Origin of the sequence: Acidovorax sp. 93 (genome assembly GCF_003633835.1) — a bacterium.
GTDB lineage: Bacteria > Pseudomonadota > Gammaproteobacteria > Burkholderiales > Burkholderiaceae_C > Acidovorax > Acidovorax facilis.
In genome coordinates this window covers 2639954-2867204 of sequence record NZ_RBIT01000001.1, presented here as the reverse complement: position 1 = coordinate 2867204, position 227251 = coordinate 2639954, and the positions used below count along the sequence as shown (strand labels likewise).

General features: G+C 65.4%; 203 protein-coding genes (2 of these 203 cut by a window edge). 80 read left to right on the top strand and 123 right to left on the bottom strand.

Going from position 1 to position 227251, the window contains the following annotated elements; genetic code table 11:
- Together dxs and C8C93_RS13075 are read left to right on the top strand one after the other, a co-directional pair.
- On the top strand, positions 1 to 145 hold the 3' portion of the coding sequence (dxs, locus tag C8C93_RS13080; RefSeq protein WP_121419320.1) for a 1-deoxy-D-xylulose-5-phosphate synthase. The gene continues 1760 nt to the left of window position 1, outside the view; the window shows 145 of its 1905 coding nt (coding positions 1761-1905); the start codon falls outside the window, past its left edge; its stop codon occupies positions 143 to 145.
- Positions 146 to 377: 232 nt separating this feature from the next.
- Positions 378 to 1460, top strand: a complete 1083-nt coding sequence (locus C8C93_RS13075; RefSeq protein ID WP_121419321.1) for a TRAP transporter substrate-binding protein — start codon at positions 378 to 380, stop codon at positions 1458 to 1460.
- A 540-nt stretch (positions 1461 to 2000) separates the two neighbouring features.
- On the opposite strand, the gene C8C93_RS13070 is transcribed toward C8C93_RS13075, so the two are convergent.
- The 3 genes from C8C93_RS13070 to C8C93_RS13060 form a co-directional block, all read right to left on the bottom strand.
- Positions 2001 to 3773, bottom strand: coding sequence for a TRAP transporter large permease subunit (locus C8C93_RS13070; RefSeq protein WP_121419322.1), 1773 nt, complete (start codon positions 3771 to 3773; stop codon positions 2001 to 2003).
- A gap of 28 nt (positions 3774 to 3801) precedes the next feature.
- Complete coding sequence (locus C8C93_RS13065) at positions 3802 to 4422, bottom strand: TRAP transporter small permease subunit (protein WP_121507186.1); 621 nt, start codon at positions 4420 to 4422, stop codon at positions 3802 to 3804.
- Positions 4423 to 4603: 181 nt separating this feature from the next.
- Positions 4604 to 5731, bottom strand: a complete 1128-nt coding sequence (locus tag C8C93_RS13060) for a substrate-binding domain-containing protein (RefSeq protein WP_121507185.1) — start codon at positions 5729 to 5731, stop codon at positions 4604 to 4606.
- Between the two features lie 64 nt (positions 5732 to 5795).
- Here C8C93_RS13060 and C8C93_RS13055 point away from each other — a divergent pair, with 64 nt between their 5' ends.
- The 3 genes from C8C93_RS13055 (at position 5796) to C8C93_RS13045 (ending at position 8175) form a co-directional block, all read left to right on the top strand.
- Entirely contained in the window at positions 5796 to 6533 is a 738-nt protein-coding gene (locus tag C8C93_RS13055; RefSeq protein WP_121507184.1) for an ABC transporter permease, read from the top strand.
- Positions 6530 to 7258 carry a phosphate ABC transporter ATP-binding protein gene (locus C8C93_RS13050; RefSeq protein WP_233559377.1) on the top strand — a complete coding sequence of 243 codons (729 nt, stop codon included), beginning with the start codon at positions 6530 to 6532 and terminating at the stop codon, positions 7256 to 7258. Before C8C93_RS13055 ends, C8C93_RS13050 begins: the two co-directional genes overlap by 4 nt.
- A gap of 80 nt (positions 7259 to 7338) precedes the next feature.
- A complete protein-coding gene (locus C8C93_RS13045) occupies positions 7339 to 8175 on the top strand; it encodes an extracellular solute-binding protein (RefSeq protein WP_121507182.1) in 837 nt (278 codons plus the stop codon).
- Positions 8176 to 8352: 177 nt separating this feature from the next.
- Here C8C93_RS13045 and C8C93_RS13040 read toward each other — a convergent pair whose 3' ends face one another.
- From C8C93_RS13040 to C8C93_RS12985, 12 genes are all read right to left on the bottom strand, one after another.
- The gene (locus tag C8C93_RS13040; RefSeq protein WP_121507181.1) at positions 8353 to 10050 is read right to left on the bottom strand and encodes an AarF/ABC1/UbiB kinase family protein; all 1698 of its coding nucleotides are present in this window, start codon (positions 10048 to 10050) and stop codon (positions 8353 to 8355) included.
- A gap of 15 nt (positions 10051 to 10065) precedes the next feature.
- Positions 10066 to 10551 (bottom strand): DUF2269 domain-containing protein, encoded by a 486-nt coding sequence (locus tag C8C93_RS13035; protein ID WP_121507180.1) that lies wholly within the window; start codon positions 10549 to 10551, stop codon positions 10066 to 10068.
- The gene (locus C8C93_RS13030; protein WP_121507179.1) at positions 10548 to 10937 is read right to left on the bottom strand and encodes a DoxX-like family protein; all 390 of its coding nucleotides are present in this window, start codon (positions 10935 to 10937) and stop codon (positions 10548 to 10550) included. Before C8C93_RS13030 ends, C8C93_RS13035 begins: the two co-directional genes overlap by 4 nt.
- The gene (locus C8C93_RS13025) at positions 10934 to 12061 is read right to left on the bottom strand and encodes a saccharopine dehydrogenase NADP-binding domain-containing protein (protein WP_121507178.1); all 1128 of its coding nucleotides are present in this window, start codon (positions 12059 to 12061) and stop codon (positions 10934 to 10936) included. Before C8C93_RS13025 ends, C8C93_RS13030 begins: the two co-directional genes overlap by 4 nt.
- 4 nt (positions 12062 to 12065) lie before the next feature.
- A complete protein-coding gene (locus C8C93_RS13020) occupies positions 12066 to 13748 on the bottom strand; it encodes an EAL domain-containing protein (RefSeq protein WP_121508787.1) in 1683 nt (560 codons plus the stop codon).
- A gap of 120 nt (positions 13749 to 13868) precedes the next feature.
- Entirely contained in the window at positions 13869 to 14966 is a 1098-nt protein-coding gene (gene modC / locus C8C93_RS13015) for a molybdenum ABC transporter ATP-binding protein (protein ID WP_121507177.1), read from the bottom strand.
- Positions 14966 to 15649, bottom strand: coding sequence for a molybdate ABC transporter permease subunit (gene modB, locus C8C93_RS13010; RefSeq protein WP_121507176.1), 684 nt, complete (start codon positions 15647 to 15649; stop codon positions 14966 to 14968). Before modB ends, modC begins: the two co-directional genes overlap by 1 nt.
- A gap of 35 nt (positions 15650 to 15684) precedes the next feature.
- Entirely contained in the window at positions 15685 to 16452 is a 768-nt protein-coding gene (modA, locus tag C8C93_RS13005; RefSeq protein ID WP_121508786.1) for a molybdate ABC transporter substrate-binding protein, read from the bottom strand.
- A 68-nt stretch (positions 16453 to 16520) separates the two neighbouring features.
- A complete protein-coding gene (locus C8C93_RS13000) occupies positions 16521 to 18497 on the bottom strand; it encodes a diguanylate cyclase (RefSeq protein WP_121507175.1) in 1977 nt (658 codons plus the stop codon).
- A gap of 75 nt (positions 18498 to 18572) precedes the next feature.
- Positions 18573 to 18821: a DUF2798 domain-containing protein gene (locus C8C93_RS12995; RefSeq protein ID WP_121507174.1), complete on the bottom strand. Its 249-nt coding sequence runs from the start codon at positions 18819 to 18821 to the stop codon at positions 18573 to 18575.
- The gene (locus tag C8C93_RS12990) at positions 18818 to 19417 is read right to left on the bottom strand and encodes a flavodoxin family protein (RefSeq protein ID WP_121507173.1); all 600 of its coding nucleotides are present in this window, start codon (positions 19415 to 19417) and stop codon (positions 18818 to 18820) included. The genes C8C93_RS12995 and C8C93_RS12990 overlap by 4 nt, the downstream gene beginning before the upstream one ends.
- A 49-nt stretch (positions 19418 to 19466) precedes the next feature.
- Complete coding sequence (locus tag C8C93_RS12985; RefSeq protein WP_121508785.1) at positions 19467 to 19931, bottom strand: DUF2938 domain-containing protein; 465 nt, start codon at positions 19929 to 19931, stop codon at positions 19467 to 19469.
- Positions 19932 to 20046: 115 nt separating this feature from the next.
- Between C8C93_RS12985 and C8C93_RS12980 the strand changes: the two genes are divergently transcribed.
- Both C8C93_RS12980 and C8C93_RS12975 read left to right on the top strand, forming a co-directional pair.
- On the top strand, positions 20047 to 20490 hold the full coding sequence (locus C8C93_RS12980) for a helix-turn-helix domain-containing protein (RefSeq protein WP_121507172.1): 444 nt from the start codon (positions 20047 to 20049) through the stop codon (positions 20488 to 20490).
- A 26-nt stretch (positions 20491 to 20516) separates the two neighbouring features.
- Positions 20517 to 21338: a TOBE domain-containing protein gene (locus tag C8C93_RS12975; protein WP_121507171.1), complete on the top strand. Its 822-nt coding sequence runs from the start codon at positions 20517 to 20519 to the stop codon at positions 21336 to 21338.
- Between the two features lie 125 nt (positions 21339 to 21463).
- Here the strand turns inward: C8C93_RS12975 and C8C93_RS12970 are convergent, their stop codons facing one another.
- Complete coding sequence (locus C8C93_RS12970; protein ID WP_121507170.1) at positions 21464 to 22612, bottom strand: helix-turn-helix domain-containing protein; 1149 nt, start codon at positions 22610 to 22612, stop codon at positions 21464 to 21466.
- 178 nt (positions 22613 to 22790) lie between these two features.
- Here C8C93_RS12970 and C8C93_RS12965 point away from each other — a divergent pair, with 178 nt between their 5' ends.
- The 7 genes from C8C93_RS12965 (at position 22791) to C8C93_RS12935 (ending at position 30663) form a co-directional block, all read left to right on the top strand.
- Positions 22791 to 23261, top strand: coding sequence for a (2Fe-2S)-binding protein (locus C8C93_RS12965; protein ID WP_121508784.1), 471 nt, complete (start codon positions 22791 to 22793; stop codon positions 23259 to 23261).
- An 18-nt stretch (positions 23262 to 23279) separates the two neighbouring features.
- On the top strand, positions 23280 to 25667 hold the full coding sequence (locus C8C93_RS12960) for a xanthine dehydrogenase family protein molybdopterin-binding subunit (RefSeq protein ID WP_121419341.1): 2388 nt from the start codon (positions 23280 to 23282) through the stop codon (positions 25665 to 25667).
- A gap of 11 nt (positions 25668 to 25678) precedes the next feature.
- On the top strand, positions 25679 to 26470 hold the full coding sequence (locus C8C93_RS12955; RefSeq protein WP_121419342.1) for a xanthine dehydrogenase family protein subunit M: 792 nt from the start codon (positions 25679 to 25681) through the stop codon (positions 26468 to 26470).
- A gap of 133 nt (positions 26471 to 26603) precedes the next feature.
- Complete coding sequence (locus C8C93_RS12950) at positions 26604 to 27518, top strand: MoxR family ATPase (protein WP_121507169.1); 915 nt, start codon at positions 26604 to 26606, stop codon at positions 27516 to 27518.
- Complete coding sequence (locus C8C93_RS12945; protein WP_121507168.1) at positions 27511 to 28743, top strand: VWA domain-containing protein; 1233 nt, start codon at positions 27511 to 27513, stop codon at positions 28741 to 28743. The genes C8C93_RS12950 and C8C93_RS12945 overlap by 8 nt, the downstream gene beginning before the upstream one ends.
- A 39-nt stretch (positions 28744 to 28782) precedes the next feature.
- Complete coding sequence (locus C8C93_RS12940) at positions 28783 to 29409, top strand: CoxG family protein (protein WP_121419345.1); 627 nt, start codon at positions 28783 to 28785, stop codon at positions 29407 to 29409.
- Positions 29410 to 29574: 165 nt separating this feature from the next.
- Positions 29575 to 30663, top strand: coding sequence for an XdhC family protein (locus tag C8C93_RS12935; RefSeq protein WP_121507167.1), 1089 nt, complete (start codon positions 29575 to 29577; stop codon positions 30661 to 30663).
- 2 nt (positions 30664 to 30665) lie between these two features.
- On the opposite strand, the gene C8C93_RS12930 is transcribed toward C8C93_RS12935, so the two are convergent.
- The 8 genes from C8C93_RS12930 to C8C93_RS12900 all read right to left on the bottom strand — a co-directional run bounded on the left by C8C93_RS12930 (position 30666) and on the right by C8C93_RS12900 (position 36276).
- Positions 30666 to 31175 (bottom strand): low molecular weight protein-tyrosine-phosphatase, encoded by a 510-nt coding sequence (locus C8C93_RS12930; protein ID WP_121507166.1) that lies wholly within the window; start codon positions 31173 to 31175, stop codon positions 30666 to 30668.
- Between the two features lie 20 nt (positions 31176 to 31195).
- Positions 31196 to 31885 (bottom strand): glutathione S-transferase family protein, encoded by a 690-nt coding sequence (locus C8C93_RS12925; protein WP_121507165.1) that lies wholly within the window; start codon positions 31883 to 31885, stop codon positions 31196 to 31198.
- A 136-nt stretch (positions 31886 to 32021) separates the two neighbouring features.
- Complete coding sequence (locus C8C93_RS25245) at positions 32022 to 32192, bottom strand: hypothetical protein (RefSeq protein ID WP_162995995.1); 171 nt, start codon at positions 32190 to 32192, stop codon at positions 32022 to 32024.
- A gap of 94 nt (positions 32193 to 32286) precedes the next feature.
- Positions 32287 to 33186: a transglutaminase family protein gene (locus tag C8C93_RS12920; protein ID WP_121507164.1), complete on the bottom strand. Its 900-nt coding sequence runs from the start codon at positions 33184 to 33186 to the stop codon at positions 32287 to 32289.
- Between the two features lie 274 nt (positions 33187 to 33460).
- The gene (locus C8C93_RS12915; protein WP_121507163.1) at positions 33461 to 34063 is read right to left on the bottom strand and encodes a histidine phosphatase family protein; all 603 of its coding nucleotides are present in this window, start codon (positions 34061 to 34063) and stop codon (positions 33461 to 33463) included.
- Positions 34041 to 35009, bottom strand: coding sequence for an MBL fold metallo-hydrolase (locus C8C93_RS12910; protein ID WP_121507162.1), 969 nt, complete (start codon positions 35007 to 35009; stop codon positions 34041 to 34043). Before C8C93_RS12910 ends, C8C93_RS12915 begins: the two co-directional genes overlap by 23 nt.
- Positions 35010 to 35135: 126 nt before the next feature.
- Complete coding sequence (locus C8C93_RS12905; protein ID WP_121507161.1) at positions 35136 to 35504, bottom strand: hypothetical protein; 369 nt, start codon at positions 35502 to 35504, stop codon at positions 35136 to 35138.
- Positions 35505 to 35523: 19 nt separating this feature from the next.
- Entirely contained in the window at positions 35524 to 36276 is a 753-nt protein-coding gene (locus C8C93_RS12900) for an IclR family transcriptional regulator (protein ID WP_121507160.1), read from the bottom strand.
- A gap of 90 nt (positions 36277 to 36366) precedes the next feature.
- On the opposite strand from C8C93_RS12900, the gene C8C93_RS12895 reads away from it, so the two are divergent.
- From C8C93_RS12895 to C8C93_RS12860, 7 genes are all read left to right on the top strand, one after another.
- Positions 36367 to 37215: an SDR family oxidoreductase gene (locus C8C93_RS12895; RefSeq protein ID WP_121507159.1), complete on the top strand. Its 849-nt coding sequence runs from the start codon at positions 36367 to 36369 to the stop codon at positions 37213 to 37215.
- Positions 37212 to 38546, top strand: coding sequence for an NAD(P)/FAD-dependent oxidoreductase (locus tag C8C93_RS12890; protein ID WP_121507158.1), 1335 nt, complete (start codon positions 37212 to 37214; stop codon positions 38544 to 38546). Before C8C93_RS12895 ends, C8C93_RS12890 begins: the two co-directional genes overlap by 4 nt.
- Positions 38547 to 38727: 181 nt before the next feature.
- Positions 38728 to 39663 (top strand): bile acid:sodium symporter family protein, encoded by a 936-nt coding sequence (locus C8C93_RS12880; RefSeq protein WP_121507157.1) that lies wholly within the window; start codon positions 38728 to 38730, stop codon positions 39661 to 39663.
- Complete coding sequence (locus C8C93_RS12875) at positions 39660 to 40667, top strand: NAD-dependent epimerase/dehydratase family protein (protein ID WP_121507156.1); 1008 nt, start codon at positions 39660 to 39662, stop codon at positions 40665 to 40667. Before C8C93_RS12880 ends, C8C93_RS12875 begins: the two co-directional genes overlap by 4 nt.
- Positions 40664 to 41599: an EamA family transporter gene (locus C8C93_RS12870; RefSeq protein ID WP_121507155.1), complete on the top strand. Its 936-nt coding sequence runs from the start codon at positions 40664 to 40666 to the stop codon at positions 41597 to 41599. The genes C8C93_RS12875 and C8C93_RS12870 overlap by 4 nt, the downstream gene beginning before the upstream one ends.
- Before the next feature lie 60 nt (positions 41600 to 41659).
- The gene (locus C8C93_RS12865; protein WP_121507154.1) at positions 41660 to 42286 is read left to right on the top strand and encodes an ATP-binding cassette domain-containing protein; all 627 of its coding nucleotides are present in this window, start codon (positions 41660 to 41662) and stop codon (positions 42284 to 42286) included.
- A gap of 97 nt (positions 42287 to 42383) precedes the next feature.
- Positions 42384 to 43025, top strand: coding sequence for a LysE family translocator (locus tag C8C93_RS12860; RefSeq protein ID WP_055396280.1), 642 nt, complete (start codon positions 42384 to 42386; stop codon positions 43023 to 43025).
- A gap of 24 nt (positions 43026 to 43049) precedes the next feature.
- On the opposite strand, the gene C8C93_RS12855 is transcribed toward C8C93_RS12860, so the two are convergent.
- The 8 genes from C8C93_RS12855 to C8C93_RS12820 are packed head-to-tail and all read right to left on the bottom strand — an operon-like array spanning position 43050 to position 48889.
- Positions 43050 to 43877: a LytTR family DNA-binding domain-containing protein gene (locus tag C8C93_RS12855; RefSeq protein ID WP_055396282.1), complete on the bottom strand. Its 828-nt coding sequence runs from the start codon at positions 43875 to 43877 to the stop codon at positions 43050 to 43052.
- Positions 43874 to 44962, bottom strand: coding sequence for a sensor histidine kinase (locus C8C93_RS12850; protein ID WP_121507153.1), 1089 nt, complete (start codon positions 44960 to 44962; stop codon positions 43874 to 43876). The genes C8C93_RS12855 and C8C93_RS12850 overlap by 4 nt, the downstream gene beginning before the upstream one ends.
- Positions 44959 to 45276: a 2TM domain-containing protein gene (locus C8C93_RS12845; RefSeq protein WP_121419361.1), complete on the bottom strand. Its 318-nt coding sequence runs from the start codon at positions 45274 to 45276 to the stop codon at positions 44959 to 44961. The genes C8C93_RS12850 and C8C93_RS12845 overlap by 4 nt, the downstream gene beginning before the upstream one ends.
- A 55-nt stretch (positions 45277 to 45331) precedes the next feature.
- On the bottom strand, positions 45332 to 46375 hold the full coding sequence (locus C8C93_RS12840; RefSeq protein WP_121507152.1) for an alpha/beta hydrolase: 1044 nt from the start codon (positions 46373 to 46375) through the stop codon (positions 45332 to 45334).
- 27 nt (positions 46376 to 46402) lie between these two features.
- On the bottom strand, positions 46403 to 47467 hold the full coding sequence (locus C8C93_RS12835) for an alpha/beta hydrolase family protein (protein WP_370110832.1): 1065 nt from the start codon (positions 47465 to 47467) through the stop codon (positions 46403 to 46405).
- 43 nt (positions 47468 to 47510) lie between these two features.
- The gene (locus C8C93_RS12830) at positions 47511 to 47801 is read right to left on the bottom strand and encodes a 2TM domain-containing protein (protein ID WP_121507150.1); all 291 of its coding nucleotides are present in this window, start codon (positions 47799 to 47801) and stop codon (positions 47511 to 47513) included.
- Positions 47802 to 47859: 58 nt separating this feature from the next.
- Positions 47860 to 48432 carry a DUF6622 family protein gene (locus C8C93_RS12825; protein WP_121507149.1) on the bottom strand — a complete coding sequence of 191 codons (573 nt, stop codon included), beginning with the start codon at positions 48430 to 48432 and terminating at the stop codon, positions 47860 to 47862.
- Positions 48433 to 48478: 46 nt separating this feature from the next.
- A complete protein-coding gene (locus tag C8C93_RS12820; RefSeq protein WP_121419366.1) occupies positions 48479 to 48889 on the bottom strand; it encodes a DUF2306 domain-containing protein in 411 nt (136 codons plus the stop codon).
- A 308-nt stretch (positions 48890 to 49197) separates the two neighbouring features.
- Here C8C93_RS12820 and C8C93_RS12815 point away from each other — a divergent pair, with 308 nt between their 5' ends.
- The 7 genes from C8C93_RS12815 (at position 49198) to C8C93_RS12785 (ending at position 61785) form a co-directional block, all read left to right on the top strand.
- Positions 49198 to 50499, top strand: a complete 1302-nt coding sequence (locus C8C93_RS12815; RefSeq protein ID WP_174240365.1) for an efflux RND transporter periplasmic adaptor subunit — start codon at positions 49198 to 49200, stop codon at positions 50497 to 50499.
- A 15-nt stretch (positions 50500 to 50514) separates the two neighbouring features.
- Complete coding sequence (locus tag C8C93_RS12810; RefSeq protein ID WP_121507148.1) at positions 50515 to 53718, top strand: efflux RND transporter permease subunit; 3204 nt, start codon at positions 50515 to 50517, stop codon at positions 53716 to 53718.
- Positions 53715 to 56897, top strand: a complete 3183-nt coding sequence (locus tag C8C93_RS12805; RefSeq protein WP_121507147.1) for an efflux RND transporter permease subunit — start codon at positions 53715 to 53717, stop codon at positions 56895 to 56897. The genes C8C93_RS12810 and C8C93_RS12805 overlap by 4 nt, the downstream gene beginning before the upstream one ends.
- A gap of 9 nt (positions 56898 to 56906) precedes the next feature.
- Positions 56907 to 58343: an efflux transporter outer membrane subunit gene (locus C8C93_RS12800; protein ID WP_121508783.1), complete on the top strand. Its 1437-nt coding sequence runs from the start codon at positions 56907 to 56909 to the stop codon at positions 58341 to 58343.
- Between the two features lie 106 nt (positions 58344 to 58449).
- A complete protein-coding gene (locus C8C93_RS12795) occupies positions 58450 to 59274 on the top strand; it encodes an undecaprenyl-diphosphate phosphatase (RefSeq protein ID WP_121507146.1) in 825 nt (274 codons plus the stop codon).
- Between the two features lie 10 nt (positions 59275 to 59284).
- A complete protein-coding gene (locus tag C8C93_RS12790) occupies positions 59285 to 60130 on the top strand; it encodes a MipA/OmpV family protein (RefSeq protein WP_233559374.1) in 846 nt (281 codons plus the stop codon).
- A 323-nt stretch (positions 60131 to 60453) separates the two neighbouring features.
- Positions 60454 to 61785: a diguanylate cyclase domain-containing protein gene (locus C8C93_RS12785; RefSeq protein ID WP_121507145.1), complete on the top strand. Its 1332-nt coding sequence runs from the start codon at positions 60454 to 60456 to the stop codon at positions 61783 to 61785.
- Between the two features lie 212 nt (positions 61786 to 61997).
- On the opposite strand, the gene C8C93_RS12780 is transcribed toward C8C93_RS12785, so the two are convergent.
- The 8 genes from C8C93_RS12780 to C8C93_RS12745 form a co-directional block, all read right to left on the bottom strand.
- Entirely contained in the window at positions 61998 to 63482 is a 1485-nt protein-coding gene (locus tag C8C93_RS12780; protein ID WP_121508781.1) for an FAD-binding oxidoreductase, read from the bottom strand.
- Positions 63483 to 63600: 118 nt separating this feature from the next.
- Positions 63601 to 65397 (bottom strand): diguanylate cyclase, encoded by a 1797-nt coding sequence (locus C8C93_RS12775; protein ID WP_121507144.1) that lies wholly within the window; start codon positions 65395 to 65397, stop codon positions 63601 to 63603.
- Positions 65394 to 67184, bottom strand: a complete 1791-nt coding sequence (locus tag C8C93_RS12770) for a diguanylate cyclase (protein WP_121507143.1) — start codon at positions 67182 to 67184, stop codon at positions 65394 to 65396. The genes C8C93_RS12775 and C8C93_RS12770 overlap by 4 nt, the downstream gene beginning before the upstream one ends.
- Before the next feature lie 5 nt (positions 67185 to 67189).
- Complete coding sequence (locus C8C93_RS12765) at positions 67190 to 68950, bottom strand: diguanylate cyclase (RefSeq protein WP_121507142.1); 1761 nt, start codon at positions 68948 to 68950, stop codon at positions 67190 to 67192.
- Between the two features lie 38 nt (positions 68951 to 68988).
- Positions 68989 to 70503 (bottom strand): oxygenase MpaB family protein, encoded by a 1515-nt coding sequence (locus tag C8C93_RS12760; protein ID WP_121507141.1) that lies wholly within the window; start codon positions 70501 to 70503, stop codon positions 68989 to 68991.
- Positions 70500 to 71321, bottom strand: a complete 822-nt coding sequence (locus C8C93_RS12755) for a carotenoid biosynthesis protein (RefSeq protein ID WP_121507140.1) — start codon at positions 71319 to 71321, stop codon at positions 70500 to 70502. Before C8C93_RS12755 ends, C8C93_RS12760 begins: the two co-directional genes overlap by 4 nt.
- A gap of 172 nt (positions 71322 to 71493) precedes the next feature.
- Positions 71494 to 72315: an alpha/beta fold hydrolase gene (locus C8C93_RS12750; RefSeq protein WP_121507139.1), complete on the bottom strand. Its 822-nt coding sequence runs from the start codon at positions 72313 to 72315 to the stop codon at positions 71494 to 71496.
- A gap of 42 nt (positions 72316 to 72357) precedes the next feature.
- Positions 72358 to 73185 (bottom strand): proteasome-type protease, encoded by an 828-nt coding sequence (locus C8C93_RS12745; protein WP_010459683.1) that lies wholly within the window; start codon positions 73183 to 73185, stop codon positions 72358 to 72360.
- Positions 73186 to 73504: 319 nt separating this feature from the next.
- Between C8C93_RS12745 and C8C93_RS12740 the strand changes: the two genes are divergently transcribed.
- Entirely contained in the window at positions 73505 to 74713 is a 1209-nt protein-coding gene (locus C8C93_RS12740; protein ID WP_233559370.1) for a S9 family peptidase, read from the top strand.
- Positions 74714 to 74775: 62 nt separating this feature from the next.
- Here C8C93_RS12740 and mutS read toward each other — a convergent pair whose 3' ends face one another.
- On the bottom strand, positions 74776 to 77394 hold the full coding sequence (gene mutS / locus C8C93_RS12735; RefSeq protein ID WP_121507137.1) for a DNA mismatch repair protein MutS: 2619 nt from the start codon (positions 77392 to 77394) through the stop codon (positions 74776 to 74778).
- Positions 77395 to 77676: 282 nt separating this feature from the next.
- Here mutS and C8C93_RS12730 point away from each other — a divergent pair, with 282 nt between their 5' ends.
- The 3 genes from C8C93_RS12730 to C8C93_RS12720 are packed head-to-tail and all read left to right on the top strand — an operon-like array spanning position 77677 to position 86322.
- The gene (locus C8C93_RS12730) at positions 77677 to 80223 is read left to right on the top strand and encodes a bifunctional diguanylate cyclase/phosphodiesterase (protein ID WP_233559369.1); all 2547 of its coding nucleotides are present in this window, start codon (positions 77677 to 77679) and stop codon (positions 80221 to 80223) included.
- 42 nt (positions 80224 to 80265) lie between these two features.
- A complete protein-coding gene (locus tag C8C93_RS12725; RefSeq protein ID WP_121507136.1) occupies positions 80266 to 85167 on the top strand; it encodes a PAS domain S-box protein in 4902 nt (1633 codons plus the stop codon).
- A 24-nt stretch (positions 85168 to 85191) separates the two neighbouring features.
- Positions 85192 to 86322, top strand: coding sequence for a two-component system response regulator (locus C8C93_RS12720; RefSeq protein WP_055400172.1), 1131 nt, complete (start codon positions 85192 to 85194; stop codon positions 86320 to 86322).
- Positions 86323 to 86545: 223 nt separating this feature from the next.
- Here the strand turns inward: C8C93_RS12720 and C8C93_RS12715 are convergent, their stop codons facing one another.
- Entirely contained in the window at positions 86546 to 87502 is a 957-nt protein-coding gene (locus C8C93_RS12715) for an inositol monophosphatase family protein (RefSeq protein WP_121507135.1), read from the bottom strand.
- A gap of 175 nt (positions 87503 to 87677) precedes the next feature.
- Here C8C93_RS12715 and C8C93_RS12710 point away from each other — a divergent pair, with 175 nt between their 5' ends.
- Positions 87678 to 88481, top strand: a complete 804-nt coding sequence (locus tag C8C93_RS12710; RefSeq protein ID WP_121507134.1) for an RNA methyltransferase — start codon at positions 87678 to 87680, stop codon at positions 88479 to 88481.
- A gap of 35 nt (positions 88482 to 88516) precedes the next feature.
- The gene (gene cysE / locus C8C93_RS12705; RefSeq protein WP_055400178.1) at positions 88517 to 89296 is read left to right on the top strand and encodes a serine O-acetyltransferase; all 780 of its coding nucleotides are present in this window, start codon (positions 88517 to 88519) and stop codon (positions 89294 to 89296) included.
- A 106-nt stretch (positions 89297 to 89402) separates the two neighbouring features.
- Here cysE and mog read toward each other — a convergent pair whose 3' ends face one another.
- On the bottom strand, positions 89403 to 90011 hold the full coding sequence (mog, locus tag C8C93_RS12700; protein ID WP_121507133.1) for a molybdopterin adenylyltransferase: 609 nt from the start codon (positions 90009 to 90011) through the stop codon (positions 89403 to 89405).
- Positions 90004 to 90675: a ribosome biogenesis factor YjgA gene (gene yjgA, locus C8C93_RS12695; RefSeq protein ID WP_121507132.1), complete on the bottom strand. Its 672-nt coding sequence runs from the start codon at positions 90673 to 90675 to the stop codon at positions 90004 to 90006. The genes mog and yjgA overlap by 8 nt, the downstream gene beginning before the upstream one ends.
- Before the next feature lie 64 nt (positions 90676 to 90739).
- Here yjgA and pmbA point away from each other — a divergent pair, with 64 nt between their 5' ends.
- The gene (gene pmbA, locus C8C93_RS12690; protein WP_121507131.1) at positions 90740 to 92182 is read left to right on the top strand and encodes a metalloprotease PmbA; all 1443 of its coding nucleotides are present in this window, start codon (positions 90740 to 90742) and stop codon (positions 92180 to 92182) included.
- A gap of 99 nt (positions 92183 to 92281) precedes the next feature.
- On the opposite strand, the gene C8C93_RS12685 is transcribed toward pmbA, so the two are convergent.
- Positions 92282 to 92950: a TetR/AcrR family transcriptional regulator gene (locus tag C8C93_RS12685; RefSeq protein ID WP_121507130.1), complete on the bottom strand. Its 669-nt coding sequence runs from the start codon at positions 92948 to 92950 to the stop codon at positions 92282 to 92284.
- 94 nt (positions 92951 to 93044) lie between these two features.
- Between C8C93_RS12685 and C8C93_RS12680 the strand changes: the two genes are divergently transcribed.
- From C8C93_RS12680 to C8C93_RS12665, 3 genes are all read left to right on the top strand, one after another.
- Positions 93045 to 94067 carry a saccharopine dehydrogenase NADP-binding domain-containing protein gene (locus tag C8C93_RS12680; RefSeq protein ID WP_121507129.1) on the top strand — a complete coding sequence of 341 codons (1023 nt, stop codon included), beginning with the start codon at positions 93045 to 93047 and terminating at the stop codon, positions 94065 to 94067.
- 88 nt (positions 94068 to 94155) lie between these two features.
- Positions 94156 to 94692 carry a helix-turn-helix domain-containing protein gene (locus C8C93_RS12675; RefSeq protein ID WP_233559367.1) on the top strand — a complete coding sequence of 179 codons (537 nt, stop codon included), beginning with the start codon at positions 94156 to 94158 and terminating at the stop codon, positions 94690 to 94692.
- Between the two features lie 287 nt (positions 94693 to 94979).
- Positions 94980 to 95405: a VOC family protein gene (locus C8C93_RS12665; RefSeq protein WP_121507127.1), complete on the top strand. Its 426-nt coding sequence runs from the start codon at positions 94980 to 94982 to the stop codon at positions 95403 to 95405.
- Between the two features lie 533 nt (positions 95406 to 95938).
- On the opposite strand, the gene C8C93_RS12655 is transcribed toward C8C93_RS12665, so the two are convergent.
- Positions 95939 to 96835 (bottom strand): LysR family transcriptional regulator, encoded by an 897-nt coding sequence (locus tag C8C93_RS12655; RefSeq protein WP_121507125.1) that lies wholly within the window; start codon positions 96833 to 96835, stop codon positions 95939 to 95941.
- Positions 96836 to 96906: 71 nt separating this feature from the next.
- On the opposite strand from C8C93_RS12655, the gene C8C93_RS25010 reads away from it, so the two are divergent.
- Positions 96907 to 97125 carry a hypothetical protein gene (locus C8C93_RS25010; RefSeq protein WP_147433767.1) on the top strand — a complete coding sequence of 73 codons (219 nt, stop codon included), beginning with the start codon at positions 96907 to 96909 and terminating at the stop codon, positions 97123 to 97125.
- Positions 97126 to 97276: 151 nt separating this feature from the next.
- Positions 97277 to 97660 carry a VOC family protein gene (locus C8C93_RS12650; RefSeq protein WP_121507124.1) on the top strand — a complete coding sequence of 128 codons (384 nt, stop codon included), beginning with the start codon at positions 97277 to 97279 and terminating at the stop codon, positions 97658 to 97660.
- Between the two features lie 90 nt (positions 97661 to 97750).
- Here the strand turns inward: C8C93_RS12650 and C8C93_RS12645 are convergent, their stop codons facing one another.
- Positions 97751 to 98851: a tartrate dehydrogenase gene (locus C8C93_RS12645; protein WP_121507123.1), complete on the bottom strand. Its 1101-nt coding sequence runs from the start codon at positions 98849 to 98851 to the stop codon at positions 97751 to 97753.
- 123 nt (positions 98852 to 98974) lie between these two features.
- Between C8C93_RS12645 and C8C93_RS12640 the strand changes: the two genes are divergently transcribed.
- Positions 98975 to 99913 carry a LysR substrate-binding domain-containing protein gene (locus C8C93_RS12640; protein WP_199727024.1) on the top strand — a complete coding sequence of 313 codons (939 nt, stop codon included), beginning with the start codon at positions 98975 to 98977 and terminating at the stop codon, positions 99911 to 99913.
- Positions 99914 to 99995: 82 nt separating this feature from the next.
- Here the strand turns inward: C8C93_RS12640 and C8C93_RS12635 are convergent, their stop codons facing one another.
- Together C8C93_RS12635 and rpsU are read right to left on the bottom strand one after the other, a co-directional pair.
- A complete protein-coding gene (locus C8C93_RS12635; protein ID WP_121507122.1) occupies positions 99996 to 100442 on the bottom strand; it encodes a GatB/YqeY domain-containing protein in 447 nt (148 codons plus the stop codon).
- Between the two features lie 212 nt (positions 100443 to 100654).
- Positions 100655 to 100867 (bottom strand): 30S ribosomal protein S21, encoded by a 213-nt coding sequence (gene rpsU, locus C8C93_RS12630; protein WP_005799779.1) that lies wholly within the window; start codon positions 100865 to 100867, stop codon positions 100655 to 100657.
- Positions 100868 to 101281: 414 nt separating this feature from the next.
- Between rpsU and C8C93_RS12625 the strand changes: the two genes are divergently transcribed.
- Positions 101282 to 104554, top strand: a complete 3273-nt coding sequence (locus C8C93_RS12625) for an EAL domain-containing protein (RefSeq protein ID WP_121507121.1) — start codon at positions 101282 to 101284, stop codon at positions 104552 to 104554.
- A gap of 28 nt (positions 104555 to 104582) precedes the next feature.
- On the opposite strand, the gene C8C93_RS12620 is transcribed toward C8C93_RS12625, so the two are convergent.
- From C8C93_RS12620 to C8C93_RS12610, 3 genes are all read right to left on the bottom strand, one after another.
- On the bottom strand, positions 104583 to 104897 hold the full coding sequence (locus tag C8C93_RS12620) for a hypothetical protein (protein WP_055400198.1): 315 nt from the start codon (positions 104895 to 104897) through the stop codon (positions 104583 to 104585).
- Between the two features lie 89 nt (positions 104898 to 104986).
- Positions 104987 to 106240, bottom strand: a complete 1254-nt coding sequence (locus C8C93_RS12615; RefSeq protein WP_121507120.1) for an NAD(P)/FAD-dependent oxidoreductase — start codon at positions 106238 to 106240, stop codon at positions 104987 to 104989.
- 67 nt (positions 106241 to 106307) lie between these two features.
- Positions 106308 to 107483: an ABC transporter substrate-binding protein gene (locus C8C93_RS12610; protein WP_121507119.1), complete on the bottom strand. Its 1176-nt coding sequence runs from the start codon at positions 107481 to 107483 to the stop codon at positions 106308 to 106310.
- Positions 107484 to 107754: 271 nt separating this feature from the next.
- Here C8C93_RS12610 and C8C93_RS12605 point away from each other — a divergent pair, with 271 nt between their 5' ends.
- A complete protein-coding gene (locus C8C93_RS12605) occupies positions 107755 to 108240 on the top strand; it encodes a DUF4124 domain-containing protein (protein ID WP_121508777.1) in 486 nt (161 codons plus the stop codon).
- 38 nt (positions 108241 to 108278) lie between these two features.
- Here C8C93_RS12605 and C8C93_RS12600 read toward each other — a convergent pair whose 3' ends face one another.
- On the bottom strand, positions 108279 to 109412 hold the full coding sequence (locus C8C93_RS12600; RefSeq protein WP_121507118.1) for a sterol desaturase family protein: 1134 nt from the start codon (positions 109410 to 109412) through the stop codon (positions 108279 to 108281).
- Between the two features lie 124 nt (positions 109413 to 109536).
- On the opposite strand from C8C93_RS12600, the gene C8C93_RS12595 reads away from it, so the two are divergent.
- Positions 109537 to 110025 (top strand): acyl-CoA thioesterase, encoded by a 489-nt coding sequence (locus tag C8C93_RS12595; RefSeq protein WP_010459986.1) that lies wholly within the window; start codon positions 109537 to 109539, stop codon positions 110023 to 110025.
- Between the two features lie 69 nt (positions 110026 to 110094).
- On the opposite strand, the gene C8C93_RS12590 is transcribed toward C8C93_RS12595, so the two are convergent.
- The 10 genes from C8C93_RS12590 to nirB form a co-directional block, all read right to left on the bottom strand.
- Positions 110095 to 111534, bottom strand: coding sequence for a cellulase family glycosylhydrolase (locus tag C8C93_RS12590; protein ID WP_055400206.1), 1440 nt, complete (start codon positions 111532 to 111534; stop codon positions 110095 to 110097).
- A 157-nt stretch (positions 111535 to 111691) separates the two neighbouring features.
- Positions 111692 to 112447, bottom strand: a complete 756-nt coding sequence (locus C8C93_RS12585) for a type IV pili methyl-accepting chemotaxis transducer N-terminal domain-containing protein (RefSeq protein ID WP_121507117.1) — start codon at positions 112445 to 112447, stop codon at positions 111692 to 111694.
- Positions 112448 to 112641: 194 nt separating this feature from the next.
- Positions 112642 to 113313 (bottom strand): TrkA family potassium uptake protein, encoded by a 672-nt coding sequence (locus tag C8C93_RS12580; RefSeq protein WP_233559363.1) that lies wholly within the window; start codon positions 113311 to 113313, stop codon positions 112642 to 112644.
- Entirely contained in the window at positions 113306 to 114640 is a 1335-nt protein-coding gene (locus C8C93_RS12575) for a TrkH family potassium uptake protein (protein ID WP_199727023.1), read from the bottom strand. The genes C8C93_RS12580 and C8C93_RS12575 overlap by 8 nt, the downstream gene beginning before the upstream one ends.
- A gap of 173 nt (positions 114641 to 114813) precedes the next feature.
- The gene (gene cobA, locus C8C93_RS12570) at positions 114814 to 115665 is read right to left on the bottom strand and encodes a uroporphyrinogen-III C-methyltransferase (protein WP_121507114.1); all 852 of its coding nucleotides are present in this window, start codon (positions 115663 to 115665) and stop codon (positions 114814 to 114816) included.
- Positions 115662 to 116585 carry a DNA-binding protein YbiB gene (ybiB, locus tag C8C93_RS12565; protein ID WP_121507113.1) on the bottom strand — a complete coding sequence of 308 codons (924 nt, stop codon included), beginning with the start codon at positions 116583 to 116585 and terminating at the stop codon, positions 115662 to 115664. Before ybiB ends, cobA begins: the two co-directional genes overlap by 4 nt.
- 168 nt (positions 116586 to 116753) lie before the next feature.
- Positions 116754 to 119591, bottom strand: a complete 2838-nt coding sequence (locus C8C93_RS12560; protein ID WP_121507112.1) for a nitrate reductase — start codon at positions 119589 to 119591, stop codon at positions 116754 to 116756.
- A gap of 100 nt (positions 119592 to 119691) precedes the next feature.
- Positions 119692 to 120090, bottom strand: coding sequence for a nitrite reductase small subunit NirD (gene nirD / locus C8C93_RS12555; protein ID WP_055400217.1), 399 nt, complete (start codon positions 120088 to 120090; stop codon positions 119692 to 119694).
- A gap of 93 nt (positions 120091 to 120183) precedes the next feature.
- Complete coding sequence (locus C8C93_RS12550) at positions 120184 to 120987, bottom strand: type IV pili methyl-accepting chemotaxis transducer N-terminal domain-containing protein (protein WP_121507111.1); 804 nt, start codon at positions 120985 to 120987, stop codon at positions 120184 to 120186.
- A 28-nt stretch (positions 120988 to 121015) separates the two neighbouring features.
- Entirely contained in the window at positions 121016 to 123460 is a 2445-nt protein-coding gene (gene nirB / locus C8C93_RS12545) for a nitrite reductase large subunit NirB (RefSeq protein WP_121507110.1), read from the bottom strand.
- 353 nt (positions 123461 to 123813) lie between these two features.
- Here nirB and C8C93_RS12540 point away from each other — a divergent pair, with 353 nt between their 5' ends.
- Positions 123814 to 125577 (top strand): bifunctional protein-serine/threonine kinase/phosphatase, encoded by a 1764-nt coding sequence (locus C8C93_RS12540; protein WP_121507109.1) that lies wholly within the window; start codon positions 123814 to 123816, stop codon positions 125575 to 125577.
- A gap of 161 nt (positions 125578 to 125738) precedes the next feature.
- Here C8C93_RS12540 and C8C93_RS12535 read toward each other — a convergent pair whose 3' ends face one another.
- Positions 125739 to 126953: a nitrate/nitrite transporter gene (locus C8C93_RS12535; protein ID WP_121419398.1), complete on the bottom strand. Its 1215-nt coding sequence runs from the start codon at positions 126951 to 126953 to the stop codon at positions 125739 to 125741.
- A gap of 506 nt (positions 126954 to 127459) precedes the next feature.
- On the opposite strand from C8C93_RS12535, the gene C8C93_RS12530 reads away from it, so the two are divergent.
- Complete coding sequence (locus C8C93_RS12530; RefSeq protein ID WP_121507108.1) at positions 127460 to 129121, top strand: methyl-accepting chemotaxis protein; 1662 nt, start codon at positions 127460 to 127462, stop codon at positions 129119 to 129121.
- A gap of 125 nt (positions 129122 to 129246) precedes the next feature.
- On the opposite strand, the gene C8C93_RS12525 is transcribed toward C8C93_RS12530, so the two are convergent.
- Positions 129247 to 130272 carry a LacI family DNA-binding transcriptional regulator gene (locus C8C93_RS12525; RefSeq protein ID WP_055400227.1) on the bottom strand — a complete coding sequence of 342 codons (1026 nt, stop codon included), beginning with the start codon at positions 130270 to 130272 and terminating at the stop codon, positions 129247 to 129249.
- Positions 130273 to 130477: 205 nt separating this feature from the next.
- Here C8C93_RS12525 and C8C93_RS12520 point away from each other — a divergent pair, with 205 nt between their 5' ends.
- The 4 genes from C8C93_RS12520 to C8C93_RS12505 are packed head-to-tail and all read left to right on the top strand — an operon-like array spanning position 130478 to position 133852.
- On the top strand, positions 130478 to 130963 hold the full coding sequence (locus tag C8C93_RS12520) for a gluconokinase (RefSeq protein ID WP_121507107.1): 486 nt from the start codon (positions 130478 to 130480) through the stop codon (positions 130961 to 130963).
- On the top strand, positions 130960 to 131481 hold the full coding sequence (locus C8C93_RS12515; protein ID WP_055400231.1) for a TRAP transporter small permease: 522 nt from the start codon (positions 130960 to 130962) through the stop codon (positions 131479 to 131481). The genes C8C93_RS12520 and C8C93_RS12515 overlap by 4 nt, the downstream gene beginning before the upstream one ends.
- A 12-nt stretch (positions 131482 to 131493) precedes the next feature.
- Positions 131494 to 132786 (top strand): TRAP transporter large permease, encoded by a 1293-nt coding sequence (locus C8C93_RS12510; RefSeq protein ID WP_121508776.1) that lies wholly within the window; start codon positions 131494 to 131496, stop codon positions 132784 to 132786.
- Positions 132787 to 132832: 46 nt separating this feature from the next.
- Positions 132833 to 133852 (top strand): TRAP transporter substrate-binding protein, encoded by a 1020-nt coding sequence (locus C8C93_RS12505; protein ID WP_121507106.1) that lies wholly within the window; start codon positions 132833 to 132835, stop codon positions 133850 to 133852.
- 119 nt (positions 133853 to 133971) lie between these two features.
- On the opposite strand, the gene C8C93_RS12500 is transcribed toward C8C93_RS12505, so the two are convergent.
- Entirely contained in the window at positions 133972 to 134265 is a 294-nt protein-coding gene (locus C8C93_RS12500; RefSeq protein WP_055400235.1) for a hypothetical protein, read from the bottom strand.
- 84 nt (positions 134266 to 134349) lie between these two features.
- Complete coding sequence (locus C8C93_RS12495) at positions 134350 to 134640, bottom strand: DUF4148 domain-containing protein (protein WP_055400238.1); 291 nt, start codon at positions 134638 to 134640, stop codon at positions 134350 to 134352.
- Positions 134641 to 135175: 535 nt separating this feature from the next.
- On the opposite strand from C8C93_RS12495, the gene C8C93_RS12490 reads away from it, so the two are divergent.
- The gene (locus C8C93_RS12490) at positions 135176 to 135616 is read left to right on the top strand and encodes a CBS domain-containing protein (RefSeq protein WP_121507105.1); all 441 of its coding nucleotides are present in this window, start codon (positions 135176 to 135178) and stop codon (positions 135614 to 135616) included.
- A 228-nt stretch (positions 135617 to 135844) separates the two neighbouring features.
- Here the strand turns inward: C8C93_RS12490 and C8C93_RS12480 are convergent, their stop codons facing one another.
- From C8C93_RS12480 to C8C93_RS12465, 4 genes are all read right to left on the bottom strand, one after another.
- The gene (locus tag C8C93_RS12480; RefSeq protein ID WP_121507103.1) at positions 135845 to 136684 is read right to left on the bottom strand and encodes an ABC transporter ATP-binding protein; all 840 of its coding nucleotides are present in this window, start codon (positions 136682 to 136684) and stop codon (positions 135845 to 135847) included.
- Complete coding sequence (ntrB, locus tag C8C93_RS12475) at positions 136681 to 137631, bottom strand: nitrate ABC transporter permease (protein ID WP_121507102.1); 951 nt, start codon at positions 137629 to 137631, stop codon at positions 136681 to 136683. The genes C8C93_RS12480 and ntrB overlap by 4 nt, the downstream gene beginning before the upstream one ends.
- A 36-nt stretch (positions 137632 to 137667) precedes the next feature.
- Complete coding sequence (locus tag C8C93_RS12470) at positions 137668 to 138912, bottom strand: CmpA/NrtA family ABC transporter substrate-binding protein (RefSeq protein ID WP_121507101.1); 1245 nt, start codon at positions 138910 to 138912, stop codon at positions 137668 to 137670.
- A 521-nt stretch (positions 138913 to 139433) separates the two neighbouring features.
- Positions 139434 to 140060 carry an ANTAR domain-containing response regulator gene (locus C8C93_RS12465; protein WP_121419414.1) on the bottom strand — a complete coding sequence of 209 codons (627 nt, stop codon included), beginning with the start codon at positions 140058 to 140060 and terminating at the stop codon, positions 139434 to 139436.
- A 205-nt stretch (positions 140061 to 140265) separates the two neighbouring features.
- Between C8C93_RS12465 and C8C93_RS12460 the strand changes: the two genes are divergently transcribed.
- Entirely contained in the window at positions 140266 to 141432 is a 1167-nt protein-coding gene (locus tag C8C93_RS12460) for a branched-chain amino acid ABC transporter substrate-binding protein (protein WP_121419415.1), read from the top strand.
- Positions 141433 to 141542: 110 nt separating this feature from the next.
- Entirely contained in the window at positions 141543 to 142583 is a 1041-nt protein-coding gene (gene tsaD / locus C8C93_RS12455) for a tRNA (adenosine(37)-N6)-threonylcarbamoyltransferase complex transferase subunit TsaD (RefSeq protein WP_121507100.1), read from the top strand.
- Positions 142584 to 142648: 65 nt separating this feature from the next.
- Here tsaD and C8C93_RS12450 read toward each other — a convergent pair whose 3' ends face one another.
- Genes C8C93_RS12450 through C8C93_RS12425 form a run of 6 tightly spaced genes read right to left on the bottom strand, consistent with a single transcriptional unit; the run spans position 142649 to position 148636 of the window.
- Positions 142649 to 144100 carry an aldehyde dehydrogenase gene (locus C8C93_RS12450; protein ID WP_121507099.1) on the bottom strand — a complete coding sequence of 484 codons (1452 nt, stop codon included), beginning with the start codon at positions 144098 to 144100 and terminating at the stop codon, positions 142649 to 142651.
- 46 nt (positions 144101 to 144146) lie between these two features.
- On the bottom strand, positions 144147 to 144857 hold the full coding sequence (locus C8C93_RS12445; RefSeq protein ID WP_121507098.1) for an ABC transporter ATP-binding protein: 711 nt from the start codon (positions 144855 to 144857) through the stop codon (positions 144147 to 144149).
- Entirely contained in the window at positions 144854 to 145612 is a 759-nt protein-coding gene (locus C8C93_RS12440) for an ABC transporter ATP-binding protein (protein WP_121507097.1), read from the bottom strand. Before C8C93_RS12440 ends, C8C93_RS12445 begins: the two co-directional genes overlap by 4 nt.
- Positions 145605 to 146546, bottom strand: coding sequence for a branched-chain amino acid ABC transporter permease (locus tag C8C93_RS12435; protein WP_121507096.1), 942 nt, complete (start codon positions 146544 to 146546; stop codon positions 145605 to 145607). Before C8C93_RS12435 ends, C8C93_RS12440 begins: the two co-directional genes overlap by 8 nt.
- Positions 146543 to 147421 carry a branched-chain amino acid ABC transporter permease gene (locus C8C93_RS12430; RefSeq protein ID WP_099730813.1) on the bottom strand — a complete coding sequence of 293 codons (879 nt, stop codon included), beginning with the start codon at positions 147419 to 147421 and terminating at the stop codon, positions 146543 to 146545. Before C8C93_RS12430 ends, C8C93_RS12435 begins: the two co-directional genes overlap by 4 nt.
- Before the next feature lie 6 nt (positions 147422 to 147427).
- A complete protein-coding gene (locus C8C93_RS12425; RefSeq protein WP_121507095.1) occupies positions 147428 to 148636 on the bottom strand; it encodes an amino acid ABC transporter substrate-binding protein in 1209 nt (402 codons plus the stop codon).
- A gap of 219 nt (positions 148637 to 148855) precedes the next feature.
- Between C8C93_RS12425 and C8C93_RS12420 the strand changes: the two genes are divergently transcribed.
- The 5 genes from C8C93_RS12420 to C8C93_RS12400 all read left to right on the top strand — a co-directional run bounded on the left by C8C93_RS12420 (position 148856) and on the right by C8C93_RS12400 (position 155083).
- On the top strand, positions 148856 to 149836 hold the full coding sequence (locus C8C93_RS12420; RefSeq protein WP_121507094.1) for a helix-turn-helix domain-containing protein: 981 nt from the start codon (positions 148856 to 148858) through the stop codon (positions 149834 to 149836).
- Between the two features lie 352 nt (positions 149837 to 150188).
- Positions 150189 to 151649 (top strand): efflux transporter outer membrane subunit, encoded by a 1461-nt coding sequence (locus C8C93_RS12415; protein WP_233559361.1) that lies wholly within the window; start codon positions 150189 to 150191, stop codon positions 151647 to 151649.
- A 67-nt stretch (positions 151650 to 151716) separates the two neighbouring features.
- Positions 151717 to 153105 (top strand): efflux RND transporter periplasmic adaptor subunit, encoded by a 1389-nt coding sequence (locus tag C8C93_RS12410; protein ID WP_121507093.1) that lies wholly within the window; start codon positions 151717 to 151719, stop codon positions 153103 to 153105.
- Positions 153102 to 153878: an ABC transporter ATP-binding protein gene (locus C8C93_RS12405; protein ID WP_121507092.1), complete on the top strand. Its 777-nt coding sequence runs from the start codon at positions 153102 to 153104 to the stop codon at positions 153876 to 153878. The genes C8C93_RS12410 and C8C93_RS12405 overlap by 4 nt, the downstream gene beginning before the upstream one ends.
- Entirely contained in the window at positions 153878 to 155083 is a 1206-nt protein-coding gene (locus C8C93_RS12400; RefSeq protein ID WP_121507091.1) for an ABC transporter permease, read from the top strand. Before C8C93_RS12405 ends, C8C93_RS12400 begins: the two co-directional genes overlap by 1 nt.
- A gap of 83 nt (positions 155084 to 155166) precedes the next feature.
- Here the strand turns inward: C8C93_RS12400 and C8C93_RS12395 are convergent, their stop codons facing one another.
- Positions 155167 to 155559, bottom strand: a complete 393-nt coding sequence (locus C8C93_RS12395) for an Hsp20/alpha crystallin family protein (RefSeq protein WP_121507090.1) — start codon at positions 155557 to 155559, stop codon at positions 155167 to 155169.
- Between the two features lie 92 nt (positions 155560 to 155651).
- Here C8C93_RS12395 and C8C93_RS12390 point away from each other — a divergent pair, with 92 nt between their 5' ends.
- Complete coding sequence (locus C8C93_RS12390; RefSeq protein ID WP_121507089.1) at positions 155652 to 156998, top strand: branched-chain amino acid ABC transporter substrate-binding protein; 1347 nt, start codon at positions 155652 to 155654, stop codon at positions 156996 to 156998.
- A gap of 70 nt (positions 156999 to 157068) precedes the next feature.
- Here the strand turns inward: C8C93_RS12390 and C8C93_RS12385 are convergent, their stop codons facing one another.
- From C8C93_RS12385 to C8C93_RS12360, 6 genes are all read right to left on the bottom strand, one after another.
- Positions 157069 to 157839, bottom strand: coding sequence for an ABC transporter permease (locus C8C93_RS12385; RefSeq protein WP_369801391.1), 771 nt, complete (start codon positions 157837 to 157839; stop codon positions 157069 to 157071).
- A complete protein-coding gene (locus tag C8C93_RS12380) occupies positions 157836 to 158816 on the bottom strand; it encodes an ABC transporter ATP-binding protein (protein ID WP_121508774.1) in 981 nt (326 codons plus the stop codon). Before C8C93_RS12380 ends, C8C93_RS12385 begins: the two co-directional genes overlap by 4 nt.
- Positions 158817 to 159031: 215 nt before the next feature.
- Positions 159032 to 160108 carry a lytic murein transglycosylase B gene (mltB, locus tag C8C93_RS12375; protein WP_121507088.1) on the bottom strand — a complete coding sequence of 359 codons (1077 nt, stop codon included), beginning with the start codon at positions 160106 to 160108 and terminating at the stop codon, positions 159032 to 159034.
- Positions 160109 to 160245: 137 nt separating this feature from the next.
- Positions 160246 to 162273, bottom strand: coding sequence for a DUF3488 and transglutaminase-like domain-containing protein (locus tag C8C93_RS12370; protein ID WP_121507087.1), 2028 nt, complete (start codon positions 162271 to 162273; stop codon positions 160246 to 160248).
- 112 nt (positions 162274 to 162385) lie between these two features.
- Entirely contained in the window at positions 162386 to 163441 is a 1056-nt protein-coding gene (locus tag C8C93_RS12365; RefSeq protein ID WP_121419432.1) for a DUF58 domain-containing protein, read from the bottom strand.
- A gap of 3 nt (positions 163442 to 163444) precedes the next feature.
- Positions 163445 to 164365 carry a MoxR family ATPase gene (locus tag C8C93_RS12360; RefSeq protein ID WP_010460095.1) on the bottom strand — a complete coding sequence of 307 codons (921 nt, stop codon included), beginning with the start codon at positions 164363 to 164365 and terminating at the stop codon, positions 163445 to 163447.
- A gap of 53 nt (positions 164366 to 164418) precedes the next feature.
- Between C8C93_RS12360 and C8C93_RS12355 the strand changes: the two genes are divergently transcribed.
- From C8C93_RS12355 to C8C93_RS12320, 8 genes are all read left to right on the top strand, one after another.
- On the top strand, positions 164419 to 165372 hold the full coding sequence (locus tag C8C93_RS12355) for a histone deacetylase family protein (RefSeq protein ID WP_176888873.1): 954 nt from the start codon (positions 164419 to 164421) through the stop codon (positions 165370 to 165372).
- Positions 165373 to 165533: 161 nt separating this feature from the next.
- The gene (locus C8C93_RS12350) at positions 165534 to 166325 is read left to right on the top strand and encodes an enoyl-CoA hydratase (RefSeq protein WP_121507085.1); all 792 of its coding nucleotides are present in this window, start codon (positions 165534 to 165536) and stop codon (positions 166323 to 166325) included.
- 5 nt (positions 166326 to 166330) lie between these two features.
- Positions 166331 to 167665, top strand: coding sequence for a mechanosensitive ion channel family protein (locus tag C8C93_RS12345; RefSeq protein ID WP_199727022.1), 1335 nt, complete (start codon positions 166331 to 166333; stop codon positions 167663 to 167665).
- Between the two features lie 217 nt (positions 167666 to 167882).
- Positions 167883 to 168632 carry an electron transfer flavoprotein subunit beta/FixA family protein gene (locus C8C93_RS12340; RefSeq protein ID WP_121507084.1) on the top strand — a complete coding sequence of 250 codons (750 nt, stop codon included), beginning with the start codon at positions 167883 to 167885 and terminating at the stop codon, positions 168630 to 168632.
- A complete protein-coding gene (locus tag C8C93_RS12335) occupies positions 168633 to 169565 on the top strand; it encodes an electron transfer flavoprotein subunit alpha/FixB family protein (protein WP_121507083.1) in 933 nt (310 codons plus the stop codon). It begins immediately after the preceding gene.
- Between the two features lie 76 nt (positions 169566 to 169641).
- On the top strand, positions 169642 to 171432 hold the full coding sequence (locus tag C8C93_RS12330; RefSeq protein ID WP_121507082.1) for an acyl-CoA dehydrogenase: 1791 nt from the start codon (positions 169642 to 169644) through the stop codon (positions 171430 to 171432).
- A gap of 137 nt (positions 171433 to 171569) precedes the next feature.
- Positions 171570 to 172523: a nitronate monooxygenase family protein gene (locus C8C93_RS12325; RefSeq protein ID WP_055394253.1), complete on the top strand. Its 954-nt coding sequence runs from the start codon at positions 171570 to 171572 to the stop codon at positions 172521 to 172523.
- Positions 172524 to 172773: 250 nt separating this feature from the next.
- Complete coding sequence (locus C8C93_RS12320) at positions 172774 to 173907, top strand: ABC transporter substrate-binding protein (protein ID WP_121507081.1); 1134 nt, start codon at positions 172774 to 172776, stop codon at positions 173905 to 173907.
- 9 nt (positions 173908 to 173916) lie between these two features.
- Here C8C93_RS12320 and C8C93_RS12315 read toward each other — a convergent pair whose 3' ends face one another.
- From C8C93_RS12315 to C8C93_RS12305, 3 genes are read right to left on the bottom strand one after another with little or no spacing between them, the layout of a single operon-like run.
- Positions 173917 to 174927 carry a cytochrome d ubiquinol oxidase subunit II gene (locus C8C93_RS12315; protein WP_121507080.1) on the bottom strand — a complete coding sequence of 337 codons (1011 nt, stop codon included), beginning with the start codon at positions 174925 to 174927 and terminating at the stop codon, positions 173917 to 173919.
- Between the two features lie 10 nt (positions 174928 to 174937).
- Positions 174938 to 176305, bottom strand: a complete 1368-nt coding sequence (locus C8C93_RS12310; RefSeq protein ID WP_055394257.1) for a cytochrome ubiquinol oxidase subunit I — start codon at positions 176303 to 176305, stop codon at positions 174938 to 174940.
- A 4-nt stretch (positions 176306 to 176309) separates the two neighbouring features.
- Entirely contained in the window at positions 176310 to 176900 is a 591-nt protein-coding gene (locus C8C93_RS12305) for a GbsR/MarR family transcriptional regulator (RefSeq protein ID WP_121419442.1), read from the bottom strand.
- Positions 176901 to 177091: 191 nt separating this feature from the next.
- Between C8C93_RS12305 and C8C93_RS12300 the strand changes: the two genes are divergently transcribed.
- On the top strand, positions 177092 to 178210 hold the full coding sequence (locus C8C93_RS12300; RefSeq protein WP_121507079.1) for an acyltransferase: 1119 nt from the start codon (positions 177092 to 177094) through the stop codon (positions 178208 to 178210).
- Positions 178211 to 178232: 22 nt separating this feature from the next.
- Here the strand turns inward: C8C93_RS12300 and C8C93_RS12295 are convergent, their stop codons facing one another.
- From C8C93_RS12295 to mdlC, 4 genes are all read right to left on the bottom strand, one after another.
- Positions 178233 to 178631: a hypothetical protein gene (locus C8C93_RS12295; RefSeq protein WP_121508772.1), complete on the bottom strand. Its 399-nt coding sequence runs from the start codon at positions 178629 to 178631 to the stop codon at positions 178233 to 178235.
- A gap of 269 nt (positions 178632 to 178900) precedes the next feature.
- Positions 178901 to 179314, bottom strand: coding sequence for a nucleoside diphosphate kinase regulator (rnk, locus tag C8C93_RS12290; protein ID WP_055394263.1), 414 nt, complete (start codon positions 179312 to 179314; stop codon positions 178901 to 178903).
- Between the two features lie 71 nt (positions 179315 to 179385).
- A complete protein-coding gene (locus tag C8C93_RS12285; RefSeq protein ID WP_121507078.1) occupies positions 179386 to 180387 on the bottom strand; it encodes a tripartite tricarboxylate transporter substrate binding protein in 1002 nt (333 codons plus the stop codon).
- A 95-nt stretch (positions 180388 to 180482) separates the two neighbouring features.
- Entirely contained in the window at positions 180483 to 182075 is a 1593-nt protein-coding gene (mdlC, locus tag C8C93_RS12280; protein ID WP_121507077.1) for a benzoylformate decarboxylase, read from the bottom strand.
- Between the two features lie 66 nt (positions 182076 to 182141).
- Here mdlC and C8C93_RS12275 point away from each other — a divergent pair, with 66 nt between their 5' ends.
- Positions 182142 to 183041: a LysR family transcriptional regulator gene (locus tag C8C93_RS12275; RefSeq protein WP_121507076.1), complete on the top strand. Its 900-nt coding sequence runs from the start codon at positions 182142 to 182144 to the stop codon at positions 183039 to 183041.
- A gap of 80 nt (positions 183042 to 183121) precedes the next feature.
- Positions 183122 to 184288: a PA0069 family radical SAM protein gene (locus tag C8C93_RS12270; RefSeq protein ID WP_121507075.1), complete on the top strand. Its 1167-nt coding sequence runs from the start codon at positions 183122 to 183124 to the stop codon at positions 184286 to 184288.
- 153 nt (positions 184289 to 184441) lie between these two features.
- Here C8C93_RS12270 and C8C93_RS12265 read toward each other — a convergent pair whose 3' ends face one another.
- Positions 184442 to 185500: a sodium-dependent bicarbonate transport family permease gene (locus tag C8C93_RS12265; RefSeq protein ID WP_121508771.1), complete on the bottom strand. Its 1059-nt coding sequence runs from the start codon at positions 185498 to 185500 to the stop codon at positions 184442 to 184444.
- 86 nt (positions 185501 to 185586) lie between these two features.
- On the opposite strand from C8C93_RS12265, the gene C8C93_RS12260 reads away from it, so the two are divergent.
- Positions 185587 to 186486 (top strand): LysR family transcriptional regulator, encoded by a 900-nt coding sequence (locus C8C93_RS12260; protein ID WP_121507074.1) that lies wholly within the window; start codon positions 185587 to 185589, stop codon positions 186484 to 186486.
- 49 nt (positions 186487 to 186535) lie between these two features.
- On the opposite strand, the gene C8C93_RS12255 is transcribed toward C8C93_RS12260, so the two are convergent.
- Positions 186536 to 187501 (bottom strand): LysR family transcriptional regulator, encoded by a 966-nt coding sequence (locus tag C8C93_RS12255; protein WP_121507073.1) that lies wholly within the window; start codon positions 187499 to 187501, stop codon positions 186536 to 186538.
- A gap of 125 nt (positions 187502 to 187626) precedes the next feature.
- Here C8C93_RS12255 and C8C93_RS12250 point away from each other — a divergent pair, with 125 nt between their 5' ends.
- Both C8C93_RS12250 and C8C93_RS12245 read left to right on the top strand, forming a co-directional pair.
- Positions 187627 to 187959, top strand: coding sequence for a nuclear transport factor 2 family protein (locus C8C93_RS12250; RefSeq protein WP_121507072.1), 333 nt, complete (start codon positions 187627 to 187629; stop codon positions 187957 to 187959).
- Positions 187956 to 188738 carry an SDR family oxidoreductase gene (locus tag C8C93_RS12245; protein ID WP_121419450.1) on the top strand — a complete coding sequence of 261 codons (783 nt, stop codon included), beginning with the start codon at positions 187956 to 187958 and terminating at the stop codon, positions 188736 to 188738. The genes C8C93_RS12250 and C8C93_RS12245 overlap by 4 nt, the downstream gene beginning before the upstream one ends.
- 77 nt (positions 188739 to 188815) lie before the next feature.
- Here the strand turns inward: C8C93_RS12245 and C8C93_RS12240 are convergent, their stop codons facing one another.
- From C8C93_RS12240 to C8C93_RS12230, 3 genes are all read right to left on the bottom strand, one after another.
- Positions 188816 to 189328 carry a hypothetical protein gene (locus C8C93_RS12240; protein ID WP_121419451.1) on the bottom strand — a complete coding sequence of 171 codons (513 nt, stop codon included), beginning with the start codon at positions 189326 to 189328 and terminating at the stop codon, positions 188816 to 188818.
- Positions 189329 to 189535: 207 nt separating this feature from the next.
- Positions 189536 to 189823 (bottom strand): GNAT family N-acetyltransferase, encoded by a 288-nt coding sequence (locus C8C93_RS12235; RefSeq protein ID WP_121507071.1) that lies wholly within the window; start codon positions 189821 to 189823, stop codon positions 189536 to 189538.
- A gap of 164 nt (positions 189824 to 189987) precedes the next feature.
- Positions 189988 to 190857, bottom strand: a complete 870-nt coding sequence (locus C8C93_RS12230) for a LysR family transcriptional regulator (RefSeq protein WP_121508770.1) — start codon at positions 190855 to 190857, stop codon at positions 189988 to 189990.
- A 185-nt stretch (positions 190858 to 191042) separates the two neighbouring features.
- Between C8C93_RS12230 and C8C93_RS12225 the strand changes: the two genes are divergently transcribed.
- A complete protein-coding gene (locus C8C93_RS12225; protein ID WP_121508769.1) occupies positions 191043 to 192032 on the top strand; it encodes an NAD(P)H-quinone oxidoreductase in 990 nt (329 codons plus the stop codon).
- Between the two features lie 60 nt (positions 192033 to 192092).
- Here the strand turns inward: C8C93_RS12225 and C8C93_RS12220 are convergent, their stop codons facing one another.
- From C8C93_RS12220 to C8C93_RS12170, 11 genes are all read right to left on the bottom strand, one after another.
- A complete protein-coding gene (locus C8C93_RS12220) occupies positions 192093 to 193835 on the bottom strand; it encodes a phosphoethanolamine transferase (protein ID WP_121507070.1) in 1743 nt (580 codons plus the stop codon).
- Positions 193836 to 193870: 35 nt separating this feature from the next.
- Complete coding sequence (gene fghA, locus C8C93_RS12215; protein ID WP_121507069.1) at positions 193871 to 194740, bottom strand: S-formylglutathione hydrolase; 870 nt, start codon at positions 194738 to 194740, stop codon at positions 193871 to 193873.
- A gap of 211 nt (positions 194741 to 194951) precedes the next feature.
- Positions 194952 to 196070 carry an S-(hydroxymethyl)glutathione dehydrogenase/class III alcohol dehydrogenase gene (locus C8C93_RS12210; protein WP_121507068.1) on the bottom strand — a complete coding sequence of 373 codons (1119 nt, stop codon included), beginning with the start codon at positions 196068 to 196070 and terminating at the stop codon, positions 194952 to 194954.
- Between the two features lie 47 nt (positions 196071 to 196117).
- Positions 196118 to 196384 carry a metal/formaldehyde-sensitive transcriptional repressor gene (locus C8C93_RS12205; protein WP_063462852.1) on the bottom strand — a complete coding sequence of 89 codons (267 nt, stop codon included), beginning with the start codon at positions 196382 to 196384 and terminating at the stop codon, positions 196118 to 196120.
- A 222-nt stretch (positions 196385 to 196606) separates the two neighbouring features.
- Positions 196607 to 197917, bottom strand: a complete 1311-nt coding sequence (locus C8C93_RS12200; RefSeq protein ID WP_121419457.1) for a citrate synthase — start codon at positions 197915 to 197917, stop codon at positions 196607 to 196609.
- Positions 197918 to 197995: 78 nt separating this feature from the next.
- Positions 197996 to 198316, bottom strand: coding sequence for a succinate dehydrogenase assembly factor 2 (locus C8C93_RS12195; RefSeq protein WP_055393121.1), 321 nt, complete (start codon positions 198314 to 198316; stop codon positions 197996 to 197998).
- Between the two features lie 18 nt (positions 198317 to 198334).
- Positions 198335 to 199039, bottom strand: coding sequence for a succinate dehydrogenase iron-sulfur subunit (locus C8C93_RS12190; protein WP_055393124.1), 705 nt, complete (start codon positions 199037 to 199039; stop codon positions 198335 to 198337).
- A gap of 25 nt (positions 199040 to 199064) precedes the next feature.
- Positions 199065 to 200873 carry a succinate dehydrogenase flavoprotein subunit gene (sdhA, locus tag C8C93_RS12185; protein ID WP_055393127.1) on the bottom strand — a complete coding sequence of 603 codons (1809 nt, stop codon included), beginning with the start codon at positions 200871 to 200873 and terminating at the stop codon, positions 199065 to 199067.
- Between the two features lie 29 nt (positions 200874 to 200902).
- Positions 200903 to 201268, bottom strand: coding sequence for a succinate dehydrogenase, hydrophobic membrane anchor protein (sdhD, locus tag C8C93_RS12180; protein WP_055393129.1), 366 nt, complete (start codon positions 201266 to 201268; stop codon positions 200903 to 200905).
- A 67-nt stretch (positions 201269 to 201335) separates the two neighbouring features.
- Positions 201336 to 201770: a succinate dehydrogenase, cytochrome b556 subunit gene (gene sdhC / locus C8C93_RS12175; protein ID WP_055393132.1), complete on the bottom strand. Its 435-nt coding sequence runs from the start codon at positions 201768 to 201770 to the stop codon at positions 201336 to 201338.
- 133 nt (positions 201771 to 201903) lie between these two features.
- Complete coding sequence (locus C8C93_RS12170) at positions 201904 to 202692, bottom strand: GntR family transcriptional regulator (RefSeq protein ID WP_121507067.1); 789 nt, start codon at positions 202690 to 202692, stop codon at positions 201904 to 201906.
- 215 nt (positions 202693 to 202907) lie between these two features.
- Here C8C93_RS12170 and C8C93_RS12165 point away from each other — a divergent pair, with 215 nt between their 5' ends.
- From C8C93_RS12165 to C8C93_RS12145, 5 genes are all read left to right on the top strand, one after another.
- Positions 202908 to 203894, top strand: coding sequence for a malate dehydrogenase (locus tag C8C93_RS12165; RefSeq protein ID WP_055393136.1), 987 nt, complete (start codon positions 202908 to 202910; stop codon positions 203892 to 203894).
- A 14-nt stretch (positions 203895 to 203908) separates the two neighbouring features.
- Positions 203909 to 204976: a CoA ester lyase gene (locus C8C93_RS12160; RefSeq protein ID WP_233559358.1), complete on the top strand. Its 1068-nt coding sequence runs from the start codon at positions 203909 to 203911 to the stop codon at positions 204974 to 204976.
- Positions 204977 to 205008: 32 nt separating this feature from the next.
- Positions 205009 to 205638 (top strand): hypothetical protein, encoded by a 630-nt coding sequence (locus tag C8C93_RS12155; protein ID WP_121419460.1) that lies wholly within the window; start codon positions 205009 to 205011, stop codon positions 205636 to 205638.
- A gap of 127 nt (positions 205639 to 205765) precedes the next feature.
- Entirely contained in the window at positions 205766 to 208351 is a 2586-nt protein-coding gene (gene acnB / locus C8C93_RS12150; RefSeq protein WP_121508768.1) for a bifunctional aconitate hydratase 2/2-methylisocitrate dehydratase, read from the top strand.
- A gap of 203 nt (positions 208352 to 208554) precedes the next feature.
- Positions 208555 to 211173: an ankyrin repeat domain-containing protein gene (locus C8C93_RS12145; protein WP_121507065.1), complete on the top strand. Its 2619-nt coding sequence runs from the start codon at positions 208555 to 208557 to the stop codon at positions 211171 to 211173.
- Between the two features lie 163 nt (positions 211174 to 211336).
- On the opposite strand, the gene C8C93_RS12140 is transcribed toward C8C93_RS12145, so the two are convergent.
- The 7 genes from C8C93_RS12140 to cyoA all read right to left on the bottom strand — a co-directional run bounded on the left by C8C93_RS12140 (position 211337) and on the right by cyoA (position 218236).
- The gene (locus C8C93_RS12140) at positions 211337 to 211900 is read right to left on the bottom strand and encodes a response regulator transcription factor (protein ID WP_121507064.1); all 564 of its coding nucleotides are present in this window, start codon (positions 211898 to 211900) and stop codon (positions 211337 to 211339) included.
- 4 nt (positions 211901 to 211904) lie between these two features.
- Positions 211905 to 213233 carry an ATP-binding protein gene (locus tag C8C93_RS12135; RefSeq protein ID WP_055393148.1) on the bottom strand — a complete coding sequence of 443 codons (1329 nt, stop codon included), beginning with the start codon at positions 213231 to 213233 and terminating at the stop codon, positions 211905 to 211907.
- Positions 213214 to 214053 carry an SURF1 family protein gene (locus tag C8C93_RS12130; RefSeq protein WP_121507063.1) on the bottom strand — a complete coding sequence of 280 codons (840 nt, stop codon included), beginning with the start codon at positions 214051 to 214053 and terminating at the stop codon, positions 213214 to 213216. Before C8C93_RS12130 ends, C8C93_RS12135 begins: the two co-directional genes overlap by 20 nt.
- The gene (gene cyoD / locus C8C93_RS12125; protein ID WP_121507062.1) at positions 214053 to 214481 is read right to left on the bottom strand and encodes a cytochrome o ubiquinol oxidase subunit IV; all 429 of its coding nucleotides are present in this window, start codon (positions 214479 to 214481) and stop codon (positions 214053 to 214055) included. Before cyoD ends, C8C93_RS12130 begins: the two co-directional genes overlap by 1 nt.
- Positions 214482 to 214483: 2 nt before the next feature.
- The gene (gene cyoC / locus C8C93_RS12120) at positions 214484 to 215119 is read right to left on the bottom strand and encodes a cytochrome o ubiquinol oxidase subunit III (RefSeq protein ID WP_121507061.1); all 636 of its coding nucleotides are present in this window, start codon (positions 215117 to 215119) and stop codon (positions 214484 to 214486) included.
- Positions 215112 to 217115 carry a cytochrome o ubiquinol oxidase subunit I gene (gene cyoB, locus C8C93_RS12115; RefSeq protein ID WP_055402916.1) on the bottom strand — a complete coding sequence of 668 codons (2004 nt, stop codon included), beginning with the start codon at positions 217113 to 217115 and terminating at the stop codon, positions 215112 to 215114. The genes cyoC and cyoB overlap by 8 nt, the downstream gene beginning before the upstream one ends.
- A 65-nt stretch (positions 217116 to 217180) precedes the next feature.
- Positions 217181 to 218236: a ubiquinol oxidase subunit II gene (cyoA, locus tag C8C93_RS12110; protein WP_121507060.1), complete on the bottom strand. Its 1056-nt coding sequence runs from the start codon at positions 218234 to 218236 to the stop codon at positions 217181 to 217183.
- Positions 218237 to 218483: 247 nt separating this feature from the next.
- Between cyoA and C8C93_RS12105 the strand changes: the two genes are divergently transcribed.
- On the top strand, positions 218484 to 219824 hold the full coding sequence (locus C8C93_RS12105) for an MFS transporter (protein ID WP_055402920.1): 1341 nt from the start codon (positions 218484 to 218486) through the stop codon (positions 219822 to 219824).
- Positions 219825 to 219944: 120 nt separating this feature from the next.
- On the opposite strand, the gene tolA is transcribed toward C8C93_RS12105, so the two are convergent.
- The 9 genes from tolA to C8C93_RS12060 form a co-directional block, all read right to left on the bottom strand.
- Complete coding sequence (gene tolA, locus C8C93_RS12100; RefSeq protein ID WP_121507059.1) at positions 219945 to 220913, bottom strand: cell envelope integrity protein TolA; 969 nt, start codon at positions 220911 to 220913, stop codon at positions 219945 to 219947.
- 30 nt (positions 220914 to 220943) lie between these two features.
- Positions 220944 to 221372, bottom strand: a complete 429-nt coding sequence (locus tag C8C93_RS12095; RefSeq protein ID WP_055398910.1) for an ExbD/TolR family protein — start codon at positions 221370 to 221372, stop codon at positions 220944 to 220946.
- A gap of 14 nt (positions 221373 to 221386) precedes the next feature.
- A complete protein-coding gene (tolQ, locus tag C8C93_RS12090; protein WP_055398908.1) occupies positions 221387 to 222100 on the bottom strand; it encodes a protein TolQ in 714 nt (237 codons plus the stop codon).
- Positions 222097 to 222516 carry a tol-pal system-associated acyl-CoA thioesterase gene (gene ybgC / locus C8C93_RS12085; protein WP_121419468.1) on the bottom strand — a complete coding sequence of 140 codons (420 nt, stop codon included), beginning with the start codon at positions 222514 to 222516 and terminating at the stop codon, positions 222097 to 222099. The genes tolQ and ybgC overlap by 4 nt, the downstream gene beginning before the upstream one ends.
- Before the next feature lie 6 nt (positions 222517 to 222522).
- Positions 222523 to 223707 carry a pyridoxal phosphate-dependent aminotransferase gene (locus tag C8C93_RS12080; RefSeq protein ID WP_121507058.1) on the bottom strand — a complete coding sequence of 395 codons (1185 nt, stop codon included), beginning with the start codon at positions 223705 to 223707 and terminating at the stop codon, positions 222523 to 222525.
- Between the two features lie 108 nt (positions 223708 to 223815).
- Entirely contained in the window at positions 223816 to 224373 is a 558-nt protein-coding gene (gene nusB, locus C8C93_RS12075) for a transcription antitermination factor NusB (RefSeq protein ID WP_121507057.1), read from the bottom strand.
- Positions 224370 to 224834, bottom strand: coding sequence for a 6,7-dimethyl-8-ribityllumazine synthase (ribH, locus tag C8C93_RS12070; protein ID WP_121419471.1), 465 nt, complete (start codon positions 224832 to 224834; stop codon positions 224370 to 224372). Before ribH ends, nusB begins: the two co-directional genes overlap by 4 nt.
- A 5-nt stretch (positions 224835 to 224839) precedes the next feature.
- Positions 224840 to 225961 carry a bifunctional 3,4-dihydroxy-2-butanone-4-phosphate synthase/GTP cyclohydrolase II gene (gene ribBA / locus C8C93_RS12065; protein ID WP_121507056.1) on the bottom strand — a complete coding sequence of 374 codons (1122 nt, stop codon included), beginning with the start codon at positions 225959 to 225961 and terminating at the stop codon, positions 224840 to 224842.
- Between the two features lie 175 nt (positions 225962 to 226136).
- On the bottom strand, positions 226137 to 227251 hold the 3' portion of the coding sequence (locus tag C8C93_RS12060) for a DUF2235 domain-containing protein (protein ID WP_121507055.1). Its footprint extends 571 nt past the window's final position; only the last 1115 of its 1686 coding nucleotides appear in the window; its start codon lies off the right edge, out of view; its stop codon occupies positions 226137 to 226139.

The window sequence follows — 227251 nt, the reverse complement described above, 5'->3', positions numbered from 1 at the left end:
GCTGCAGCTGGGCCTGCCGGACGTGTTCATCGAACATGGCGACCCGGCCAAGCTGCTTGCGTTGCAAGGGCTCGATGCCGAGGGAATCCGCCTTGCGATCGAGCGGCGGTTTTTGCCCGCGCTGCAGTCGGTGCGGGCTGCCTGATCTGCCAGGGTGGTCTGCTGCAGTCCCGTTTTGCAGCGGGGTGTGTGCGGCTGTCCCCAAGATGCTTGCAGAAGCCTGAAGCCATGTGCAAGGGCAGGGATTTTCGCGGGAAAACCCGCAAAAGTCTGAGGGGGCATGTTTCTACAATGAACCCGGCTCAAACAAGTCCTTGACGGCGCCGTGCACAACGCGTGCGCCCAAGTTTCGCAATCACTATATCGGAGAGAACCTCATGGATCGTCGTTCAATCATCAAGCAGGCTGGCATCGCTGGCGTGCTGGCTGCAGGCGTTGCGCCTGCCGTCCACGCCCAGGCTGCCATTCGTTGGCGTCTGGCTTCCAGCTTCCCCAAGTCGCTGGACACCATCTATGGCGGCGCTGATGTGTTCTCCAAGGCCGTCAAGGCCATGTCGGGTGGCAAGTTTGAAATCTCCGTGCACGCTGGTGGCGAGTTGATGCCCCCCTTTGGCGTGATGGACGGCGTGCAGCAGGGCACCGTGGAGATGTGCCACACCGTGCCTTACTACTTCTACGGCAAGAACCCCGCCTTCGCGCTGGGTTCGGCAGTGCCCTTCGGCTTCAATGCCCGCCAGATGAATGCCTGGATGCTGCATGGCAATGGCCGCAAGCTGATGAACGAGTTCTACGCGAACTACAATGCCATCAGCTTCGCTGGCGGCAACACCGGCACCCAGATGGGTGGCTGGTTCCGCAAGGAGATCAAGTCGCCGGATGATTTCAAGGGCATGAAGATGCGCCTGGGCGGTGGTCTGGTCGGTGAAGTGATGCAAAAGCTGGGCGCTGTGCCCCAGAGCATCCCTGGCGGCGAAATCTACCAGGCCCTCGAAAAGGGCACGCTGGACGCTGCTGAATGGGTGGGTCCGTACGACGACCAGAAGCTGGGCTTCAACAAGGTGGCTCCGTTCTACTACTATCCCGGCTGGTGGGAAGGTGGCCCGGAAGTGGACTTCTTCGTCAACCAGAAGGCCTTCGACGGCCTGTCTGCCGAGAACAAGGCCATCATCGAAGCCGCAACCAACGTGGCCCACATCGACATGCTGGCCAAGTACGACGCGCTGAACCCTACGGCCCTCAAGCAACTGGTGGCTGCCAAGACCAAGGTGCTGCCGTTCTCGCAAGCCGTGATGGACGCTTCGTTCAAGGCCTCCATGGAAGTCTTCGCTGCCAACGACGCGAAAAGCCCCGAGTGGAAGAAGATCTACGCCGACATGCGTGCATTCCAGCGCGACCAGGTGCTCTGGTTCCGCTTTGCCGAAGCCCGCTACGACTCGTTCATGTCTTCGCAGAAGCTCTGATCCCGAGTGGCTCTGGAGTGGCGGCGCAAGCTGCCATGCCAAGGTCTGCAAAACCCGTCCACTTTTGGGCGGGTTTTTTTTCGTCCCTGTGTTCTGCGAGGCGGCACCTTGCTGTGGCCATGCGGCCCCCTCAACCGCAGGAACGTGGGCGAGGTCCCAAGCCCCCAAGCCCCCAAGCCCCCAAGCCCCCAAGCCCCCAAGCCCCCAAGCCCAGCCCGACCAGGCTGCTTGACTCTCGATGCCTTGGAGTGCGCGGCCGGTGCCTGTTTCCCGCTGAAGCCTCTCAAGTCGTGAAGAGGCTTCCTTATGGCTGATGGCCACCAAGAATGGGGGTGGCAGGGGATCAAGAGTCTCGTCTGCTTGCGTGATGTGCCAAAGTCGATGCCCCACCGCTACCTCCATGATCCATGGCGCACCGGACCCCCTCCGCGTCTGCTCCATAAAAAAACCTCCGCAGAGGTTTCCCATCTGCGGAGGTTTGAGGACCAGGGCGCGGGGCCCGGGTCAGACTGAATCACGGTCGTCCTGTAAGCAGTGTGCTCACTTCTTGTCGGTGGACATGGAGTCTTGCAGTGCCTTCAGGGGGTCGTCTGCTGCAGGAGCAGGCGCGGGGTCCCCAGCGCCAGCCATGCCGGCAGTCGGGTCGGCCGCTTCGGCGCTAGCGTCGGGCATGGCGGCTTCCATTTCCATGCGGACCTTGTCGAGGTCATAGACCTGCTTCTCGTCGAGCCCGCTGGAGACAATGCCCGGGAAGGCGATCACCAGAGCCACCATCAGCAGCTGGATGCACAGGAAGGGAATGGCACCCCAGTAGATCTGGGGGGTGGTGACCGGCGCAATCATCTTCTTGGTGACCTTGTCCATGTACTCCTTCGCCGGGGCCACGCTGCGCAGGTAGAACAGCGCAAAGCCAAACGGTGGGTGCATGAACGACGTCTGCATGTTGATGGCCAGCAGCACGCCAAACCAGATCAGGTCAATGCCCAGCTTGTCGGCCACGGGGGCCAGCAAGGGCACGACGATGAAGGACAGTTCAAAGAAGTCCAGGAAGAACGCCAGGAAGAACACCATGACGTTCACGACGATCAGGAAGCCCAGCTGGCCACCGGGCAGGCCTGTCAGCAGGTGCTCCACCCACAGCGGGCCGTCCACGCCCTGGAAGGTCAGGCCGAACATGGTGGCGCCCACCAGGATGAACACCACAAAACATGACAGCTTGGTGGTGGTGGTGACAGCCTGGCGCAGCAGCGACATCGTGAGGCGGCCACGGATGATGGCCATGATGCCCGCGCCCAATGCGCCCATGGCGCCGCCTTCGGTGGGGGTTGCAACGCCCAGGAAGATGGTGCCCAGCACCAGGAAGATCAGCAGCAGTGGCGGGATCAGCACAAACGTCACGCGCTCGGCTGCGCGGGACAGCAGGCCCATGCGGGTGATCTTGTTGATGCTGGCTGCCACGAAGGCCAGTGCCACACCAAAACACATGGACACCACGATGGTTTCGTCCAGCGCCACGCGGTCCACGGCTTCACCGGACCACCAGGTGTGCAGGGCAGGCATGTTCTTGGCCACATACATCGATGCGGCCACGCAGATGCCGGTCAGCACCAGCAGCGAGGTCACACCGCTCTTGCCATTGTCGTCCCGCAGCGTGCGCGCTTCGGGCGGGATGGCAGGCACCCACTGGGGCTTGAAGATGGCCAGCAAAATGACGTAGAGCGCATAGAAGCCGGTCAGCATCAGGCCGGGCAGGAACGCGCCCTTGTACATGTCACCCACGCTGCGGCCCATCTGGTCGGCAATGATGATGAGCACCAGGGAGGGCGGAATGATCTGTGCCAGCGTGCCGGAGGCCGCAATCACCCCCGCAGCCAGTCGCCGGTCATAGCCATAGCGCAGCATGATGGGCAGCGAGATCAGGCCCATCGAGATCACCGATGCAGCCACCACGCCCGTGGTGGCTGCCAGCAGCGCACCCACGAAGATCACGGCCAGTGCCAGGCCGCCACGGATGGGGCCGAACAGCTGTCCGATGGTGTCGAGCAGGTCCTCCGCCATCCCGCTTCGCTCCAGTATGAGCCCCATGAGCGTGAAGAATGGAATGGCCAGCAAGGTATCGTTCTGCATGATGCCGAAGATGCGCAGCGGCACGGCTTGCAGCAGGGCTTCGGGCAGCACGTTCAATTCAATGCCGATGAAGGCGAAGAACAGTCCGCAGGCGCCCAGGCTGAAGGCGACCGGGAAGCCCACCAGCAAAAAGCAGATGAGCCCCGCGAACATGATGGGGGCAAGGTTGTGGGTAAGAAATTCCATGGTGTGTGTCTCCGCTTGGTGGGGCCGCTCAGTGGGCCTCGGCCTTGTTCTTGCCGTTGCCCTTGGCGGCTTCGGCCAGGTTGCGGATGGATTCGGCCAGTTCTTCTTCAGCCGTTTTTTCAATCTTCTTGACCGTGGGGTCTTCGATCAGTCCCTGCAGGAACCCCAGGCGCTTGATGAGTTCGGAGATACCTTGCAGCCACAGCAGGGCAAAACCCAGCGGCATCATCAGGTACACGGGCCAGCGGATCAGCCCGCCAGCGTTGTTCGACATTTCGCCCGACGCGAGGGCGCGGGTGAAGAAGGGAATGCCATACCAGAGCACGGCCAGGCACATGGGCGTGAGGAAGACGATGTAGCCGAATACGTCGATCCAGATCTGGGTGCGCTTGGAAAAGCGGCTGGAGATCACGTCCACCTTGACGTGTTCGCCCTGGAGCAGCGTGTAGCCAGCGGCCAGCAGGAACGACGCGGCAAACAGGTACCACTGGATTTCCAGAAAACCGTTGGAGCTGATGTTGAACGCTTTGCGCACTATCGCGTTCACGCCGCTGATTACCGTGGAGGCCAGGATGAGCCAGACCACGTATTTGCCGACCTGGGTGTTAAGCCAGTCGATCCCCCTTGATAACTTCAGTAGAGCCTGCATGGTGTCTCCAATAAAAAGGCTTTGCGTGCGATATGCCGACCCACGCGCCGGTAAGCGCAACGATTCGACAAACTTTTACAACGGCGCGATTCTACGGAGCACTGTAGGCCCAGGCTGACGGCAGCGTGACGGTGTTATCCCGCAGCCGGCACTCATTCTGTAGCTATAAAAAAAGTAGCAATTAGGGTTTCTTCCTAGGCTCGGAAGTGCGCTTTTTGCGGGTGAACTGCCACCACGGCAGCACCGTGTTCATGGCCTGCACTTCACCGCACTGCCAGGGGCTGTAGCCCGGCAAGGTGGCCATCTGGGCCAGCCATTCGGGGGTTTGCAGCAAGTTGCGCAGGGCCAGCGTGGCGGGTTGGTCCAGGCTGGCTTTCAGGCAGGCCAGGTGGTAGCGCTCCTGCACCAGCGGCACAAAATCCAGCCCACGCGCCCGGGCTGCCACTTCAATGCCCATGCCCACATCGGCCGCGCCCGCAGCCACGGCCTGGGCAATGGCGGTGTGCGACGGTTCGTTGAGCGCATAGCCTCGAATGGCCTGGGCCTCCACGCCAGCCTGGGCCAGCAAGTCGTCGAGCAGCACGCGGGTGCCGGTGCCCAGTGGCCGGTTGAGAAATCGGGCGCTGGTGCGGGCCACGTCGGCCAGACTACTCAGCCCGAGCGGGTTGCCCGGTGCCACGATGAGGCCCTGGGTGCGCTGGGCAAAGCCGATGATCTTGTGCAACCCGGGCTGCAGCAGAGGCTTGTAGGTGCGCGCAGTCAATGAATCGGCGGCGGGGTGCTCCACCGTGTGAAAACCCGCCAGCGTGCAACGCCCCTCATTCAGCGCACGGATCGCATCCACACTGCCCGTGAAGCGGATATCGAGGTGCAGCGCGCCCGCATCGGCCTGCGCGGCGGCGTGGGTGCGCAGCGCCACCAGCGCATCGTCATGGCTGGCGTACAGGGTGAGCACGTGGGCGTTGGGGTCAAAGGCCACGGCAAAGGCGCGCTCCAGGTCGGCGTGCAGCGCGGCGATCTGCGGCGCGAGCCGCGCCTGGGCCTGGCGCTCGGCCCACAGCAACTTGGTGCCGAACTCGCTGAGCTGCGCCGACTGCCCCTTGCCCCAGATGATCAGCTCGCCGCCCAATTGCTCCTCCCAGCGCTTGAGGGCGCCCCAGACATGGCGGTAGGACAGGTCCAGCGCGCGCGCCGCGCCCGAGATGGAGCCCTGCTCGGCCACGGCCTGCAGCAGTTCGGGCAGTGGGTTGCGGATCAGCGCATTGCCTGCATCGCGGCTGAGCGTGTAGTGAAGTTGGACCCTATGCACGGACGTTCATATCGCTGGATATTGGTGAGGTGCCTACGATAGCTGAACCCGATCACAAGGCCCCATGTCCACCCTTACCGAAAGCGCGAGCACAGCGCTGCAACTCACCCTCTCCTCCGACCCCGTCCTGTGGACCATCGTGGGTCGCTCCTTGTCCGTCAGCGCCACCGCCTGCCTGATCGCCTGTGGCGTGGGCCTGGTGCTGGGCGCCTGGCTCGGCGTCGCCCGCTTTGCCGGGCGCGGTGCCGTGCTGGCGGTACTCAACACCTTGCTGGCGGTACCGTCGGTGGTGGTGGGGCTCGTGGTGTACCTGGTGCTCTCGCGCAGCGGGCCGCTGGGTGCGCTGGGCTGGCTGTTTAGCTTCAAGGCCATGGTGCTGGCGCAGGCCATTCTGGTGCTGCCGGTGGTCACTGCGCTGACGCGGCAGGCGGTGGAAGACGCCGAGCGCGCGCATGGCGAACAACTGCGGTCGATGGGCGCGAGCCCGCTGCTGCGCAGCCTGCTGCTGGCCTGGGACGAGCGTTATGCCCTGCTCACCGTGCTGCTGGCCTCGTTTGGCCGAGCGATCTCCGAGGTGGGCGCGGTGATGATCGTGGGCGGCAACATCGACGGCTTCACGCGCGTGATGACCACCGCCATTGCGCTGGAGACCAGCAAGGGCGACCTGCCCCTGGCGTTGGCGCTGGGCATCATCCTGCTTGCCGTGGTGCTGGCGCTCAATGTGTTGATCGCGCTGGTGCGCCGCTGGCGCGAACGGGTGGATGGTTCTGCGTCGAGCACGCCGGTGGGGGTGGCCGCGTGAACGCGCCGTTGGCCCCTTCGTGGGTGGATCTGCGCCAGGTGTCCGTGCGCTACGGCCGCGTGCAGGCGCTGGACCAGGTCTCGCTGTGCATCGCGCCCGGCGAGCGCGTGGCACTGGTGGGCGCCAATGGCAGTGGCAAAAGCACGCTGCTGCGCGTGCTGCACGGCTTGGCGGATGCGGCGGGCGGAGGCTTTCAGTGCGATGCCACCTTGCAGCAGGCCATGCTGTTCCAGCGCCCGCACATGCTGCGCACCAGCGCGCAGAACAACGTGGCGCTGGCGCTGTGGCTGCGCGGCACGCGCTGGCGCGATGCGCGGCTTCAGGCCCTCACCGCACTGCAGCGTGTGGGCCTGCAGGGCATCGCCGCGCAGAACGCCCGCACCCTGTCGGGCGGGCAGCAGCAGCGTGTGGCGCTGGCCCGCGCCTGGGCGCTGCGGCCCGATGTGCTGCTGCTGGACGAACCCACCGCCAGCCTCGATCCCCATGCCAAGCGCGAGGTTGAGGCCCTGATGGCCGACTTTGCCGCCAGCCACAGCGCAGCAGGCCCGGCCCACCCCGTGACCATGGTCTTCAGCAGCCACAACCTGGGCCAGGTCAAGCGTCTGGCCAGCCGCGTGATCTATATGGAGCACGGCCGCCTGGTGGCCGACCTGCCCGTGCACGACTTTTTCAACGGCCCCTTGCCGGAGGCCGCCCGTCTGTTTGTCAAAGGAGAACTGGTATGACAAGAATTGACCCCCACGCTCCCCACTTCGTGGGGTCGCTGCCCCGCCAGGGGGCTTTTTCATCTTGGGGCGGCCCGGTGATGAAAAATTTCAAGCATTTTTGTGGCCTAGCGCTTATCCATAAAGCGCTAACAGCTATCATATTTGTAGCATCCGGCCCGGTGCTTGCGCAGAGCATCACCATGGCGTCCACCACCTCCACGGAGCAGTCCGGGCTGTTCGGCTACCTGATGCCTGAATTCAAGAAGGCCAGTGGCCTGGACGTGAAGGTGGTGGCGCTGGGCACCGGCCAGGCGCTCGATATGGCGCGCCGGGGCGACGCCGACGTGCTGTTTGTGCACGACCAGGTGGCCGAAGAAAAGTTTGTGGCCGATGGCTGGGGCGTGAAGCGCTACCCCGTGATGTACAACGACTTCATTCTGATCGGCCCCAAGAACGACCCGGTGGGCACCCAGGGCAAAGACATCGTGCAGGCGCTGCAGAAGCTGTCTGCCGCCAATGGCAACTTCATCTCGCGCGGCGACAAGAGCGGCACGCACGCGGCCGAGCTGCGCTACTGGAAGCTCGCGGGCGCCGACGCCGCAAATACCTCAAAAGGCAGCGGCTACAAGGAGTGTGGCTGCGGCATGGGCCCTGCGCTCAACATTGCGGCATCGAGCGGCGCCTATGTGCTGGCCGACCGTGGCACCTGGCTCAACTTCAAGAACCGCGCAGACTTGGCCGTGTTGGTCGAAGGTGACACCAAGCTCTTCAACCAGTACGGCGTGATGGTCGTGAACCCCGCCAAGCATCCCCATGTGAAGGCGCAGGATGCGCAGAAGTTTGTGGACTGGGTGGTGTCGCCCGCAGGTCAGCAGGCCATCGCGGGCTACAAGATCGGCGGCGAACAGCTGTTCTTCCCGAACGCGGGCAGGTAAATCCCCCTGAGTCGCTTCGCGCCTTCCCCCAAAGGGGGACGCCAGCGGTGGCCCGGCAAGGCCGGTTCCGCGGCATCGGCTTGGGTCGCGCCAGTTTCCTGGCGGCGGGGAGAAGGGCTGCCGCCTCAGCGCCGTAGATCGGGCTGGCCCGAAGGGCGTAACCCGACAGCTGCATGCTCAGTCATCGTCGCGGTGGTGGCTGCTGCGCCAGATGGCCCGCACCAGCCACAGGCCACACACCACGGCACCAAAGAACCCCAGGAAGCCAAACGCTGGCAGGCCAAACAGCGTAGGCCCACCCTTCACGGTCATCACGATGGACGAGCCGATGATGAGCGCGGCAATCACCAGCGCCATTGCCAGCCTGTTGGCCGACCGGTCGATCTGGTCGCCCACACGCTTGAGGTGGGCCAGCTCGATGCCCACCTGCAGGTGCCCGCGCCGCGCATTGCGCAGCAGCCGCCCGATGTCGTCCGGCAACTGCTCCACCGTGGCCAGTGCACGCCGCAGGGTGCTCCACGCGCGCCCGGCGAGCACCTTGGGCTCGTAACGCTCGCGCACCACCTGCTTGAGCAGCGGCAGCGCTTCGCTGGCCATATGGAAGTCCGGGTCCAGGTTGCGGCCCATGCCTTCGAGCGAGATGAAGGCCTTGATCAGCAGCGCTAGGTCGGACGGCAGGCCCAGGTGGTGCTCGCGCAGGATGGCGGTCACATCCGCCAGCATCTGCCCCAGGCTCAGCTGTGCCAGTGGCACGCCGTGGTACTGGTCCACAAAGGCCTCGATCTCGGTTTCGAGCTGGCCCAGGTTCAGGCCCTGCGCGTCGCCCGTCCAGTCCAGCAGCACGTCGGCCACGGCCTGAGGCTGGTGCTCCACCAGGCCCAGCAGCAGCTGCAGCAGCTCGTCGCGCCGACGCTGCGACAGGCGGCCCACCATGCCGAAGTCGATGAAGGCAATGCGGTTGCCGGGCAGGTAGAACACGTTACCGGGGTGCGGATCGGCGTGGAAAACGCCGTCCTTCACGATCATCTGCAGCACCGCCTGCGCACCCCGCTGCGCCAGCACCGTGCGGTCAAAGCCCGCCTCGGGCGTCAGAGCCGCCAGGGCTCCGCCGGGTGTGCCGTCGATGAAATCCTGCACGTTGATGCGCTCGCGCGTGTAGGCCCAGTGCACGCGCGGGATCACGATGTGGGGCTGCGCCGCCATGTTGGTGGCAATGCGTTCGGCCTGGCGGCATTCGCCGGCCAGGTCCAGCTCGCGTCGCAGTGAGCGAGCGAACTCGCGCACCAGTTGCTGGGGCCGGTAGGGCTTGAGCGCGGGCAGCTCGGCCTCGGCCAGCGCGGCCAGGCGCTGCAGCAGGCGCAGGTCGGCCTGGATGGTGTCGGCAATGCCGGGGCGGCGGATCTTGACGATGACCTCGCTGCAGTCCTGCAGGCGGGCGCGGTGCACTTGCGCAATCGATGCAGCGGCCAGCGGCGTGGTGTCAAACCAGGCAAACACGGCTTCAGGTTCGGCGCCCAGGTCTTCGCGCAGTTGCGGGCGCAGCGCATCGATGGGCACAGCGGGCACTTGGCTGTGCAGTTTCTCGAATTCTGCAATCCACTCCGGGCCAAACAGGTCGGCCCGGCCCGCAAGGATCTGGCCAAACTTGACGAACGCGGGGCCCAGCTCTTCGAGCGCCAGGCGCACCTGCACGGGCGGCTCCACGCGGGCCAGGTCTGCTGCGTGGGTCCAGTTCAGTGCCTGGCCCGCGCTCTCCAGCCGGTCGGCCAGGCCCAGGCGGCGCACGGTGTCGCCAAATCCGTGGCGCACCATCACGCCCAGGATTTCCTTCAGGCGCCCCAGGTCGCGGGCAGTGTCCAGGGTCTCGATCAGCATGGGGCGATGATAGGTTCAGAAGTTCAGGGTGGGTTTGTTCACCATCAGGTAGAACACCACGGCCATGGCCACAAAGGCCGGGTAGCCCAGTGCCTCCCACCAGCGGGCGTAGCGCCAGTACAGAGGTGGCAGCACCCCGTCGCCCTGGGGCGCCTGTGCCGCCTCTACCGCCATGTCGCGCATGCGCAGCTGCAGCCACACCACGGGCAGCCAGCAGGCACCGGCCACCGCATACAGGCCCAACGACACGGCCAGCCAGGGCGTTGTCAGCGGCAACCCCGCCACGGCGGCCATGGCGAGGCCGGTCGCTGGCTGGACGAAAACGGTGGGCGTGGTGAACCACCAGTCCGCCCGCACCACCAGGCGCGTGACCACGGCCTGCGCCTGCACATTGCCGCTGCGGTTGGTGAAGAACATGTAGAACGCCGAGCCCAGCCCGGTGCCCACCAGCAGCACGCTGGAGATGATGTGCAGCCATTTGAGGGTGAGGTACAGGCTCATGGTTTGGGTGGTGTCGTCGTCGTGTCTTGCAGCAGCACAAGCAGGATGGCGGCGATGGGCAGGTTTTTAGTCAGCGGGCCCAGCGGGTGCAGCCACCAGGACGGATCAACGAAAGTGGCCAACAGCGTCATGACCCCCATGAGCAGCAGCGCCGCCAGGTAGACGGCCCTGCCGGGGCGCCAGGCCATCCACAGGCCGATGACGGCGTCGGCGGTGGCACCCGCAAGGATCAGAAAGTGAGCCAGTCCTGGGGTACTCCAGGCAGGGGGCAGGCTGACCAGCAGTGCGCGGCTTTGTCCGTTCAACTCCACCAAGCTGACGATGGCCGTGGCCAGCCACACAAACACCAGGCTCCAGCGCAGCAAGGCATAGGTGGCAGGGGTCATGGCTCCTCCACGATGTCCATCACCATGCCCCACTTCGCAAACTCGGGTGCAAAGGCCGACAGCGGCAGCAGGCTGGTGCTGGTGTGTGCGCCGGTGGGCAAGGGTTGTCCAACAGCCAGTTGGCGCGCCAGCAGGATGGCGGCCATGCAGGGGATCTCGGGGCCATGGTCGTGGTCGGCTGCAATGTGCCAGGCGCGGCGGCGGGGCTGGCCTTGCGCACCGGTGCCCGCCACGCGCACGACCATGCCGCCCAGTGGCGTGCCCAGAAAGTCCAGCGCGCCGCCCGCGTGGTGCATCAGCCAGGCCAGCTTTTCGGGATGGGGCAGCACGCCCCAATGGCGCAGCGCTGCAAGGGTGGCGAAGGCTCTCTGTGCCAGGCCCACCTCCAGCGCTGCGCGGAAGGTGACGCGGTCGCGGGCTTTGTAGCGGGCCGGGAAAATTTCCAGATCCGGGATGTCGCAGACCGCCCCCAGGCGCGGTCGCAGCCGCTGGAACTGGACCGGCGTGGGCTGCGCCCAGCCCCGTTTCGGCTGCCAGCGGCCGTCTTGCCACACATCGATGGCCAGGCCGCAGTAGCTCAGCACGGCCGCCAGCGTGGCCTGTCCGCGTGGCGCGCGTTGCGCGGGGGCGATGCAGATGTCGATGCTGTCAATGCACTGCCAGCCCGCACACAGGTGGTCGATGACTGCCGAGGACAGCGCGGGCACGGTGCTGGCGCCAGCGATGGCGGTGCGTCCGGCGGCGGTAAACGCGGCCTGCAGGGCAGCTGGAAAGTCGCACACAAAACGGCGGCCATCGGCCAGGTCGATGTAGTGCGCGCCCGCCTCAGCGGCGGCCTGGGCCACGCTGTAACCCTGCGCCTGAAAAGGCCCCGCAGTGTGGATGACCAGATCCACGCCCCATTCGCGCAAGGTGGCAGCAAGACCCGGGGCCTGGTGGCCGAGGGCCACGCCCTGAGCGCCGTGGCCCAATGTATTCGCCAAGGCCTGGGCGCGGGATGCGTCGCGGCCCGCCACCAGCAGGGCGATGTGGTGGCGCGTGGCCGCGTCGCCTGCCAGCGCGCGGCAGATGCGTGCGCCAAAGTTGCCGTACCCGCCCAGGACCAGTGTTTTGAGTGTTGCCATGGGTTCAGAGTCCGGGGGCTGGCGCGATGGCGGGCGGGAGTGCTGAAAACGGTGTGGAACCCGCCGGGCGCAGCAAGGCCTGCAGCGCTGCGCGCTGGGGCTGCATGTGGGTGTGGTGCCAGTCGGGTACGTGGGCTGCTGGAATGGGTTTGCTGAACACGTAGCCCTGGATGCAGTGCAGCCCAATGGCGGCCAGCGTCTGCAGCTCCTCCACGGTCTCCACGCCTTCCACCACCACAGACAGGCCGAACTCGCCGGCCAGCGCGCTGATATGCCGCAGCAGCATCTGCCGCCGGCTGTCCTGCGGCAGCTTTCGCACAAAGAGCCGGTCGCATTTGATGCCTGCAATCGGCAGGTCGGCCAGCATGCCCAGCGACGAGTAGCCGGCGCCAAAGTCGTCCATCCACACCACAACACCCATGGCGCTGAGTGTGTGGATGGCTGCCACCATCTCCGTGCCCAGCGCAATGATGGCGTGTTCGGTCATTTCGAGTTTGAGGGTGCGCGGCGGCAGGCCGCGCAGGGCCAGTTCTTCACGCAGCCACGGGGCAAAGCGGTCGTCCAGCAGCGTGATGGGGGCCACGTTCACGCTGATGGTCGTGCCGTTCAGGCCCTGGGCCTGCCAGGCCTTGGCACTGTCGAGTGCGTTGCGCAGGATCATCCGGTCCACTTCGGGCGTCTTGCCCTGCAGCTCGCACACCAGCAGGAAGGTTTCAGGATTGATGGCGCCCAGGGTCTTGTCGGTCATGCGCAGCAGGGCTTCGAACTGCACGCCACGCTGCTGAAAATCGACGATGGGCTGAAAGTGCAGCGCCAGGTTCTCCGGGTGCAGCAGCCGGTGCAAATGGTCTGCAATGAGCGACAGCTGCATGTCGCGCTGGGCGTTTTGCGCCGTGGCCGATGACCGCATCATCGACAGCCCGCGTCGCAAGAGCTGCTGGCGGCCAGCGTCCGAGCGCATGTTGCTCATCTGTTCCAACGCTACGGCAATGGCAAAGACCAGCACGGTGACCAGCAGCGCAATGCCGTCTGACTCCCCGCTCGGGTCGCCCAGGTGCAGTGCAAAGGTGTTGACCAGCATCCAGTGCAGCACCAGGATGGCCGCGCCGCACAGCACCTTGTCTTCCCAGGTTTGTGCGCGGTAGCGGGGCGTGAGCATGCTGAGCTTGGCCGAGCGGTGCCGGATTGCGGTGCACGCCGCAAGGGCCACGGCCGTGGCCATGGACGCCATGATTGCCAGCACATTGACCTGCGAAAAACTTTGCACGTGGCCCCAGGTGATCGCAAAGTGCCCCGTCAGCATGCCAGCCGCCAGCCACACACCGGCCACCACAATGCGCGCCTTGCTGGCGCTGGTGCTGAGTGTCGGAATGGTGAGTCGCGCACTTACCGCCATGATCAGCAGGCCGCTGAGGGCGGGCACCAACTCCAGCACGTGGTGCGCCAACTCGGCATACATGAACAGTCCCACCACATCCAGGGCCCAGACAATGCAGCCAATGCACAGGGCAGCTTGCGAGGCGCTGATGCGGCGGCTCGATGGATCGACCGAAAACGCCGTGTGTTCGACCAGGCGCTGGCACACATGCACCACCAGCGACGCGAAGATCCAGAACAGCAGGCTTTGGAGCAGCGGCGGAAACCCCACTGCAAACGCCACGGTGGCGTCGTGCCAGATTGAAACCATTTCCACCCCTTGTTCCCACCCTTGTTTTTTGACGGTCATCATACGACCGATGGGAGGCCCCGGTGGCCACTGGGTTCGCCTGTGGGGCCTTCGGTGGGGAGGCCCGGATTGCGCTGCCCATCAGTTCACGATGGCAATGCCCTTCACCTGCGCAAATACGGGTTGGCCAGGCGCCAGCGCCAGCGCCTGGGCCGAGCGTTGTGTGACCCGCGCCAGCAGCCGTGTGGTGCCTGCATCCAGGGCCACCATCATTTGTCCGGGGCTGTCTTCGCCCAGCGCCACCACCGTGGCTGGAAGCACATTGAGGATGCTGGTGTCGCTGGGTGCGGTGAGTGCCAGGCTTACATCACGCGCCTGCACCCGCAGCCGGATGGGCTCGCCCGTGGCGTGTGCCCTGGGGCTGACCAGCATCAGGTGCCCACCGCTGAATGCCACGGTCGTGATGTGGTCCTGCGGGTCGTGCTGTTGCACCGTGCCTTCGATCACCGTGGCGGCGGTGTCGCCGTGGGCCAGGGGCAGGTCCAGCCGCACGATCAGTTCGTTGGTGCGGCCCTGGGCCAGCACACGGCCCTCGCGCAACAGCACCATGTGCCCGGCCAGACTTGCCACCTCGTCGATGGCGTGGCTCACATACAGCATGGGGATGTCGAGGGTGTGTTGCAGCCTCTCCAGATAGGGCAGGACCTCGGCCTTGCGCTGGGCGTCCAGGGCAGCCAGGGGTTCGTCCATCAGCAGCAGGCGGGGGCTGGTGGCCAGCGCGCGGGCGATGGCCACGCGCTGGCGCTCGCCGCCCGACAAGGCCGGGGGCTTGCGGTCCATCAGGTGGTCGATGCCCAGCAAGTCCACCGCCTGCTCCAGCGCCACCTTGCGGCGTGCGGGGGGCGTGCGCTTCAGGCCGTAGTCGATGTTTCCACGCACGCTCAGGTGGTCGAACAGACTGGCCTCCTGGAACACATAGCCCAGGCCCCGCTCGTGTGTGGCGCGCCAGATGGTCTGTGCATCGTCCTGCCACACCTCGCCGTTGACCTCCACACGCCCAGGTTGCGCGCGCTCCAGACCGGCAATCGTGCGAAGGCAGGTGGTCTTGCCGCAGCCCGAGGGGCCGAAGAGGGCGGTCACACCCCGGCCGGGCAATTGCAGGTCCGCATCCAGCGTAAACCCGGGGCGAGTCAGCGTCAGTTGCGCGGTGATCTGTGCCGAAGAGGCAGTGGTGGTCATCACTGCACCATCGACAAAGTTTTGCGGCGGGTGAGGTTCAGCCCCAGCAGCACCACAAACGAAAACAGCACCATGCCGCCCGCCAGCCAGTGCGCCTGGGTGTATTCCAGCGCCTCGACGTGGTCGTAAATCTGCACAGACACCACGCGCGTGACACCCGGGATGTTGCCGCCCAGCATGAGCACTACACCAAACTCGCCCACCGTGTGCGCAAAGCTCAGGATCGCGGCGGTGATGAACCCGGGGCGCGCCAGCGGCAGCGCTACACTGAAGAAACGGTCCAGCGGCCCTGCGCCCAGCGTGGCCGCAGCCTCCAGCGGGCGCCGGCCGATGGCTTCAAAAGCGTGCTGCAGAGGCTGCACCGCAAAAGGCAGCGAATAGATGAGCGAGCCCACCACCAACCCCCAGAAGGTAAAGGGAAGGGTGCCGAGCCCCAACCACTGCGTGAACTGCCCCAGGGGGCCGTTGGGGCCGAGCGTGACCAGCAGGTAAAAGCCGATCACCGTGGGCGGCAGCACCAGCGGCAGCGCCACCACGGCCGAGACCGGGCCGCGCCAGCGCGACGGCGTGTGCGCCAGCCACCAAGCCAGCGGCGTGCACAGCACCAGCAGCAGCACCATGGTGGTGCCCGCTAGCCGCAGCGTGAGGCCGATGGCAGCCAGATCAGCGCTGGAAAATGGCATGAAGATGGGCGATCCGTCGATGGGACTATAGGCGGTCAGAAACTATAGCCGTACGATTGAATGATTGCGCGCGCCTTGCTGCCGCGCAGGTAGGCCAGCAGTGCGCTGGCCGCCGCGCTGTCCTTGCCTGGCATCAGCAGCACGGCATCTTGCCGGATGGGTTCGTGCAGGCTCGCCGGCACCTGCCAGGCCGAGCCACTGCGGATCGTGCCGTCGGCCATCACCTGCGACAGCGCCACAAAGCCCAGTTGTGCATTGCCGGTGGAGACAAACTGGAAGGTCTGGGCGATGTTCTCGCCTTGCGCCAGGCGCGGCTGCAGGGCCGTCGCCACGCCCAGCTTTTCCATCACCTGCAGGGCCGCCGCGCCATAGGGCGCCAGCTTGGGGTTGGCAATGGCCAGGTGCTTGAAGTCACCCGACTTGAGCACATCGCCCTTGGCATCCACGGTGCCGGGTTGTGCGCTCCACAGCACCAGCGTGCCGATGGCATAGGTAAAGCGCGAGTGGGCTACGGCCTTGCCCTCGCGTTCCAGCCGGGTAGGCGTGGTGTCGTCGGCCGACAGCAGCACCTGAAACGGCGCCCCGTGGGTGATCTGCGCGTAAAACTTGCCGGTGGCACCGAACGAGAGCTCGGCCTTGTGGCCCGTGTCGGCCTCAAAAGCTGCGGCGATCTTCTGCATGGGCGCCGTGAAATTGGCGGCCACCGCGACGGAAACGGTGTCGGCATGCGCAGCGTGGAATGCACCTGCGGCGAGCCCCACGGCCAGGAGTTTGCGTGCGGAGGAGGCAAATCGGTGGGGCATGGTGGTCAATGCGCAACAAGCGCTATTCCATTGATGAATAGCGAAAGTATAGATGCCCGGACACTCTCTCAGTTTTCGGTGCACACCCGGTTGCGCCCTGTGGCCTTGGCGCGGTAGAGGGCCGTGTCGGCTCGCTTGAGCGTGGCGTCGATGCCTGTGTCGTCGGCGCTCCACTGCGCCAGCCCGATGGAGGCGGTGATGGAGATCTGTTGTCCGTCGCCCAGGGTGACTGCTGTGGCCTGCAGTGCGGCACGCAGGCGCTCGGCGGCCAGGGCCGCCTCGGCCAGCGGGGTGCCCGGCATGAGCACAGCGAACTCTTCGCCGCCCACACGGGCGGGCATGTCCACCGCGCGCAGCTGCGCCACCAGAAGCCGAGCCAGTTGACGCAGCACGTCGTCGCCTCCGGCATGCCCGTAGTGGTCGTTGACCTTCTTGAAATGGTCCACGTCGAGCATGAGCACACAAAACGGCATCCCCGACCGGCGGCTGCGTGCCATTTCGTGCTCGGCTTTTTCGTAGAAATCGCGCCGGTTGCTCAGCTCGGTCAGCGCATCGCTGCGCGCCATGCGTTCCAGTTGGGCCTGCACCCTTTTCTTTTCGGTGTGGTCGAACACGGTAGAGCGGCTGGCCACGAAATTTCCCTGGGTGTCGTGGATCGCGGTGGCACTCACCAGAATGGGCATGGCGGCGCCTGAGGCGTTTCGCAGTTCCATCTCCAGGTCTTTGATGTGGCCTTCGCGCATGAACTGGGGAAAGCGCTCCTGAAAAATCTGTCGGCTTTCTGCTGTCAGGAAGTCCGCGTAGGCGCAGCCTTGTACCTGTGCGAGTGAAAGGCCCAGCCAGTGCAACTCCGTCTGGTTCATGCGCAGCACGCGTCCTTCCTGGTCCAGTGAGTGGTAGCCGCAGGGGGCATGGTCGTACAGGTCTTGCACCTGCTCGCGCGCGATCACGGCTACGTCGCGGTCGCCCCGCATAGTGGCCTCGCTGCGTTGGGTGGCGCGGAACTTCCCCACCAGAGCGGCCAGCTCTGACACCCGCAATGGCGGACCGGGCTGCAGCGGAGCTTCGCTGGTTTGATTGATGGCGCGTGCCACAGTTTTCATCTGGCGCAACAGGTATTGCGAAAACGCCATGGCCGCCAACAGCGACAGCCCCACCCAGAGCAACCCCAGTCCGGCCATGTGCCAGAGCATTTCTGTGAGGGGGGCGTGCAGGATGGTCTGCGGAACGTGCATGCCCAGGTACCAGTCAAAACCAAACACAGGCCGCACCAGGTTCATGGTGGGGGTGCCTTCCAGTACCGACCCCAGGAATGCGGTGGGTTTTCCTGTGGCCAGAATGCCTTGCCGGAACGTGGCACTGGCCGGACGACCCACATACCGCGCGGCGTCGTGGCTGCGCGCGATCACGGTGCCTTCGGCGTCGGCAATACCGGCAATCCAGCCTGGGGGCAGGCGTTCGGCTGACACAAGCTGATTGAGGGACTCAACGGCCAGAATGCCGCGCAGGGCGTGGAGGGCTTCGCCTTCTCGGACCATGGGCACGGTGACGGCCACTACCTGAACGGGATTGACCGGAGACGAAAATGGCCCCGAAACATTGGGACTATGAGTGCGCAGCGCAGCCTCCACACGGTCCGCCGCATTGACGGGCAGATGGGTGCGCTCCAGAGGCGCGGCGGTCAGAAACAGGATGCTGTCCTGGGTGACCAGGGAAATGGCGCGGATGTCGGGGTCGCGCGCGATGATGCGTTTCGCGTGTGCATACAGGTTGGGAACATCCAGCGCCAGGGCGGCGTCTGATTCAGCCAGCGCAGTGAGCGTGCCCAGGGTGCTATGGAGCTTTTCGGCCACGGCGTGCGCCAGTTCATCGCTGCGGCGTTCCAGCTGCTCTACCAAGGTCCGCTGCTGGAACTCCTTGAACTCCCACACCACCGACAGCGCAAACACCAGCAGGGGCAGGGTGGTGAGCAGCGACAAGCCCAGCAGCCAGGTGCGCAGGTTCAGGCGCAGGGTGGGAGGAAGGTGCAGCGCGGGCAAGGGCATAGGGCGACAGCGTACCGGCTTTTGGGGCAGAGTGAAACGCCGCTTCCCTGCATGAGAGGACGTGGGCGCAACACGTCATCCGCGGTCTGATCCGCTTGCGCCCTGGGCGGTGAGCCATGCCACCGCTTTGCGGGCCAGCGGCGCTGCCAGCATCACCGCTGGAAACGCGAACAGCCACCCCGTGAGCCATGCGCCCACCCAGAGGCCCACAAAGTCCTGGTCCACCGGCACGGCGCGAAACGTGGAGATGCCGGACACCAGCAGCGACATCACGCCCGACAGGATGAAGCTGAACAGCACGGGGCCGTAGCGGGCGGGGATCATGCAGCCACCGCCTCAGCGGGTTGGTGTGCCGCCACACCGCCCAGGCGCTGCAAGGTCTCGGCGAAATGCCGCCCAAACATGCGGGCGGTCTTGGTATCGCCTGGCACAAACGCATCCGCTGCCGCCCCATGGCCCGCCTGCGCCATCAGGCCCGACCAGGATCCCAGCCGGTTGGCTGCTTCGTCATACGGAACCCCGGTGTGCTGCTCGGGCAGGATGGGGTTGCCCACCCACACCATGCCGTGCTGCATGGCAAACACCCACATCGACAGCAGTGTGGACTGCTTGTCGCCCGCTGGCAGCGACGACACGGTGAAGCCCGCCGCGAGCTTGTTCTTGAGCTGCTGCGTTTTCCACAGACGGCCGGTGGCGTCGATGAAGGTCTTGAACGGACCGGAGACTCCGCCCAGGTAGGTGGGCGAGCCCAGGATGAAGCCGTCGTAGTGCAACAGGCTGTCGGGTGCATGGGCCAGGTCTTCGGCTTGGCGTAACTCGGCATGGATGCCGGAAACGCCCTGGGCGCCCTCCAGAACGTGGCGGGCGATGTGTGCGGTGTGCCCGTGGGCGCTGTGATAAATGATGGCGATGGTTTTCATGGCATGGGTTCCAAACAAGTGATTTCGAGGGGAAAAATGCGCAGAACCGTCATCGAGAAATCAGTGCGATGGCGAGCGCAGACAGGTACAGGCCGAAGCCAAAGACGGTGTGGTTGGCCAAGCTGCGCAGGCAGTTCTTGAGCGGCGTGGGCGTGCGCGATGCTGCAAAGCCCGAGCCCATGGCGGGCTGCATCACCAGCAGCGGCGCCGCCACGGTGCAGACGCCCACGGCCAACGCGGGCAGCAGGGTGGGGCTGCGTACCCAGTCGGCGCCCTGGAGGCTGACCAGCACGGTGGCAAACGCCACGCCCACGGCGTAGTGCGTGAGCCAGCCCCAGGCCAATTCCCCCCGGATGGGCACCGCCTTGGCGATGGCGGCATGGGCAAACTGGCCCCGAAACAGATGGCCCATCCAGCGGCCGATGAAGGCGAAGTTGAGGGTGGGGACGCCCAGATGTTTGAGCAGCAAAAGCCATGCGTCCATGACGGCGGTGGCACCGATGCCGATCAACATGGCAATGGGAAATTCTTGCAGTGGGAGTGTCATCAAAGCACCTCGAAAAGTTGACGGAAGCAGGTTTTGAATGGAATATAGAAGTTCAAGTCAACTTGAAGTCAAGGGGTTTTTGATGGACATTGCCGAAGTTGCCAAACGCTCCGGGCTGCGGGCCTCCACGCTGCGGTATTACGAGGAAAAAGGGTTGATCCACTCGGTGGGAAAACCTGGTGAGCGCCGCCGTTTTGCGCCGGGCGTGTTGGACCAGCTGGCGCTGATTGCATTGGGGCAATCGGCCGGGTTCTCGCTGGACGACATCCGTGCCATGTTTTTGCCCAGTGGCGAGCCCAGCATTGACCGGCAACTGCTGTCGGCCAAGGCCGATGAACTCGATGCCATGGTCAAACGCCTCAAGGCCATGAGCAACGGCCTGCGGCATGCGGCAGCCTGCCCGGCGGAGAGCCATGCGCAATGCCCCTCCTTTCAGCGGCTGCTGAAGGCCGCAGCGACTGGCGCGCTGGAGCGCCAGCAGAAGCTGGCAAAGCCTGTCACGGGGCTGCGCCGCAAGTCGGCGTGAAGGGAGCGCTCAGGCATCATCCGCGCATGCCTGTTTCTCTTACTCTCACGGATGCGCTGGGCCATGCCCTGGCCGACAAACGCATCGACATCCTGCGCCAGATTGGCACCTGCGGCTCCATCTCGCAGGCCGCGCGTGCCGTGGGCGTGAGCTACAAGGCCGCGTGGCAGGCGGTGGACACGCTGACCAATCTGGCGGGCACGCCGCTGGTGGCACGCGCGGTGGGTGGGGCAGGGGGCGGCGGTGCGCAGCTGACCGAGGCGGGGCACCAGCTGCTGGCGGCGGCAAATGCGATGGCGCAGGCGCGGGGCGCTGTGCTGTCGCGCTGGCAGGCCACGCCCCATGCGGGCCCTGCGCTGGCGCGGCTGGCGGTGCGCACCAGCATGCGCAACCAGTTGCCGTGTGTGGTGGAGCGGCTGGTGGTGCAGGGGCAGATCGTGGCGGTGCACCTGCGGTTGAGCAATGCGAGCGATGGCGACGGTGCCGCAATGGGCGTGCCTGCAGCACTGGCCGCGCGCATCACCCGTGAGAGTGCGGAGCTGCTGGGCCTGCAGCCGGGGCTGGCCGTGCAGGCGCTGTGCAAGGCCACGGCCGTGCGCGTGGATCGGGGTGGTCGTTTGGCATCAGCGTCTGGGTCTGCGGTGGCCGATGCACCCGGCATCCACCGCCTGCCTGCAAAAGCCACGCGCGTGGTGCGGGGCGAGTCGGGTGATGAGGTGTCTGCCGAGCTGTCGGGTGGCTTGCAGATGGTGGGTTTTGCGGCGTCCGGCAGTGGCCTGCGCGCGGGCAGCCCGGTCGTGCTGGTGGTGGAAGACAACGCCGTGGTCCTGGCCTTGGCCGAGGTCTGAGACTGGGCCCATTGTGGGAGTTGTGCTATATATTTTATAGCTATTGGCGCTTGCTGAATAAGCGCTAGCGGCCAATTTGATGCAAATATCTGCTGCGCCTTGTTGGCAGGTGCCGCAGCCGCCGATCACAGCCCCTTGGGATGGCCCAGTTTGCGGTACACCGTGGCGCGGCTGATGCCGAGCACCCGGGCCGCTTCTGCCACATTGCCACGGGCGTCTTGCACGGCTTGGCGAATCAGGGCGGTTTCAGCCTCGCGCAGCGGTGCGGCCGTGGGCGGTGCGCCCGCCAGCGCCGGGGACAGGGTGGCAACAGGCTGGCTGGCGCCACGGGTGTTTTCTGGCCGTTGCGCTAGCGCCTGCAGGCGCAGGCCCGACCACAGGGGCAAATCGATCGGCTGCGCCGGGTGCCGCCGCGCAGCATCGAACAACATGGCCCACGGCATGGCCAGCAGGTCGCTGGCGTGGGTGGGCGCACCCGGGGTGCGCAGTGGCTGGGGCACCAGTTGGCGGGCCATGCTGTTGCAGCCCACCACAAATCCATCGCCGTCCAGTGCCAGCAGGCCGTCGCCTTCACTGCCCAGCGGGCAGCCGGGCCAGTTCACGCGCAGCAGCAGGGCATGGGGCAATTGCAGCAGCAAGGCGTCTTCCATGGCGCGGGCCGATCGGGCCACCAGGTGGCGCAGCTCGGGCCGCTCGGGCACATCCACGCCTGTGAGGTCCAGCATGCCCACACACAGGCCCTGCGGGTCGAACAGCGGTGCGCCTGCACAGCTGTAGCTGGCGTTGTCATCAAAGAAGTGTTCGCCCCGGTGCAGCCACACCGGCTGCAGTTCTGCCAGCGCAGCGCCGATGGCTGTGGTGCCCACGGCTGCTTCCGACAGGTCGATGCCCACGCGGCCAATCGCGCTGGCGCGCGGATCGCCCGGGTCGCAATGGCCTTGCACGTCCACCACGATGCCGCGTGCGTCCGTCAGCATGGCGAAGTAGTGCATGCCCGCAATCGCGCGGGTGAGCTGTTGCAGCACGGGCCGTGCCGCGCGCAGCAGGTGGTGGTTTTGCTCCTGGCTACGGCGCAACGCCGTGGCGCTGACGGCGTCAAATGCCACACGGTGGGTGGGGTTGAGCCCCTGGGCCAGGCAGCGTTGCCACGACCGTGCAATCCATGGCTCCACCTCGGCCCGCAGGGGCGCTGCGCCATCCGCCAGCAAGCTTTGGCGCGCCTGTGCAATCAGTGCGTGGCGGTGGGCGGGGGAGGTGGGCGCGGAGGACAGCATGGTGAACCGAATCCTTGAGCTGCGCATGATGCGCTGGTGTGCGCTGCAACATGTTTCATTTTGAGAATATCCGGCCGGGGCTGCCGGAAATCTAGGGTTGTCCCTAGGGATGGGTGGTGGGGCGCGGCAGAAGATGCGCGAGGTCAGTCCAGCCAAAACCTATTCAGGAGACAGCCAGATGCAAGTCCAGTTCACGGTCAACGGGCGCGCTGCCAGTGTTGACGTCCCCCCCAATACCCTGCTTGTCCATGCGCTGCGAGAGCACCTGCTGCTCACCGGCACCCATGTGGGTTGTGACACCAGCCAGTGCGGGGCGTGTACGGTGCATGTGAACGGCAGGGCCGTCAAATCCTGCGCCATGCTGGCGGTGCAGGCCCAGGGGGCCGAGGTGACCACCATCGAAGGCATGGCCACCCCCGACGGCACCATGCACCCCATGCAGGCCGCGTTCAAGGAGTGCCATGGCCTTCAGTGCGGCTTCTGCACCCCGGGCATGGTGATGAGCGCGGTGGACCTGTGCAAAAACCACCCCAACGCCAGCGAAGGCGAGATCCGCGAGCTGCTCGAAGGGAACATCTGCCGCTGCACGGGCTACCAGAACATCTTGCGCGCAGTGCAGGTTGGCCAAAAGGCCATGGCTTCAGCGTAAACACACAGGAGAAGAACCATGGGTGCATCCGACTTTTCCAAGCTGCCGCACATCGGCGAATCGCTCAAGCGCAAGGAAGACTACCGCTTCCTGACCGGCGCGGGCCAGTACACCGACGACGTGGTGCTGGCGGCGCAAAGCCATGCGGTGTTTGTGCGCTCGCCGCACGCACACGCCAAGATCAACAGCATCAATGTGGAAGCGGCCAAGGCCGCGCCGGGCGTGCTGGGCGTGTTCACCGGTGCCGACGTGGCGGCCGACAACATCAACGGCCTGCCTTGCGGCTGGCTCATCACCAGCACCGACGGTCAGCCCATGAAGGAGCCGCCGCACCCCATCCTGGCGCAGGGCAAGGTGCGCTATGTGGGCGACCACGTGGCCATCGTCGTGGCGCTGACGCAGCAGCAGGCGCGTGATGCGGCCGAGCTGGTGGAGGTGGATTACGACGTGTTGCCCGCCGTGGTCAGTGTGGCCGATGCGGCCGCAGGCACCGTGGCCGGCGCAGGGCTGCATGATGCAGCGCCGGACAACCACTGCTACAAATGGGCCATTGGCGACAAGGGCGCGGTGGACGCCGCATTTGCCAACGCCGCGCACGTGACGAAGCTGGACCTGGTCAACAACCGCCTCATCCCCAACGCGATGGAGCCCCGCGCCGCCATTGGCTCGTACAGCCGCGCCAACGACGAATACACGCTGTACGTCAGCAACCAGAATCCGCACGTCGAGCGGCTGCTGATGACCGCCTTTGTGATGGGCCTGCCCGAGCACAAGGTGCGCGTGATTGCGCCCGATGTGGGGGGCGGCTTTGGCTCCAAGATCTTCTTGTATGCCGAGGACGTGTGCCTGACCTGGGCGGCCAAGAAGCTCAACCGCAACATCAAGTGGGTGGCCGATCGCAGTGAGTCTTTTGTGTCGGACGCGCATGGCCGCGACCATGTGAGCCATGCCGAAATGGCGATGGACAAAGACGGCAAGTTCCTGGCCATGCGCGTGCACACCGACGCCAACATGGGCGCCTACCTCAGCACCTTTGCCAGCGCCGTGCCCACCATCCTGTATGCCACCTTGCTGGCAGGCCAGTACACAACGCCGCAGATCTATGTGGAGGTGGATGCCTGGTTCACCAACACCGCACCGGTCGATGCCTACCGGGGCGCGGGCCGGCCCGAGGCCACCTACCTGCTGGAACGGCTGGTGTCGCGCTGTGGCTGGGAGATGGGCCTGGGCCAGGACGAAATCCGCAAACGTAACTTCATCACCAGCTGGCCCTACCAGACGCCCGTGGCACTGCAGTACGACGTGGGCGATTACCACGCCTGTATGACGCAAGCGCAGGAGCTGGCAGACGTGGCGGGCTTTGCGGCGCGCAAGGCGGCCAGCGAGGCCAAGGGCTTGAAGCGTGGCATCGGCTACAGCAGCTACATCGAAGCGTGTGGGATTGCGCCGTCCAACATCGCGGGCGCCCTGGGCGCACGCGCAGGTCTGTTTGAATGCGGCGAAGTGCGTGTGCATCCCACCGGCAGCGTGACGGTGTTCACCGGATCGCACAGCCACGGCCAGGGGCACGAGACCACCTTTGCGCAGGTGGTGGCTGCGCGCCTGGGCATCCCGGTGGAGAACGTGGACATCGTGCACGGCGACACGGGGCGCGTGCCGTTTGGCATGGGCACCTACGGTTCGCGCTCCATCAGCGTGGGCGGCGCGGCCATCATGAAGGCGCTGGACAAGATCGAGGCCAAGGCCAAGAAAATCGCCGCGCATCTGATGGAGGCCAGCGACGCCGACATCGACTTCAGCGGTGGCGAGTTCACCGTGCGCGGCACGGACAAGAAGATCCCGTTCGGCCAGGTGGCGCTCACGGCCTACGTGCCGCACAACTACCCGCTCGACAAGCTCGAACCGGGGCTCAACGAAACCGCGTTCTACGACCCGACCAACTTCACCTTCCCTGCAGGAACCTACATCTGCGAAGTGGAGGTGGACCCGGCCACAGGCAGCACCCGCGTAGACAAGTTCACGGCCGTGGACGACTTCGGCACCATCATCAACCCCATGATCGTGGAGGGCCAGGTGCACGGAGGCCTGGTGCAGGGCATCGGCCAGGCGCTGATGGAAAACTGCGTGTACGACCGCGAGACGGGTCAGCTCCTGACCGGCAGCTTCATGGACTACGCCATGCCGCGCGCTGATGACTTCCCCGAGTTCAAGCTGGGCCATGTGTGTACCCCCTGCACGCACAACCCGCTGGGTACCAAAGGCTGCGGCGAGGCGGGGGCGATTGGCTCGCCACCGGCGGTGATCAATGCGGTGCTGGATGCACTGCGCCCGCTGGGGGTGAAAGAGTTCGACATGCCCGCATCGCCACACCGTGTGTGGGAAGCGATTCAGAGTGCCAAAGCCTGAGGAGAACCAGCATGTACGCATTCACCTTTGAAAATCCCTCCTCCACCGCCGCCGCTGCACAGCTCATCGCCCAGGGCGGCAAGCTGCTGGCCGGTGGCCAAAGCCTGCTGCCGTCGATGCGGCTGCGCCTGGCCAACCCCGAGAAGATCGTTGACCTCAACAACATCCCCGAGCTGGCGGGCATCCGCCGCGAGGGCAACGCGCTGGTCATCGGCGCCATGACGCGCCACATGGACGTGGCCAACAGCGCCGATGTCAAGGCCGCCATCCCCGCGCTGGCCGACTTGGCCGCGCACATCGGCGACCGGCAGGTGCGCGCACGCGGCACGCTGGGTGGTTCGGTGGCCAACAACGACCCAGCGGCGTGCTACCCCAGCGCCGTGCTGGGCCTGGGCGCCACAGTCATCACCAACCAGCGCGAGATTGCGGCCGACGACTTTTTTGTGGGCATGTACACCACGGCGCTGGAAGAGGGCGAGATCATCACCGCCATCCGCTTCCCCATCCCCAAGCGCGCTGCGTACCTCAAGTTCAAGCAGGCGGCCTCGCGCTTCTCGCTGGTGGGAGTGTTTGTGGCGCAGACCGATGCCGGCGTGCGCGTGGCCATCACCGGCGCGGCCAGCAGTGTGTTCCGCCACGCGGGGCTGGAAGCAGCGCTGAACCAGAGTTTTACGCCAGCATCGGCGGCGGCGGTGAAGATCGATGCAAGCGATCTCAACGCTGACATCCACGCCAGTGCGGCCTATCGCGCCAACCTCATCAGCGTGCAGACCCAAAGAGCAGTAGCGCAAATCCTGGGCTGATGGGGGATAGCACCCGCGCCCGGCATATTGCATCCAGGGGCGGGTGTTTGAATGAAATTGGCCTCTAGCGCTTTTCTATCAAGCGCTATTAGCTATAGAAACTATAGTAATGAACGTTTCCCCTCCCGCGCCCATGACCGCGCCTGCGCTGTCCTCCATCGACGCCCTGGTGTCGGCCTTGCAGGGCGTGGGCTATTTTGCCGACCGGCGGCTGGCCACGGCCGTGTTCCTCGCGCTCAAGCTGCAGCGCCCGCTGCTGCTGGAGGGCGAGCCCGGCGTGGGAAAGACGGCGCTGGCCCAGGCGCTTGCCAAGGTGCTGGAACGCAGCCTGATCCGCCTGCAGTGTTATGACGGCCTGGAGCAGCGCGAGGCCCTGTACGAATGGAACTACGCGGCCCAGCTCTTGCACATGCGCGCAGCGGAAGGCAAAGGCAGCGCCGACATGGCGCAGGTAGAGCGCGAGGTCTACCAGGACCGCTACCTCATCCGCCGCCCTCTGCTGCAGGCGCTGCAGGCGCCAGAACCCGGCGCCGTGCTGCTCATCGACGAAGTTGACCGCGCCGACGAGCCCTTTGAGGCGTTTTTGCTCGAATACCTGGGCGAGTACCAGGTGAGCATTCCCGAGATCGGCACCGTGCGCGCCACGGCCACGCCGGTCACCATCCTCACCAGCAACCGCACGCGGGATCTGCACGACGCCGTCAAACGCCGCTGCCTGTACCACTGGCTGGACTACCCCGAGCGCGAGCGCGAACTGGCCATCGTGCGTGCGCAGGTGCCGGACGCCAGCGCGGCCTTGGCCACCCAGGTGGCGGATTTTGTGGGCCGCCTGCGCAGCCAGCCGTTTGCCAACGCTTTTCAGCGCGCGCCGGGCATAGCCGAGAGCGTGGAGTGGGCCAAGGCGCTGGTCGCGCTCGACACCATCGTGGTGGACCCCGAAGTGGTGTCCGACACCGCGGGCATCTTGTTCAAGCAGCGCGAGGACGTGGCTGCGCTCACGCGCGACATGGCGGCGCAGTTGCTGCAACCCGCTGAGGCCGATGCCTGAGGGCTCAACCGTGGCAGAGGTCAAAACGATTTCCCAGCTGGGCGATGCCCGCACGGGCAAGCTCGCCGACAACCTGAGCGGTTTTGGCCGCACCCTCCGCCGCGCTGGTGTGCGCGTGGACGCCGCCCGCATGGCGCTGGCCCAGCAGGCGGTGATGCTGGTGGGCCTGCGGCGCGAGGATTTCAGCGCCGCACTGGAGGCCGTGCTGGTCAGCCGTGAGCAGGACCGTTTGATCTTCCGCGAGTTGTTCGACGCGTACTTTCGCAATCCCAACGTGGCGCAGAAGTTGCTGGCGCAGATGCTGCCTAGCGCTGAGTCCAAGGCTGAGCCCGCCAAACGCCGCCCGCGCGTGAGCGAGGCGCTCGCCCCCGTGCGCGCCGCCCGCAACACCCCCCCGCCGCGCGAGGACGAGAAGATCGATTTCGACGCCGCCATGACGGCCAGTGACCTGCAGCGCCTGCGGCAGGCCGACTTCAACCAGCTCTCGGCCAGCGAATACCTGCTGGTGGAGCGCCTGGCGCGCGAGGTGCCCTTGCCCCTGCCGCGCTACGCCGCCCGCCGCACCCGCCCCGGTGGGCGCGGCAGCCGCCCGCACTGGCCCGGCGCCATGCACCACGCGGCCCGCAACGGGGGCGAGGTGCTGCGCATCCCGCTGCTGCAGCGGCGCCAGCAACCGCTGCCGCTGCTGGTGCTGGTGGATGTGTCGGGCTCCATGGAGCGTTACGCGCGGCTGCTGCTGGCGTTTTTGCATGCCGCCACGGCACCGCGCCACACCGGCGATGCCGTGCGCCGCGACGTGTTTGCGTTTGGCACCGGGCTGACCGACCTCACGCCAGCATTTCGCCTGGCCGATACCGACGCGATGCTGCAGGTGGCCAGCCATTCCATCACTGATTTTGCGGGGGGCACCCGCATGGGTGACAGCCTGGCCCAGCTGCGTTTGCAGCATGCCCGGAGGCTGGTGGGGCGGCGCACCCTGGTGCTGCTGATCAGCGACGGGCTGGACACCGGCACGCCCGAGGTGCTGGCGCAGGAACTGGGCTGGCTGCGCCGCCATTGCGGACGCCTGCTGTGGCTCAACCCCTTGCTGCGTTTTGAAGGCTATGCACCCACGGCACGCGGCGCCTCCGAACTGCACCGCCAGGCCCACGGCATGGTGGCCGTGCACAACCTGAGCCGCTTGCAGGATCTGGCGGCCAGTCTGGCGGCCGTGCTGTGGCAGTGACCGATTTCAGAAATAACCAGACAACACAAGGAACCCACCATGGAAATGCAAGCCAGCCGCACCCTTGCCGTGAGCCAGCAGCAGGCCTGGGAGGCACTCAACGATCCTGAGGTGCTCAAGCTGTGCATCCCCGGCTGCGACAAGGTCGAGGCGACCGGTGAGAACCAATACGCGGTCGCCATGGCGCTCAAGATCGGCCCCGTGTCGGCCAAGTTTGCGGGCAAGATCACGCTGTCGGACATCGTGCCACCAGAGAGCTACACCATAGCCTTCGACGGATCGGGTGGTGTGGCGGGTTTTGGCAAGGGCAATGCGCAGGTCAAACTGGTGCCTTTGCCCGCGGATGCCGCTGGGCAGGAAAGCTGCGAGCTGCACTACACCGTGCATGCCACGGTGGGCGGCAAGATCGCGCAGCTGGGACAGCGGCTCATCGACGGCGCGGCCAAGAGCATGGCAGAGGATTTTTTCAAGCGCTTTGACAACGAAATGCAAAGCCGCCATCCGCGCGCGCCGGCAGACGATGGTGCGGCATCCTCTGAAGCGCCCACCGAGCCTGGGGCACTGGCGGCGTCGGCGGGGGAGGATATTCCCCCCAGCGGCATTCCGGTTTGGGTGTGGGTGGTGGGCGCGGCGGCGCTGGTGCTGATAGCCTGGGCAATCAATTGACTCCTCCTGAGCCGCTTCGCGTCTTCCCCCTGAGGGGGACGCCTCCGGTGGCCCGGCAAAGCCGGATCCACGGTGGCGCTGGCCTGGGCGCCGCGCGGTTTCAGACGCAGCGGGCGTAGATGGGAATATCTGAATAAGCGGTAGAAATGAATTGGTGACGGAACGATGGAAAACCTGGATGTGATGGTGTTGCGCACGCTGCAGGGCTGGCGGGCCGCCGGGCGGCGGGCGTTGCTGGCGACGGTGGTGCGCACGTGGGGCTCTTCACCCCGGCCGGTGGGCTCCATCATGGCGCTGTGCGAAGACGGTTCGGTGGTGGGGTCTGTGTCGGGCGGGTGCATTGAGGACGATCTGATTGACCGTCATACGCGGGCCTACGCGCAGGGCGCGCCCACGGCGAATGCGGTCGGAGACAAGGATCACCGTATTCCCAGCGGCCCGCCGACGTTTGTGAAATACGGCGTCACCGCCGACGAGGCGCACCGCTTCGGCTTGCCCTGTGGCGGAACGCTGGAGCTGCTGCTGGAGTACGACCCTGCCCCGGACAGCCTGGCAACACTGATCACCGCGCTGGAGGCTGGGCGCCTGATGCAGCGCAGCGTGCGCTTGGTCGACGGCGCGGTCACGCTAACGCCTGCGGCAGCGCCCACCGAGCTGGTGGTGGATGCTGAGCGGCTTACCAACACCTTTGGCCCCGAGTACCGCATGCTGCTGATCGGCGCAGGCCAGCTGGCGGAATACCTGGCCACCATGGCGCTGTTCAACGGGTTTGCGGTAACGGTGTGCGACCCGCGCGAGGAATACCGGGGCAGCTGGAACGTGCCCGCTGCCACGGTAGTGAGTGACATGCCCGACGATGTGGTGCTGGCCTTCAAGCCCGACCGACGCAGTTGTGTGGTGGCCCTCACGCACGACCCCAAGCTCGATGACTTGGCGCTGCTGGAGGCGCTGAACACGGATGCGTTCTATGTGGGTGGCATAGGCTCGCGCCGCAACAACGAGGCGCGCCGTGCCCGCATGATCGAACACTTCGACCAGACCGAGGAGAGCCTGGCGCGCCTGCGCGGGCCGATCGGCATCTACATCGGCAGCAAGACACCACCCGAGATTGCGGTGAGCGTGATGGCCGAAATTTTGGCCGTCAAAAACGGTGTCACCCTGCCGCGCGACATGGAAGTGGCCCAGGCCAAGAATGACCGGGAGCTGGCGCACAACGACCCCGGTGCGCTGGTGTGTGGGGTGCGCGCCGCGTAGTGCTAAAGCGGCCTGGACCGCCGCTGCAACTGCTGCCGCACATGGTGCAGCAGGCCATCACAGGCGTCTTCCACCAGGTCCAGCACCTCCTCAAAACCAGCGGCCCCGCCGTAGTACGGATCGGGCACCACGGGGCTGTCGAACCGTTGGCAGAACTCTGTCATTCGGCGCAACTTGCGGGCGTGTTCGGGTGGACAAAGGTCTTGCGCAAGGGCCAGGTTGTCCCAATCCATCGCCAGAACCAGATCGTGGCGTTCAAAGTCGTTGGCCAGCATCTGCCGAGCGCGCAGATCCGACAGGTCGTAGCCCCGTTGCGCCGCATGGCGTTGCGTCCGCTCGTCCGGTGCCTTGCCGGGGTGGTAGTTGTGGGTGCCTGCCGAGTCCACACGCACCTGGCTGGCCAAACCACTGTGAACCACCTTGTGCCGGAACACGCCGTGGGCCGTGGGGCTGCGGCAGATGTTGCCCATGCACACAAAAAGCACCGAGTAGGTAGCGACGCGGTCAGGCATCTCTGTGATCCCGACGATGTTCAGGCGGACATCACCACCGGGCCACCCTTGGCAATGCCGCGCTGGTACGCGGGGCGGGCCTCCATACGCTGCTTGTAGGCCAGAAGGTTGGGGCACGCACCGGCCTTGCTGGCGCGTGAGAGGGCAGCCTCCACCGCAAAGCTCATCTGAAAATCGGCCATGGTGAGGTGCTCGCCCGCAAACCAGCGGTGCGTGCCCAGGTGCTGCTCCATGAAGTCGAGCGCGGTGTTCACATTGGGGTCGATCAATTTCTCCTGCACCGTGCCGCACAGTGCCTTGGCGATGGGCTTGACGAAGAACGGCATGGGCTGGGTGGGGATGGTCATGAACACCAGCTTCATCACCAGCCAGTTCATGAGCGAGCCTTCGGCGTAGTGCATCCAGAAGCGGCACTGGCGGTACTCTGGCGTGCGCGGCGCCGGTTGCAGGTGGGCCAGGTCGCCGCCCGCCTGGGCTCCGTAGGTTTCCACCAGGTATTCGATGATCGCGCCCGACTCGGCGATGACTTCTTTGCCGTCGGTGATCACCGGTGATTTGCCCAGCGGGTGGATCTTCTTGAGTTCGGGCGGGGCCAGCTTGGTGGCCTTGTCGCGCTGGTAGATTTTCAGCTCGTAGGGAACACCCAGTTCTTCGAGCAGCCAGAGAACGCGCTGCGAGCGCGAGGTTTCGAGGTGGTGGACGGTGATCATGGGTGAATATTGGCACAGGTTGCCGGAGCAAGGCGCCACCGGCCGGGTGGTGTGAAAGCCCCAGAAAGCAAAAAGCCCTCTGGCGAGGGCTTTCTTGCAAGGAACCAACCGCAGTCGGCCCGTGGCGATCTGGCGATCAGCCGCCCTTCTTGGAGCGCTTGCCAGGGTTCTTCTTGCTGCGGGTTGCCACACCGCGTTCCAGGCTCACGCGCTGGCCACGGCCGGGAGTGGCCAGGGTGTAGCCGGGCACGGGCGTAGGGCGGGGGGTGCGCTTGCGGTCTGCTTCGGTGACGATCTTGTTGCCCATGGTAGGTCTCTGAGTTGGTGGAAAAAGGAGAGATTTTAGGCCACAGCCGGGTTGCCGGGCTTTCAAAGGTGTTTGGCAGGTGTTTTGTGGGTGCTCAGGCCGCCACAAAACCTGCGGCCACACCCGCCGCCACACCAGCGCCGTGGTCGGTGGACAGCGCTTGTGTGCAGTGGCGGGGCAACTCAAAACCCCGCGCGGCATCCTGAATGGCCATCGTACGGATCACGGGGGGCTTGGCCCACACGCCACCGAAGATGGTGGCAAAGGCCACATCGGCCGCATCCCTCCCCACCCCAAACCGCAGCAGGCCCATGGGGATCGCCGTGCCAGACGGGTCAAAGATGTACCAGCGGTCGCCCAGGTACACCTCCACATAGGCATGAAAGTCGGGGGGGCCCAGGGCCGGGTCAGCGCCGTAGTCGGTTCCGGTGGTGAAGCGGGCCGGGATGTTGATGGCGCGGCACAAGGCAATCATGAGGTGGGCGAAGTCACGGCACACGCCCACTTGCTCCACCAGCGTGTCCACCGCAGAGGTGTTGGAGTTGGAAGTGTTGGAGGTGAACGCCACGTGCCGCTGCACCCAGTCGCAGATCGCCTGCACGCGGCTGTGCCCTTGCCACAGCGCACCAAACTCGTTCGTCGCCAGGCGCAGCAGCCGGTCGGACTGGCAATACCGGCTGGGGTAGATGTAGCCCATTACCTCTTGCGGCAGGCGCCGCACCGGTACTTCTGCCAATTGGGAGGGGTCGATGCGGTAGTGGTTGATATCGACCGTGGCTGAATACGAAAGCTCAAGCGTGCCGGGCTCGCCATGCAGCCGCAGGTAGCGGTTGCCCGTGGCTGGATCGGTATGAATGTGGTGGGCAATGGGCTGGTTGATGACCAGGCGCTCTGCGCTTACCGACTGGTTGGGTGTCTGCGCCGCGTGAATGTTGAAGACAAAGTCGGCACCATGCTGGTCCACCTCGTAGCTCAGATCAATCTGCAGCTCCATGCGTACGCGGTCATGGCTTGGCTGGTCAGCAGGGACTGTGCTGACTTGCTGGGCGGGGTAGGGGGCAGGCCAGGTGGCAGCGTTGCGGGTATTTGACTGCGGGGGAGGGCTTTGGGTGTTTGCCATGGGCATGTCCTTCGTGCACCGCGTTCCGGGGCATCCGGCACAGCAGCGTGGCTTGAGGATAGTCCTTTCCCCCGCGCCCGATGTAGGCGAACGACCCGCCGCCGTGCCCGCCCGCTACCCATTCGCGGGAAGCCGCCAAGTCACCCCGTCAGGCGGGTATGGAAAGACGCGCCAGGACCTCGACGTTGCCACTGCGATTTGCCCGGAGAATCAGTCCTTCGCCCGAGCTGGTGTTGGTATTTGCCAGGTCGGACAGCACAAACATGTGGGTGAACCACACTTCGAAACGACCGGGCTGGGACGACGCTGTGGCCAGCGCTGTACGCAGTTCACGCAGGTGGGCAGCACCGGTGGTCTCCGGGCTACCCCGGGGCGACCCGAGTGCCGCCCAGACCTGCGGCGTACCAAAGGCGAGGGTGGCACTGTCCACGCAGCGGCACCAGGGGCTCGACAAAACCTTGCCCGGTTGCAGGTGGCGCTGCTGAAACCACGCCCCCACGCTGCGTGCCTGGGCGCGGCCTTCGTCGTTCAGGTTGCGCTGGGTGCTGCAGTCACCCAGGCGGAATCCGGGGGGATCAAACGTGCCGGGGGCCAGCGCGTGGCGGAAGGCGGCCACCACCCCGCCCTTGCGCAACAAGGCTTCGGCATTCGCGTCTTGCGCCGCCCAGCTGCGCAGGCTGGCAAACGCCAGCCCGGCGCCCAGCACCGCGCGACGGGCAATGCGGGGCTCAGGCGGCAGGCTGGAAGGCATAGCCATTGCCAGAAGCCGCCATGCGGCCAAACGCCGGGAACGGGAAGTGGAAGCCGCCCAGCATGGCATTGCTGGCGGTGATCCGCTGGAACACATCACGCCGCACCTTGCGCGCAGCCTCGGCATCCATGTCAAAGGTCACAGCCCAGTCGGGATTGCGTGCGAACAGTGCAGGCACGTTGGTCAGGTCCGCCACATAAAAGAACTTCTGGCCCGAGGATGTCAGCTCAAACAGCGTATGGCCTGGCGTGTGGCCATAGGCCGCCACAGACTTGATGCCCGGCGCCACTTCGGCATCGGCCGCAAACTGCACCAGCGTGTCTGCGGGCATGGTGGCAAAGGTGCGGCGCACGTTATCGAATGCACCCTTCATGCCTGCGGGCGCAGCTGCCATGCGGGCGTCGTCCATCCAGAACGCGTGTTCGGCGGCAGGCACCATCACCTTGGCCTTGGGGAAAACCAACTCACCGGCCTTGTTGCGGATGCCGTTGATGTGGTCGCCGTGGTAGTGGCTGATCAGCACGGTGTCGATGTCGGCTGCCTGCATGCCCGCCGCGCGCAGGCTGTCGAGCAGCTTGCCGGTGGTGGCGCCGCCAAACTCGCCCAAGCCGGTGTCAATGAGGATCTTGCGCGCGCCTGCCACCACCAGAAAGGGTGTGTAGGGCACGTCGATGTAGTCGGTGGGCAGTCCTTGCGATGCCAGCAGCGCACGCACCTCGGTCAGCGGCGCGTTCTTCACAAATTCCTCTCCCAGCGGGCGGCGCGTGATGCCATCGTTCAGCGCAATCACCTCCACATCGCCCACCTTCATGCGGCGAAAGCCGGGGCTGGGCAAGGTGGGGGTTCCGAAGTTGGGCGCGTTTTGGGCCCACACGGGGACAAACGAGCCCGCTGCGTAAACGGTGGTGGCCAGGCTTGCACCCAGGAAGTGGCGGCGTGACAGCATGAAACTCTCCGGTCTTGAGTTGAACTGAGGAGTCGCAACTGTAGCGATGCCCGAGAGATTGCCGCTTGCCGGCGCGCTAACCTGTTCGCAATGTGGGGCTTTTGCTGGTAATTGGGGCTATGGAGGCTATTCGATCGCGAAGGCGTCGCGCAACGCACCGCAAAAGTCAGCATTTCCGCTGATTGTCAAGGTGATCGTGGTCCGGGGTGGGGCGGGGTTGCCTGGCGCCGCACGCAGTTGCCCGGCGGGGTCATCAAACGTCAGCACCAGCGGTGTGCTGATCTCCTGCACGCCTTGCAGGTCGTAGTGCCATATGCCCCCATCTTCCGACGGGCCGCAGGCATCGGGCCAATGCTGGTGCGCCCAGACGAGCACGGCGCTGATCTCGGCATGTAATGCGGGAATCTGCGCGGGCTGCACGCTCGCCATGGCGTCAAACGTACCTACGCCGTCCGCGTCTTCGCTGTAGTCAAAATCCAGGTAGTTCAGGTTCATGGTGTCCGTTAAAGAGATGTCATGTCCAGGTACGGCCCAGCGCCTGGGCGGCTTCGCCCAGGCGGGTCACCTGCTGTAGCGCCTGCGCCAGCGGCATGCGTGCCGCCGGTGCTTGCAGGGCCACGGCGCAGCGTACCTGCCGCCGCCCGCTGCCCAGCACAGGCACAGCCACACAAACGAGACCGTCCACAAACTCTTCGGCATCTGTGGCGTAACCCTGCCGCAGGATCTGCTCCAGCTCTGCCTCCAGGGCGGTGCGGTCGGTCAAAGTGGTGGCCGTGTGGCGGGTCAGCGGCAGTCCGTCCAGGATCGCCGCCCGGCGCGCGGCCGACAGGTGGGCCAGAAACAGCTTGCCGCTGGCCGAGCAGTGGATGGGCACGCGCGTGCCGGGCCGCAGCTCCATGCGCAGCGGAAAGGCCGACTCCACGCGGTCCAGGTAGATCACCTCGGCGCCGCTGAGCGCCGTGAGGTTGCAGCTCTCGCCAATATCGGCCACCAGCTGGCGGAGCACCGCATGGCGCACGCCATGCTGGGTGCCCGCGCTGAGCGTGCTTTCGGCCAGGCGCAGCAGGCGGGGTGCGGGGGTGTAGCGGCGCCCATCGGGCTCGCGCGCCAGCAGGCCACCGTTTTCGAGCTGGCCCAGCATGCGGTGCACGCTGGGTTTGGGCCAGCCTGTGGCCTCGATGGCGTCCGCCAGGCTGAACGGGCGGCCATGGGCGCACATGATTTCCAGCAGTTCAAACAGGCGCAGGCTGGGGGATGAGTTGGTCATAAATCCCGGAATTCGAGACGAATCCATAAAACATTTCGGGATTATTGAGCATTGTGGCTAAGCTGCAAACCAACATTTCACGGGGTGCTCATGGCGGCGACTTTTCAGAACGCGGTACTCACAGGCGCTTGTGGTGGCTTGGGCCAGGCCCTGGCGCGGGAGCTGATCGGCCAGGGCGCTGCCGTGGCGCTGGTGGGGCTTCACTTGCCCACGTTGCGGGCACTGGCTGCGCTGGCGCCTGGGCGCTGCGCGGTGTACACGCCCGATGTGGCCGACAGCACCGCGATGCAGGCCATGGCGGCCGACTGGATGGCGCGCTCGGGCGCGGTGCCCAACCTCGTCATTGCCAACGCGGGCGTGGCAGGCGGCTTTGACACTGCCGAAGCCGGCGACCTCGCGGTGCTGCGCCGCATGCTGGAGATCAACCTGCTGGGCGCGGCCACCACCTTTCAGCCGTTTGTGAAAGCCATGCGCGCTCAGCGGCGCGGCGCCCTGGTGGGTGTGGCCAGCATTGCGGGCTGGCGCGGCATGCCGGGCAACGGTGCTTATTGCGCGAGCAAGGGCGGGCTCATCCGCTACCTGGAGAGCCTGCGTGCCGAGCTGCGCGGCGAATCCATTGTGGTCAGCACGGTGAGCCCTGGTTACCTTCGCACCGCGCTCACGGCGGGCAATCGTTTTGCCATGCCGGGCCTGATGGAGCCCGAAGCCGCTGCCCGGGCTCTGCTGGCGGGTGTCGCGCAAGGTCGTACCCACATCGTGCTGCCCGCGCGCATCGGCTGGCTGGCCCGCTTGCTGAACCTGTTGCCCGATGCCCTGCACGACCGCCTGCTGCTGGGCCAGCCGCGCAAGCCGCGCGTGGGCGAGGCGGGGGCCACGGCCATTCCGGGCCTGCCGTTGCCTGCAGAGACACCGATACACAAAGAAAGCAAAAACGCATGACAACGGAGACAACACCCACTGTGGCAGATACCCGCACCCAGATCGCCCTGATAGGCGCAGGCCCCAGTGGCCTGGCGGCTGCGCGCAACCTGCAAAAGCTGGGCCTGCCCTTCCAGGGCTTTGAAGCACACACCGACGTGGGCGGTTTGTGGAACATCGAGAACCCGCGCAGCACTGTCTACGAATCGGCACACCTCATCTCCAGCAAACACACCACGGAGTTCACCGAGTTCCCCATGCGCGCCGAGGTGGCCGACTACCCCAGTCACCGCGAGATGCGGCAGTACTTCATGGACTTTGCCGCGCACTTTAGTTTGCGTCCCTGCTACTGGTTTGGCACCCGCGTCTTGAAGGTGGAACCCGTGGGCGAGGGCGCAGCGCCGCTGTGGCGCATCACCTGGAGCCAGCACGGCGGACCCGCGCAGACCGCAGAGTTCAAGGGCGTGGTGATTGCCAATGGCACGCTGGCCGAGCCCAACATGCCGCGCTTTGAAGGCCAGTTTGATGGCGAACTGCTGCACACCAGCGCCTACAAAAGTGCGGAGTTGTTCAAAGGCAAACGCGTGTTGGTGGTGGGCGCGGGCAACTCGGGCTGCGACATAGCCGTGGATGCGGTGCATTACGCGCGCAGCGTGGATCTGTCGGTGCGGCGCGGCTACTACTTCGTCCCCAAATACGTGTTCGGCCAGCCCGCCGACACGCTGGGGGGCAAGTTCAAGATGCCGCCATGGCTCAAGCAGAAGATCGACAGCGTGGTGCTGCAGTGGTTTACCGGCGACCCGGCGCGCTTTGGCCTGCCCAAGCCCGACTACAAGATGTACGAATCGCACCCCGTGGTGAACTCGCTGGTGCTGCACCACCTGGGTCACGGCGACATCCATGTGAAGCCCGATATTGCGCGCCTGCAGGGCCACACCGTGTTCTTCAAGGACGGTAGCGCGCAAGACTACGACCTGGTGCTCTGCGCCACCGGCTACAAGCTGCACTACCCTTTTATCGACCACAGCCTGCTCAACTGGAACGGCATGGCGCCGCAGCTGTACCTCAACATCCTGTCGCCGCGCTTCGACAACCTGGCGGTGATGGGGATGATCGAGGCCAGCGGCATCGGCTGGCAGGGCCGCTACGAGCAAGCGGAGCTGGTAGCGCGCTTTTTCAAGGCGCAGTCAGAAGGATCACCGCGCGCCGAGGCCCTGCGGCAGGCCAAGGCCGGGCCTCCACCCGATCTGTCGGGTGGCTTCAAGTACCTGAAGCTCGAACGCATGGCGTACTACGTCCACAAGGACACCTACCGCAACGCGGTGCGGGCCGCGGCCGCTGCCCTGGCATGAAAGCCCCCCTGAGGCGCTGCGCGCCTTCCCCTCGCTCTCGCAGCGCTGCGCACTGCGGGCAAGGGGACGACGCCCTCGCTGCGGGGCGGCCCTTGCTCGGCGTCCCGCGCTGTCGCTGCGACAGTCTCGTGCGTTGCGCGTTGCGCAATACGCGGTGAAGAACTGAACTCAAAGGTTATCTATGCTGCCCGTCGACGAAATACGCCTCAACTTCAACCCTGCATCGCTCGTGGCGCTCAATGTGGTGCTGGGTTTTCTCATGTTCGGCATCGCGCTCGATACGCGCGTGGCCGACTTCAAGCGCGTGCTGCGCATGCCCGGAGCCATGGCAGTGGGCATTGCGGCGCAGTTCATCGTGCTGCCTGCCGTGACCTTTGTGCTCACGCTGCTGCTCCAGCCCGGCCCCAGCATTGCGCTGGGCATGATCCTGGTGGCCTGCTGCCCGCCGGGCAATGTGAGCAACATCCTCACGCACCGCGCAGGCGGCAATGTGGCGCTGTCGGTGTCGATGACGGCGATCTCCAACGCGCTCGCGATTGTGCTCATGCCGCTCAACTTCGCGTTCTGGGGCGGTTTGCACCCCACGGCGGCGCCGCTGTTGCGCAGCATTGCGCTCGACCCGCTGGAGATGGCGGGGCACATCGTCGCCATCATCGGGCTGCCGTTTGCGCTGGGCATTCTGTGTGCGGAGAAGCTGCCGCGTTTCACGCAGCGGGTGAACAAGCCCGTGCGCATCCTCAGCTTTGTCTGCCTGATCGGTTTCATCGTCGGGGCCGTGGCGGGCAACTGGCGCTACTTCCTTGACTACGTGGGGCTGGTGCTGCTGGCCGTGGTGTTGCATGACGCGCTGGCCTTTGGCACTGGCTATGCCTGCGCACGGCTCAGCGGCTTGTCGGACTACGACCGGCGCGCGGTGAGCATTGAGGTGGGCATCCGCAACGCGGGCCTGGGCCTGGTGCTGATCTTCAGTTTTTTTGGAGGTCTGGGGGGCATGGCCGTGGTGGCGGGTGTCTGGGGCTTCTGGGACATCATTGCCGGCTTGGCGCTGGCGGGTTGGTGGGGCCGCAGACCTGCGGGGGTGCCGCTGGGGGCTTCGGCCAAGGAGCACGGCGCATGACGGCTTGTTCATTGGCAACGCGCCGCATCCTGGTGACCGGGGCCGACGGTTTTCTGGGTCGGGGTGTAGTGGCCGCCCTTGCGCGCGAGGGTGTGCATACGCTGGTGGCGGCCGATGTGCGCGAGGTGCCTGCCGAGCGCCGCCTGCTTGGCGTGATCTATCTGGTGCAGGACGTGCGTGACCCCGCGCTGGCGCAGACGCTCGCCGACCATGCCATCGACAGCGTGGTGCACCTGGCCTCCATCGTCACTCCGGGCAAAGGATCCAACCGCGAATTCGAATACTCCGTGGATGTGCTGGGCAGCCAGAATGTGCTCGATGCCTGCGTGGCCACGGGTGTCAAGCACATCGTCGTCAGCTCCAGCGGGGCCGCGTATGGTTACCACGCCGACAACCCCGCCTGGCTGCGCGAGACCGATGCGCTGCGCGGCAATGAGGTTTTTGCCTATGCCCACCACAAGCGGCTGGTGGAAGAGATGCTGGCGCAGTACCGCGCGGACCACCCCGCGCTGGCGCAGACGGTGCTGCGCATCGGCACCATCCTGGGCGAGCGGGTGGACAACCAGATCACCGCGCTGTTCGACAAACGCCGCCTGCTGGCCATCCGTGGCAGCGAGAGCCCGTTTGTTTTCATCTGGGACGAGGACGTGACCGGCGCCATCCTGCATGCGTTGCGCACGCAGCGCGCTGGCTGTTTCAACCTGGCGGGCGATGGTGCGCTGCCGCTGCGCGAGATCGCCCGGCGCCTGGGTAAACCGGTGCTGGAGTTGCCTGCGGGCCTGCTGCGTGCCGCGCTGGCGGTGGGCTCCGCGCTGGGCCTGAGCCGCTACGGGCCAGAGCAGCTGGATTTTCTGCGTTACCGCCCCGTGCTGCTCAATGCCGCGCTCAAGGAGGTGCTGGGTTACGTGCCTGGCAAGACCAGCGCAGAGGCGTTCGAAGCCTTTGTGGCTGCCCGGGCGCGCCAAGGGCGGCCGGTGGCTGCGGCTGCGGCGGTGGCTGCATGACGGCGCTGGCACTGAGCCGTGGCGACTTGCTGCGCGCGCTGGCCGTGGTGGTCATCTGGGGGCTGAACTTTGTGGTGATGAAGCTGGGCTTGCAGGGGCTCAGCCCCATGCTGCTGGGTGCCCTGCGTTTCACTGCGGCATCCTTGCCGTTTCTGCTGTTCGTGCCCCGCCCATCGATGCCCTGGCGCTTTGTGGTGGGCTACGGGCTGGCGCAGGGGCTGGGGCAGTTCGGCTTTCTGTTCCTGGGGCTGCAGCTGGGCATGACGGCGGGCATGGCCTCGGTGGTCATGCAGACGCAGGCGTTTTTTACGCTGCTGCTGGCTGCACCGCTGCTGGGTGAGCGCGCCAAACCCTGGCAGTGGTGGGGTCTGCTGCTGGCGTTTGGCGGGCTCATGACCATTGGTCTTGCCCATGGAGAAGGGCCCGGGCAGATGACGCTGGCCGGTTTTGTGCTCACCCTCGGCGCGGCCTTCATGTGGGCGGTGTCCAACCTGGTGGCACGCCGCGCTGCGCAGGCAGGGGCTTACGCGCCGTTTCCGTTCATCGTGTGGAGCAGCGTGGTGCCCATCGTTCCGTTCTTTGCGCTGGCGGTGTGGACCGAAGGCGCCAGCGGTGTCGTGGCGCAATTGCAGGCGGTGGACGGCAGGGCTTTGCTCGCAGTGCTTTACCTCGCATTGCTGGCCACCTTGCTGGCCTACACGCTGTGGACGCAGCTGCTGCAACGCCACGCGGCCGGGCGGGTGACGCCGTTTTCGCTGCTGGTGCCGGTGGTGGGGCTGTGGGCTGCCTACTTCTTTTTGGGCGAAACGCCCTTGCCGCTGCAGTGGGCGGGCGCAGCCGCAGTGTTGTGTGGCCTGTTGGTCAACCAGACCGGTGGCTGGCTGTGGGCACGGTGGTGGCGCAAAGCCGAGACCCACTCGACCGCTCTCTAGAATCCTGGACCGGCGCAGGCTTGTACGGAATGTCCTGCGCAACAAACCCAAGGAAGCAGGATGTCTGAGAACGTGGTGTTGCAGGTGGAGGGGCTGTGTTTCGCCTATCCCGAATGTGGGGTGCTCAACCAGTGGTCGGTGGCGCTGCCCGCAGGCCTGGCGCTGGTGCGTGGCGACGAAAGCAGTGGCAAGACCACGCTGCTGCGCCTGCTGGCGGGTGAACTCACGGCGCAGGCCGGGCGCATCACGCTGCAGGGTGTGCGCCTGAGCGACACGCCCAAGGCCTTTGCGCAAATGGTGTTCTGGGTTGATCCCCGTGCTGGCGACCTGGACAAGCTCACCGCCCGTGGCTGGCTGGACAGCCTGCCCGCGCACTACCCGCTGTGGGATGCCGCAGCGCTGGTAACGCACATTGAAGGCTTCACGCTGCACGAGCATCTGGACAAGCCGTTCTATGCGCTGTCCACCGGCAGCAAACGCAAGGTGCTCATGGCCGGGGCGCTGGCCTCGGGCGCGCCGCTGACCTTGATCGACGAGCCTGTGGGCGGGCTGGACAAGCCGTCGGCCACCTACCTGGGCCGCGCCCTGGCGCAGGTGGCGGGCCAGCCCGGGCGGGTGGTGGTCGTGGCGCATTACGAGGCTTTGCCCGGCGTGCCCTGGGGCACGGTGGTGGAACTGAACGGTTGAGTGGTGTCCGGGGCACCGAGCGCCTGCGCCTTCCGCCCCCGCTTGTTTTAGACTGGGCCGCTATCGGGTGTTTTCCCGTTCTCTGAAGGACTGTTCCATGGACGCGCTTCTTTTTGCCCCGGTGGCGGTTGCCATTGCGCTCACGCCCGGCCCCAACAATTTCTGTGGCCTCAACAACGGCATTCGCGCGGGGATTGGTGCGGCCATGGTGGCGACGCTGGGGCGGGTGGCTGCGTTCGCGATTTTCCTGACGGTGTCTGCGGTGGGCCTGGGGGCCATGCTGCTGGCGTCCGAGGCGGCCTTCACGGCCGTGAAGTGGGTAGGGGCCTGCTACCTGTTCTGGCTGGGCTGGCGCGCGTGGCGCAGCCGTGAGTTCAGCGGGCTGGATGTGGTGGATGGCGCAGACGGAGGTGCGGTCAAAGCGGGCGGTGCACCGGTGCGCCTGCAGTCGCTCATCGCGCAGGAGTTCTTGCTGGGCATCACCAATCCCAAGGCCATCATCCTGTTTGCAGCGGTCTTTCCGCAGTTCATCGACCCCGGCCAGCCGGCCCTGCGCCAGTTTGTGGTGCTGGGGGCGGTGTACCTGGGGGCTGAGTTTGTCTCTACGGCGGTTTATGCGGCGGGGGGGCGGCAGATCCGCCGGTTTATCCGCACCTCGCGGGGTGTGGTGCGTCTCAACAAGGCCACCGGGGGGTTCTTCATGGGGGCGGGTGGCCTGCTGCTGGCCACCAATCGGTAAACACGTTCTAAGAACCCTCGGGGACTACATCGCCTTGAAAAGGTGCGCGTAAAGGCGGCTCACGGGCAGCTTCTCGGTGCGGCCCGCCAGCTCCAGATGCAGCTTGCCCGCCTCGTCGCGCGTCACCGTGGTGATGGCGCTGGCGCGCACCAGGGTGCTGCGATGGATCTGCCAGAACACCTGCGTATCCAGCTGGCTCGTCAGCTCCTTGAGCGGCGTGCGGATCAGGTACTCGCGCGCCGCAGTCAGCACCCGCACGTATTTGTCGGCCGCTTCAAAGTACAGCACGTCGGCCACCGGCACCATGTGGATCTGGCTGCCGCTGCTGGCCTGGATGAGGGTGAGGGGGGCGGTGCTGCTTGGTGCCGCTGCAGCGGATGGCGAGGCAATGCCGGGCGCTGCCAGCAGGTGGCGCAGCTGCTCCATGGTTGCTTCTAAATTGATAGCTGGTTGCGCTTTATTCATAAGCGCTAGCTGCAGTTTTTGCACTGTTTTTTGCAGCCGGGCCGCCTGCACGGGCTTGAGCAGGTAGTCCACAGCCTGGGCTTCAAACGCTTGCACGGCGTACTGGTCGTAGGCCGTCACGAATACGAGTGCGGGAAACGGTTTGTCGTCGGGCCAGGCGTCGGCCAGTTCCACGGCGGCATCCAGCCCGCTTTGGCCCGGCATGCGGATGTCAAAGAAGAGCACGTCGGGGAGCAGGGCCAGCGCCTGCCTGACGGCCGACAGGCCGTCGCCCACGGTCGCGGCGATCTGCAGCGCGGGCCAGGCGCGGGCCAGCTCCTGCTGCAGTGCGGCAGCCAGCAGGTGTTCATCCTCGGCAATCAGGGCGCGGGGGGCGGGCTGGTTCATGGGCTTGGAGCGGATTTCAAAGGAAAAACGACGCTAGCGCTTGTCCCACCTGCGCTAGCAGCTATCAAATCAAGAGTGCCTGATGCGCCGTGCAAGGTGGCCAGGCGTTCACGCACCTGGGTCAGGCCAAAGCTCTGGCCGGGACCCGGCGTGGGCAGGGTGCCGGGCAGGCCCACGCCGGTGTCGTTGACCTCGATCAGCAGCAGCGGGCCATTGGCGCCCGGGCGCGTGCTGGCACGCACGGTGATGTGGCCGCCTTCCACCTGGGGCTCCAGGCCGTGGCGTATGGCGTTTTCCACCAGGGGCTGCAGCAGCAGTGGCGGTACGGGCACATCCCGCAGTGCCTCGGGCAGGTCCAGCGTGTAGGCCATGCGCGGGCCCATGCGCACCGCCATCAGCTCCAGGTAGTCGCGCAGGCGGTCAAACTCGTTGGACAGCGGGTGCTGGGTGCTGCGCGACGCGGTGAGCGTGGCGCGCAGGTAGGCAATCATGCGGTCCAGCATCTCTTGCGCACGCGCGGGGTCTGTGCCGATCAGCACGCGCAGGTTGGCCAGCGTGTTGAACAGCATGTGCGGTTCGAGCTGGGTTTCCAGTAGCTTCAGGCGCGCCTCGCTCGCGTGCATGCGCGCCTCGGCCATCTTGTCTTCCAGATACGCCGATTTGTGGATGGCGTAGAAGTAGTAGCTGCCCACCAGCCCGGCAATGGCCGTGATGAGAATGGATGTGCGCTGGTCAGACCCGGTAGTGGACGTGCCCGGTGGGTAGAAGTGAAAGTAGTACACGCACAAGGCGTTGGCCAGCGCTGTGCCTGCCACGTACCCCACAACGATGCCCCCCGCCACCAGTGCCATGCCCTGCCACCCATGCGGCCAGCCCGTTTCGGCGGCAGACGGTATCAATTCGCGCCCCAGGTCGATCACGGCCCAGGTGAAGGTGCCGATCAGTATCGAATACACCACCGGCGGCCCGTAGGGCTTGTCGGGCATGAAGGCATATTGGATAGTCGCAACGACCAGGGTAAAGGCGAGCACCTGAAGGAAGTGCCGCAGCTTGCTGATGCCGTTGAAGGGGCGTCGCAGCATCATGGCCGGTGCTGATCTTGCTGCTTTTGGGCTTGTTCGCGCTGCAGGGCTTCGCGCTCGCGCTGCACCATGCGTTCGCGCAGGCCGTCGCCGCTGCCCAGCAGGAACACCGACACCCCATGCAGCACCAGCCCCAGGCCCCAGCCCAGCAGTGGATAGATCGACCAGGGGCGCGTACCGAATGCGTAGCGCGACATGGCAAAGAGCAGCGCGTTCACCAGCACGAACGCTGCAGCGTGCACGTACCAACCCAGCTTGGCGCTGGCGCGCCGGCGGGCCAGCGTTTCGATTTCTTCGGGGCTAAGAGGGGAGGTCATGGCGGGGCGGTCGGGGGTGAAAAGCTCGGGGCGCTGCAGGGATTCTAGGGGCGGGCTACGCCGGGCAGGCGTGGCGCGCCACCGTGGCCACAGCCTGGGCGTCCAGCGTCAGCCCCATGTGGTTCACGCCGGGCACCAGGGTCACGGGCACAGGCTTGCCCGACTGGGCAAACAGATCGGCAAAGCGGTCGGCGTAAAAAAGCTCATCGTCCTGCCCGGCCACGATGCAGACCGTGCCCCGGGCATTGCGGATGTCGGCCTGGTAGTCGTCGTGGGGGCGAAAGTTGGTGGCCACCGTGTACGAATAGCGGGGCGTGAGCAGCTCGCGGGCTACGTCGTTGAGGGCAAAGCTCAGCACGGGCAGGTGGTTCCACCGGGTGATGCCGATCTGATTGAGCAGCGTGATGGCAACCATGCGGGGCAGGCCCACCGACACCCAGCCGCCGCTGTCAGGCCGCGATGTGGGGGCGTTGTGGTGCAAAAAAGGCGAAAGCAGCACATAGCGGTCGAACAGGTCCTGCCGCGCGCTGCCCGCAAACCGCAGCGCAAACCCGCCGCCTGCCGAAAACCCCATCAGCGTTTGCGGGCCAGCGTGCGGCACGGCGCGCAGAAAGTCCTCGATGTCGTCTTCCATCTGGCCGATGTACGCGGCCTGGCCCCTGGGGCCGGACGCGCCGTGCCCCCGCATGTCCAGGGAAGCCACGGCATAGCCCTCAGCCGCCAGCGCCTGTGCCAGCACGTGGTTGGACTGCCCGCGTGCGGAAGACCCATGCACCAATACCACCCGGCGCTGTGGTGTGGCTGCTGTTGCCGGACTGAGGCTGTAGCCATGCCACGCCAGTGAAGTACCGTCGCGCGCTGTGTAACGCTGGGCTGGTGGAACACCGCCGTAGTCCACGCCCTTGAACGGATTGTTGATGCTGGACAGCGGCGGGATGTCGTGGGGGCCGCCCCAGGCGATGGCGGCAGCAAGTCCGGCAAGCCCCAGGGTCAGCAAGGCGGCAGCGATGAACAAGGGGTACCGGCTGCGGGGCCGCAATCTGGAGGTTTGCGTCATGGTGGCGAGCAGGCCAAGGGTGGCGGCAGAGATGAGGAGCATGGGGGCGTGTGACGCAGGATGGCCGCGTTAGGGCACTGGTTGAAAGGGGTGCAAGGGTTGCAGGTGCTGGGCGAAGAACGCCACTATGCGTGCATCCACCTCGGGCAGCACCTTGCGGTCAAAGCCGGGCGGGTCGCCCAGCAGCGCGGTCTGCACGTCGCTCAGCAGGTGCAGCGGTGGCATGGGCGACAGCATGGCGCCGTGGCTGGCGTCCGGCAGGTGGGCTACGTGGGTGCAGCGGTCCTGGCAGGCCGTGAGCACGGCGTCACTGTGAAAGCGCGGTACCTGGTTCACATCCATGCCCGCAGTCACCAGCCCCAGCGCGATGCTTGGGGTGGCAAGGGTTGTCATGTCAAAGTCGGCCGCAAAGGGCACGCTGGCCACGGCGGCTTGTATGCGGGGGTCCTGGTGTGTGTAGGCGGTTTCATCGCCAAAGCGGTGCCGTATCACGGTCAGTGCAAACCACTTCTTCAGGCCATCCAGCAGGTTGCCGTGCAAACGGGTGATGAACCCGACACAGGAGGAAAAATCATCGGCAATGTGGGCCTCGCAGTGCTGACGAAAGCGAGCGGGCGACCACGCGCCGCCCGCCAGCGTCAACGCCGTGTGGCCACCGGCGGAACCACCGAAGACCCCCACCTTGTCCAGGGTGAGCAACGGGGCCAGGCGGTTGTCCTGGGCCACGGCGTCGATGGCGCGGGAGACCTCGGCGGGGCGGCGCTTCCAGCTCTCGGGGCCGGGGGTGGAAGGGTCTTTGGAGTTGTCTCCCGCATGTTCGGGCAATGCCACGACAAAACCTGCGGCCACCATTGCACGTGCCAGATCGGTGTGGACCCACGGATTGCCGCCCGAACCGTGTGTGATGACCATCAGGCGGCCGTTGCCCCGCACGGGGCTGCCCTGCCAGGCCAGCTGAAGCTGGAAGGGGCCGCGCTGCACAGGTTCGTCGGCACTGCTGCTGGGGTAGAACACCGTGACGGGGCCATCCCCCAGCAAGCCGGGCAATTCCATCAGCCCCGTGCCCGCCTGGGAGGCGGTGGCCGCACCCCATGTCGCGAGTGTCAGCAGGGCCAGGGTCAGTCGTCGGAGCATCTTCATGGGATTTCTTTCGTGCGGAAGGCGGGTGTAGACGGGTTCAAGGACGTTGCCCCTGCTGCGCCAGACGGTCGCGTTCGGCCTGCACCATGCGCTCATGCAGCCCGCCGCCAGCAATCAGGAACACCACCGCCCCATGCACCACCAGGCCGATGCCCCATCCCAGCGCGGGGTACACCGCCCAGTGCCGCCCGCTGGCGGCCGACAGGGTGATCAGCAACAGGTTGACCAGCAGATAGACGCCGGCGTGCATGTACCAGCCGAGTTTGGCCCCGGCGCGTTTGCGGGCCAGGCGTTCGATGGGGTCTTCGGTGGGGTGGACGTAGTGCATGGTGATGTCTCCAGACAAGGTGAGTCAGTTCGATGGGAGGGCAGGGTTCTGGCGGGGCTCAGGCGCCCACGGGGGACGCGCCGTAGACCACGCTTTGCTGCGCCAGGCGCCACATCCGCAGGGCCCGGGCGGCGAACAGGCCGTTGAACACCCCATAAAGGGCCGAGATCTGCAGCGCGAAGGTGCCGTCCCGTGCCAGGGTGGGTTGCATGGCCAGCTCCACCCCGACGAAATACTTGGTCAGGAAGATGCCAACGATCAGCGCGAGCGGCATGGCGCTGCCCGGAATGTAAAAACTGCGCGACGGGGCGCTGTAGAGCGTGCCGGAGGGTGCCGTGGGCTGGAACCACAGGGCCAGCGCCGTGGTCGCCGTGGCGGCTGCCAGCCAGAGACCCACCGCCTGTACGCCGGAGGAGGCAGAACCGCCGAATGCCGACAGCAGGCCTGCCACCGAGAAGGCGGCCATGCCCAGCGGCATGAGCTGGGTTCGCAGCAGGCTGGCGCTGCGGTCGCGCAGCTGGCTGGCGCCCAGCCCCACCAGGCCGGCCAGCATGCCCCATACCCAGTAGGGGGTGTGACTGATGACCTGGAGCATTGCTTGGGGTTGGTGAACAATCAAATTGAGCAGCATGGGGATCTCCTGAGTGGAAAGGGCAGATGGAGAGGGAACGGCAGGGTCAGATCACGCCCAGTGCCGACCAGAGCGAATGGCCGAGAAAGCGATCAGGCAGCAGAGTGAAGCCACCGGCCACCACGCAGGCGCCGATGTAGACGCGCTGCATGGTTTTGCGATGCCCGTCGATGTTGCGCCGGGCCAGGAAGACAAAAGACAGCACCAGCATCCCCAGCGTGACCGGTATCAGCAGGTGGATCAGCCCGAAGCTGCCCCAGCGCGGGCCCGGACCCCCACTGATGAAAATGGCCGACACGGCTGTGGCCACCATCAGGGTTACCCAGGCATACCCGGCGGCGCGGTGCAGGCGCGGGCGTTGGGTGGCACCCTTGCGGGCCCACAGGGCGATGGGGCCGATGGCGGTCGCGGCGAGCGCTGCGGCGAGGTGGATGGCGATGACGGGGGTGAGTTGCATGGTGTGGCTCCGGGCTCGTTCTTCAATGGAGCGGACTGTGCCGACACCGCCCCGCCGCTGCCAGCGGCTTGCGACGAAATGCGCCAGGGCCGCCGCGAAATGCAGGAACGCGGCGTGACTTGCGGGGCATTTTTGGTGGTCGGCCCGTTGGTGGATGCGTCTTCCCTACGAATTGCTTTGACCCCAAGGTTTACTTTTCTTCGCACAGCGTTCAAAGCAACGCGTGAACTGAGCCTCTACGATCCGGTACGGTTGGCCGTGCTGACACCCGCCCAGCACGCACCCTGAGAACACGAATCAAGACCGCCATGAACCCCCAAGAAGTCAACGCGCCCCCGCCATCGGCCATTCCTCCCGCTCCCCCCGGCAAACCGCCACGCCGATCCCGATGGGTAGGAAGCCTGCTGGCGCTGGTGTTGGTGGGGCTGGTAGGAGGGGCGGCGTGGTATCTCATCCAGCGGGCCAATGGTGAATCCAGCGGCGGTCCGGGCTTTCCGGGGGGCGGGCGCCCCATGGTCACGGTGGGGGATGCCGTGGTGCGCAAGGCTGAACTGCCGGTGATCATCGATGCGCTGGGCACCGTGATCCCCGCCACCACGGTCACGCTGCGGCCCCAGGTGTCGGGCATGCTGACCCAGGTGCTGTTCACCGAGGGGCAGATGGTCAAAAAAGGGCAGTTGCTGGCGCAGATCGACCCCCGCCCCTTCGAGCAGGCGCTGATGCAGGCCCAGGGCACCCGCCAGCGCGACGAGGCGCAGCTGGAGAACGCGCGCCTCACGCTGGAGCGCTACCGCACCTTGCTGTCGCAAGACTCCATCGCCCGCCAGGACGTGGACACGCAGGCCGCGCTGGTCAAACAGCTCGAAGGCACGGTGATGACCGACAAGGCCCAGGAGGGCACGGCGCGCCTGAACCTGGACTACACCCGCATCACCGCGCCCGCGTCGGGGCGCATCGGTCTTCGCACCGTGGATGCGGGCAACTACGTGACCTCGGGCGACACGGCGGGCCTGGCCACCATCACGCAGGTGGCACCCATCGACGTACAGTTCTCCGTGCCGCAGGACCGCGTGGCTGACATCCAGGCAGCGCAGGGCGCAGCGGACGCCCTGGCCGTGACGGCGCTGGACCGCACGCGCAAGGCCGAACTCGACAAGGGCCGGTTTTCGACGCTGGACAACCAGGTGGACACCACCACCGGCACCGTCAAGGCCAAGGCGCGGTTCGAGAACGCGGCGGGTGCACTGTTTCCCAACCAGTTTGTGAACGTGCAACTGCTGCTGCGCAACGTGCCCGCGCTGGTGGTGCCGGTGACCGCCGTGCGCACCGGCGCCAATGGCGACTACGTCTATGTCATCAACGAAGACCGCACGGTGTCGCTGCGCAAGGTCAAGCGCGGTCAGGCCACGGTGGGGCTGATGGCGATCACCGAAGGCCTGAAGGAAGGCGAACGTGTGGTGACCGAGGGCGGGGACCGCTTGCAGGATGGCATGGCCGTGCAGCTGCCGGGTGCGCAGGCCGCCCGTGCACCGCGTGCGGGGGCCAGCGGGCCGCGAGGGGAGCGTGGAGAAGGTGGCCAGCGCCGCCAGCGTCCTCCTCAGAATCCCTGAGCGCGACACGACAACATGAGTCCTTCACGTCCATTCATTGAAAGGCCCGTGGCCACTGCGCTGCTGATGATTGCCATCGTGCTGGCAGGGCTGGTGGGGTTCCGCTTTCTGCCGCTGTCGGCCTTGCCCGAGGTGGACTACCCCACCATCCAGGTGCAGACCCTGTACCCGGGGGCCAGCCCCGAGGTCATGAGCCGCACGGTGAGTGCGCCGCTGGAGCGCCAGTTTGGCCAGATGCCCGGGCTTACGCGCATGGCGTCCACCAGCGCCTCGGGGGTGTCCATCATCACGCTGCAGTTTGGCCTGGGGCTGGCGCTGGATGTGGCCGAGCAGGAGGTGCAGGCGGCCATCAACGCGGGCAATTCGCTGCTGCCCGCAGACCTGCCCGCACCGCCGGTGTACGCCAAGGTGAACCCTGCCGACGCGCCGGTGCTCACGCTGGCCATCAGCTCTGACACGCTGCCGCTCACCGAAGTGCAGAACCTGGTGAACACGCGCCTGGCGCAGAAGATCAGCCAGGTTTCCGGTGTGGGGCTGGTGTCGCTGGCGGGCGGGCAGCGGCCCGCGGTGCGCATCCAGGCAGACACCAAGGCGCTGGCGTCGTACGGCATTGGCCTCGATACCCTGCGCACGGCCATCACGTCGGCCAACGCCAACAGTGCCAAGGGCAGTTTTGACGGCCCGCAGCGCTCGTACACCATCAATGCCAACGACCAGTTGCTGACGGTGGACGACTACAAGAACCTCATCGTGTCGTGGCGCAACGGCGCGCCGGTGCGCATGCTGGAGGTGGCGCGTGTGGTGGAGAGTGCGGAGAACAACCGGCTGGGCGCGTGGGCGGGGGTCAACGACCTCCAGAGCGCGGCGCCGGGCCGCCCCAAGCAAGCGAGCGCCCCCCCGGGGGGCAGCGAACCACACGAAGTGGGGAGCGTGGGGGCTTCCATCACTCCAGCGATCATCCTCAACGTGCAGCGCCAGCCGGGCGCCAACGTGATCGCCACGGTGGACAACATCAAGAAGCTGCTGCCCGAGCTGCAGGCGGGCCTGCCCGCATCGCTCAAGGTGCAGGTGCTGTCGGACCGCACCACGGGCATCCGGGGCTCGGTCCACCATGTGGAGCTGGAACTGGTGCTGGCCGTGCTCATGGTGGTGCTGGTGATCTTCTTCTTTCTGCACAGCCTGCGCGCCACGGTGATTGCCAGCCTGGCCGTGCCCATTTCGCTCATTGGCACCTGCGGCGTGATGTACCTGCTGGGCTACAGCCTCAACAACCTGAGCCTGATGGCACTGACGATTGCCACCGGCTTTGTAGTGGACGATGCCATCGTGATGATCGAGAACATCGCGCGCTACCTGGAGGAGGGCGAGCCGCCGTTCCAGGCGGCGCTCAAGGGCGCGACGCAGATTGGCTTCACCATCATCTCGCTCACGGTGTCGCTGATCGCGGTGCTGATCCCGCTGCTCTTCATGAGCGATGTGGTCGGCCGGCTCTTTCGCGAGTTCGCGGTCACGCTGGCCATCACCATTCTCATCTCGGGCGTGGTGTCGCTCACCCTTGTGCCCATGATGGCTGCGCGCTGGCTGCGCGCCGAACCTGCGGGTGGCCCGAAGGGCGTCGCGGGCCGTATCAACCGGGGTTTCGAGCGGGTGATTGGCGGCTATGACCGCTGGCTGCAGTGGGTGCTGCGCCACCAGGGCGCCACGCTGGTGGTGGCGGTGATGACGCTGGCCCTCACGGCGCTCTTGTATGTGGTGATCCCGAAGGGGCTTTTTCCCACGCAGGACACCGGGCAACTGCAGGCGCGCGTCGAGGCGTCGCAGGATGTCTCGTACGCCCGCATGAGTGAACTCCAGCAAGCCGCCGTACGCGCCATCTTGCAAGACCCCGATGTGTTGTCGCTCAGCTCGTTTGTGGGTGTGGATGCGGCCAACAACACCATGCTCAACGCCGGGCGCATGCTGATCAATCTCAAGCCTGACCGCGACGGGCAGGAAGCCATCATGCAGCGCCTGCGCGAGCGTGTGCGGTCGGTGGCGGGTGTCACGCTGTACCTTCAGCCCACGCAGGATCTGACGATCGATGCGGAAACCGGCCCCACCGAGTACCGTGTGTCAATTGGCGGTGTGGATGCCGCGCAGGTCAACGACTGGACCCGCAAGCTCGCCGAGCGACTGCAGCGCGAGCCCAAGGTGCGCAACGCCACAACCGATGCGGGCGCGCAGGGCCTGTCGGCCTTTGTGGACATTGACCGCAACACGGCATCCCGCCTGTCGGTCACGGCCAGCAGCGTGGACGACACGCTCTACAGTGCGTTTGGCCAGCGCATCGTGTCCACCATCTTCACCGAGACCAACCAGTACCGCGTGATCCTGGAAGCCCAGCAGGAAGGCATGAACACGCCCGAGGCCCTGGGCACCTTGCAGCTGCGCACAGGCTCCGGCACGCCCACGCCGCTGGCGGCTGTGGCCACCATCCGCGAGCAACTGGCGCCGCTGCAGATCACGCGCGTGGCCCAGTACCCGGCGGCAACGTTGGGGTTTGACAAGGCCGAGGGTGTTTCCTTGGGTAGCGCGGTGGACGCCATCCGCGCTGCCGCCAAGGAGATCGGCATGCCGCAGGGCTTGTCGATGGAGTTCCTGGGGGCTGCCGGGGCTTACGAAAAATCGTTGTCGAGCCAGCTGTGGCTCATTCTGGCGGCCATGGTGTGCGTGTACATCGTGCTCGGCGTGCTGTACGAGAGCTATATCCACCCGGTCACGATCCTCTCCACCCTGCCTTCCGCCGGGGTGGGGGCGCTGCTGGCGCTCATGGTGTCGGGCAACGACCTGGGGGTGATCGGCATCATCGGCATCATCCTGCTGATCGGCATCGTCAAGAAGAACGCGATCATGATGATCGACTTCGCCATCGACGCCGAGCGCCACCAGGGCATGGGGCCGCAGCAGGCCATCCACCAGGCCGCGCTGCTGCGCTTTCGCCCCATTCTCATGACCACGCTGGCGGCGCTGTTTGCCGCGCTGCCGCTGATGCTGGGATGGGGCGAGGGGGCGGAACTGCGCCGCCCCCTGGGGCTGGCGATTTTTGGCGGCCTGATCCTGAGCCAGATGCTCACCCTTTTCACCACGCCGGTGATCTATCTGGCGTTTGACCGGCTGGGCCGCCGCTGGACGGGCCGGGGCACGGCGGCGGCGCCGGTCCAGGCCGGGGAGGTGTCGTGAATCTCTCGCGCCCCTTCGTCGAGCGGCCGGTCGCCACCGTGCTGCTGACCATTGGCGTGGCCCTGGCGGGGATCGCCGCATTTTTTGTGCTGCCCGTATCGCCTTTGCCGCAGGTGGACTATCCGGCCATTTCGGTCTCGGCCAGCCTGGCGGGCGCCAGCCCCGAAACCATGGCCACCAGCGTGGCCACCCCTCTGGAGCGGCGGCTGGGGGTGATTGCCGGGGTCAACGAAATGACCTCGACCAGCTCCAACGGATCGGCGCGTGTGAGCCTGCAGTTCGACCTGAACCGCAATATCGACGCGGCCGCGCGCGAGGTGCAGGCCGCCATCAACGCGGCGCGGGCCGACCTGCCCGCCACGCTGCGCAGCAACCCCACGTACCGCAAGCGCAACTCGGCGGCATCACCCGTCATCATCCTGGCGCTGACCTCCAAGACGCGCACGCCGGGTGAGATCTACGATGCCGTCTCCAACGTGGTGAGCCAGCGCCTGTCGCAGGTGGACGGTGTGGGCGAGGTGGAGATTGGCGGCGGCTCGCTGCCCGCCGTGCGGGTGGAGCTGCTGCCCTTTGCGCTCAACCGCTACGGCATCAGCACCGAAGACGTGCGCGCTGCCATCCAGGCCTCCAACGCCAACCGGCCCAAGGGCGCCATCGAAGGCGACGGGCGTCGCCTGCAGATCTACACGCCATCGCCAGCGCGCAAGGCGGCCGAGTACGAATCGCTCATCGTCGCCTGGCGCAACAATGCCGCCGTGCGGCTGGGGGATGTGGCGCGCGTGGTGGACGGGGTGGAAAACCGCCGCACCGTGGGGCTGTTCAATGGTGACCCCGCCATCATCGTGCTGGTCACGCGCCAGCCGGGTGCGAACATCATCGAAACGGTGGATGCCGTGCGCGCGCTGTTGCCCGACCTGCAGGCCCAGCTGCCGCAGGACATCCAGGTGGCCGTGGCGTCCGACAGCACCAACTCCATCCGTTCGTCCCTGCATGAGATTGAGCTGACGCTGATGGTGTCCATTGCCCTCGTGGTGCTGGTGGTGGGCCTCTTCCTGCGCAAGGCGCGGGCCACGGTGATCCCGGCGGTGGCCACTGTGGTGTCGCTGCTGGGAACCTTCGGCGTGATGTACTTCCTGGGCTTCAGCCTCAACAACCTGAGCCTGATGGCGCTGACCGTGGCCACAGGTTTTGTGGTGGACGACGCGATCGTAGTGCTGGAGAACACCATGCGGCACATCGAGGCCGGCATGGACCGCATGCAGGCCGCGCTGCAGGGTGCGCGGGAGGTGGGCTTCACCGTGCTGTCGATCAGCCTGTCGCTGGTGGCGGTGTTCATTCCGCTCTTGTTCATGGACGGCCAGGTGGGGCGGCTGTTCCGCGAATTCGCCATCACGTTGTCAGCGGCGGTGATGATTTCGCTGGTGATCTCGCTCACCACCACGCCCATGATGTGTGCGTGGCTGCTGCGGGCGCACGACCCGGCCAGCGACAAGCCCCCGTCGCGCCTGGCGCGGTGGGCAGAGCGCGGCTACCAGGGCGTGCTGCGCGGGTATGGACACAGCCTGGACTGGGCCCTGGCCAGCAAAAGCCTGGTGGTGCTCATCCTGCTGGCGGTGATCGGGCTCAACGTGTACTTGTTCGCAAAGATCCCTAAAGGGTACTTCCCCGAGCAGGACAACGGCCAGCTCAACGCGGGCCTCAGGGCCGACCAGAGCATTTCGTCCGAAGCCCTGGCGCGCAAGCTGCGCCAGGCCGTGGAGATCATCCGCAAGGACCCAGCGGTGGACACCGTCGTCGGCTTCTCGGGTGGCAGCCGGGCCGGGGGTGGGTTCATGTTTGTGAACCTCAAGCCTTTGAAGCAGCGCACGGACAGCACACCGGCCGTCATTGCGCGGCTGCGGCCGCAGCTCAACCAGATCACCGGCCTCAGGGTGTTTCTGAACCCCGTGCAGGACCTGCGCATGGGCGGTCGCTCCAGCAACTCCACCTACCAGTACACGCTCAAGAGCGACAACATGGCTGACCTCAAGCAATGGGCGGGCAAGCTGGCCGACCGGCTCAAGGACGAAAGCCTGCTCAAGGACGTGGACACCGACCAGGCGGAAAACGGCGTGGAGACCTATGTGGAGGTGGACCGCGACAGCGCTTCGCGCCTGGGCGTGAGCGCCTCGGCCATCGACAACGCGCTGTACAACGCCTTCGGCCAGCGTTCGGTGGCTACGATCTATGGCGAACTCAACCAGTACGCCGTCATCATGGAGTGGGCGCCGGAGTACACCCGGGGCCCGCCGGCCCTGAAAGATATCTACGTGGCCAGCAACCCGACCGGTGCCACGGGGACGGCCGCCAACCCGGGCCAGCGCGGTGCGTCCACGGGCAATGTCATCAGCATTGCGGCATCGACCATGGTGCCGCTGAGCGCCGTGGCGCGCGTGGTGGAGCGGGCGTCACCCACGTCCATCAGCCACCAGGATGGCGAGCTGGCCACTACCATCTCGTTCAACATCGACCCCGGAACCTCGCTGGCGCAGGCGCGCCAGGTCATCGAGCAGGCCGAGGCCGACATTGCCATGCCCACCAACGTGCGCGGCAGCTTCCAGGGCACGGCGCTCAGCGCCCAGCAGTCGCAGGGGCAACAGCTGTTCCTGATCCTCACCGCCATCGTGGTGATCTACATCGTGCTGGGTGTTCTGTATGAAAGCCTGATCCACCCGATCACGGTGCTGACCACGCTGCCGTCGGCGGGGGTGGGCGCCGTGCTGGCGCTACTGCTGTTCAACATGCAGTTCACCATCATTGCGCTCATCGGCGTGTTCCTGCTGATCGGCATCGTCAAGAAGAACGCGATCATGATCATCGACTTTGCGCTGGACGCCGAGCGCGCGCGCGGGCTCACGGCCCTGGAGGCCGTGCGCGAAGCCTGCCTGCTGCGGTTTCGCCCCATCCTGATGACCACGATGGCTGCTGCACTGGGCGCACTGCCGCTGGCCATCGGCTTCGGCCAGGGCTCGGAGCTGCGCCAGCCGCTGGGCGTGGCGATCATCGGCGGGCTCATCGCGAGCCAGTTGCTCACCTTGCTGACGACGCCGGTGGTCTATGTGCTGCTCGACAAGCTGCGCAAGCCCGCACCCAACGAACAACAACTGAGCCGCGCCGGAGCCCCCGGTGCCGCTGTCTGATTGCGCACCATGACCCGTCCCATCATCCCCCTCGCACCGGGTGTACGCGCCGCACGCTGGGCCAGCCTCGGGCTCGCGCTGACGCTGCTGTCTGCCTGCTCCGTCACTCCGCCGTACCAGCGCCCCGAGATGCCAGTGCCGGCCACGTTCAAGGAGGCGGGCGCCACCTGGGCGCCAGCCGCGCCTGCCGACGCGCTGGACCGTGGACCCTGGTGGGAGCTGTTCGGAGACGCCGAGCTGAACCGGCTGGCGGAGCAGGTGCAGCTATCCAACCAGAACATTGCCGCCGCAGTGGCTGCCTATGCCCAGGCGCAGGCCGTGGTGCGGCAGCAGCGCGCGGGGCTGCTGCCTTCCGTCAGCCTGTCGGGCGGTGCCACGCGTTCGGGTGGCGAGGGCGCCAGCCGGTCCGGCACCACGACCCAAGCCTCGTTGGGGGTGGACTGGGCCCCGGACCTGTGGGGGCGGCTCGAAAGCGGCGTCAACAATGCCCAGGCCAGTGCGCAAGCCAGCGAGGCCGACCTTGCGTCGGCCCGCCTGTCCGCCGTGGGCAGCCTGGCCTCTGCCTATTTCCAGTTGCGCGAGGCCGATGCGGAAATCGGGCTGCTGCAGGCCACGGTGGAGGGCTACGAGCGCAGCTTGCAGATTGCCAGGAATCGTTATTCCGCCGGAGTGGTGGCCCAGACCGATGTGCTGCAGGCGCAGACCCAGCTGGCAAACGCGCGGGCCGACCTGGCCACCGCGCGCCAGAACCGGGCGCGGTTCGAGCACGCGCTGGCGGTGCTGACGGGGCAGGCGCCCTCCGACTTTGTCGTGCCCAGTGCGCCGTGGGTGGCCCAAGTGCCCGAGGTGCCACCAGGCGTCCCCTCAACCCTGCTGCAGCGCCGCCCCGACATCGCGTCGGCAGAGCGGGCCGTGGCCGCTGCCAACGCGCAGATCGGCATCCAGCGCGCGGCGTACTTTCCCAGCCTGAGCCTGGGCGCCACCCTCGGCAGCGGTGGCAGCAGCGTGGCGGATCTGTTCAAGGCGTCGGGCACTGTGTGGTCGCTGGGGCTGTCCATTGCACAGACTGTGTTTGATGCAGGTGCCACCGCCGCCCGCGTGGAGGAGGCGCAGGCTGCACGCGATGCCCGTGTGGCCGTCTACCGCCAGACCGTGCTGACGGCCTTCCAGAGCGTGGAAGACCAGCTCACCGTGCTGCGTACCCTGCGAGAACAGGAGCCCCTGCGGCGCGAGGCCGTATTGGCCGCCGAACGCACGGCGCAGCAGCTGCTCAACCGCTATCGCGAAGGCCAGGTGGGCTACACCGAGGTGGTGACCGCGCAAGTGTCAGCGCTGTCTGCCCAGCGCGCCCTGCTGCAGCTGCAGGTCAACCGCCAGCTGGCCATGGTGGCGCTGGTGCAGGCGCTGGGGGGCGGGTGGCAGGCGCCGTGGCAACCCCCTGCCTGAAGGCTGCGCGGGGCTGCTCGGCATATACTCCTGTTTTGATAGCTGCTGGCGCTTGATAGATAAGCGGTAGAGCCTTGTTTGATTCAAATTTTCTCAAGGAGTGTGCGTGGACGTTGTATTGCTGGTCAAGGCTGCCATCATGGGCGTGGTCGAAGGCCTGACGGAGTTCCTGCCCATTTCTTCCACCGGGCACCTGATCCTGGCGGGCTCTCTGCTGGGATTTGATGATGCCAAGGCCAAGGTGTTTGACATTGCCATCCAGACCGGTGCCATCTTTGCGGTGATCCTAGTGTATTGGCAGAAGATCCGCGCCACGCTGGTGGCCTTGCCCACGCAGCGGCAGGCGCAGCGGTTTGTACTCAATGTGCTCATCGGGTTTTTGCCCGCTGTGGTGCTGGGCCTGTTGTTTGGCAAAGCCATCAAGGCCCATCTGTTCACCCCTGTGGTGGTGGCCAGCACCTTCATCATTGGGGGCTTCATCATTTTGTGGGCAGAGCGCCGATCTCCTGCGGCCACCCGCATCCAGTCGGTGGATGACATGACGCCGCTGGACGCCCTCAAGGTGGGCCTGGTGCAGTGTCTCGCCATGGTGCCGGGCACCAGCCGCAGCGGCTCCACCATCATCGGGGGCATGCTGCTGGGCCTGTCGCGCAAGGCAGCCACCGATTTTTCGTTCTTTCTGGCCATTCCCACGCTCATTGGCGCGGGGGGGTACAGCCTGTACAAGGAGCGCGCGCTGCTGTCGGTGGCCGATCTGCCCATGTTCGTCACCGGGCTGGTCTTTTCTTTCCTGAGCGCCTGGCTGTGTGTGCGCTGGTTGTTGCGCTACATCAGTACCCATAGCTTTGTACCGTTTGCGTACTACCGCATCGTGTTTGGCATCGTTGTTCTGGTGACAGCATGGACTGGATGGGTGCAGTGGGCGGACTGATAATCCACCCATGAGCCGTTTTGCCCCCATTGCACCCCTGGTTTCTTGTGCTTCGTTGCTGGCTTGCCTGTGCTCCTGGCCGGCGGCGCACGCCGCGGATGCGCCTGCGGCCGAAGAGCCGCCCAAACCGTTGTTCAACTACGCGCTGGGCGCCATCGTGGGCTCCAGCCCGGACTACGCGGGCGGTAATGGGCGCAAGAACAGCTTGCGGCCCGCATGGGCCATCGAATATGGACGCTTCAGGCTCAGTACCTCGCGTGGCAGCGCCTTCATGGGGCATGGACTGGGTCCGCGCGAATCGGGTGCCAGCGCCACGCTGGCGCAGGGAGATCAATTCAACCTGAGCGCCTCGCTGCGCATCGACAAAGGCCGTGACGGCTCGGACGCACCGATCCTGGTGGGGTTGCCCTCGGTCCGGTCCACGCTGCGCGCGCGGGTGAGCGCTGGGTATGCGCTGACGCCACGGTGGTCTGTGGGCGCCGGGCTTTCGCAGGACATTTTGGGGCGCGACGGCGGCGCGCAGTTGTCCACCAGCGTGGGCTATACCTGGCCCGTGACCGAGCAGACCAAAGTCACTTTCGGCGCAGGCGCGAGCTTTGGGGATCGCACCTATCTGCGCGGTCATTTTGGCGTGCCTGCGGGTGGTTCCGGGGCCTTGCCTGCCTTTGATCCGGGCGCAGGCCTGTACAGCGTGGATGCCGGTGTGGAGGTCATGTCGGCCATCAATCGCCACTGGGTGATTCTGGGGGCGGCGCGTGTATCGCAGCTCAAGGGCGACGCCCGCCGCAGCCCGCTCACTGTCGAGCCCACAGGGTATTCCGTGTCCGTCGGCCTGGCATACCGCTGCTGCCGTTAGTCCACTGAAACCGAGTAATCGGCTGTGCGCCGAGGTGGCAGCGGGTGCAGCGCAAGGCCCGCAACGCAGCGATGCGCCTGCTGCCAGACCCTCACGCACAGCCGATTACTCGGTTTCAGTGGACTAGCGTGCAACACCGTGCGGGAGCTGGCCTTTTGCGAAAGGCCCGTGGGGCCTGCGGGGGCACCATGGGCCGAAAGTGATAAGCTGGTGCTGACACACTGTTACCTGTAGCAGGGCGATGCAAAGCGGCCACCGCGAAGGAGGTGCAGCGTTGGATCGCCCCCTGTCGATGACCATCTCCCCGCCGGGGCTATCGCCGCATGATGCAAGACGAGCCTGAGTTGTCGCAGCCCCCCACAGCCGTCCATCAGGATTCCTGGTCCAAGGCTGAATTGCTGGATTTGATCACCCGCAGCGCGGGTGCCACCATGGCCGTGATCGACCGCAGTCTGGCCATGATCTATGTCAACGAGGAATACGCCCGCTGGTTCGGCGCCGTGCCCCAGCAGTTGGTGGGGAAAACCCTGGTCGAGGTGTATGGTGAGAGCGACTGCGCCCGATTCATGCCCTTCGTCGAGCGTGTGCTGCAGGGCGAGCGGGTGCAGTACCAGCGCCTTCTGCGCACACCGTATGGCATTGATGAATGGCGCACCATCTGCCTGACCCCCTGGCACAACCGGCAGGGGCTGGTGGACGGCTTCATCACCACGGCGCTCGACGTTCATGAACTGCAGGTCACCATGAATGCGCTGCGCGCTGCCAACCAGCGGCTTTCCTCGCACATGGAAAACAGCCCGCTTGCGGTGCTGGAGATGGACCATAACCTCAGGCTCCTGCACTGTTCGCAGCGCGCTGTGCAGCTCATGGGCTGGCTGCAGGTGGCGGGGCTGGAGGGGCGGTTGCTGACGGAACTGGTGGACCCCTCACTTCAGGACGACGGGCTTCAGAGTGCGCTACAGCGCCTGCAGACGGGGCAGGAGTCCCAGAACCGCGCGGAGACCTGCTTTGTGCGGGAGGACGGTAGCGAAGTGCATTGCGAGTGGTTCAACTCCGCACTGACCGACGCCCAGGGGCAGGTCACATCGATCATGGCGCTGGTCCAGGATGTCTCGGCCAAGATCCAGATCGCCCGCCAGCAGCACTATTTGGCCAACCACGATTCACTCACGGGCCTGCTCAATCGTGCGGCTTTTCAGAGCCGTCTGGAGCAGTCCCTGACGCAGGCGCGATGCAATGCCGGGTCTGTGGCCTTGCTGTTCATCGACCTCGATGGGTTCAAGGGGGTGAATGACGCCGAAGGCCATCGCGCCGGTGATGAAGTGCTGCGCATTGTGGCCCAACGCATTGCCAGCACGGTGCGTGCGGGCGACACCATGGCACGCCTGGGTGGCGACGAATTCCTGGTCATGCTCGACCGAGATGTCACCCGCGACGTGACCGACACCATCGGCCACCGCATCATCGAGGCATTGCACCAGCCCATGGTTGTGGAAGGGCGTGACCTTTTCATCGGCGCCAGCATTGGCGTGGCCGTGTATCCGCCACTGGAGGGGGATATCGACGCCCTGATGAATCGGGCCGACCAGGCGATGTACTCAGCCAAACGCGCGGGCAAAGGCCGGCTCCATTACGCTGAAACGGCCTCTTCCTGAGCGCAGGGGATGGCCTGCATAACTCCCTGCGGTCGGTGATAGCGCGGTCTCGGGCGGTCCGCTGCGTTGCTTTTTTTGCCAGTAGCGGGTCTATTGGCTGCAAAAAGACGCCTTGCGGCCCATCCCGATACGCACTACCACTGACTCGCGAGGGTGAGGCAGGACATCCCTGGGGCTCTTGTCCGTGAGGGCTTCTCTCAGGACCTGCATTCCTATTTCTGTGGCAGCCGGACGCTCTGCTGAAAGTGGAAGAAATTCCCGGGGTCGTACTGCGCCTTGATCTGCTGAAGTTGCGGGTATGCAGGGCCCCAATAGGCCTGGGCAAAGTCCTGCAGGCTTGCGTCGGGATAGTTCTGGTACACGTGGCCGTTCAGGAAGGGTTTGACCAGGTTCATGAACCCATCGAGCCAGGCTTCCATCTGGGCCCGCTCGGTGTCATTGGTCCAGAACACGTCCACCACGAGGTCCGCATCCACATGGCGGTGGATGAAAGCGCTGTCGGCCACCGGATAGCGGTTGATGGCGCCGCCATAGGGTTCCAGATAAGCCAGCGACCAGGGGTTGGGCGAGGTCTTGAAGTAATCGATGATGCGTTGCCAGTCGGCTGTTGACAGCGGCGTGCTGATGTAGCCGCAGGCCTTGGTTTCCGCCACGCCGTCGGGCAGGTTGTCTGGCAAGGTGTAGGGGTGGTCTTCCAGCCAGATGTTCATGTCGGGGTAGGTGCCCGTCTTGTCCACCAGCAGCTGTGCGCTCGGTATCGCCATGAGGCGTGCAATGGCCTTCATGCCCTCATCGCGCGTGCCGCAGAACATGCCTTGCACCATGTAGACCGGCGTACTGTTCTGGTAGCCCAGGTTCATCATGTAGCCCAGGGCATCGGGTGCGCCGGTTTTCATGTAGTGGGCTTGCATCGTCGTCAGGACCTCGGCGGCATGGGCGGCGTCCCAGCTGATGGCCCAGGCCCACACCTGGTCCAGCCGGTGCATGCGGTAGGTGACCTGCAGCAGCACACCAAAGTTGCCGCCCGTGCCACCGCGCATGGCCCAGTAGAGCCCCGGATTCTCCTGCGCGCTGGCCGTGACGATGCTGCCGTTGGCAAGCGCCACCCGGAACGATTCCACCAGATCGCTCTGGATGCCGAAGGCCCGCGATGTGTAGCCATAGCCGCCACCCTGCACGAAGCCCCCCACGCACACGCTGCCGCACGCTCCCGTGGGCACATGCCAGCCGGTGTGGTTCATCGCGCCGTTGAAATGGTCGAAATCGGTGCCCGGCAGCACATGCACGCGTTCGCGGGGTGGGTCCAGCACCACGCCTTTCAGGTCGCTCAGGTCCACCACCATGCCGCTGTTGACGGAGTAGCCTGCCGTGCTGTGCCCACCGCAGCGCACGGCCACCCACACGTTGTAGGTGCGGGCCACGGCAAGGCATTCGAGCACATCGTGTTCGCAGGCGCAGTACACGATGATCTCGGGATAAGCCTGAAACGCGGGGTTGGACTCTTGCCGCGCAGCGTTGTAGTCGGGGCTGGATGGCAGCACGATGCGGCCCACCAGCTTGGCCTCCAGCGCCGCCACGGCGTCCCAGGTCAGGGTTGCGCCCGGTGCGTTTGGTGCGGCCTGGCGTGTAGCCAACGACTCAAAATGCGCAATTCGGGCGTCTTTGGCAATGCGGGCGGGACTTTTGCGATGGGCCATGGTGAACAATCCTTGGGTGGTAACGCGAAGCCCCGTGTTTAACGGAAGCCAGGCCGTTTGACCAGTTCGGAATGGCCCTTGTGGCTCAACCGCCGGGTGCGGTGTGCACTGGTAGCGCTCAGGCCGACGACAGCGCCAGGTCCCCGGTGTTGCGGCGAAGGCAGAATTTCCCCCCTTGCTTGCCGCTGTACATTGCCGCATCCGCCAGCTTCAGCAGGCCCAGTGCATCGTTGCTGTCGTCCGGTGCAATCGCGTAGCCGATGGTCAATCCCACTTCCACCTGTAGATCGCCGAGCGAGAAAGGGGTGCGAAAAGCTTCCAGCAGTTTGAGCCCCAGCTCCTGGGCTTGCTGGCTGCTGCCAAGGTGGCCTGCCATCACCACAAATTCATCGCCGCCCAGGCGCGCTACCACGTCACTCTGGCGCACATGGCCTTGCAGCCGACGGGTCACGGCGATCAGCAGTTCATCGCCCACATCGTGGCCGTGCCGGTCGTTGACGGGCTTGAAACCATCGAGGTCCATCACGTACACAGCCAGCAGGCTGTTGGGGCCGCTGTGGGGCAGGGCGGAGGCCAGGGCAATGCTCAGGCCACGCCGATTGGGCAAGCCGGTCAAGGGGTCGGTATGGGCCAGCGAGTGCATCGCGTCGCGCTCGCGGTTGGCATCCAGCGCCTCCAGCCGCAATGCCTTGGTGCGCAGGCCCAGCACGCGCATGAAGAGCAGCATGTCCAGCGTTGCACCAAACTGGAAGGAGTGCAAGGTCCAGAAATTCACCGGCACCCAGCCCTGGATCACGCCAATGACGGTGGCGGTGGCCAAAAAATACAACAGCCAGGCGAGCAGCAGGGTGGAGCCCACCGGGTCGCCCAGCCTTGCGCGGCGCACCGCCCCCGGAATGCCCATGAGCGCAGGCGCCAGCCCCAGGATGCTGACGATGCCTGTCACTGCGCGGGTGCTGAGCAGGTCCAGTGCATACAGCGCAGCCAGCACCACGCACAGCACCGCGCCGCCACGCATGCTGCGCAGCAGCCAGCTGCGGGGCCTGTCACCCGCCAAGGCCTGGCTGATGAAGAGAAAGGAGCCGCAGGTGGCCGTGAGCGCAGCCAGACTGGCTGCATGCAACTCCACCCACGGCATATCGCGCCACAGGTACTGCGTGCCCAGGCCGAACAGGTGCAGCGAAAACAGCAGGCTCCCCGCAATGAGCAGTGCGTACTGGATGAACAGCACGTCGCGCAGATTGAGCCACTGCGCCAGACTGTAGATCAGCAGGCACAGCGCCAGCCCGGTAAGAATGCCTTGCAGCATCTGCTCGTTCAGAGCCTTGCTGTGCCAGGTGGTGGGCTTGTTCAGCGTGATGGGCAGCACCATTGCACCCCGGGTCTCCACGCGCAGCAGCAGGTCGTAGGTGTGTCCGGGCAACATGGCCACGGGCAGTGCATGGGTGCGGCTGCGCAGCGGGCGCTGGGTGTAAGGCTGCAGGCTGCCCAGCGTGGCCTGCTGGGTCACATGGCCGTCTGCAGCCAGGTACACCTCGATGCGTTGCAGCACGGGATAGTCGATGTCCAGCACCCACAGGCCGCTGGATGTAACGGGCATGGTGACCGGGATGCGTACCCACACCGGCTCTGCCCGCACGCCCAGGGTGCCGCTGGTGCCAGGTGGGGCCTGAAAGCGTGACAACTCCGCAAGGACATCATTCACGAGCAGGGTGCCGGAGGGGTCTGGCAGCACAGTGACGGCGGGCCAGGCCTCGATGGAAAGCAGGTCATCCCGCAGTTCGAGAGGGGCTGCGCGCGCACTCGTCGGTAGGGCTGCCAGCAGAAGACACAGTGCCGACAGCAGGCAGGCCACTCGCCACCAGCTGGCAAGAACCGGGCGATGCACAAACCCACTCAAGCGCGTGTACGTCATGAGGCCAGCGCCAGTTCGCCCGGGTTGCGGCGGATGCAGTGTTTGCCACTCTCCTTGCCCGCATACATGGCTGCGTCCGCGAGCCGGACCAGGTGCTGTGCATCGTCACTGTCCAGCGGTGCCAGCGCGTAGCCGATGGTCAGGCCCACCTGAATGGAGAGGTGGCTCAGCCGGAACGGCTTTTCAAATGCATGCAGCAAGACCCGCCCCAGTTCCTGGGCTTGTTCGGGGGTGGCCAGTTCGCGCGCCATGACAATGAATTCGTCCCCGCCCAGCCTTGCCACCAGGTCGGTGTGCTGTCGCACATTGGCCTCCAGCCGGTGGCCCACCGCCACCAGCAGGTCGTCGCCCACATCGTGGCCGTAGGTGTCGTTGACCGGTTTGAAACCGTCCAGGTCCATCAGGTAGAGCGCTACCAGCCGTTGGGGGCTGGCCTGCGCCAGCGCCGATTGCAGTGCCATTTGCATGCCGCGGCGGTTGCACAGCCCGGTCAGTGAGTCGGTGTAGGCCAGCGAGCGCATGGTGTCGCGCTCGCGCAGCGCTTCAGAGGCCGCGTGGCGCAAGGCGGCAGAGCGTTGGCCTAGCACCCGCAGGAACAGCAGCATGTCGGCCGCAGCGCCGAGCTGGAAGGAGTGCAGCGTCCAGAAGTTGACTGGCAGCAGGCCTTGCACCAGACACACCATGGTCACGGCCGCCGTGAAGTACGCAACCCAGGCCGCGAGCAACGTGGTGCTGACGGAGTCCCCCCGGCGTGCCCGCGCTACGGCGATGGGCAAGCTGATGAGAGAGGGAAGGGGGCCCAGGACGCTGATGATAGCGGTGGTGGTCCGGGTGTTGATCAGATCGACCAGGAAGGCTACGAGCAGCACCAGGCTCAGCACTGCTCCCGCCTGCATCACCCGCAGGAACCGGCTGTGTGGCAAGTGGCCCATCAGCGCATGGCCCATGAACAGGAACGAGCCCGCAATGGCCAGCAGCCCCGCCGCCCCAGCTGCGTGGACCTCGATCCAGAGCCGGTCGCTCCAGAGGAACTGGGTGCCAACGCCGAAGAACTGCAGCGAGAACCCGGCACTGCCCACCACCAGCATGCAGTAGTAGAGAAACAGCTTTTCCCGCTGGCTGATCCACTGGGTGAAGCTGTAGACCACCAGGCACAGGGCCAGCCCGGCCAGCACGCCCTGGAACATCTGCTCACGCAGCGACCGGTGCACCAGATAGGGCGCCTTGCTCAGGGTGATGGGCACGATCATCGCACCCGAGGTTTGTACCCGGATCAGCAGTTCATAGGGAGTGTCGGCTGCCAGGTCCAGCGTCATCGCCGGAGTACGGCCCCGCAGCGGGCGCTCGGAATAGGGGCGCAGGTTGCCCAGCGCAGCGTGTTGAGTCAGCCGGCCTTGCTGGGTCAGGTAGATGTCGACTTCGTTGAGCACCGCAAAATCGATGTTCACGATCCATTCATTGCCCGACGCCACGCGCGACATCAGCGGCACGCGCAGCCAGATGGCTTCCTTGCGCACACCCAGGCTCCCGCCACGGCTGGGGGGCTCTGCAAAGTCAGGCAAGCGTTCCAGTGCGTCTTGTATGCCCCATTGCAAAGATGGGTCGGCCAGCAACGTGGCCACCGACCACATGTTCACCGGGCGGGCATCGGCTGGCAGCACGAGCGGGCTGGGGGCTGCGGCCCGCGCAGTGGGCAGGGCCAGCACCTGCCACAGCGCCAGTACCAGCAGCCACAGCAGGGGGCGCCAGGGTGTCGGCCGACCGGGGAGCAGGGCGTTGCGATGCATCGTCGTCATGCCAGTGCTGCCGTGGCGGGGATGCGCCGCACCGAGTGCTTGCCGCCTTGTTTGCCCGCGTACATCGCGGCATCTGCGTGCCGAAGCAGGCCCTGTGGGTCGTCACTGTCGAGGGGGGCCAGCGCGTACCCGATGGTCAGGCCCACCTGGATGCGCAGGTGGCTCAGCGTAAAAGGGTGCTCAAAGGCCCGCAGCAGCGAGCGGCCCAGGTCCTCCGCCTGCTCGGGCGTGGCCAGGTCGCGGGCCATGATGATGAATTCGTCCCCGCCAAGCCGGGCGACCAAGTCGGTCTGGTGCCGTACATTGGCCAGGAGGCGGTGGCCCACGGCCACCAGCAAGTCGTCGCCCACATCGTGGCCGTGCGCGTCGTTAACAGGCTTGAACCCATCCAGGTCCATCAGGTAGACCGCAACCAGCCGTTGGGGTGAACAGTGGGCCAGCGCGGCGTGCAACGCGTGCTGGAGGCCGCGCCGGTTGCTCAGGCCGGTGAGCGGGTCTGTGTTGGCCAGTGACTGCATCAGATCCCGCTCGCGCATGGCCTCCTGGGCCTGGGCCTGGGCGGCCCGGGCGCGCAGGCCCATCACGCGAAAGAACAGCAGCATGTCCAGCGTGGCGCCAATCTGGAACGAGTGCAGTGTCCAGAAATTGGCAGGTACCCAGCCTTGCACCAGGCACACCATCATTCCGGCGGCCACGCCAAAGGCGATCCACGCCGCCAGCAGGGTAGCGCCAATGGGGTCCTTGTGCCGCACTCGCGCAATGGCGGCAGGCAGACTGAGGAGCGAGGGAAGGGCCCCCGCCAGACTCATGAAGGCAATGGCAATGGGCACGGTCAACCAGCCCACCACCAAGGCGACACAGACCACCGCAGTGATAGCTGCGCCTAAACGCATGGTGAGCGAATACCGGCTGCCGGGGGTGTCGCCGGCCAGCGTGTGGCCCAGGAACAGAAACGATCCCGCCAGCGCCATCAGCCCTGCTGCCGGACCCGAATACCGGTCCATCCACGGGTTGTCGGGCCACAGATACTGCGGGCCGACGCCAAAGAACTGCAGCGAAAAGCCCGCACTGCCCAGCACCACCAACGCATAGAAGCCAAACATGCGGTCACGCTGCGTGACCCACTGGATCAGGCTGTACGCGAAGAGGCAGAAAGCAAGCCCGTTGAGCAGGCCTTGCAGCATCTGCTCGCGCAAGGCCTGGCGCAGGTGAATGGGCATTTCGCTGACCGTGATGGGCAGAATCAGCGGGCCGGCGGCCTGGACCCGTATCAGCAGGTCGTAACGTTGCCCCGGCTGCAGGTCGAAGGCCATCGCAGGCGTGCGGCCAGCCAGTTGCGCAGGATCGGACTGGCGTGCTCGGGCCTGCTGAAGCAGCTTGCCACCCCGGGCGAGGTACAAATCGGCCCTCAGCGAGCTGTAGCCAATGTTGACCACCCACGGGGTGCGCAGCGCCTCGGGCGCAACCAGGGGGATATGCAGCCACATGGCCGCCTTGTGTACGCCCAGCGAGTTGTTGCTCCGTGCTGGAGCCTTGAACTCGTCCAGACGGTCCAACATGTCCTGTACCGAGAGCTGGTAGGAGGGGTCGGCCTTGAGGGTGATGGCCTCCCAGGCATCCACCTGCGGTTTGTCCTGCGTGAGCACCAAGGGCTCGCCCGCCTGCGCGCCCAGCGGCAAGGCTGCAGCTATGAGTACCTGCAGACAAAGCACCAACGCTGCCATGCCGCAACGCCCGCGCCACAAGCGGGCCAGCATTGAGAGGTTGCGCGGTAGCGGTTGCATTGGCGTGGTGGCTACGGCGATATGGCTTGCTGCGCCTGGCCCGTCTGCGCGGGCTTTGCCTTGCTGGCCAGGTCCCGGCTCCAGCTGCCGGAGGTGGTCAGCCGGTCTTCAATGTGGTTGAGCCAGCGGGGAGCATGGGGGTCGTCGCTCCAGCTGTGCACCACGGTGTCCACCTGGTTGAGCAGTTCGGTGGGCAGTTGCAGCGGGCGCGTCTGACTCATGAGCACTCGGCTCATGAAGTGGTAGCCCAGCGCCCGCGTCAGCATGCGCACGATCGAGAAACGCGGCAGCAGCAAACCCACCACCGCATCGACGGCGCGCGCCAGCAGCAGAACGCACCAGAACAGCAGGGCAGACAGCCAGGGCACCGGCTGGTTCAGCCCCAGGTCCTCGGCGGTCTCGCGCCCGCACAGGTAGCGGGTCATGAGTTGCGGGAAGGGCTTGACGATGCGCCACGGCAGCGCGTTGGCCATGGTCTGCATCAGGGCCTGCCCCAGGGCCGGGCGCGGGTCGGGCGTGACCGGCTCTGCGCGGCCACGGGCCTGCATCAGTGCCATCAGTGCATCGCCCTGCGCCATCGTTTCCACCATCAGGGAGCGGTCGATGCCAAGCACGTGACCCACGACGTTCCAGGCGTGGAGGTAGGCTTCTTCGTCGCCGGGCGGCAGACCGAGACCCAGCCGACGCATGCTGCGCAGGAACACGTATCCGAAGGTCAGCAGCGTGTAGGCCAGCTCCTCCTGGTTGCAGGGCAGACCTTTGGCGGCCAGGTTCCAGCCGCGTGCATACAGGGTCTGGTACATCACGGACCGGCCGCCACCAGCGGGGGCTGCGCGCGGCACGACCAGGCCGTCTCCGCCGGCCTTCCATTGCGCGATGGCATGTTCGGGGCTGCCGTGCAGGATGAGATTGCGCACCGTGGCGTGGATCAACCGCACCTTGAGTACCTGCGCTACACCGGCGCCCCGTGGGCTGAGGCCGCCATGCAGCATCACCGGAAAGATCATGGCCGCTGTGGAGCGGATGCGGTATTCGGTGTTCTGTTCCAGTTGGCCAGTCGTGTGCAACACGCTCGACAGGTCCGGGACCACATAACACTCGGGCAGGCTGGCACAGAACAGCAGGATGCAAGACAGCGCACCGTGGTCCATGAAGAGTTTTTCGGCACGCTCGATCTTGCGGGCATCGGCCCAGGGCGGCAGCACCTGCGCCGCCTGCACATAGTCGTTGAGCGCCTTGGCCATCTCGGCGGTCACATAGCCTTTGGCGGCCTTGTCACCATCCCCCACCTGCACCGGGCCTTCGGTTGCCTGCCAGGTGGCCAGCGTGGCGTTGTCGGTCCACTGGCTGAACAGCAGGTTCACCGTGTTGATGTGCGCCCATTGTGGAGCGTCGGCGGCGACGTCGCCGGGGGGCCAGGGCCCAAGGATCCTGGTAATCGTCGCATCAGCCAAGGGGTCGGCGTGGTGCTGCATGGGTGCCAGATCGGCAGCTGGCAGCAGAGGGTTGTGGGGCTTGCTGGTCATGCCGCGACCTTACCCGGTGCGCGCCAGCGTTGGAAGCCCGCCAGCGCGCAGAGCAGCGGAATCCCCATGGCAAAGGCTGCAATGGTCCGGATTTCCACCGGGCTGCCCAGAATCATCTGGAACACCATGCCGGCCGCGTAGATGGTCAGCGGCACCATGGCGTGGCGTCGCAAGAAGGGACTTGCGGGCTGCAGGGTGAGCCGGCGCACCGACATGCGAAAGCTGAAGATGATCACAAAGGCCACGAACACCCAGCCGAAAAAGCCCTGCACGGTCTCACCAAACCAAGCGCCATTGGTCTTTGCCATGATCCACGCCTTGAGGGTGTATACAAAGTAGGGGTCTGCGCCCAGGTCGAACGCGGTCACGATCATGGCTGCCAGAAATGACAGCATGGCAGCATTGCCCAGGCCGGGAGCGCCGTCCACCGCCGATTGCCAGACGATGAGGTTGCTGAGCACGTAGCCGGCATAGGTCAGCGCAAACCACATCATCGGAATGACCAGTGGCACGTCCAGCAGGCGGGGGCCCAGCACATCGGTGTAGGTGTAGTGCCCAAAGAACCAGCCCCGGCTGGAGCCCATCTGTTCGGCAAACCAGCCCAGGCTGACCGCGATCAATACAAACTGCAGGGCGGCGCGGGTGCCCAGCAGATGCGCTGCACTGGTCCAGCAGCAGGCAAACATCAGTACCGAAGCGATGACGATGGCGATGGTGGTGTCATTGTGGGTGCGCACCGCTGTTGTGATCACAAAGGCGGCCAGCAAGGCAAAGCTGAGCGCGGGCAGGCGCCCGGCCGTTGGGGGCTGTGCAGACATGTCGGGTGTATCACGCTGTAACAATTTCGCCAGTGTAGGGGATTGGCGCGGCGTGTGTGTCCCCTGTTGCCCTGATCCGGGGGTGGTATGGGGCGTTTTTTCGCGCCCTGCAGTCCGATTTCGGTGGTAGGGCGGAATGTGGCGACCCTGCGCGGGGATCTGCCACTACGACTTAAGTCTGGCGGGGCGTGAGCGCGGCCAGGTTGAGCAGCGCCGCTTCAATGGCCGCCGCCGTGGCCATGGGTTGCTCCATCGGGAACAGGTGGCTGCCGTCCAGCATCATGGTGCGGCCCTGGGTGATGCGCAGCGTCATCGCCATGCCCACCTGCCGCATCTCGTCCGAATCGCGCCCGCCGATGAAGGCGGCCGGGCACTGCAGGGGGTGGGTGCTGAGCAGCCGCCCCAGGTTGTGTGGCAGCGTGTTGTAGATGGCGGTTTCCACCGCGCGGTCAAAACCCAGCACGCGCTTGCCATCGTGGTCCACCAGGCCGTGGGTGATGTAGTCGCCCAGCACTTCGGGGTCCCAGTGCGCAAAGGCCTTCTTCTTGCGAAAGTGTTCCAGCGCCTCTTCGTTGCTGGCCCAGCTGAAGCGCCGCTGCCGACTGACCTTGCCCGGCGAGATGGAGCCCACGACCTGCGTGCGCTTGGCCACATCGACCGCGTTGGCCTTCCATCCGCCCAGCAGGGGCGAATCGATCAATAGCACACCGCGCACCAGGTGGGGGTGGCGGGCTGCGGCCATCACGCTCAAAAAGCCGCCCAGCGAATGCCCCACCAGAAATACAGGCTGGCCCAGGCGCTCCACCTGCGGCGCGGCGAAGTCCGCCAGCTGCTGCACCAGATGGGGCCAGTTGTTGGTCACCGGGTACTTGGGGTCGTGGCCGTAGCGTTCCACCGCGCTGACTTCAATCCCCCGGGCCTTGAGGTGCTGGAAGAGCACGCGGTACGTGCTGGCCGGGAAGCTGTTGGCGTGCGAGAAAACGATGGGGAGCATGGGGATACCGGCGGGGCAGGGCGAACCCCGCCGTCAGAGAAATCAGATGAGCTTGTCGGTGTGGTTGGTGATCTTCTTGAGCGGCTTGCTGCGGGCCGGGTTCACCATGATGGGCACGGTCGTGGCGCCACCCCCCCAGGCCGGGTCTTCGATGCTGTCGAACACCTGGCGCAGCTTCTGGCCCCAGCTGTCGTGCAGCATGCGGAAGTAGGGGTTGTTCTCGTCGATGCAGACCACCTTGGAGGTCGAGAAGCTGTCGGCCTCGTACACCACCAGGTCCAGCGGCAGGCCCACCGACAGGTTGGACTTGAGCGTGCTGTCCATGGACACCAGCGCGCACTTGGCGGCTTCGTCCAGCGGGGTTTCGGGGGTGAGCACCCGGTCGAGCACGGGCTTGCCGTATTTGGATTCGCCGACCTGGAAGTACGGTGTCTCGGACGTGGCCTCGATGAAGTTGCCAGCCGAATACACCTGGAACAGGCGCATGCCCTCACCCTTGATCTGGCCGCCGAACACCATGGACACATTGAAGTCCACGCCCGAGCGCTTGAGCGCTGCACCGTCGCGTTCGTGCACATGGCGCACCGCAGCACCGAGCACGCGGGCGGCGTCGAACATGCTCTTGGCGTTCCAGATCGAGATCGTCTCGCCCGAGTCACCGTCCTTGAGCTGCTCGGTCTGCAGGATTTCGCGCACCGACTGTGAAATGGACAGGTTGCCTGCCGACAGCAGCACCATGAAGCGGTCGCCCGCCTTCTCGTAGACCATCATCTTGCGGAAAGAGCTGATCTGGTCCAGGCCGGCATTGGTGCGCGAATCGGACAGGAAAACCAGTCCGGCGTTGAGTTTGATGGCGACGCAATACGTCATGGAAGAAGTGGGGTCGTTGTAAGAGGGGAACCCGCGAGTTTAGTCCGGCGTGGGAAGGCACCCTTGGGCAGAGTGCGGGCCAGTCATCGCGTGTGCCGTAGCCGATATCCTGTATTGATAGCAACCAACGCTTGGTGGATGAGCGCTGGAGGCCATTTTTACTCAAGAATTGGCAGGTCCCAACCTTTTGCGTTCACCCGAAGTTCCGGCGGCAGCCAAGGCAACTGCCGCCCCGGGGGTAAAGGGCTATTGCTTGCGGGCCAGGCAGTGTGTGCCCGTCGCTCCTATCATCCGCCGCTTCACCTGGAGGGGCCTTGCCGTGTTGAACCCACTGATCTTGTCTGGAACCCGCCGCGCCTGCGCGCTGGCCTTGGTGGCATTGCTGGCGGCCTGTGGCGGGGGCAGCGCGCAAGACCCCGGCGATGGCGGCAACCCTCCGGAGCCACCTCCCGCACCGGCGCGTTCCGGCCAGCTCGAATCCGCCGCCTTGCTTGGCACCGTGCCGGCCGCTGATATCGCTGCAGCGCTGGCCGCCAAGGAGTCGCTGGCCCAGGACGTGGTGCCGCGCTACAGCGTCACTTCTTACCGGATCGAGTACCTCACCACCGATGCCGACGGCAAAGAGGTGCGCGCCTCGGGGCTGGTCAGCGTTCCGCAAAAGCCAGCGGGCGCCAAAAGCCCGGTGCTCAGTTACCAGCATGGCACCCTCTTTCGCGATGCCGAGGCGCCCAGCAACAACGCGGTTGCGTCCGAGGTGGCGGTGGTGCTCGCGTCACTGGGCTATATCGTGCTGGCGCCCGACTACGTGGGCTTTGGCGCTTCCAAGGGCACGCCCCACCCCTACCTGCTGGCGGCGCCGTCCGCAGCCGCCACGGTGGATTTTCTGACCGCCACCCGCACCTGGCGCGGCCAGGCCAACGTGGCGGACAACGGGCAGCTCTTTCTGACCGGCTACTCCGAAGGCGGCTACGTCACCATGGCCACACACCGCGCGCTGCAAGCAAGCGCCTCGCCCCACCTGCAACAACTGCGCATGGTGGTGCCGGGCGCGGGGCCTTACAACGTGCAGACCACCATGGATGGCCTGGTGGACCTCGTGCGGCAAGAACAGCCGGTGATCGGCGCGCTCATCAACCCGGGCTTCTTGCGTTACCTGGGGGGTAGCGTGCAGCGTGAGGTGCGCCGCCTGCTGCTGCGCGCGCTGATCCCGGGCGATGCCGATGTGGCCTACGACACACGTTTCATCGACCACTTCCTGGCCGACGACGTGTTGGCCCTGGCCAGCGCCAGCAACGTCTACGACTGGAAACCCAATGTGCCAGTGCGCCTGTACCACGGCCGCGATGACCGCACCGTGCCCTACGCCAGCTCGGTCAGCACCGTGCGCGCGATGCAAAGTCGCGGCGCGGGCGATCTGGTCAGCCTGACTGAATGCCGCGCACAACCGGTGGCCGGGCACCTGCCCTGTGTGCCGCCGTTCATCACCTTCATGCAGGGGCAGCTGGCGCCGGTGGCGCAGGATCTTTAAGCCGGGCAGGTGGCGGGGCTCGCCTTGGTGGGGAGTGCTACCCGCTGGGTTGCGTGACTGCGTCAGCCCGCCATCTTCTTGAGCTGGTACAGCGCATCCAGCGCCTCGCGCGGGCTCAACGCGTCGGGGTTGATGCCTGCCAGCGCAGCTTCCAGCGGGCTGGCGCCCGCACTCTCAGGCACCTCGGGCGCAGCGAACAGGTCCACCTGCAATTCATCTTCGCCCGCCCGCTCTTCCAGCGCCGCCAGCGCATGCCTTGCATGGTGCAGCACGGGCGAGGGCATGCCCGCCAGCTTGGCCACCTGGATGCCGTAGCTGCGGCTGGCCGGGCCGGGCTGGATCTCGTGCAGGAAGACGATGTCGGTGCCGCTCTCGGTGGCGCTCACATGCATGTTGATCGCGTGGCGCGCCTTGGCGGGCAGGTCGGTCAGCTCGAAGTAGTGCGTGGCAAACAGTGTGAAGGCGCGGGTCTTGTCGTGCAGGTGCGTGGCGATGCCGCTGGCAAGGGCCAGGCCGTCGAACGTGCTGGTGCCCCGGCCGATCTCGTCCATCAGCACCAGGCTGTGGGGTGTGGCCGCGTGTAATATCTGCGCGGCCTCGGTCATCTCCAGCATGAAGGTGGATTGCGCATTGGCCAGGTCGTCCGCCGCGCCGATGCGGGTGTGGATGGCGTCGATGGGCCCCAGGCGGCAGCTCGCGGCGGGCACATGGCTGCCCATGCTGGCCAGCAGCACGATCAGCGCGACCTGGCGCATGTAGGTTGATTTACCGCCCATGTTGGGGCCGGTGATGACCTGCATGCGCGTGTTGGCGTTCAGGCGCGTGTGGTTGGCGATGAAGCTGCCGCTGGATGTCTCGGCCAGACGGGCTTCGACCACGGGGTGGCGGCCGCCTTCGATCTCGATGCAGGGCTCGGGCACGAACTGCGGCGCGCACCAGTTCAGCGTGAGCGAGCGTTCGGCGAGTGTGCACAAAACGTCCAGCGTGGCCAGCGCCTGGGCCAGGCGGGTGAGGGCGGGCACGTGGGGCTGCAGCTGGTCCAGGATTTGCTCGTACAGCCACTTCTCGCGGGCCAGCGCACGCTCGTTCGCCGACAGGGCCTTGTCCTCGAAGGTTTTCAGCTCGGGTGTGATGAAGCGCTCGGCGTTCTTCAGCGTCTGGCGGCGGCGGTAGTCGTCGGGTACGCGGTCGAGGTGGCTGCCGGTCACTTCAATATAGAAGCCGTGCACCTTGTTGAATTGCACGCGCAGGTTGGGGATGCCGGTGCGCGCCTTCTCGCGGGTTTCCAGATCCAGCAGAAAGGCATCGCAGTTGGTCTGGATGGCGCGCAACTCGTCCAGCTCGGTGTCGAAGCCGTTGGCGATCACACCGCCGTCGCGCACCAGGGCGGCGGGCTCTTCGGCGATGGCGGCCTGCAGCAGGCCGGTGCAGCCCTCGGGCGGCTGCAGGTGGCCGAAGATTTGAATCAAATAGGGCTCTGGCGCTTGTCCATTCAGCGCGAGCAGCTCTGCTTTTAGTAGCGTTTTGCCCAGGCCCACCAGTTCGCGCGGGCGCACCTGGCGCAGGGCGATGCGGGCAGTGATGCGCTCCACATCGCTCACCCCTTTGAGTTCGCCGCGCAGCAAGGCCCAGGGGCCGCTGCCGCCACCGGCGCCGCCCGCACCGCGCAGCGCGGTGGTGGCCGACAGGCGCTGGCGCGCCTCGGCGCGGTCGCGGCGCGGCTCCAGCAGCCAGGTCTTGAGCAGGCGGCTGCCCATGCCGGTCATGCAGGTGTCCAGCAGTGAGAACAGCGTGGGCGCATCGTCGCCGCGCAGGGTTTTGACGAGTTCCAGGTTGCGGCGCGTAGTGGCGGGCAGGTCGATGAGGTCGTCGTTGCGCTGCACCTGCACGCTGTGCACGTGGGTGAGGGTGCGGCCCTGCGTGTGTTCGGCATAGGTCAGCAGCCCGGCGGCGGCGGCGTGGGCCTCGCCCAGGTCTTGCGCGCCCCAGGCCTGCAGGCTGGCGGCGCCCAGGTTTTCGAGCAGCTTGCGTTCGCCCAAGGCGCTGTCGAATTGCCAGTCGGGGCGGGGGCTCATGGGGCAAGTGAAGGCGCCGCCCTGGCGCAGCACCTGCAGTTGTTGCTCGAAGCGCTCGGTCACGCCCGCGCTGTAGATCAGCTCGCTGGGCGCCACGCGCGCCAGCCAAGCGCCCAGTTCGTCCTGCGCACATTCGGCCAGGAAGACGCGGCCCTGCGTCACGCTCAGCCAGGCCAGTCCACAGCGCGCACGCGGCGCCTGGTGCACGGCCATCAGCAGCGATTCGGATTTGTCGGACAGCAGCTCCGTGTCGGTCAGCGTGCCGGGCGTGACCACGCGCACCACCTTGCGCTCCACGGGGCCCTTGCTGGCGCCCACCTCGCCCACCTGCTCGGCAATGGCTACCGATTCGCCCATCTTGATCAGGCGCGCCAGGTAGTTCTCCAGTGCGTGGAAGGGCACACCCGCCATCACCACCGGCTGGCCGCCCGACTGGCCGCGCTGCGTGAGCGTGATGTCGAGCAGCCGCGCGGCCTTCTCGGCGTCTTGCCAGAAGACCTCGTAGAAGTCGCCCATGCGGTAGAACAGAAGCGTCTCAGGATACCCGGCCTTGAGGGCCAGGTATTGCTGCATCATGGGGGTGTGGTGTTCGAGCGTGTCGGACATGCTGGGGGCCGAGAAATGAGGCGTGGACTGTAGCAGTTCGCTCCACGGGCCTGCACTGCATGCGGCAGAGGGCGGAGCCCGTTGGCCCAGGCGGATACGGTCATCGCCGTGCTGCACGAAGGGCTCCGGGTTTTCCCTTGGGCAAATGCCGCAGGTTTTTATTGTTCGTTACGTTTTGACATACTCTTGCCTGTATGCTGGCACATTGGCTGTGACCCTCGGCCCCGCCTTGCGCAGGCGGGATTCCTACCCACCGCAGGCTTCAAAGGTTTCAGAGCGACCGTGATCTCGTCCGAACTGTTGACCGATCTCCTTGCCCCCGTTGGCGAGGGCCACATAGAGCCGATGGCGCAGGCGCGTCTGCAGGCGCTGGTCGATGCCGTTCCGGTGGCCTTGATGGAGTTCCGGCTGCAGCACGGCCGTCTGCTGCTGCTGGCCGCCAACGCTGCCGCACGGCGCATGCCCGGCCTGGGGGCGGTGCGCAACCCCGGAGCGGATGCCTGCGAGGTGTTTGACCTGCTGGCGGGCACCCCCCTCATGGACCAACTGCAAGGCGTGGCCCGCGTGGGTGCGCCGCTCGAATGCCGCCAGGTGGTGCGCGAGCCCGGTCGGCTGCTGCTGGCCTGGGATCTGTCAGCCCGCCGTGTGACCAGCGACTGCATCGTGGTCACCGTGCGCGATGCCACCGAGGCCGAAACCCTGCGTGCCGCGCTGGCAGCGTCCGAACGCGCCCTGGAAGAAGTGCGCCGCGAACTGCGCGAACAGACCGAGGTCTTCAACACCATGGAGAGCCTGGCCCGCACGGGCCATTGGCGCCGCATCGAAGACCCGGGCGAAACGGTGCTGCTGTGGTCGCCCGGCCTGTGCGACATCGCTGGCTTCGAACAGCAGGAATGGGTCGACCCCGAGCGCGCCGTGAGCGGCATCCTGCCCGAGGACCGCCATGTGTTCGACAAGGCCCGCATGCCAGGTGCCGGCCTGGATGTGGAATACCGCTGGCGCCGGCCCGATGGCGAAGTGCGGTGGATGCGGTCGCGTGTGCAGCGCACGTTGCCGCGCGATGGGGTGCAGGTGGTGATGGGCGTGGTGCAGGACGTGACGGACGAACACCGCGCGGCCGAACAGCTGCGCGAGCAGCTGCTGTTCATCCAGCGCATTGCCAGCCGCATACCGGGCTTTATCTACGAGTACCGACTGCATGCGGATGGCGGCACCAGCGTGCAGTACATCAGCGATGCGGTGCGTGACTTCATGGGGGTGGAGCCGAGCCAGGTGACCGCCGACCACGGCGTGCTCATGCACCGTGTGTTGCCCGAAGACCTGCCGCAGGTGCAGCGCTCGGCGATCACGTCGGTGCGCAGGCTGGTGCCCTGGCAGTGTGAGTACCGTGTGCGCATGCCCGACGGCAGCGTGCGCTGGCACATGACCAATGCCATTCCGCACCGAGAGCCCGATGGCTCGGTGGTGTCCCATGGCTTCACCATGGACATCACAGACCGCAAGCGCGCAGAACAAGAAATCGAGCGCCTGGCCTTCTTCGACGCCCTCACAGGCCTGCCCAACCGCCGCCTGCTGCTGGACCGCCTGCAACGCTCCATCGCCGCCTGCCAGCGCACCAAGAACCTCGGCGCCCTGCTGTTCATCGACCTCGATAACTTCAAAGACCTCAACGACACCCTGGGCCACGACATGGGCGACCAGCTCCTGTCCCAGGTCGCCACCCGCCTGGTGGGCAGCGTGCGCGAAGCCGACACCGTGGCCCGCTTTGGCGGCGACGAATTCGTCGTCATGCTCGAAGCCCTGGCCCCCGACCTGCAAGACGCCGCCACCCAGGCAGAAACCGTGGCCGAGAAACTCCTGGCCAGCCTGAACCAGCCCTTCGACCTGGACGGCGCCCAGCACTACAGCACCCCCAGCATCGGCATCACCCTCTTTGGCGACGAACGCCTCACGGTGGACGAACTCCTCAAACGCGCCGACCTGGCCATGTACCAGGCCAAGGCGGCAGGGCGCAACACCCAGCGCTTCTTCGACCCCGACATGCAAGCGGCCGTCAACGCCCGCTCCAACCTGGAAGCCGACCTGCGCCAGGGCCTGGCCCGGGGCGAACTGCTGGTGCACTACCAGCCCGTCGTGGACCACCAGTCCCAGCTCATGGGCGCAGAAGCCCTGGTGCGCTGGCGCCACCCCCAGCGCGGCATGATCAGCCCCGGCGACTTCATCCCCCTGGCCGAACAGACCGGCCTGATCCTCCCTTTAGGCCAATACGTGCTGCAAACCGCCTGCGAACAACTGCAGCGCTGGGGCCAGCACGAAGCCACCGCCCACCTGTCCATCTCGGTCAACGTCAGCGCCCGGCAGTTCAGGCAACCGGGCTTCGTGGCCGAAGTGCTGCAGACCCTCAAGAACCACCACGCAGACCCCCGCAAACTCAAGCTCGAACTCACCGAAAGCCTGCTGCTGGGAGACATCGAAGACACCATCGCACGCATGGTGCAGCTCAAGAGCGAAGGCGTGGGCTTTGCGCTGGATGACTTTGGCACCGGCTACTCCTCCTTGAGCTACCTCAAGAGATTGCCCCTGGACCAGGTCAAGATCGACCAGAGCTTTGTGCGGGACGTGCTGACGGACCCCAACGACGCGGCGATTGTGAGGACCATCCTGGCGCTGGCCAAGAGCCTGGATCTGGAGGTGGTGGCCGAGGGGGTGGAGACGACGGGGCAGCTGAGTTTCCTGAGGCTGCATGGGTGTGAGGGGTTTCAGGGGTATCTGTTTGGGCGGCCCGGGCCGGTGGGGGACATTGATGCCTTGCTGTATCCCGCTCGGTAAGAGCCGCTCGCTGGTTGGCCAGGGCTTGGACGGAGGTTCCGCGTGACGCGGGTGGGTGAGGGCGTGGGCGGATTTCTGGGCAAGGTGCTGGACCGCAATGCCCCGGGCGTGCGCGGTCTGTTGCTGGTGGTGGCTGCGGCACTGGTGGGGGCCTGGCTGGTGGTGCTGGGGGCCATGCACTGGCAAGGCGCCCAACGTGCTGATGAGCGCGCCAAGCTGCTGCAGCAGACCGTGGACACGCTGCAGGCCCGGATCACGGGGGGGGGCATGCTGGGCGCGGTGTCGTTGCTAGGCCTGAGCGAGCCGCTGCTCAAGGCCATGGCCCTGGGGCAGCTGGCACCGGACGACCCTGAAGCCCTGGCGCGGCTGGGGGTGGCCCGGGGGCGGTTTCTGGTCAACGGCGTGTATGTCATGGCGGCCGATGGCACGGTGGTGGCGCACGAGACGCCGGGGGGCCGATCCACCGGCATCAACCTGGCGTTTCGTCCGTATTTTCAGCAGGCCATCAAGGGCGCCATCAGCGTGTATGCCGCCATTGGCAGCAACTCGCAGGAGCGTGGCCTCTATTACGCCGCGCCGCTGTATGAAAACGACACGCCTTCCAGCTCCATCATCGGTGTGGTGATGTTCAAGGTGGGGTTCGAGTTGTTTGACGAGGTGCTCAAGAGCACCCAGTTGCCCACGGTGCTGTTGTCTCCGCAAGGCGTGGTGTTCGCATCGACGCGGCCCGAGTGGCTGTTTGCCGTGGCGCCGCCGCTCACGCAGGCGCGCATTGATTCCATCCGCGCTTCGCGCCAGTTTGGCAACCACTTCGACAAGGGCCTGGCTTCTTCACTGCCCTTCGCGCCGGATGCGGGCGAGGTTGTCATCGACGGGGTGAACTACGCAGTGGAGCGCCGCCAGGTCGATTGGAGCGACCCCGGCGGCCAGTGGCAGCTGGCGATGCTGGATGACGTGAGCACCCTGATGACGGGGGCTGAGCGCCTGAAGGTGGGAGGGGCTGCCTTCGTGCTGCTGAGCCTGCTGGGGCTGCTGCTGCTGGAGCTGCTGCGCAGCCGGGCGCGGGTGAGCGCTGCGCTGGAGCGCTTCAGGGTATTGGGCGCTGCGCTGGGGAGCAGCCCGGTCTCGGTGGTCATCACCGATGGAGACGGGCGCATCGACTGGGTCAATCCGCAGTACGAGCGCAACTCCGGCTACACATTGCAAGAGGTGCGTGGCAAGAAGCCGTCGGTGGTGTCCAGTGGCCAGACCCCGGCGCAGACCTACCAGGAGATGTGGTCCACGCTGCTTTCGGGCCGCTCGTGGCAAGGGCAGTTTGTCAACCGCCGCAAGGACGGAAGCCTCTACCACGACGAGGCTACGCTCTCGCCCGTGTTTGACGAGCGTGGCAAGCGCATTGCCATCGTTGGCCTGCATGAAGACGCCTCGGGGCGTATCCAGGCACAGAAGGAGCTGGAGCGGCGTGAGCGTCTGCTCAACGAGCTGCTGGAGCAGCAGACCGCCATCTTTGACAACGCGCCCCCCATTGCGCTGGTGGGGGACGGGAAGTTCCGGCAGTTCAACCCGGCGTTTGTGGAGCTGATGGGCAGCACGGCGTCCGAGCTGCTGGGGCTGGACGTCGGGGTGTTGCTGGGTGGGGAAGACCGCGAAAGGCAGTTCTACGGCCAGGTAGGCCCCGTGCTGAACGCCGGGGGCGCCGTGCGGCAGGTGTCGACGCTGTTTCGCCTGGATGGCCACAGCTTTGAGGCACGCATGGCAGGACGCAGCGTGCAAATGGAGGGGTTCAAGAACGCATCCCTCTGGGTGATCGAGGACGTCAGCGAGCAGCGCCGGGCCGAGATCGCCATGCAGCAGGCCAAAGACCGGCTGGAGCTGGCGCAGGAGGCCGGCAAGATCGGTGTGTTCGACATTGACCTGCTCACCTCCCAGGTGCTGTGGAGCGAGAAGCTGCTGGCGTTGCTCGGCCTGGCGCCGGGCACGGAGGTGCGCTCCCAGCGTGACTGGCAGGCGGTTCTGCACCCCGATGATCGCGCCCGCGCGGTGGCCGCCTTTTCGAGTGCCCTGGCGGGCGGCGAGACCCACCTTCGCGATTCCTGGCGCATCGTGCGGCCGGACGGTGAGGTGCGATGGTTCCTGTCCGCGGCCCGCATATTTCGCGATGGCAATGGGCGGGCGGTGCGGGTGGTGGGCGTCAACGTGGATATCCACGAACAAAAGCTGCTGGAACAGCAGGTGGCCGAGCAGCTGGATTTCCAGCAGGCACTGATTGACGCCATCCCCGTGCCGCTGTTCTACAAGGGCGCGGACGGCCGGTACATCGGCTTTAACCGCGCCTACGAGCAGGCCTTTGGGGTACAGCGCGAGGCACTGATCGGCAAGACCGTGCGGGACCTTGCGTTCCTGCCCGAGACCGAGCGCGAACGCTTCGATGCGGACGCGCAGGAGGCCTTGCACGGGGTCCAGTCGGTGCACAAGGAGGTGGACCTGCCGTATGCCGACGGAAAGGTGCACCACACGCTGTTCTGGCTGCACGGCTTCTCGCGGCCCGACGGCTCGCCGGGCGGGGCCATCGGGACCTTTGTCGACATCACCGACCGTCAACGCGCCGAGCAGGACCTGCGCCGCGCCAAGGAGCTGGCCGAGGAGTCCACCGCACTCAAGTCCAACTTCCTGGCCAACATGAGCCACGAGATCCGCACTCCGATGAACGCGATCATCGGCATGTCGCACCTGGCGCTCAAGTCGGGCCTGACAGCACGCCAGCACGACTACGTGAGCAAGATCCAGCAGGCCGGCCAGCACCTGCTGGGCGTGATCAACGACATCCTGGATTTTTCCAAGATCGAGGCGGGCAAGCTCATGGTGGAGAAGCAGCCCTTTGTGCTCGACCGCATGCTGGAGAGTGTGTCCGACGTGGTGGGCTACAAGGCCGGTGCCAAGGGGCTGGAGCTGGTTTGCGATGTGGCGGCCGACGTGCCCCCCAACCTGGTGGGTGACTCGCTGCGCCTGGGCCAGATCCTCATCAACTTTGCCAACAACGCCATCAAGTTCACTGAAACGGGCGAGATCAGCATTGCCGTGCGGCTGCTGGAGGCAGAGGGCAACCGGGTGATGCTGCGGTTTGAAGTGCGTGACACCGGGATCGGACTTACGCCCGTGCAGATGGGGCGGCTGTTTCAGAGCTTCCAGCAGGCAGACACCTCCACCACGCGCCGCTATGGCGGCACGGGCCTGGGCCTGGCTATCTGCAAGAGCCTGGCGGAGCTGATGGGCGGCGAGGTGGGGGTGCAGAGCACCTATGGCCAGGGCTCCACATTCTGGGTCACTGTGCCCCTCGAACGCGGTGCACCCGCGCGCGTGCTGCTGCCGCCCCCGGACCTCCGGGGCCGCCGTGTGCTGGTGGTGGACGACAACCAGACAGCGGCCACCGTGCTGTCCGACATGCTGCTGGCCATGGGTTTTGAGGTGGAGCAGGCCCACTCCGGCCTGGAGGCGCTCGACCGGCTGCGCGAGTCCATGGCACGACACCAGCCGTTTGGCCTGCTACTGCTGGACTGGCACATGCCGGGCATGGACGGCGTGGAGCTGGCAGGCCACATCCGGGGCCTGGGCATGGCGCAGGTGCCCAAGATGCTCATGGTCACGGCCTACGGCCGCGAGGACGTGATGCGTGCCGCCCGCGTTCAGGGCATCGACACGGTGCTGATCAAACCCGTCAACGCATCGCTGCTGTTCGACACGCTGATGCAGCCGCTGGAACACTCCATCTACAGCCCGCGCCGCGCCGTCACCCCCGCGCCTGCTGCCGACGAGCTGCCGCTGGAGATCCGGGGAGCGTCGGTGCTGCTGGTGGAGGACAACGAGCTCAACCAGATGGTGGCGGTCGAACTCTTGCTCGAAGCCGGTTTTGCCGTGGATGTTGCCGAGAACGGCCAGATCGCCCTCGACCGCATCGAGCGCAATGCTTATGACGTGGTGCTGATGGACATGCAGATGCCTGTCATGGACGGCGAAACGGCCACGCGGCAATTGCGCAGCAATCCGCGCCATGCTCACCTGCCCATCGTGGCCATGACGGCCAACGCGATGGAGTCCGATCGCCAGCGCTGTTTTGCGGCCGGCATGAACGACCATGTGGCCAAACCCATCGAGCCTGCGGCCTTGTGGGCCGCCCTGAGCCGCTGGATTCGACCCCGGCCGGGGCTGGGCAAACCGCCTGTGGAGGGGGTGCCCCGCGCAGCAGGCGCTGGTGCCAGTTCGGGTTGGGTGGCTGATGGGATGGCGCCAGAGGGGGCTGACGCTGCGGTGGCAGCGGCTTTTCCCGCAGTTGCCGGGCTGGACACCCGCCTGGGTCTGCAGCGCGCCTTGGGCAAGCCGGGCTTGTACGCCGAGATGCTGCGGCGATTTGTGCAAGGCCAGTCGTCGGTGATTGCGCACCTGGAGCAGGCCATTGCCAGCGCAGATGTGGTGCTGGCCGAGCGGCTGGCCCACACCCTGCGCTCGGTCGCGGCCAACATTGGCGCGCAGGAGGTGTCGGCCCATGCACAAGCGCTGGAGCAGGCCTTGCGCAGTGGGGCGCATGCCGAAATGTCCGCGGGACTGACGGCCACCCTGGGCGCTGCGTTGCAGCCCCTGCTGACGGGATTGCAGGCGTGGATGCAGGGGCAGCAAACGGGGCGGCCGGAAGGCCTGGAAACCCCTGCTGGGGCCGCGCTGCAGGGAGTGGGCGCCACGGCGGTCCTGCAAAAGCTGCGCACGCTGCTGGAGCAGGACGACCCTGCAGCCCCCGAGTTTTTCCAACACAATGTCCAGGTGCTCCGATCTGCGCTGGGGAGCAGCTTCACGGTGGTCGAGATGTACACCCAGAATTTTGATTTTGAGCAAGCACTGTCGGCAATGGCCGCCGTGTCAGGCCCCGAACACCCTGCCGTTCACACCCCTTGAGCGGCACAACACCCAGGAACTTCCATGGACAACGCGCCCTTTGCCTCCCCACAGGCCGCTCTTGTTGACAAGCCGATCGCCACGGTGCTGGTGGTGGACGACACGCCGGACAATCTCACCCTCATGGGCAGCCTGCTGCGCGAGCATTTCCTGGTGAAGGTGGCCAACCACGGCGAGAAGGCCCTGAAGATCGCGCAGTCCGACACCCCTCCCGACCTGATCCTGCTCGACATCATGATGCCCGAGATGGATGGTTATGAGGTGTGTCGGCGCCTGAAGGCTGCGGCGGCCACGCGCGACATCCCGGTGATCTTTCTCACGGCGCGTTCCGACACCGACGACGAGCGCGCGGGCCTGGCCCTGGGGGCCGTGGACTACATCACCAAGCCCATCAGTCCGCCCATCCTGCTGGCGCGGGTCAACACCCATCTGGCGCTCAAGGCCACGGCGGATTTCCTGCGCGACAAAAGCTCCTACCTGGAGCGCGAAGTGGCCATGCGCACGCTGGAGGTGCAGGCCATCCAGGACGTGACCATCATGGCCATGACATCGCTGGCAGAGACGCGCGACAACGAAACCGGCAACCACATTCGCCGCACCCAGCTGTACGTGAAGACGCTGGCCGAGCGGCTGCGCCACCACCCGCGTTTCGAGCCCGTGCTCAACGACCGCATGATCGAGCTGCTCTACAAGTCCGCCCCGTTGCATGACATCGGCAAGATCGGCATCCCCGACAGCATCTTGCTGAAACCCGGCAAACTCACGGTGGAAGAGTTCGAGATCATGAAAACCCACACCACCCTGGGCCGCAACGCCATCGACGAAGCCGAGCGGCGCCTGGGCATGCGCGTGGCGTTCTTGAGCGTGTCCAAGGAGATCGCCTACAGCCACCAGGAGAAGTGGGATGGCTCAGGCTACCCGCAGGGCCTGGCGGGCGATGCCATCCCGGTGTCGGCGCGCCTCATGGCCGTGGCCGATGTGTACGACGCACTCATCAGCAAGCGCGTCTACAAGCCCGCGTTTTCACACGACCAGGCCTGCAACACCATCATTCGCGGCAAGGGCACGCACTTTGACCCCGACATGGTGGATGCGTTTGTGGACATTGCGGAAGACTTCCGCAGCATTGCCCAGAAATACCCCGACCCTGGATAAAGGACAACCCCCTGAGCGACTTCGTCGCTTCCCCCTTCCCGAATTGCTACGCAATTCGGGAAGGGGGACGCAGCCAGTGCACGCAAGTGAAACGCCGCACATTCGGCTTGGCGGCCCTTGCACGGCTGCCCTGGTGTGCGTCTCGCCCGCTGCACGGTTCAGCTAGGAGATCTCACCATTGGTCATCGTGTGCTGGCCTAACTGCCGTGCGCGGTGGATGGGTTTAGAACGGCGCGTCTTCGCTCTTGGGGGCGTCGGCCTGTGGGGCGGCACCTGTGGTGTCGGACTCCACATCGGCTGCAGCCTCGGCTTCAGCGCTGAGGGGTGCGTCTGTCGCAGCCGCCTGGCGCACAGCCGCCTTGTCGCCAGCGCTCGCAAACTTGCTGTATTTGCCCAGAATAGGCACCAGCTGGCCGTAGATGCGGGGGCTGCCGGCCAGGCACTCGCGCTGCTCCAGAAAGTCCGCTTCGCCCGTGAAATTGCCCACCAGGCCACCGGCCTCGGTCACCAGCAGCGAGCCCGCAGCCACGTCCCAGATCGACAGGCCGGTTTCAAAGAAACCATCGGTGAAGCCCGCAGCCACATAGGCCAGGTCCAGCGCGGCGGCGCCGGGGCGGCGCAGGCCGGCGGTGCGCTGCATCACGTCGGCCATCATGTTCAGGTAGCTCTTGAAGTTGTCGCCCGGGCGGAAGGGGAAGCCCGTGGAGATCAGGCAGTCCTTGAGCTGGGTGCGCTTGCTCACGCGGATGCGGCGTTCGTTCAGGTAGGCGCCACGGCCCTTGGTGGCGGTGAACAGGTCGTTGCGCGAGGGGTCATAGATGACAGCCTGCTCGACCTTGCCGCGCACCGCCAGCGCGATGCTGACGCAGTACACGGGAAAGCCGTGGATGAAGTTGGTGGTGCCGTCCAGCGGGTCGATGATCCAGACAAATTCCGAATCCTTGGCGCCGTATTCGCTGCCCGACTCTTCGGCCAGGATGCCGTGGCCGGGGTAGGCCGTCAGCAGCGTCTCGATGATGATTTTTTCGGACGCGTGGTCCACTTCGGTCACAAAGTCGTTGATCTGCTTTTGCGAGATCCGCACCGATTCCACGTCAAGGGCCGCGCGGTTGATGATGGCGCCGGCGGCGCGTGCGGCCTTGATGGCCACGTTAAGCATGGGGTGCAGGTTGGACGACATAAATTGTGGTGGTGAGCAGGGCGCCGTGCGTCAACAATGAAGCGAGGCAGCCTGCGAATCAGGAGCGGTGCGATCCGACCCGGCGATGCGGGCGGCGACAATGAGGGCAGGATTTTACCCGCAGAGCCTCTTTTTCGCCTAACCGCTTGCCTTTTCCCTTGTCCTGCACCTGCCCATGAAGACCCGTTTTGTCCTGATCAACACCAGCCACGCCGGCAATGTGGGCGCTGCCGCCCGCGCCATGAAAACCATGGGTTTTGATGACCTGGTGCTGGTGGCCCCGCGCTGGGCCAACGTGCTGCGGCGCGAGGAAACCATCCAGCGTGCCAGTGGCGCGCTCGACGTGCTGGAGAACGCCCGCATCGTGGCAACGCTCGATGAGGCGCTGGACGGCATGAGCCACCTGTGCGCCACGGCGATGACCCCGCGCGACTTCGGGCCGCCCACGGCTGCGCCGCGTGCCCATTTCGAGTTGCTATTAAAACAAGAGCTGTTAGCGCTTGGTGGAAAAGCGCTAGAGGTCAAAAACACCTCAAATCCAGAAGATCCATCGGCTGCGGCAGCCGGCCAGGCCGGTGTCGCCTTCCTGTTTGGCTCCGAGCGTTTTGGCATGGCCAACGAGGACGTCTACCGCTGCCACGTAGCACTGTCGATTCCGACCAACCCCGGCTTTGGCTCGCTCAACCTCGGCGCCGCCATCCAGGTGATTGCCTACGAATGGCGCATGGCGCTGGGCGGGTTCCCGGTGTTGGACGCAACTCCCGCGCGCGCCCTGGCCGACGCAGCGCAGGTGGCGGGCATGCTGGGCCACTGGGAGCAGGCGCTTACCACCATCGGCTTTCTGGACCCCGCCGCACCCAAGAAGCTCATGCCCCGCCTTAACCAGCTTTTCAATCGCGCGCAGCTCAGCCCTGAAGAAATCCACATCTTGAGAGGTGTCGCCAAAGCCATGATCGAGGCCGCTGAGGCGAAACGCTAGACTGTGCGGCCATAAACACATAACGAAAAGAACCGATGTTCGCCCGCCTGCGCTCCGATATCCAGTGCATCCTCGACCGCGATCCTGCCGCGCGCAGCACGTGGGAGGTGATCACCTGTTATCCGGGCCTGCACGCGATCTGGCTGCATCGCCCCGCGCACTGGTGCTGGCACCACGGCCTGAAATGGCTCGGTCGCTTTATTTCGCATTTTGCGCGCTGGTTCACGGGCATCGAGATTCACCCCGGCGCGAAGATTGGCGAGCGCGTGTTCTTCGACCATGCGATGGGCGTGGTGGTGGGCGAGACGGCCGAGATCGGCGACGGCTGCACCATCTACCAGGGCGTCACGCTGGGCGGTACCTCGCTGTACAAAGGTGCCAAGCGCCATCCCACGTTGGGCAAGGACGTGGTGGTGAGTGCGGGCGCCAAGGTGCTCGGCGGCTTTGAAGTGGGTGACGGCGCGAAGATCGGCAGCAATGCCGTGGTCATCAAGCCGGTGCCTGCGGGCGCCACGGCGGTGGGCATTCCGGCCCGGATCATCCCGTCCAAAGCTGGCGAAAGCGCGGACGTGACCGAGCCGCAGCAGGCGCGCAAGTTCACGGCCTATGGCATCACGCAGGAGGACGATCCGCTCTCGCAGGCCATGCGCGGGTTGATCGATAACGCCTCGTCGCAGGAGCACCAGATTGCGCTGCTGTGGCAGGCCATCGAGAAGCTGTCCACCAACCCACAGAACAAGGACTGCGTGCCGTGTGACGCCGCGCTCAAGGAACAGTTCGAGGCAGGCAAGCTCAACGAGTTGGTGGGCAAGTAGCGGCGTGCCTGCGCTGCCCTGTTTTATTTTGTTGCTATGAAAAATATAGCTGTTTGCGTTTATAGATTAAGCGCTAGCGGCTATATTTGCTTCAGATTCTGAAGTATCAAGCTGGGCGAGTTGCCCGCACAGCGCTCTTGGGGCGGAACGCTTTGCAGACCTCGTCCCGCGTTTCCAGGTACGGCCCGCCAATCAGATCGATGCAGTACGGTACCGCCGCAAAGATGCCCGGCACGATTTGCTTGCCATCCGCATCCTTCAAGCCCTCCAGCGTCTCGGCAATGGCCTTGGGCTGGCCGGGCAGGTTGATGATGAGGCTCTGGTCGCGCACGACGGCCACCTGGCGCGAGAGGATGGCGGTGGGCACGAACTTCAGGCTGATCTGGCGCATCTGCTCGCCAAAGCCCGGCATCTCCTTGTGCGCCACGGCCAACGTGGCCTCGGGCGTCACGTCGCGCAAGGCAGGGCCCGTGCCGCCGGTGGTCAGCACCAGGCAACAACCTGCGTTCACCAGTTCGATCAGCGCCGCGCTGATGCCGTCCTGCTCGTCGGGGATCAGGCGGGATTCGAAGGTGGTGGGGTTGTGCAGCGCGCGTGTGAGCCAGTCCTGCAGCGCGGGCAGGCCCTTGTCTTCATAGACACCGCTGCTGGCGCGGTCGCTGATGGAGACGATGCCGATCTTCACCGGGTCGTGCAGGGCAGAAGGCTCACTCATCGCCGTGGTCCTCATCGGTATCGCTGGCGTCGTCTGCACCCGTGCCGCCCAGGTGCTCGCGCACCAGCTGGAACAGCTCGCGGTAGGCGCGGCCCTTGCGCGGGGCCAGGCCTTGCGAGACCTGGACATTGGCCTCCTTGCCCGCAGGCTGTGCATCCTTGCGGGCTTGGCGGATTAGCGCGCGCAACTGCTGCGTGTCGGTGGTGGGGTGCTCGGCCATCCAAGGGGCCAGCGCGTCATCGTCGGCAATCAGGCGGTCGCGCCAGTGTTCGGCCAGGTGCAACTGCATCTTTTCGGTGGCCGAGCCCTTGTGCTGCTCTTCCAGCGCCTGGCGGGCGGCCTGCACCAGCTCGGGTTCGAGCTTGCGCATGATCTTGCCCACGTACTGCATCTGGCGGCGTTTGCCCTCAAAGTTGGTGATGCGCTTGGCCTCGGCCAGCGCGTCCACCAGCTTGTCGGGCAGACCCACCGCCTCGAACAGGTCGGCGCGCAAGCTCAAAAGCTCTTTGCCCAGCTCCTGCAGTTCGTCGCTTTCGCGCTTGAGATCGGTGCGGCTGGCATCGGGCGTGCCTTTGAGTTCGGCCTTGAGCTGAATGTCCATTTCGCTGCCTTCGGCAACGAACTGGCCTCGCACAAAGTAGCCTTTTTTGGGTTTGCGTGACATGGGTGGGGGCAAAAAGAGAAGCGGCGCAGAGCGCGCCACAGCGGCAAGTATCATAGCTGCCGCTATGAATAAACCCTCCACCCGCGCCGCGCGCGCCCAAAGCGCGGCTGCCGCTGCGCCCGCGCCTGCCACCTCCCGCACCCCTGACAACGGCTTCAGCTACAGCCGCGCGTTCTTTGAAGACCTGGTGGACCGCGCCCTGGCCCATGCCAAAAAGCTCGGCGCCACCGACGCAGGCGCCGAGGCGTCCGAGGGCTGCGGCCTGTCGGTCAGCGTGCGCAAGGGCGAGCTGGAGAACGTGGAGCGCAACCGCGATAAATCCCTGGGCGTGACGGTGTACCTTGGCAAACGCCGTGGCAACGCCAGCACTTCCGATTTCTCGAACAAGGCCATCGAGCAGACCGTGCAGGCAGCCTACGATATCGCCCGTTTCACGGCCGAAGATCCCATGGCAGGCCTGCCGGACGCAGATGACATCGCCCCGGCCGACACGCACCGCGATCTGGACCTGTTCCACCCCTGGGCCATCACCAGCGAAGAGGCCGCTGAAATCGCCAAGGCCTGCGAGGCCGCCGCGCTCAAGACGCACCGCCGCATCACCAACAGCGAAGGCGCGGGCGTGTCGGCCCAGCAAAGCCACTTCTTCAGCGCCCACACACGCGGCTTTCGCGGCGGCTATGCCAGTTCGCGCCACAGCTTCTCCGTCGCACCCATCGCCTCGCTGCCCGGCCGCAACGCCGAGATGCAGCGCGATGCCTGGTACAGCTCCATGCGCGACGCCACCGAACTGGCATCGCCCGAGGCCGTGGGCCGCTACGCCGCGCAGCGCGCGTTGAGCCGCCTGGGCAGCCGCAAGATCCCCACCACGCAATGCCCGGTGTTGTTCGAATCCACCCTGGCCGCCGGCCTGCTGGGCGGCTTTGTGCAGGCCGTCAGCGGCGGCTCGCTGTACCGCAAGAGCAGCTTCTTGCTCGACTCGCTGGGCAAGATGGTCTTCCCCAAGCACATCGACATCCTGGAAGACCCCTTCATCCTGCGCGGCAAGGGCAGCTCGCCGTTCGACGAAGAAGGCGTGCGCGTGGCGCCGCGCAAGGTGGTCAAAGGAGGGCGCGTCGAGGGCTACTTCCTGTCCAGCTACTCGGCCCGCAAACTGGGCATGAAGACCACGGGCAATGCGGGCGGCTCGCACAACCTGGTGATGACCTCGCGCCTCACGCAAGCCAGCGACAACCTCGACGCCATGCTGCAAAAGCTGGGCACGGGCCTCTTTGTGGTGGAGCTGATGGGCCAGGGCGTGAACTACGTGACCGGCGACTATTCGCGCGGCGCGAGCGGCTTCTGGGTGGAGAACGGCAAGATCGCCTACCCGGTGCACGAGATCACCATCGCGGGCAACCTCAAAGACATGCTCAAGGGCATTGAGGCCGTGGGTGCGGATGCCTACAACTACGGCGCCAAGACCGTGGGCTCCATCCTGGTCAACCGCATGAAGGTGGCGGGGAGCTAACGCCTGGTCCGTAGCGCAGCCGCCGCAAAGGGCCGCGCTGATGCAAAAAAGGCCCTCGCGACAAGCGAGGGCCTTTTTGTTTTTTGAGCAGCTGTTGCGCTACTTGTTGCCTGCCCGCGCACCCGCCAGCAAGGCCTGCACCGCTGCCTGCAGCACGGGTGTCGCCTCCTCGCCGCTGAGCAGGCCTGAGCTCACGAAAGCCCCATTGATGAGCACGGCCAGCTGGGCCGCCAGGGCCTCGGGCTGGGGCACGCCCAGCCGCTGGGCAATGCCGTGCAGGCGGCTGCGCAGCGTCACCATGTGCTGCTGGGCCACCAAGCGGGCAGGGTGGTCCTGCTCGGCAAATTCGGCCGCCACGTTGATCTGCGGGCAGCCCCGGTAGTTGGAGCGGCCGAGCCGCTCGCCGATCCACTGCATGTGGGCCTGCAGCTCGGCGGCTGGGTCGTCGGCATGCTGCGCCGCCACCGCATCCCACAGGCCCCAGAAGTCCACATCCTCGCGCTCCAGAAACGCCACGATGAGGTCGTCCTTGGTGGGGAAGTAGCGGTACAGGCTGGTCTTGGCCACGGCCGCTTCGGCCACCACCAGGTCCACCCCCACGGCGCGCACACCGCGTTGGTAGAACAGGCTCGACGCCGTGTCGAGGATGCGCTCGCGCACGTCCTGCACGGGCTCGCTGGAGGCCGTCGCAGCGCGCCGTGACGAAGGCTTGGGGTGGGCGCCTGGCGCGGTTGCCGGGAGGGGAGGGGAAAAAGAATGTGCGGCCATGCTTGACATGATACAGACCTGTCTGTAATCTTCAAAAAACAGACAGGTCTGTATCGTCAATTTTCCCCTCCACTTCTTTCCCGAAAGGTTCTCCATGACATCCTCTGTTCCTTCCATCGCGGTGTACGGTGCCAGCGGCCATACCGGTCAGTTTGTGGTGCAGGAGGCCTTGCGCCGTGGCCTGCGCGTGGTGGCCGTGGGGCGCAATGCCGCCCGGCTGGCTGCGCTGTTTCCCTCAGGGGTGGAGTGCCGCGTGGCGGCGCTGGACGACCCGGCGGCACTGGTGCAGGCCTTTGCCGGTTGTGGCGTGGTCATCCATTGCGCGGGGCCATTCATGGACACGGCCACCCCGGTGGCGCAGGCCGCGCTGCATGCGGGCGCCCACTACATCGATGTGACCGCCGAGCAGCCCAGCGCCCAGGGCACCTTTGCCGATTTGCAGGCACCTGCAGTGGCCGCCGGGCGCGTTGTGGTGCCCGCTGCCGGTTTCTACGGTGGCTTGGCCGACCTGCTGGCCAGCGCGCTCGCCGCTCCCGGCCCCATCGACGAGATCACCGTGGCCATGGGGCTGGACCGCTGGTGGCCCACCGAAGGCACGCGCCTGACGGGCGAGCGCAACAAGGCGCAGCGCCAAGTGGTGCAGGGCGGGCGCCTGGTGCCCCTGGTGCCCTCGGTCGATGTGCCGGACTGGACCTTTGCCGCGCCCCTGGCGACCTATGCCATGGTCGAGCTGCCATTCAGCGAGACCATCACCCTGGCCCACCACCTGCAGGCCGAAACCATCCGCTCCCTCATCAACCGCTCGGCCCTGGCCGACATCCGCGATGCCAGCACCCCGCCGCCCACGGCGGTGGATGGCAGCGGCCGGTCGGCACAGCGTTTTGAACTGGTGGTGCGGCTGGTGCAGAACGGCGTGGTGCGGACGGCCGGTGTGCGCGGCCAGGACATCTATGCTGTCACGGCGCCCCTGGTGCTGGAGGCCGCGCAGCGCCTGATGGCTCCGTCCTTTCAGCGCAGCGGTGCGCTGGCCTTGGGCGAGGCGGTGGACTCCATGGACGCGTTGCGGGCGCTGAACGGCCAGGCGCTCGAAGTCTTTGGCGATGTGCGGGTAGCCTGAAAAGCGACCCCGAGTGCGGGTGCCAGCCGCGATCCATGCCCGGGAAAATCGGGCGGGTCACCAGAATCCAAGGCGATATGCTTCGCGCATGCCCTTTGAGCGCCCGCACCCATTGCCCTCCAGCGCGCCCTCTGCGCCATCGAAGCAGACATCGGGTGCGGCTATTGCGCCGCAAGACCCGGCCTTGCTGCGCCGCCTGCTGCGCGCCAAGGACCGCATGGACGCCGCGTCGCACGAGGCCTGGCCAGTTCAGCGGCTCGCCGAGGTCAGCGGCGTGTCGGAGGCGCACTTCGCCCGCTCGTTCCGGCAGGTGTTCGGCATTCCACCCCACCGCTACCTGCTGACCCGCCGCATCGAGCAGGCCACCACCCTGCTGCGCGATACGAATTTGCCCATCACCGAGATCGCCTTTGCCACCGGCTGGGAGAGCCTGGGCACATTCGGGCGCATCTTTCGCGACATCACGGGGATGAGCCCCAGTGGGGTGCGCAGGGAGGCCCAGGCCAATGCCACGCCACTGGACCGGGTGCCCGCCTGTGTGTTGAAAGCCGCACAGCGTCCCGACCTCACCACAGCAGTTTTGGAGAAGCGCCGTCGCCTGGCGGAAGGTACAAATCGGTCCTAGAGCCTGTTCAAGGTCTTTTTGGAGTCGCACAAGTACCTTGCCGGGATGGGATGCAAGGCGCGGTGGGCAGCCAATAGCGCGGCTATTGGCAAGCGCCGCAACGCCGCAGACCGCCCGGCAAGGCACTTGCCCGAAGGGTTGGAGTGAAATCGGGCGACTAGACGCCTCGGCTGCTTGCATGGGCACGAGCCCATGCGGCGCATCCGAAGCATCCACTCCTCCCGATTGCACTCCAATGCGATCTCCAAAAAGACCTTGAACAGGCTCTTAGCAACCAAGGAGATCTGATGACGAAGAACCAAGGCGTTGGTGTGGTGGGTGTGTATGTGGACGACCAGGACGAGGCGCTCGCGTTCTATGTGGGCAAGCTCGGGTTTCAGGTGCACACGGACGTGCGCAACGGCCCCTACCGCTGGCTGACAGTGCAGCATCCCGACCAGCCGGGCTTTCAGCTGGGGCTGTTCACACCCGGCCCGCCCATCCACGATGCCGCCACGGCGCAGACGTTGCGCGCCATGGTGGCCAAGGGCGCCATGCCGCCGCTGGTGTTGCATGTGGCAGATTGCCGCGCTGCGTATGCCCGGCTGCGCGACCAGGGTGTGGAGTTCACGCAGGAGCCCGTGGACCGGTACGGCAATGTGGATGCGGGTTTTCGGGACCCGGCGGGCAATGGCTGGAAGATGATCCAGCTCGCCGCCGGAGATGCGCAATGAGCGCCGGTGTGGGCATTCGGCGGTTTCACCGCTGGGTGTCGATGGCGTTCACGCCAGGGCGTGCCACTCTTCAATTCCCCCACGCGCTGGCCGCGCAATGCGGATGGATGCGCGAAGGGGGGCGCAGCCCATAGTCATCTATGGGCAAGCCACGCGACAAAGCAGACGCCGCATTGCGGGGCCAGCCCGGAGGGAAAGCCAGCCAGGCCGCGCATTGCGTCGTTGCCCTTCGCTTGTGTAGCCAAGCTACACGGCACTCAGGGCGCCTAGCACTGCACGGCCTGGCTGGCTTTCGCGTGGGGGAATTGAAGGGTGACACGCCCTAGCCGTCATTGGCAATTTTGTGGTCCGTGCGCAGGGCGCGGGCAACTCGCCGGATTGGGTGACCTATGCACCCTTGCCACCGCTGGCGCTGCTGATGTTGACGGGGCTGTACCTGTTTGTGCAGCCCTATTTGCGGCGGCCTGCGGCGCGGCGTGCCCCAGGCGCTCCGGTCTTACCACCCGTGTGATGGCTGGCGGCAAGCCCAGCTTTTACTCCCCAAAGTCCGCAAATTCGGCCAGCAGTTGCAGCACGCCCTCCACCGCAGGTGAGGGCGGTGGCTGGTGGCGGTGCGCCACAGCCATGGGGCGCATGAGCGGCGGCTGCAGAGGGCGGATCTGCACATCGGGCGTGCCCTGCAGGTCCTCCACCTCCTCCATCGGCAGCAGCGCGGCGCACTGGCTGGCCACCGCCAGGCTCTTGAGCGCGCCGGGGTAGCTCAGCGCCAGGAAGGGGCGCGGGTGGTGGCCCGCCTGGCCAAACCAGTTGGCAATCAGCCCGTGCATTTGTGTGGCGGGCGCAAACGATGCCCAGCGGCGGGTGGCCAGCCAGTCAGGGGTTGCGAACGCGGGCGCCTCCCAGGCCGCAGGCAGCAGCGCCACCATGGGGTCGTTGCGCCAAGGGGTCTGGCGCACCTCGGCCAAAGGCGGCTGGGGGCTGGCGATGATGCCGATGTCCAGCGTGCCGGCCTTGAGCCGCTGCATCGAATCGGCAGAGCCCACGGCCTCCAGCCGGATCTCCACACCGGGGCAGCGCACGGCCAGTGCCTCCAGCATGCGTGGCAGCAGGCGCGTGCTCACGCCCGCCGACACCCCCACACGCACGATGCCCTCGCGCCCCGAGGCGCGGCGGCGCACGCGCTCCATCAGATCGTCGCAGGCAAGCAGCAGCTGGCGCCCCTCCTGCACCAGCACCTCGCCGGCGGGCGTCAGCTCGGCCTGCCGCCGACCCCGCACCACCAGGTCGGCCTGCAGGCGCGATTCCAGTTCCTTGATGTGCAGGCTGATGGTGGGCGGCGCCAGGTGCAGCGCCTGCGCGGCCGCTGCAAAGTTGCCCAGGTCGGCGATGGCGATCAGCGTCTGCAGGTGGTCCAGGTTGAAGTTACGCATCAGTTTTTATGAATTGAAGCTTCATTAAATTCAACTTTACAGATGGTACGCGAAGCCCGAGCATCCGGGCCATGTTGCATCCCACCCGTCTGGACCCCGAAAGCACGACCCGCCAATCCCACGCGTGCCAGCCGCCGGGGGCCGTGCCAGAGCACCCGGCCCATCGGGGTCGCTGGCCCCGGCGGGTGCGGCGTCTGGGCGGGCGGTGGCTGCAGGCGCTGGGTGCGGCCCTGGCGCGGGCGGAAACACACATCAGCGAGAACTTCCGGGTGCCGCCCCATGGGGGGTGACGGGGGCGGGCCTCCTCACTGCCTGTACTGCTTGCACTGGTGAGGCGGAGGGGATCGGCCTACACTGCACCACCGGTCAGGCGGCCCGGACCGGGGCCTGGTGCGCACCAGGGGGCAAGGCCCAGGGCCGGATTGAGCGAAAGGACCTGGTATGTTGTCCGATGCTTCCGTAACCACCATGCTGCCTGTGATGGACATGGACCGTGCCCGCGCCTTCTACGAGGGTTGCCTGGGGCTCAAGCCCGGCGGGTTCCGGCCCGATGGCAAGTTTGTCTATGCCGTGGGGGGCAGCACGCTGGCGCTGTTCCCCAAGCCGGAAGGCACCAAGGCCGACCACACGGCCATCAGTTTCCAGGTGGCAGACATAGCGGCCACCATCGACGCGCTGAAACGCGCGAAGGTGGTCTTTGAGGACTACGACTTCCCGGGCCTCAAGACCGTCAATCACGTGTGTGTGCTGGGCGCCGAGAAGGCAGCGTGGTTCAAGGACACCGAGGGCAACTACCTCTGCCTGCATGAGGACATTGCCGCATAGCCCGTTGTTTCAAGCAAAAAAGGCCGTTTCCGCGCGGTGGGTGTGCCTTTTAAGCTATTGAAATAGAAGCATTAGGGTGATGGCCATGGCTCAGTGCCCCGCCACCCGCGCGGCAATCGCCTCGCCCACCTGCGTGGTGCTGGCCGTGCCCCCCAGGTCCGGCGTGCGCGGGCCGCTCTTGATGACTTCTTCGATGGCCGCCACGATGGCATCGTGCGCCGCCCGTCCTGCACCCACGCCCTGCGTGAGGAAGTCCAGCATCAGTGCGCCCGACCAGATCATGGCGATCGGGTTGGCAATGTTCTTGCCGTAGATGTCGGGTGCCGAGCCGTGCACGGGCTCGAACAGGCTGGGGAAGTTGCGCTCGGGGTTCAGGTTGGCCGAAGGCGCCAGGCCGATGGTGCCGGTGGTGGCCGGGCCCAGGTCGCTCAAGATGTCGCCAAACAGGTTGGTGGCCGCCACCACGTCAAAGCGGCCCGGCTGCAGTACAAAGCGGGCGGTGAGGATGTCGATGTGCTGCTTGTCCAGCGTGACCTCGGGGTAGCCCTTGGCCACGTCGTCGGCGCGCTGGTCCCACCAGGGCATGCTGATGGCAATGCCGTTGCTCTTGGTGGCCAGGGTGACATGCTTTTTGGGGCGGCTTTGGGCTAGGTCGAAGGCGAACTTCAAAAGGCGGTTGGCACCGTGGCGCGAGTAGACCGATTCCTGGATCACGATCTCGCGGTCGGTGCCTTCGTACATGATGCCGCCCAGCGAGGTGTATTCGCCTTCGGTGTTCTCGCGCACCACGTAGTAGTCGATGTCGCCGGGCTTGCGGCCGGCCAGGGGGCACGGCACGCCTTCAAACAGGCGCACGGGGCGCAGGTTGATGTACTGGTCGAACTCGCGGCGGAACTTGAGCAGCGATCCCCACAGCGACACATGGTCGGGCACGGTGGCGGGCCAGCCCACGGCGCCGAAGAAGATGGCGTCCATGCCCGACAGTTGCGCCTTCCAGTCGTCGGGCATCATTTTTCCGTGGGCGGCGTAGTAGTCGCAGCTGGCCCATTCGAAGGTGTGCAGTTGCAGCTCGAAGCCGAAGCGGGCGGCGGCGGCCTGGATGGCGCGCACTCCTTCGGGCATGACTTCTTTGCCGATGCCGTCTCCGGGAAGGACGGCGATGCGGTAGGTCTTGGTGGTGGGTGCGTTCATGGTGCGTGCAGGGGGCAGGGTAGAGGGAAGCCGCAGGTGGGTGCGGCCGGTGTGTGCACTGCATTATTCCGAGCGCCATCAAAAACTACAATCCGCCAACTGTGGCTCCATCATTCACACATCGTGTATAAAAACCCAGCGGCCGACGATTTGCGCGTTTTCACGGCGGTGGTGCGCAAGTCCAGCTTTGGCGCGGCTGCTGCAGAGCTCGGCACGTCGCCCGCCTACGTGAGCAAGCGCATCCGCCTGCTGGAGCAGGACCTGCAGGTCAAGCTGCTGCACCGCACCACCCGCCGGGTGGCGGTGACGGAGGAAGGCGAGCGCGTTTTCCACTGGGCGCTGCGCATCCTGGACGACATGGAGCAACTCATGCAGGAGGTGGCCATCACGCGCAGCGAGCCGCGCGGGCTGCTGCGCGTGAGCAGCAGCTTCGGCTTTGGGCGGCAGATCGTGGCGCCCGCGCTGTCGCGGCTGGTGGAGCAGCACCCGGGGCTGCAGGTGCGGCTGGAGGTGTTCGACCGGCTGGTGGATGTGGCGGGCGAGGGTTTTGACCTGGATGTGCGCGTGGGCGACGAGATTGCGCCACACCTCATCGCGCGCCGCCTGGCAGACAACCACCGCGTGTTGTGCGCAGCGCCCGCCTACCTGCAGCGCAAGGGCTCGCCGCGCACGGTGGCCGACCTGGCTGCGCACGACTGCCTGGTGATCAAGGAGCGCGACCACCCGTTTGGCGTGTGGCGCCTGCGCAGCGGCGCGCAGGAAGAATCGGTCAAGGTGCGTGGCCCGCTGTCGGCCAACAACGGCGAGATGGCCGTGCAGTGGGCGGTGGACGGGCGTGGCGTGGTGCTGCGCTCGTTGTGGGATGTGGGCGCGCACCTGCAGACCGGGCGCCTGGTGCAGGTGCTGCCGCAGTGGCAGCAAGAAGCCAATGTGTGGGCCGTGTACCCCACGCGGCTGGAGCGGTCGGCCAAGGTGCGAGTGTGCGTGGAGTTTCTGCAGGAGCATTTCCGCGCCGGGTGGATGGCGCGGGATGCCGACGCGGGGGGAAGCACCCAGGTTTGAAGCAAAAATAGCCGCTACCGCCCGTCTGGCAAGCGGTAGCAGCTATCAAAAAGATACTGACTGGGTGGTGGTGAGGGGGCGATCAGCCCGCCAGCGCCGCCTTCACCGCAGCCGACACCTGACCCATATCGGCCTTGCCCGCCAGGCGGGTCTTGACCACGCCCATCACCTTGCCCATGTCGCCAGGGCCTGATGCGCCGATTTCGGCCACGATGGCCTTCACGGCGGCCAGCGTTTCTTCGGCCGACATGCGCTCGGGCAGGTAGGCCTTCAGCACGGCCATCTCGGCCTTTTCCTTGTCGGCCAGATCCTGGCGGCCCGCGCCTTCAAAGGCGGTAATGGAGTCCTTGCGCTGCTTGATGAGCTTGTCCACGATGGCGACCACGGCGGCGTCGTCCAGCTCTATGCGCTCGTCCACTTCCTTTTGCTTCATCGCAGCCTGCAGCAGGCGGATGGTGCCCAGGCGCTCGCTGTCCTTGGCGCGCATGGCGGTTTTCATGTCTTCGGTGATCTGGTCCTTGAGGCTCATGGCGGCTTCCTTTTTTGGGTTTCAAACAGGGACAAGGTTTGCCAAAAGGCTTTCTGGCTACACGTCAACGCCGCAGACAGTAGTCTCGCTACGGCAAGGCGTTGCAACGACGCCAGAAAGCCTTTTGGCAAACCCGAAAAACAAAAACCCGCGCTTGGCGTCCCTAGCGCGGGTTCTGGGACCCAAGCAAAAGGCTCGGGGCCGAAGATGGATCAGTACATCTTCTTGGGCAGTTGCATGCTGCGAACGCGCTTGTAGTGGCGCTTCACGGCGGCTGCCTTCTTGCGCTTGCGCTCGGCGGTGGGCTTTTCGTAGAACTCACGGGCGCGCAGGTCGGTCAGCAGGCCGAGCTTTTCAATGGTGCGCTTGAAGCGGCGCAGTGCAACGTCAAAGGGTTCGTTTTCTTTTACGCGGATCGTAGTCATTAGCTAATGGTTTTCCAAATGGTGCCTGCAGAGGGGCTTGGGGAGATCGGGCCTCAAGTCCGTACAAAGCGGTTTCCCCGTCTGTAACTAGTATTTGGCCGACGGGGCATTGCCAGCAAAGCCGGAGATTATAGCCTTTGTGGCGCGGATGGGAAGTACCCCTGTGCAGCTCCCTGCGTCCCGTCTCTCGCTGCGGGACGCCGCCACTGGTGGCCTGCCTGGGCATGGGCCATGTGGCACTGCTGTGGGCCGCGCCCGAACAAGGACTGAGGTCGTTCTCACCGGAGGCATTGCCTTCGTCCATCCTCGGGCCGCGCAATGGCGTGGAAATTGCTTCATGTTGTAACAATCACTTACCACCGTCGGTGGGTTGCCCAGGTCATCCGCCCGGGTGGGCCTGCCGCCACAGACACCATGGCATTCATGCACCGCGTTTCGGGCTGGCTGGGCCGCCTCAGTGTGGGGCGCAAGCTCATGCTCATTTACCTGCTGGACCTGTCGGCGGTGATCTATGTGTCCAGCATCCTGATCCACGAAAAGTACGTGGCCATCGATTTCACACGCAAGGAGATCGTGGGCACCACGTATGCGGCGGTGCTGCGCGACGGGCTCATGGGGCAGTTTCTGGATGCGTCCCAGCAGCCGCCGCTGGCGGGCGATGTGATTGCACGGCTGACGGGTGTGCGCAAGGCGTATGACGAGCAGTTGCGCACACAGGAAGTGGGCGAACGCTTCAGCATGGTGCTCGGGCAACTGGCCGCCAGGCCGCCGTCTGCAACGGATGCGCAGGTGCTGACCGGGATGCGCAGCCAGCTGCTGCGCGAGGGCCGCGAGCTGCTGACCACGGTAGGCAACCAGTCCAACCTGATTCTGGACCCGGATCTCGACAGCTACTACGGCATGTCGCTGGTGGTGCTGCGGTTTCCAGAGCTGCTGCAGGCGGTGCACGACACGGTGGTGTTCTTGAACGCGGCGCAGACCGGGCGCGGTCCGCAGTGGTCCTTTGAGCTGCTCACGCTGGTGGGGCGGCTGGATGCTGTGATGCAGGGCATTGAGGCGGACTACAACCAGGCATTCATCGCAGGTTCGCCCGAAATGCGGGCGGCCTTGCAGGGGCCGCGCGAGGCGCTCCACCAATCCCTGGAGGGCTTCCAGGCGTTGCTGCAGGGTGTGGCGGCGGGGGAGTCGCGCCTGACCATGGCGCAGGTGGGCACACAGCAGATGCAGGTGCTGGGCGCGCTGCGCGATGCCTGGACGGTGGGCATCGTGGACCTGGAGCGGCTGCTCAACCGCCGTGTGGATGGGCTCTTCGCTCGCATGTGGCTGCATTTAGGCACCGCGCTGGTGCTGCTGGGCTGCATCCTCTCCCTCGTGACGCTGGTGGCGCGGCAGATCGCCAAGCCGCTGCAGCAACTGGCTCGGGTGGCCGACGAGGTGCGCAAGAGCGGCGATCACACACTGCGCGCGCACTGGGTCAGCCGTGACGAGATCGGGCGTCTCGTCACGGCTTTCAATGAAATGCTGTCCCAGCTTGACCGCGACCGCGTGCTACAGCAGGAGCTGGCCGCCAGCGCGCGCGCGGCCGAGGCCCAGCGCGAGCTGGTGGAGGCTTTCCCCATTCCCATGGTGGTCACCTCGGTGCCCGAGCACGAGGTGCTGCACTCCAACGCCCCGGCTGCCCACTGGCTGGGTGACCGCAAGACCGACCCGTGGGCCGTTGGGCTGGAGCCCGGCGTGCGGGCGCGCTTCTTCCAGCGCCTGGCGGACCAGGGCTCGGTCGATGAGTTCGAGGTGCGCTGGAAGGGCACCGCCGAGCCCTCCTGGGCCGTGCTGTCGGCGCGGCGCCTGCAGTTCCAGGGGCGCGATTCGGTGCTCACCGCGTTCACGCCCATCAACGTGCTCAAGGTGATGGAGCAGCGGCTGGAGCTGTGGGCCAAGGTGTTCGAGGCATCGTCCGAGGGCATCATCATCATGAACGCCGATCAGCAGATCATCAGCGTGAACAAGGCGTTCTGCCGCAGTACGCACTACGACTTTTACGAGGTCATAGGCGAGGACCTGGGTTTTCTGCTGGAAGAGTCGGGTGCCGAGCCGCTGCCCCAGCAGATCCACCGCACCATGCTCGACAAGGAGTCGTGGCAGGGCGAGGTGCGGTTTCGCCGCCGCTCGGGTGAGACCTATCCGGCCTGGCTTATGGTGTCGGCCGTGCGCGAGACCAAGGGTGGTACGTTGGCCAACCACATCGGCATCGCAATCGACATCACCGACCGCAAGCGCAGCGAAGAGCGCATTCAGTTCCTGGCGCACCACGACGTGCTCACCGAGTTGCCCAACCGTTCGCTGTGCGTGCAGCGTCTGCAGATGGCGCTGGCGCAGGCGCCGATCACGGGCGAGAAGGTGGCTGTGCTGTTCATCGACCTGGACCGCTTCAAGGCCATCAACGACACGCTGGGTCACCACATCGGCGACGGCCTGCTGCGCTCGGTGGCCGGGCGCCTCACGCAGGCCGTGCGCAGCCGCGACACGGTCAGCCGCCTGGGCGGCGACGAGTTCGTGGTGGTGATGCGCGACGTGGCCGGGCGCGAGGATGTGCAGCAGCTGGTGGAGCGGCGCCTGATTCCGCTCATCCGCCAGAGCCACCCGGTGGAAGGGCACGAGTTGAACGTGTCGTGCAGTGTGGGCATCGCCGTCTACCCCGAGGACGGCAGCGACATCGACGAGCTCATGCGCCGTGCCGACGCCGCCATGTACGAGGCCAAGACCACGGGCCGCGACATGGCGCTGTTCTATTCGGCCGAGACCGACCAGCGCGCGCTGGCCCGCCAGACGATGGAGCAGCAACTGCGCCGCGCGCTGGAGCGCCAGGAACTGAGCCTGCACTACCAGCCGCGCCTGTCCGCCAAGGGCGGCGGCCTGCTGGGCGTGGAGGCCCTGCTGCGGTGGAACAACGCCACCCTGGGCCACATCCCGCCCAGCGAATTCATCCCCATTGCCGAGGAGACCGGCATGATCCGCGCGATCGGCGGCTGGGTGCTGCAGCAGGCTTGCGAGCAATGGGTGCGATGGCAGGTGCCGCTGTCGGGTCCCTCCGCGCGCGGGCTGGTCCATCCGCTGGCGCATGTCTCCATCTCGGTCAACCTCTCGGCCGCGCAGCTGGCTGACCCGCTGCTGGTCAGCGACATCGAGGCACTGCTGGCGCGCACCGGCATGCCGGCCCACCGACTGGAGCTGGAGATCACCGAGTCACAGCTCATGGACAACGCCCACGCGGCCGAGCAGCAACTGGCCGCGCTCAAATCGCTGGGCGTGCAGCTGTCCATCGACGACTTTGGCACCGGGTATTCCAGCCTGGCCTACCTCAAACGCTTTGACATCGACCGGCTCAAGGTGGACAAGTCCTTCGTGCACGACATGTTGAGCAACCCCGCCGACATGGCGATCACGCGCGCCATCATCGCGCTGGGCCACACGCTGGGCCTCAAGATTGTGGCCGAGGGGGTGGAAGACCTGGCCACGGCGCAGGTGCTGAGTGCGCTGGACTGCGAGGAGCTGCAGGGTTACCACTTCAGCCGCCCGCTGCCGCCCGAGGCGCTACACACCTGGGCTCTGGAGCACGGCGTGCTCCAGGGCGCGTCGGTACGGGGGCTGGGTTTTGGCAGTACGCAGCCTGCATCGCTGTGGGGGTGACCCGGCCCTCAGCGCCCGTCCTTACCCATCAGGCAATTCGGATGTGCAGCGCGACGGCCAGTCCGACCAGGATGGCGCCCGGGGCCATATTGCCCAGCCACAGCGAGGTGCGTGAGGTCGAGCGGCCCGAGATGCGTGAGTCTGCTCGCAGGTAGGCATCGCCCTCATCAGTGCGCAGCCACCACACCATCACCGCGCCCCCGGCCAGCGAGCCCACGCCCAGCGCTGCGAGGATCGCGATGAAGATGTTTCCGCCAATGCTTGCTGCAGGGACGAGGGCAATTAGTGCGCCCACGGCCGTTGCGGCCGCTTGGTACTTTTCTGCGCGTTCGAATCCATCCATGCCGTGGCTCCCGCCGTATCACCGGTAAAGCGATGTGTTGTTGCGTGGAGTTTAGGTGCGATGCCCCTCCCGGTTGCGAACGGAGTGCTTCAGTGGTCCGCTGGCGGCAACGCCTGCGCGCACGCCGCAGCGCTGGCCCAGGCCCACTGGAAGTTGTAGCCCCCCAGCCAGCCCGTCACGTCCACCACTTCGCCAATGAAGTACAAGCCGGGCTGCGTCTTGCACTCCATGGTCTGCTGCGACAGCGCCTTGGTGTCCACGCCGCCCAGCGTGACCTCGGCCTTCTTGTAGCCCTCGGTGCCCGTGGGCGTCAGCTCCCAGCGCGCGAGCTGCTCGGCCAGCCGCGCCAGGGCCTTGTCACTGGCCTCGTTGATGGGGCGCTGCCAGTCGGCCTCGCGCTGCGCCCAGGAATCGGCCAGGCGGCTGGGGACCAGGGTGGCCAGTTCGTTGGCGATCAGCTTGCGCGAGCGGGCCTTGCCCTGCGCCAGCGCGGCGGGCAGATCCACCGTGGGCGCGAGGTTGATGGCCAGCGGCGTGCCTTCCTGCCAGTAGCTGGAGATCTGCAGCACGGCCGGGCCCGAAAGGCCCCGGTGTGTGAACAGCAGGTCTTCGTCGAAGGCCATACGGGCTTTCTTGGCACCGGTGCTGATTTGCACCGGAAGCGCCAAGCCGGCCAGCTGTGCATACGGCGCCCAGCCCGTGCCATCAAAAGTCAGCGGCACCAGGCCTGGGCGGCGCTCGACAAGCGGGATGTTGAACTGCTGCGCCAGCCGGTAGCCAAAGTCGGTGGCGCCGATCTTGGGAATGGACAACCCGCCCGTGGCAATGACCAGCGAGCGCGCTTGCACCGGGCCACGGTCAGTATCAATTTGATAGCTGCTAGCGCTTGATGGATAAGCGCTAGATGCCAAGAACGCTATATTTTTGACCGCACAAGGTTGCCAGTGCGTCACCTGGCCCGCTGCGCACTCGGCCAGCAGCATGGCGATGATGTCCTCGGCCGAGCGGTCGGCAAACAGCTGTCCCTTGTGTTTTTCGTGGAAGGCAATACCGTGCTTTTGCACCAGCGCAATGAAGTCGGCGGGCGTGTAGCGTGATAGCGCCGAGCGGCAGAACTGCGGGTTCTGCCCCACAAAGTGTTTGTGGGGCGCGGCGGGGTCCAGGTCGCGGTTGGTGAAGTTGCAGCGTCCGCCGCCCGATATGCGGATTTTTTCGGCCACCTTTTCGGCGTGGTCGATCAGCAGCACCTTCAGGCCCCGCTGGCCCGCCTGGCTCGCGCAGAACAGGCCGGCAGCACCGGCGCCGATGATGACGACGTCAAAAACAGGGGAAGTGTGGGACACAGTGATGAACAGGCAGCGGTGACAGGGCCGCCATTGTCGCCGCAGCGTTCATGGGGCCCTCACGCCATCACTGCCGGTACACCCCGCCAGAGCCCACCACCGCGATGTCCACGTAGTTCGAGCCGTGGTGGTTCTGTGGGCTGAACTGGTAGCTGTAGCCGCCCAGGTCAAGGTTGCCCAGGCCTTCCATGGCCTGGACCAGGCTGGCCCGGGTGACGCCAGGCCCTGCTGCGCGCAGGCCTTCAATCAGCACGCGCGCATCCATGTAGCCGGTGTAGCGGTCGTAGTCCACAGGCTTGTCGTGGCGCTTCATGGAGGCCTGGAAGTCCCGCGTGAGCGCGATGGTGGGCTTGGTGGGCGATGGGCCGGTGCGTGCCACGGCCAGGCCGCGCGCGTCGTCACCCAGCGCCTTGAGCACTGCGGAGCCTGCGCCCAGCGACAAGGTGTAGACCGGCACTCCCAGGTGCGCGCGGTTGGCCCGCACGTAGGCCACCACAGGCGGCCCCGCCGCCACCAGCAGCACGGCTTGTGGTTTCTGGGCGGCCAGGGCCTTGGCCGCGTCGTTGGCGTCTGCCCCGGTTGGCGCGATGGCATGCGAGCCGGCCAGCGTCGCGCCTTCGGCGGCAATGGTTTTTTCGACCAGCGGCAGCAGCAGCTTGCCAAAGTCGTTGTTCTCGTAGGCCACGGCAATGCGGGAGGTCTGCACTGCCACCAGGTTGCGCACGATCTTGACCAGCTCGTCGGCATAGCTGGCGCGTGTGGTGAAGAGGTAGGGATGCTGCTGCGCCCGGATGGCAGGGCTGCCCGTGTACACCGAGATCAGTGGCAGCTTGGCTTGCACCAGGTAGGGCAGCAGCGCCATCACTTGAGAGGTGCCAGACACGCCCAACAAGGCCAGCACGCCCTCCTTTTCGCTCAGCTGCCTGGCGTTCTCCAGCGTGCGGCGCGGATCGAACCCGTCGTCGAGCGTCACCAGGCGAATCTTGCGTCCGCCAATGCCGCCCTTGGCATTGGCGTCTTCCACTGCAGCGTCCTGTCCTTCATGGATGGGCGCAAGAAAGGGGGCCATGCCACCCGACAGCGCGGTAGACCGGCCAATGAGAATGTCGCCCTTGCCCGGAGCGGGTTGCGCCCTGGCGGACAGGCTGGCCAAGGCCGCACCGCCTGCCAGTGCCAGCATGAGGCTGCGGCGGCGCGCCTGGGAAAGCTGATGGCTAACAGGCAAGGCAACGTGGGTCTTCATCAAACAGCTCCTCCTGGTCGTGGCCACCGTGGCCTCAAGGTGCGGCGATGGTAGGAGTGTGGTAGCCGCGCACCCACCGGGTTTTTACCGGGGGTGCGTCAAGTTAGGGACAGGCGTCTATCCCTAACCCTTTTTGAAACTGGAGCGGCTGCCCCTAGCCCTGGGGCACGCCTTGTTGGTGTCGGTCAAGGCCTCGATGCCACCAAGGAGGCTCTGAACCGGTCGTGCGCGGCGCGGTAGCATGTGGCATCCACCCGCCGAGGACTATTCCATGAAACCGATACGCTGTGCCGCCTGCGCCCTGGTGCTGGGCCTTCTGGCCCCGGCCTGGGCCGTCAACAAATGCACGGATGCCGATGGCAAGGTGTCGTTCCAGGATGGCCCTTGCCTGGGCCAGGGCGAGAAGATCGAGGTGAAGCCAGCCATGCAGGGCGCCACCCCTGTTCCACCCGGCCCCTCCACCGCGAAGGAGGGCGCCTTCGGCCCCACCTGGCAGCGCAAACACTATCTGCAGAACCAGGGCGTGCCGCAGGCGCGCGCGGCCCTCGAACGCAACCAGCAGGAATGCGCGGCAACGGCACCGGATGCCGCAGTGGCGCATGCAGGCCCGCTGCGGCGCAGCACCCTGGCACAAGGCTCCCAGTTCGCGCAGGAACGCGCGGCTGCAGCGGGCAAGGACAAAGCCGCGTGTGAGGCCCGAACCGAGGAGCTGCGCAACCAGCTCAAAGCGCTCGAAGCCGAACTCGGCAAGCTGTAGCCCTCTTAGGTGGGGAGGGGGGGAGGCGAATCAGCCTCTCAGCCCTTCCATGTGAACGGAAACTTGAACTGCTTCACAAACCCGTTGGGCACGTAGTCGCCCAGCACGCCGTAGTGTTCGGGCCAGAGCTTGGTGCTTTTGACGGCGGTGCCAAACAGGTAGTCCAGAAACGCAAAGTGCGCAGCGTAGTTCTTGTCCAGCGCCTCCTGGTCCTGGCTGTGGTGCCAGTGGTGGAAGTTGGGCGTGACGAGCACGTAGCGCAGCGGGCCCAGGCGCACGCTCACGTTGGCGTGGTTGAAAACGGCCTGGAAGCCCACGATGACGATGTAGGCGTCGATCACTTCCTTGCTGAAACCCAGAACGTAGATGGGCGCCAGCACCAGTGTGCGGGTGATGAGCAGCTCCAGGATGTGCTGGCGCGAGCCGGCCATCCAGTCCATGCTTTTCACGCTGTGGTGCACCGCATGCAGGCGCCACAGCAGCGGCACCTCGTGGTAGGCACGGTGCGTCCAGTACTGCACCAGGTCGGCCACGAGCACGATGAGGAACAGCGCCACCCAGAAGTTCAGGCCCTGTACCCAGCCGCGAATACCGTCGTTGGCCGCCCAGCCAAAAAATTTGTGCACGATGAGGTTGGTGGCCAGGAGCACAAAGCCCACCACCATGTGGTTCACGATGAAGTGGTGGAAGTCGGTTTGCCACTCGGCGCGGAAGATGGGCTGGTCCTTGCGCAGTGCAAAGAGTTTCTCGATGAAGATGAAGATCAGTGAGCTGCCCAGCAGGTCGAGGATGAACCAGTCCAGGCCGATGTACGGTGTGTTGTCAGGGAAGTTCGGGTCCACCTCCACCTTGTGGCCGCCCAGTAACGCCGCCAGCGCCACCATGGCAAAGGCAAACGTGGCCAGCCAACGCGAACGGTTGAAGAGGATGTTGACGAGGGAGATGCCCCCCGCGATGGCCATGGCGGTCAGCATGATGGTGCGAATCACCGTCACGTCGTAGCTCTTGCGCAGCTGTGGTGTCGTCAGGTACTCGGGGAAGTGGAAGGCCAGCACGCCCAGAAAACACAGGATGGCCAGCGTGAGTGCAATCACGCCCGACACCAGCCCGCGCCCGGTGCGCAGCGCGCCATGGCTTTCGGTGAATTCATTGAGCTTGTCGATTTCGAGCATGGTTTCCCCTCTGGCCTCCCGGCCTGCTTGGCTTTTTTGATGGGCCGTGATCTGGCTTGTGTGGCGCGAGTGTAGCGGCCTGCAGCGTTGCGCCTGCGACACGGGGGAGCCCTAAAATCGCGGCATGAACATCCCTTCACACCAACTCAGCATGACGGTGCTGATGTCCCCCGACATGGCCAATTTTTCGGGCAATGTGCACGGCGGGGCCATTCTCAAGCTGCTGGACCAGGTGGCCTATTCGTGCGCAAGCCGCTATTCGGCCTGCTATGTGGTGACGTTGAGTGTGGACCAGGTGATGTTTCTGCAGCCCATCCATGTGGGAGAGCTGGTGACCTTCCTGGCTAGCGTGAACTACACCGGTTCCTCGTCGATGGAGGTTGGTATCAAGGTGGTGGCCGAAGACATCCGCTCGCAGGTGGTGCGGCATGTGAACAGCTGCTTCTTCACGATGGTGGCAGTGGACGAGGCGCGCAAGCCGGTGCAGGTGCCGCCGCTGTCGCCTTCCACGCCCGACGAACGCCGCCGCTGGGATGCGGCACTGCTGCGCAAATCCTTGCGCAAGGAGCTGGCGGAGCGTTTCAGGCAGGTGCGCGAGACTGCTGGCGGGTAGGCCGGGAACCCGGAACAAAAAAGGGCCCCTGTATGGCAGGAGCCCTTGTTCAATTGGGGAAAAAAATGCTTAGCGCGCGGCGCAGAAACCGAATTCGGCCGCTGCCCCGGGGGCGAGGGTCTTGTTCCAGTCCACGCCGGACGCGTTCAGGTTGCTGCCAGCCTGCGTCCATGTGGCATTCCAAAGATTGTTGATGGTGCCGCTCACGGGGATGGTGATCGCCCAGTTGCCAGCGGCGGTGCCCTGGTTGGTGACGCGGACCCGCTGGCAATAGCCTGCGTTCCAGACACTGTCCATCATCTCCTGCACCGAGAAGCCACCGGTAGGCGTCGGTGGGGTTGGCGTTGTCGGCGTTGTGGGGGTGGTTGGCGTCGTAGGTGTTGTTGGCGTCGAACCATCGCCCCAGAGGCGCTGCAGCAACTGGACCTTGTCGGTGCGCACGGTGGTCCAGTCATCGTCCAGAATGCCGCCAGTGTCGCCACTGTTGGGGTTCCACGACCAGTAGAAGCCGCTGCGCATGCCCTTGCCGACCATGTAGTCCACCAGCGCGTTCTGCCACTGCACATCCCGCGCATCGCCCCGGCCAAATTTGCCACCGAACTCGCCCAGCATGACGGCATAACCGGCCTGCACGAACTGGCCAAAATGCTGGTCCCAGATGGCCGGCATGTTGCTCGGGAAGTTCGAAGCATTGAAGTAAGGCTGCACGTAGACATCCGGCCCGTAGGTGTGCGGCGCCAGCAGCAGGCGGTTGGCGGGGATGTTCAGGGGCGTGCAGGCCAGAGGTTCGAGGTTTCCACCCCAGAAGTGCGCGTTGCTGCCCGAGCAGCTGGGGTTCTCGCCGATGCCTTCCACGGCAATCAGCCAATGGGGAGCCAGCGGCAATACGGCAGCGGCGGCGCGCTCGGCGGCGCGGTTCCAGTCGGTGGCGTTGTTGCCCGTGCCCCAGGTGGCGGCACCGTGGGGTTCGTTCTTGATATCGATGCCGATGACGCCGGGTACGCCTGCGTAGCGCTGGGCGACAAAGGTCAGATCACTGATCCATTGCTGTTCGCTGTAGCTCTGGGTGTACCAGAGTTCACTGATGGTCTGGCAATCGGGGGTGTGATGGTCCAGCAGCACATACATGCCACGGTTGCTCAGTTCCGTGACCACCTTGTCCATCACCTGGATGGCCGAGAGGCCCTGCAGGTCGGCATTGCGGCCGTAATCGATGCTGCTGGGCGGCGCCGAGCCGTGCAGGGTGGCGGGGCAGAACGGCAGGCGCACGGCGTTGAAGCCCTGGGCCTGCATTTGCGTGATCATTTCAGTCCAGTTGCGCGCCCACAGGCCATGCACCACATGGTTGTTGGTCTCAAAGCCAAACCAGTTGACGCCGCGCAGCTGGATGGCCTTGCCCGCACCGTCCAGCACCTTGCCTGCGTTGATTTCGTAGCTCCAGGCCATGCTGGTACTTGCCAGCAGGCAACCGGCCAACGCCAGGCTCTTGCACAGGGTGGTGATCTTCATGGCTTACGCATCTCCCGAAAGTGTTGTGTGTCTGGCGTGAAAGAGGACAGGCCCGCTACAGGCGGGCTACGGCCCGGTGGTGGGCTGAGTGTGGGCGCTCTGCCCATCGGCCACCGTTTCCAATGGCTGTCAATTGTAAGTGCCTGTTGCGCCCTTTTCAGGCTGCGCCACGGCTGCGTCCAGCAAGCGATACTGCCTGTAGCGAAAGGCCGTCTATTTCGTTGGTGATACCCGACAGTACGTTGGCCACCACCGCAAATTCCCGTCCGTGCTGGCCTGCGCGGGCGGCCATGACCTGGGCATTGAAGCTGACCACCTTGGCCTCGCGGGCCACGGTCTGGATGGAGGCCACGATGCCCGCCAGTTCTTTCATGAGGGTTTCGGACTTGGCCTTGCCCACTTGATCGAACGCGGTGGTGGCGGTATTCAAGGCCTCCAGTGCACTGTCGGTGGACTCCACCAGCCGCGCCAGCGCGTCTTCCACACGCGGGCTGTGGCGCTCTGCCAGGTCCAGCGTGGTGCCCACCTGCTGTGCAAACGCATCAATCGTGGCGCCAACGCCGTTGGGGCCGTGGTAGGTCTTGCGGATGATGTCGCCGTTGGCGGCATCCAAGTGACCGGCAGTGTCTACCAGCTTGGCTTGGCTGTCGGTGAACAGCGTCAATGAGCTGCGCGCCGCCTTCATGTGCAGATCGCTGCCGCGTGCGGCCAGCACCGTCTGCAACACCATGCGCTGCGACAGCATGCGCTGGCGTGCCGCCAGGTTGACCAGCGACATCTCGCCGTCACGGCCGGTTGAAGACCCGGCCTTGGGCGCCAAAGACAGCGTCGAAGAGGGGGGCGAAAAGGACGTCGAAGCTGGCATTGAGGAAGTGGCCATGCCGTTGCGGGTGGAGATGGGGAAGGCTGCCATGGTGTTCCTTGTGCTGATTGCATTCAGATACATCTGGTCAAGCAATACCCGGGCCAGTGTCACGGTCGCAGCCGTTTTCGATGCGATGGATGCAGACGCACTGACGAGGTTTGGCCCGCGCCCGCTACCAGCCGCGCAAGGTGCTCTGGCACGTTGGCGGCAGGGAAGGGCGCGTGCGGTGCGGCGCTGGGCGCTCAGTACAACGCTGCGAAGCGCTCCACCATGCGCGTGGGGCCTGCCACGATGAGGTGGTCGCCCGGTTTGATTTCGGTTTCTGCCTTTGCGTAGATGAAGTCGAGGTGGCGGCGTTTGATGCCCACCACCGTAATGCCATGGCGTTTGCGCACGTCGGACTGGGACAATGGCTTGTTGTGTGTCTCCATCGGCGCCCGGGTTTTGGCAATGGCAAAGCCGTCGTCAAACTCGATGAAGTCGATCATCTTGCCGGTGACCAAGTGCGCCACGCGCTCGCCCATGTCCGCCTCGGGGTAGACGACATGGTGCGCACCCACCCGCTCGGCAATGCGGCCGTGCTGGGGGTCAATGGCCTTGGCCCAGATGTCCTTGAGCCCCAGCTGGCTCAGGTTCAGGATGGTGAGCACGCTCGCCTCCAGGTTGCCGCCGATGCTCACCACCGCATGCGCAAAGTCGGGCACGGCCAGCTGGCGCAGGGTTTCCAGGTCGGTGGCGTCGGCCTGCACCACATGGGGTAGCACGCTCGCCAGCGACTGCACCGTCTCGGCATCGCTCTCGATGGCCAGCACGTCGTGGCCCAGCTCCACCAGTGATTTGGCAACCCCGGTGCCAAAGCGGCCCAGGCCAATCACCACCACGCTGCCCGACAGGTTCTTTACGGCTTTATCCAACAATGGGTTTCTCCTCGGGGTAACGGTAGTTGCGGCGCATCTGGTTGGTGGCCAGGGCCACGGCCAGGGTGACCACGCCCACGCGCCCAATGAACATGAGCGCAATGATGATGGCCTGCGCCCCCGGCACCAGGTCGGCGGTGATGCCCGTAGACAGCCCCACGGTGCCGAACGCTGAAATCACTTCGAACAGCACTTTTTCCAGCGGTAGCGGCGTGAGCGGCAAGATGAGCAAAATGGCCAGTCCCACCACGGCCGCGCTGAGCACCAAGATGGTGATGGCCTGGCGTTGCACCGAATCGGCGATGCGACGGCCGCGAAACTCGACGTCGCGGTGCCCACGGATTTCGTTCCACACCACCAGTACCAACACAAAAAACGTGGTCACCTTGACGCCCCCGGCGGTGCCCGCGCTGCCCCCGCCGATGAACATGAGGATGTAGTGCAGCGCCAGTGATTCGGTGCTCAGCGCTCCGATATCGACTGCATTGAACCCTGCCGTGCGTGCCGATACCGAGGTGAACAGTGCCACCAGCCCCTTGTGCGCCCAGCCCATGGGCCCCAGCGTTCCCGGATTGTCGAACTCGGCCAGAAAGATCACCACCGTGCCCAGTGCGATCAACGCCAGCGAGCCCCACACCGTGAGGGCGGTGTGCATGGACCACAGTGGGCGTTTGCGTCCGCGTTCGGCCAGCAGCTCGTGCAGCACAGGAAACCCCAGGCCTCCGATGATGATCGCCAGCATCAGCGGAGCCAGCACCAGCATATCGGACGAGAACCGCACCACGCTGTCTGCCCAGGTCGAAAAGCCCGCATTGTTGAAGGCCGATATGGAGTGGAACATGCCTTGCCAGGCAGCCTCTCCCCAGGGCATGCCATAGCCCAGTGCGAACCGCAGGCCCAGGGCCAGCGCCATCAGCAGCTCGACGGCAACCGTCACTTGGAGCACGATCTTGGCAACGTTCTTTACGTCTCCCAGCGCCAGCGAATGGGTCTCTGCCTGCAGCAGCAGCCGGGTGCGTATGCGCATTTGCCCGCTGATGAGCAGCCCCATCAGCGTCGCCGACGTCATCATGCCGAAGCCGCCCAGCTGAAACAGGCTCATGATGAGGGCCTGGCCCGTGCCGCTCCAATAGGTGCCGGTGTCCACCACGACCAGCCCTGTCACGCACACGGCAGAGGTGGCGGTGAACAATGCCGTGAGAAATGGCGCGCTCTGCCCCTGGGCGTGCGAGAGCGGCAGCATGAGCAAGACCGTGCCGGCAGCGATGACGGTCAGAAAAGACAGCACCAGAACCGCTGCGGGGTGCACGACACGTTGGTTCAAACGAATTCCTGGGCGGGTGGCAACAATGCGCGGCCCGTGAGGGTCGGGGCTTGGCGAAGACTCTCTCCAGAGTCTGCGCGCGGCGATGCTATCAGCTTTGGATAGATCGCTCGCCTGCTGCGGCGCTGTGGAGGCGGCCGGTGCTGCGCAGAGCCGCAGGCACCCCCACGTCGTCAGACAGCGCGCCGCGCCCGGGGTGCTTCGGATTTTTCAGACGTGGAATGCATCGCGTCCTGCGACGCCAGCGCCACACCCCGCACCACATCCCCCACAACGATCACCGAGGGGCTGGCGAGCCCGTCGCGCGTGATGGTGGCGTGCAGGGCTCCCAATGTGGTGACCGCGTGGCGCTGATGGGGCAGGCTGGCGTGCTGGATGATGGCCACGGGTGTGCTGGCGGGCAGGCCGGTGAGCAGTTCCTGCTCGATGGTGGCGGCGCCGCTCACGCCCATGTAGATCACGAGCGTGAGCTTGGCGTCGCGGGCCGTGGCGGCCAGTTGGCGCCAGTCGGTGCCCGCATCGCCGGGCTTGGCGTGGCCGGTGACGAACACCACGCCGTGGGCATGCTCGCGGTGGGTGAGCGGCGCGCCCAGCGAGGTCAGGCCCGCCAGGCCCGCTGTGATGCCGTTGATGACGGTGACCGGCACGCCTGCCGCGCGCAGGTGCTCCACTTCTTCACCACCCCGGCCAAAGATGAACGGGTCGCCGCCCTTGAGCCGCACTACGTTCTCGCCCTCGTTCACCGCCATCAGCATCAGCTTCTCGATGAAGGCCTGCGGCGTGCTCTTGCAGCCGCCGCGTTTGCCCACGTAGACGATGCGGGCCGTGGGCGACGCGTGCGCCACGATGGCGTCGCTCACCAGGTCATCCACCAGCAGCACGGTGGCGGCCTGGATGGCCTTGAGCGCCTTGATGGTGAGCAGTTCCGGATCGCCGGGGCCAGCGCCCACCAGCGTGCAGCTGCCTCCCGTTCCGAGGTGGGGCTTGGAAGGGGGCAGGGTGTTGGTGTGGGTGGGGCGGCTCATGGGGATGTCTCCGAATTGGTTTGTTCCGCAAGTCGCAAGATATGTTCCACCTGGCGCTCAATCGCAGGCGGAATCGGCAACTCGCCCGCCAGCACGCAGCGGGTGTAAGTGGCCGTTGTGGCCACGTCGATCTCGGTGGGTAAGCCGGGCACCTCGCTGGCGGTCCCGGGCTGCTGTGATTCCAGCACCGCGTGCACGCCGTGCACAAAACCGTCGTATCGCGGTGTGCGGCGCGGATCAGTAGCGACCTCGCCCTCCAGCCCGCGCGAGAGCAGCGCACTCACGCCCAGTGTGCGAAAGGTGGTCTGCAGCATCTCGAAATATTCAGGGTGTGTGTACGCAGTGACCACCACCGACGGCCCCGCGCACGGGCTCATCAGCTTGACCACGCTGTGCCCCGGGTTGCGCAAGCCCACCACCTCGCGCACAGAGAGCAGGCGCGCCAGGCCTGCGTGCAGATGCTGGGTGTGGATATGGCGCACGGTGCCATTTGCTATTTTTTCAGGAGCTGTTAGCGCAGGTACATCAAGCGCTAGAAGCACATCGGATGCCAAAATGCGCCGCGCCTCGGTGCGCATGCCGTGCAGCAGCACGGGCAGCCCCTCGCGCGCCAGCAGCAGCGCCAGCAGCGGCGTCAGCACCGGCAGCTTGCGCGCGCCGTTGTAGCTGGGCAGCACGATGAGCGGGCGGTCGGTGGCGGGCAGCAGGGCCAGGCGCTGGTGCGTGGCATCCAGAAAGCCGCACATCTCTTCGGACGTCTCCCCCTTGATGCGCATGGCCAGGCAGAACGCGCCGATCTCCAGGTCGCTCACCTGCCCGTCCAGCACCTGGCCGAACAGGTCGGTGGCCTGCTCGCGCGACAGTGGCTTGGCGCCGCGCGCGCCGCGGCCGATTTCCTTGATGTACTGGGCGATGGCCATGGTCTTTGGTGGCGGGACTTGTGAAACAGGGCTTCAGCGTCGTTGTTTCGGCTTGCCGTACAGGCGTACTGTCTGTGCCGAAAGCGCCTGGCTGCAGCCCTGTTGCACAAGTCCTGGTGGGGTTTGTTGGTTTGAAGGCTATTTTCTCGCAACCCAGAGAACTTTTGGTTATATGGTGGCCTGCGCCAGGGGCTTGGACGCCAGTGGCCCCGTGGCGCGCACCATGCGCTTGAGTTCGGGCAGGCACGAGCCGCAGTTGGTGCCGCAGCGCAGCTTGCCCTGTAGTTGCGCCAGGCGGTCGTCGTCGGTTCCGTGGCAGTGCGCCAGCTCGGCGGTGATGGCCGCATCCGTCACGTTGAAGCAGGTGCACACCGATTTTCCGCGCGACTGCACGGCCACGGGTGCTTTGGCGCCGGGCACGAGCAGCAGGCGGCCATAAGTCTGTGCGGGCAGTTCTTCCTGCAGCAGGGTCTTGAGCCAGCCCTCGGCGCTGGTGTCGCCCGCGAGCACGATGCCTTCGAGCGTGGTGGTGTCCCCATGGCGAGCCAGCCGCGCGGCGCGGCGCTGGCCGCGTTTCTTGTCGGCATAGCGCAGCGTGTCGGCGCCAGTCAGGCCCATCAGGGATTCGATGCGCTCCACGGTGGCGTCGGGCGGTGCCTCGTGCGCGGCGGCGCGCAGCAGCACGCCCACGCGCTCACGGCCGGGTTCGCCCAGCGGTGTGTTGTTGCTGAAGGGCACGCAGCTCGCAAACGGAAACTGCGCCATCAGCGCGGACAGCGCCTCGCGCGTGGCCTGGGCGCTGTCGGCGGGCAGCCAGGCCATGGCCAGCAGCGTCCAGGGCAGCTCGGCCTTGAGCACCTTGACGGCCGCGTGCTTGAGCTCGGGTTGCTTGGAGGTGGGGCAATACGCCGAGGTGGTGAGCGCGTTCACGCCCGCCAAGCGCTCGCCGGTGGACGAGCAGCCGCTCAAAAATTCGCTGCCCCAGTGCATGGCCATGAAAGCCTGCGACAGGCCCACCGTGGTGTCGGCCTGCGCGGGCACCACGATGGTGCCGCGCTTGCTCGTCACATAGACCAGGTCGCCATTTTTCAGGCCGCGCCGCTCCATGTCTTGCGGGTGCAATTGCACACTGGGCTCGGCCACATGGCCGAACAGGCGGCCCAGTGTGCCGGTGCGCGTCATGCCGTGCCACTGGTCGCGCAGGCGGCCGGTGGTCAGGCTGAAGGGGTAACGCGACTCGCGCTGCTCGGCCGTGGGTTGCCAGGCGTGCGCGGCAAAACGGGCGCGGCCATCGGGGGTGGGGAACACGCCGTCTTCGTACAGGCGGGCCTTGCCCGTGGTGGATCCCTCAGGCAATGGCCACTGTTGGGGGCCTGCAGATTCGAGCGTCTCCCACGACAGACCGGTGATGTCCAGGTCGCGTCCGCGGGTGCTCTCGCGGTGCTCATTCCACACAGTTTCGGCGCCTTGGTCGGCGTCGTCAGTGGTGTAGGGGAACAGCGTGGGCTGGCCGGGGCGCAGGCGGGCCTCCAGCTGGTGCGCAAACTGCACCGCAATGGCCCAGTCGTGGCGGGCCTCGCCCGGTGCGGACACGGCAGTGCGCACGCGCGAGATGCGGCGTTCGCTGTTGGTCACCGTGCCAGTCTTCTCGCCCCAGGTGGTGGCGGGAAGCAGCAGGTCGGCATAGGCACAGGTGGCGGCGGTGGCAAAGGCTTCTTGCACCACCACAAACTCGGCGCGCTGCAGTGCGCGGCGCACGGTGGCCTGGTCGGGCATGCTTTGCGCGGGGTTGGTGCAGGCAATCCACAGGGCCTTGATCTCGCCGTCGGCGGCGGCCTGGAACATCTCCACGGCCGTCTTGCCCGGCTTGCTGGGCACATCGGCCACGCCCCAGAGCGCGGCCACTTCGGCGCGGTGCTGCGGGTTGGCCAGGTCGCGGTGGGCGCTGAGTAGATTGGCCAGGCCACCCACTTCGCGCCCGCCCATGGCGTTGGGCTGGCCGGTCAGGCTGAACGGGCCCGCGCCGGGCTTGCCGATCTGTGCGGTGGCCAAGTGCAGGTTGATGAGCGCTGCGTTCTTGGCCGTGCCGCTGCTGCTCTGGTTCAGGCCCTGGCAGTACAGGCTGAGCGTGGCTTTGGACTGCGCAAACCACTTGGCGGCGGTGGTCAGGTCGGCCACGCTGATACCGCAGGTCTGCGCCACGCGTTCGGGTGTGTAGTCGCGCACCAGGGCCTTGAGCTCGTCAAAGCCCGTGGTGTGCGCAGCGATGTATTCGGCGTCCGTCCAACCCTCCCACAGCATCAGGTGCAGCATGCCGTTGAACAGCATCACGTCGCTGCCGGGCTGGATGGGCAGGAACAGGTCGGCCATGCCGGCCGTGTCGGTGCGGCGCGGGTCGGCCACGATGACCTTCATGCCGGGGTTGCTGGCGCGCGCGTCTTCGATGCGGCGGAACAAGATGGGGTGTGCCCAGGCCGCGTTGCTGCCCACGATGAACAGGCACTGCGCGTGTTTCACGTCGTCGTAGCAGGCGGGCGGCGCGTCGGCCCCCAGGGTCTGCTTGTAGCCCGCCACGGCGCTGCTCATGCACAGGCGCGAGTTGGTGTCGATGTTGTTGGTGCCGATCAGGCCCTTGGCCAGCTTGTTGAAGACGTAGTAGTCCTCGGTGAGCAATTGGCCGCTCACGTAAAAACCTACGGCATCGGGGCCGTGGTTCTGGATGGTGTTTGCGAATTTTTCGGTGGCCAGGTTCAGCGCGGCGTCCCATGGCAGGGGCTGGGGAGCATCGCTGCGTTGCGCGCGGTGCAGGGGCTGTAGCAAGCGGGTCTGCAGCGTGATGGGGCTGCTGGCCGTGAGGTGCAGGGTCGAGCCCTTGGTGCACAGGCGGCCAAAGTTGGCGGGGTGGGTGGGGTCGCCGCGCACGCCGGTGATCTGCGCGCCATCGGATTCGATGATCACGCCGCAGCCTACGCCACAGTAGGGGCAGGTGGATTTCGTTTCTTGCATGGCGTGGATTCCAGATGTTTTTGGGCTCTAGCGCTTGATGGAGAGGCGCTGATAGCTATGTATTTAATAGCTTTGGTGTTCGATGGACGTTGCGGGATGATCAGGCCGCCAGGCCGCGCCGCGCCGGCCCTGCTACGGGGCGCGTCAAATCGACCGCATGCTCGTCCAGCTCCAGGGCATCCAGATACACCGCGCCATCTTCCACCTTCACGGCGAACTTGGGCGTGCAGCCTTCGTCGGGAGCCGATGCCTGCCCGTCGCACAACCCAATCGTCCAGTTGTGCAGCGGGCACGCCACCTGCGTGCCAAACACAATGCCCTGCGACAGCGGGCCGCCCTTGTGAGGGCAACGGTCGAGCAGTGCGAACACGCCCCCGGCGTCGTTGCGGAACACGGCCACATCCAGGCCCTGCGGGCGCGCCACACGGCGCGAGCCCAGCACGGGGATGTCGTCCACGCGGCAGATCAGCTTCCATTGCGGGGTGGGGGTTGTGGTCATCGTGGTTCCTTCGGTGTCTTTGGATGTTGTCGGCGAGCCTGCCAGGGTCATCGTGGGGCGGCTCGTTATTTTTTGAGGAAGCCTCGGGTGGGCTCAGGCCGCCAGCGCCGCATACATGCCGGTCACGCGGTCCATGCTGGAGAGCAGGTTTTCGCTGGCCACGTACACCTCGGCCACTTGGCGGTTCACGTTGCCGCCGCCCTGCATGCGCTGCAGCGCAGCGTCAAAAAACACCCACTGGCCGTCGGCCAGCTGCAGTTCCTGGCGGATGCGGTTGGTGGCCTGGGGGGCATTGCGCAGCAGCTCAGTGGCTGCGATGAATTCACTGCGGGCCTTGGCGATTTCGGTGGTGGCGGTGGACGCGTCCACCGGCAGCATGGCGGCCAGGTAGAACTTGGCCATGCGCTGGCTCAGCATGCGCTGACGGCCTGCAATGTTCACCAGGTGGCCCACGGGCTTGCCCGAGGCTGCCTCGTACTGCGTGGTGCCCAGATGGGCCAGGGCCAGCACCTTGGCATCGGCCTGCAGCATGGCGCTGGCATTGTCGGTGGACGATGTGGCGGCAGCCAGCGTGGTCTTGTGGGCGGCCCACGCGGTTTCCAGCTTGGTGTACGTTTCGCGGATGGTGGGCGAGGGCGCATAGGCCTTGAGTTCCACCAGCTGGCGCTCGAACAGCGCGATGGACTGCTCCATCACCTGGCGTGCCGTGGGCGTGTCGGCCTTGTGGGCCAGGGCCAGCCAGGCCTTGCCCACACGCTGGCTCAGCATGCGCTGGCGCCCGGCCTTGTTGATGGCGTCGTTGAGGTCGGTGACCTGGGCGTGGGCGCTGCCCCGCGGGGCGAGGGCGCTGCACGCAGCGGCGCAGCTGGCGGCGGTCAAAAGGGTTCTGCGGTGCATGGTGGGGGTCTCTCCGGACTTGGGGCGATCAGGCGCTCAAGGGCGCGAACTGGCGTGTGTCCACGGCCGCCTTGTCAAAGTCGAACCAGGGATCGGGCTCGCCGTCCAGCGCAAACTGCAGCTGCTCCCACAGCGCCTTGCGGCCTTCGTGGTCTTCCAAAATGCGCTTCTTCACATAGTCCAGGCCCACACGGTTCACGTAGTGCACGGTGCGCTCCAGGTACCAGCCTTCCTGGCGGTACAGCTCGCAGAAGGCGCCGGTGTACTCCAGCACTTCCTCGGCGGTTTTGAGCTTGGTGAAGAAGTGCGCCACCTCGGTCTTGATGCCGCCGTTGCCCGCCACGTACATCTCCCAGCCGCTGTCCACGCCGATGATGCCCACGTCCTTGATGCCCGCCTCGGCGCAGTTGCGGGGGCAGCCGCTCACCGCAAACTTCACCTTGTGCGGCGCATACATGCGCCACATGGCGCGCTCTAGATCCTTGCCCATCTGGGTGCTGTCTTGTGTGCCCATGCGGCACCACTCGCTGCCCACGCAGGTCTTCACGGTGCGCAGGGCCTTGGCGTAGGCGTGGCCGCTGGGCATGCCGATGTCCTTCCAGACGTTGACCAGGTCTTCCTTCTTCACGCCCAGCAGATCAATACGCTGGCCGCCCGTGACCTTGACGGTGGGGATCTTGTATTTGTCCACCGCATCGGCAATGCGGCGCAACTCATCGGCCGTGGTCTCGCCGCCCCACATGCGGGGGATCACGCTGTAGGTGCCGTCTTTCTGGATGTTGGCGTGGCTGCGTTCGTTGATGAAGCGGCTTTGCGGGTCGTCCTTGGCTTCTTTCGGCCAGGTGCTGATGAGGTAGTAATTGACCGCCGGGCGGCAGGTGGCGCAGCCGTTGGGCGTCTTCCATTCCATGAACTTGAACACCTCGGCAATGCTGACCAGCTTGCTGCCGCGGATCACGTCACGCACGGCCTGGTGGCCGTGGTCGGTGCAGCCGCACATGGCCTTGGTCTTGGGCGTGGCGCTGTAGTCGCCACCGGCGGTGAACATGATGATCTGCTCCACCAGCCCGGTGCACGAGCCACACGAGGCGCTGGCCTTCGTGTGCTTGCGCACTTCATCCAGTGTGAACAGGCCTTTGTCCTTGATGGCCTTGCAGATGGCGCCCTTGGTCACGCCGTTGCAGCCGCAGACCTCGTCGCTGTCCTGCATGGCGGCAGCCTTGCTCTGGCCCTGGTGGCCGGTGTCGCCCAGGTGCGATTCGCCAAACATCAGCTTGTCGCGGATGTCGCTCACGCTGCGGCCGTCGCGCAGCAGCTTGAAGTACCAGCTGCCGTCCACCGTGTCGCCATACAGGCAGGCGCCCACGAGCTTGTCGTCCTTGATGACGAGCTTCTTGTACACGCCACCGAAAGGGTCGCTCATCACGATCTCCTCAGTGTCGTCTCCCCCTTGAAAGTCTCCCGCCGAGAAAAGGTCAATGCCTGTGACCTTGAGCTTGGTCGAGGTCAGCGAGCCCTGGTAGCGGCCGATGCCGAATTCGGCCAAATGGTTGGCCAGCACCTTGCCCTGCTCGAACAGCGGGGCCACCAGGCCATAGGCAATGCCCCGGTGCGCGGCGCATTCGCCCACGGCGTAGATGCGGGCGTCGGTGGTGGTCTGCAGCGTGTCGCTCACCACGATGCCGCGGTTCACGTGCAGGCGCATCTTTTCGGCCAGGGCGGTGTTGGGGCGGATGCCCACGGCCATCACCACCAGGTCGGCGGGCACCTCGGTGCCGTCCTTGAACTTCACGCTGGCCACGCGGCCTTCGGCGTTGCCCACCAGCTCCTGCGTCTGCGCCTTCATCAAGAACTGCATGCCGCGCTCCTGCAGCGACTTTTGCAGCATCTTCCCGGCCACGTCGTCCAGCTGCCGTTCCATCAGCCAGTCGCCCACATGCACCACGCTCACTTGCATGCCGCGCTTCATCAGGCCGTTGGCGGCCTCCAGGCCCAGCAGGCCGCCGCCGATGACCACGGCGTGTTTGTAGGTGGCTGCCGCGTCGATCATGGCCTGTGTGTCGGCAATGTCGCGGTAGGCCAGCACGCCCTGCAAGTCTTTGCCGGGGATGGGCAGGATGAAGGGGTTGGAGCCTGTGGCGAGGATCAGTCGGTCGTATTCGGCGGTGACCACCGTGCCATCCTTGCTGGTGGCGCTGACCACGCGGCGCACGCGGTCCACGTCGGTCACGGTGAAGCCGGTGTGCAGCGTGATGTGATGGTCGGCATACCAGGACCAATCGTTCAGAATGATCTCGTCGATGGTCTGCTCGCCGGCCAGCACGGGCGAGAGCAGGATGCGGTTGTAGTTGGGGTGAGGCTCGGCCCCAAACACCGTGATGTCGTAAAGATCCGGGGCAATCTTGAGCAGCTCTTCCAGCGTGCGCACACCGGCCATGCCGTTTCCTACCATCACCAGCTTGAGCTTTTTCATCGTGACTCCGTCGGTTCTATCGCCTGGGCGATTCGAAAAACAAAAAAGGCGTCCACACGATGCCGTTTCGAATTCCTGTCGAAACCGCATGTGCGGACGCCTTCGTCCGGGCAATCCACCCCTGCGCCATTGCACGGGTGGATTGCGTGACCCTGTGGGGTCGTTGCTGGAGTTAAGCAATGCTTGTGCCAGTCGATTTGCACTGAGGTGGGGCGGCCTCTGGGGGTGTTTTGAGGCCCGCGTGTGGGGGGTGGTGCAGTGCTGCCCCGGCTCTGCGCAGGTGCCACGGGGGCATGCCCTTGTCTGGCGCGGGGCGCACCACCTTGGGCACGGAACCTGCAAGGAGCTGGTGCATGACTTTTGAACTGGATTTCGGCCACACCTCGCAGGCCGGGCGCAAGGAGGTGAACGAAGACTTCGCCGCGCTCGTGCTGGGCCAGGGGCGCGACCGCGAGCGCGGAGCCATCGCGGCCATCGCCGACGGCGTGAGTACCGGCGGCAATGGCCGCGAGGCCGCCCAGACTTCAGTGAACACGCTGGTGAACGACTACTTCGCCACGCCCGACACCTGGGACACCACGGTGGCGCTGGACCGCATCCTGTCCGCACACAACGGCTGGCTCGCCTCCATGAACCGGCGCCGCCAGCCTGCGGTGGGGTTGACCACGCTGACCGCGCTGGTGCTGTGTGGCCAGTCCTACACGCTGGCCCATGTAGGAGACACGCGCGCCTACCTGGTGCGCGAGGGCCGCCTGCAGCAGCTGACCACCGACCATGTCATGGCGCAGCACGATCTCAGGCACCAGCTCACCCGCGCCATGGGCCTGGACGACCACGTGGTGGTGGACTACAGCCAGGGCGAGCTGCGCAGCGGCGACCTGTTTGTGCTGCTGTCGGACGGCGTGCACGGCAGCATGCCCGAGCGCGAACTGCGCCAGCTGCTGCGCCAGGAGATACCGGCCCAGGCGCTCACCGACGAGCTGGTGCAGGTAGCCCTGCGCCGTGGCAGCAGCGACAACGTGACCGCGCTGGTGGTGCGGGTGCAGGGCGCGCTGGAGGCCACGCTGCAAGACGAATCGCGCCGCGCCCAGGACCTGCCCGTGCTGCCCCTGCTCAAGGTGGGCGACACCGTGGACGGCCTCACGGTGACAGCCATCGTGGCGGACAACGGCATCCACCGGCTGTACCAGGTGCGCGATGGAGCCACGCAGCGGCTGTATGCCCTCAAGACCCTGCTGCCCGCGCGCGCCCACGACGCCGAAGAACGCGCCACGCTGGCGCACGAGGCCTGGGTGGCGCGGCGCATGCAGTCGGGCCAGGCCGCCGCCCATCTGGCGCGGCTCAACGACTGGCCGGTGGGGGACGGCGGCTTTGGCGATGGCGCCGCAGCCAGCGCGTTTTACCTGCTGTACGACTGGCATTCCGGCGACACGCTGGGGCAGCGCCTGCGCCATCGCCAGCACCTGGCCGTGGGGCAGGCTGTGACGGTGACCGTGCAGGCCGCGCGCGTGCTGGGCTGGCTGCACCGCCAGGGCGTCGTGCACCGCGACATCAAGCCCGACAACCTGCACCTGGGCGACGACGGGGTGCTGCGTGTGCTGGACCTGGGCGTGGCACTCTCAGGCCGCGAGCCCGAGGCCACACGCCGCCTGCACGCCGGAACCCCCAGCTACATGAACCCGGAGCAGTGGCCGGGCTATGAAAAGGGCGGCGACCCCTCCGGCCAGTTGCCCGACGCGGGCAGCGACCTGTTTGCGCTGGGGGTCACGCTGTACCAGCTGCTCAGCCACGGGCGCCTGCCCTATGGCGAGGTGGTGCAGTACCAGCTGGGCCGCTACCACCGCGACCCGGTGCCCCCCAGCCGCCACAACCCGGGCGTGCCGATCTGGCTCGACCAGATTGCCCTGAAGGCCGTGGCCCGCAACCGCGCCCAGCGTTTTGAAACTGCCGAGGAACTGCTGCTGGCCCTGGAGCGCGGCGCCTCACGCCCCCTGTCGGCGACCGGGCCCCAGCCGCTGATGCAGCGCGATGCCACGGCCCTGTGGAAGATCGCTCTGGCCGTGAGCGTGCTGGTGAATGTGTTGTTGATTTATTGGCTGCTGTTTTTGCCGCGGTGAGCTTTCGCGGCGATTTGCTATTAAAAACATAGCTTTTAGCGCTTATGAGATAAGCGCTGGGGCTTGTTTTGGTCAAAGACCGTGCATGCACGACGCCCATTGAGCGAGTGCCCTTTTGCTGGAAGTGTGGCGAGCGCTTGTGCGCTCACCGGCTACGCCGGTCATGCGCTGCGCGCACGCCCACCCTTCTCCGCCCACGTGCGCGTCCAGCGGATCTGCATCACCCGCAGTAGCACCAGCATGGCCAGCGCACACACCGCAATGCCCACAAAGCCCCAGAGGTAGGTGCCGGTGTACTGGCGCGAGATGCCCATGCCATTGGGGATGAGGCCGCCGCCCAGCGCGCCGATCTCGCCGATCATCGAGCCTGCCACCGCCGTGGCCAATGGCCAGCGCAGCGGCACCAGCTGGAACAGGGCGCCGTTGCCTGCCCCCAGGGCCGCAAAACACACCAGGAACAGCAGCATGGTCACGGGCAGTGATTTTTCGGCCAGGCCACACAGCACCATGCTGGCGGCGGTGATGGCCAGCACGCCGGTCAGGGTGTTCACACCGCCCCAGTGGTCCGACAGCCAGCCACCAAACACGCGCAGGGCCGCGCCCAGAAATGCCGCCATCATCGTGAGCTGGCCGGCCGCCACCTTGCTCACGCCGAACTGGTCATAAAAGTAGCTGGGCAAGAAGGTGGTCAGGCCAATGAAGCCGCCAAAAGTCACGGCGTAGATCAGGCTGAAGGCCCAGCCGTCTTTTTCAAACAGGCAGGCGATGTGCTCACGGAAGCTGGCGTGGGGTGCCAGGTCGGGCGGCTCCTTGGCATACACCGCCATCACCAGCGCGGGTATCGCCACACTCACGGCAGCAAAGCCATACACGGCCTGCCAGCCAAACTTCTGCGCCAGCATGGGCGCGAGCAGGGCCGCCACCGCAGTGCCCACGTTGCCGGCGCCCACGATACCCATGGCCAGGCCTTTGTAGCGCGGCGGGAACGAGCCCGAGCCCAGTGACAGGGCCACCCCAAAGCTGGCACCCGCCACGCCCAGCAGGATGCCCATGGCGAGCAGGTCGTTGTACGAATGCACGAACAGGTAGCCGTAGCCCATGGCCACAAAGATCCCCGCCATCTCGACCAGCGTGGCGTTCTTGCGACCGATGTACTGCGCCAGGATGCCCAGCGGAAACCGCATGAGGGCGCCCGCAAAGATGGGAATGGACAGCATCATGCCCATCTGCGTCGGTGTGAGCTGGAAGGCATCGCGGATGAACGGTGCCATGGCACCGTTGATCACCCAGACTGCGCACGAGAAACCGAAATACAGAAAGGACGACCACAGCGTGGGGGCGTGGCCGGACTTGAGAAACTCTCGAAATTGAAGCATGGCGATCTAGCGCAAAGAGGCTGCTGTGCTGCTGCAAGCACACCCACAACCGGGCAGAAAAACAAAAGGCGCCAACACGGGCCGCGCGGGCTTGCTGGTTTGTTTGCAAGCCCCACACATTCCATGAAGACGCCAACGTCTTGTTCGCCCAATCCGCCGTTGCACCGGGCTGACACACGGCCAGCGTTGACCGTGGTGCTGAACATGCAAAGGATGTGCCAAGTTCTGATGGCACTTGGTTTGAGTAAAAACGGCAGCTGGCGCTTGCGTATCGAGAGTTTTTTGCTATCAAGTTGGAAGTTAAAATTGCCTGCCAGTCCAAGTTAGTGCAGCGTGCTCCGGTGTGATGCACTTTTTTGGCGCGATGCACCAATTTGGTGGTTGCAAACCAGCAGAGCCACTTAGGTGTTTCAAATCATAAAAATTCAACATAGGATGTATTCGGTTCATCCGTTGCCGTGTTACCCGGTTCTTGGGTGACGGGGCATTCCCTGAGGAGGGTCCCCATGCGCGTCAATCTCCCGATCAGCACGCAGGAATATGCGTTCCCCAAAGGCCAGACCCTGGTGTCCACCACCGATCTCAAGGGCCGCATCCTGTACTGCAACCCGATGTTCATCGAGGTCAGCGGGTACGAGAAGGAAGAGCTGCTGGGCCAGCCCCACAACATCGTCAGACACCCCGACATGCCCGAGGAGGCCTACCGAGACATGTGGGAGACCATTGCCAGCGGCAACCCGTGGTCGGCCCCGGTCAAGAACCGGCGCAAGGACGGCACCTTCTACTGGGTGATGGCCAACGTCACCCCGCTCATGCAGGGCGACCAGCCCACGGGCTACATGTCCGTGCGCACCGAGGCCACCCGCGACCAGATACAGGCCGCCGACCAGCTCTACCGCCAGATGCAGGCCGAAAAACAGGCTGGAACCCTGGTGCACGTGCTGCGCGAGGGGCAGATCGTCAAGAACACGCTCTGGGGGCGCATGGCCCGCGCAGTGCAGCTTGGGCCGCTCGGCAAGATCATGCTGTGCACGCTGCTGCTGGTGTTCGCGTCGTGGGGGGCTGCGCTGCTGGGCGGGCACACCATGACCGTCGCGGCGGGCGCAGCCTGGCTGGGCGTGGTGCTGCTGGCCCTGGGCATGGCGGTGTACCTGCACCGGGCCACCGTGGCGCCGTTGTCGCAGATGCTGCGCTGGGCCAACCGCATGGCCGCAGGCGACCTTACCCAGAAGATTGCGGCGTCGCGCAGCGACACCGTGGGTCAGCTGCAAAAGGCGCTGGCCCAGCTCAATGTGAACCTGTTGTCCATCGTGCGCGATGCGCGCCAGGAGAGCGAACACATGCAGCTTTCCACCCGCGAGATCGCGCAGGGCAACCAGGACCTGTCGGAACGCACCGAAGCCCAGGCCAGCAACCTGGAGCAGACGGCGGCGTCGATGGAGGAAATCACCGGCACCGTCAAGCAGACGGCCGAATCGGCCCGCCAAGCCACCGTGCTGGCCACCCAGGCCACCCAGGTGGCTGAGCGCAGCAGCGAAGCCGTGGACGGCGTGGCCAGCACCATGAAGCAGATCCAGACTGCCTCCGGCCGCATCAGCGAGATCACCCAGCTCATCGACTCCATTGCGTTTCAGACCAATATCCTCGCGCTCAACGCCGCCGTGGAGGCCGCGCGTGCGGGTGAGCAGGGGCGAGGGTTTGCGGTGGTGGCCTCCGAGGTGCGCAGCCTGTCGCACCGTACGCTCTCTGCCGCCAAGGAAATCCGGCAGCTCATCGACGACTCGGCCACCAAGGTGAGCGAAGGCCACGCAAAGACCGACGCAGCGCAGAAGACCATGACCGAATCGCTGGAGCTGGTGCGCCGCGTGAACACGCTGATCGGTGAAATTCACAGCGCGTCCAACGAACAGCTCAGCGGCATCTCTCAGGTCAACGCCGCTGTGGCGCAACTGGACACCATCACGCAGCAGAACGCCGCGCTGGTGGAGGAAAACGCCGCCTCGGCGATGCAGCTCAACGGGCAGGCGCAGACGATGACCGAGACGGTGCAGGTGTTCCGCATCGATGCGTCGGCGCCCAGCCAGGCGCGGGATGCGGTGGCGTTGCGCAAGGAGATGAAGGCTGGCAAGGGCGCATCGTCGTCCAGCCGCGCCTTGGCGGCGCTCTGAGCGCCAAGGGATTTCACGCAGTCCTGGAAACTGGCACGGTGCCATCACCAGTGCCACCGTGGAACGGCTTCGCAAGGCCACAGGTGGCGTCCCCCTGGGGGAAGACGCGAAGCGGCTCAGGGGGCTTATGTACTTGCCCGCACTGTCAGCTCAAACCCCAGATTCACTGAATTTTTCTCCGGCATCTCGCCCCGCATCAGCGTCAGCAGCATCTGCGCACTGGCCTCGCCGATGGCCGAGCGCGGGGTGCGTACGGTGGTCAGCGGCGGCAGCATCTGGTCGCTGCCTGCCAGATCGTTAAAGCCGGCGATGGCCACGCGGCCAGGCACGTCCAGACCCAGACGCTGGGCGGCCAGCAGACCACCCTGCGCGAGGTCGTCGTTGCAGAAGAACACGGCGTCCACGCCAGGGCGGGTGCGCAGCACCTCTTCCAGCAGCTCTGCGCCCAGGCGGATGGATGAAGGCTGAGGGCTGAGCAGCTCCAGCCGTGGGTCGTACATCCCCGCCTCGCGCAGGCAACGGCGGTAGCCTTCGGCGCGCTGCATGGTGCGTGGGTCCAGCTGGGCGGCAACGAATGCGATGTTCTTGTGGCCGCGCGACAGCAGGTGGGTTGTCATCGCGTGGCCTGCGTCCTGCTGCGAAAAGCCCACGCAGAACACGCCGGGTGCGGGCGTCATTTCCATCAAGTGCACGCAGGGCACGCCGCTGGTGGCAATCATGTGGCGGGCGGCCTCGGTGCGGTCAAAGCCCGTGACGAGCAGGCCCGCCGGGCGGTGGGCCAGGTAGGTGCGCAGTAGCTGCTCTTCTTCCTGCGGGTCGTAGTGCGTCACGCCAATCAGGGCTTGGTAGCCGTGCGGGAAGAGGGTGCGGTGCACGGCCTCCAGCACGTCTACAAACAGTGCGTTGGACAGCAGCGGTACCAGCACCGGCACCTGCACACTGCGCTGCGAGGCCAGTGCGCGGGCGGCGGGGTCGGGCACGTAGCCCAGTTGTGCGGCGGCGTCTTTCACACGCTGCACCAGTTCTTGCGCCACGCCGCGCTCGCCGCGCAGGGCACGGGACGCGGTGATGGGGCTCACCTCGGCGGCCTTGGCCACGTCGTTCAGCGTGATGCGGCCGCTGGAGCGGCGTCTTGTCTCGGGTTTGTTCAAGGGTTAACCCTCATGGGGGTTGAGATTGATCTGGTTAGGATAGCGCTGTCCAAGCGATGGAGCAAGGCGATGCCCGCCATTTTGGATGAAGTTGAAGAACTTGCCACAGTTTGTGCGGCATCCGGGAGCGGATGCCTTTTTTACGGATTGCTTGGATAGCGCTACCAATATGAGTGTTTTGCCGTCAACGGTTTATCTGGTGGTCATGGGTGTGGCCGGATGTGGCAAGTCCAGCCTCGGCGCTGCGCTGGCGCAGGCCGAAGGGCTGCCCCTGATCGAAGGGGACGACCACCACAGCCCGGCCAGTCGCGAAAAGATGCGCCAGGGTATTGCCCTGACCGACGAAGACCGCGAGGGCTGGCTGGCCACGCTGGGGCAATTGCTGCAGGCGCACCCGCACGGCGCGGTGCTGACCTGCTCTTCGCTCAAGAAGGCCTACCGAGACCGGCTGCGCGGCGCCTGTCCGGGGTTGCGGTTCGTGTTCCTGGAGATCGACCGCGCCAACGCAGGCCAACGTGTGGCGGCGCGCGCGGGCACCCATTTCTTTTCCAGCGCGCTGGTGGACAGCCAGTTCGCCACGCTGGAGTCACCGGTGGGCGAGGCGGGCGTGTTGCGGCTCAATGCGCTGTTGGAACTGGCCACGCTGCAGCAACAGGCTTCGGCCTGGATCGCCGCCCAGGAGTCTGCATGAATTCCCCTGCACAACAAGCGCAACTGCAGCCGTCGCTCAGCCGGTTCGCCAGGATCTCCCAGCTGCTGATGGCCAGTTGCCTCGGCGTGATGGCCGTGGCGGTGTTCATCAACGTGGTGCTGCGCTACGGCTTTGGCAGCGGTGTGGCGGCCAGCGAAGAGCTGTCGCGCCTGCTGTTTGTCTGGATGGTTTTTATCGGCGCCGCAGCGGCCTACCCCGCCGGTGAGCACATGGCTTTTACCAGTCTGGCGGGCCTGTTGGCAAAGCGCCCGGTAGCCTTTGGCCTGTTGACGGCCGTGATCCGGCTGCTCGTGATCAGCGCCAGCGCCATGTTGGCCTGGGGCGCCTGGCAGCAGGTAGTGGTGGGCATGGGCAGCCGCTCCGTCGTCATGGCCTACCCGGCGGCGTTGCTACCACTGCCGGCCTTTTTGTGCGCGGTGGCCATCGGAGTGATGGCGGTCATCGAGTTGATTCAACGCAAGCCGCTGGACCTCGGTCACGGCGCCGAGGTGGAGTAAGTGATGATGGCCATGGGACCCGAAGCGCAGGCTTTTATCGTTTTTTCGCTGGGCATGCTGGTGCTGATGGGCACCGGCATGAACATGGGCCTGGCCCTGGTGCTCACTGGCGCTGGCATGGCCTGGGTGCTGGATTTTTTCGACACGCAATTGCTCGCGCAGAACCTCGTGGCCGGGGTGGACAGCTTTCCGCTGCTGGCCGTGCCGTTCTTCATCCTGGCCGGTGAGCTGATGAACTCAGGCGGCATCAGCCGTCGCATCATCGACATGGCGCAGGCATGGGTGGGGCATATCCGGGGCGGGCTGGGTTATGTGGCCATCGGCGCTGCGGTGCTGATGGCCAGCATGAGCGGGTCGGCCCTGGCCGACACGGCCGCGCTGGCCACCATCCTGCTGCCCATGATGCGCCAGCAGGGCTACCCGATGAACACCTCGGCAGGGCTGATCGCCTCGGGCGGGATCATTGCGCCCATCATTCCGCCGTCCATGCCGTTCGTGATCTATGGCGTGACGACCAACACCTCGATCTCGGCGCTGTTTGTGTCGGGCATCGTGCCGGGCTTGATGATGGGCGCGGGCCTTATCTTTGCCTGGCGCTGGGTCCTGCGCGGCTTGGATCTGCCCAAGGGCGAACCCTTGCCCGCCAAGGACCGCTTGCGCGCCACGGCACGCGCCTTCTGGGCCATGCTGATGCCGCTCATCATCATCGGCGGCATGAAGACGGGGGTTTTCACCCCCACCGAGGCCGCCGTGGTGGCCGCGTTCTATGCGCTGGCGGTGGCACTTTTCATCCACCGCGAGATGAAGCTGGCGGACATCTATGGCGTGCTGGTGCGTGCGGCCAAGACGACTTCTATCGTGATGTTCTTGTGCGCAGGCGCCCAGGTGGCCAGCTACATGATCACGCTGGCCGACCTGCCCAATGTGCTGACCAGCTGGCTGGGCCCGCTGGTGGAGAACCCGCGCCTGTTGATGGCCGTGATGATGATCGTGTTGGTGCTCATCGGCACGGCGCTGGACCTCACGCCCACCATCCTGATCTTTGCGCCCGTGATGCTGCCCATCGCCGTCAAGGCGGGGATCGACCCGGTGTATTTCGGCCTGATGTTCGTGCTCAACGGCGCCATCGGCCTCATCACGCCGCCCGTGGGCACCGTGCTCAACGTGGTGGCCGGGGTGGGGCGCATCTCGATGCACAGCGTGATCAAGGGCGTGAACCCCTTTCTTTTCACCTACGTGCTGATCCTGGCGCTGCTGGTCGTGTTCCCCCAGATCGTGACTGCGCCTGTGGTTTGGTTGCGCTGACTTGCCTGCACTCTTTTTCCTTTCCCCCTCGCCAATGGAGACAACCATGAAAACTTTCCGCCGTACCCTGCTCGCCGCCCTGTCGGTGGCCGCCATCACCTGCTCGTTCCAGGTGGCTGCGCAAGACTTCAAGCCGCGCATCATCCGGTTTGGCTATGGCCTCAACGAGGTGTCCAACCAGGGCCGCGCCACCAAGCTGTTTGCCGAAGAGGTCGAAAAAGCCTCGGGCGGCAAGATGAAAGTGCGCGCCATCGGCGCCGCCGCGCTGGGATCGGACGTGCAGATGCAGCAGGCGCTGATCGGCGGCGCGCAGGAAATGATGGTCGGCTCCACCGCCACCCTGGTGGGTATCACCAAGGAAATGGCGATCTGGGACACGCCCTTCCTGTTCAACAACGCCAAGGAAGCCGACGTGGTGCTGGATGGCCCCGTGGGCCAGAAGGTGATGGACAAGCTGCAGGAAAAGGGCCTGGTGGGCCTGGTGTACTGGGAGAACGGCTTTCGCAACCTCACCAACAGCAAGCGTCCCGTCAACAAGCTGGAAGACATGGACGGCATCAAGCTGCGCGTGATGCAGAACAACGTGTTCCTCGACAGCTTCAAGACCCTGGGTGCCAACGCGGTGCCGCTGCCGTTCTCCGAGCTCTTCACCGCGCTCGAAACCAAGACGGTGGACGGCCAGGAGAACCCCTACAACACCATCCTGTCGAGCAAGTTCTATGAGGTGCAGAAGTACCTCACGGTGACCAACCACGTCTACAGCCCCTGGATCGTGCTGGTGAGCAAGAAGTACTGGGATGGCCTGTCGAAGGCCGAGCAGAAGGTGCTGCTCGACGCCGCCAAGAAGAGCCGCGACTTCGAGCGCCAGGACACGCGTGCCGAAGCCGACAAGGCCCTGGCCGACCTCAAGGGCAAAGGCATGCAAGTGAACGAGCTGCCTGCCGCCGAAGCCAACCGCATGCGCGAAAAGCTCAGCGCCGTGAACGCGAGCATTGCCGCCAATGTGGGTGAAAGCCTGTGGAAGGATGTGCAGGGCGCTGTGGCGCAGGCGCGGGCTGGCAAGTAAACCAACGCTTGTTGACGGGGCTCAGCCCCCGGCAATAGAAAAGGCCGAGGCCCCATGCGGGGCCTCGGCCTTTTTGCATTTGCAATTCAGGGTCTGCGCCACGGCGCAGACCCGGCAAATTACAGCGAACCGATTTCGCCGGAAGAGATCTTGCCGGTGCGCAGCGCGTCCACAGCCTGAGCATTCACTGCATTGCGGTCAGCCGTGGAGGTGTAGACCAGAGCACGCGAACCGACGGGGATGGCGCCGCTGGTCTGGGGCACGGTGGAGGCTTCAGCCATCACTTCAGCGCGGGTGCGGCTGGTTTCGAACTTCGTGGCGAATTGCGATGCATCGGCTTCGTCAGCCTGGGCACCGAAGGAAGCGAAAGCGGCAACAGCAGCGATGGAGAGGAAACGTGCGGTCTTGTTCATGGTGAAACTCCTGTGAAATTCAAAAAATGGGGACGAGGTGTCTGGAATACGTGAAGCGCGAAGCCGTGGATTCAAAAAGGTGAATCAACCGCCTTCAGCGGGGCCCACGCGGCCAGTGCGCATGGCTTGTGCGGCAGCTTCGGCACGCACTGCAGCGCGGTCTACCGTGGACTTGTAGGTCACCACGCGGGAGCCTGCTGGCTCCTGGCTGCGCATTTGGACTGCGGCGGCGGCTTCGGCAACCACTTCGGCACGGGTGCGGTTCGTGTCGAATTTCAGGGCAAATTGCGAACCATCAGCTTCGTCAGCCTGGGCACCCAACGAAGCGAAAGCAGCCACAGCGGCGATAGAGAGAAAACGTGCAGTCTTGTTCATGATGAAAGTCCTTGAAGTTAAAAAAAGCGTCTCAAAAAAGCCGGAGCGAAGATCAAAAACAACTTGCTTCGCACCGGGTTCGGTGAGTCGCCTTGCGGGTTCGGCTCATCGATGGGATGAACTGTACGCCGCAGGTGGATGAAGAAAAACCAGCTGGTCGCAAACTAACTGTTCCAGTTTTGGAAACAATCTGGACGCTTGTTTCCTGCCTGTGGCCGATGAGAAGAATCTCAGGCCCGCAGCCGGTCGCAAGCGATCGATCCGAGGCAAGAAGGGTGGGCGTTGATTCCTTTGGAAGTGCGTTGGACATGGGCTGTATCGTGCCCGGCCGACGCTGCGGCGTCGTCTCGTCGCCGTTTCGGTTCTTTTCAGTTTGTTTCGGGTTCGGCCGAATGCAACAGGGTCGAAACATATGCATCGCTGTTGCCACACCGGGCCCAAAAGCGGGATAAATCGGGCTTGCGCGGCTTGCGCCCGTTGGGCTTATGGGCTGAAATCTCTCTGTACCTGTTCCAGGTGTTACGAGGGAGGTTCCATGACCGTAGTCGCCAAAATTCTTCAGTCCAAACCGGACGCCACTGTCCACACCATTGCGCCCACGGCGTCGGTGTTCGATGCGCTCAAGCTCATGGCCGACAAGGGCATCGGCGCCCTGGTGGTTACCGAGGGGGATGCCATCGTGGGCATCTTCACGGAGCGCGATTACGCGCGAAAGATCGCCCTGCTGGGCCGCACGTCAGCCGCCACGCTGGCGCGCGATGTGATGACCACCTCGGTACGCTTTGTGCGGCCCGAGCAGACCAGCGAGCAGTGCATGCAGATCATGAGTACCGGCCGCCTGCGCCACCTGCCCGTGGTGGACAACAACGGCAAACTCGTGGGCATGATCTCGATCGGGGACTTGGTCAAGGACATCATCTCCGAGCAGAAATTCATCATTGAACAGCTGGAGCAGTACATCACTGGAACGCATTAAAGGGCAACCCCCTGAGGCGCTGCGCGCCTTCCCCCTTCTCTCGAATCGCTGCGCGATTCGGGAAGGGGGACGCCCCCAGCGCGGCGGGGCGGCCCTTGCGCGGGGGCGCTGGCCTGGGGTTGCGCGCGTGCGACGGCCCTGCCATGGGGACAAAACGAAAAAGGGCTCTGACCGATCTGGTCAGAGCCCTTTTGATTTGCCGTGTTGTCGGGCCTGGAGCCCAGCGGTTCAAGCAGCTTTTTCGACGTGCCCCTGGCGGGTGTAGAGGAAATCGATCACCGCCTTGCGGTAGTGCACGTACTGCGGGTCTTCGGCCAGCTCCACGCGTTTGCGGGGGCGGGGCAGGTCGACGGTCAGCACTTCGCCAATCGTCGCGGCCGGGCCGTTGGTCATCATCACGATCTTGTCGGACAGCAGCACGGCTTCGTCCACGTCGTGCGTCACCATGACCACGGTGCTGTGGGTGCGCGCCACGATCTCCAGCAGCTCGTCTTGCAATTTGGCGCGGGTCAAGGCGTCCAGCGCGCCAAAGGGCTCGTCCATCAGCAGCACCTGGGGCTCCATGGAGAGTGCCCGGGCAATGCCCACGCGCTGCTTCATGCCGCCAGAGATTTCACCGGGGCGTTTTTGCCCAGCGGGCGTGAGGCCCACCAGGGCCAGTGCGGCGTCGGTGCGGGCCTTGAGCTGGGCCTTGGTTTCCTTGCCGCCAAACACGCGCTCCACGGCCAGGTAGATGTTGTCGAAGCAGGTGAGCCAGGGCAGCAGCGAGTGGTTCTGGAATACCACGGCGCGCTCGGGGCCTGGGCCCTTGATCTCCTTGTTGGCACACAGAAGCGCGCCGTTGGTGGGTGTGGTGAGGCCCGCGATCAGGTTCAAGAGCGTGGACTTGCCGCAGCCCGAGTGCCCGATCAGCGCCACGAACTCGCCCTTGGCAATCGTCAGGTTGATGTCGCGCAGTGCCGGGAACAGGCCTTTGGCGGTCTTGAAGGTCTGCTCGACGCCATGGACCTCGATGAACTTGGTGCTCATGGAGGGGTGTGTGGATGCTGCCGTGGTGGTCGTGTTCATGCTTTCACCTCTTCAAACGTAAATGCAGTGGCCAGCTTGATGAGCGCAAACTCCAGCACCAGCCCGACGATGCCGATCACAAAGATGGCGATGATGATGTTCTTGACGTTGAGGTTGTTCCACTCGTCCCACACCCAGAAGCCAATGCCCACGCCGCCGGTCAGCATCTCGGCAGCTACGATCACCAGCCATGCGGTGCCCACGGCCAGGCGCACGCCGGTCAGCATGTAGGGCAGCACGGCGGGGAAGAGGATCTTGGTGGCGATCTTCCATTCGCTCAGGTTCAGCACGCGGGCCACGTTCATGTAGTCCTGCGGCACACGCTGCACGCCCACGGCGGTGTTGATGATCATGGGCCAGATGGAGCAGATGAAGATGGTCCAGATGGCGGCGGGGTTGGCGCCCTTGAACACCAAGAGGCCGATCGGCAGCCAGGCCAGCGGCGACACCGGCCGCAGCAGGCTGATGAGCGGGTTGAACATGCGCGACAGGAAGTTGAACCGTCCGATCACGAAGCCTGCCGGAATGCCCACCAGCGCCGCCATGCCAAAGCCCACGGCCACGCGCTCCAGCGACATCAGCACATTCCAGCCCACGCCCTGGTCATTGGGGCCATTGCGGTAGAACGGGTTGCTGAAGATTTCCAGCGCCTGCTTCCAGGTCTCCACCGGGCTGGGGATGCTGCCGCCCGTGGTGGTGGATACCACCGCCCACAGACCGATGAGCAGGCCCAGGCCACAGAGCGGCGGCAGCACCGCCATCCAGAAACTGCGCGACAGGGCCGCCCAGTCGCGACTGGCAGGGGCTGGGCTCGCCGTTGTTTCGGATTTGGACTGTTTTTGGCTTCTGCCGCTTGCTGGTGAAGCGCTGATAGCTACATTATTCATAGCGTTCTGTGCAGCCACGGGGGCTGCATCCAACGGGGAGTGAAAGACGGCACTGACCATGGTGTTCTCCTTGGCAGGGTGGGCGGGGCAGGGCGCTTACGCCTTGATCTTGAAGCTGTCGGCGTACTTGGCGGGGTCTTTGCCGTCCCACACCACGCCGTCCATGAACTTGCTGGTGCGCATTTCGCTCTTGGGCAGCGGTGTTTTGGAGGCGGTGGCGGCCTGTTTGTAGACGTCGATACGGTTCACCGCCTTGGCCACGTTCAGGTAGTCGGGGTGGTCCTTGATCAGGCCCCAGCGCTTGTGCTGCGTGAGGAACCACATACCGTCCGTGAGGTAGGGGAAGTTCACCGTGCCTTCATTGAAGAACTTCATGTGGTTGGGGTCGTCCCAGGTCTTGCCCATGCCGTCCTGGTAGCGGCCCAGGATGCGCTGGTTGATGGCATCGACGCCTGTGTTCACGTAGGCCTTGCCGGCAATGGTTTCGGCCATCTTGTTCTTGTTGGCCAGGCCATCGTCGATCCATTTGCTGGCCTCCAGGATGGCGGCCGTCACGGCACGGGCCGTGTTGGGGTATTTCTGCACGAATTCGGACGTTGTGCCCAGCACCTTTTCGGGGTGGTCTTTCCAGATGTCCTGCGTGGTGGTCGCGGTCACTCCGATGCCGTCCATGATGGCGCGGTGGTTCCAGGGTTCGCCCACGCAGAAGCCGTCCATGTTGCCCACACGCATGTTGGCCACCATTTGTGGCGGGGGCACGGTGATGACCTTGGCATCCTTCATCGGGTTGATGCCGTTGGCCGCCAGCCAGTAGTACAGCCACATGGCGTGGGTGCCGGTGGGGAAGGTCTGCGCGAAGGTGTACTCTCGCTTCTCGCTGGCCATCAGCTTGGCCAGGCCCGCTCCGTTGACGGCGCCCTTGTCGGCGAGCTTTTTGGACAGCGTGATGGCCTGGCCGTTGTGGTTGAGGTTCATCAGCACGGCCATGTCCTTCTTGGGGCCAGCCAGGCCCAAGTGCACGCCGTAGACCAGGCCATACAGCACGTGGGCAAAGTCGAGTTCGCCATTCACCAGCTTGTCGCGCACACCGGCCCACGATGCTTCCTTGGTGGGGATAATGGTCACGCCGTACTTCTTGTCGATGCCCAGCACCGACGCCATCACCACGCTGGCGCAGTCGGTCAGCGGGATGAAGCCGATCTTCACTTCCTTCTTCTCGGGGGCGTCCGAGCCCTGGGCATGCACCAGGGCGCGCAGGGCGGGGCTCACGCCCACGGCGCCAACGGTAGCTGCCTGCAGCACGGTGCGGCGGTTGAGGCTGGTTTTCAACAGATCGGTCATGGGGCGGTTCCTCGGTGCGTTAGAAAACAAAAAAGGCGTCCTCCCCTGGCCGGGTTGCATGCGCAAACGGGCTCGGAGAGGGACGCCTTTGTCCATGGCAAAGCCCATTGGGGGGCCTTGTGTCAGCACCGGCCCGCCATTGGGTCAGTGCCGTCAGTGGTGGGACCGTCTTTGGTCTTGCCAGGGTTAATGCAAGCAGCGTGCCAGCCTTTTTCATACCGGCTTTGCTCCAATACAGCGCATGATCTGCTACCAAATTAGTAGCTGCTTGTGCTTATTTATCAAGCGGTAGCGGCCAGTTTGGCTTGAAAATTTGCGATGATGGTGCGCGCGCAGAGTGCTGCACTGCATTTGTGCGGCGCACCATTTGGGGAGAAGCCGGTGGACTCGGGCGCGACCCAGGCGAGGGATGCCAAGCAAGGGCCGCCCCGCAGCGAGGGCATCGTCCCCCTTCCCGAATTGCGCAGCGATTCGAGAGAAGGGGGAAGCGGCGCAGCCGCTCAGGGGGTTGTTCCCTATCTCTACCCCAGCAGATCCATCACATCGAGCATGCGCTGCGCCACGTCCACGAGCTTGAGGCCCTTGTCCATGGCCGTCTTGCGCAGCTTTTCGTAGGCTGCCTGTTCGCTCAGGCCCTGGCGCTGCATGAGCAGGCCCTTGGCGCGGTCGATGGTCTTGCGGTCTTTCAGTTCGGTCTTGGCGTCGGCCAGTTCGGCGCGCAGCGCCTGTTCGTGCTGGAAGCGCGCCATGGCCACGTCCAGAATGGGGCGGATGCGCTGGGGTGCCAGGCCCGCCACGATGTAGGCCGACACGCCCGCCGCCACCGCGTCCTTCACGTGCGAGGTGTCCTCGTCGTTGGTGAACATCACGATGGGGCGCCGCTCGTCGCGCGTGGCCATCACCACATGTTCGAGCGCGTCGCGCGCCTCGCTTTCGGCGTCCACGATGATGAGGTCGGGCTGCAGCTGGGCGATGCGCTCGCTCAGGAAGACGTCGGCAGGCAGGGTGGCCACCAGGTTGAAGTTGTTCTCCAGCAACCCAATGCGCAGCGCCCGCGACCGTTCCGCCTGAAGTACGGCGTGTTCGTCGGCGGGGTCGGCGACTGCCAGATCCGGGGCAACCACCACGATGCGCAGAGACTCGTTCATACCCAGGAGCATAAGCAATTTTTACGCCACAAAATGGTGCATCGAAGCGGTGCGTTCCGGGGCTGCAGGCTGGCAGCAGGTTGTGGCAGCTTCCAAGGCCTGAAACTTGCTAATAGTTTGTCGATGGGCAGGGCATACCCGATAGCAGCTACCCGGTCGCATCGCATATACATCTGGTCACATTGACCCATTCAAGAGGATTTGCATGAACAAGCACATTGACCGGCGGCGTATCTCTGCCGGCTTGGCCCTGACCACCGTGGCGGTATCCGCGCTGCTGGTGTTGACAGGCTGCAGCAAGGTGCCCGACACCATCAAGATCGGCGTGGCCCAGCCCCTCTCCGGCCCCTTGGGCGCGCTGGGGCAGGATTTGCTCAACGGCGTCAACCTGGCCGTGGCAGAACTGAACAAGGGCGGCTACACCGTGGACGGCAAGCGTGTGACGCTGGAGGTGGTGTCGGTGGACGACAAGGCCGACGCCGCCACCGGCAAGACCGTGGCGCAGCAGCTGGTGGACTCGGGCGTGGTGGCGGTGATCGGGCACCTGAATTCGGGGGTGAGCATTGAGACGGCCCCGATTTACGCCGCCAAGGACATCGCCCAGATCGCCATCTCCACCAACCCCAAGTTCACGCAACTCGGCTTCCCAACCACCTTCCGCATGGTGGCCAATGACACCTTGCAGGCGCGCGCTATCGGCTCGTTTGCCGCCACACAGCTGGGTGCCGCCCGCTACGCTGCGCTGGACGATGGCACGCCTTACGGCAAGGGCCTGGCCGACGGGGCTGCCGAGCAGCTCAAGGCTGAAAAGAAGGAGGTGGTGGTGCGCAAGTCGTTTGACGACAAGACGGTGGCTTTCGATGAACTGGCTGGCGAGCTGAAGGCGGCCAAGGTCGAGGTCATCGTGTCCACCCTCAACGACTTTCAGGCCCTGGCTCTGCTCGAAGCCCTGCGTAAGGTGGACCACACCAAGGTCAGCCTGCTGGGCGGGGACACCATCAAGACCACCGACATGACCAAGGCCATGGGCATGGTCGAAGGCGTCTACGCCACATCGCCCGTACTGGAAGCCAAGGAGTTCACCACCGGCAAGCCCTTCCTTGAAAAGTACATCGAGGCCTACAAGAAGCCCCCGGCCTATGGCGGCCACTACAGCTACGACAGCACCTATGTGCTGTCAGCCGCCATCCAGAAGGCCAAGTCGGCCGATCCGAAAGCGATCACCAAGGCCATGCACAGCATCAACGGCTATGCGCCCGTGATCGGCACCATGACCTGGGACGACAAGGGCGAACAGCGCTACGGCGCCGTGGGCGTGTATGAACTGCGCAGCGGAAGCTGGGAACTGCGCATGCGTTCGGACCGCTGGTAAGCAAGCCGCCGCGTCGGCAGGCGCCATCCATCCGCACAACCCCTGCTGGCGACTGCCAGCAGGGGTTTTTGCATCCGACCCTGAACGGGGCCGGGTTTTACACTCGGGGCATGAGTTTGCTGATCCTCGGTATTGAATCTTCGTGCGACGAAACGGGCGTGGCATTGGTCCGTTCCACGGGCAATGCCGTGCCCACGTTGCTGTCGCACGCGCTGCACAGCCAGATTGAGATGCACCAGGCCTTCGGTGGCGTGGTGCCCGAGCTGGCCAGCCGTGACCACATCCGCCGCGTGTTGCCGTTGGCCACGCAGGTGCTGACCGAGTCCGGCCAGTCGCTGGCCGATGTGGACGTGGTGGCCTACACCCGCGGGCCGGGCCTGGCGGGTGCGCTACTGGTGGGGGCGGGCGTGGCGTGCGCGTTGGGCGCTGCACTGGACAAGCCGGTGCTGGGTGTGCACCACTTGGAGGGGCACCTGCTGTCGCCCTTCCTCAGCGCCGACCCGCCAGAGTTCCCTTTTGTGGCCCTGCTCGTCTCGGGCGGCCACACGCAGCTGATGCGGGTGGATGGCGTGGGCCGCTACGAGATCCTGGGCGAGACCATTGACGATGCTGCTGGCGAGGCGTTCGACAAGTCCGCCAAGCTCATGGGCCTGGGCTACCCGGGTGGGCCAGCGCTCTCGCGCCTGGCTGAGCAGGGCGATGCCGCAGCCTTCAAGCTGCCGCGTCCGCTGTTGCACAGTGGCAACCTCGATTTCTCTTTCGCCGGGCTCAAGACGGCCGTGCTCACGCAGGCCAAGAAGTTGGGCGATGAGCTGGAGGCACGCAAGGCCGACCTGGCGGCGAGCACCGAGGCCGCGATTGTCGAAGTGCTGGTGAAGAAGACGCTGGCCGCACTCAAGCAGACCGGCCTGAAACGTGTGGTGGTCGCCGGTGGCGTAGGGGCCAACCGGCATCTGCGTGCGCAACTCAATGCGGCCTGCGCCGCGGCCAAGGTGCGGGTGCACTACCCTGAGCTGCACCTGTGCACCGACAACGGCGCCATGATTGCCATGGCGGCGGCCATGCGGCTGCAGGCAGGGCAGCAGCAGGCCAACACCGACTACGCCTTTGACGTGAAGCCGCGCTGGCCGCTGGATGCGATCACGGTTTGATGTTTGAGCGAAAAATGGCCGCTAGCGCTTGTCTAGAGAGCGCCAGCAGCTATCTTTTTTGAACTTCAGAAGGGGTAGTGGCGGGGTGTCGTCTGCACCGTGATCCAGCGCAACTCGGTGAACTCGCGCACGCCCGCCATGCCGCCAAAGCGGCCGTAACCCGAACTTTTCACGCCACCAAACGGCATCTGCCCTTCGTCGTGCACCGTGGGGCCGTTGATGTGGCAGATGCCCGACTCGATGCGCGCGGCCACGTTCCAGGCCTTGGCCACATCGCGGCTGAACACGGCGGAGGACAGGCCGAACTCGTTGTCGTTGGCGCAGGCAACGGCATCCTCGACGCCGTTCACGCGCACCACGGGCTTGACGGGGCCGAACGATTCTTCGCGGTAGATGTCCATCTCGGCCGTCACATGGTCGAGCACCGTGGCCTGCATCAGCGTGCTGTCGCTCTTGCCGCCGCAGACCAGCGTGGCGCCCTTGGCCAGCGCGTCGTCGATGAGGGCGTTGCAGCGCTGCACCGTGGTCATGTCCACCACCGAGCCCAGCACCACCGGGCCCTTGCGCGGGTCGCCCAGCGGCAGGGCCTTGGCGCGTGCACCCAGCTTGGCCACGAACTCGTCGGCCACCGCGTTGTCCACAATGATGCGTTCGGTGGACATGCAGATCTGGCCCGAGTTGGCGAATGCGCCGAACACGGTGCCTGCGACAGCGGCGTCGATGTCCGCGTCATCCAGCACCAGCAGCGGGGCCTTGCCGCCCAGCTCCAGCACCACGGGCTTGAGGTACTTGGCGCAGGTCTGCGCAATGATGCGGCCCACCTTGGTGGAGCCGGTGAAGTTGATGCGGCGCACTGCCGGGTGGGCCACGATGGCCTCGACGACGGCACCTGCATCCGCCGGTGCGTTGGTCACAAAGTTCACCACACCGGGGGGCAAACCGGCCTCCTGCAGCGCCTCGATGATGAGGCCGTGTGTGGCGGGGCACAGCTCCGACCCCTTCAGGATCACCGTGTTGCCGCAGGCCAGCGGGGTGGCAATGGCGCGCACGCCCAGGATGACGGGTGCGTTCCACGGTGCAATGCCCAGCACTACGCCCGCCGCCTGGCGCACACCCATGGCCAGGCTGCCGGGCACGTCGGACGGAATCACTTCGCCTGCAATCTGCGTGGTCAGGGCGGCGGCTTCCTGCAGCAGGCCGGCAGCCAGGTGCACGTTAAAGCCCGCCCACATGCCCGAGGCGCCGGTCTCGGCCGCCATGGCCACCGCAAAGTCGGCCGTGCGGGCCTCCAGCGCATGTGCTGCCTTGAGCAGCAGCGCGCGGCGCGCGTTGGGGCCCAGGGCCGACCAGGCAGGGAAGGCCTTGGCGGCTGCGTCGGCAGCGGCCTTGGCGTCGGCCACGCTGGCAGCGGGTGCCGTGGTGGCGACCGAACCGTCCAGCGGGTTGCGACGCTCAAACGTGGCGCCGCCGGTGGCTTGCACGCGCTCGCCGTTGATCAGCATGGAAATGGCAGTCATTGAAAGCTCCTGAAAAAGAACAGATAAAAAAGGGGGAAAGAGGTATTCAGGTCACGCCCAGGTAGGCTTGTCGAACCACGTCGGACTGCAGCAAGTCAGAGGCTGCGCCAGACGCCACGATGCGCCCGCGCTCCAGCACGTAGCCGCGCTGGGCCACCTGCAGCGCCTTGCGCACGTTCTGCTCCACCATGAGCACGGTGACGCCCTGCGCCGCGATGCGCTGCACGATGGCCAGCAGCTCGTCCACCATGCGCGGCGCCAGGCCCAGGGAGGGCTCGTCCAGCATCAACAGGCGCGGGCCGCTCATCATGGCGCGGGCCACTGCCACCATCTGCTGCTCGCCGCCGCTCATGGTGCCGGCGAGCTGTGTGGCGCGTTCCTTGAGGCGGGGAAAGTCTTCAAACGCCTGGTGCAACCGCTCGGCGCGCACCCGCGACGGCACCAGCCAGCCGCCCAGCTCCAGGTTCTCGCTCACCGTCATCTGCGGGAACAGCTGGCGACCTTCGGCGACCAGCGCCAGGCCGCGTTGCACGCAGGCCGTGGCGTTCATCGCAGGCACGGCCTGGCCGTCGAGCGTCACCGCGCCCTGGCGCGGCAGCAGGCCCGCCAGGGCCTTGAGCAGTGTGGTCTTGCCCGCGCCGTTGGGGCCGACGATGACGGTGATGCCGGGCGCGGCTTCCAGTGCCAGGTCTTGCAGCACCTGAAAGCCGTGGTAGCCCGTGGTCAGGTTCTGCACGGTGAGGTGTGCGCCGCTCATGCCGTGGCCCCTTCGCTGGTGGCTGTCATTTCGTCACCCAGATAGGCCTCGATCACCTGCGGGTCGCGCACCACCTCGGCGGGCGTGCAGTCGGCAATCTTGCGGCCCTGGTGCAGAACCAGCACGCGCTCCACGTACTTGAGCAGCGTGGTCACCGCATGCTCGATCCACACCACGGTCAGGCCCCAGTCATCGCGCAGGCGGCGGATGCGCTGGGCCATGGCGTCCACCTCGGCCTCTGTCAGGCCCGCAGCCACCTCGTCGAGCAACAACAGGCGCGGGCGTGTGCCCAGGGCCATGCCGATCTCCAGCAGGCGCTGCTGCGAAGGCGTCACATCGGCGGCAGGGCGGTCGGCCAGGTGCGCAAGGCCCAGCATGGCCAGGATCTCGCCCTCGCTGCGCAGGCCCTCGGGCCCCTGGCGGTGGCGGCCTGCGAACTGCATGCCAAAGCGCACGTTGTCGCGCACCGTCATGTCGGGGAACACGCGCGGCGTCTGGAAGGTGCGGGCAATACCGTGGGCTGCGTAGTGGTGCGGGCCCTTGCCGGTCAGGTTGTCGGCACCACAGTGCAGCGTGCCCGAGGTAGGCGGTTGCACGCCCGAGATGGCGTTGAAGAACGTGGTCTTGCCCGCACCGTTGGGGCCGATGATGCCGATCAGCTCGCCCGTGTGCAGCGTGGCGCTCACGCCGTCCACGGCTGTGAGGCCGCCAAAGCGCACGGTCACGCTGTCGATGGTCAGCAAGGCTTCAGACATGGCCGGCCTCCGTTGCAGGCGTGGCCGCCCGCTTGCGCTGCCACAGCGTGGCCAGGCCATTGGGCAGGTACATCACGCACAGGATCAGCAGCAGCCCCAGCACCATCATGTAGCCATAGGGCAGCTGCAGGCGCAGCGTCTCGGCCAGCAGGCTGAAGACGATGGCCGCGAGCACCGGCCCGCCGATGCTGGCCGCGCCGCCGATCAGCGCGATCAGCACCGTCTGGAAGCCGATGAAGGGACTGAACACGGCGGCCGGCTCGATGTACGTCCAGCGCACGGCCATGGCCGCGCCCACGGCGCCTGCAAAGGCGGCGGTGATGCCGAAGCCCGCGATCTTGGCCAGGCGCGTGTCCACGCCCAGGGTCTGCGCGCGCTGCTCGTCGGCGCCGATGCCTGCCAGTGCGAGGCCAAACCGGCTGCGCTGGATGGCAATGGCGGTGGCAATGGCCGCCGCCGCGATCAGCAGCACCGTGAGGTACACGGTCTCGTTGCTGGGCACCACCGTGAGCACGCGGCCCACGGTGCCCGACACCTGCTTTTCGACAAAGGTCACCGCGTGGCGGATCAGCTCCGTCATGCCGAAGGTGAGCACCGCAAAGTAGGTGCCGCGCAGGTGCAGCACGGCAGCGCCCATCACGACCGCCACGATGGAGGCAATCAACGCACCGGACAGGATCACCAGCGGCCACGGCAGTACGGTCAGCAGCGTGGCACTGGTGTACGCACCAATGCCAAAGAAGGCCGACGTGGCAAGTGAGAGGTAGCGCGTTGCGCCGCAAAACAGCGACCAGCTGGTGGCCAGCGCGATGTACATCAGGCAGCTGAGCAGCACCGAGGTGGCGAACTCGGACACCAGCCAGGGCAAGGTGGCGACCACGGCTAACCCCGCTGCCAGTGCGAGCCAGGGCTTGTTGGAATGGAGAGATTTCATTTTTTGGAAAAGAGGCCGTTGGGGCGCCAGATCAGCACGCCGATGAATACCGCGTAACTCAGCAGCATCTTGAGAGACGGGCTGCTAAAATGCATACCCAGCGCCTCGACCACGCCCAGCAGCAAGCCACCGGCCAGACTGCCTGCCAGGCTGCCAAAGCCGCCCAGCGTGATCACGATCAGCGCCGTCACGGTGTAGGGCTCACCCATCGACGGAGAAATCTCATACGTCATGGACAGCAGCGCACCCGCCACGCCCGACAGGCCTAGGCCAATGCCAAACATCATCGGGTGCAGGCGCCGCGTGTTGATACCTACCAGCTGCGCGCCCGTGGGCGACTGCATCAGCGCCCTCACCGCCTTGCCCAGCAGCGTGAGCTTGAGCAGCGCGATCAGCGCGGCCGACAGCGCCAGTGCCACGCCAAACAGCACCAGCTTGTTTTCAGTGAAACGCATGCCCGCAATCTGCACCGGGTCGGCCAGGTATTCGTACCCTCGCAGGTCACCACCCCAGATCAGGAGCGCGGTGTTCTGCACCAGGAACATGAGGCCAAAGCCCACCATCAGGCTGCGGGCCTCGAACACGTCCACGTTTGGCGCGCGCGCCGCCAGGCGCTTGAAGCACAGCGCGTGCACCACCACGCCCAACACAAACAATGCGATGAAAGCCAGCGGCATGAGCAGCAGCGGCGAGATGCCCCATAGGGTGTGCGCGGACCAGGTGAGGAAGGCGCCCAGCATCAGGAACTCGCCATGCGAGATGTTCATGATGCGCATCAGCCCGTATTGCAGGTTCAGGCCCATGGCCACCAGCGCATAGATGCCGCCGGTAATGAGGCCACTGGCGACCAGTTCGGCCCAGGAGGTCAGGGACATTCCGTGTTACATCCAGGCAGGCTTGTTGGTGTTCAATTGCGCCGTGGCGCGGTCCTTGGGCCAGACCACCTCGAAGTCGCTGCCCTGCCACTGGCTCACGGTGCCGGGGATGGAGGCGTTCTCGCTGCCCGCAAAGCGGATGCCGCCCAGGATGGTCTTGAACTCGTTCTTGGCGATGTGCTCGCGCAGCGCCTTGCGGTCCAGGCCCACCTTCTCCACCGCCTGCTGCAGGATCTGCAGGCCTGCCCAGGCATGGCCGCTGGCCCAGCGGTCGGGCTCCTTGTTGAACTTCTTCACGTGGGCGTCGAAATAGGCCTTGGCCTCGGGGCTGGTCTTCACGCTCCACGAGCCCATGCCGATCACGCCCTCGGTGTTGGCCTGCATCACGTTCTTGTACAGCTGGAAGGCCGTGCCCACCGAGGCGTAGAAGAACTTGGGGTTCAGGCCCACCTCGCGCGCCTGGCGGCTGGCCAGGATGGTGTCGGGCGGGTAGGTGATGCCGATGAAGGCGTCGGGGTTCTGGTCCTTGATGCCGCGCAGCACGGGCGCCAGGTCCTTCACGCCCAGCGGGTAGCTCTTGCGCTCCACCACCTGGATGCTGGTCTTCTTGAGCGCGTTGTTCAGCGCCGCGAAGTTCTCCAGGCCAAACAGGTCGTCCATGTAGACGATGGCCACCGACTTGACGCCGTTGGCCACCAGCATGTCCACCAGCGCGCCCATCATCTTGTCGGGCTGCTGCAGCAGGGAGAAGAAGTAGGGCAGGTTCATGTCGATCAGCTTGCGCGACAGCGCCGTGGGCGCCAGCAGCGGGTAGCCGAAGCGGTTGGCCAGCGGCGCGATGGCGAAGTTGGCGCCCGATCCCCAGGGCGGCAGGATCAGGTCCACCTTGTCGCTGCCCATGAGCTTTTCGTAGGTGCGCACGCAGGTCTCGGTCTCGCTGCGGTCGTCGTAGCCAATGAGTTCGATGGGGCGCTTGGTGCCCTTCACGCTCAGGCCGCCCGCTGCGTTCACCTGCTCGGCCCACAGCAGGTAGTTGGGCTCCTGGCTCACCTGGGCACCGGCCGCCCAGGGGCCGGTGCGGGCGATGGCGTAGCCTATGCGCACGGGTGCCGCGCTGCTGCCCTGGGCCCACAGCTGGGGTGCCACGGCCAGGGTGCCGACCGTGGCGGCGGCGCCCTTGATCCACTGGCGCTTGGAGGGTTGGTGTGCTGTCATTGTGTGTCTCCTCGGATGGGGCCTGCGTGGTGCACGCCGTGCCGGGAATCGTAGGCAGACGCGTTTGTGCGCGCTGCGCTCAGCGTGCACAAAACGCTTGCCTCAGCGTGCAGACGGCAGCGGGTTTACCCGGATTTCCCTCGGTGGCACGGGGTACCTGGGCGTCCGATAATTCAGCCGCATAACCATCAGGCTTGCGCAACCCGCACTGGAGACACCATGGCCCATCCCCTGACCGAGGTATCCACCGACGCTGTGCCTGCGCGCGACCGCCTGCACCTGTGGGGCGATGCGGTGTGGCGCCTGATTGGCGGGCTGGAGTCCGACGCGTTTGGTGATGATGCCTTTGCAGGCCACATCACTTCGGGCCAGGCGGGCTATGTGAACCTGTGCCAGCTGGACGTGAGCCGCCACCGCGTGGTGCGCACCCCCAGCCTCATCCGGGGCAGCGACCGGGCCTACATCAAGGTGGTGGCGCAGCTGGAGGGGCGCGCGTGCTTTGAGCAGAATGGACGCCAAGTATGGTTGTCGCCGGGTGAGTGGAGCGTGTACGACACCACACGCGCCTACGCCGTGAGCAACCCCGAGGCCGTGCGCCAGATGGTGCTGATGATCCCCAAGGAACAACTGCCCGAGCGCAAGCTCAAGCTCAATGACCTGATGGTGCAGCGGTTCTCGGGCACCAGTGGCGTGTCGCGGCTGGCATGGGACACCATGCGCGCCGCGTTTGCCGAGCTGCCCACCATGTCCGACGCAGCCGCCGATGGCGTGGCCGATGTGATCACGCACCTGGTGCAGCTGTCGCTGCTGGAGCGCAACGGGCAGCAGAGCCTGCTGTCGCAGCGCGAGGCCCTGCGTGACCGCATCAGCCAGTACATCGACCGCCACCTGGGCGACCCCGACCTCACCATCGACCGCATGGCCCAGGCGCTCAACTGCAGCAAGCGGCACCTGTACAACGCGGTGGCTGATGACGAGGAAACCCTGGCCGCGATGATCCAGCGCCGCCGCTTGGAGGCCTGCCTGCGTGACCTGCGCCACCCGGCGCATGCACAGCGCTCGGTCACTGACATTGCGCTGTCCTGGGGCTTCAGCAACAGCGCGCATTTCAGCCGCGCGTTCCGCTCGCATGTGGGGTGCAGCCCCAGCGAGTACAGGGTGCGAGCGGGGCTGTCTCTGGGCTTGGCGCACGCGCACTGAGGGCCAGGTGTTCCGAGCTGGAGATTCGTTTTATAAAGACGCCGAGAATCGCCGCCATGCAGCGTTGCAAATCCTCGCGATAGATATGGCTATCGCTGCGGTTTGCGCCTTGCCTGACGACGATTTCGGCATCTTTATTTCATCAACGAACTTCCAACTCGGGACACTCGCGAGGCGGGCGTCGGCCGTCTGTCCGCTGGCGAACCGATAGCCAAGTTTTTTGATGGGGCCACGCCGGTGGTTGGTGACGCCTTTGCGTTGCATCAATTCTTTACCTGGGGTTGACCCTTTCGGTACGTTTTGACCTGAATGGCTCCTCACAATCGGGTTTTCCCTCGAGCGATGCCTTTCCATGAGTCCTTACCATCGCGTCACTGTCGACGTCTTGCGCGCCCACCCCAGGTGCAGCGCACCGCGTGTACAGATAGAGATAGCGCTCGCCGCGCTGCTGGTATTGGTGATCTCGGGCTGTGCAAGCCTGGAGCCCAAGGATAGCCAGTTGCCCGCCGTCGCCGTGCCAGCGGCGTGGGCTGCGGGCGCGGGTGGCAATACAACTCCCGATCAGGGTGCCACGTCTTTGGCCCAGTGGTGGCAGCGTTTTGACGACCCTTCGCTCACCACGCTGGTAGAACAAGCCCTGCGGGCCAACACCAACGTGCGCACCGCCCAGGCCGCGCTGCAGCAGGCGCGTGCGCAGGTGGATGTGCAATCGGCCGGCCTGTTGCCCAGCGTGGGTGCATCGGCTTCGGCACAGCGCAGCAGGGCCAGCAACAGCACGGGCAACACCTTCCAGGCCGGTTTTGATGCGAGCTGGGAGCCCGATGTGTTTGGCCGCGTGCGCAGCGGTGTGAACGCCAGCGAGGCCGATGCCCGTGCGGCCGAGGCCAGCCTGGCTAACGTTCAGGTGTCGCTGGCGGCCGAGGTGGCCGTCAACTACATCGAGCTGCGCGGGCTGCAGCAGCGCCTAGCCATTGCGCGCAGCAACCTGGCCAGCCAGCAGGAGACGCTGCAGATCACCCAGTGGCGCCTGCAGGCCGGGCTCACTACCTCGCTCGTCACCGAGCAGGCCCGTGCAGCGGCCGAGCAGACCGCGGCGCAGATTCCCAGCCTGGAAGCCAGTCTGGCTCAGTCGCGCTACAGCCTGGCCGTGCTGACAGGCCAGGTGCCCGGCGCGCTCGACGCTACCCTGGCCGCCAGTGCCCCCGTGCCGCAACCGACCGCAGAGCTCGCCCTGGCAATCCCTGCCGAGACCTTGCGCCAGCGGCCCGATGTGCGTGCGGCCGAGCAACGCATTGCAGCCGCCCTGGCGCGCGTGTCGCAGGCCGATGCGGCGCGCTACCCCAGCTTCTCCCTCGGTGGCTCGCTGGGCCTGCGTGCCCTCACGCTGGGCGCGTTGTCGGGGGGCAGTGCGGTAACCAGCGCCTTGCTGGGCAGCGTGTCCATCCCGCTGCTGGATGGTGGCGCGGCCCGCGCGCAGGTGCGTGTGCAGTCTGCAGCGCTGGAGCAGGCCCGCGTGGCCTACGAAGCCACCGTGCTCACGGCCCTGCAGGATGTGGAGAACGCGCTGGTGGCCTTGCTTGGCGACAGGGAAAAACTGGAACGACTGACGGCGGCCGCTGACGCCGCCCGCAACGCCGCGCTGCTGGCGCAGCAGCGCTACAGCAGTGGGCTGATCGACTTTCAGGCGGTGCTGGAGACCCAGCGCACGCTGCTGTCCACGCAAGAGAGCGTGGCCACCACCACCGCTGCGGTCGCGGCAGACCATGTGCGCCTCTACAAGGCGCTGGGCGGCGGCTGGGCGGTAGCCGAATGAACAGCTGACAAGCCCTTCCACACGCCCACTCCATCGCCTGCCAGCCCCCTTTTCTGATTCACTTCCCATGCCAAATACCGACACCTCCGCTTCTTCTGCGCCCGCCAAAGTCGCCCCCTCCGACTTGAGCGCCTTGCTGGGGGCTGACCGTCCCCGCCGCTGGTGGCAGCGCACTACCGTGTGGCTGGGGGTGGTCGCGCTCGTGGTGGTGGGTGGTGGCTTGTACGCCTGGCAATCGCGCCAGAGCGCCAGCACTGCACCCACCTATGTCACCGAAGAGCTGCGGCGGGGCAATCTCACACTCACCGTGTCGGCCAACGGCACGCTGCAGCCCACGCGCTCGGTCACCATTGGCAGCGAGTTGTCGGGCACTGTGCGCAACGTGTTGGTGGATGTGAACGACAAGGTCAAGAAGGGGCAGCTGCTGGTGGAGCTGGACACCGCCAAGCTCGAATCGCAGGTGCTGCGCTCGCGCGCCTCGCTGGCGTCGGCGCAGGCCCGCCTGGCCCAGGCCGTAGCCACCACCAAGGAGGCCATTGCCAACTTTGGCCGGCTCGAAGAAGTGGCCCGCCTGTCCGGCGGCAAGGTGCCCTCGGCCTCCGAGCTGGACGCCGGCCGCGCCACGCTGGACCGCGCCCGCGCCGATGAAACCAGCGCCCGCGCCACGGTCGAGGACGCACGCGCCGCGCTGTCCACCGACGAAACCAACCTGTCCAAAGCCTCCATCCGCTCGCCCATCGACGGCGTGGTGCTGACCCGCACGGTGGAGCCCGGCAACGCGGTGGCCGCATCGCTGCAGGCTGTGACGCTGTTCACCGTGGCCGAAGACCTCACGCGGCTGCGGCTGGATGTGAGCGTGGACGAGGCCGATGTGGGCTCGGTCAAAGTGGGGCAGGACGCGAGCTTCACGGTCAGTGCCTATCCCTCGCGCCGCTACCCGGCCCAGGTCACGCGCGTGTCGTTTGGCTCCACCAAGACGGACAACGTGGTCACCTACATCACCTGGCTGGAGGTGAACAACAGCGACATGAGCCTGCGCCCCGGCATGACGGCCGCTGCCACCATCACTTCCACTGAACGCAAGGACGTGCTGCTGGTGCCCAACACGGCGCTGCGCTTCACGCCTGCGCAGGCCGCAGGGGCCGATGCGAAACTCGGGGCGGGTGGCGCCAAGCCCGGCGCGTCGGGCAGCGGCAGTGGTGGCGGCATCATGTCGCAGCTCATGCCGCGCATGCCACGGTCTGGCTCGGGCCCACGCAAGCCGGGTGCGGGGGGTGAGGCAGGCGATGGCGCGGGCAAGACGCGGCAGGTGTGGGTGCTGCAGGACGGTGCCGCCAAGCCCATCGATGTGCAGGTGGGCATCAGCGATGGCCGCCATACCGAGGTCGCGGGCGAGGGCCTCACGCCCGGCATGGCCGTGATCACCGACCAGCGCGCCGCCGGGGCCAAGCCATGAGTGTGGCGGGCGACACCCCCATCATCCGCCTGCGTGGCGTGACCAAGGTCTATGGCGAAGGGGCGCTGGCCTTTCAGGCGCTCAAGGGCGTGGACTTGGACATTGCGCAAGGAGACTTTGTGGCCATCATGGGCCCCAGCGGCTCGGGCAAGTCCACGGCCATGAACACGCTGGGCTGCCTGGACCGGCCCACCACGGGCGAGTACCTGTTCAAGGGCGTGCATGTGGAGTCGCTCTCGCGCGACGAGCGGGCACGGCTGCGGCGGCGCTACTTTGGCTTTGTGTTCCAGGGCTTCAACCTGCTGGCGCGCACCTCGGCGCAAGAGAACGTGGAGCTGCCCCTGCTGTACCGGGGCGAGTCGGCCACCGCGCGCCACGCTGCGGCCGCGCGCGCGCTGGAGGCGGTGGGCCTCAAGGGCTGGGAACACCACACGCCCGCCGAGCTGTCGGGCGGGCAGCAGCAGCGCGTGGCCATTGCGCGCGCCATCGTCACCGAGCCCGATGTGCTGCTGGCCGACGAGCCCACCGGCAACCTCGACACCCAGCGCAGTGTCGAGATCATGGAACTGCTCTGGCGCCTGAACGCCGACCACGGCATCACCGTGCTGATGGTCACGCACGAGCCCGACATGGCGCAGTACGCGCGGCGCATCGTGCGGTTTGTGGATGGCGTGGTGGACCGCGATGCGGCCAACCCACACCCCAAGGGCCTGGACGCTGATGCGGCATCGGCCCAGCTGGCGGTGGCCGGTTCGGATGCGGGAGACCACTAATGTTGCTCAACACCCTGCTGCTGGCGCTGCGCTCCATCCGGCGCAATCTCATGCGCTCGTTCCTCACCATCCTGGGCATCGTGATCGGCGTGAGCGCGGTGATCACCATGGTCACGCTGGGCAATGGCGCCACGCTGGCCATCCAGAACCAGATCTCGGGCCTGGGCACCAACCTGCTCCAGGTGCGCCCCGGCCAACGCATGGGGCCCGGCGGCGGCACGGGCGCCCCGGCCTTCAAGGACACCGATGCCGACATGATCGCGCAGCAGATCGGCGGCATCTTGGCCGTGGCACCCGAGGCGCGCGCCGCCGCCACCGCCGTGGTGGGCGGGCGCAACTGGACGACCAGCGTGATCGGCAGCACCAACGCCTGGCTGGAGACCGGCAACTGGACGGTGCGCACGGGCCGCGTCTTTACCGACGCCGAATTGCGCGCCGGTGCCGCCGTGTGCCTGATTGGCGAGACCGTGCGGCGCGAACTGTTTGGCACGGCCGATGCCGTGGGTGGCCAGCTGCGCGTGAAGGCGTTTTCGTGCGAAGTGGTGGGCGTGCTGGAGTCCAAAGGGCAGGGCGCATTTGGCAACGACCAGGACGACACCGTGCTTGTGCCGCTGCGCACGCTGCAGCGCCGCGTGACGGGCAACACGCGGGTGAACACGCTGCTGGTGTCGATGAAGGACGGCAGCGACCCCGAGCGGGTCAAGGCCAGCCTCACGCAACTGCTGCGCGAGCTGCGCAAGCTGTCGGACTCGGACGAGGACAACTTCAACGTGCTGGACACCAAGCAGCTGGCTGACACGCTCTCGGGCACCACCAAGGTGCTGACCACGCTGCTGGGTGCGGTGGCCGCCGTGAGCCTGCTGGTGGGCGGCATCGGCATCATGAACATCATGCTGGTGAGCGTGACCGAGCGCACGCGCGAGATCGGCCTGCGCCTGGCCATTGGCGCGCTGGAGCGCGAGGTGCTGCTGCAGTTCCTGATCGAGGCCGTGGTGCTGGCCGCTTTGGGCGGGCTCATCGGCATCGTGCTGGCCACGGGCGCGTCGCTCGCGCTGTCGGGGCTGATGGGGGTGCCCTACCTGTTCAACCCCGGGGTGAATTTGCTGTCGTTTCTTTTCTCTGCGGGCATTGGCGTGGTGTTTGGCTACTTCCCGGCACGGCGCGCTGCCCGCATGGACCCCATCGATGCGCTACGGCATGAGTAATGCATCCGGTCTGGAAAGAGAATTTGAATGAAAAACGCCCGTACCGCTTATGGTACGGGCGTTTTTAGCTATTAATTCAATAGTTAGTGGATCGTCAGCGTAGTGGCCTTGCTGGCAGGCTCCACCTTGGCCAGAGTCAGCGTCAGTACACCGTTTTCCAGTTTGGCGCTACTGTTGGCGGCGTCGATGTCGGCGGCCAGCTCCCAGGCGCGCTGCACCTTGCGGGGGGCTCCTTCCACACTTTGCAGGCGCACCACGTTGCCTTCAATGCTGATCTGCAACTGCTCGCGGGCCAGGCCGGGCACATCCAGCTGCAAGGTGGTGGCTTTGTCGTCCTGCGTGACAGTGCAGCCTGCTGCAGAACGTGCGGCAGCGGGGTCGGCCAGCGTGCCCATCAGAAAACGCTGCAGTGCTAGGTCGGCGGAACGGGGTGCTTGGGCGTAGGCGGCGCGGCGGATCACGGGGGCGAAGATCATGGGGTACTCCTATACACTGCGCGGCTCTCGACGTGGTCGCCGCATGCCAAAGAGGTGTGTGCGGCCACGCCGCATTTCAAGGGAAAAATGGCATGAATAAATTGCACTCCGTGGGCTTGAAAACAGGCGCAGCGGCATTACGTCAATCCGTTTTGGCCGCAGCAGCCACGCTGTGCTGCGTGCTGCTGCCGGTGTCCGCCAGCCATGCCCAGGCTGCAGCGCCAGCCACTGCCGTGGCGCAGGCCAAGCCCGTGAAGGTGGCGCTCATCGAAAGCCTGTCGGGCGCATTTGCCAACACGGGCGAAGCGGTTTACCGCAACATCTACTGGGCCATGGAACGTGTGAACGCGCGGGGTGGCGTGCAGTTGCCAGCCGCTGCGGGTGGCCCCCGCCCGCTGGCGCTGGAGCGCTACGACAGCAAGGGCCAGAACGAAGAGGCGCTGTCAGCCCTGCGTGCGGCCATCGACGATGGCGCGCAGGTCATCCTGCAGGGCAATTCATCGGCTACGGCGGCGGTGCTGATCGAGGCGATCAACAAACACAACGAGCGTGAGCCGAACAAGCGCGTGATCTTTTTGAACTACTCGGCGGTGGACCCCATCCTCACCAACGAGAAGTGCAGCTTCTGGCACTTTCGTTTTGACGCCCATGCCGACATGCGCATGGCTGCGCTGATGGATGTGATGCGCGAAGACAAGTCCCTCAAAAGTGTGTACCTCATCGGCCAGGACTACAGCTTTGGCCAGGCCGTGCTGCGCGAGGCCAAGAAGCAGCTGGCCGCACAACGCCCAGATGTGGCGGTGGTGGGCGACGAGCTGCACCCGGTGGGCCGCGTGAAGGACTTTGCGCCCTACGCCGTCAAGATCAAGACCAGCGGCGCGCAGGCAGTGGTCACAGGCAACTGGGGCAATGACCTGACCCTGCTGGTGAAGGCCGCGCGGGAAGTGGGCTACGAGGGCAGCTTCTACACCTTCTATGGCAACGCGCTGGGTGCGCCCGCTGCCATGGGTGATGCAGGCATTGACAAGGTGGTGGCGGTGGCCGACTGGCTGCCCAATGTGCCAGGCGCCCAGAGCGAGGCGTTCTACCAGTCTTTCCGCGAGCGTTTTCCCAAGCCGCAGGACGACTACGTGCACATGCGCATGCAGCTCATGGTGGAGGCGCTGGCCCAGTCCATCGAGCGTGCCGGCAGCACCGACGCCGTGGCCGTGGCGCGCCAGATGGAGAAGGCCGATGTGCGGCTCTCGGGCCAGGGCGGCAGCATGCGCGCGGCGGACCACCAGTTCCAGCAGGCGCTGGTGGTGGGCGTGATGGACAAAAAAGGCGCGCCGGGCGTGAAGTTTGATGTGGAAGGCTCTGGCTACGGCTTTCGCGTGGTGCGGCAGATTCCTGCTGCCAAGGCGCAGCAGCCGCACAGCTGCAGCATGCAGCGGTATTGAGCCCACGTCCTGAACCGTTCACGCTGAGTCCGCCGAAGGGCTCAGCGTGAATGTTTTTGGGGCGGCGGGCTCAACGCCGGATGCGGCGCCCCGTCTTGAACACCCACCACACCACGACGAGGCACGCGGCCATGAACACCAGCGTCATGCCCGTGCTAACGCCAATGTGGACATCTGCCTGGCCGTAGAACGCCCAGCGCAGTCCGCTGATGAGATAGACCACCGGGTTGAACAGCGAAACGGTCTGCCAGAACGGTGGCAGCATGTTGATGCTGTAGAACGCCCCGCCCAGAAAGGTCAGCGGCGTGATGACCAGCAGTGGGATGACCTGCAGCTTTTGGAAGCTGTCGGCCCACAGGCCGATGATGAAACCGAACAGGCAGAACGTGACGGCGGTGAGCACGAGGAAGCCCACCATCCACACCGGGTGCGCCACTTCGTAGGGCACGAACACCCGGGCCGTGGTGAGGATGAGTACCGACACCAGCAGCGATTTGCTGGCCGCTGCGCCCACGTAGCCCAGCAGCACCTCCACCCAGTTCACAGGTGCGCTGAGCAGCTCGTAGATGGTGCCGGACCACTTGGGCATGTAGATGCCGAAGGCCGAGTTGGAAATGCTCTCGGACAGCAGCGACAGCATGAGCAGCCCGGGGATGATGTAGGCGCCGTAACTTACGCCGCCGATGTCGCCCATGCGTGAGCCGATGGCGGAGCCAAAGACGATGAAGTACAGCGCGGTGGTGAGCACGGGTGCGATCAGGCTCTGCATCCAGGTGCGAAACGCACGGTTCATCTCAAAGCGGTAGATGGCGCTGACGCCATGCCAGTTCAGGCCGTTCATGCTTGGGGTGCTTTCTGCTGAGGGGTGTCCTGGTGCACCAGGCTCACAAAGATGTCTTCGAGCGAGCTTTCGCTGGAGTGCAGATCCTTGAAGTCAATGCCGTGCTCGGCCAGTGCGCGCAACAGTGCGGCAATGCCCGTGTCCTCCTGCTGCGTGTCGAAGGTGTAGGTCAGCGCGGTGCCGCCCTGGCTCAGCACGAGCGGCCAGCGTGCCAGCGCGTCGGGCACTTGGTCCATCGGCTGCTGCAGGGTCAGCGTGAGCTGCTTCTTGCCCAGCTTGCGCATCAGCACGTCCTTGTCTTCCACCACGATCAGCTCACCCTTGCGGATCACACCGATGCGGTCGGCCATGTCTTCGGCTTCTTCGATGTAGTGCGTGGTGAGGATGATGGTGGTTCCCGCGTCGCGCAACTCGCGCACCAGGCGCCACATGTCATGGCGCAGCTCCACGTCGACGCCAGCACTGGGTTCGTCCAGAAACAGGATTTTGGGCTCGTGCGACAGCGCCTTGGCGATCAGCACGCGGCGCTTCATGCCGCCCGACAGCGCGAGGATCTTGCTGTCCTTCTTGTCCCACAGCGACAGGTCCTTGAGGATCTTCTCGATGAACGCCGGATTGGGCGCCTTGCCAAACAGGCCCCGGCTGAAGTTGACGGTGGCCCACACGGTTTCAAACGAATCGGTGTGCAGCTCTTGCGGCACCAGGCCAATGGCCGCGCGGGCGGCTCGGTAGTCGTGCACGGTGTCGTGGCCGTCTGCGGTGATGGAGCCGGCCGTGGCATTGCTCATGCCGCAGATCACGCTGATGAGCGTGGTCTTGCCCGCGCCGTTGGGCCCGAGCAGGGCAAAAATCTCGCCGCGCCGGATGTCCAGGTCGATGTTCTTGAGCGCCTGAAAGCCGCCCGCGTAGGTTTTGCTCACGCCGCGCACCCGGACGATGGCGTCCACAGCGGGCGTTGGAGAAGGTGATACAGGCATGAAGAAAAGGGGTGGGTGGGGGTGGGCAAAGAGGTGTGCCGCTGCTGCAGGGCTGCCGGGCCAGCGGTCCAAGCCGGGCATTGTGGACTGACTTGCGCAAGCGCGCTTGCAGGCGCCGCCAAACCCCGCATCGGCCGTCCGGCCGTCCTCATGCCGGGCCTGCGGTGCGCTGCCGCGCCTCCCCCCAAAAAGACGCCCCGGTGCGCCTGCGCGGGTCAGCGCGCGCGCGCCGCCGCCACTTCGCGGCCCAGCTCGATCACCGCCATCGCGTAGTAGCTCGACCAGTTGTAGCGGGTGATGGCGTAGAAATTTTCGGTGCCCGCCACATAGCTCGGCGCCTCTGCGCCGTTTTGCAGCTCCACCAGCGCGAGTGGGCCGTTGTGTTGTACGCCAGCCGCGTCGAGCACAGCGCCCTTGGCTTGCATGCTGGCCACGCTGAAGGTGGGCAGGATGTCGGGCGCCAGCAGGTCATCCATCTGCAGCCGTGCCGTGTCGAACTGCACGCCAAAGTGCGTGGGCATGCCCGGCGTCCAGCCGTGGCCCCGGAAGTAGTTGGCTACCGAGCCGATGGCATCGGCCGGGCTGTTGAACAGGTCCACGCGGCCATCGCCGTCATAGTCCACGGCGTAACGCACCCAGCTCGACGGCATGAACTGTCCCAGGCCCATGGCACCAGCGTAGCTGCCGCGCGGCTCGAACGGGTCGGTGTTGCTGCGGTTGGTGAGGCTCAGGAACTGCTCCAGCTCGCGGCGGAAAAATTCGGTGCGCTCCTTGGCGCGAGGATGGGCTGATGGGAAATCAAACGCCAGCGTGGCCAGCGCGTCCATCACGCGGAACGTGCCCATCTGCTGGCCGTAGATGGTCTCCACGCCGATGATCCCCACGATGATCTCGGCAGGCACGCCGTACTCGCGCTCGGCCCGCTCCAGCATGGCCTGGTTCTCCTGCCAGAACCGCTGGCCGGCGCGGATGCGGATGGGGTCGATGAAGCGGCTGCGGTACACGCGCCAGTTCTTGGCCGTGCCCTTGGGTGGCGGCAGCATGAGCCGGGGCACCTGCGGCAAAAAATGCGCCTGCCCGATGGCCTGGCGCACCCATTCGCGGTCCAAGTCGCGGCGCGCAGCCAGGTCATCGGCAAACTGCAGCGCCTCGGGGCGCGATGCGTAGAGCACGGCTGGCTTTTGCTTTGTGATGCTGGTTTTGGAAGATTTTTGCGGGCTAGCGCTTACTGGTAGTGCGCAAGAAGCTATCAAAAATATAGCTGTTGTGATCCATGGAGCTGTCTTCTTCATTTGGGTTGTTCGTTACTTTGTTTTGTCCCTGCGCCCCGAAACCGACGCGACCCAGGCCAGGGATGCCAAGCAAGGGCCGCCCCGCAGCAAGGGCATCGTCCCCTTGGGGGGAAGCGGCGAAGCCGCTCAGGGGGGATTCATCGGTTTGGCCAGGGCAGTGCGCGAAACTCGCGGCGCAGGGCTCCCAGTTCGGTGTCGGGGTGGGGGGCGTAGCGCAGGCGTTCCAGCCGCAGCAGCCAGTCTGCGACCCCAGCAGCCTGCGGGCCGAAATGCGCGCGCACCCGTTCGGCCATGGCGCGAGGGGGCAGGGTTTCGGGCAGCGTCAGGCCGGCGCGCGCCAGGCGCTGGCGCGTGCGGGCCAGCAGCCGCAGCCAGGGGTCGTGCTGGGCACGTTCCCAAAGGCTCCAGCCCATGCCGCCCAGTGCAGCCGCGATGACCAGGCTGCCCAGCACGGTGGTGAGGTCCTGCCAGCTGGGAGATTCAAACCCCAGCGCCTTGAGCAGGTCCATCTGGCGGCTCTGGGTGTAGTTGAGCACCCACTGGTTCCAGCCGTTGTTGACGGCTTCCCACACGGCCCGCAGGTTCTGCACCATGCCCGGGCTGAGGGTGCCCAGGGCGTTGGCGAACGCACCCTGGGGCGCGCGCAAACGCTGGAACTGGCCCACGCGGTTCGGCGAGACGGCGCCTGTGGGATCTACACGCACCCAGCCACGCCCCTCCATCCAGACTTCGGACCAGGCATGGGCATCGGCGTTGCGCACCGTCCAGTAGCCATCGACGGGGTTGCGCTCGCCGCCCTGGTAGCCCGTGACGATGCGTGCTGGCACATCCATGGCGCGCATCAGCACCACGAAGGCCGAGGCAATGTGTTCGCAAAAGCCTTCCTTGCGGTCAAACCAGAACTCGTCGGCGGTGTGCTGGCCATAGACGCCTGGATCGAGGGAGTAGTTGTAGCCCCCTGTGCGCAGGCGTTGCAGGACGGCATTCACCAGAACTTCCGTGCGGGCGTTCGCCAGTGCAGGGTCTGCCCGCATCTGTGCCGCCAGCTCCAGGGTGCGCGGATTGAAGCCGGGCGGCAGCTCGGTGTACACGCGCAGTTGCCGCACCGACTGCTGGGGGCCGTGGCGGAACTCGGGGTAGCTCACGGCCTGGTAGCGCATCACCTCGGTGATGGGACGTGCCGTCATCCACTGCAGGTCCTGCGTCATGTAGGCCTGCATGTTGTTGGACAGCTGGGGCGCCTCGGGGGTGGCCTCCAGCACCATCAGCCAGGGCTGGCGCTGGGGTTCGAGCGTCACCTCATAGCGCACCGCCGGGCCGCTGACCTGCAGATTGGCGGGCAGGGCTGCACGTGCGGCCCAGGCGCTGTCTTCGCGGAAGGGCTCGGCCTGCCATTCCCGGCCATCGAACGCGGTCATGACGGGCCCACGAAAGTACAGCGTGGATTGCGCAGGCACATCGGTGGGCGCCCCCTCAAAGCGCAGGCGGATGGCCACCCGCTCATCCAGTGCGATCTCGGCCATGTCCCCGATCTTCATCGTGCCCGACAGGCCGCTACGCCCGGAGAGGTTTTCGCCGGGCATGCCCCACAACGGTGACATGCGTGGGAACAGCATGAACAGCGCCACCATGATGGGCGCGCCCAGCAGGGCCATGGTGCCCGCCATGCGAAAGGTCTGCGCCAGCGGCGGGCGCCCTACCGGCATGTGGGCATTGACCAGTGCCATGAGCAGCCCCAGCAGCGCCACCAGCATGGCGGCGGCAGTCAGCAGAGATTGCGAGAAGAAGAAATTGCTGAGCATCGTGAAGAAGCCCAGGAAGAACACCACCATGGCATCGCGGCGTGCGCGCAGCTCCAGCATCTTGAGGGCGAGCAGCATGACGATGAGGGTGACACCCGCATCGCGCCCGAGTATGGTGCGGTGCGTGAACAGCGTGCCTGCCACCGCTACCAGGAGCAGGGCGGCCACTGTCCAGCGGCCGGGCAGGGGGCGGCCCGTCCAGGCCAGCCAGCCGCGCCACAGCAGCAGGCCGCCAGCCAGCAGGCTGGTCCACACTGGCAGGTTGGACACCTGCGGCGCGATCACCCAGACGATCACAAACAGCAGAAAAAGCGTGTCGCGGGCGTCGCGAGGCAGGGAAACAAGGGTCTGTCGCAGGTTCATGGCAAGGGGGCACGCCCGACAGGTGGTGATTGATTTGCTATCAAAAATGTAGCTATCTGCGCTTTTCTAGCAAGCGCAAGGTGCCAGTTTGATCTAAATTTTGAGGGACGAATCAGCACAATGCCAGTGCCTCCAGGCAATTTCTGCGATGGGCCGCCCCCGTGTCCGGGGCGATCTCCACACCCGGCAGGCGCAAGCCATAGTCCAGCCCCAGCCGGTCGGCCTGCAGCACCCAGGCGGTGAGGCGCGAGATGCGGGCTTCGTGGTCGGGCAGTGAGGCACGGGCCAGGTCCAGCCACAGCTCGTGCCGCTGGGCCTGCTGGGCGTCGCGGCTCACCAGGTCGTCGGTGCCAGTGGCCAGCGACTTGGCGGCCTTCTTCCAGACCACGAGCTTGAGCGGATCGCCCCGCCGGTAGGCACGCACACCGTCGAATTCGCCAATGCCCTGTGTGGGCGTGTTGCCCGCTCCGCCCGCGCGCGGTTCGCCAGACGGCAGGGGCGGTGTCGGGGTTTCGGGTGCGGGGTAGACCAGCACCTGGGCAGCGGGGCGCCAGTAGGTCCAGACGCGGAAGGTGCCCAGCGGAAAGCGCGTCTCGGCGGTCAATGTGGGAACGCGGTGCAGGCCCCGGCGCTCGGGCTTGAAAGCGACTTGCACGCTGGACTGCCCTTGCGCTGGCACGTCGGTCCAGGCCCAATGATGGGGTTCCTTTTGCGCCTCCTTGCCCGTGCCGTGCACCGACAGGGCGATGCCGTAGCGCGGGGTCTTGCGCTCGCTGGACAGCTGGATGTCAAACGCGGTGCTGCTGCCCATGAAGTGCGGCTCGGGTGCTTTCAGGTGCAGGGTCAGGCCGCGCAGGTTGGCGTGGCAGATGTGCATGCCGATCACCGCACTGCCCGCCAGCAAAAAGGTGAGCAGGTAGCCCAGGTTGAGCTGGTAGTTGATGGACGCGATGAGCAGCACGATCAGCGTCAACGCCAGCATCCAGCCCGAACCGGTGGGCAGGATATAGACATTGCGCTGCGTGAGCGCCAGCGTGTCGCTCAGAGGCAGGCGCGCCTGCCACCAGCGCTGGAAGCGGCGGCGCAGCGGCGCAAATGGGTTGAGCGTGGCGGCCAGGCTGCGCCAGCGCGCAAGAGGTGGGAGGGGCGGTGGGGTGGCGGATTCCATGGGTCAGGGCAACGGAACCGCTTCGACCATCGCGCGCACCTGCTCCACCGCGCCGCGTCCGGCGTCGCCCACGGGCACCAGGCGGTGGGCAATGGTCTGGGGCAGCACCGCCTGCACATCATCGGGCGCCACATAGTCGCGCCCGCTGATGAGGGCCTGCGCCTTGGCCGCGCGCACCAGGGCAATGCCCGCGCGGGGCGAGAGCCCTTGCAGAAACCACCGGCCCGAGCGGGTGGCCGCAATCAGGTCCTGGACATAGTTGAGCAACGGATCGGCCGTGTGGATGGCCTGCACCTGGCGCTGCAGCTCGGCCAGTTCCTCGTCGGACAGCAGGGGCAGCATGGTGTCCACCATGTCGCGCCGGTCCGCGCCCGCCAGCAGCACACGTTCGGCGGCGCGGTCGGGGTAGCCGATGGAGATGCGCATCAAAAAGCGGTCGAGCTGCGACTCGGGCAGCGCGAAGGTGCCCAGCTGGTCGTGCGGGTTCTGCGTGGCGATCACGAAGAACGGGTGGGGCAGGGCGCGGGTTTCGCCCTCCACCGACACCTGCTTTTCTTCCATGGCTTCGAGCAGCGCGCTTTGCGTCTTGGGGCTGGCGCGGTTGATTTCGTCGGCCAGCAGCACCTGGGCAAACACCGGGCCGGGGTGGAACACGAAGGCTTCCTTGCCGCGTTCGTACACCGACACGCCGGTCAGGTCGCTGGGCATCAGGTCGGCCGTGAACTGCACGCGCGAGAACTGCAGGCCGAAGGTGCGTGACAAGGCGTGGGCCAGGGTGGTCTTGCCCACCCCGGGCACGTCTTCGATCAGCAGGTGCCCCCCCGCCAGCAGGCAGGCCACGCAGTCCTGGACCTGGGCCTGTTTGCCCACGATCACCGTGTTAAGCTGATCCAGAAGTGATTTGATTTTGTGCTGTGCGTTCATGGCATGACGTTATCCGAAAAATTGAGAAAAATGCGACACGCGGGGACAAGACTGTGAGCAAGACGGGCTATTTCACCCATCGGGATTGTTGGAAGCACGAGATGGGCCCGGGCCACCCCGAATGCCCCGAACGGCTGGACGCCATTGAGGATCGCTTGCTGATCACCGGCGTGGCCGACGCGCTGGAGCGCTACGACGCCCCCGAGGCCTCGCTGGCCGACATCGAGCTGGCCCACGGCCGCATGCACATTGCGGCGTTGCGCGGCCTGTCAGACCGGCTCAACGAAGAGCTGATGGCTGGCGGCCCCAACTACGCGCAGATCGACACCGACACCTCCATCAACGCCCACACCTGGAAGGCGTCGCTGCGCGCTGCGGGGGCGGCACTGGCCGCCACCGATGCCGTGATGGCGGGCGAGGTGGAAAACGCGTTCTGCTCGGTGCGCCCCCCCGGCCACCATGCCTGCCGCGACAAGGCCATGGGTTTCTGCTTTTTCAACAACGTGGCCGTTGCGGCCAAATATGCGCTGCAGCGCTACAACCTGCAGCGCGTGGCGGTGGTGGACTTTGACGTGCACCACGGCAATGGCACCGAGGACATCCTGGCCAATGACCCCCGGGCGCTGATGGTCAGCATCTTCCAGCACCCGTTCTACCCCTACAGCGGCGACCATGATCCCGCCCCGAACATGGTCAACGTGCCCGTGCCCGCCTACACGCGGGGCATGGACATCCGCGAGATCATCGAAATGATGTGGATGCCCCGGCTGGAAGCCTTCAAGCCCGAGATGATTTTTGTGAGTGCGGGTTTTGACGGCCACCGCGAGGACGACATGGGCCAGCTGGGCCTGACCGAGCAGGATTACGCCTGGATCACCCAGCGCGTGAAGGACGTGGCCCGCCGCTATGCCAAGGGCCGCATCGTGTCGTGCCTGGAGGGCGGCTATGTGATGGGGCCGCTGGCGCGCAGTGTGGAGGCACATTTGCGGGTCCTCGCGGATTTGTGACTAACCCCCTGAGCGGCTTCGCCGCTTCCCCCTTCTATTGCATCGCTGCGCGATGCGGAAGGGGGACGCCGCCAGCGCGGCGGGGCGGCCCTTGCGCGGCGGCCCCCCGCCTGGGCAGTGCCAGTTTCAGTCGGCGTGCAGATGGCTGAGAGGAGCAAACTATGACGACAAAGAACTTCGATGATGTGCTGACAACCACCCGCGACGCCCGCGGCGTGGTCACCTTGACCCTGAACGACCCGGCCCGCTTCAACGCGCTGGGTGCAGAGATGCTCTCTGCGCTGCAACAGGCGCTGGGCGATGCGGGCCGCGACGAATCTGTGCGCGTGGTCGTGCTGGCCGCAGCAGGCAAAGCCTTCTGTGCCGGGCACAACCTCAAGGACATGGCGGCGAACCCGGAGCTGGCGTACTACCAGAAGCTGTTTGCGCAATGCAGCCGCATGATGCTGACCATCCACAAGCTGCCAGTACCCGTGATCGCCAGGGTGCAGGGCATGGCGACGGCGGCGGGCTGCCAGCTGGTGGCGCAGTGCGACCTGGCGGTGGCGGCCGACAGCGCCAGCTTTGCCACCAGTGGCATCCACTACGGTCTGTTCTGCGCAACGCCGAGCGTGCCGCTCGTGCGCAATGTGCCCGCCAAGCGGGCTATGGAAATGTTGCTCACCGGCGATTTCATCGATGCGCCCACCGCGCTGGCGCAGGGTCTGGTGAACCGTGTGGTGCCCGCCGATGCGCTGGATGCCGAGGTCGAAAAGTTGGTGGAGTCCATCCTGCAAAAGCCCCGCGTGGCCGTAGCCTTGGGCAAGGCGCTGGTGTACCAGCAGCGGGAGCTGGGCATCGATGCGGCCTACCAGCTGGCGGGCCAGACCATGGCCACCAACATGATGGACGACGCCGCGCAGGAAGGCGCGCGCGCCTTCGCCGAAAAGCGCCAGCCTACCTGGAAGCGCTGAGAGCCATGGCCACGACAGAAACCCCCATGCTGGAAGATGTGGGCCGCTGGGCCGAGGCGTTTCTTCGACCCACGGTGCTGGTGGAGTTTGCCGCCCTGGCCGCCTGCCTGGGCCTGGCCTGGTTGCTGGTGTCGCTGCTGCAGCGTGGGCTGCACCGGGGTGACCCGCGCTCCATCCTGTTCGGCACGCGGATTGTCGATGGCGCACTGTTTCCGCTGGCGTTGCTGTGCCTGGCTTATGTGGCGCGCACCGTGCTGCTGCAGTGGGTTCCGCTGGCCGTGTTCAAGGTCGCCGTGCCGGTGCTGGTGTCGCTGGTGGTCATCCGCATCGGGGTGAAGGTGCTGCAGGTGGCCTACCCGGATGCCGCCTGGGTGCGGCCGATTGAACGTTCCATCTCGTGGCTGGCCTGGCTGGGCATGGTGCTGTGGGTCACAGGGCTCTTGCCCTTGGTGCTCGAAGAGCTGGACCAGATCCACTGGAAGGTGGGAGGCGCCACGCTGTCGGTGCGCACCATGATTGAAGGGGCACTGACGGCTGCTGCCGTGCTGCTGATCGCGCTTTGGATATCTGCCGCCATCGAGTCGCGCCTGCTGCGCTCGGCCACCGGGGCCGAGCTGTCGCTGCGCAAGGCCGTGAGCAATGCCGTGCGGGCGCTGCTGATCTTCGTCGGGCTCATCATGGCCCTGTCGGCCGTGGGCATTGACCTGACCGCGTTGTCTGTGCTGGGCGGCGCTGTGGGGGTGGGGATTGGCTTTGGCCTGCAGAAGCTGGCGTCCAACTATGTGAGCGGTTTTGTGATCCTGGCCGAGCGCAGCATGCGCATTGGCGACAATGTGCGGGTGGACAACTTCGAGGGGCGCATCACCGATATCAATGCGCGCTACACGGTGGTGCGCTCGTCCACGGGCCGCGAGTCCATCGTGCCCAATGAGATGCTGATCATCCAGCGGGTGGAAAACCTGTCGCTGGCGGACCCCCGCGTCTGGTTGTCCACCGTGGTGAGCGTGGGCTATGACAGCGATGTGGACCTGGTGACGCGGCTGCTGGGCGAGGCCGCCTTTGCCAGCAGCCGTGTGCTGCGCGATCCAGCGCCCAGTGTGTCCTTGTCGGCGTTTGGTGCCGATGGGCTGGAGTTCACCGTGGGCTTCTGGATTGCCGACCCCGAGAACGGTTCGCTGGGCCTGCGCTCGGAGATCAACCGCGCCATCCTGAGTGCACTGCGCGCCCACAAGATCGAAATCCCTTATCCGCAGCGGGTCATGCATGTACAGGTCGAGGGAGCACTGCCCCCTGCTGTGTCGAATGCGGCGGTGGCCCGCGCACTGGCGGGTTCTGAGTAGCCTTGCCCGCTTGTCCGGCAGCTGCAGGTTGCCTAAGGCGACAGCAAACTCTAGACAGGTGCTGCGCGCACTCGCCTATAATCCACAAAAAGCACGATCGTTCTTTTTTCTAATCGTGTGATCTGTGTGCTGGGCCCGTAGCGCTTTCGTTGCAGTGCCGCATAGAATGTTCCAGTTTACGTAAACGTCAATTCAACCAACTCTAGGAGCCGCAGCAATGAAGGTCTTGGTCCCTGTCAAGCGCGTGGTGGACTACAACGTGAAGGTCCGCGTGAAGTCGGACAACACGGGTGTGGACATCGCCAACGTGAAGATGAGCATGAACCCCTTTGACGAAATCGCCGTTGAAGAGGCCGTGCGCCTGAAAGAAAAAGGCCTGGTGACCGAAGTCATCGCAGTCTCCTGCGGCGTGGCCCAGTGCCAGGAAACCCTGCGCACTGCCATGGCCATCGGTGCAGACCGCGCCATCCTGGTGGAAACCGACGTCGAGCTGCAGCCCCTGGCCGTGGCCAAGATCCTCAAGGCCCTGGTGGACAAAGAGCAGCCCGGTCTCATCATCCTGGGCAAACAAGCCATCGACGACGACGCCAACCAGACCGGCCAGATGCTCGCGGCCCTGGCCGACCTGCCCCAGGCCACGTTCGCCAACAAGGTCGAACTGTCGGCCGACAAGGTCAGCGTGACGCGTGAAGTGGACGGCGGCCTGGAAACCCTGCAGCTGTCGCTGCCAGCGGTCATCACCACCGACCTGCGCCTGAACGAGCCCCGCTACGTCACCTTGCCCAACATCATGAAGGCCAAGAAAAAGCAGCTCGATACCGTCAAGCCCGAAGACCTCGGCGTGGACGTAGCGCCGCGCCTCAAAACCCTCAAGGTGACCGAGCCCGCCAAGCGCGGCGCAGGCATCAAGGTGGCCGACGTAGCGGCACTCGTTGAAAAACTCAAGAACGAAGCGAAGGTGATCTAAATGTCGGTACTCGTTATTGCTGAACACAACAACGCGTCCATCAAGGGCGCCACGCTGAACACCGTGACCGCCGCTGTGGCCTGCGGTGGCGACGTGCACGTGCTGGTGGCCGGCCACAACGCCGGTGCAGCAGCCGCCGCAGCCGCCCAGATCGCCGGTGTCGCCAAGGTCATCCACGCCGACGCCCCTGGCCTGGAACACGGCCTGGCCGAGAACGTGGCCGCGCAAGTGCTCGCCATCGCAGGCAACTACAGCCACATCCTGTTCCCCGCCACCGCCAGCGGCCGCAACGTGGCGCCCCGCGTGGCCGCCAAGCTGGACGTGGCGCAGGTCAGCGACATCACCAAGGTGATTTCAGCCGACACCTTCGAGCGCCCCATCTACGCCGGCAACGCCATTGCCACCGTGCAAAGCGCCGACAGCGTAAAGGTCATCACCGTGCGCGCCACGGGCTTTGACGCCGCAGCCGCCACGGGCGGTTCCGCAGCCGTGGAAACCGCCGCAGCCACCGCAGACGCTGGCAAGAGCAGCTTCATGGGCAGCGAAATCGCCAAGAGCGACCGCCCCGAACTCACGGCCGCCAAGATCATCGTCTCCGGTGGCCGAGCCCTCGGCAGCAAGGAAAAGTTCGACGAAGTGATGACCCCGCTGGCCGACAAGCTGGGCGCCGCTTTGGGTGCCAGCCGGGCCGCAGTGGACGCAGGCTACGCGCCCAACGACTGGCAAGTGGGCCAGACCGGCAAGATCGTGGCACCGCAGCTGTACATCGCAGCGGGTATCTCGGGCGCCATCCAGCACTTGGCGGGCATGAAGGACTCCAAGGTGATCGTGGCGATCAACAAGGACCCTGAGGCACCGATCTTCAGCGTGGCCGACTATGGGCTGGAAGCGGATCTGTTCACGGCCGTGCCAGAACTGGTCAAGGCCCTGTAAGAACGCCCCTGTGCGCACAAAGGCATCGCTCGCGATGCCTTTTTTTTGACGAAATTTTGCTTTCCCGGAGACACCCATGAGCTACACCGCCCCCGTCAAGGACATGCTGTTCGCCATCGAGCACCTGGCCAACATTGAACAGATTGCGCAGATTCCCGGCTTTGAAGACGCCGGCCTGGACACGGCGGCTGCCGTGCTGGAAGAGTGCGCCAAGTTCAATGAAGGGGTGCTGTCGCCGCTCAACTGGGAAGGCGATAAGAATCCATCGAGCTTTCAATCCGGCGTGGTCACCACCACCCCCGGTTTCAAGGAAGCCTTCCGCCAATATGGCGAAGGCGGCTGGCAAGGCCTGCAGCACCCGGCCGACTTTGGCGGCCAGGGCCTGCCCAAGACCATCGGCGCGGCCTGCATCGAGATGACCAACAGCGCCAACATGAGCTTTGCGCTGTGCCCGCTGCTGACCGATGGCGCCATTGAGGCGCTGCTCACCGCAGGCAGTGACGAGCTCAAGGCCACGTACCTTGAAAAACTGGTGACCGGCGAATGGACCGGCACCATGAACCTGACCGAACCCCAGGCGGGCTCAGACCTGGCCCTGGTGCGCACGCGCGCCGAACCCCAGTCCGACGGGACGTACAAGATTTTCGGCACCAAGATCTTCATCACCTACGGTGAGCACGACATGGCCGAGAACATCATCCATCTGGTGCTGGCCCGCGTGCAGGGCGCGCCTGAGGGCGTCAAGGGCATCAGCCTGTTCGTGGTGCCCAAGTTCATGGTCAACAAGGATGGAAGCCTGGGCGCGCGGAATGACGCCCATTGCGTGAGCATCGAGCACAAGCTGGGCATCAAGGCCAGCCCCACGGCCGTGCTGCAGTTTGGCGACCATGGCGGCGCCGTTGGCTACCTCGTGGGCCAGGAAAACCGCGGACTCGAATACATGTTCATCATGATGAACGCGGCCCGCTACGCCGTGGGCATGCAGGGCATTGCGATTTCCGAGCGCGCCTACCAGAAGGCCGTGCAGTACGCCAAAGACCGCGTGCAGAGCCGCCCCGTGGACGGCAGCATCAATGCCAGCGCCGCCATCATCCACCACCCCGACGTCAAGCGCATGCTCATGACGATGCGCGCCACCGTGGAAGGCTGCCGTGCCATGGCCACCGTGGCCGCAGCAGCGTTTGATGCCGCACACCACCACCCCGATGCCGACACGCGCAAGCAGAACCAGGCGTTCTATGAATTCATGGTGCCGCTGGTCAAGGGCTACAGCACCGAGACCAGCCTGGAAGTGACCAGCCTGGGCGTGCAGGTGCATGGTGGCATGGGTTTCATCGAAGAAACCGGCGCGGCCCAGTACTACCGCGACGCCAAGATCCTGACCATCTACGAAGGCACCACGGCCATCCAGGCCAACGACCTCGTGGGCCGCAAGACGGTGCGTGACGGCGGCCAGACCGCCAAGGGCATCGCCGCACAGATCGAGAAGACCGAGGCCGATCTGTTGGCCAGCGGCACCCCCGCCGCGCTGGCAGTGGCCAAGCGCCTCACGGCGGCGCGCAAGGCGCTGCTCGATGTGATTGACTTTGTGGCCGGTGGCACCAAGGCCCAGCCCAACGCCGTGTTTGCGGGCAGCGTGCCTTACCTGATGCTGGCGGGCAATGTGGTGGCGGGCTGGCAGCTGGCGCGCAGCCTGCTGGTGGCACAGGACCTGTTGCAAAAGGGACAGGACGAAGCGTTCATGCGCGCAAAAATCACTACGGCCCAGTTCTATGCTGATCACATCCTGGTGAAGGCCCCGGGCCTGCGCGACAGCATTGTGGAAGGCGCGGCCAGCGTTACCGAGTTGGCGCTGGAAGCCTTTTGAAGGTTGAGCGTGTTGTGAGGAGACGGACTGCCCGCAGAGTGGGCAGCTCATTGATATAAAAATGATAGCTGCTAGCGCTTGATGAATAAGCGCTAGAGCCCTATTTCATCCAAAAACCTGTTCAGGAAGTTGTTGCCATGTCCAAACTGCCCGCCGCGCTGCAAAACCTCTCGCTGCCTGTCATCGGCTCGCCGCTGTTCATCATCAGCAACCCCAAGCTCGTCATTGAGCAGTGCAAGGCGGGTGTGGTGGGCTCCATGCCCGCGCTCAATGCCCGCCCCGCTGAGCTGCTCGACGAATGGCTGGCCGAGATCACCGAGACGCTGGCTGCCTACAACAAGGCCAACCCCGACAAGCCGGCCGCGCCTTTTGCCATCAACCAGATCGTGCACAAGAGCAACGACCGGCTGGAGCACGACATGCAGGTGTGCGCCAAGTACAAGGTGCCGATCATCATTACCAGCCTGGGCGCGCGCGAGGATGTGAACCAGGCCGTGCATGCCTGGGGTGGCATCGTGCTGCACGACATCATCAACAACAAGTTTGCCCACAAGGCGATTGAAAAGGGCGCCGATGGCCTGATCGCAGTGGCCGCCGGTGCGGGCGGCCATGCGGGTGTGAAGAGCCCGTTTGCGCTCATCCAGGAAATCCGCCAGTGGTTCGACGGCCCCGTTGCGCTGAGTGGTTCCATTGCCAGCGGCGACGCAGTGCTGGCCGCGCAGGCCATGGGCGCAGACTTTGGCTACATCGGCTCGGCCTTCATCGCCACGCACGAAGCGCGTGCCAGCGATGCCTACAAGCAGGCCATCGTGGACGGCAACTCCGACGACATCGTCTACAGCAACCTGTTCACCGGCGTGCACGGCAACTACCTGGCTCCGTCGATTCGCGCTGCGGGCATGGACCCCGACAACCTGCCCGAGTCCGACCCCAGCAAGATGAACTTTGGCGGCGATGCCAAGAAGGCCTGGAAAGACATCTGGGGCTGCGGCCAGGGCATTGGTGCCATCAACGCCGTGACCAGCACCGCCGAGCTGGTGGGCAAGCTGCGCCGCGAGTACGAGGCTGCGCGCGCACGCCTCAAGCTCTGATGCTGCGCTGAGCTTTTGGGCTCCACACCGCCGCCGCTGCCCAGGGCGTGGTGGCCTTGGGCAAGAGGGCTTCATTCGCCCGCAGTGCGCCTGGTGTGCACTGCGGGCGAAGCTGTTTCTGGCGCTCCCGAGGCAAGGGCAAACCCCCATAAGCCTGTTCTGGTGGCTGCGGATAATGATGATGATCAATAACCAAAGCGCGTGTGCTTGGGTTGCTCGGTCAGCACATTCTTTGCAAGGTGGGTGCGTGATGTTTCGTTCTTTTCTGGTGCTGCTGGTTGCCCTGTGCACGGGTGGCCTGGGCCATGCCCGCAACGAGGGCGTGACCGCCGATGAAATCCGCCTCGGCGCATCGGCGGTGCTGTCGGGGCCGCTCGGACCCCAGACTGCCCAGTATGGCGAGGGCTCGCGGCTCATGTTCGACGCGGTGAATGCGCAGGGCGGCGTGCATGGCCGCATGATCCGATACACCACACTTGACGACGGCTTCGATCCCCAGAAAGCGGTGGAGAACACGCGCCAGCTGCTGGAGACCGACAAGGTCTTCATGATCTACAACAGCACCGGCACGGCGCAGACGGCCGCCATATTGCCCCTGATCAAGGAGCACCGCACCCTGCTGTTTGGCCCGGTCACGGGCGCTTCGGTGTTTCGGGAAACCCTCAACCCCTACGTCTTTCATGTGCGCGCAGGGTATGCGAGCGAGGCTGCAAAAATCGTCTCACAGCTGCGCCAGCAGGGCATCAGCCGCGTGGCCGTGTTCTACCAGGACGACGGGCTGGGCAAAACCTTGCTGGCCGAACTCAAGAAAGCCTCCGATGAGGAAAAGCTGGCCTTCGTGGCGGAGATCAAGGTAGATCCCAAACAGCCGGACTTCGCTGCTGCGGCGCAGGCCACCGAAAAGGCACAGCCCCAGGCCGTGATCGTTGCAACCGCAGGAACCACGTTCACCAGCTACATCAAGGCCGTGCAATCGACAGCGGCGCGGCCCGCGTACTACGGGTTCTCTGTAGCCAGCATGGACGTGATCCACCGCGAACTTAAAGAAAGGGCGCGCGGCATCATCCTCGCGCAGATCATGCCGTCGCTGCGCAGCACCACGGTGCCCGTGGTGGCCGAATACCTGGCCCTGCTGCGCGCCAAGTCCCCCAGCGCCCAGCCTTCGGCTTCGCAGTTCGAGGGATTCGTGCATGCCCGGCTGCTGGTGGAGGGGTTGCGCCGCACGGGGCGCAACCTGACCACGGAGTCTTTCATCAAGACGATGGAGGATGCCGGTGAAATATCCTTTGGGCGCTTTAACGTCAAATACTCGCCCAAGAGCCACAACGGCTCGACTTATGTGGAACTGGCCATTGTGGACGCGGAAGGGAGTCTGCGGTATTGAGCGGAGGTTTCACAACCCGTATGTCAGCTCCCGCGCCTTGCCCCAGAACACCCGGTACATGAAGATGGTGTAGGCAATGATCGCTGGCAGCGTGATGGCCACGCCGATGCCGATCACCACCAGCGATTCCGTGGCGCTGGCGGCCTGCCACACGGTCAGGCGGTCGATCACGATGTAGGGATAGATGCTGTAGGCGAGTCCCAGGAAGGCCAGCACAAAGATCAGCACGGTGGCCCCGAACACGATCCAGCCGTAGCCGGCCTGCACCACGCGCGGCGTGGCCAGCACATGGCGGATGGCAAAGAAGGCTGCCACACAGGCCAGCGGGATGGGCAGCAGCGCAAACAGCTCGGGCAGTACAAACCACTTGGCAAACACCGTGGGGCTGACCAGCGGCGTGGCCAGCGAAATCCCCATGAGCGCAAACCCCATGGGCCACAGCGCACCCTGGCCCCAGCGGGCGGCCTTGCGCTGAAGCTCGCCATCGGTCTTCATGAGGAGCCAGCCCGCGCCCAGCATCGCGTAGGCCGCAGGCAGGGTGATGGCAATGCCTGCAGAAAACAGCAGGCCCCAGGTGTCGTTCTGAAAGCCGGTGATGTAGGCCCCCAGCATCCAGCCCTGGGCCAGGGTGGTCGCCAGTGAGCCTGCCGCAAACAGGCGGTTCCAGGTGGTCTTGTGCGAGTCGCGGGCCTTCACGCGAAAGTCGAAAGCCACGCCGCGCAGTATCAGGCCCACCAGCATCACGGCCACCGGCAGGTACAGGGCCGACAGCACCACGCCGTGCGCGGTCGGAAAACAGATGAGCAGCACCCCCACGCCCAACACCAGCCAGGTCTCGTTGGCGTCCCAGAAAGGGCCGATGCTGGACACCATCACGTCCTTCTCCGCATCGGTGGCAAAGGGCAGGAGGATGCCCACGCCCAGGTCGTAGCCGTCGAGGATCACATAGGCCAGCAGGGCCAGGCCCATTACGGCCATGAAGATCAGGGGCAGGGCGGTGGCCCAGTTCAGTGCGTCCATGGAGGCCTCCTTAAACGGCGCGAGGGGCTGGCGCGGGATGGGACGCCGCCGGTGTGGGCATGGCTGGGTGTTCGGCCATGTACTTGATCACGCCCACATAGGCCACCAGCAGCAGCCCATAGACGATGAGATAGGCAGCCAGCGTGCTTGCCACCATGGCGGGCGCGTGGGGGGCCACGGCGTCGGCGGTCTTGAAAAGGCCATAGACCAGGTAAGGCTGGCGACCGATTTCGGTCACGTACCACCCGGCCAGCGTGGCCACCCAGCCTGAGAACGCCATACCCACCAGCGTGTAGAGCAGTGGCCGGGGCAGGGTGGCCAGGTCTTGCTTGCGGCGGCGATACAGCACAAAAGCACCCACCCAGGCCACGGCCAGCATGAGCAGGCCCACACCCACCATCACGCGGAACCCCCAGAACACGGGCGCCACGGGCGGATGGGCGCCTGGGAATTCGTTAAGCCCCTTCAGCTCGGCGTCGCTATCGTGCGCCAGGATCAGGCTGGCCGCCTTGGGGATCTGCAAGGCGTAGTCGGTGCGACCTTCCTTCTCGTTGGGCAGGCCAAACAGCGTAAGTGGCGCGCCCTTCTCGGTGTGCCAGATGCCCTCGATGGCGGCGATCTTGGCGGGCTGGTGCTCCAGCGTGTTGAGACCATGCAGGTCGCCCATGAAGATCTGCAGCGGGATCACGACGGCCACTGCGGTGATGGCCGTGCGCAGGGCCTTGCGCGTGCCTTCGTTGGCCGTGCCCTTGATGAGCTGCCAGGCACTCACCCCGGCGATCAAGAAGCCTGCCGTGAGGGCCGATGCCAGCAGCTTGTGGCCCAGTCGGTAGGGGAAGGACGGGTTGAACACAATCGCCAGCCAGTCCACCGCGTGGAACTTGCCATCGATGATCTCGTAGCCCACGGGCGTCTGCATCCACGAGTTCAAACTCAAGATCCAGAAAGCCGACAGCGTGGTGCCAAAAGCCACCATGAGCGTGGCGACAAGGTGCATGCGCTCGGACACGCGCCCCCGGCCAAACAGCATGATGCCCAGGAAGGTGGCTTCCAGAAAGAACGCCGTCAGCACCTCATAGCCCAGCAGCGGTCCGGCAATGTTGCCCACATGCTCCATGAAGCCCGGCCAGTTCGTGCCGAACTGAAAACTCATGGTGATGCCCGACACCACGCCCAGCGCAAAGGTCAGCGCAAACACCTTGGTCCAGAAGTAGTAGGCCTGCTCCCAGCCCAGCGCCGCCGGTGTGCCGCGCGTGGCCGTGTGCCGCAGGCGGAAGAACACCAGAAACCAGCACAGCGCAATCGTGATGGTGGGGAACAGGATGTGAAAGCTGATGTTGGCCGCGAACTGGATGCGCGAGAGCGTGAAGGCGTCCATGGCGTCAAACTCCTGAGGGATTGCTCTTTGGCGAGTGACTGCCCTTGCCGGTCAGCCGGTCCTTGAATTCGAGCACCCGGGTAACGGCGGTGCCCATGCCCATGAGCTGCATCGCTGTTTCAGGCGCCAGGCGCTGCACGTCGTCGAACCATGTCATGAGCCGGTCGATCAGTTCGTGCATCTCGCGCATGCGTTCCTGGGCGTGGCGCTCTTCATCGGAGGAGGGCTCTTCGAGTAGCGCCATGCGCAGCATCGACAAGGTGGGTTCGATCTCGCGGCGGCGGCGTTCCTCGGCCAGCACACGGAAGATCTCCCACACGTCCTTGGGTGCCTCGAAGTATTCGCGCCGGTCGCCCGGCTGGTGGCTCAGTTTCACCAGCCGCCAGGCCTGAAGCTCCTTGAGCCCCATGCTCACGTTGGAGCGCGAAAACTCCAGCGTTTCAGCAATCTCGTCGGCGTTGAGCGGGCGAGGAGACAGGAAGATGAGTGCATACATCTGGCCGACCGTGCGGTTGATGCCCCAGCGGCTGCCCATCTCGCCAAAGTGGGCCACGAACTGGCGGTTCAGAGGGGGTAAATGGTTGACGTAGGTCATATAGGCATGTATTGTGCGCTTGATTTTTTGAAATTTCAGTAATTTCTGAAAATTCAGGAAATTGCACCTTCAGAAGGCGGGGTATCGCGGCAGGCTCTAGGGCTGCGCAAACTGCTGGATGCGGGGGACAATAGAGGTTTTTGTCTGCCGGTGCGGCCCCGCCTCGGCACATGCCATACCTCCCCGCTGCCATGTCTTCGTCTCCTTCCCGCATGCCCCTGATCGATATGGTCAAGGGCGTGGCGTGCATCACCATCGTCTGGCACCACCTGGCCTTTTATGGCCCGATGTCGGACATCGCCCAGCCTCTCGCCCCCGCCTTGATGGCCTGGCTGTATGACTATGGGCGCATGGCGGTGCAGGTGTTTCTGGTGCTGGGCGGCTACCTTGCCGCAGCCAGCCTGGCGCCCCAGGGCGTGGCGCGGTTTGACCATGCTGGCAATGCAGTGGCCAAGCGTTTTGTACGGCTGGTGGTTCCCTACGCGGTGGCGTTGTTGCTGACGGTGGTGGTGGCTGCCTTGGTGCGCCCCTGGATGGAGCACTCTTCTGTTCCGGAAGAACCCACCTTGGCGCAATTGCTGGCCAATGCCTTGCTGCTGCAGGACATCGTGGACGAAGATGCCCTGTCTGCCGGTGTCTGGTATGTGGCCATCGACTTCCAGCTTTTTGCATTGAGCGTGCTGCTCTGGGCGGGCGTCAGAGCCCTGCCGGGCGTGTGGGCCCAGCGGCACGGGGCTGTTTTGGCCCGGGTGCTCATCGTGGCAGGTGTGGCGGCGTCGCTGTGGGTTTTCAACCGCATGGCCGGGCTCGACATGTGGGCGATCTACTTCCTGGGTGCCTATGGCCTGGGCATGCTGGCGTACTGGGCTGTGCGCGCAGCCAGCCCGGTGGGGTGGCTGAGCGCCATGGTGCTGCTGGGCGGTGTGGCCCTGGCGCTGGACTTCCGGGGCCGCATCGTGGTGGCGCTCGTCACGGCGCTGTGCCTGGTGGTGGCGTTGCGGTCCGAACGTCTGCGTGCCTGGGGCGGTTTTGCGCCGCTGGTTCGCGTGGGGCAGATGTCTTACTCCATCTTCCTCGTGCACTTTGCCGTGTGCCTGCTGGTCAATGCCGTGGTCAGCCACTTGTGGCCTGCTTCGCCGGTGCCCAATGCACTGGGCATGCTGCTGGCGTTTGTCCTGTCCCTCGCCGCCGGGCGCCTGCTCTACCTGCGGGTAGAGCGGCATGTGCCCACCTGGTCCACCGCATTGCGCTGGCAGGCGGGGCTGGTGGGCACCGGTCTGCTGGTGGCTGTTACCAACAACGGGTTCTGAATGAGGGCTCGTGAAGAGCTCTTCAACGCTGTAGCTTGCGCTCGCGCCGCTCGCGCCGCTTGCGCTGCCGGTCCAGAAACCAGGCCATGAAGGGCAGGATCAGCATCGAGCCCGGAATCACCCAGATGAACAGGTAGGGACTCACGGACGAGGCTGACCGCATCACATCCCGCAAATGGGCGCGCTCTGCGGCATCCCAGTTGCCCTGGCGGCGCTGCTGCACCAGCCACACCACCGAGCCCTTCATGGTTGCCATCTCGCGCTTGAGGCGGCTCTTTTCGCGGCTGTTTCCTGCCAGGAAGGAGCAGAACCATTCAGGAGCCCGCTCCATTCGCCGCTGGAATGCGACCGTCGAGTCCGGGTCGAACTGGTCAATCGATGGAGGGATGTCTGGCGTGTGTGGTGCGGGCGGTGTGGTCATGGCGGCTGCCATTGTCGCGGCTCACGGCGCTTTGCACCACCCCAATCCGTGGCACTTGCACCCTCCAGGCAGGGCTCGCCGGGAATAGAAGGCGCGCAGTGCTCCAGCGGGCTCCAGCTACCCAATAGCCTCAGAAACCGGCGTGCTCAAAGGCCAGGGCAGCCAAGCAAGGGCCGCCCCGCAGCGAGGGCGGCGTCCCCCCGCCCGCAGTGCGCAGCGCTGTGAGAGCGAGGGGAAGGCGCGCAGCGCCTCAGGGGGGTGTCCCGAATTCAACGATGCAGTTCGCCGGCACTTTCAGGCTGGTACAGGATGTCTTTCACGCGCACCGTCATTGACTTGCCGCCCGGTCCGGGCCAGGCCAGTTCATCGCCCACCGCCAGGCCCAGCAGGGCGCTGCCCACGGGCGCGAAGATCGAGATGCGGTCTGCAGTGCCATCCGCGTCGCGCGGGTAGACCAGGGTCAGGCAGAACTCCTTGCCCGTCTCCAGGATGGAGAACTGCACGGTGGAGTTCATGGTCACCACATTGGGCGGGATGTCCTCGGGCGGCACCACATCGGCCCGGTCCAGCTCTGCTTGCAGGTCCGCCTTGCCCGGGAAGACACTGGCCGGGATGGCGGCCAGCAGGGCTTCGATGCGGTCAACGTCGAGCGACGACAGGATGATCTGGGGCTTGCGCGCCATGGCAGTACCTCTAAGGTGGTGACAAAGCGCGGGACTGTAGACCATCGCGAATCTCGCACTGCCACGCGCGGTCAATCTCCCTGGATGTTGCGCGCCTTGATCAGTGCGCCAAACCGTGCGCTGTCGATGGAAGCCCGTGCGTTGAAGTCGCTGGGCGACATGGGGGCAGGCACCCCGCCCAGCGCCGTGATGCGGTCCTTGACGGCCTGCGTGCCCAGCACCTTGTTGATCTCGCGGTTCAGGCGCGTGACCACGTCGGGCGGTGTGCCCGCCGGTGCATAAAAACCAAACCAGGTGTCTGCGTCAAAGCCCTTCAGGCCCACTTCGTCCAGTGTGGGAACGTCCGGGAAGAGGGGTGAGCGCTTGGCGCTGCCCACGGCCAGCAGCCGGAGCTTGCCCGCTTTCACATGCGAGAGGCCGATACCCGGGTCGAACATGAAGTCCAGCTGCCCACCCAGCAGGTCCTGCATGGCCGGTGCCGCGCCCCGGTAGGGCACATGCACCGCAAATACATTGGCCTGGGTCTTGAGCATCTCCGCCGCCAGGTGGGGCGAGCTGCCGTTGCCCGGCGTGCCAAAGCTCAGCTTGCCGGGGTTGGCCTTCAGGTGCGCGAGGAACTCCTGGATGGTGTTGACCGGCAGTGTGGGGCGCACCTCCAGGAAGACCAGCACCCGTGCAGCAGCAGCCACGGGTGTCAGGTCCTTGACGGGGTCGAAAGGCATCTTGGGATACAGGTGCGGGTTGACCGATACCATGCCGCCCGAACTCATGAGCAGGGTATAGCCGTCGGCCGGGGATTTGGCCACGGCCTCCCCGCCGATGTTGCCGCCCGCACCGCCCCGGTTTTCCACCACCACCGGCTGTCCCAGCGCGGCCTGCAGGGGCTGGGTGACGGCGCGCGCAATCTGGTCGGCGGCGCCCCCGGCGGGGAAGTTGACGATGACTTTGATCGGCTTGCTGGGCCAGGTGTCTGCCATGGCGGCGGTGCTGAGCAGCACGCTGGCAGCGGCGCATGCCAGCGTGCGCAGCAGGTGGCGGGTGGTTGGGGAGGGCGGGTTGTGAACGATGTGCATGGTTGTCTCCAGTCAAGGGTGAGCGCCCGGGTGCGCCGGGTCTGGTGTGTTGTGGTGATGGGGTGAGCCGGGAAGAACGGTTTGTGCAGGGCCTGTCAGGCCACGTCCACCTCAACCAGGATGGCGCGCGGGCTGGCCAGTGCATCGCGCAGCATCTGGTGCAGCAAGGCGGGGTCGCTCACACGCACGGCCTCGCAGCCCTGGCCACGGGCGAGCGCGAGGAAGTCGAGATCCGGCAGGTCGGTGCCTTCGAGCTTGTCGCCTTCGTGGAAGCCGAAGGTGGGGGCAAACTCCTGCAGCGCCGCGTAGCGGCGGTTCTTGAGGATGATGAAGGTGATAGGCAGCTTCAGCTGCGCCGCGCTCCACAGGGCCTGGATGGAATACATTGCCGAGCCGTCGCCCAGCAGTCCGATCACCTTCTTGTCGGGTTTGGCCAGCGCCACGCCCACGGCGGCCGGCATGCCATAGCCCAGGCCGCCGCTGCACATGGTGTAGAAGGTTTCGCTTTGCACAATGGGCAGGTAGGCGTGCATGGCTGCGCGCGAGCTGGGTGCTTCTTCCACCACGATGGAGGCCGCGTCGCGCACCTCGGCCAGGGTCTGCATCACATAGGGCACGCTCATCAGCGGCCCCGTGGGCTCCACACGCGGGCGTGCGGGGCGCGGTTGTGGCAAGGCGCGCTGCGGTGGTGCGGGGCGCGCCAGCAGGTCGAGCACCCCGAGCCGGATGCCGCCCACGGCCGAGGTGCCTTCAGGCGTCCAGGCGGCGGTGCCGGGGTCTTCAATCAGCTGCACCAGTTGCGCGCCCGGCGGCACATGCGGGCCAAAGCCTTCCACGTGGTAGGTGAAGGCGGCGGCGCCCAGCGCAAACACCAGGTCGTGCCCGCCCAGCAGCGCCACGATCTTCTCGCGCATGGCGGGCAGCACCCCGGCGAACAGGCGGTGGTCCTGCGGAAAGCCGCAGCGGCCCGCCATGGGGGCAATCCACACGGCAGCGTTGTGCCGCTCGGCCAGCGCCACCACCTCGTCCCAGGCACGGTCGCGGTCCACGGCGGCACCCACCACGAAGACGGGGCGCCGCGCGGCATCCAGTGCATCGCCAATGGCCTCCAGCACGCGGGGCTCGGGACGCGTTTCGGTGCTCACGGTGCGCGCCTTCAGCGGCTCGCAAGGCTTGTCCCAATCGTCTGCGGGTATGGACACCAGCACCGGCCCACGCGGCTGCTGCATGGCGATGTAGTAGGCGCGGGCGATGGCCAGTGGCACGTCTTCGGCGCGCGCGGGCTCCACGCTCCACTTCACGTAGGGCTTGGGCAGCTCGGTGGCCTGGCCCGAGAACAGGAAGGGGTCGAACGGCAGGATGGAGCGCGCCTGCTGCCCGGCCGTGATGACCATGGGCGTGCGGTTCTTGTGTGCCGTGAAGATATTGCCCATGGCGTGCCCCACGCCGGCCGCCGAGTGCAGGTTCACAAAGGCGGCGTTGTGGGTGGCCTGCGCATAGCCGTCGGCCATGCCCACCACCACCGATTCCTGCAGGCCCAGGATGTAACGGAAGTCGCTGGGAAAGTCGAGGAACAGTGGCAGCTCGGTGGAGCCCGGGTTGCCAAAGATGGTATCGATGTGAAAGCCGCGCAGCAGGTCGAGCACGGCCTCGCGCACGGTGGGGAGATGGGGTTGTTCTGAAGGCATCCCCGCATCTTCGGATGGCTTAATTTATCCATCAATACAATGAAGTGACTAAGCGGTATTCATTCAATGCATATCAAAGACATCGACCTCAACCTGCTGCGCCTGTTCGATGCCGTCTACCGCACGCGCAACGTGAGCCGGGCCGCAGAGCTGCTGGACCTGACCCAGCCCGCTGCCAGCCAGGCGCTGACGCGGCTACGCCTGCTCATCAAAGACCCGCTGTTTGTGCGTGCAGGCGGCGGCGTGCAGCCCACCCCCAAGGCCGACCGGCTGGCCAACGCCGTGCGCAGCGCGCTGGGCCTGCTGGAAGAGGCCCTCAACGAGTCGGCCTTGTTCGACCCTCTGCAGTCGCGCAAGGTCTTTCGCATCCACATGAGCGATATTGGCGAGGGCCGCTTTCTGCCCGACCTGATGGTGGCGCTGCAGCGCCAGGCGCCCGGAGTGCGGCTGGAGACATTGCCCGTGCCGCGCCACGAGATTCCCCAGCGGCTGGACAGCGGCGCCATCGACTTTGCCTTTGGTTTTTTGCCCACGGTGAAGGACACGCAGCGTGTGCAACTCCTCCAGGACCGCTACGTGGTGCTGCTGCGCGCAGGCCACCCCTTCGCCGCCACCAGGCGCAGCGGCCCCGTCCTGCTCAGCGCCCTGCGCCAGCTGGAGTTTGTGGCCGTGCGCGCCCACTCCGACACTCTGCGCATTCTGGAGATGCAACAGTTGCAGGACCGCATCCGCCTGACCACCGAGCACTTCATGGTGCTGCCCGCCATCGTGCGGGCCACGGACCTGGCCGTGGTCATGCCCCGCAACATCGCACGCACTTTTGCGGCCGACGGTGGCTACACCCTGATCGAGCCCGCACTGCCGCTGCGTGACTTCACAGTGTCGCTGCACTGGAGCCGCCGCTTTGAAAGCGACCCCGGCAATCAGTGGATGCGGGGGCTGATCGAGCAGCTGTTCAAGGAGTAAACCGGGCCAAGGCCGCGCGCATGCTTGCGGGGGCAGAGGGGCAAACACGCAGCATCAAATGGCTGTATATTTATACAGTTATGTCTCGCACCTTCACGGACAAATCCGACATCCCCGCGCCGCCCGAAGAGGTCCGCATCCCGCTGCAGGCCATCCGTGGCCGGGGGGCGGCCACGGCCCTGGCGCACCGGTTTGCGCGGGATGTGCGCGAGGCGGCCGACGACGGCTGGGGCCAGCCGGCTGGTGATGAGGGCGGTGTAGGCGATGTCCCAGCCACCCCCGCCGCCACCCGCGTGCACCTCGAAACCGCGCGCAGCGCCATCTGCGCCAACGACTCGCCGGACATCTTCTTTGAACTCTCGGTGAACCCCTACCGGGGCTGCGAACACGGATGCATCTACTGCTACGCGCGGCCTACCCACAGCTACCTCAACTTCTCACCGGGGCTCGACTTTGAAACGCAGATCGTGGCCAAACACAACATTGCCGAAGTGCTGCGTAGCGAGCTGTGCGCGCCGCGCTACGTGCCCCGTTTGATCAATATCGGCTCGGCCACCGACTGCTATCAACCTGTGGAGCGCGAACTGAAGCTCACCCGCAGCCTCATCGAAGTGATGCGCGACGCGCGCCACCCGTTTTCGCTCATCACCAAATCCAGCGGTGTGGAGCGTGACCTGGATTTGCTGGCTCCGCTCGCAGCGCAACGCCTGGCGGCGGTGTACGTCACCATCACCACGCTCGATGCCACGCTGGCCCGCCGCATGGAGCCCCGTGCCGCAGCGCCCCACCGGCGCCTGCGCACCATCCGCGCGCTGGCCGAGGCGGGTGTGCCCGTGGGCGTGAGCGTGGCGCCACAGATCCCCTTCATCACCGAAGACATGGAACAGGTGCTGGAGGCTGCGCGCGACGCGGGCGCGCGCAGCGCCTTCTACACCGTGCTGCGCCTGCCGTGGGAGCTGGATGCGCTGTTTCGCGAATGGCTGCAGGTGCACTACCCCCAGCGCGCCGCACGCGTGATGGCCCGCGTGCAAGACCTGCACCACCTCAGCGACGCCGAGCGCCGCGCAGGCAAGACCTACAACAGCGACTTCGCCACCCGCATGAAAGGCACCGGCCTGTGGGCCGACCTGGTGCGCCAGCGCTTTGCCACCACCTGCCGCAGGCTGGGCCTGAACCGCGAACGCGTGGAGCTGGACCTGGGCCAGTTCCGCCCCGGGTTTCTGCAGGGGCAAAGCAGCCTGTTCTGACCCGGCTGTGTGGCGCAGTGGGTTGAAAATTTGAATAAAAATGGCCGCTTCCGAGCGTCCAGCATGCCTCAATAGCTATTTAAATAATAGCAATTGAGCCAGGCTCTACAAGCGTACGCCAGGGGCCACGTGGGGGCTGTTCGCATCGCCCCCTCACACGGCCCACAGGCTTTGCACCACCTGCGTGTACAGCGGAATGCCCAGCACGATGTTGAGCGGAAACGTCAGCCCCAGCGACAGGCTCACATACAGCGACGGGTCGGCCTCAGGGATTGCATAGCGCACCACCGCAGGCACGGCGATGTAGGACGCACTGGCCGCCAGCACCATCAGCAGCACTGCATCGCCTGCAGGCACCGCCACCAGCCAGGCCAGGCCCAGCGCCAGCGTGGCGTGGGTGATGGGGCCCAGCACCGCATAGGCCAGCAGCCAGGGCGACTGCTGGCGCACCGCAGGCAGGTTGCGTGCGGTCGATAGGCCCATGTCCAGAAGGAACAGGCACAACATGCCCTTGAACAGATCACCCGAAAACGGCTGCATGGCCGCCTTGCCCGCATCGCCCGTCAGCAGGCCAATCAGCATCGCGCCCAGCAGCAGCAACTGCGTGCCATCGGTGAACGACTCGTGCAGGATCTTGCCCACCGACAGGTGCGGGCCGCTCTTCCCACTGACGTTGCCCGGGCCATGACCGCCCAGCGTGGCGGCGCCCCCGCCTGTCATCGCCACTACGGGCGGGGCGGCGGTGGCCATGGCCACCACCTGCTGTTTTTGCCGCAGCGCATTGGCCAGCAGCACAGCGAGGATGATGGCGGGCGACTCCATCAGCGCCATCGCCGCCGCCATGTGGCCGCCGTAGGCGATGTGCTGCGACTCCAGGTACTGCGTGGCCGTCACAAACGTCACCGCGCTCACCGATCCATAGGTGGCTGCCACCGCCGCCGCATTGAAGCCCGACAGCACCCGCCGCAAGAGCGCATAGCCCACCATCGGCACCACGATGGCCAGCAGCACCGCCAGCCCCAGGCTGGTGGCCACGCTGGACGTAAAGCCCGACGCCGCCAGCGCAAACCCGCCCTTGAGGCCCAGCGCCATCAACAGGTAGATGGACAAGAACTTCGAGATCGCGGCAGGCATCTCCAGGTTGGACCGCACCAGGCCCGCAAAAATGCCCAGGGCAAAAAACAGGATCGCCGGATCCAGCAAGCTTTGCATCATTCAACTCCTTGGGCGCCAATGCTATGCAGCGCAAGGTGCAAAGTAAAATCGATTCGAATGCTCTTATCTATAGATAAAAATCTATGAACATCACCTTCCGCCAGCTGCGCCTTTTTCTGGCGCTGGCCGAAACCGGCAGCGTCAGCGCCGCCGCCCGGGTCATGCACGTCACCCAGCCCACCGCCTCCATGCAGCTGCGCGAGGTGTCTCAGGCCGTGGGCCTGCCGCTGTACGAAGTCATCTCGCGCCGCGTGCACCTCACCGAAGCGGGGCATGCCCTGGCCCGCACCGCGCGCGCCATTGCGGGCGAGTGGGATGCGTTTGAGCAGCGGGTGTCTGGCGCCAAGGGCCTCACCAGCGGACGCCTCAAGGTCGCCGTGGTCAGCACCGCCAAATACTTTGTGCCGCGTCTGCTGGGCAGCTTCTGCAAGCTGCACCCGCAGATCGACATCTCGCTGGAGGTGCTCAACCGCGACCATGTCATCAACCGGCTGCGCAGCAACCTGGACGACCTCTACGTCATGTCCATGCCGCCGGCCGATTTGCCGCTGGAAGACCACATCCTCATGCCCAACCCGCTCGTCGTCATCGCCGCCGCAGGCCACCCACTCGCCGCGAAAAAGCGCGTCAAGTTCACGCAATTGCAGTCCGAGCGCTTCATCCTGCGCGAAAAAGGCTCCGGTACCCGTATGGCCACCGACGCGCACCTGCGCCAGCTGGGCTTTGTTCCCAGCGCCGTACTCGAGCTGGGCAGCAACGAGGCCATCAAGGAATCGGTGGAAGGCCAGCTGGGCGTCTCCATCGTTTCCCGCCACAGCCTCGGCCCCCACCACGAGGGCCTGGCCGTGCTCAACGTGCAAGGCTTCCCCATCCAGTCGCAATGGCACCTGGTCTGGCCCAAGGGCAAGCAGCTGTCACCGATTGCGGAGGTGTTCCGGGGGCATCTGATGGGCGAGGTGAAAGGGTGGATGGAAGGACGGTGAGGGAGACGCATCTGGCTTGAATGGCTGATATCGGCCACCCAAGACCCCATCACCGACGTGGAGCCCTCTGCACAGCCGCATTCACTGATGGGCGTCGCAAGCCAGGCCTGGGTTCTGGCAGATCACGGTCCAGCAGGCAGTCGATGAAAGCCGTCAATGCCGGTGATGGATGACGCCGATTGGAGTAGTACAGGAACAGGCCGGGCTTTGCCACCGACCAGTCGGCAAGCACCTGCACCAGCCGCCCCTGGTCGATGTGGTTGTCCACCCGCTCACGGTCAAACGCATAGGCAATGCCCAGGCCCTGCACGGCCGCAGCCACGCCCATGTCCGAGTGGTTGGTCACCAGCGGTCCTTCTGCGGCAATCTCCACCCGTTTTCCTTTTTTCTCGAACTCCCAGCGGTAGGTCCGGCCATCCATCTGAAGCCGCCAGTTGATGCACGCGTGGCCGTGCAGGTCGGCGGGCGCCTTTGGCGTGCCGCGCTGCGCCAGGTAGTCGGGCGAGGCCACGGCAATCATCTTCACGTCCGGTGTCAGGCGCACGGCGATCATGTCTTTTTCCAGCCGCCCGCCCACGCGGATGCCCGCATCAAAGCGGCCCGCAACGATGTCGCTCAGCCCGTCGTCCACCACGATGTCCAGCACCACATCCGGGTGGGCCTGGTGGAACCGCCCAAGCCGTGGCGCGATGACCTGTGTGGCGGCCATGCCCAGCGTGTTGATGCGCAGCGTGCCCCCCATCTGGCCGGCCGCCGCACTGGCTTCGGCCACTGCGGCGGCCATGTCCCGAAACAGCGGGGCCATGCGCGCATACAGCTGTGCCCCGGTGGCCGTGGGCGCCACGCTGCGCGTGGTGCGGTTCAGCAATCGCGCGCCCAAGCGGGCTTCCAGCTGGCGAATTGTCTGGCTCAGCGCCGACGGCGACAGCCCCAGGTGCTCCGCCGCGCGCGCAAAGCTCGCGCGCTCGACCACGGCGGCAAAGGCCTTCAGTTCTGCAAAATCCGATCCGCGCATTCTGTATTGTTTTCTACATAGCCTATTTAAATTCTAGGCCATTCACTAATTGGTGCTGCAGGCGCATCCTGACGACTCCACAACCCGATGACTAGCCCATCGACCAACCCAAAGAGATCGTCACCATGACCCCTTTGAGCCTCCCCGACCCCATTGCCGCCTACTTTGCGGCCGACCAACAAAAGAACGCTGAGGCCATTGCCCGGTGCTTCACGGCACAGGCCGTCGTCAAGGACGAGGGCCGCACCCATTCGGGCATCGACGCCATCAAGGCCTGGAAGGCCGCGGCATCGACAAAGTACGCGTACACCACCGAACCCTTTGCGCTGCAGCAGAGCGACGGCCACCAGGTCGTCACCAGCCGCGTCGAGGGTAACTTCCCCGGTAGCCCGGTCGATCTGCGCTACCGCTTTCGCCTTGAGCGTGGCCTGATTGCGTCGCTGGAGATCACGGTATGAGCTTCGACCTTCAACTGCGCGGCCAGCGCGCACTCGTCACGGGCGGCACCAAAGGCGTGGGCGCGGCAGTGGTGCAGGCTTTGGTGGACGCCGGTGTGCAGGTGATGGCTACCGCGCGTTCAGCCCCTGCGCACCCGATTGGCGGCGTGCTGTATGTGCCTGCCGACGTCTCCACCGCAGAAGGCGCTGTAGAGGTTGCGCAGGCGGTGCTCACGCACTGGGGCTGCGTGGACATTCTGGTCAACGTGGTGGGCGGCTCCAGCGCGCCAGGCGGGGGCTTTGCAGCGCTGGACGATGCGCAGTGGTTCAACGAACTGAACCAGAACCTGATGCCCGCCGTGCGCCTGGACCGCGCTTTGTTGCCCGCCATGCTGGCCCTGGGCGCGGGCGTCATCGTCCACGTCAGCTCTATCCAGCGCGTGCTGCCGCTGCCCGGGTCCACCACCGCCTACGCTGCTGCCAAGGCGGCCCTGTCCACCTACAGCAAGGCCTTGTCGAAAGAGGTCACGCCACAAGGCGTTCGCGTGCTGAGCGTCTCGCCCGGCTGGGTCGAAACCGAAGCTGCCGTCGCCCTGGCCGAGCGCGTGGCCACCCAGGCAGGCACGGACTACGAAGGCGGCAAGCAGATCATCATGCAGTCGCTGGGCGGCATCCCGCTGGGCCGCCCCGCCAGGCCGCAAGAGGTGGCCGACCTGATCACGTTTTTGGTGTCACCGCGTGCGGGAGCGATATCGGGCTCGGAGCATGTGATTGATGGGGGCACGGTGCCGACGGTTTAGAGGCGCAGCAATGCGGCTTTTCACATCAGCCCTGGTGGAACGCCAGGAACTGACACCCGGTTGAGCTGCGGTTCGTCTTACCGCACCCCTGTCAGGCCCCCGCCACCGACAGCCCGCGTTACGGGGCAGTTGATGACGATATCGGTGACTTCGAGCGAGACCAGGCCTTTTTCTTCGGCAGCCAATAGCTCCTCCTCCGATGTCAGCTCGGGCCCCGGATGGTGTGTCGTTCTCGTCACCAGGACGAGGCGCCACAGTGGGCTGTAGCTTCGGTCCGTGTTCGCCGCGCCCACGGGACGTGGCGCAGATTGAAAGATGCTGATCTGTTCGCCCTGCGAGAATTTGTACACACGCTCCAGCACCGAGGGGCGCGCGGCGATGGCGTCGCGCAGGCGAGGCACGTGGTTCACACCGGCGGCCTCTGCCATGGCGCCGTCCGAGATGTCTGTCGTGATGTACTCCACCTGTCGCCCGTCAACCCAGGCACGGTGCAGTGGAAGTACCGTTTCTGTCCGTCCGGCATCAAAACGGGGCCCCGCGCATCCGATGAGCAGAACCACGGATGCAATGGCGATGGTGAGACGAATCAAGTGCGACGCTCCTGGTGATGCTGAACGTTGATCCTGAGCAGCATGTGGTGGCTAGCCGACGTGAGTCGGCTCGTGCGACGGATTGGATTGCTGGCGCATGGTGCTGCCATTTTGCCCAAGCGACCTCTGACACCAAGAAGCAAAAATCCCCGGCGAACGGAACCAGTCAGTGGGTTGAGGCTGTCGCGTCCCCGTCATAGGGCCTGCCTAAACCAGCACATCCCGAATAGCCACGTCCTTGTCAAACTGTGCCTTGGCAAACGGGCACAGCGGGACCACTTTGGTACCCGTAGCCCGCGCCCACAGCACCAGCGCGTCGAGCAGTGCGCGTCCGACACCTTGCCCGCTGAGCGATGGGTCCACTTCAGTGTGGTCCACGATGACCATCGTGGCGTTGGTGCGGCTGTAGGTCATCTCGGCCAGGCGCTGGCCGCCGTTTTCGATGGTGAAGGCGCCTTTGGCGTCTTGCTCCTGGTGCTGGACGGTGTGCTGCATGGGGTGGTGAATGAAGCAGATGGAATAGGTGCCGGAGTATGGCGCAGCAGGTATTGCCGCCGCTGACCGATTGATGAATGGGTTGCTTCTTCGGTCGGTCGGCCAGTTCAGGTTTGCTGATGCTTTGGTTGCGAAGGCAGCGCCAAGCAGCATGCCGTTTTCCGCTACGCCTGACCAAATGCCTCCGACAGAAACTCTGCCGTGGCGCGGACGCGTGCGGTGCGCTGCAGGTCGGGGTGCATGACTTGCCAGACCTCGTAATCGGTGGCGCGGCGGCGTTGGGGCCAGATGCGGACCAGGCCTTCGCGATCGCCCATCCACACCGGCATTTCACCCAGGCCAATGCCCGCTGCCACCGCCTTGCGCACCAGCAGGCTGGAGCGCACGGCCATGGCGATGCGGGCTTGGCGGGCGGGCACACCGGCCATGGTCAGAAACGGGCTGTGCTCCAGGTAGGGGCCATAGGCCACCAGGTGGTGGCCCCGCAGCTCGTCGTCGGGCACGGGTTCGCCAAAGCGCTCGATATAGCCCGCGCTGGCAAACAGGCCCACCGGCCATGACACCACGCGGCGCACGACCAGGTCGGGCGTCTCCGGGCGGACGTTGCGAAACGCAATGTCCACCTGCCTGCGGCTGAGGCTGAGCAACTGGGTGGAGACCTCCAGGTCCACACGGATGTGGGGCCAGTGCCGCTGCAGGCGCTCGACGGCGGGCAGCAGCAGGTCGATGGCGATGGAGTCGGTACTGGTGACGCGCACGATGCCGCCGGGGTTTTCGTCCTGGCCTTCGATTTTGGTGCGCAGGTCGAGGGCTGCGCTTTCCATGCGGCGGGCGGCTGCCAGGGCCGTTTCGCCTGCCGGCGTGAGCAGGTATCCATCTTTGGCACGCAGGAACAGCTTGGCGCCCAGCTCGGCCTCCAGTGCATTCAGCCGCCGCCCCACTGTGGCCTGGTCGATGCCCAGGCTGCGCGCGGCGGCGCGCAAGGAGGGGGCTCTTGTCAGCGCGAGAAAGACGCGGGTGTTGTCCCAGTTCATGGTGGTATTCATCGGGTGGGAGTGATGCAATTTTGCATCACTACAGAGCGAAATTGCTGCGTTTGAATGGTGCGTTGGCGCTGTAACCTTGCAGGCCTGAATGATATTTTTGAGGACTGCAACCCATGCCCACCGCTTTGAGTGAACAACATACCGCCACTGTGCAGACCGCCGTACCACCCACCATGCAGGCCATCGTGTTCGACGACTTCGGCGGGCCTGAGGTGCTGGTGGCCCGGGAGGTCCCGACCCCCGAGGTGCGTCCGCACGACCTGCTGGTGCGCAACGCCTCCATCGGCGTGAACCGCGCTGATCTGTTGCACCGCAAGGGGGCTTACGGTCGCGCCTACTTTGGCGATGCGGACACCATGGGGCTGGAGATCGCGGGCACGGTGGTCGCGGTGGGCCCGCTGGTGCGCGGCTTTGCCGTGGGTGACCGTGTGATGGGCATTGTGGGCGGCGGGGCCTACGCCGAGCTGTCGCGCATCGACCACCGCATGGCCATGCATGTGCCGGAGGGCCTGGGCCTGGTGGCAGCGGGTGCGGTGGCAGAGGTGTTTGTGACTGCACACGAGGCGCTGTTCCACCTGGCCAACCTGCAGGCGGGCGAGTCGGTGCTGATCCACGCAGCCGCAGGCGGCGTGGGCTCGGCGGCGGTGCAACTGGCGAAAGCGGCGGGCGCACGGGTGTTTGGCACAGCAAGCGGTGACAAGCGCGATGCAGTGCTGGGCTTTGGCGCGGATGTGTTCATCGATTACCGCAGCGAGGACTTTGCGGCCGTGGTGGCGCAGGCAACGGACGGCAAAGGTGTGGACGTGGTGATCGACTTCATTGGTGCGCCATACCTGGAGCGCAACGTGCGGTCGTTGGCCGTGGGCGGGCGCATGGTGGCCGTGGGCTTACTGGGGGGCGCGCAAGGCGCCACGTTGCCGATGGACGCCGTGCTGTACCGCCATCTGCAGATCTTTGGCACGGTGATGAAGTCGCGCCCGCCCGAGGTCAAGCAGGCCATGGTGCAGCGCTTTGCCGAGCGGTGGCTGCCTGCGCTGGCGGCCGGTGCGATCTGGCCGGTGATTGACAGCACCTACCCGTTGGCAGATGCCGCGCAGGCCCACAGTCGCATGGAATCTGGCGTCAACGTCGGCAAGATTCTGCTGCTGCCAGGGGCGGCGTGAGGCGCGCAGAAGTTCATTGTTGCGGTTGGGGCATGGCGCCCGGGCAGGCCCGACTCCGCGTCAGCCCGCCGCTCTGGCCGCCCCTGCTGCCTGTCGGCAACCTGCAAACATGTCCAGCCCCGCGCTGTACGCCCCGGTCTTCACATCCATCAGCCCCAGCACCGAGTGAAAGTAGTTGTCGTGGGTGATGCGCCGCTCGGCCAGCTCGTGCTGCAGGCAGCCGGTGGCGACCTGGGTGCGCGCCTGCATGGCGGGCGAGAGCCAGGTGATCCACGGCACATGCTTTTGCACGTCGGGCGCAATGGAGTAGGGCAGGCCGTGCAGGTAGAGGTTGTTCTCGCCCAGTGATTCGCCATGGTCTGCTACATAAATCATAGCTGTTTGCGCTTTGCTATCCTGCGCTGTGAGCCATTTGAGCACTGAATCGAGGAAAAAGTCTGTCTCCACGACGCTGTTGTCATACGCGTTGACGACCTGCTGGCGCTCACACTCCTGCAGGGAGGTGGATGTGCATTCGGGGCCAAACTTCTTGTTGTCGGGCGCCGAGCGTTTGTAGTACGCGGGGCCGTGGCTGCCCATCTGGTGCAGCACGACCACCGTGCCGCGCTGGCGCTGTTCCGTGGGCAGGGCGGCGATGCGGGTGTCCAGGTCTTGCAGCATCACGCGGTCCAGGCACTCGCCGCCGGGGCACAGGGCGGGGTCGGGCGTCGGGCTTTTTGGCGCGCTGGTGAGGGTCTCGCCAATGCGGTCGCACACGCCTTTGCAGCCGGACTGGTTGTCCACCCACAGCACGGCCAGGCCTGCGTGGTGCAGCACGTCGATGAGGCTTTCAAAGTTGGCAGCGCGCGCTTCATAGCCGGTGCGGCCCAGGTGCGAGAACATGCAGGGCACCGATGCTGCGGTGCTGGTGCCGCAAGACCACGCATTGCGGGCGCTGACGAGGTCCGTGCGGGCCGCGAGCAGCGGTGTGGTGTTGCGCTCATAGCCGTTGATGCCGAAGTTGCCGCTGCGGCCGGTTTCGCCCAGCACCAGCACCAGCAGCGGGGGCTTGGCCTGGCCCGCATAGCTGGCGCCCAGCTGTGCATCGCGCCCCAGGGGCAGCAGCTTGCTGGTGTCCATGCGCAGGGGCTTGGTGGCGATGTTGCCCAGCGCGTACACGCTGTTGAGTGGGTTGATCAGGTAGCGCAGCTTGGTGTGGTTGCGCATGGTCGATGCAAAGTCCTGGAACACCAGCAGCAGGCACACCACGATGACGGCGATGGCGCCCGCCAGCAGCAGCCCGTTGTGCGCCGCGTGGCGCAGGGTGCTCAGCCGCAACACGGGGCGGCGCAGCAGCCACCACAGCGGTGGCACGGCCAGCGCCAGCACGGTGGCCAGCATGCGCCAGTTGAGCAGGTCACCCGCCTCTTTGACGTCGGTTTGCAGCACGTTGGTGAGCATGCTGGCGTCAATGGCCACGCCGTAGGCCAGCATGAAATACGCGCCAAACGCAGCCATCACCACCAGCACGGTGGCGGCGGGCTTGAGCGTCCAGCGCCAGGCCAGCAGGCTCAGCAGTGCGGCATTGCCCGCTGCCACGATGAGCGCAAACGCGATGGCAAAGCCCCAGCCGCGCAGGCTGCCCTGGCCCGGCAACTGCGCCACCTCGCGCCACAGCGGCACATTGCAGGCCGTGGCCAGCCAGGTGCTGATGAGCACCACCACCCAGGCGGGGTGCAGGTGGCGTGTTGCGGTGGAAACGGGCCGGGGCGCGGTGCCCGTGGCCAGGTGGGGAAGCAGCAGGCGCTGCAGTATCAAAGGCATGGGGCGCACTGTGGCGCCCGAGGCTTAAGGCCGCATTAACGTGCGGACTGCGGCAGCAGGTTTCTGGCGTGGTGCGCCAGGTGGTCGGCCATGAAGGTCTGGATGAAGTAGTAGCCGTGGTCGTAGCCCGCGTGGCGGCGCAGGCTGAGCGACTGGCCGATGGCCTGGCACGCAGCTTCGAACAGGTGTGGGTGCAGTTGGTCGGCCAGAAACTTGTCGGACAGGCCTTGGTCGATGAGGATGCCTGCAGGGTACGGCGCGACCGGCTGGTGCTGCATGAGCACCGTGGCGTCGTGCTCGATCCAGCCCGTGCGGTCTGCACCTAGGTAGCCCGTGAAGGCTTTCTCACCCCATGGGCACTGGGTGGGCGCGCAGATGGGGGCAAAGGCCGACAGGCTCTGGAACCGGCCCGGATGGCGCAGCGCCAGCGTGAGCGCGCCATGCCCGCCCATCGAGTGGCCGGTGATGCCCAGGCGGGTGCCGTCGATGGGCAACTGGGCTGAGACCAGCGGCAGCAGCTCTTTCAGCAGGTAGCTCTCCATGCGCCAGTGGCGTGCCCAGGGCTCGGCCGTGGCGTCCAGATAAAAGCCTGCGCCCACGCCAAAGTCCCAGCTGTCGGCCTCGCCCGGCACGTTGGCGCCACGCGGGCTGGTGTCGGGCGCAATGAGGGCCAGGCCCAGCTCGGCGGCCAGGCGCTGGGCGCCGGCCTTGACCATGAAGGTTTCTTCCGTGCAGGTCAGCCCCGCCAGGAAGAGCAGGGCGGGCACGGGCCCTTGCTGCGCTTGCGGGGGAAGGAACACCGAGAACTTCATGGGCAGCCCGATCTCGGAGGAGGCGTGCTGGTAGAAGCGCTGCTCGCCGCCAAAGCAGGCGTGGCTGCTGAGGAGTTCCAGGGAGGTGGTCATGGTGGATGCTCTGAAAATAATAGCTGCTAGCGCTCGATGGATAAGCGTTAGAGGGCTTTTTTGCTTGAATTGAAAATTGACCTTAGACCGAGCCCGTTTGCCCTGAGCCTGTCGAAGGGTTGGTGGCAAGGCGTGCCATGGCTTCGACAGGCTCAGCCCGAACGGGTAACGGGGCGTTCGGGCGTCTCAAACGTTGGCTGCTCTGAAGGGCTCAGGCCACTGCGTATTTAACGACGGAGCGTATCGACTTGCCTTCGTGCATCAAATCAAACGCTTCGTTGATGTCCTTGAGGCCCATGGTGTGCGTGACAAACGGCGCGAGCTGGATCTTGCCCGCCATCGCGTCTTCGACCATGCCGGGCAGCTCGCTGCGGCCCTTGACGCCGCCGAACGCCGTGCCCATCCACTTGCGGCCGGTGACGAGCTGGAAGGGGCGGGTGCTGATCTCTTGCCCCGCGCCTGCCACGCCGATGATGACCGACTGGCCCCAGCCGCGGTGCGCGCATTCGAGGGCGGCGCGCATCACGTTGACGTTGCCGATGCACTCAAAGCTGTGGTCCACGCCCCAGGTGGTCATCTCCACGATGACCTGCTGGATCGGCTTGTCGAAGTCCTTGGGGTTCACGCAGTCGGTGGCGCCAAAGGTGCGGGCCAGATCGAATTTGGACGGGTTGGTGTCGATGGCGATGATGCGCCCGGCCTTGGCCAGCTTGGCGCCTTGAATGACCGCCAGGCCGATGCCGCCCAGGCCGAACACGGCGACCGTATCGCCCTCTTGCACCTTTGCGGTGTTCTTGACGGCGCCCAGGCCCGTGGTCACGCCGCAGCCCAGCAGGCAGACCTGCTCGGGGTTGGCGTTGGAGTTGACCTTGGCGAGCGACACCTCGGCCACCACGGTGTATTCGCTGAAGGTGCTGCAGCCCATGTAGTGGTAGATGGGCTGGCCGTTGTAGCTGAAGCGCGTGGTGCCGTCGGGCATCACACCCTTACCCTGTGTGGCGCGCACGCTCACGCACAGGTTGGTCTTGCCGCTCTTGCAGAACAGGCACTCGCCACATTCGGCGGTGTAGAGCGGGATCACATGGTCGCCGGGCTTCACGCTGGTCACGCCTTCGCCCACCTCCACCACGATGCCAGCGCCTTCATGGCCCAGCACCACGGGGAACAGTCCTTCGGGGTCGTCACCGCTCAGGGTGAAGGCGTCGGTATGGCACACACCGGTGTCGGTGATCTTGATGAGCACTTCGCCCTTCTTGGGCGGGGCGACGTCGATCTCGACGATCTGCAGGGGTTCTCCGGCTTTGAAGGCGACGGCGGCGCGGGATTTCATGGGGTGGTCCTTTCGGTCAATCGGGTGAATGGGGGTGGGCGGTCTGTCTATTTGAGGTACGACCGGAGCAGGGCCAGGGTTTCGTCGATGGCTGCCTGGGATGGCGCGGGTTTCTCGGCCAGCGTCTCGCGCACATGGCTGTCGAGCAGGTCGGCCATCAGCCCGTGCACGGCGCCGCGCATGGCGGCCAGCTGCTGCAGGATGGGGGCGCAGTCGCTGCCCGCCTCCACGGCGCGCTCCAGCGCCTCGGCCTGGCCCTTGATGCGGCGCAGGCGGGTGATGGCGCGTTGCTTGTCTTCGGGGGTGTGGGGCATGGCTGCGGGGGGTATGGTGCGGGGGCTGCCTTTGTACTGGGTGGCAGTATAAAAGATAGCCCCATACTGGTCGAGCGGTAGGCCGTTAAAAAACCTTTTAACTAGGGGGGAGTATGTGCATCCGGCACGGCTTGGCCTGTGTGGGGCGCCCATGAAAAAAGCCCGCAGGCACTGCCTGCGGGCTTCGGGAGGGGGTGGACGGCGCGCGGGGCGCCGTACCGGTCAACGCTTGGCCAGTGGTGGCACGTCGCGGCGCTCGGAGCCGGTGAACAGCTGGCGGGGGCGGCCGATCTTGTACTCGGGGTCGCCGATCATTTCGTTGAGCTGGGCGATCCAGCCCACGGTGCGGGCCAGGCTGAAGATGCCGGTGAACAGGTTCACAGGAATGCCGATGGCGCGCTGCACGATGCCGGAGTAGAAGTCCACGTTCGGGTAGAGCTTGCGCTGCACGAAGTAGTCGTCTTCCAGGGCGATCTTTTCCAGTTCCTTGGCCAGCTTGAACAGCGGGTCGTTTTCCAGGCCCAGCTCGGCCAGCACTTCATTGCAAGTCTCTTGCATGAGCTTGGCGCGGGGGTCGTAGTTCTTGTACACGCGGTGGCCAAAACCCATGAGCTTGACGCCGGAGTTTTTGTCCTTGACCTGCTTGATGAAGTCGCCGATCTTTTCCACGCCGCCTTGGGCCTGGATGTCGTACAGCATGTTCAGGGCTGCCTCGTTGGCGCCACCGTGGGCGGGGCCCCACAGGCAGGCCACGCCCGCAGCGATGGCCGCGAACGGGTTGGTGCCCGACGAACCGCACAGGCGCACCGTGGAGGTCGATGCGTTCTGCTCGTGGTCAGCGTGCAGGATGAAGATGCGGTCGAGTGCGCGTTCCAGCACGGGGTTGACCTTGTACTCTTCGCAGGGGGTGCCGAACATCATGCGCAGGAAGTTGCCTGCGTAGGACAGGTTGTTCTGCGGGTACATGTAGGGCTGGCCCATGCCGTACTTGTAGGCCATGGCGACCAGCGTGGGCATCTTGGCGATCAGGCGGATGGCGGCGATCTCACGGTGCTGCGGATTGTTGATGTCCGTGCTGTCGTGGTAGAAGGCCGACAGGGCGCCCACCAGGCCGGTCAGCACGGCCATGGGGTGCGCGTCACGGCGGAAGCCACGCAGGAAGAACTGCATCTGCTCGTTGACCATGGTGTGGTTGGTCACGCGGCTCGTGAAGTCGGTCTTCTGCGCTGCGTTGGGCAGGTCGCCGTACAGCAGCAGGTGGCAGGTTTCCAGGAAGTCGCAGTTTTCAGCCAGCTGCTCAATGGGGTAGCCGCGGTACAGCAGTTCGCCCTTGTCGCCGTCAATGTAGGTGATGGCCGACTGGGTGGCTGCCGTTGACAGGAAGCCTGGGTCATAGGTGAACATGCCCGTCTGCGCATACAGCTTGCGGATGTCGATGACATCCGGGCCAATGGTGCCCTGGTAGACCGGCAGGTCCACGCTGGGACCGCCGTTACTGAACGACAGGGTGGCTTTGTTGTCAGCTAGCTTCATTGTTACTTTCCTTAGGTTTGCCGATGATCATCCGGTCTGGTGGGGCTGGGATCTTTTCAGAGCGAGAAAACCCGCTCGTCAGGTGCCCAGCACGGGGGTGCCGCCGCTTTCCCGCAGCATGCCCAGCACTTCATGCACCTCGGGCGCATCCAGCGTCTCACTGGGTTCCTTGCGGCAAAGCAGCAGGTCCAGGAGGTCGTTGTCGGCGAGGTCCATCAGGGCCGCAAGGCCCTGGGCGTGGCGCTGGTTCAGCTCAGGCTCGAAACGGGTGAAGAACTGCTCGATGAACAGATCGTTTTCCAGCAGGCCGCGCCGGCAGCGCCAGTGCAGCTTGCTGAGTTCGCGTTCCGTCAGCAGCGGCGAGGCTGCCGAGGGGGCGGTGGTGGCGGTTGCACCCATGGCGGTCCTGGGCCCCGGTCAGATGGCGCGACGCACCATCAGTTCCTTGATCTTGCCGATGGCCTTCGTGGGGTTCAGGCCCTTGGGGCACACGTCCACGCAGTTCATGATGGTGTGGCAACGGAACAGGCGGTACGGGTCTTCGAGGTTATCGAGGCGCTGGCCGGTGGCGTCATCGCGGCTGTCGGCGATGAAGCGGTAGGCCTGCAGCAGTCCGGCAGGGCCCACGAACTTGTCGGGGTTCCACCAGAAGCTGGGGCAACTCGTGGAGCAGCTGGCACACAGGATGCACTCGTACAGGCCGTTGAGCTCTTCGCGCTCTTCGGGAGACTGCAGGCGCTCGCGGTCGGGTGGAATCTGCTCGTTGATCAGGTAGGGCTTGATCGAGTTGTACTGCTTGAAGAACTGCGTCATGTCCACGATCAGGTCGCGGATCACGGGCAGGCCGGGCAGGGGCTTGAGAACAATCGTGCCCTTCAGGGTATTCATGTTCGTCAGGCAGGCCAGGCCGTTCTTGCCATTGATGTTCATCGCGTCGGAGCCACAGACGCCTTCGCGGCACGAACGGCGGAACGACAGCGTGGGGTCCTGCTCCTTGAGCTTCATCAGGGCGTCCAGCAGCATGCGTTCATGGCCGTCGAGTTCGATCTCGATGGTCTGCATGTAAGGCTTGGCGTCCTTGTCCGGGTCGTAGCGGTAGATTTGGAATGTGCGCTTTTGCATGGTTCTTCTCTCGTGGGGCTACTGTTTAGAACGTACGGACCTTGGGGGGCACGCTGTCCACCGTCAGGGGCTTGAGGTTGACCGGCTTGTAGGCGAGGCGGTTGCCTTCGCTGTACCACAGGGTGTGCTTCATCCACTCTTGGTCATTGCGGCCCAGGGGGAACTCGGCGTGGTCGGCAGGGTGCTCGTAGTCGTACACGGTGTGGGCGCCACGGCATTCCTTGCGGGCGGCAGCCGACACCATGGTGGCCTGCGCCACTTCGATCAGGTTGTCCACTTCGAGCGCTTCGATGCGGGCGGTGTTGAACACCTTGGACTTGTCCTTCAGCGTCACGTTGGCCACGCGGCTGCGGATCTCGGCGATCTTCTTGACGCCTTCGTCCATGCTGGCCTGGGTGCGGAACACGCCGGCATGCTGCTGCATGGTGGAGCGGATGTCACCTGCCAGGTTTTGCGCGTAGATGCCTTCGTTCGACTTGTCGAGCTGGTTCAAGCGCTCCAGGGTGCGGTCGGCCGCATCCTTGGGCAGGGGCTTGTGCTCCTTGTTCTTGTTGTTGAACTCGACGATGTGGCGGCCAGCGGCCTTGCCGAACACCAGCAGGTCCAGCAGCGAGTTGGTGCCCAGGCGGTTGGCGCCGTGCACCGACACGCAGGCGCATTCGCCCACGGCGTACAGGCCGTTGACCACTTCGTTGTTGATGCCGTTGGCTTGTGCAACCACCTGGCCGTTGATGTTGGTAGGCACGCCACCCATCTGGTAGTGGATGGTGGGCACCACAGGAATAGGTTCCTTGGTGATGTCCACGTTGGCGAAGTTGACGCCGATTTCGTACACCGAAGGCAGGCGCTTATGGATGGTGTCTGCACCCAGGTGGTCGAGCTTGAGCAGGATGTAGTCCTTGTTGGGACCGCAGCCGCGACCTTCCTTGATTTCCTGGTCCATGCAGCGAGACACGAAGTCGCGCGGGGCCAGGTCCTTCATGGTGGGCGCATAACGCTCCATGAAGCGCTCGCCGTTGCTGTTGAGCAAAATAGCGCCTTCGCCACGGCAGCCTTCGGTCAGCAGCACGCCGGCGCCGGCCACGCCCGTGGGGTGGAACTGCCAGAACTCCATGTCCTGCAGCGCAATGCCGGCACGTGCCGCCATGCCCAGGCCGTCACCGGTGTTGATGAAGGCGTTGGTCGATGCCGCAAAGATGCGGCCAGCACCGCCGGTGGCCAGCAGCACGGTCTTGGCTTCCAGGATGTACAGGTCGCCGGTTTCCATTTCCAGGGCGGTCACGCCCACCACGTCACCGTCGGCGTCGCGGACCAGGTCCAGCGCCATCCATTCGACGAAGAAGTTGGTCTTGGCCTTCACGTTCTGCTGGTACAGCGTGTGCAGCATGGCGTGGCCAGTGCGGTCGGCAGCGGCGCAGGCGCGTTGCACGGGCTTTTCGCCATAGTTGGCGGTGTGGCCGCCAAAGGGGCGCTGGTAGATGGTGCCGTCGGGGTTGCGGTCGAACGGCATGCCGAAGTGTTCCAGCTCATACACCACCTTGGGGGCTTCGCGGCACATGAACTCGATGGCGTCCTGGTCGCCCAGCCAGTCGGAGCCCTTGATGGTGTCGTAGAAGTGGTAGTGCCAGTTGTCTTCGGACATGTTGCCCAGCGATGCGCTCACGCCGCCTTGTGCAGCCACGGTGTGCGAACGGGTGGGGAAAACCTTGGACAGCGAGGCCACGTTCAGGCCTGCGCGGGAGAGTTCAAGCGCGGCACGCATGCCGGAGCCGCCTGCGCCGACGATGACGACATCGAACTTGCGGCGGGTGATGTTAGCGTTGGTGTAGCTCATTATTTTTTGCCTTCAGTCGCGGGGATCAATCAGAGACGCCACAAAACCTGGATACCCCAGCCGGCACAGCCGACCAGCCAGACGATGCTGAACACCTGCAGTGCCAGGCGCAGGCCCACGGGCTTGATGTAGTCCATCAAGACTTCACGCAGGCCGATCCAGGCGTGCCAAGCCAGTGCAACGATCACGGAGAAGGTCAGCACCTTCATCCACTGGGCCGAGAAGATACCGGCCCATTTGTCGTAGCCGATGGGGCCTTTGGAGAAGATCACCTGGGCCAGCAGTGCCAGGGTGAACAGGGCCATCAGGACTGCCGTGACGCGCTGGCTGAGCCAGTCGCGCAGGCCATAGTGGGCGCCGACGACGACGCGCTTGGAACCGTAATTGACGGACATGGGAATTTCCTCTCGTTCTTCGGCGGGCACTGCCTGGCAGCAGCCGCCGCTTTTTGGGGTTGATCGATCAGTACAGGCCGAAAAGCTTGGCGCCCAGCACCAGGGTCAGCGTGATGCTGATGGCCAGGACGGCAAAGGCCGAGGACTTGCCGAATTCCTTGTTCACGGCGCTGTGGCTCACGTCCATCCACAGGTGGCGCAGGCCGGCGGTGAAGTGGTGCAGGTAGGCCCAGATCAGTGCCAGGGCCACGAGTTTGATGAACCAGCCGGGCGCGAAACCAATGCCGATGTTGAAAGCCGCCGAGAACCGGGCGAACGAGATTTCAGACGACACCGAGGTGTCGAACATCCAGATGATGAAGGGCAGCAGCAGGAACATGATCAGCCCGCTGCCGCGGTGCAGGATCGAAACCCACGCGGCAGGAGTCATGCGGTAGGTGGTCAGGTCCTTGAAGGCATTGATGTTGCGGAATTCAGGCCGTTTTTTGGCGAGTTCTGTCATGTTGTGTGCTTTCGTGGATGTAACTGCTTTGTAATTTGAAGATGCAAAGAACGCAAAATTCTATTGCAACGCAACAAGAAGGGTTTGCTCCAGCCCGAATGTTCTACGTTTCCGCTCAGTTGCCAGTGTGGTGTCAGCTCAGTTCGTTACGGTAATGGTGCGTGTCGGTCAGGTACAGGCCACGCCGTAACTCCATCGGAACGTCGTTGTAGGTGTAGGCGATGCGCTCCACGCTCAGCAGCGGCGTGGCCTGTGGGATCTGCAGCATCGCCGCCTGGTCGGCATCGGGCAGTACGGCACGTATTTTCTCCTCGGCACGTACCATGCGTACGCCGAAGTCGAGTTCAAACATGGCGTAAGTAGGGCCTTGGTAGTTGGCCAACTGTTCGGCCGTCAGCCCTTTGAAAGCCTGGCCGGGCAGCCAGATGTCTTCCAGGATGGTGGGTACGCCTGCGAATGACAGGACTCGCCGCGCCTGGACCACCGGGTCGGCGCTGCGCAGTGCCAGTGCGCGCGCAACGTCAGCGCTGGCACGCACACGCCGACAATCGATCACCTTGCGCTGTGCAGGGCCCTCCACGCGGACGTCTCCCTTGTCGGGCATGAGCTTGAGAAAACGGTACTGCACATGCTGCTCGGCATGGGTGGCCACAAAGGTACCCTTGCCCTGGCGCCGCATCACGAGGTTTTCGGCCGCCAGCTCGTCAATGGCCTTGCGCACCGTGCCCTGGCTCACGCGAAAGCGTGCAGCCAGCTCCATCTCGCTGGGGATGGATTCGCCCGGTTTCCACTCGCCCTGTTGCAGACTTTGCAGGATGAGCCCTTTGATCTGCTGGTACAGCGGGCTGAACGCGGGCGTGGCAGAGCCCGTGCCTGCCAAAGGCTGCGCAGGGTTATCGGCGTTGAGCGGAAGCGAGGACATGGCGATCGGGAGAAGGGCAGGCCGCACACGAAGTGATACGCGGGCTGTGTCAGGGAGTTAATCATATCTTATATAAGACATAAGACAAATTGACCGAGGTGTCCAATCAGCGGTACACTCCAAGGCTGTTTTGCGGGGCACGGGCTGCTGGTAACAGGCGCTGGTGCTTGCGTTGCACTCACACCTGTTTTCCTCACTTCCCTGGAGTTTTCACCATGAGCAAGAAGCCTGTTCGCGTCGCCGTCACCGGTGCCGCTGGTCAAATTGGTTACGCCCTGCTGTTCCGCATCGCCTCCGGCGAAATGCTGGGCAAGGACCAGCCCGTCATCCTGCAATTGCTCGAAGTGCCTGTCGAAGGCCCCCAGAAGGCGCTCAAGGGCGTGATGATGGAGCTGGACGATTGCGCGTTCCCCCTGCTGGTGGGCATGGAAGCCCACAGCGACCCCATGACCGCTTTCAAGGACGCTGACTACGCCCTGTTGGTCGGTTCGCGCCCCCGTGGCCCGGGCATGGAACGCGCCGAACTGCTGGCTGTCAACGGCGCCATCTTCACGGCACAGGGCAAGGCCCTGAATGCCGTGGCTTCGCGCAACGTGAAGGTGCTGGTCGTAGGCAACCCTGCCAACACCAACGCCTACATCGCCATGAAGTCGGCCCCCGACCTGCCACGCAAGAACTTCACCGCCATGCTGCGCCTGGACCACAACCGCGCTGCCAGCCAGATCGCTGCCAAGACCGGCAAGGCCGTGGCGGACATCGAAAAGCTGACCGTCTGGGGCAACCATTCGCCCACGATGTACGCCGACTACCGCTTCGCCACCATCAACGGTGAAAGCGTCGCCAAGATGATCAACGACCAGGAATGGAACGCCAACACTTTCCTGCCCACCGTGGGCAAGCGCGGCGCTGCCATTATCGAAGCGCGTGGCCTGTCGTCGGCTGCTTCGGCTGCCAACGCCGCCATCGACCACATGCGTGACTGGGCCCTGGGCACCAACGGCAAGTGGGTCACCATGGGCATTCCTTCGGACGGCCAGTACGGCATCCCCAAGGACACCATGTTTGGTTTCCCCGTGACGTGCGAAAACGGCGAGTACAAGATCGTTGAAGGTCTGGAAATCGACGCGTTCTCGCAAGAGCGCATCAACATCACGCTGGCTGAGCTGCAAGGCGAGCAAGACGGCGTCAAGCACCTGCTGTAAACCAGGTGAGCGCCATGCAGCCGACGCCACAGGCATCGGGCCTTCGGGCCGCCCGGGTCCCCGCGCAGGGGCAGGGCGCTGCGCCATCCCATCCACGCGATGTGTTGCTGGGCGCCCAGGCGCAGACAGGCTTCCTGCCGGTCTGTGACCACTACAGCGGCGTCGAAGCGCGCATGCGCAAGAGCCTGCAGCTGCAGGCCGAGATGACGCAGGAGTTCGGTACCTGCGTCTTTGATGTCACCCTCGATTGCGAAGACGGCGCCCCCGTCGGCCTTGAAGCCGACCACGCCCGGCTGGTTGCCCGTCTGGCCCTGGGCGCTGCACCCGGTGCCCGCGTGGCCGCCCGGGTCCACGCGGTGGACCACCCGGCATTCGCCAACGATGTCGCCACGATAGCGGGCGAAGCAGGCCATCGGCTCAGCCACATCATGGTTCCCAAGGTGGAATCTGTGGACGACGTACTGGCAGCGGAGCGGGCGCTGGAGAAAGCCTCTGCCGCCCCGGTACCGATCCATGTCCTCATCGAATCCCCTGCTGCGGTGCACCGTGCTTTTGAAATCGCAGCCCACCCGCGCGTGCAGAGCCTGAGTTTTGGCCTCATGGATTTTGTGTCGGCCCATGGTGGCGCCATCCCTGCGCATGGCATGACTTCGGCGGGGCAGTTTTCTCACCCACTGGTGGTGCGTGCCAAGCTGGAGATTGCCGCTGCCTGCCATGCCCACGGCAAGGTGCCATCGCATTGTGTGGTGACGGAGTTCGCCGATACGGTGGCCATGCAAGGCGCCGCCAGCCGTGCCGCGCGCGAGCTGGGCTATACCCGCATGTGGAGCATCCATCCCGCACAGATCCGATCCATCCTGCAGGCGTTTGCGCCTCAGCAGGATGACATCGAAGTTGCTTCAAAAATAATAACTGCTGCCGTAGATTCTGATTGGGCTCCCATCAGTTTTGAAGGCACGTTGCACGACCGCGCCAGCTATCGCTTTTACTGGCAGGTGCTGGAGCGCGCTCACCGTACCGGGCGCACACTTCCTCTCGCCGTGCGCCATTGGTTTGGCGCGTCGGCCTCCGTTCCGTTGTGAACATTCCTGAATTTTTCCACGCAGGACCTCCCATGAAATCCTTTATCGCCTCTGCCCTGATGCTGCTGGCTCCAGCCCTCGCCCTGGCGCAAACCCCTGCCAAGACCGAAGCCAAACCCGAGACCAAGGCTGCCGCCAAACCTGCAGCAAAGCCCGCTGCCAAGCCCGATGCGAAGTCTGCCAAGGCTGCGGACAAGGCGCCTGCCGCCAAGAAATCTTCGGTAGCCAAAACCGAAGGCACCAGCAGCCGCAGCCAGCTCAAGAGCGCGGCGAACCAGGTGGCCACCGGCATCATTGCTGCCGAAGCCGCGCTGTCTCCCGAAGAACTGGCCATTGCCGAACGTGTGCACGTGGGCCGCATTCCCTGCGAACTCGGTGCCTTTGTCACCGTGACCGCCGAGCCCGCGAGCCCAGGCCACTTCCATGTGGAAGGCAAGGGCTTCAAGTACTTCATGGCCCCCGTCGCTACCACCACGGGCACGGTGCGCCTGGAAGACCAGAAGGGTGGCGCCGTCTGGCTGCAGATCGCCAACAAGTCCATGCTGATGAACCAGAAACTGGGTCAACGCCTGGCCGACGAATGCATGAGCCCGCAGCAGGTGGTGGTGGCCGAGGCCATCAAGAAAAACCCGCCCGTGAGTGTGCTGGAACCCCTGAAGTAAGCCCTTCACCAGCGCAGCGCCACAGAGAAGAAAACCGCACGACCCCGCGCATGCAGGCGCCCCGGCTATCGAAAAACGCCGCCGCGCTGCACGCCGCCCCACTTTAGAACGCAACCGGAGAAAAATGATGTTGAAAGCCTACCGTGACCATGTGGCCGAGCGCGCCGCCCTCGGCATCCCGCCCCTGCCGCTGACCGCCAAGCAGACCGGCGAGCTGATCGAGCTGCTCAAGAACCCCCCTGCGGGCGAAGAAGCCACGCTGGTGGACCTGATCACGCACCGCGTGCCTGCCGGTGTGGACGACGCCGCCAAGGTCAAGGCCAGCTACCTGGCTGCCGTGGCGCACGGTACTGAGGTGTGCACGCTGATTGGCCGTGAGCGCGCCACGCAGCTTTTGGGCACCATGCTGGGCGGCTACAACCTCACCCCCCTGATCGACCTGCTGGACGACGCTGCGGTGGCCTCCGTCGCCGCCGAAGCGCTCAAGAAGACGCTGCTCATGTTCGATCAATTCCATGACGTCAAGGAAAAGGCTGACAAGGGCAACACCTTCGCCAAGGCCGTGCTACAAAGCTGGGCCGATGCCGAGTGGTTCACCAGCCGCCCCGAAGTGCCCCAGAGCATCAAGCTCACCGTGCTCAAGGTCACTGGCGAAACCAACACCGACGACCTGTCGCCCGCACCGGACGCGTGGAGCCGCCCCGACATCCCGCTGCACGCGCTGGCCATGCTCAAGAACAAGCGCGACGGCATCACGCCCGAAGAAGACGGCAAGCGCGGCCCGGTGAAGTTCATTGAAGACCTGCGCGCGCGTGGCAACCTGGTGGCCTACGTGGGCGACGTGGTCGGCACGGGTTCGAGCCGCAAGTCCGCCACCAACAGCGTGCTGTGGTTCACGGGCGAAGACATCCCGTTCGTGCCCAACAAGCGCTTTGGCGGCGTGTGCCTGGGCAGCAAGATTGCGCCCATCTTCTACAACACCATGGAAGACGCTGGTGCACTGCCCATCGAACTGGATGTAAGCCAGATGCACATGGGCGACGAGATCGAACTGCTGCCCTACGCTGGCAAGGCGCTCAAGGACGGTAACGTGATTGCCGAATTCGAAGTCAAGAGCGAAGTCCTGTTCGACGAAGTGCGTGCCGGTGGCCGCATTCCGCTGATCATTGGCCGTGGCTTGACTGCCAAGGCCCGCGAAGCCCTGGGCCTGGCGCCTTCCACGCTGTTCCGCCTGCCGCAAGTGCCTGCCGCCACCGGCAAGGGTTTCACGCTGGCCCAGAAGATGGTCGGCCGCGCCTGCGGACTGCCCGAAGGCCTGGGTGTGGTGCCCGGCACCTACTGCGAACCCCGCATGACCTCGGTGGGCTCGCAGGACACCACCGGACCCATGACCCGCGACGAACTCAAGGACCTGGCCTGCCTGGGCTTCAGCTCCGATCTGGTGATGCAGTCCTTCTGCCACACGGCTGCGTACCCCAAGCCCGTGGACGTGAAGATGCACCACGAGCTGCCTGACTTCATCAGCACGCGCGGCGGCATCTCGCTCAAGCCTGGCGACGGCATCATCCACAGCTGGCTTAACCGCATGCTGCTGCCCGACACCGTGGGAACGGGCGGCGACTCGCATACGCGTTTCCCTATCGGCATCAGCTTCCCTGCAGGTTCGGGCCTGGTGGCGTTCGCCGCAGCCACGGGCGTGATGCCCCTGGACATGCCTGAGTCGGTGCTGGTGCGCTTCAAGGGCCAGATGCAGCCCGGCGTCACGCTGCGTGACCTGGTGCACGCGATTCCGCTGTACGCCATCAAGCAAGGCCTGCTCACAGTGGCCAAGCAGGGCAAGAAGAACATCTTCTCGGGCCGCATCCTGGAAATCGAAGGCCTGCCTGACATGAAGGTCGAGCAAGCGTTCGAACTGTCTGACGCCTCGGCCGAGCGCTCTGCCGCTGGCTGCACGGTGCGCCTGAACAAGGAACCCGTGATCGAGTACATCAACTCGAACATCGTGCTGCTCAAGAACATGATCGCCCAGGGCTATGCCGACGCACGCACCATCGGCCGCCGCATCAAGGCCATGGAAGCCTGGCTGGCCAACCCCCAGCTGCTGGCACCTGATGAAGATGCCGAGTACGCGGCCGTCATCGAGATCGACCTGGCCGAAATCACCGAGCCCATCGTTTGCTGCCCCAACGACCCCGACGACGCCAAGACGCTGTCGGATGTGGCGGGTGCTGCCATCGACGAAGTGTTCATCGGCTCGTGCATGACCAACATCGGCCACTTCCGTGCAGCCTCCAAGCTGCTCGAAGGCAAGAAGGACATCCCCGTCAAGCTGTGGATGGCCCCGCCCACGAAGATGGATGCACACCAGCTCACCGAAGAAGGCCACTACGGCGTGTTCGGCGCGGCCGGTGCCCGCATGGAAATGCCCGGCTGCTCGCTGTGCATGGGCAACCAGGCGCAGGTGAAGGAAGGCGCTACCGTGATGTCCACCAGCACCCGCAACTTCCCCAACCGTCTGGGCAAGAACACCAACGTGTACCTGGGCTCGGCCGAACTCTCGGCCATCTGCTCCAAGCTGGGTCGCATTCCTTCCAAGGAAGAGTACCTGGCAGATATCGGCGTCATCAACCAGAACGGCGACAAGATCTACAAGTACATGAACTTCGACCAGATCGCCGAGTTCAAGGAAGTGGCAGACGGCGTGACCGCCTGATCCTTCCCCTCGGGGATGGATAGACCAGCAAAAAGCGGCTCTTCGGAGCCGCTTTTTTTTGGCGCTGGATGTTTGTTGCAAACCACGCAATCGCCAAGCCATGCCACGGCGTGTCACGCAATGGACGCGTGTTTGTCATGCAAATGTCATGATTTCGTCGCTATGCTCCAGCCATAAAAACAAAACGAAATGGGGGGACATCCATGGCAAGAGAGAAAAACAATGCCGACAAGACCAGCAGCGTAGGGGCACGCCTCGCGGCGCTGCTGATCAGCGCGGTCTTCGCTCTGGGGTTTGGGTTGGGCGGCTACCACGCCGGGCTCAAGCCCCTCGCCCGTACGCTCGATACTGCCCTGCAGGTGCGTGGCTGGCAGCCTGTGCAGGCAGAAGTCCTGTCGGCTGAACTCAAGACGCACCACAGCAGCGATGGCGCCACCTACGAAGTGCAGGCCCGCTACCGCTATCAGGTGGCGGGCAAGGCTTACGAAGGCACCCGCGTCGGCCTGGACGCGCGGGGCAACAGCGACAACATCGACGACTGGCCACGGCAGTGGGCGGGGCGTCTTCAGAGCGCGCAGGCACGGGGGCAGGGCATCACGGTCCTGGTCAATCCCCACGATCCGTCGCAGTCGCTTATCGATCCCTCCATCCGCTGGTCGCTGCAGATTTTCCGCATTCCGTTTGCACTGGTTTTTACCTTGGTGGGGCTGGTGGCGGCCTGGTTTTTTCTGCACACCCTGCTGGGTCTGGTCAGGGCCGGGGGGACATCGCCGGCAGCTGGCAGTGGCGGCCTGCAGCCGGGCTCGTCGCCCACCAGCTTGTTCGCGAAGGGCGCTTCCGGCACTTCGGTGGGTGCTATCTGGTTTTTCACCATCTTCTGGTGCGGTATTGCGTTCCCTATGGCGGCCTTGCTGTGGACACAATCCAGCGCCCCCTGGTTTGCCAAGGCCTTCATCTCCCTCTTCGTGATGATCGGCCTGGGGCTGGTGACCCTGTCGGTGCGCCATACCCACATGGCCTGGCGCTACGCGGGCGCAGAGCTGACCGCACTGCCCACAGTCCCGCGTGCGGGCCACCCGGTCGAGATGACACTGCTCCTGCCCGAGCGTGCCGCCGCCTACCAGCAGGGCCAGCAGCTGCAGCTGCGCCTGGCCCAGTACCGGGTGGATGAATCGAGCTCCGGTTCGCCGGAGCGTTGTGTGGAGTCTTTCTCTGAAACCGCGCGTGTGCAGCCCACGGACGATGGCGGGCTGCGGCTGACGGCACGTTTTGACCTGCCACCCGACGCGCCCCCGCACGGCGCGCAGCGCTCTGGTGAACGTGTGGACTGGCGGCTGGAGTTGCTGCGCACCCCGGGCGGGGACGTAGAACTGACCTACGACGTGCCCGTGCAGGCAGCCCCACAGGCGTTTGGTCACGAGCAGGCCGATCGCTTTGACCGGCGCGCTATCTGGAAGAAAGTGACCCCCATCGCGCCCGCTGATCCGGCCCACGGAGAAGGAGAAGCGGGCCTGGATGGTGAGGGCGCCTTGCTCCTGCCCGCTTCCGTTACGCTGCTGGAGACCCCGCATGCGTGGCAGTTTGAATTCAGCCGTCGCGGCTGGCGCTGGGCTGCAGGCCTGGTGCTGGCGGGTCTTGTGGTGGAGGCCTTCCTGAACGGCCGTTTCGGCTCTGGCGGAATCGCATTGCCACCATTCTTTGTGACCACCGGCGCCTGGTGGCTGCTGGTCGCCTTTGTCCTGCAGGCTGCCACCTGCCGCTGGACCCTGTCTGTGCGGGATGAGGGCATCACCGTGCGCCGCTACTCTGCGCTGTGGTCCCGGGCAGACGCCCTGCCCGGACAGGCCAGCCAGAGCCTGGTGCACAAGCTGCTGTTTTCCACCGGCAGCGGCGCCAGCGAGACCCCTTACTTCGCTGTCTATGCGCGCGAGCGCGATGGCACCCTGGTTCGGTTGACCCCCGGCGTCAGTGGCGAAGGGGCTGCCACTGCGTTGGGCCAATCCATCGCGCGGGCCTGGTCGCACCGCCGGGACCATTTCAGCCCTGGCGCACAGCGGCCTGCCCGCTCCGGGCATTCGCGCCCGGCCTGGGGATTGCTGCTGCTGGCAGTTGCTCTGGCCTGGTGGATCTGGGGGCCGTCCCTTGTCGGCCTGGTGCGCCCGGCTCTGCCTGGTCCATCCGCTGCGCCCGTCGCCGCCGCCGTACAGCCATCTGCGTCGTATTCTCCAGTGGACGACGCGCTGCTCGACGCGCAGGACGCCGGTGATGCCCAGGCCGTGGGCGCAGCCCTGGCAGCGGGCGCCAACCCCAATCTGCTCGCGCCCAGCGGCTCGTCCGTGCTCATGCTGGCGGCCCACCGGGGGCAGCTGGAACACATCGAGTTGCTGTTGCAGGCTGGTGCCCAGCCCGACCTTCGCCAGACATACAAAGACAGCGAGCGTGGAGACACTGCGTTGTTGCGCGCCTTCTATGGCGGCCACCTCGCTGCCGCCCAACGCCTGGTGCAGGCCGGGGCCAGCCTGGCGGCCCGCAACCGGTGGGACTGGGGCCCGGCGCATATGGCAGCGCAAAGTGGTTGTGTGCCTTGTTTGCAGTGGCTGGCCGAACAGGGGCAGCCCCTGGACGAGCCCGCACCCGCAAGCCGGGGCGAGACGCCTGCGATGCTGGCTGCTGCCAAAGGGCGCATCCAGACGCTGGAGTGGTTGGAGGTGCGGGGTGTGGACCTTTGGCGCAAAGACCCGCATGGCAAGAATGCGCTGGATTGGGCGCAGTTTGGAAAGCAGCAAGAGGCGGAGCACTGGCTGGTGCAGCGCCAGCGCTGATGTGAGGCCAGGCCTCAGGCGCAAAGGGTGTCTATGGATGGGCTGAGGCGGTTGATGGCTGCTTTTATGGGATTCGCTATAAAAAATATAGCTAACAATGAAGCCCTTTAAGCGCTAGCAGCCAATTATTCTTGAAGTATTGAGCCCTGGTTCCGGTGCCCGCCTAACGAACCTGTTTCTTTTCCAGCTTGCGGGTCAGGGTGCGGCGGTGCATGCCCAGGCGCCTTGCCGCTTCCGAGAGATTGAAGCCGGTTTCTGCCAGCACCTCATTGATGCGCTCCCATTCCAGCGTCTTGATGGAACTGGAGCGGTTGGTCAGCTCCACTTCGGTGTTGCCCGCCTTCAGGCCAAAAGCGGCCTCGATGTCGTCGGTATTGGACGGCTTGGCGAGGTAGTGGCAGGCGCCCAGTTTCACGGCCTCCACGGCGGTGGCAATGCTGGCAAAGCCGGTCAGCACCACGATCAGCATGTCTTCGCTTGCGGCATGCAGCTTTTGCACGCAGGCCAGGCCCGAGGCTTCGCCCTTGAGCTTGAGGTCCACCACCGCAAAGCCGGGCGTGTGTTGTGCGAGCAGGGTTTCGACCTCGGGCAGGCTGGCAGCCTGCAGCACGCGGTAGCCGCGCCGTTCGAAAGAACGGGCGAGCGTGCGGGCAAAGGCCTCGTCATCTTCCACGATGAGCAGCAGTGGTTGCGCTTGTTCTCGTTCTTCGTCGTCGGTAGGGCTCATGGCTTCAGGCTTTGGCTTCAGGCAGTGCGATCGCCGCCAGTGGCAGTTCGATGGTTACTTCGGCACCCCCTTCGGGGCGGTTGCGTGCCGCCACGCTGCCACCCAGCGTGCGTGCCACGTTGAGCACAAGGTACAGGCCCAGCCCACCGCCGGGGCGGTTTTTGGAGGACTGGTAGGGCGTGCCCAGCTTGGCCAGCATGTCGGGGGCAAAGCCCGGCCCAGCGTCGGTCACCGTGATGCGCAGTGCATCGGCGTTGCGGGTGACGGCCAGGCGCACCCAGCCGGGCGAGGCGTCGCGTGCATTGTCCAGCACATTGAAAACCATCTGCTGGAGCGTGGTGTCAGACACCATGGGCGTATCTGCGCCGAAGTCGTTGTCGTAGATGAACTGCGGCATCGACCGAGTGCTGCGCCATTCTTCGGCCAGGGCATCCACAAAGGTGCGCACGGTGGTCTGCATGGAGGCTTCGCCGCGTGTCTCTCCGGCCGAAAGCAGGATGCCGCTCACGATGCTCTTGCAGCGCTGCACCTGGGCCTGCATTTCGTCGATGTCTTCCTTCAGCGCTGGGTAGGCCGCCAGCTGCTTGTCGTGCTGCCAGTCCCCCAGGATCACGGCCAGCGTGGACAGCGGCGTGCCCAGCTCGTGGGCCGCGCCTGAGGCCAGCAGGCCCATGCGCACGATGTGCTCTTCTTCCACGCGGCGGCGGCGTGCTGCGGCCAGGCGCGCATCGCGTTCACGCAGGTTCAGGTTGATGCGGGTGATGAAGACCACCACCAGCGTGGCGTTGAGCACAAAGCACACCAGCAACCCGATCACGTAAAGGCTCGACAGGCCCTGGTGCAGGTCCTGCGGCAACTCCAGGGGCAGGTGGTGTGTGGCCAGCACGCCAAAACACAGCAGCGTGATGATCACGATGGACCAGATGTAGGCGCCGCGCAGCAGCACGGCCCCCAGCGTGATCTGCAGCAGGTACAGGAAGACGAATGGGTTGCTGGTGCCCCCGCTCAGGTACAGCTGCACTGTGAGCACGGCCACATCGATCAGCAGGGCCAGAAAAAGCTCCACATTGCGCACCATCACACCGGTGCGCAGCCGCAGCAGGCTCACCACGTTGAACACCGCCAGGCAGCCCACCACCAGCAGCATCTCGCGCACAGGCAGCGTGAGGTTCAGGCTGTAGTGCGCCATCTCGATGGTGAACACCTGGCCGACCACGGCAATCCAGCGCAGCTCGATCAGCTGCTGCAGGTTCTTGATGCCTGCGGCGGCATCGGCCGAGCGTGCGTTGCGCTGCGGCGCGGCGGTCGCAGTATCAGGACGAAGAGGTGTCATCAGGGGCGAAGGTGGTGGCAGGGCGCGCAAAGCCGCGCAGGCGGCGCTCGTAGCGTGCCACATACCAGCCAGCACCCGCAACCATGAGGGCCAGACCGTACCAGGTCAATGCGTAGACCAGGTGGCTGTTATGGAAACGGATCACCGTCATGCCAGCGCGCGGCCAACTGGTGTCCGCTGCCGGGGGCGCAGCGGCGCCTGGTACGGGAGGCAACCCCGCATCGATGAAGAAGGGGGCAGTCTCGGGCAACTGCAGCCAATGGCCGATGGCCGCAATGTCGCGCGAGTACCAGCGCTGCTCAGCCGGGGCATTGGTGCGCAGAAAACCACCGTCAGGCTCGCTCATGCGCAGCAGGCCCTGGACAGTCGCGGTGGTGGAGGTAAGGGGGATGGAGGCGGGCATAGGCTTTGCCAGCCATTGGGCGCGCTGCTCCTGCGGCACAAACCCCCGGTTCACCAGCACCTGCGCGCCATCGGCCAGCTGCAAGGGCGTCATCACCCAGAAGCCCGAGCCCAGCTCGGTCAGGGCCTGGGTGAGCACGGTTTTCTCGGGCAGCCACCGGCCCTGCGCGGTGACGGGCAGGTATTCGTGGCTGGCCGCACTCACCTGGGGCCACTCTGGGCGGGAGGGCAGGGGTACAGGAGCAGCGTGCACGCGTTGATCGACGCGCTCGATCAGCGCGAGCTTCCATGCGCGGCGCTGCACCTGCCAGGTACCCAGCGCGATAAAGCCCAAAAACAAGGCGATGCCCACCACTGCGAGCACCGCCTGGCGAAGCCGCCGGGACTGGGGGATCGGGGCTGTGGGGTGGAATGGCATCAGGGCGTCGAGTGGGCCGGCGCCTCATGCGTTGCGGGCGTGGGGGTGGGGTGCTCGGGCATCATGTTCGCGTTCATATGGAACATGACCCACAGCGTGCCCGCAATGGCAATGGCTACGAACACCACGGTGAAGATGGTGGACAGCATGGTCCAGCCGCCTTCGACCTTGCCGTTCATGTGCAGGAAATACACCATGTGCACCAGGATCTGGATCACGGCGAAGCCGCCCAGCACCAGCACGGCGGTGTTGCGGTCGGCGATGACCTTGGCCATGACGAGCCAGAAGGGAATGGCCGTGAGGATGACCGAGAGCACGAAGCCGATCGTGTAGTCGCGCAGGCTGCTGTGCGGTTCCGCGTCGCCGTGGTGGTCGTGGCCGCCATGGTCATGCGCGCCGTGTGCGTGTGTTGTGTGTTGTGCGCTCATAGTTACAGCACTCCCATCAGGTACACAAAGGTGAAGACGCCAATCCAGACCACGTCCAGAAAGTGCCAGAACATCGACAGGCACATCAGGCGGCGGGTGTTGGCAGGGATCAGGCCGTGTTTGCCGATCTGCACCATCAGCACCACCAGCCAGATCAGACCGAAGGTCACGTGCAGGCCGTGGGTGCCCACGAGCGTGAAGAAGGCTGACAGGAAGGCGCTGCGCTGGGGCGTGGCGCCCTGGTGGATCAGGTGGGCAAACTCATAGAGTTCGAGGCCCAGGAAGCACAGGCCGAAGAAGCCGGTGACGGCCAGCCACAGCAGCGTGCCTTTCACATCCTTTTGCTGCTTGCGCAGCATGGCAAAACCGAAGGTGATGGACGACAGCAGCAGGAAGGCCGTGTTGATGGCCACCAGCGTCAGGTCGAACATTTGCGCGCCGGTGGGACCTGCCGCATAGCTGCGGCCCAGCACGCCATAGGTGGCAAACAGGGCGGCAAAGATGAGGCAGTCGCTCATCAGGTAGAGCCAGAAGCCCAGTGCGGTGCCGTTTTCGGGATGGGGCTCGTGCGCAAGGTGGTAGTCGCGCGGGGCCAGGGCGCCTGCGGCGGCGCCAGCGTTGAGGCGGAGTTCAGACATGGCGTGCCAGTTGGAGTGTGCGGGCTTCTTCGGTGGCAGCGACTTGGGACGCCGGGATGTAGAAGTCACGCTTGTAGTTGAACGTGTGGATGATCGAAGCCAGCAGCAGCGCGGCAAACGACACGCCCGCGAGCAGCCACATGTGCCAGATCAGCGCGAAGCCAAAGACCAGCGACAAGGCCGAGATGACCGCGCCCGAGCCGGTGTTGGCAGGCATGTGGATGGGCGCAAAGCCGCCGAGCGGGCGCTTGTATCCATGCTTCTTCATGTCCCACCACGCATCGATTTCATGCACGACGGGGGTGAAGGCAAAGTTGTAGTCGGGCGGGGGCGATGAGGTGGCCCATTCGAGCGTGCGCGCATCCCACGGGTCGCCCGTGTGGTCGCGCAGCTGGTCGCGCTTGAGGTAGCTCACCACGATCTGGATCAGGAAGCAGGCGATGCCCGCAGCAATCATTGCGGCGCCGATGGCGGCGATCACGAACCAGATCTGCAGCGACGGGTCTTCAAAATGGTTGGCACGGCGCGTGACGCCCATCAGGCCCAGCACATACAGCGGACCGAACGCCACCCAGAAGCCCACCACCCACAGCCAGAACGAGCGCACGCCCCAGGTGCGGTCGAGCTTGTAGCCGAAGGCCTTGGGATACCAGTAGTTGATGCCCGCGAACAGGCCAAACAGCACGCCGCCGATGATCACGTTGTGGAAGTGGGCGATCAGGAACAGGCTGTTGTGCAGCACGAAGTCGGCCGGGGGCACGGCCAGCAGCACGCCGGTCATGCCGCCGATGGCGAACGTCACCATGAAGGCCACGGTCCACATCATGGGCAGCTCGAAGCGGATGCGGCCCTTGTACATGGTGAACAGCCAGTTGAAGATCTTCGCGCCCGTGGGGATCGAGATGATCATCGTGGTGATGCCAAAGAAGGTATTCACGCTCGCACCCGAGCCCATGGTGAAGAAGTGGTGCAGCCACACCAGGTACGACAGGATGGTGATCACCACCGTGGCGTAGACCATGGAGGTGTAGCCGAACAGCCGCTTCTTGCAGAACGTGGCCACCACTTCAGAGAAGATGCCGAAGCACGGCAGGATCAGGATGTACACCTCGGGGTGGCCCCAGATCCAGATCAGGTTCACGTACAGCATGGCGTTGCCGCCCAGGTCGTTCGTGAAGAAGTTGGTGCCGACATAGCGGTCCAGCGACATCAGTACGAGCGCTGCCGTCAGCACCGGGAACGAGGCCACGATCAGCGCGTTGGTGCACAGGGCAGTCCAGGTGAAGACGGGCATGCGCATCAGGTTCATGCCGGGTGCGCGCATCTTGATGATGGTGACGATCAGGTTGATGCCCGAGAGCGTGGTGCCCACCCCCGCAATCTGCAGGGCCCAGATGTAGTAGTCGAGCCCCACGCCGGGGTCCTGCGCCCCCAGGTTGGACAGTGCCAGCCAGCCGGATGTGGAGAACTCGCCCAGGAACAGCGACACCATCACCAGAATCGCGCCTGCCGTGGTCATCCAGAAGCTGAAGTTGTTGAGGAACGGGAACGACACGTCGCGCGCGCCGATCTGCAGCGGCACGAGGTAGTTCATGAGGCCCGTGACCAGCGGCATCGCCACGAAGAAGATCATGATCACGCCGTGGGCGGTGAAGATCTGGTCATAGTGGTGCGGCGGCAGGTAGCCCATGTTGTCGCCAAAGGCCATGGCCTGCTGCAGGCGCATCATCACGGCGTCGGCAAAGCCGCGCAGCAGCATCACGAGGCCGAGGATCATGTACATGATGCCGATGCGCTTGTGGTCGATGCTGCAGATCCAGTCGCGCCACAGCGTGCCCCACAGGCGGAATTTGGTGATGGCGGCCATCACGGCCAGGCCACCCAGCACGGTGGCGACAAAGGTCCAGAGCACGATGGGCTCGTGCGCCATCGGTATGGAATCCCAGGTGATTCGGCCCAAGGCCCAATGGGATGCGGTATCAGGTGCGGAGGACATAAAGGTCTTTGGAAGATGCCAACACCCGCTTGGCACGGGCGCCGACATGGCAAATCAAGGGCGGATCATTGGGCGGAGTTGGAGCGCGGTACGTGGCGGGCTTCCAGGCTGGCCACCACCTGGGCGGCGTTCTGCGAGGTGCATACGTCCTGCGGCAGATTCAGGCCCACGGCGCGCACATAGGCGTCACCGCCGTTCTCGTCAATGGCCATCATGTGGTGCATGCACATCTTGCCGTCTTCGACACAGCGGTTCAGTACCTTGTCATACAGGCCTTCTTCCACGCTGGCAAAGCGCTGCACGGGGTCGCGCTCGCTGGGCTTGGCCAGGTCCATGTAGGCCTGGCGTGTAAGTGGCTTGCCTTCGGACTTGGTCTTGGCCACCCACTGCGCGAAGTCGCTCTCGCTCAGGCCATGGAACTTGAACGTCATGCCCGAGAAGCCAGCGCCGCTGTAGTGCGAGGACATGCCCTTGTACACGCCCGGTTGGTTGATCACGGCGTTCAGCTCGGTCTGCATGCCGGGCATCGCGTAGATCATGCCGGCGAGGTCGGGCACGTAAAACGCGTTCATCGTGGACGTGGCCGTGAGCTTGAACAGGATGGGGCGGTCCACCGGCGCAGCCAGTTCATTCACGGTGGCAATGCCCAGCTCAGGGTAGAAGAACAGCCACTTCCAGTCCATGGCCACCACCTGCACTTCCATGGGGGTGGATTGGGCGTCCAGCGGTTTGCTGGCCGAGATGCGGTCCAGCGGGCGGTAGGGGTCGAGCTTGTGGGTGCCGATCCAGGTCAGGGCGCCGAGGGCGATGACGATCAAGAGCGGCACGGTCCAGATCACCAGCTCCAGCGTGGTGGAGTGGTGCCAGTCGGGGTCGTAGTCGGCCTCGGTATTTGCAGTGTTGTTCTGGCGGTACTTCCAGGCAAACCACAGGGTGAGGGCAATCACCGGAACGATGATGATCAGCATCAGCAGCGTGGCCTGAATGACCATGTGGCCTTGTTGGGCCGCGACGTCGCCGGCAGGGTTGAGGACGACCGCCTTGCTGCAGCCAGCCAGGCTGCCCAGGGCGGCCATGGCGGCGAGCCAGACAGGCACGCGAGGTAAAGGTAGTTTGGACATGTGACAGGCGCAACCAAGGCGTTTAAGGGTAAACGCGGATAACGAAGTGCCGTCGAATGTAATAGCCCTAGCTTTTTTGTACATTGGACATTTTGTCCAAGGTCAAAGTAATGCGCCCCACTTTGGTGCATTTCCGGCCGCTGCGGTGTTGTCCTGCACATGGCATAGTGAAACCGCACTTGTCCCAGATCAAACTTGCGTGTAGAACCAGAATGTCTTATCCAAACAACGACAAGGAGCCCTGTTCATGAGCAGCCCCGCCTCTGCCACTTACCCTGCGGCCGGCTTTGAAGAAAGCCCCGCTTCTCTCTCGCGGGCTGATACGCATGAAGACGTGACCCCCAGCGAAATTGCTGTGGGCGTGATCATCGGACGCTCGTCCGAGTATTTCGACTTCTTCGTTTTCGGGATCGCCTGCGTTCTCGTCTTCCCGTCCTTCCTCTTTCCATTCCTCTCGCGCCTGGATGGCACGCTGATGGCGTTTGCGCTGCTGGCGGTCGCTTTTGTCGTGCGCCCGGTGGGCACGGCCATTTCCATGGCCATCCAGCGGCGCTGGGGCCGGGGCACCAAGCTGACCATTGCACTATTCCTGCTGGGCGTGTGCACGGTGGGGATGGCGTTCTTGCCGGGCTACAAGGACGCGGGCCTGACTGCCGTGGTGGCGCTGCTGATCCTGCGCATTGGCCAGGGTCTGGCGCTCGGCGGTTCTTGGGACGGCCTGCCGTCGCTGCTGGCCATGTCGGCGCCCAAGGAACGGCGGGGCTGGTTTGCCATGATCGGACAGTTGGGCGCGCCGGTCGGGTTTGTGCTGGCGGCGGGTCTGTTTGCCTATCTGTACAGCAGCCTCAGCGTGCAGGAATTTCTGGCCTGGGGCTGGCGTTATCCCTTCTTCGTGGCCTTTGCCGTGAACGTGGTGGCCCTGTTTGCCCGCCTGCGCCTGGTGGTGGGGCAGTCGTACGCCGAGCTGCTGCAAGAGCGTGAACTGCAGCCCGTGCCTGTGAGCCGAGTGATCCGTGACGAAGGCAGCAATGTGGTGCTGGGTGCTTTTGCCGCGCTGGCCAGCTTTGCGCTGTTCCACCTGGTCACGGTGTTCCCGCTGTCTTGGATCACGCTGTATTCGGACCAGCCGGTGACCCAGATTCTGGGCGTGCAGATCGTAGGCGCCTTTCTGGCAGCGGGGGCCATCATGGTGTCTGGCTGGCTGTCGGACCACCTGGGCCGCCGCAAGCTGCTGGGCGGCATGGCGGTGTTGATCGGCGTGTTCAGCTTCATGGCCCCCGTGCTGCTCAACTCGGGCGAGGTGGGCAGCACCATGTTCCTGCTGCTGGGTTTTGTGCTGCTGGGCTTGTCGTATGGCCAGGCGTCGGGCACGGTCACGGCCAATTTTTCGCCCCAGTACCGCTACACGGGCGCAGCTCTCTCGGCCGACCTTGCCTGGATCATTGGCGCCGCGTTTGCACCGCTGGTGGCCCTGTACCTGTCGGCCCAATTCGGGCTGCTGGCGGTCACGGTGTATTTGCTGTCGGGCGTGGCCTGCACGCTGGGCGCGCTGAACCTGAATCGGCGCATGGAGCGCCGGGACCGGTAAGCGGCAGAGATTTGCTATTGTTTGTATAGCTATTTGCGCTTGTCTACAAAGCGCTAGAGGCTAAAATTGCTCTAAAAAAAAGAGCGCCCGGTACTACCGGGCGCTTTTTTTTGTGGAGGCTCAGTCTTGTGGCCTGAAGCCAATGGTCAGTGAAGGCGGCACGCGGCCATCCACATCGCGCGGCAGGGTCTCGGTCTTGTCCAGGGCGCGGAGCACTGCGTCATCCCAGGCCTTGTTGCCGCTGGACTGCACCAGGCGTTTGCCCACGATGGTGCCATCGGGCGAAAGGCGGACTTCCACCTCGGCGCGCGGGTTGCCTGAGATCGCGTCGGGGTACACGATGTTGGGCTTGACCTTGGCTGCAACCTTGCCGCCATAGCTGCCCGACGGACCAGCGCTGCGCTGGGCTGTGCCTGTGGCGTTCTCGCCGCCCGTGGCCCCCGCCAGGCCCTGGAGGCGGCGCAGGTTGGCTTCCCGCTGTTCTGCCAGCTGTTTGGCCTCCGCGTCGGCCTTGCGCTTGGCGGCTTCGTCGGCCTTGCGCTTGTCTTCGGCCAGCTTCTTTTGCTTGTCCTGCTCGGCCTTCTTCTGCTCAGCCAGCTGCTTTTCGCGCTGTTCCTTTTCTTTTTCCTTTTCCTTTTGCAGGCGTTCCTTCTTTTCCTGCTCCTGGCGGTCGCGGCGTTCGTCTTCCTTGCGCTCACGGTCGCGCTTTTCACGTTCCAACTGCTGCTCGCGCGCCTTCTTCTCCTGCTCCAGGCGCTTTTTTTCGCGTTCGATGGCGATGTCCGCCTCGCGCGTGTCGGGCGGCTCCACGGCGCGGGGGGGCGGTGGTGGTGGCGGAGCGGGCGGACGCACTTCCGGGGGAGCGGGTGGTGGCGGCGGGGGCTCCACGGCGCGTGGTGCGGTCTGCTGGGGCACCGCAGCCCACAGTTCGGCCTCCACCGCAGGCTGGTCGGCGCTGTTCTTCCAGTTCACGCCCCAGGTGAGCGCACCGATGAGCACGACATGCACAAGCACCGCCAGTGAAATGGCGCGCAAGCGTGCCGGGGGGCGGGGCGGGGAAAACTGGTCGCGGTCGTTGTGGGCGTGCATGGGCTTCAGAGCGGCGGGCGTGCGTTCGGTTCAACCACCCTGTTTGACGGAAAGACCCACGCGTTGCACGCCCGCCTTTTGCAAGGCATCCATGGCCTTCACCACGTTTTCGTACTGCACGCCCTTGTCGGCGCTGATGACCACGGCACTGGCGCTGTCAGCACCCTGGGCCTTCTGCCAGCGGCTGGCTGCGTCGCCGATCTCGCGCTGGTTCAGACTGCGTGTGGCTTCGGGCGTCTTGAACTGCAGCGTGCCGTCCTTGTTGACGATGACCTGGGCCACCACCTTGGGCATGTTCTTGCCTTTGCCCACGCTGGGCACATCAACAACGCCCGGCGTCAGCATGGGTGCCGTCACCATGAAGATGATGAGCAGCACCAGCATCACGTCGATGAACGGGACCATGTTGATCTCGTTGATGGTGCGGCGGCCTCGACCGCGGGATGCCATGGCGGGCATGTGGGCCTCCGTGCTCAGTGGCCCGAGGCCGTATGGCCTGCGGGTGCGGGCTGGGCGCCCAGATTGCGCTGCAGGATGTTGGAGAACTCTTCGATGAAGGTCTCCTGGTGCGTGGCCACGCGGTCGATGTCGCGGGCAAAGCGGTTGTAGGCGATCACAGCGGGGATGGCGGCAAACAGGCCGATCGCGGTAGCCACCAGGGCTTCGGCAATGCCAGGCGCCACAGTGGCCAGCGTGACCTGTTCCATGCCCGCAAAGCCGGTGAACGCGTGCATGATGCCCCACACGGTGCCAAACAGGCCCACGTACGGCGACACGGAGCCGACCGACGCCAGGAATGAAAGGCTCGATTCGACCACGTCCATCTCGCGCTGGAAGCTCGCGCGCATGGCGCGGCGTGCGCCGTCGAGCAGGGTGCCGGGGTCCACGATGCGGCGCTCACGCAGCTTCTGGTATTCACGCATGCCACTGGCAAAAATACGTTCCATGGGACCGGCCTGCTTGGCGTTTTGTGCGGCGCTGGCGTACAGATCGTTCAGGCTGGTGCCCGACCAGAACTCGCGCTCGAAATCCTCATTGAGCGCTTTCACGCGCTTGAGCGAAAACAGCTTGCGGAAGATGGCTGCCCAACTGGCGACGGAGACGCCCAGCAACAGCAGCATCACGAGTTGCACCACCCAGCTGGCGTGCAGCACCAGGGTGATGATGGACATGTCTTGGGAGTTCATGGTGAGAGTTGTTCCAGCAGGGTGTTCGGAATTCTTGCGGGGCGCATGGTGGCAGCATCAACCCATCCGATGCGGATGGTGCCTTCGCTTAGCAACAAAGGGGCTTGTTCGGTCATCTGCTCTGGTTTCAGGAGCGCGCGCTGCACTATTGTCAACGATGCGCGGCCCGAGGCCTGCAGGGCGGCGGTAACAATCAGTTCATCGTCCAGCCGTGCAGGCCGGTGGTAGCGAAGCTGGGCATCGGTTACGACAAACATGCCCCCGGTTTGTTCCCGCAATCGCTGCTGACCCACGCCCAGCGACCGCAGCCATTCGGTGCGAGCGCGCTCGAAGAATTTGAGGTAGTTGGCATAGAACACGATGCCGCCGGCATCGGTGTCCTCCCAATACACGCGGATGGGGAACTCGAATGCCATCGCGCGTTACCCCAGCACGCTGCGCAGCCGCGCCACAGACTCTTGGAGTTGCGCCATGGAGTTGGCGGTGGAAAAGCGCACAAACCGTTCTGGCTCGGCCGTGCCGAAGTCACGCCCTGGCGTCACGGCGATGTGCGCACGGCGCATCAGCTCAAAAGCAAAGTCCCAGCTGCCGCTGACACCCAGGCGCTCGGCGGCCTGCGTGCAGTCCGCCCAGGCGTAGAAGGCACCGTCGGGCATCACCGGCACCGAAAGGCCCATGGACTGCAGGGCGGGGATAAAGAAGTCGCGCCGGGCCTTGAACTCGGCGCGGCGGCGTTCGTATTCAGCAATGCTCTCTGCCTCGAAGCAGGCCAGCGCCGCGTGTTGCGACACGGTGCTGGCGCAGATGAACAGGTTCTGCGCCAGGCGCTCGACCACCGGCACCATGGCTTCGGGCACCACCATCCAGCCCAGGCGCCAGCCGGTCATGTTGAAGTACTTGCTGAAGCTGTTGATGCTGATGATGTTGTCGTCGATGGCCAGTGCGGTGTGGCCAAACTCTTCCTCGTACGACAGGCCCAGGTAGATCTCGTCGATCATCGTGATGCCGTCGTGCGCACGCACCACGTCGTGGATGCGGCGCAGCTCATCGGGCGCAATCGAAGTACCCGTGGGGTTGGATGGCGATGCCAGCAACACGCCCCGCGTCTGCTCGCCCCAGGCGGCGCGCACCTTGTCGGCGCTCAGCTGGTAGCGCTCGGCCGCCGTGGTGGGCAGCAGTACGGCCTTGCCTTCTGCGGCGCTCACGAAGTGGCGGTTGCAGGGGTAGCTCGGGTCGGGCATCAGGATCTCGTCGCCCGACTCGATGAGCGCCAGGCACGCCAGCTGCAGCGCGGCCGAAGCACCGGCCGTGACCACGATGCGGCGTGCGGGCACGTTGACGCCAAAGCGGCTCTGGTACCAGCCGCTGATGCGCTCGCGCAGCGCATCCAGCCCCAGCGCATTGGTGTACTGCGTGGCGCCGCTGTGCACGGCGCGGGCTGCGGCTTCTTGCACCAGGGGCGGCGCGGTGAAGTCCGGCTCGCCAATGTTCAGGAAGATCATCGGCTCGCGCGTGCCCGCCACCTCGCGGGCCAGGGCCTGCGCGGCCTTGGCGACCTCCATCACATAGAACGGTTCGATGCGCTCAGCGCGCGTGGAAAACTTCATGGGAAGGTGTCCTGCCCGTGCGGGTCGGGTGTTGCTCGGAAACTCAAGAAAGAAGGCCCCGTGCGTGGCAGTGGGTTGCACGCGCGCGAGCCTTTCGGCGGGGTGCGCTCAGGCTTCGTCGACGGGCGCGCCAGGTATTGCGCCCGGAGCCTTGTCGGCCGCCACTTCCAGCGCACGCAGCTTGGGAGCCAGGCCGTTGAGCACGGCGTTCACGTACTTGTGGCCATCGGTGCCGCCAAACTCTTTGGCAAGCTCAATGCACTCGTTGAGCACCACACGCCATGGCACGTCCAGGCAGTGCTGAAACTCGTACACGCCGATCCACATCACGGCATGCTCGATGGGCGAGATCTCGGCCATCTTGCGGTCCAGCAGCGGGGTGATCAGCGCGTCCAGGTCGGCGGCGGTGTTGATGCAGCCGTGCAGCAGTGCGTCGTAGTGCACCGAATCGGCCTTGTGAAAGCCCGCTAGGTCGCGGGTGAACGCGTCGATGGCGTGCGCATCGTTGCCGCCCACCAGGTGCTGGTACAGCGCCTGCAGCGCGAATTCGCGCGCGCGGCTGCGGTTGGACTTGGAGGCTGCCTTGCGCGTGCCCGTGCTCTTGAGCCCGGTGCGGGCCTGCTTGGGCGGGCGTGCCGAGGACGGCGTGGGGGTGTTTTCGCTCATGACAGCTCGTCCAGCAGGTTGGCCATTTCCACCGCAACGCGGGCGGCATCGGTGCCTTTTTCGGTCTGGCGGGCGATGGCCTGCTCGACGTTTTCGGTGGTGATGATGGCGTTGGCAATCGGGATCTGGTAGTCCAGCGACAGGCGCGTGACGCCCGCGCCGGATTCGTTGGCCACCAGTTCGAAGTGGTAGGTCTCGCCACGGATGATGCAGCCCAGCGCGATCAGCGCGTCGAATTCATCGCTTTCGGCCATGGCCTGCAAGGCCACGGGCACCTCCAGTGCGCCGGGCACCAGCACGTGCTTGATGTTTTTCTCTTGCACACCCAGCGCGAGCAACTCGGCGCGGCAGGCGGCCGCCAGCGTGTTGGTGATGCTCTCGTTGAAGCGGGCCTGCACGATGCCGATGTGCAATTTCTTGCCGTCCAGCTTGTCCGCTGTTCCTTTGTCTGCGCCAAACATGTTCTTTATTCCTTGGGGATGAAGCCGGTGATTTCGAGGCCGTAGCCGGCCATGCTGGGCATGCGGCGGGGCTGGCCCATCAGAGCCATCTTGTGCACCCCACATTCGCGCAGGATCTGCGCGCCCACGCCATAGGTGCGCAGGTCCATGCGGCCGCGTTCGGGGGCCTGCGCCGCGCGGGCGGTGCCTTCAAACTGGGCCAGCAGCTGGGCGGCGCTTTCACCGCAGTTGAGCAGCACGGCCACGCCCTTGCCTTGCTTGACGAGGTATTGCAGGCTGGTATCGAGGCCCCACGAGTGCATGGAGCGGTTGACTTCGAGCGCGTCGAACACCGACAGCGGCTCGTGCACGCGCACAGGTACCACGTCGTCGGCGCTCCACTGGCCCTTGACCAGTGCCAGGTGCACGGCCTGGCTGGGTTTGTCGCGGAAGGCGTGGGCGGTAAATTCGCCGTAGGCGGTCTGCAGCGTGCGCGTGCCGACCTTTTCGACCAGCGACTCGTTGCGGCTGCGGTATTCGATGAGGTCGGCAATGGTGCCGATCTTCAGGCCATGCTCGGCCGCAAACAGCTGCAGATCGGGCAGGCGGGCCATGGTGCCGTCGTCCTTCATGATCTCGCAGATCACCGATGCGGGGCTGCAGCCTGCCATGGCGGCCAGGTCGCAACCAGCTTCGGTATGGCCTGCGCGCATGAGCACGCCGCCGTCCACTGCCTGCAGCGGGAAGATGTGACCGGGCTGCACGAGGTCGCTGGGCTGGCTGTTGCGGTCCACGGCCACCTGCACGGTGCGGGCGCGGTCGGCGGCCGAGATGCCGGTGGTCACGCCCTCGGCGGCTTCGATGGAGACGGTGAACGCCGTGCTGTACACCGTGCCGTTGCGCGCGGCCATGGGCGGCAGCTTGAGGAACTCGCAGCGCTCGCGGCTCAATGTCAGGCAGATCAGGCCCCGGCCGAAGCGGGCCATGAAGTTGATGGCCTCGGGCGTCACGTGGTCGGCGGCCAGGACGAGGTCGCCTTCGTTTTCGCGGTCTTCTTCATCCACCAGGATGACGATGCGCCCGGCGCGCATCTCGGCCACGATGTCCTCGACGGGGGAGATCGGCACGGGGGTGAGGGGGGAGGTCATGGAAGGGCGGGCTTTCGGTGGGCCGCGCGGGTGGCGCGCACCGCACGCTGTCCGGCCACGACCCGGGCGGGTCGATTCCAAAGAGCGGGCAGTGCGGGGCTGGCCGCACGGTGCGGGAGCGCTCTGCGCCCCGAAAGCCGAGATTTTAGTTCACTTGGGGCGCGGCCAAGGCGGATCACGCAGTCGAGCGGCCGCCGTCATGCCCGGCCAGCGCGCCGGCCACGATCAAGCCGACCAGCAGCATCAGGGACAGCATCTTGACGCCGCTGGCCACCGTCAGCACTGTGGGCCAGTGGGCGAGGTGCATGTGCAGCGTGGCAAAGTTTTCCACGAGGTCCGACACCACGAGCGTGCCCATCGCCCAGTGTGCATGGCGCGAAAGGCCACCCAGGGCCCGGCCCGGCGGCACGGCCCGTGCGACCAGCCGCCGCACGGCCCACGCCATCGGGTAGGCCAGCCACAGGGTGTAGCAGGCGAGAAGGGCCCAATCCAAGGCGATGACGCGGCGCACGCCCTCGGCGTTACACATCACCTCCCAGCTGGCATGCCAGTGGGCCGACAGCTGAAAGCCCGTGGGCAGGATCTGCAGCCACAACGGCGCGGTATCCAGGTCGCAGGCGCGGTAGCCGGCGAGGGTGGTGATGGCGTACAGCACGGCCGTGGCGGCTGCCAGCGCTATGCCCATCCAGCGCCAGGGTTGCGTGCGCGGCACGGTGCTGGCGGGCACGGCGCCGCCCACCGGGCGGGCCGTGGGGTCGATGAAGTCGCTGGTCTCACGGCCACGGGCGTTCAGGCCGGTCCAGACCCAGTAGGGGCAGTCATACGCCTGGTCGTGCATGGCGGTGAGCGGGTCGCCGGGCTGCAGCCGGCTCTTGTCCACCCGCAAGCCGTGGGCAGCGGCTTCGTCCACCATCCAGGCCAGCGTGATGTTGGACAGCCCGTCGCGCGCGTACGAGCCGCCCACGTCGCTGTGCACGCCGCGGAACCAGCGCTGGTCGTAGCTGCGCCAGGGCTGCTCCTCGGCGGTGAAGTGCGGGTCTTCGTAGCGGCGGGGCGTGTACTTGCTGCGCGATTCATACAGCGACATGGCATGGCGCACGTGGGCAAAGCGCTTGCAGTCGAAGTCGGTGGAGTTGCTGATCTTGATGCTGCCCAGTCCGCCCAGGCCGATGGCCTCCACCGTGTCCCACACGCCCACGAAGTGCACCAGCGGCGTGCGGCCCAGCGAGAAGTTGTGGATCACGTCCTCCGCAAATTTCTCCCGGTCTTTGGTGCCGGCCTGGTTTTTGT

Bases quoted from the DNA above. Each gene is read 5' to 3' on its own strand.
- C8C93_RS12915 (WP_121507163.1), bottom strand. From the start codon at position 34,063: ATGCCTTCCAGCCTGCCGCCTGAGCCCCGCATTGCCCGTCGCGCGGTG.
- C8C93_RS12350 (WP_121507085.1), top strand. From the start codon at position 165,534: ATGACGACAAAGAACTTCGATGATGTGCTGACAACCACCCGCGACGCC.
- ribH (WP_121419471.1), bottom strand. From the start codon at position 224,834: ATGTTTGGCGCAGACAAAGGAACAGCGGACAAGCTGGACGGCAAGAAA.
- tsaD (WP_121507100.1), top strand. From the start codon at position 141,543: ATGAGTTTGCTGATCCTCGGTATTGAATCTTCGTGCGACGAAACGGGC.
- modC (WP_121507177.1), bottom strand. From the start codon at position 14,966: ATGACCACCACTGCCTCTTCGGCACAGATCACCGCGCAACTGACGCTG.
- sdhD (WP_055393129.1), bottom strand. From the start codon at position 201,268: ATGTCCGTCAATTACGGTTCCAAGCGCGTCGTCGTCGGCGCCCACTAT.
- C8C93_RS12935 (WP_121507167.1), top strand. From the start codon at position 29,575: ATGGAAAACCTGGATGTGATGGTGTTGCGCACGCTGCAGGGCTGGCGG.
- sdhC (WP_055393132.1), bottom strand. From the start codon at position 201,770: ATGACAGAACTCGCCAAAAAACGGCCTGAATTCCGCAACATCAATGCC.
- C8C93_RS12650 (WP_121507124.1), top strand. From the start codon at position 97,277: ATGTTGTCCGATGCTTCCGTAACCACCATGCTGCCTGTGATGGACATG.
- C8C93_RS12845 (WP_121419361.1), bottom strand. From the start codon at position 45,276: ATGACCTCCCCTCTTAGCCCCGAAGAAATCGAAACGCTGGCCCGCCGG.
- C8C93_RS12145 (WP_121507065.1), top strand. From the start codon at position 208,555: ATGGCAAGAGAGAAAAACAATGCCGACAAGACCAGCAGCGTAGGGGCA.
- C8C93_RS12225 (WP_121508769.1), top strand. From the start codon at position 191,043: ATGCAGGCCATCGTGTTCGACGACTTCGGCGGGCCTGAGGTGCTGGTG.
- C8C93_RS12165 (WP_055393136.1), top strand. From the start codon at position 202,908: ATGAGCAAGAAGCCTGTTCGCGTCGCCGTCACCGGTGCCGCTGGTCAA.
- C8C93_RS12170 (WP_121507067.1), bottom strand. From the start codon at position 202,692: ATGTCCTCGCTTCCGCTCAACGCCGATAACCCTGCGCAGCCTTTGGCA.
- C8C93_RS12520 (WP_121507107.1), top strand. From the start codon at position 130,478: ATGGGTGTGGCCGGATGTGGCAAGTCCAGCCTCGGCGCTGCGCTGGCG.
- C8C93_RS12965 (WP_121508784.1), top strand. From the start codon at position 22,791: ATGCAAGTCCAGTTCACGGTCAACGGGCGCGCTGCCAGTGTTGACGTC.
- nusB (WP_121507057.1), bottom strand. From the start codon at position 224,373: ATGAGCGAAAACACCCCCACGCCGTCCTCGGCACGCCCGCCCAAGCAG.
- ybiB (WP_121507113.1), bottom strand. From the start codon at position 116,585: ATGGCCATCGCCCAGTACATCAAGGAAATCGGCCGCGGCGCGCGCGGC.
- C8C93_RS12330 (WP_121507082.1), top strand. From the start codon at position 169,642: ATGAGCTACACCGCCCCCGTCAAGGACATGCTGTTCGCCATCGAGCAC.
- cyoB (WP_055402916.1), bottom strand. From the start codon at position 217,115: ATGTCCTCCGCACCTGATACCGCATCCCATTGGGCCTTGGGCCGAATC.
- C8C93_RS12815 (WP_174240365.1), top strand. From the start codon at position 49,198: ATGAACCCCCAAGAAGTCAACGCGCCCCCGCCATCGGCCATTCCTCCC.
- C8C93_RS12465 (WP_121419414.1), bottom strand. From the start codon at position 140,060: ATGAACGAGTCTCTGCGCATCGTGGTGGTTGCCCCGGATCTGGCAGTC.
- C8C93_RS12990 (WP_121507173.1), bottom strand. From the start codon at position 19,417: ATGAAAACCATCGCCATCATTTATCACAGCGCCCACGGGCACACCGCA.
- C8C93_RS12260 (WP_121507074.1), top strand. From the start codon at position 185,587: ATGAACATCACCTTCCGCCAGCTGCGCCTTTTTCTGGCGCTGGCCGAA.
- C8C93_RS13020 (WP_121508787.1), bottom strand. From the start codon at position 13,748: ATGGTTTCAATCTGGCACGACGCCACCGTGGCGTTTGCAGTGGGGTTT.
- C8C93_RS13035 (WP_121507180.1), bottom strand. From the start codon at position 10,551: ATGAGCCTGTACCTCACCCTCAAATGGCTGCACATCATCTCCAGCGTG.
- C8C93_RS12460 (WP_121419415.1), top strand. From the start codon at position 140,266: ATGAACAAGCACATTGACCGGCGGCGTATCTCTGCCGGCTTGGCCCTG.
- C8C93_RS12400 (WP_121507091.1), top strand. From the start codon at position 153,878: ATGTTGCTCAACACCCTGCTGCTGGCGCTGCGCTCCATCCGGCGCAAT.
- C8C93_RS12220 (WP_121507070.1), bottom strand. From the start codon at position 193,835: ATGCCTTTGATACTGCAGCGCCTGCTGCTTCCCCACCTGGCCACGGGC.
- C8C93_RS12865 (WP_121507154.1), top strand. From the start codon at position 41,660: ATGTCTGAGAACGTGGTGTTGCAGGTGGAGGGGCTGTGTTTCGCCTAT.
- C8C93_RS12800 (WP_121508783.1), top strand. From the start codon at position 56,907: ATGACCCGTCCCATCATCCCCCTCGCACCGGGTGTACGCGCCGCACGC.
- C8C93_RS12295 (WP_121508772.1), bottom strand. From the start codon at position 178,631: ATGACCACACCGCCCGCACCACACACGCCAGACATCCCTCCATCGATT.
- C8C93_RS12405 (WP_121507092.1), top strand. From the start codon at position 153,102: ATGAGTGTGGCGGGCGACACCCCCATCATCCGCCTGCGTGGCGTGACC.
- C8C93_RS12095 (WP_055398910.1), bottom strand. From the start codon at position 221,372: ATGCCCGCCATGGCATCCCGCGGTCGAGGCCGCCGCACCATCAACGAG.
- C8C93_RS12190 (WP_055393124.1), bottom strand. From the start codon at position 199,039: ATGCAAAAGCGCACATTCCAAATCTACCGCTACGACCCGGACAAGGAC.
- C8C93_RS12790 (WP_233559374.1), top strand. From the start codon at position 59,285: ATGAGCCGTTTTGCCCCCATTGCACCCCTGGTTTCTTGTGCTTCGTTG.
- C8C93_RS12850 (WP_121507153.1), bottom strand. From the start codon at position 44,962: ATGATGCTGCGACGCCCCTTCAACGGCATCAGCAAGCTGCGGCACTTC.
- C8C93_RS12135 (WP_055393148.1), bottom strand. From the start codon at position 213,233: ATGACACCTCTTCGTCCTGATACTGCGACCGCCGCGCCGCAGCGCAAC.
- cyoA (WP_121507060.1), bottom strand. From the start codon at position 218,236: ATGTCCAAACTACCTTTACCTCGCGTGCCTGTCTGGCTCGCCGCCATG.
- modA (WP_121508786.1), bottom strand. From the start codon at position 16,452: ATGCCCCACCGATTTGCCTCCTCCGCACGCAAACTCCTGGCCGTGGGG.
- C8C93_RS13030 (WP_121507179.1), bottom strand. From the start codon at position 10,937: ATGACCCCTGCCACCTATGCCTTGCTGCGCTGGAGCCTGGTGTTTGTG.
- C8C93_RS12490 (WP_121507105.1), top strand. From the start codon at position 135,176: ATGACCGTAGTCGCCAAAATTCTTCAGTCCAAACCGGACGCCACTGTC.
- C8C93_RS12425 (WP_121507095.1), bottom strand. From the start codon at position 148,636: ATGACAGCACACCAACCCTCCAAGCGCCAGTGGATCAAGGGCGCCGCC.
- C8C93_RS12860 (WP_055396280.1), top strand. From the start codon at position 42,384: ATGGACGCGCTTCTTTTTGCCCCGGTGGCGGTTGCCATTGCGCTCACG.
- C8C93_RS12855 (WP_055396282.1), bottom strand. From the start codon at position 43,877: ATGAACCAGCCCGCCCCCCGCGCCCTGATTGCCGAGGATGAACACCTG.
- C8C93_RS12755 (WP_121507140.1), bottom strand. From the start codon at position 71,321: ATGTCTGCACAGCCCCCAACGGCCGGGCGCCTGCCCGCGCTCAGCTTT.
- C8C93_RS12320 (WP_121507081.1), top strand. From the start codon at position 172,774: ATGTTTCGTTCTTTTCTGGTGCTGCTGGTTGCCCTGTGCACGGGTGGC.
- C8C93_RS12265 (WP_121508771.1), bottom strand. From the start codon at position 185,500: ATGCAAAGCTTGCTGGATCCGGCGATCCTGTTTTTTGCCCTGGGCATT.
- C8C93_RS12470 (WP_121507101.1), bottom strand. From the start codon at position 138,912: ATGACCGATCTGTTGAAAACCAGCCTCAACCGCCGCACCGTGCTGCAG.
- C8C93_RS13045 (WP_121507182.1), top strand. From the start codon at position 7,339: ATGAAAAATTTCAAGCATTTTTGTGGCCTAGCGCTTATCCATAAAGCG.
- C8C93_RS12940 (WP_121419345.1), top strand. From the start codon at position 28,783: ATGGAAATGCAAGCCAGCCGCACCCTTGCCGTGAGCCAGCAGCAGGCC.
- cyoD (WP_121507062.1), bottom strand. From the start codon at position 214,481: ATGAGCGCACAACACACAACACACGCACACGGCGCGCATGACCATGGC.
- C8C93_RS12620 (WP_055400198.1), bottom strand. From the start codon at position 104,897: ATGGATGGATTCGAACGCGCAGAAAAGTACCAAGCGGCCGCAACGGCC.
- C8C93_RS12310 (WP_055394257.1), bottom strand. From the start codon at position 176,305: ATGGACGCCTTCACGCTCTCGCGCATCCAGTTCGCGGCCAACATCAGC.
- C8C93_RS12770 (WP_121507143.1), bottom strand. From the start codon at position 67,184: ATGCATCGCAACGCCCTGCTCCCCGGTCGGCCGACACCCTGGCGCCCC.
- C8C93_RS12410 (WP_121507093.1), top strand. From the start codon at position 151,717: ATGCCAAATACCGACACCTCCGCTTCTTCTGCGCCCGCCAAAGTCGCC.
- C8C93_RS12780 (WP_121508781.1), bottom strand. From the start codon at position 63,482: ATGGCCCATCGCAAAAGTCCCGCCCGCATTGCCAAAGACGCCCGAATT.
- C8C93_RS12445 (WP_121507098.1), bottom strand. From the start codon at position 144,857: ATGAGCGGCGCACACCTCACCGTGCAGAACCTGACCACGGGCTACCAC.
- C8C93_RS12900 (WP_121507160.1), bottom strand. From the start codon at position 36,276: ATGACCAACTCATCCCCCAGCCTGCGCCTGTTTGAACTGCTGGAAATC.
- C8C93_RS12560 (WP_121507112.1), bottom strand. From the start codon at position 119,591: ATGCAAGAAACGAAATCCACCTGCCCCTACTGTGGCGTAGGCTGCGGC.
- C8C93_RS13040 (WP_121507181.1), bottom strand. From the start codon at position 10,050: ATGCTGATCGAGACCCTGGACACTGCCCGCGACCTGGGGCGCCTGAAG.
- C8C93_RS12645 (WP_121507123.1), bottom strand. From the start codon at position 98,851: ATGAACGCACCCACCACCAAGACCTACCGCATCGCCGTCCTTCCCGGA.
- C8C93_RS12385 (WP_369801391.1), bottom strand. From the start codon at position 157,839: ATGAACGGCCTGAACTGGCATGGCGTCAGCGCCATCTACCGCTTTGAG.
- C8C93_RS12360 (WP_010460095.1), bottom strand. From the start codon at position 164,365: ATGAACGCACAGCACAAAATCAAATCACTTCTGGATCAGCTTAACACG.
- C8C93_RS12420 (WP_121507094.1), top strand. From the start codon at position 148,856: ATGGCCCATCCCCTGACCGAGGTATCCACCGACGCTGTGCCTGCGCGC.
- C8C93_RS12430 (WP_099730813.1), bottom strand. From the start codon at position 147,421: ATGTCCCTGACCTCCTGGGCCGAACTGGTCGCCAGTGGCCTCATTACC.
- C8C93_RS12500 (WP_055400235.1), bottom strand. From the start codon at position 134,265: ATGAACAAGACCGCACGTTTCCTCTCCATCGCTGCTGTTGCCGCTTTC.
- C8C93_RS12905 (WP_121507161.1), bottom strand. From the start codon at position 35,504: ATGAACCTGAACTACCTGGATTTTGACTACAGCGAAGACGCGGACGGC.
- C8C93_RS13025 (WP_121507178.1), bottom strand. From the start codon at position 12,061: ATGGCAACACTCAAAACACTGGTCCTGGGCGGGTACGGCAACTTTGGC.
- ybgC (WP_121419468.1), bottom strand. From the start codon at position 222,516: ATGGCATTCGAGTTCCCCATCCGCGTGTATTGGGAGGACACCGATGCC.
- pmbA (WP_121507131.1), top strand. From the start codon at position 90,740: ATGAATAAACCCTCCACCCGCGCCGCGCGCGCCCAAAGCGCGGCTGCC.
- C8C93_RS12840 (WP_121507152.1), bottom strand. From the start codon at position 46,375: ATGCTCCTCATCTCTGCCGCCACCCTTGGCCTGCTCGCCACCATGACG.
- C8C93_RS12960 (WP_121419341.1), top strand. From the start codon at position 23,280: ATGGGTGCATCCGACTTTTCCAAGCTGCCGCACATCGGCGAATCGCTC.
- C8C93_RS12275 (WP_121507076.1), top strand. From the start codon at position 182,142: ATGCATATCAAAGACATCGACCTCAACCTGCTGCGCCTGTTCGATGCC.
- cobA (WP_121507114.1), bottom strand. From the start codon at position 115,665: ATGAGCCGCCCCACCCACACCAACACCCTGCCCCCTTCCAAGCCCCAC.
- C8C93_RS12235 (WP_121507071.1), bottom strand. From the start codon at position 189,823: ATGCAGCACACCGTCCAGCACCAGGAGCAAGACGCCAAAGGCGCCTTC.
- C8C93_RS12230 (WP_121508770.1), bottom strand. From the start codon at position 190,857: ATGAACTGGGACAACACCCGCGTCTTTCTCGCGCTGACAAGAGCCCCC.
- C8C93_RS12585 (WP_121507117.1), bottom strand. From the start codon at position 112,447: ATGGCAGCCTTCCCCATCTCCACCCGCAACGGCATGGCCACTTCCTCA.
- C8C93_RS12345 (WP_199727022.1), top strand. From the start codon at position 166,331: ATGGCCACGACAGAAACCCCCATGCTGGAAGATGTGGGCCGCTGGGCC.
- C8C93_RS12200 (WP_121419457.1), bottom strand. From the start codon at position 197,917: ATGAAGCTAGCTGACAACAAAGCCACCCTGTCGTTCAGTAACGGCGGT.
- C8C93_RS12370 (WP_121507087.1), bottom strand. From the start codon at position 162,273: ATGAACCTGCGACAGACCCTTGTTTCCCTGCCTCGCGACGCCCGCGAC.
- C8C93_RS12635 (WP_121507122.1), bottom strand. From the start codon at position 100,442: ATGAGCCTCAAGGACCAGATCACCGAAGACATGAAAACCGCCATGCGC.
- nirD (WP_055400217.1), bottom strand. From the start codon at position 120,090: ATGACCACAACCCCCACCCCGCAATGGAAGCTGATCTGCCGCGTGGAC.
- C8C93_RS12685 (WP_121507130.1), bottom strand. From the start codon at position 92,950: ATGGCCGCACATTCTTTTTCCCCTCCCCTCCCGGCAACCGCGCCAGGC.
- C8C93_RS12155 (WP_121419460.1), top strand. From the start codon at position 205,009: ATGAAATCCTTTATCGCCTCTGCCCTGATGCTGCTGGCTCCAGCCCTC.
- C8C93_RS12335 (WP_121507083.1), top strand. From the start codon at position 168,633: ATGTCGGTACTCGTTATTGCTGAACACAACAACGCGTCCATCAAGGGC.
- C8C93_RS12300 (WP_121507079.1), top strand. From the start codon at position 177,092: ATGTCTTCGTCTCCTTCCCGCATGCCCCTGATCGATATGGTCAAGGGC.
- C8C93_RS12140 (WP_121507064.1), bottom strand. From the start codon at position 211,900: ATGAGCCCTACCGACGACGAAGAACGAGAACAAGCGCAACCACTGCTG.
- yjgA (WP_121507132.1), bottom strand. From the start codon at position 90,675: ATGTCACGCAAACCCAAAAAAGGCTACTTTGTGCGAGGCCAGTTCGTT.
- sdhA (WP_055393127.1), bottom strand. From the start codon at position 200,873: ATGAGCTACACCAACGCTAACATCACCCGCCGCAAGTTCGATGTCGTC.
- C8C93_RS12595 (WP_010459986.1), top strand. From the start codon at position 109,537: ATGAACATCCCTTCACACCAACTCAGCATGACGGTGCTGATGTCCCCC.
- C8C93_RS12975 (WP_121507171.1), top strand. From the start codon at position 20,517: ATGCCTGTTTCTCTTACTCTCACGGATGCGCTGGGCCATGCCCTGGCC.
- C8C93_RS12680 (WP_121507129.1), top strand. From the start codon at position 93,045: ATGACATCCTCTGTTCCTTCCATCGCGGTGTACGGTGCCAGCGGCCAT.
- ntrB (WP_121507102.1), bottom strand. From the start codon at position 137,631: ATGGTCAGTGCCGTCTTTCACTCCCCGTTGGATGCAGCCCCCGTGGCT.
- acnB (WP_121508768.1), top strand. From the start codon at position 205,766: ATGTTGAAAGCCTACCGTGACCATGTGGCCGAGCGCGCCGCCCTCGGC.
- C8C93_RS12315 (WP_121507080.1), bottom strand. From the start codon at position 174,927: ATGGACGCACTGAACTGGGCCACCGCCCTGCCCCTGATCTTCATGGCC.
- C8C93_RS12605 (WP_121508777.1), top strand. From the start codon at position 107,755: ATGAAACCGATACGCTGTGCCGCCTGCGCCCTGGTGCTGGGCCTTCTG.
- C8C93_RS12340 (WP_121507084.1), top strand. From the start codon at position 167,883: ATGAAGGTCTTGGTCCCTGTCAAGCGCGTGGTGGACTACAACGTGAAG.
- C8C93_RS12210 (WP_121507068.1), bottom strand. From the start codon at position 196,070: ATGAAATCCCGCGCCGCCGTCGCCTTCAAAGCCGGAGAACCCCTGCAG.
- ribBA (WP_121507056.1), bottom strand. From the start codon at position 225,961: ATGACCTCCCCCCTCACCCCCGTGCCGATCTCCCCCGTCGAGGACATC.
- C8C93_RS12395 (WP_121507090.1), bottom strand. From the start codon at position 155,559: ATGATCTTCGCCCCCGTGATCCGCCGCGCCGCCTACGCCCAAGCACCC.
- C8C93_RS13070 (WP_121419322.1), bottom strand. From the start codon at position 3,773: ATGGAATTTCTTACCCACAACCTTGCCCCCATCATGTTCGCGGGGCTC.
- C8C93_RS12495 (WP_055400238.1), bottom strand. From the start codon at position 134,640: ATGAACAAGACTGCACGTTTTCTCTCTATCGCCGCTGTGGCTGCTTTC.
- rnk (WP_055394263.1), bottom strand. From the start codon at position 179,314: ATGGCGCGCAAGCCCCAGATCATCCTGTCGTCGCTCGACGTTGACCGC.
- C8C93_RS12510 (WP_121508776.1), top strand. From the start codon at position 131,494: ATGGGACCCGAAGCGCAGGCTTTTATCGTTTTTTCGCTGGGCATGCTG.
- tolQ (WP_055398908.1), bottom strand. From the start codon at position 222,100: ATGAACTCCCAAGACATGTCCATCATCACCCTGGTGCTGCACGCCAGC.
- C8C93_RS12325 (WP_055394253.1), top strand. From the start codon at position 171,570: ATGTCCAAACTGCCCGCCGCGCTGCAAAACCTCTCGCTGCCTGTCATC.
- C8C93_RS12625 (WP_121507121.1), top strand. From the start codon at position 101,282: ATGGCATTCATGCACCGCGTTTCGGGCTGGCTGGGCCGCCTCAGTGTG.
- C8C93_RS12250 (WP_121507072.1), top strand. From the start codon at position 187,627: ATGACCCCTTTGAGCCTCCCCGACCCCATTGCCGCCTACTTTGCGGCC.
- C8C93_RS13075 (WP_121419321.1), top strand. From the start codon at position 378: ATGGATCGTCGTTCAATCATCAAGCAGGCTGGCATCGCTGGCGTGCTG.
- C8C93_RS25010 (WP_147433767.1), top strand. From the start codon at position 96,907: ATGTTGCATCCCACCCGTCTGGACCCCGAAAGCACGACCCGCCAATCC.
- C8C93_RS12760 (WP_121507141.1), bottom strand. From the start codon at position 70,503: ATGACCAGCAAGCCCCACAACCCTCTGCTGCCAGCTGCCGATCTGGCA.
- C8C93_RS12390 (WP_121507089.1), top strand. From the start codon at position 155,652: ATGAATAAATTGCACTCCGTGGGCTTGAAAACAGGCGCAGCGGCATTA.
- C8C93_RS12995 (WP_121507174.1), bottom strand. From the start codon at position 18,821: ATGATCCCCGCCCGCTACGGCCCCGTGCTGTTCAGCTTCATCCTGTCG.
- C8C93_RS12530 (WP_121507108.1), top strand. From the start codon at position 127,460: ATGCGCGTCAATCTCCCGATCAGCACGCAGGAATATGCGTTCCCCAAA.
- C8C93_RS12765 (WP_121507142.1), bottom strand. From the start codon at position 68,950: ATGCTGGCCCGCTTGTGGCGCGGGCGTTGCGGCATGGCAGCGTTGGTG.
- C8C93_RS12895 (WP_121507159.1), top strand. From the start codon at position 36,367: ATGGCGGCGACTTTTCAGAACGCGGTACTCACAGGCGCTTGTGGTGGC.
- C8C93_RS12435 (WP_121507096.1), bottom strand. From the start codon at position 146,546: ATGAAATCTCTCCATTCCAACAAGCCCTGGCTCGCACTGGCAGCGGGG.
- C8C93_RS12105 (WP_055402920.1), top strand. From the start codon at position 218,484: ATGAGCAGCCCCGCCTCTGCCACTTACCCTGCGGCCGGCTTTGAAGAA.
- mdlC (WP_121507077.1), bottom strand. From the start codon at position 182,075: ATGCCTTCAGAACAACCCCATCTCCCCACCGTGCGCGAGGCCGTGCTC.
- C8C93_RS12930 (WP_121507166.1), bottom strand. From the start codon at position 31,175: ATGCCTGACCGCGTCGCTACCTACTCGGTGCTTTTTGTGTGCATGGGC.
- C8C93_RS12305 (WP_121419442.1), bottom strand. From the start codon at position 176,900: ATGACCTACGTCAACCATTTACCCCCTCTGAACCGCCAGTTCGTGGCC.
- C8C93_RS12875 (WP_121507156.1), top strand. From the start codon at position 39,660: ATGACGGCTTGTTCATTGGCAACGCGCCGCATCCTGGTGACCGGGGCC.
- C8C93_RS12245 (WP_121419450.1), top strand. From the start codon at position 187,956: ATGAGCTTCGACCTTCAACTGCGCGGCCAGCGCGCACTCGTCACGGGC.
- C8C93_RS12365 (WP_121419432.1), bottom strand. From the start codon at position 163,441: ATGGAATCCGCCACCCCACCGCCCCTCCCACCTCTTGCGCGCTGGCGC.
- C8C93_RS12380 (WP_121508774.1), bottom strand. From the start codon at position 158,816: ATGCCTGTATCACCTTCTCCAACGCCCGCTGTGGACGCCATCGTCCGG.
- C8C93_RS12945 (WP_121507168.1), top strand. From the start codon at position 27,511: ATGCCTGAGGGCTCAACCGTGGCAGAGGTCAAAACGATTTCCCAGCTG.
- C8C93_RS12285 (WP_121507078.1), bottom strand. From the start codon at position 180,387: ATGCACATCGTTCACAACCCGCCCTCCCCAACCACCCGCCACCTGCTG.
- C8C93_RS12955 (WP_121419342.1), top strand. From the start codon at position 25,679: ATGTACGCATTCACCTTTGAAAATCCCTCCTCCACCGCCGCCGCTGCA.
- C8C93_RS12925 (WP_121507165.1), bottom strand. From the start codon at position 31,885: ATGATCACCGTCCACCACCTCGAAACCTCGCGCTCGCAGCGCGTTCTC.
- C8C93_RS25245 (WP_162995995.1), bottom strand. From the start codon at position 32,192: ATGGGCAACAAGATCGTCACCGAAGCAGACCGCAAGCGCACCCCCCGC.
- C8C93_RS12440 (WP_121507097.1), bottom strand. From the start codon at position 145,612: ATGTCTGAAGCCTTGCTGACCATCGACAGCGTGACCGTGCGCTTTGGC.
- modB (WP_121507176.1), bottom strand. From the start codon at position 15,649: ATGCCATTTTCCAGCGCTGATCTGGCTGCCATCGGCCTCACGCTGCGG.
- C8C93_RS12890 (WP_121507158.1), top strand. From the start codon at position 37,212: ATGACAACGGAGACAACACCCACTGTGGCAGATACCCGCACCCAGATC.
- C8C93_RS12540 (WP_121507109.1), top strand. From the start codon at position 123,814: ATGACTTTTGAACTGGATTTCGGCCACACCTCGCAGGCCGGGCGCAAG.
- C8C93_RS12675 (WP_233559367.1), top strand. From the start codon at position 94,156: ATGCCCTTTGAGCGCCCGCACCCATTGCCCTCCAGCGCGCCCTCTGCG.
- mog (WP_121507133.1), bottom strand. From the start codon at position 90,011: ATGAGTGAGCCTTCTGCCCTGCACGACCCGGTGAAGATCGGCATCGTC.
- C8C93_RS12415 (WP_233559361.1), top strand. From the start codon at position 150,189: ATGAGTCCTTACCATCGCGTCACTGTCGACGTCTTGCGCGCCCACCCC.
- rpsU (WP_005799779.1), bottom strand. From the start codon at position 100,867: ATGACTACGATCCGCGTAAAAGAAAACGAACCCTTTGACGTTGCACTG.
- C8C93_RS12970 (WP_121507170.1), bottom strand. From the start codon at position 22,612: ATGCTGTCCTCCGCGCCCACCTCCCCCGCCCACCGCCACGCACTGATT.
- C8C93_RS12450 (WP_121507099.1), bottom strand. From the start codon at position 144,100: ATGACTGCCATTTCCATGCTGATCAACGGCGAGCGCGTGCAAGCCACC.
- C8C93_RS12825 (WP_121507149.1), bottom strand. From the start codon at position 48,432: ATGCTGCTCAATTTGATTGTTCACCAACCCCAAGCAATGCTCCAGGTC.
- fghA (WP_121507069.1), bottom strand. From the start codon at position 194,740: ATGACCACCTCCCTGGAACTCCTCAGCAGCCACGCCTGCTTTGGCGGC.
- cysE (WP_055400178.1), top strand. From the start codon at position 88,517: ATGTTCGCCCGCCTGCGCTCCGATATCCAGTGCATCCTCGACCGCGAT.
- C8C93_RS12920 (WP_121507164.1), bottom strand. From the start codon at position 33,186: ATGGAGCTGCAGATTGATCTGAGCTACGAGGTGGACCAGCATGGTGCC.
- C8C93_RS12810 (WP_121507148.1), top strand. From the start codon at position 50,515: ATGAGTCCTTCACGTCCATTCATTGAAAGGCCCGTGGCCACTGCGCTG.
- C8C93_RS13000 (WP_121507175.1), bottom strand. From the start codon at position 18,497: ATGCCCTTGCCCGCGCTGCACCTTCCTCCCACCCTGCGCCTGAACCTG.
- C8C93_RS12745 (WP_010459683.1), bottom strand. From the start codon at position 73,185: ATGACGTATTGCGTCGCCATCAAACTCAACGCCGGACTGGTTTTCCTG.
- C8C93_RS12130 (WP_121507063.1), bottom strand. From the start codon at position 214,053: ATGCCATTCCACCCCACAGCCCCGATCCCCCAGTCCCGGCGGCTTCGC.
- C8C93_RS13065 (WP_121507186.1), bottom strand. From the start codon at position 4,422: ATGCAGGCTCTACTGAAGTTATCAAGGGGGATCGACTGGCTTAACACC.
- C8C93_RS12515 (WP_055400231.1), top strand. From the start codon at position 130,960: ATGAATTCCCCTGCACAACAAGCGCAACTGCAGCCGTCGCTCAGCCGG.
- C8C93_RS12505 (WP_121507106.1), top strand. From the start codon at position 132,833: ATGAAAACTTTCCGCCGTACCCTGCTCGCCGCCCTGTCGGTGGCCGCC.
- mutS (WP_121507137.1), bottom strand. From the start codon at position 77,394: ATGTCCGACACGCTCGAACACCACACCCCCATGATGCAGCAATACCTG.
- C8C93_RS12665 (WP_121507127.1), top strand. From the start codon at position 94,980: ATGACGAAGAACCAAGGCGTTGGTGTGGTGGGTGTGTATGTGGACGAC.
- C8C93_RS12080 (WP_121507058.1), bottom strand. From the start codon at position 223,707: ATGAAGTTTTCCACGCGCGCTGAGCGCATCGAACCGTTCTATGTGATG.
- C8C93_RS12750 (WP_121507139.1), bottom strand. From the start codon at position 72,315: ATGCTCCCCATCGTTTTCTCGCACGCCAACAGCTTCCCGGCCAGCACG.
- C8C93_RS12880 (WP_121507157.1), top strand. From the start codon at position 38,728: ATGCTGCCCGTCGACGAAATACGCCTCAACTTCAACCCTGCATCGCTC.
- C8C93_RS12775 (WP_121507144.1), bottom strand. From the start codon at position 65,397: ATGACGTACACGCGCTTGAGTGGGTTTGTGCATCGCCCGGTTCTTGCC.
- C8C93_RS12590 (WP_055400206.1), bottom strand. From the start codon at position 111,534: ATGAAGATCACCACCCTGTGCAAGAGCCTGGCGTTGGCCGGTTGCCTG.
- C8C93_RS12835 (WP_370110832.1), bottom strand. From the start codon at position 47,467: ATGCTCCGACGACTGACCCTGGCCCTGCTGACACTCGCGACATGGGGT.
- C8C93_RS12985 (WP_121508785.1), bottom strand. From the start codon at position 19,931: ATGTTGATCGGCATCGGTGCCACCGCCGTCATGGACGCATGGCTTTTG.
- C8C93_RS12870 (WP_121507155.1), top strand. From the start codon at position 40,664: ATGACGGCGCTGGCACTGAGCCGTGGCGACTTGCTGCGCGCGCTGGCC.
- C8C93_RS13055 (WP_121507184.1), top strand. From the start codon at position 5,796: ATGTCCACCCTTACCGAAAGCGCGAGCACAGCGCTGCAACTCACCCTC.
- C8C93_RS12255 (WP_121507073.1), bottom strand. From the start codon at position 187,501: ATGCGCGGATCGGATTTTGCAGAACTGAAGGCCTTTGCCGCCGTGGTC.
- C8C93_RS12950 (WP_121507169.1), top strand. From the start codon at position 26,604: ATGACCGCGCCTGCGCTGTCCTCCATCGACGCCCTGGTGTCGGCCTTG.
- C8C93_RS12715 (WP_121507135.1), bottom strand. From the start codon at position 87,502: ATGTCGTCCAACCTGCACCCCATGCTTAACGTGGCCATCAAGGCCGCA.
- C8C93_RS12720 (WP_055400172.1), top strand. From the start codon at position 85,192: ATGGACAACGCGCCCTTTGCCTCCCCACAGGCCGCTCTTGTTGACAAG.
- C8C93_RS12195 (WP_055393121.1), bottom strand. From the start codon at position 198,316: ATGGGTGCAACCGCCACCACCGCCCCCTCGGCAGCCTCGCCGCTGCTG.
- C8C93_RS12910 (WP_121507162.1), bottom strand. From the start codon at position 35,009: ATGCTGTCACGCCGCCACTTCCTGGGTGCAAGCCTGGCCACCACCGTT.
- C8C93_RS12610 (WP_121507119.1), bottom strand. From the start codon at position 107,483: ATGAAGACCCACGTTGCCTTGCCTGTTAGCCATCAGCTTTCCCAGGCG.
- C8C93_RS12550 (WP_121507111.1), bottom strand. From the start codon at position 120,987: ATGCACCGCAGAACCCTTTTGACCGCCGCCAGCTGCGCCGCTGCGTGC.
- cyoC (WP_121507061.1), bottom strand. From the start codon at position 215,119: ATGTCTGAACTCCGCCTCAACGCTGGCGCCGCCGCAGGCGCCCTGGCC.
- C8C93_RS12480 (WP_121507103.1), bottom strand. From the start codon at position 136,684: ATGAACACGACCACCACGGCAGCATCCACACACCCCTCCATGAGCACC.
- C8C93_RS12535 (WP_121419398.1), bottom strand. From the start codon at position 126,953: ATGCTTCAATTTCGAGAGTTTCTCAAGTCCGGCCACGCCCCCACGCTG.
- nirB (WP_121507110.1), bottom strand. From the start codon at position 123,460: ATGAAAAAGCTCAAGCTGGTGATGGTAGGAAACGGCATGGCCGGTGTG.
- C8C93_RS12205 (WP_063462852.1), bottom strand. From the start codon at position 196,384: ATGCCCCACACCCCCGAAGACAAGCAACGCGCCATCACCCGCCTGCGC.
- C8C93_RS12160 (WP_233559358.1), top strand. From the start codon at position 203,909: ATGCAGCCGACGCCACAGGCATCGGGCCTTCGGGCCGCCCGGGTCCCC.
- C8C93_RS12820 (WP_121419366.1), bottom strand. From the start codon at position 48,889: ATGCAACTCACCCCCGTCATCGCCATCCACCTCGCCGCAGCGCTCGCC.
- C8C93_RS12270 (WP_121507075.1), top strand. From the start codon at position 183,122: ATGTCTCGCACCTTCACGGACAAATCCGACATCCCCGCGCCGCCCGAA.
- C8C93_RS12710 (WP_121507134.1), top strand. From the start codon at position 87,678: ATGAAGACCCGTTTTGTCCTGATCAACACCAGCCACGCCGGCAATGTG.
- tolA (WP_121507059.1), bottom strand. From the start codon at position 220,913: ATGCACGCCCACAACGACCGCGACCAGTTTTCCCCGCCCCGCCCCCCG.
- mltB (WP_121507088.1), bottom strand. From the start codon at position 160,108: ATGAAGAAGACAGCTCCATGGATCACAACAGCTATATTTTTGATAGCT.
- C8C93_RS12785 (WP_121507145.1), top strand. From the start codon at position 60,454: ATGATGCAAGACGAGCCTGAGTTGTCGCAGCCCCCCACAGCCGTCCAT.
- C8C93_RS12600 (WP_121507118.1), bottom strand. From the start codon at position 109,412: ATGCTCGAAATCGACAAGCTCAATGAATTCACCGAAAGCCATGGCGCG.
- C8C93_RS12980 (WP_121507172.1), top strand. From the start codon at position 20,047: ATGGACATTGCCGAAGTTGCCAAACGCTCCGGGCTGCGGGCCTCCACG.
- C8C93_RS12655 (WP_121507125.1), bottom strand. From the start codon at position 96,835: ATGCGTAACTTCAACCTGGACCACCTGCAGACGCTGATCGCCATCGCC.
- C8C93_RS12830 (WP_121507150.1), bottom strand. From the start codon at position 47,801: ATGCACTACGTCCACCCCACCGAAGACCCCATCGAACGCCTGGCCCGC.